We start from the raw sequence: 230,686 nt of genomic DNA on the forward strand, positions 1-230,686 counted from the left end.
ATTCGGCAATCGTTAGTTTATTAAATTCATTTTCAAGATCATTTAACTCTTCCATCGTCGGGCGCAAAATCATCAGCATGAAATCCGCTTTTTGGCCAACAATGGTATAAAGGGCATGACTGCCTTCTTTTCTGTCCTGAACCTCATTAAGCTTATCAAGATATTGCATAAATTCATGAATGGCTGCCTGGCGTTCATCACTAGAAAGCAATTTCCAAGCGGCCCAATCCATTGTCCGGAAATCGTGAAGTGTATACCAACCATCTAATGTTAATGCTGGTTCACTCATGTGGATCAACTCCTATTCATAATAATTCTAATTAAACTATATCATAGTTTACCCATCGTCACATTTTGGAACCTTAAATGTTAAAATTATGACAAGATTGGCCTCTGATTATGATCAAATCCGACCTTATCATTATCAATTATAATGAAAAAGGGTATATGCTTAGAGGGTAGGAATATAAGAGGATCTTTTTAAACATAGATCAATTCGGGCAAACTAAACAAAAATGAGGAGGACTTAATAAATGGCTGACTTATTTGAAGGCTTAAAAGCAAAAGCAGGAGGATGGGATAGAAAGATCGTTTTCCCTGAGGCGCTAGATCCAAGGGTGCTTGTCGCGGCAGGCAGACTTGCAGCAGATGGTGCCCTCACTCCAGTATTAATTGGAAATATGGAAGCAATCCAGGAAAAAGCACGTGCTCTAGATGTTTCTCTTGAGCGTATGGAAATATATGATCCTGAAAAATATGTAGGAATAGATGAAATGGTCCAAGCTTTTGTTGAGCGGAGAAAAGGAAAGGCAACAGAAGCAGATGCACGAAAATTTTTGCTTGATGAAAATTATTTTGGTACGATGCTTGTTTTTCTAAACAAAGCGCATGGACTTGTGAGCGGTGCGGCACACTCAACTGCGGATACAGTTAGACCTGCTTTGCAAATTGTTAAAATGAAACCGGGACTTAGCAAAACTTCGGGTGTATTCATTATGGTAAAGGGCGAAGAGAAATACGTGTTTGCTGATTGTGCGATTAACATTGCGCCAGATAGCAAGGATTTGGCTGAGATTGCAGTGGAAAGTGCGAAAACGGCTAAGATGTTCGATATCGAGCCGAGAGTGGCCATGTTAAGCTTTTCAACAAAGGGCTCTGCTGTATCTGAAGAAACAAAAAGGGTTGAAGAAGCGTTGCAATTGGCGAGAGAAATGGCGCCTGAGCTCATCATTGATGGAGAATTTCAATTTGATGCAGCAATCGTACCTTCTGTAGCACAGAAAAAAGCTCCTGATTCACCTATCCAAGGGGATGCAAACGTCTTTATTTTCCCTAGCCTTGAAGCAGGGAATATTGGCTACAAAATTGCCCAGCGTCTGGGTGGATATGAAGCGGTCGGACCGATTTTGCAAGGCTTAAACGCGCCTGTCAACGATCTTTCCCGTGGCTGCAGTGAAGAAGATGTGTATAACCTTGCATTAATCACCGCGGTTCAATCTTTAGACCAAGGAAAATAAGCCTGTCCCAAGTTATTATGAAGGAGTAAGCTTTATGTCAGATGGGATTTTATTATTACAGCAAGAGGAATGGCGCCTCATTGATCAATCGGGATTTAACCCTCAATTTCACGCCCTGCAATCATTTGCGATTGATGATACGCTTTGCATGTCGGTCGGAAGCGGCTATTCTCCGCCGACTGCAAGGGCTTGGGTTCATTCAAAAACCGTCGTCCTTGGCATTCAAGATACGAAACTGCCCGCTTTGCATGAGGGGCTTAATTTTTTAGATGAACATAATTATCAGTGGATCGTTCGGAATTCAGGAGGACTTGCAGTCGCTCTTGACGAAGGCGTGTTAAATATATCGCTTATTTTTCCTGATACGGATAGAGGAATTGATATTAACCGCGGCTATGATTCTATGTGGGATCTCATAAAAATTATGTTCCAAGATTTCAATCAAATCATTGAGGCTCGTGAAATTATTGGCTCTTACTGTCCTGGAAGCTATGATTTAAGTATTGGCGGTAAAAAATTTGCGGGCATTTCTCAGCGGCGAATTAGAAAAGGGGTTGCCGTCCAAATCTATTTATGTGTTTCAGGAAGCGGCCAAGAACGAGCGGAGTTGGTCAGGGATTTTTATCGCCATGCAAAATATGATCAACCATCAAAATTTGCTTTTCCTGACGTACGTCCTGAAGTAATGGCATCTTTGTCTGAGCTTTTGAACGTTGACCTTTCTATTCAAGATGTCATGCTCCGTTTCCTTCATGCTTTAAAAGGTTTGAGTGGGAAATTATTTGCATGTCAACTTCAAGGTGATGAACTTGAATGGTTTAATGGATACTATGATCGCATGATAGAGAGAAATCAAAGGATATTTCCGGATTAACAAATTAGGGCTGCCCCAAAGCCGGGACAGCCCTATTGTTTGTCTAGCTCCAGCGCCTAGCCCCTCGAGGTCAAATAAGCCTTGCGGCATAAAAGTCAAGATCGGACTTTTATGCCTCAGAACATTTGCTTGTCGGAGGCCCGCAGGATGCGGGTCAGAACGGCGTTGCCACAGGACGTGGCGCTCTTAGCCGTTCTTCCATCACAAGGCGCTTACGCTTTTCTTTATTCAGCAAGCTTCTCTAGATTTCCATTTCGATCCATTTTAAAAGTAGTGGCAGGACGCTCTTCTTCCTCGAACAATACGAGTTTTCGAGCACGATTCAATATTTTCATCAATGTTTCGTAGTCTTCTTGCATAGTCACTGAATTATCTTCCAGTTTTTCAACCTGGGATTTTAAATTTTGCTTTTCTTTTTCCAAGTCAGCCAATTCTCTTTTTAATCTCGCATTCTCGCTTCTTAAAATATCTAAATGAAACTCGGAATGTTGAAGTGTCTGGAGATATGAAATTACTTTTTCCATCGATAATTCTCCGGTAGATTCTTGTGCTGGTGCCGGTAACAGCCTTCCTGTAAATGGAGCAAGCTCTTGAAGACCTGCTTCTTCACCGACTTCTTCTCTAAATATGTCATTTGAATTTAATTCCTGGATCTCTTCAAGCGTATGACTTAAAATGGGCATTTGTGTACTATTCGCCAAAGGCACTGGCGGCTGATAAAGGAGCTTCTTCTTGCCACCTTGTTCCTTACCAAGCATCCGATGTCTCTGTTTACGCTGCTTTTTTGCTAAATCTAGTGCTTTTTCATATTGATGGCGAACAACTGCATTCCATCTGAAACCACATGCTGCAGAAGTTCTGTTCAACTTATCACCAACTTCTTCAAAAGCATTCAATTGAGTACTTCCTTCGCGTACATGGCGTAACACAGTTTCTGCCAACAACAAATCATTTTCTTCTGTCCATGCATCCTGTCGTGTCTTCACTTTCATCACTCCCTATTATTTTTCTTGACAACTTCTTGTAGTAAAAGGATGCACAACAAAACCAGTTTTTATACCAATATGTCAAAAAATTAATAGAAACTTATGTACTTTATTAAAAAGTTTAAAGCCGATATAATGAAAACATCATAGATAGGAAGAGGGTTGCTGATGCATGATTCCAATTTGAAATTAAGCGAGGAAAAAGTTTTTAAAGACCCTGTTCATCGATATGCACATGTTAGAGATAAAATTATTTGGGATTTAATTGGCACGAAGGAATTCCAGCGGCTCCGCAGGATTAAACAGCTCGGGACTACATACTTAACGTTTCACGGTGCAGAACATAGCCGTTTTAACCATTCACTTGGTGTATATGAAATCGTCAGACGGATCGTGGATGATGTATTTAAAGGCAGGCCAGAATGGAACGAAGATGAGCGGCTTCTTTCTCTTTGTGCGGCACTTTTACATGATCTCGGACATGGCCCGTTCTCTCATTCCTTTGAGAAAGTTTATAATTTAGACCATGAACAGTTTACGAAACAAATTATTCTCGGGCGAACTGAAGTCAATGCAGTCCTTCAGCGAGTGAGCCCAGATTTCCCACAGAAAGTGGCGGATGTGATCGGGAAAACGTATCATGATAAGCTCGTTGTCAGTTTGATTTCCAGTCAAATTGATGCGGATCGAATGGACTATTTACAGCGTGATGCTTATTTTACAGGCGTAAGCTACGGTCACTTTGATATGGAACGGATTTTGCGTGTCATGAGACCTCGAGAAGATCAAGTTGTGTTTAAATCAAGCGGGATGCATGCAGTAGAGGATTACATAATGAGCCGGTATCAAATGTATTGGCAAGTGTATTTTCATCCAGTTACACGAAGTGCTGAAGTCATCTTGACGAAAATCCTTCAACGGGCAAAAGCATTATATGAGGACTCTTACGCTTTTAAATATGAACCAGCCCATTTTGTATCGCTTTTTAATGAAAAAGTAACGTTGGAAGATTATTTAAAACTAGATGAAGCGGTCATTTTATATTATTTTCAAATGTGGGAAGATGAAGATGATTGGATTCTCCGAGATTTGTGCAGCCGGTTTATGAATCGAAATTTATTCAAATATATCGAGTTTGATCCTGCTAGGCAATATAAATTATTGGGCCGGCTTGATGAACTTTTTCGGGAAGCGGAAATTGATCCCGATTATTATTTGGCTGTTGATTCTTCATCGGATTTGCCGTATGATTTTTATCGGCCGGGCGAAGAAGAAGAACGGCTTCCAATTCACTTATTAATGCCTAATGGCGATTTGCATGAATTGTCAAGAGAATCAGCGATCGTGGAGGCAATCTCCGGTAAACGAAGAACAGATCATAAGTTGTATTACCCGGAGGATCTCCTGTTAGATAATACAAAAAACGAAAATGTTAAACAACAAATTCTTTCTATTTTAAAAAAGCACTAAATGATGTAGCTGTAAAATTTGATCAGGAGTTGAAAAGTTTGTCATGCTGAATGATCACCTAAGGTTGATGAGTGTGTTTGCAGAGTCAGGGGAAATTACTGGACGGAAAAAACTGCAAAAGATGATTTTTATCGCAAAGAAAATGGCATTTCCTTTTCAAGAGAAATTTGAATTTCATTTTTATGGACCTTATTCAGAAGAGTTGACGTTGCGTGTAGAGGAATTATGTAATTTTGGTTTTATTGAAGAGAAGAAGGAAGATAAAGGTGGATATTGCCAATATACATATAACATATCAGATGCCGGACGCGAGTTCATAGATTCATATCAGCAGGAAATGCCTCGGTTAAAAGAATGTCTCATAAATATGAATGGGCAAAACGCGCGGTTTTTAGAGCTTGTTTCAACGATCTTATACTTTGATCAAGAATCCAAAGCAGAAGTCACGGAAAAAATTCAAACGTTGAAAAGCAAACAAGGCTATACGAGCGAAGATATCGATCATGCGTATGCATATATAGATGAATTAAAGAAGACAGCTGTCCCACAATAATGGGCATGAGCTGTCTTTTTTACATCCTACTCGTCACTCATTCTTTTTCCGCCAACGGCGTAATGATTCTTCGTCATTTCTTCGATGAACACAACGATTTTTTCCTCCGCTGCACCAGTCGTTTCACTGACTGCAGTCGTGACTTTTTCCACGAGCGCTTTTTTCTGTTCTTCTGTACGCCCTTCAAGCATTTTCACTGTTACAAATGGCATGTAGTTTTCCCTCCTAGAATATGTATCACAAAAAGTGTATGCTTTTATTAAGCTTAGAGCAACAATTTATGAGATTCTACTTATTATTTTGTATACTAGGATTAGATGAGTTTTTGAATAATAAAGGAGCTGGGTATGTGGAGTTTGTCGAGCGTTTTATTAGGTTCCCATTGGAACAAATTCCGCTGATTGCGGCAGTATTAATGATTGCTTTTACCGTGCATGAATTTGCTCATGCGTATACAGCATATAAATTAGGAGACTCAACCGCAAAGGACCAGGGAAGATTGACACTGAATCCTATTCATCACCTTGACCCGTTGGGTACATTGCTTATTTTTATCGCTGGTTTTGGTTGGGCACGTCCTGTCCCTGTGAATAGGCATCATTTTAAGAATCCTCGTCTTGGTGGTATTCTCGTTTCGTTAATGGGACCAGTCAGCAACTTTGTGCTTGCGGCGATTGGAACAGGCATTATGTTTATTTTAATAGTGACTGGGATTTCAGCTTCTTTGCCGGCGATGGTGATGCAGTTTTTTGATTTGTTCGTTTATTTGAATGTCTTATTATTCGTTTTTAATTTGCTGCCATTACCGCCCCTTGATGGATATCGGATATTGGAGGACCTAGTTCCGACATCGATCAGGGCAAAAATGACACAGTATGAACAGTATGGTTCGCTCATTTTCTTAATCCTTGTCATTACACCACTTGGGCGATATACGATTTATCCAATTATTTATACGGTCGTGCCATTTTTTATAAAAAGCCTGCAAAATGTATTCATGATGTTTTATTGAAATATAAATAAGGGGGGCGCTTTTTATGGAACCAGGAAAAAGAAAGCTTGAATTCAACATTATCAAAAATGATCCAACAGATGGTCATGGAGGATTCGGAATCGGATCTCTTAATCTGGAAAATGTCACACCTCTTATGCTGGATGTGGAGGAAGGGGATGTGTGGATCGAACTTCAGGCAATGCACGCGCGCAGTAAAACAGAGCGCGGAGTCAAATACTTGAAAGACCGCAGCGAATTAACGGAAGAGGGCACAAAACAATATTGGGTCATTTGGGTAGCTGTCGACCGCAAGCCTGAAGGGCCATACTATGCTGGTGTGACCGCATGCGAACTGCTCATTAATCGTCCGGCAAGACGTGGCTTTAAATCGATGCCAGAGCATGTGAACCATTTGGATAAGGCAATGAAAGGTCATATTATCGTGAATAATATGGATAAGGATTCACGGAAGGTTCTTGGTGCTTTTCTTAAACAGCATGACGAAGGAATATGGGAGCGTTCGAGCGAACACCTCAAGGAAGAACTATCTTAAATCCGAACAATGTATGAACATTCTATGACAGTTTGGGAAACTTAAGAGCGCTTGCTTGCCGATTCCTGTAAAAGAAAGTAAAATTACATATAGTTTGCACGTAAGCAAACTAGGACACTGCACATGCAGAAAAAAAGCCCGAGGCCGCACACCTCGAGCTTTTTTTATTTTATTTTCCTTTTTTTATTCAAGTGTCAAAATTCGACAAAATTCGGGTGGTGCCTGTCACCGCCCGAATAGGTGGTCGGTGCAGATTTCGTCGGGTTCGGTACCGGTTGCAAAGTAGGTGAGTCGGAAGACTGGGCATAGGTCGGATGCTAGTTTTCCGTTTTCGGGATCAATTGGGACGGCAACAACGCCAGTAGGCGGTTTAAAAATATGAAATTCTTCAGGCTGACCTTTAATGGAACGCTCCATAAATTTGAGCCAAATGTTTTTAGCGTATTGCTTGTCCGCTGACAAAGTGATTTCATCTCCTTTGTCGTAACCCGTCCAAACAGCGGCCGCAATCCCGGGCGTAAAGCCTGCCATCCAGCTGTCGGATTTCGTTGATCCGGATTTACCGGCATATATTCTACTTGTTTGATCCGCCATGGAAGCTCCGGTCACCGTTGCATAACCATTCAATTTCACATCAAACATACCCGTCATCATTTGGCTCATCACATAGGCCAGATCGCGCTTCAAAATTTGCTCGTTATTTTGCTTTGCTTCGTATATGACTTTTCCGCGTGAATCCTCAACCTTTTGAATGAAGACCGGCTCCACCTTTTTTCCTCCATTTGCAATCATGCTATACGCATTTAGTAGTTCAACTACCTTGACGCCAGATGTTCCGAGCGCTAGGGAAGGCACTTTTTTCATATCTGTCGTAATTCCGAATCTTTTTGCTGTATCAACAAGGACGTCTTGACCGAGAAACAAATGGGTTTTGACCGCATATATATTGTCGGATACAGCTAATGCTTGCGCCATCGTGATTTCTCCGTCTGCATATTTATTATTAAAATTATGGGGGGCATATTCGGCTTTTTCATCATCATATTTAAATGTAGTCAGCTCGCTTCTCATCATCGTCGAAGGAGTAAAGCCACGTTCAAGTGCCGCATAGTAAAGCAACGGCTTAATCGTTGATCCCGGTTGACGTACTGCCTGAGTAGCCCGATTAAAAGGACTCTCCTTATAATCTTTTCCACCAACAAGTGCTGTGACAAATCCGGTTTTTGGATCCATTGCAGCAAAGCCTAATTGCATGTCGGATGACTCTGGGATGGTTTCTGCTACAACTTTTTCAGCAATTTCCTGCTGGCGTGAATCAAGCGTCGTATACACCTTCAATCCTCCTAATGCAATACTTCGCTCATCCAATCCGACCGATGTAAGAAGTTCTTTTCTTACTGCATCATAAAAATACGGGGCTGACTCTGCCCGATGATGAAGATGCTCTCCAGTAAAAACGAGCTTTTCCTCTGCAGCCGCCCTTGCTTCTTCCTTAGAAATAGTCCCGGTTTCCTGCATCGATTTTAAGACAAGTAATTGGCGGTTTTTAGCTTTTTCTAAGGAAATTAATGGAGAATAAATTCCTGGACCTTTAGGAATTCCGGAAAGCATCGCGCTTTCGGCAAGCGATAGCTCTTTCGCACTTTTACCAAAATAAAATTCACTTGCCGCTTCAATTCCGTATGCGCCATGACCATAGGAAATGGTATTTAAATAGCCTTCTAAAATCTGATTTTTATCGTAATTAATTTCCAAGCGAATGGCATAAAAAGCTTCAGATATTTTTCTCTTCCACGTTTTATCCATTGTTAAAAATAAATTTCGTGCATATTGCTGGGTAATCGTACTGGCACCCTGTACTTTTCGCATCTCTTTCGCATTGGCTAAAACAGCGCCGCCGATTCTTTTAACATCAAATCCATAATGATTGTAAAAAGTCCGGTCCTCAATCGCGATCACCGCTTTAATCGTATCAGGGGACATATCTTCTAACTTTACCCAGTACCTTTTTTCTCCGCTGTTGCTTTCGCCAATAACGGAGCCATCATTTGCGTAATATAAAGTAGATTGCGGGATGGCCAGCGGCGGCGGGCCGAGAATTTTAGCATATAAATACAATGAAAATAAAATCATGCCTACGGCTCCGACCGCTAATATGCTAGTAAAGGCAAATAGCCTAAAGTTTCTCCATTTTCTTCTTCGCATCCTTGTTTCAGCTTCCACCTTCTCCACCTCCCGAATTCTAGTAATCTTTCTTCATCAGTATGAAAGGAAAAAAGCTTTTTTATTCACACTTTTCAAGTAAATTTATTTTCCACCCGGATTCTTTGGAAAAATCTTTACTTCTTTACTCGTTTTTATATATAATTTTTTCATGTTTGTAAGTGGGTGAATGTGGAAAACTAGCATTAATATGAAAATTAAATGCGTATATGGTACGCGAGAGGATGGCAGCAAATGGGTGGATTATGGTTTACAGAAAAGCAAACAGATCACTACGGGATTACGATGAAAGTGAAACGTACTTTACATACAGAACAGACCGATTTTCAAATGCTAGAAATGGTAGAAACAGAAGAGTGGGGGAATATGCTGCTGCTTGATGGCATGGTCATGACAACGGTGAAGGATGAATTTGTCTATCATGAAATGGTCGCGCATGTGCCGCTCTTTACGCATCCAAATCCGGAGAAAGTGTTAGTCGTAGGCGGCGGAGATGGTGGTGTTATCCGTGAGATCATGAAGCATCCAAGCGTAAAAAAAGCGGTCCTCGTCGATATTGATGGAAAGGTTATCGAATACTCTAAGCAATACTTACCCGAAATTGCCGGTGAACTCGATAATGAGCGAGTAGAAGTGAAAGTTGGCGATGGATTTATGGAGATTGCTGAAAGTGAAAATGAGTATGACGTGATCATGGTCGATTCTACAGAACCCGTTGGTCCAGCTGTTAACTTATTTACGAAAGGTTTTTATGACGGCATTTCTAAGGCGTTAAAAGAAGATGGAATTTTTGTTGCGCAAACGGACAACCCGTGGTTTAAAGCGGATTTAATTCGCGAAGTACAAAGTGATGTCAAAGAAATTTTCCCCATAACAAGGCTTTATATTGCCAATGTACCAACATATCCAAGCGGCATGTGGACATTTACATTAGGATCCAAGCAGCACGATCCACTCGATGTAGCTGATAGCCGTTTCCATGAAATTGATACAAAATATTACACAAAAGAATTGCATAAGGCGGCATTCGTTTTGCCTAAATTCGTTGCCGACTTAACAAAATAAACCGCGAGAGGAGGAACATAATGCGTTTTGATGAAGCTTATTCCGGCAATGTTTTCATTGGCAGCCATCCGAATTATGAAGAGAGCCAAGTAGTCATTTACGGAATGCCGATGGATTGGACCGTTAGTTATCGCCCGGGATCAAGGTTTGGCCCAGGGCAAATCCGCAAAGTCTCGATTGGACTTGAGGAATATAGTCCGTATCTTGACCGCGAAATGTCCGATGTTAAATATTTTGACGCGGGAGACATTCCGCTCCCGTTCGGTAATGCACAAAGAAGCCTTGATATGATTGAAGATTATATTGATTCCTTGCTGAAGGATGGAAAATTTCCTCTCGGCCTCGGCGGGGAGCATCTCGTTTCCTGGCCGGTCATAAAGGCAATGTATAAAAAATATCCTGATCTAGCGATTATTCACATGGATGCCCATACGGATCTTCGCACGGAATATGAGGGAGAGCCGCTTTCGCATTCCACTCCGATTCGGAAGGCGGCTGAACTGATTGGTCCGCATAATATATACTCATTCGGAATTCGATCAGGCATGAAAGAAGAATTCAAGTGGGCAAAAGAAAACGGCATGCATATTGCAAAATTCGAAGTACTGGAGCCTTTGAAAAAAGTGCTGCCTAAGCTTGCAGGTCGTCCCGTATACGTAACGATCGATATTGACGTCCTTGACCCGGCACATGCACCAGGGACTGGAACAGTGGATGCTGGCGGCATTACATCAAAAGAGCTGCTTGCTTCGATCCACGAAATTGCCCGTTCTGAACTCAAAATGGTAGGCGCAGATCTTGTCGAAGTAGCACCGATTTACGACCACTCTGAGCAAACAGCTAATACGGCGAGCAAGCTCCTTAGAGAAATGCTCCTCGGCTGGGTGTAAGAAATGCGGAAAGCGCCCGTTAAGCGACGTACAAACTTTTAAGGATTCTGACGAGATAAAGGAAACACAATGAGCCGTAGGCGAATTGATGTTGACTTATCGTAGGAAGAATCCTGAAGTTTGCTAGTCGCTGGGCGCTGAAGCTAGACAAATAAAAACGTGATGTCTCTATCAATAGGGACATCACGTTTTTATTTTATTGACATGAACAATCTTGTTTCTACCCGACTCTTTCGCATTGTATAAAGCCGAATCCGCTTTTTTATATAAAGACTGAATGTTAGTTCCATTCTCAGGAAAGGTACTAATGCCGATCGATACGGTAAGCGGCAATTGCAAACTTGCAGAAGGTCGGAAAGGCGGCCTCTCCATCTCGGAACGGATGGTCTCAGCTATTTCCAGAGCACCCGCCTCCTTTTTACCAGGCAGAATGATGGTAAATTCCTCTCCTCCAATCCGTGACACGATACCATTTGCCATCTTAACAGCTTCCTTTAAGCGAAGGCCGAGCTCCCTTAGCACCTCATCCCCAACTGGATGTCCATACGTATCATTAATTTTTTTGAAAAAATCGATATCAAGAATCACTAACGAAAATGGATCACGGGAAAATTGTGTCATGGGCTTCGCGATCTCTTGGAATTTCCTACTATTATTTAGACCTGTTAAAAAGTCAGTTTCAGCCATCGTCTCAATCTGGCTTAACTTTTTAAAATGATCATCCAATTCAAGCAAGATAAACAGGACAATAAAGAAGGACCCGAGTGAGAAAATGATATAATAAATAATATCGATTGGTTGATCTCCAGATAAATGGAGAAGAAAGGCTAACACCGCTGCAGTTTGCCCCGTAATAAAATAAAAATAATAATGGACATTTTGAAAAGTTACAGGCTTTTTCAAGCTAATGATTGAGACGACAATCCCGATGAAGATTGAGTTGAATCCTGCAATCATTGAGGTATTCGTAACCCCGCCTATAAAAATCCGTTCGACCCCAATTATAAGCGCACTAAGAAACGGAGTAATCGGACCGCCAAATATTCCTGAAATGGCAATGACAACTGTCCGTGAATCAACAAACACCTCATCCGACACAAAGACCCCTGTCTTCATTAGAATGATTCCGCCTATTCCTGCCATCACACCAATAAACCAAGGGTGGAGAGAAGGAAAGGGCAATCGAAACCTCACACGATTTTGGTAAGGCCAATAAGATAAGACAGAGAAGGTAAAAAGAATACAAAAATTAATGATGAGTCCTAATAACATGTACGGTCATCCTTTATATGTAGTAACCAATAAATTATACCACTTTTTACCTATAGAAAAGAAGGTGTTCCTGTATTGTTATGTTGAAAATTAATAAGCGAAGAGGATATAATAAGAGGATTATTTCAGGTGGTTAAAAGGAGGCGGGAAGTATGAAAACAAAGGAAGATAAAAGACGGGCGAAAATTAAGCTTGCAACAACCATCCGCCATCCCGATCAAGAAAAAGAAACGTATCAACTATGGGCAGAAGGCTCTTACGTTCTAAAGCAAGGGCAATCCTATTTAATGTATGAAGAAATTCAGGAGGAAGGAAACATTCGAACGACAGTGAGAATGGGTGAGGATGAAGCGCTTATTTTACGAGGCGGCGCAATCAAAATGCGTTTGCCGCTATCGCTAAGTGAAACACTGCCGGGCAGTTATGACGGAGGGTTTGGCTCACTCTCAATTACGACAAAAACCCATAACCTACTATACGATCGAAATGAATCCGACGGAAGCGGCCGTTTCCTTGCCGCATACGACTTGCTCGCAGGTGATCAACTGATCGGAGAATATAAATTAGAGTTTACATATACGGAGGAGATGTCATGAACGCAGTTGAAAAGATTCAAAATGAAATAAAATTGGCCATTCGTGAAGCTGCCATCAAAGCGGGGCTCGCTTCTGAAGAAGAAATGCCAGATGTAATTCTTGAAACACCAAAAGATAAGGCCAACGGTGACTATTCGACAAATATGGCGATGCAGCTTGCCCGTATCGCTAAAAAAGCACCACGTATGATTGCAGAGCAGATTCAAGCTAATTTTAACCGCTCAAAGGCTTCCATTGAAAAAATAGAAATTGCTGGACCAGGTTTTATTAATTTTTACATGAACAATAGTTACTTAACAGATCTTGTTCCAACCATTTTGGAAAGCGGTGACGACTATGGCCGCTCAAATGCTGGAAAAGGAGAAAAGGTTCAAGTTGAATTTGTATCCGCAAATCCAACTGGCGACTTGCATCTTGGTCATGCACGCGGTGCTGCTGTTGGTGACTCACTTTGTAATGTATTGGATAAAGCAGGCTACGAGGTCTCTCGCGAATATTATATAAATGATGCCGGGAACCAGATTCATAACCTTGCACTTTCCGTGGAAGCACGCTATTTCCAAGCACTCGGACTCGAAAAAGAAATGCCTGAAGATGGCTACCATGGTAAAGATATTATTGGCATCGGCCAAAAAATAGCAGAAGAATTCGGCGATAAATACGTTCACGGAAACGAAGAAGAGCGCTTTAAATTTTTCCGCCGCTACGGACTTGATTACGAAATGGCGAAATTGAAAAAAGATCTTGAAAATTTCCGAGTTCATTTTGATGTTTGGTATTCAGAAACATCCCTATACGAAAACGGAAAGATCGATCCGACCTTGGACCGGTTGCGCGAAAAAGGGCATATTTATGAGCAGGATGGGGCGACATGGTTCCGCTCAACAGATTTTGGCGATGACAAGGACCGTGTACTCATTAAAAATGATGGCACATACACGTATTTGACACCGGATATCGCCTATCATCTCGATAAAATTTCCCGTGGCTTTGATAAGCTGATTAACATTTGGGGTGCAGACCACCACGGTTATATTCCACGGATGAAAGCTGCGGTTGAGGCGCTTGGGTACGATCGTGACCGACTCGAAGTAGAAGTAATCCAGCTCGTTCACTTATATAAAGACGGCGAGAAAATGAAAATGAGCAAACGGACTGGAAAAGCAGTGACGATGCGCGAGCTGATTGAAGAAGTAGGCCTTGATGCTGTCCGCTACTTCTTTGCAATGAGAAGCGCAGACACTCACATGGACTTTGATCTTGATTTAGCCGTATCAGAATCCAATGAAAATCCAGTGTATTATGCACAATATGCCCATGCCCGAATTTGGAGCATCCTCCGTTCAGCGGACGAAAAAGGCTTTACTTTTGACAGCAATACGGACCTTTCTCCACTGACAAGCGAAAAGTCAGTTGAGCTATTGAAAAAACTTGGAGAATTCCCGCTCGTCATTTCTGATGCAGCAGAAAAGCGCATCCCACATCGAATCACTAACTATATATTTGATTTGGCTTCGGTTTTCCATAGTTTTTACAATGCAGAAAAAGTCTTAAATGAAGACAATCCTGAAGAAACAAAAGCAAGACTTGCCCTCGTAAAGACAGTGCAAATCACAATGAAAAATGCACTGGCGTTAGTAGGAGTATCTGCACCGGAGAAAATGTAAAAAGAAAAGCGAAAGCGCCTTGGTGGAAGAACGGCTAAAGGCGCCACGTCCTGTGGCAACGCCGTTCTGACCCGCATCCTGCGGGCCTCCGACAAGCAAATGTTCTGATGCAATAAAAGTCCGCTATTGACTTTTAATGCATCAGGTTATTTGACCTCGAGGGGCTAGGCGCTGGAGCTGGACAATGAGAAAAGCGGAAGCTAGACATGTTAAAATTAGTGAGCCACCTTAATAAAAGGTGGCTCACTTTATAATAATCCCTGTATCAAAACCCCAATCCACTCCTTCGTACGTACCGACAGTCCGACCTTTTGTAAATCTTCAAAAGTAAGCTGACTCGACTGGCTAATATCTTCATACAAAGCTGCTTCAATTTCCTTTATGAAAGGTAAATCATAAATAAAACAGTTAATTTCATGATTTAGCTGAATGCTTCTTCGGTCAAAATTGGCAGTACCAATATCACAAATCTTGCCGTCTATGACAATCACTTTTGCATGGAAAAATCCGTTTTGAAATTGGTAGACAGCTCCTCCCTTGGCCAAAATCCTTCGCAAGAAACGAAAAGATGCTTCTTTTACGATCGAATGATCGGATTTTTTGGGAACAAGGACCGATACTTTTACACCTCTATCCAACGCATCCTCAATCGCTGCGAATAATTTTTTTGGAGGAATAAAATAGGGTGTACCGATAACAATGGTTTTCTCAGCCTGTTTAAACAAAGGGATGAGATGTGCTTCCACCCCAACGCCTTCTGATGGAAAAAGCCGGTGCTCCATTTCTGTTTTTCCAATTTCATAGACTACGGACTCAGGCTGAATCACTTTCCCTGTCGCACGTTTCCAATCAATCAAAAATTCTTGCTGCACATCCCCAACACCTTCTCCTTCGAGCCGGATATGGTAGTCACGCCATGGTGAAAGCTCTGGGTCCAAATCAATATATTCCTTGCCAATATTATAGCCGCCCAAATAACCAATTTTATTATCGATGATTGTAATCTTTCGATGGTTGCGCTGCTGAAGAGAAAATATGAGATATGGCAAACGAGGCCGATGACTAAAAGCAATTTCAATCCCATCTTCCCGAGCATCCATAAGCCAGCTTTTCGGAACTTTTCTACTGCCAAGCCAGTCAAGCAGGAGTCTCACCTTCACGCCTTTTTTCGCCTGCTCCATCAAAGCTTTAAAAAACGCTTCGCTAAACCGGTCATCCTTAACAATATAAAAAAGAATATGAATAGATGTCTTCGCCTCACTTAAGTCTTGAAAATAACTTTTATATAAATCCGCACCGTTCGTAATTAATTGAAGATGACCTTTTCTAAGCGGGTATTCCCGTAGTTGCCATCGTTTTTTATACATATAGCGGCCGAGGGAAAAATCCGCAAAGGACCATATTGCAATTAATAAAATCAATAACATTATTCCTGCAAACCATCCCATTTTTATCTCCCCTCGCCAGTTTCATATTCGGTTAGTATTTCCTAGTAGCCTTCAAAATAGATGTGAGAAGCAAAAAAAACATGTATAATAAGGGATGTTGAAAAAAATTACATAGCTTGGATTCGGTGCTTCTTTTAAAAAAGAAGCTGAAAAGGGAAGTTGGTTGAATTCCAACGCGGTCCCGCCACTGTAAATGGGAGCGAGCTGTATGTGCCACTGTGCAAAAAATGCACGGGAAGGAGCAGTAAGCGATGATCATGAGCCAGGAGACCTGCCGATGCCATTGCACCAGTAAACCTACGAGGATGGGGAGGTGGAGAAAGCGGCGGTTTGTTGTTTACTAATCGTTCACTGTACATCTCCATGTGGGATGTTTTTTTAATTTGAGGACTGTAATTCGGTTGAAGGGGAAATCGAGTCCTCATTCGAGTTTATTGCAAAAAACAGGAGGAAATTAGAGAATGAAAAAATTAAATGAATTATTTGCGGCTCTTTTGCTTGTTTTCGGACTTTTGGCAGCTTGCGGAACTAATGCAGAACCGAAAAAAGAAGATACTAATAAAGAACCAGTGTCAGAACAGGCAAATGAAGCAAACGAAGAAAGTTTTCCGGTTACGATTAAAGATGCTGCTGATAAAGATGTAGTTATTAAGAAAAAGCCGGAGAAAATTGTTTCACTTATTCCAAGTAACACGGAAATTGTATATGCACTTGGTGAGGGAAATACGATAGTTGGCGTTTCGGAACGTGACAATTATCCGGAAGAAGTGGCTGATAAAGAAAAAGTAGCCGGTATGGAGCTGAATATTGAAAAAATCATTTCCTTGGAGCCTGATCTTGTTCTTGCCCACGCATCGACAGCTACGATGTGGGAAGCTGGATTAAAACAGCTGGAGGACAGCAATGTCACTGTGCTAGTCGTGAATGATTCTCAAAGTTTTGATGAAGTGTACACATCAATCGAAATGGTTGGCAAGGCAACAGGGAAGACAGCGGAAGCAGATCAATTGATTCAAGATATGAAATCGAAACTAGATGAAATGAAAAAGCAGGGAGAATCTATCTCAGCGGAAGAGCAAATATCGGTGTTTGTAGAGGTGTCTCCTGCTCCTGAAATATATGCAACTGGACAAAATACATTTATGAATGAAATGCTTGATGTAATCAATGCAAAAAATGCAGTAAGCGAAGAGGGCTGGGTCCAATTAAATGAGGAAGCAGTCATCAAACTCAACCCTGACGTATTTGTGATAACGTATAATTTTGAAAAAAATGCATCCGATAAAGTATTGAAGCGTGCGGGTTGGCAAGATATTACAGCCATTAAGGAAAAACAAGTGCACGAGGTGAACGAAGATCTTGTGAGCCGTCCTGGTCCACGGATTGTTGAAGGAGTAGAAGAACTTGCAAAAGCCATTTACCCGGACGTTTTCGGGAAATAAACATGTAATTTCATATATCGCGGCAGGCGGATTCCTGATAGTAGCCATGATGTTCGGAATTGCAATTGGTTCAGTGCGTGTGCCATTTATGGAGATTGCTGCCATCATTGGCAGCAGGGTTCTCCATTTGTCACAAGCTGATCTTAATTCAATGCATGCGAACATCGTAATGAATATCCGGTTGCCACGAGTATTGCTCGCAGGCATCGTGGGAGCCTCTCTTGCACTAGCAGGGGCGGCTTTTCAGGGCCTGCTCCGCAATCCACTCGCTGATCCATATACACTCGGTGTCTCATCTGGCGCTTCTGTTGGTGCTGTGTTAGTGTTATTTTTTCAAATTACCTTACCGTTTACCGGAATCTTTACCTTACCTCTATTGAGCATTACTGCTGCCTTCATAACCATATTCCTCGTTTTATTATTTGCCAGAAGCGTTGAACCTTCCATGAAGGTAGAAACGATTATTTTAACTGGAATTATTTTCAGCTCCTTTCTCGGCGCTTTGCTTTCACTCATGATTGCACTTTCCGGAGAAGAGCTCCGCCAGATCATTGGCTGGCTACTCGGAAGTGTATCCATGCGTGGATGGAGCTACATCTGGATCATTTTGCCGTTCTTTATGATTGGCGGTACGATTTTGATGATGAACGCGCGGGAACTGAATGCTATGTCTTTTGGAGAAGAACGGGCCAAGCATCTCGGAGTAAGTGTTGAACGGAGGAAACTTGCAATTTTGGCGGCTGGATCACTGCTTACGGGTGCTGCCGTCGCAGTATCGGGAACGATTGGCTTTGTCGGACTTGTCATTCCACATTTTGTGAGAATGCTTTGGGGGCCGAATCATAGACACTTATTGCCTCTATCGACGTTGGTAGGTGCTGGATTTCTGATTTTGGCTGACTTGACGGCGCGCACGATTATCGAGCCAGCGGAACTCCCCATTGGTGTCATCACTGCTTTGATTGGTGCTCCTGTTTTTGGAGCAATTTTAGTGAGAAGACGAATGGAAAGTAGAGGATAAATGATGCTTCATGTGAAAAATCTGTCAGGAGGATACACTGGGTACAGCGTTTTAAACAATGTATCATTTTCTGTTGAGCGTGGTGAGTTGTTCGGCATTCTTGGGCCGAACGGGAGTGGGAAAACCACATTGCTGAAAATGATCAGCGCCTTGCTTTTACCAGAGCAAGGAGAGGTACTGGTTAAAAGTCGACCTCTTCAATCGTATCATTCAAAGGAATTGGCAAAAATCATCGCTGTTTTACCGCAAGTATCTTCAGAGGTCTTTGCCTACACTGTAAAAGAAGCAGTTGCCCTCGGACGTTATGCTCATCAGAGCGGCTGGCTGCATTCAAGGCATGCAGATGATGAGGAAATCGTAAAAGAGGCGATGGAATTAACGGGTGTGACGAAATTTCAAAGCAAGCTTCTGAATGAACTATCAGGAGGAGAAAGGCAGCGTGTTTTTCTTGCCCAGGCATTAGCACAGGAGCCTGAAATTCTCTTGTTGGATGAACCAACCAATCATTTGGATATTTCTTACCAGAAGGAACTACTTGATCAGCTAAAAAAATGGACAAAGGAACGTGGGCTTACAGTCATTTCGATTTTTCATGACGTGAATTTGGCTGCCCTCTATTGTGATCGGCTCTTACTTTTAAATGAAGGGCGGATTAATATAGTGGATCAACCGGACGAGGTGCTGCAGGAGAGGCGAATTCAACAAGTGTATAAGACAGATATTGCGAAACAACCTCATCCAATCGTACCGAAGCCACAAATGATATTGCTTCCGGACAAATCGGAAACTGTCGAGGAACTGTCGATTGATGAACGTTATTTGAAAACATCGGACGAAATGATTGAAATTCGCTCACCCATTCCGTTAAAAACCATGTCATCCGCAGTAATTGGTGCTGGCATTGGCTGGTATCATACGTTTGTGAATTGTCATGCCTCACAAGATCATCAACAGGAACTGTCTAGTTTTTTAAAGGAAAAGGGATTAAATCCCTCGAATACGGTCGGTATGTTAACAACTATTCAACTGGAAGATGCCTATTCCCAATCCTTTATTGGTGAAGGCTTCTCGATTTTTGTTGTTGTGACGACATGTATTGAAAAGGCAGCCGACGAGTCGAGAGAAGTTAAACATTCATTGAACTTAGTTGCTGGAACGATCAATACGTGGGTTTTTATCAATGGTCATATTTCAGATGAAGCTTTCATTCAGTCCATGATGATTGCCACTGAAGCGAAGGTGGAAGCACTAAGAGATATGAATGTAACTAACCAAAATATGAATGATTCGGTAACAGACGGTACATTGGTCGCAGCAACCCAAACAGGTGTAGAATTACGGAATGCGGACTCACTTGGTAAATTAATATATTCTGGTGTGTCTAAGTGCACGAAAAGTGCCATTTTAAAAAATAAAATGCGTGTGCTAAATGATTAGATGGATCATCTCGTCTGCAGATGGAGGTGTAGGAAGAATGAAGCTAGCGCCATTTATTTTTGTTACTGGTGGTGTCAGGTGCGGGAAAAGTTCTTTTGCTGAAAAAGTAGCCTTAGCTAAGGCATTAAAGAGAAATGGAAACCTCCACTATATCGCCTGCGGCCGTCCTGTTGATGATGAGATGAGAGGTCGAATTAAACTTCATCAAGCAAATAGGGAAGAGTGTGGATTTAGTTGGACTACATGGGAACAGCCGAACGCTATCGGCAATCTGGCTACGGAGTTTTCAAACACGGATGTCGTGCTGCTTGATTGCCTGACTACCTTATTAAATAACGAACTGTTTCGGGAGAAATCTAGTTGGAAGAATCCACACTTTCAAGACGATGTAAAAGAGACAATCATAAGTGATTTGGAATGCCTTCGCGAAACATGTGGTAGCTTGATTCTTGTTTCTAATGAAGTATTAAACGAAGTGCCAATCGATAATCCACTCGTGTTTACATATACTAGTCTGCTTGGGCAACTCCATCAATCGATTGTCAAAAATTGCACAAGTGCAATCTTAGTGGAAGCTGGTATTCCATTCTCAATGAAGGGTTCTCTACCATCAGTATAGGCGTCGAACTGAAAATTCTGGAATGGACACAAATATATTTGAAACGGAAAAACACTATGATAACAATTCGAGCTTTTTTAATTAATTTGCAATTTTTCACAAGCATACCGGTCAAGCTACAATTGCCGATGGATAAGGTTCACATGAAAAGAGCTATTGGGCTGTTTCCGCTATTGGGACTTTTTCAAGGGCTGCTGTATACCTGTCTTGTATATTCGATTAATGAATGGACACCTTTCTCTTTGCTAACCGCAGCATTCTTTTTATGGCTGGGTACGATTGTCATTACTGGAGGATTGCATCTCGATGGCTGGATAGATATGAGTGATGCTTATTTCTCCTACCAGGACCGAGAAAAACGCCTTGAAATTATGAAAGATCCACGGACAGGAGCATTCGGTGTAATCTCGGTGCTAGTTTTGCTTGCTGCACGTTTTTTCTTCATTTACGAAATAATGATCCGACTTTCTCCCGGTACGTATTGGCTTTTAGTCTTTATACCCTTCTTCGGTAAGATGGTGATGGGACTAAATTTAGTTTTTATTCAACCGGTGAAAAAAGAAGGAATGGCCTATTTCTTTCATCAGAATTCAAATAAAAGTGTTGTGTGGGCGTATGGAGTTCAGATTTTAATAGTTTTTTTAGCATTCATTCTTTTTGCTAATGGTACTGTATATGGAGTTTTATTGCTTTTATTATCTTCGATTCTCGTTTTTTTCTTTTTGAAAAGAAAAGTCCTTAAATGGTTCGGTGGAATTACAGGTGATGTGCTTGGTGCATCTGTGGAAGGGACGGAGATTTTTTTATGGATGACCATTTGGTTATTTCATTATTTCGGCATGGGCTAACGGAAGATAATAAACTGCGTGCGTATGTTGGCTGGTCGGATCCCCCTTTGGCAAGAGAGGCGACTATAGCACTTGAGCTACTCAAGACAGAAGTCGATAACCAAGCGCTTATCATCACAAGTGATTTAAGGCGGTGTGTCGAGACGGCTCAATTCCTTTTCCCTGGAAGTCAGATAAAAGAAGATTCACGTTTTCGCGAAATTAATTTTGGTGAATGGGAGGGGAAAACATATGCAGATTTAGTGGAGGACTCTGCCTATCAGCGGTGGCTTAGTAGTCCATTCACGATAAAGCCGCCGAGTGGGGAAGCATATGTTGAATTTACAAATCGGATTGATGCTGCTTGGGATGAGGCGATTCAAAAAATAAAGGAAGTTGAGGCAAACAGTGCTGCCATCGTGACCCATGGAGGAGTCATCCGTTATTTATTGACGAAATTCGCACCCGTGAAAAGGGAATTTTGGGAATGGCACGTGCAGCATGGAACGGGCTACGAACTGTCCTGGCATGATAGAAAGTTGGGAGGAGATGGCAGATGCATTTCGTTACGGGAGGCGCCTTCAATGGAAAAGCCAAGTGGGTAAGAAAGTTTTACTCATTAGACGACCATGATTCATTTCTTTGGCTGTCGGCTTATCAAAGCGATATTGATGAAAATTTCCTTTTTATAAGTCAACAGCATTTATTGGTTGTTGAGGGAGTAGAGCAGTGGATAAAGTCTATCGCGAGAGAAGAATCGGATTCGGATGCCATAAGAACGAGGTGGAGGCACACCATTTCTAGATTCCGAGAGTGGGAAGCGAGTAAATCGGGTCGGACCGTGATTTTGATTGGGACTGACATTACGAAGGGCATAGTGCCGATGGATCCATTTGATAGGCTATGGAGGGATGTAACTGGTTGGGCATACCAGGACACAGTAGTGGTTTCTGACCGGGTTGATCTTATATTTTATGGACTAGCCAATAGGTTAAAATAGCGGAGGGGAAAAATATGACTCGTAAACTAAGCTTAGCAGCCCTTTGTATTGCCTTATCTGCAGTTGGAGCAGCAATCAAAATTCCTGCAGTCATTGGCAGTGTGGCTCTTGATATATTCCCTTCTTTGATAGCTGCAGCAATATTGGGTGGTGGTGCTGGAGCGGTCATTGCTAGTTTCGGCCACCTTTTATCGGCACTTATCGGCGGGATGCCATTAGGGCCATTCCACCTGATCATCGCTATTGAGATGGCCATTATCGTGGCTTTATTTGGCTGGTTTTATCGGATAGGACATAGAAAAAAAGCCGGATTGATTTTTTGGTTGGGAAACACGTTTGCTGCACCCTTGCCCTTTTTATTATTAATGGGTCGAGAATTTTATGTTGCTATTGTCCCATCACTTGCGATCGGCTCTGCACTGAATGTTGTGCTTGCACTTGCAGTAGCTCCTCGTCTTACTCCAATTTTTGTAAGAGAATGGGGGAATAGATGATGAGAGATATATTGGAGATTCCTTTTTCTGCAAGAGAATCATTGATCATTGCAGCCGATAATAGCGGAGCGATAGGGATGAAGGATCATGATGCCGTTCGCGTACCATATGAAGTGGTTGCTTATTATTCTTTCAGAGTTGCAGTAATGGAGTGTATGGCAGCAGGAGGGGTACCAATTTCAGCTGTGCTCCACAATTTTTGTTCAGACGGAGCTTGGGATTTGTTTTTGAAGGGCGTGGCCAAAGGAGCAGCAGAACTTGGGTTGATAGATTTACCCGTCACAGGAAGTACTGAGACTAATTTTCAACTCCTTCAGTCTGCTATCGGAATGATTGTTGTCGGTCGCAAAGAAAAGAATGATCATATCAAGACAGGTTTCGATAAAGGAACTGAATTTGCAGTCATCGGCAAACCACTTGTTGGAGAAGAAGTGTTGGAACGGAACGAAGAAATGGCTCCACTTTCCCTATTTAAATGGATGTCGGAACAACCTGAAGTATTGACTATCCTTCCGATTGGATCTAAGGGAATAGCCCACGAGGTGAATCAACTGCGTCCGGGTACTTCGATCGAAAGCATCCAAATAGAGGAACAGATTGAATTGGAGAAATCAGCTGGACCGTCCACTTGTTTTCTTATTTTGTATTCTGCAGAAGGCCATGAAAAGGTAAAAGAGCACGCCGGAGCGCTTTTTCATAAAATTACAATTTTAGGAACTGATACATAGATATCAGTTTATTTTTTTTTATTCTTGACTGAATGCTCATTCATAATATAATGGAAGTAATAACATTCGGAATATATTTATATATTTGAACATAGGAAAGGAGTGTTAGTTCATGAAGGCACTGTTTTGGATAAATTGGATTGCGTTCCTTTTTGTAACCGCTTACGCAATTTCGCTCTTCGTATACGTCGTAAAATCGCGTATTCGCTTCATTAAACTTGGAAAAAAAGAAGCGTTTGACAATGACGTGAAAGCACGGCTCAAAAAAATCTGGACCAATGTTTTTGGCCAAAAAAAGTTGTTGAAGGATAAAAAAAGCGGCATCATTCATGTCATGTTTTTTTACGGCTTTATTCTCGTCCAATTTGGCGCAATCGATTTCATTTGGAAAGGGCTTGCGCCCGGCTCTCATTTGCCGCTCGGGCCACTTTATCCAGGCTTTAAATTCTTCCAGGAAATTGTCACACTCGTCATATTGGTCGCTGTCGCCTGGGCGTTTTACAGACGCTATATGGAAAAACTTGTACGGTTGAAACGTGGTTTTTATGCTGGACTCGTTCTTCTCTTTATCGGCGGGCTCATGCTGTCAGTCCTGCTTGGAAACGGCATGGCAATCATTTGGCACGGCGAATCCGGATCATGGTCAGAACCTGTAGCTTCCGGTATTGCTGCTGCATTTAGCTGGATGAGCCCGGGGGCAGCCGCTGCAATATTTTATATTGCCTGGTGGGTACATTTGTTATTTTTACTCTCATTCCTTGTTTATGTTCCGCAATCAAAGCACGCCCATTTAATCGCTGGACCGGCAAATGTCTACCTCGAGCGACCTGATGAAGGGAAAAAGCTGAAGGCGATCGATTTTGAGGATGAGACACAAGAGACTTACGGTGTGGGCAAGATTGATGAGTTCACAGACCTTCAGCTTTTAGATCTATATGCATGTGTGGAATGTGGCCGCTGTACAAATATGTGTCCAGCGACTGGCACGGGAAAAATGTTATCCCCAATGGACATTATGATTAAACTGCGCAACCACTTAACGAATTATGGTGCCGCAGTTACGCATACTCAGCCATGGGTCCCGACATACGCGTTTGCTGGCACGGTGGGCAACCAGCTTGCGAAAGCGAGTGCGGGTGAAGGGGCTGTGGAAGCTGCTGCAGCCATCGATTACCATCCCAGCATGATTGGCGAGATCATTACAGAAGAGGAACTTTGGGCATGTACGACATGCCGTAACTGTGAAGATCAGTGTCCAGTAATGAATAAACACGTCAGCCATATTATCGATATGCGCCGCTATCTTGTACTAACTGAAGGAAAAATGAACCCGGATGCACAGCGTGCGATGCAAAATATTGAGCGCCAAGGCAATCCATGGGGCTTGAATCGTAAGGAAAAAGAAAACTGGCGCGAGGCAAGGGAAGATGTCCATGTTCCAACGGTAAAAGAAATGAAAAAATCCGGCGAGGACTTCGAATACTTATTCTGGGTCGGCTCCATGGGCGCTTTTGATAACCGGAGTCAGAAAATCGCCTTGTCATTTGCAAAACTGCTTAATGAGGCCGGCGTGAAATTCGCGATTCTTGGAAACAAGGAAAAAAACTCAGGTGATACGCCGCGCCGCCTTGGAAATGAATTTTTATTTCAAGAACTTGCGACAGCAAATATCGCTGAATTCGAAAAAAATGCCGTGAAAAAAATCGTGACGATTGACCCGCACGCATATAATATTTTTAAAAATGAATATCCAGATTTCGGGCTGGAAGCGGAAGTCTACCATCATACCGAGCTCCTTCATCAGCTTGTAAAAGAAGGGCGTCTGAAACCGAAATATGCTGTAGAAGAAAAAATCACTTTCCATGATTCCTGCTACCTCGGTCGCTATAACGAAGTATATGATCCACCTCGTGAAATCTTGAAATCTATTCCGGGAGTTACTCTCGTGGAAATCGAGCGCAACCGTGAAAATGGGATGTGCTGCGGGGCTGGCGGCGGAATGATGTGGATGGAAGAAGACACCGGCCAGCGCGTCAATGTTGCAAGAACAGAACAAGCTTTGGCTGTCGATCCGTCGGTCATCAGTTCCGGATGCCCGTACTGTCTGACAATGCTGTCAGATGGAACAAAAGCAAAAGAAGTTGAAGACACAGTCAAAACATATGATGTCGCGGAGCTATTGGAAAAAGCGGTTTGCGGTGAGCCACAAGAAGTCATAGCTTCATAAATTAATAGGGCACTTCAATATTTTGAAGTGCTTTGATTTTGAAGAGTGGTTGAGCGAGCGTTCAATCGGAGAAAGGAAAGCGATTGCTTACCTCTTCGATAATAGGCGTTTGGCGGGATTATTGCTTGAATCGGCGGAATTAATCATAAAATTGGCGGGATTATGTTAAGGATCGGCGGGATTATCCTTCAATTCAACGGGATTATGGCAAGAAACCGCGGGATTATCTAAATAGTAAGGAATTTAATAAAAAAGGAGAGGGTCAAACATGGCAAAAACAGTGATTCTTGCAGGTGCACGTACTCCATTTGGGAAATTTGGCGGTGGTTTGAGTTCACTTACAGCGTCAGAGCTTGGTGGAATCGCCGTAAAAGAAGCTTTGAAACGAGCAGATGTAGCACCTGAAGAAGTACAGGAAGTCATTCTTGGAACAGTTTTACAAGGTGGTCAAGGTCAGCTGCCATCCAGGCAAGCGGCGCGTAAGGCGGGAATCCCATGGGAAGTGAAGACGGAAACAATCAATAAAGTGTGTGCTTCCGGGATGAGGGCCGTCACTCTCGGAGACCAGATCATCCGGGCGGGTGATGAAGAAGTCATTGTAGCAGGCGGGATGGAGTCGATGTCGAATGCGCCCTATATGCTGCCGAACGCAAGATGGGGCTATAAAATGGGCGATTCAGCCGTTGTTGATTTGCTGACGCATGACGGCTTGACATGTTCATTTTCCGGCGTCCACATGGGTACGTATGGCAATTCGACCGCAAGAGAATACGAGATTACGAGAGAAGCCCAAGATGAGTGGGCATTAAGGAGCCATGAACGGGCAGTAAAAGCGATTGAAGATGGAAAATTAGCGGAAGAAATTGTCGCTGTGGAAGTGCCTCAGCGTAAAGGCAATCCCATCACGCTCAAAGACGATGAGGCACCGCGGAAAGATACGACAATTGAAAAGTTGGCAAAGCTTAGGTCTGTTTTTGATAAAGATGGAACTATCACGGCAGGTAATGCTCCAGGTGTGAATGACGGTGCAGCAGCACTCGTTTTGATGAGTGAAGAACGAGCCAACCGAGAAGGAAAAGAGCCACTCGCCTATTTACTGGGTCACGCAGACGTTGCAGTCGAGGCGAAAGATTTTCCGCAGACACCTGGTCTCGTTATTAACAAACTATTAGAGAAAACTGGAAAGTCTCTTGAAGAAATCGCCCTTTTTGAAATAAATGAAGCTTTTGCCGCAGTAGCGCTTACCAGCAATAAAATTGCCAATCTTGATCCAGAAAAAGTGAATGTTAATGGAGGGGCCGTTGCACTCGGACATCCAATTGGCGCTAGTGGAGCGAGAATTATTTTAACACTTATCTACGAATTGAAACGGCGCGGTGGCGGTCTTGGAATTGCATCGATTTGTTCCGGCGGCGGCCAAGGTGATGCTGTATTGATTGAAGTACCAAAACAGTAAAAATCGAGGAGGCTTAATATGGATATTAAAACAGTTATGGTCATTGGTGCAGGTCAGATGGGGGCGGGCATTGCGCAAGTTTGTGCGCAAGCCGGATATAAAGTGTATTTGAATGATTTACAAGAAAAATTAGTGGAAAAAGGTTTTGAACAAATTTCAATAAACCTTAGTCGTCAAGTGGATAAAGGAAGAATGACAGAGGATGAAAAATTACTCGTCTTCGATCAATTGTTTAAATCAACAAACTTGCAACAGGCACAGTATGTTGATGTGGTGATTGAAGCGGCGACTGAAAACATGGAGATTAAAGCAAGTATTTTCCGAGAACTGGATAAATACGCTCCAGAGCACGCCATTTTGGCTACGAATACATCATCACTTCCAATTACAGAAATTGCTGCTTTTATGAAGCGTCCGGAAAAAGTCATCGGTATGCATTTTATGAATCCTGTCCCTGTCATGAAACTAGTGGAAATTATTCGGGGGCTTGCTACTGAGGATGATGTATATCGGGAAATCGAAGCGATGGCGATTAAATTAAACAAAGTACCAGTGGAAGTAAATGATTTCCCCGGGTTTGTCTCAAATCGCGTTTTGATGCCAATGATTAACGAAGCCGTTTATACATTGTATGAAGGGGTGGCTTCGAAAGAAGCGATTGATAATGTGATGAAGCTTGGGATGAATCATCCGATGGGACCGCTCACTTTGGCCGATTTTATCGGACTTGATACTTGTCTTTATATTATGGAAACACTGCATGAAGGGTTCGGCGATGATAAATATCGGCCATGTCCTCTCTTAAGAAAGTATGTGAAGGCCGGCTGGTTAGGTAAAAAAAGCGGGCGCGGCTTCTATGTTTATGACTGAAAGCACCTGAGCGGGGGGAACAACCATGAATCTACAATTGACAGAAGAACAGACAATGATGCGGAAAATGGTGCGGGATTTTGCTAACGAAGAAATTGCCCCATTTATTGACCGGATGGAAGCGGGAGAATTTCCACGAGAAATTTTAAAGAAAATGGGTGGCCTTGGGCTAATGGGGATCACCGTTCCTGAAACGTATGGCGGCGCTGAGATGGATTTTCTATCATATATCATTGCCATCCACGAGTTGTCGAAGGTGAGTGCGACAGTCGGAGTGATTTTGTCTGTGCATACGTCTGTCGGCACAAATCCGATTATGTACTTTGGAAATGAGGAGCAGAAGCAAAAATATGTGACAAAGCTTGCGAGCGGAGAATATTTAGGGGCATTTTGCCTCACCGAGCCAAGTGCGGGTTCAGACGCGGCGAGCTTGAAGGCGCGGGCGGTTCGCCAAGGCGATCACTATATTCTTAACGGCACTAAAGCTTTCATTACAAATGGCGGCGAAGCAGATGTGCATATCGTATTTGCACTGACAGAACCAGCAGCAGGCAGCCGAGGCGTTTCCGCTTTTATCGTTGAAAAAAATACACCAGGATTAATCATTGGTAAAGATGAGAAAAAAATGGGACTGCGCGGTTCCAGAACGGTTCAGCTGACATTTGAAGACATGAAGGTTCCAGTCGAAAATCTCCTTGGAAAAGAAGGAGAAGGATTCAAAATTGCCCTCGCTAACTTAAATATCGGCAGAATTGGCATTGCTGCGCAAGCGTTAGGGATTGCCGAAGCGGCATTTGAAGCTGCAGTAAAATATGCTGGAGAGCGGAAGCAATTCGGAAAACCGATCGCTGAACAGCAAGGAATTGCGTTTAAATTGGCGGACATGGGAACCGCGGTCGAAGGTGCTAGACTCCTAGTGTACCAAGCAGCAGACATGTGGGGCCGAGGAATTTCCTGTGGGAAAGAAGCATCAATGGCCAAACTATTTGCTTCAAAGGCAGCTGTAGAAGTAGCAACAGAGGCGATTCAAGTGTTTGGCGGCTACGGCTATACCGAGGATTACCCTGTAGAACGCTATTTCCGTGACGCGAAAATCACGGAAATCTATGAAGGTACGAGCGAAATACAAAGAATCGTAATAGGAAAGCACCTGTTAAAATAGCAATCTGACACCCGAGGAGGACTAGAGATGAATTTTCGCTTAAGTGAAGAACATGAAATGATTAGGAAAATGGTTCGGGATTTCGCCCAGAAGGAAGTGGCACCGACCGCTGCGGAGCGTGACGAGGAAGAGCGCTTTGATATGGCGTTATTTGAAAAAATGGCGGAGCTTGGTTTAACCGGAATCCCGTGGCCTGAAGAATACGGTGGAATTGGCAGCGATTATTTGGCGTACTGTATCGCCGTCGAGGAGTTGTCCCGCGTTTGCGCTTCAACCGGCGTGACACTATCTGCGCATACGTCACTTGCAGGCTGGCCCGTTTATAAATTTGGCTCGGAGGAGCAGAAGCAAAAATATTTACGTCCGATGGCAGAAGGATCAAAAATCGGCGCTTACGGATTGACGGAGCCAGGGTCAGGATCAGACGCCGGTGGAATGAGAACGACGGCGAGGCTTGATGGGGAAAATTACATTTTAAATGGCTCGAAAATTTTCATCACTAACGGCGGCATTGCTGATATTTATATCGTCTTTGCTTTGACAGATCCGAACGATAAACGAAGCACGACCGCTTTTATTATTGAAAAAGATTACGAAGGCTTTTCAGTCGGGAAAAAAGAGAAAAAACTCGGTATTCGCTCATCACCAACAACGGAAATCATTTTCGAAGATTGTAAAGTACCTGTCGAAAATGTCCTCGGTGAAGTAGGTCAAGGCTTTAAAATCGCAATGATGACGCTTGACGGCGGACGAAATGGCATTGCTGCACAGGCGGTCGGAATTGCTCAAGGAGCGCTTGACGCATCAGTTGCCTATGCAAAAGAACGGAAGCAATTTGGAAAACCGATTGCCGAAAATCAAGGAATCTCTTTCAAACTGGCAGATATGGCGACAAGCATCGAAGCTTCCCGCCTACTCACATATCAAGCAGCATGGCTAGAGTCGAAAGGTCTTCCTTACGGCAAGGAATCTGCCATGTCTAAGCTGATGGCAGGGGATACAGCGATGAAAGTGACTACGGAAGCTGTCCAAGTGTTCGGCGGCTACGGCTATACAAAGGATTACCCTGTAGAGCGCTTTATGCGTGATGCAAAAATTACCCAAATATATGAAGGCACACAGGAAATCCAGCGTCTCGTCATTTCCCGGATGCTCACGAAATAAAGACGGATGCGACAAGAAAGCAGGTGATGTTGTGAGTATGAAAAGAGAAATTCATGCATCAGTCAAGGATGAGCAGCTCATCAAAAAACGGCGGAGCCAGATGATTCGCGGTGCCGTATCACTTTTTAAACAGAAAGGTTTTCACAGGACGACAACAAGGGAAATTGCTCAAGCTTCCGGTTTCAGTATCGGAACTTTATATGAATATATTAGGACGAAAGAAGATGTACTTTATTTAGTATGTGACAGCATTTACGAGGAAGTGAGTGAGCGTCTTAGCAGAATGGACCTCGATAAAGGGACACTGGCCAGCCTGAAAATCGGCATTAGCCATTATTTTAAAGTCATGGATGATATGCAAGATGAAGTACTCGTCATGTATCAAGAGGCAAAGGCGTTATCCCCTGAGGCGCTTCCCTATGTGCTGAAAAAAGAACTCGAAATGGTCGGGATGTTCGAACAGCTGATCAACTGCTGTGTGGAAAAGGGAGAATTAGACATTGGCAAGGAGCACCAGCAATTGCTGGCCCATAATATTTTTGTGCAAGGACAAATGTGGGGGTTCCGCCGCTGGGCTTTGAAAAAAGCCTTCTCGATCGATGATTATATAAAACTGCAAACTGATTTACTTTTTTCAGGCATAAAAGGTTATCAGCCGCAAGTGTGAAATGGGGGGAGAATCATGAGTACTGTTGAAGTGTATAAACCAAAACATCACGTCCGTTTCGTCACGGCGTCCAGCTTGTTTGACGGCCATGATGCATCCATCAATATTATGCGCCGCATTTTACAGGCGAGCGGTGCGGAAGTCATCCATCTTGGCCATAATCGATCTGTTGAGGAAGTGGTCAACGCGGCGATTCAAGAAGATGTTCAAGGAATCGCGATTTCTTCTTATCAAGGTGGACATGTCGAGTATTTTAAATATATGCATGACTTGCTTACTGAAAAAGGTGCCGGGCATATTCGGATCTACGGAGGCGGGGGCGGCGTCATTATTCCTCGTGAGATTAAGGAATTGCATGAATACGGCATCGCCCGGATTTTTTCTCCTGATGATGGTCGTGCGCAAGGCCTTCAAGGAATGATTAATCTCATGCTCGAAGAATGTGATTATCCGACAGCGGCCGAATCGCTCCATGAAGAATTGGAAAATTTGAAGGATGGTAATCTTCGCACAGTAGCCAAGTTTATCTCGATTGCGGAAAAACGTGTAGGTGAAGATAATCATCCGTTTCCTGCTGAAATAAAACAAATGGCAGGGTCAGCACCGGTGCTTGGTATTACTGGAACTGGCGGAGCCGGAAAAAGCTCGCTGACAGACGAGCTAATCAGGAGATTTTTAAATGAGATTCCTGAGAAAAAAGTTGCCATTTTATCCATCGACCCGACAAAACAAAAAACGGGTGGTGCGCTTTTAGGCGACCGAATTCGGATGAATGCAATCTTTTCTTCGCGCGTTTATATGCGCAGCTTGGCAACACGCGGCTCAAGAAGCGAACTCTCCTTAGCGATCCAAGACGCAATCAACGTAGTAAAAGCTGCAGGCTTCGATCTGATTGTGATTGAAACGAGTGGAATTGGCCAAGGGGACGCAGAAATAAGCGAGATCAGCGATGTTTCCATGTATGTCATGACGAGTGAATTCGGTGCTCCTTCCCAACTCGAAAAAATCGATATGATTGATTACGCCGATTTAATTGTCATTAATAAATTTGAGCGAAAAGGCTCGGAGGACGCAAGAAGCCAAGTGCGCAAGCAATATCAGCGCAGCCACATGCTGTTTGATAGGGAGCTTGAAGGGATGCCCGTTTACGGAACCATCGCGAGCCAGTTTAATGATCCGGGGACGAATGCCCTATTTGCAGCCCTCATTGAAAAATTGAATGAAAAAACGGGTGCGGATTGGCCCGTTGCTTTTTCGAAAAATGAAATGGTTGAAAAGCAAGATGTGATCATTCCGAACAGTCGCCAGCATTATTTACGGGAAATTTCTGATACGGTTCGTCGTTATCATCACCACGCAGAGGAGCAGGTGCAAGTCGCCCGCCGGCTTTTTCAACTGGAAGGAGCCATTACTGCTGTTGAAGAAGGGGAAGCAGATGCGAGTGTTTTAGAAGCATTGGAATCTTTGAAACGGGAAGTGGAAGATGAGCTGACCTCGGAGTCAAAAAAAGTGCTAGCTGCATGGCAATCTACAAAAGAAAAATATGCAGGCGACCGTTTCGTAACGAAAATTCGCGACCGGGAAATTGTGACGGAACTGACCGTGAAAAGTTTATCGGGACTCTCAATTCCGAAAGTTGCTCTACCGAAATTCGAGGATTACGGTGAAATTTTAAAGTGGGTATATAAAGAAAATGTACCTGGTTCATTTCCGTTTACCGCGGGCGTATTTCCATTTAAACGACAAGGGGAAGATCCGAAGCGTCAGTTTGCCGGCGAAGGGACACCTGAAAGAACGAATCGCCGTTTCCACTATTTATCGAAAGACGATGATGCGAAGCGCCTGAGTACAGCTTTTGATTCCGTCACTTTATATGGTGAAGATCCGGACCATCGCCCAGATATTTACGGGAAAGTCGGGGAGAGTGGCGTCAGCATTTGTACGCTTGAGGATATGAAAAAGCTATATGCCGGCTTTGACCTATGCGCGCCATCTACATCCGTATCGATGACGATCAACGGTCCGGCACCGATTATTTTGGCGATGTTTTTAAATACGGCGATTGCCCAGCAGGCAAGGGAGAAAGAAACCGAACTAGGCAGGGAACTCACTGCTGAAGAATTCGAGGAAGTAAAAGCTCAAACATTGAAAACTGTCCGCGGCACCGTTCAGGCCGATATTTTAAAAGAAGACCAAGGACAAAACACCTGTATTTTTTCAACCGAATTTGCGCTCCGGATGATGGGTGACATCCAGCAGTATTTCATTGACCACCAAGTCCGAAACTATTATTCTGTTTCGATCTCGGGCTACCATATTGCAGAAGCCGGCGCCAATCCGATTTCTCAACTTGCCTTTACACTCGCAAATGGTTTTACGTATGTCGAATATTATTTAAGCCGTGGTATGGATATTAATGATTTTGCGCCAAACTTGTCGTTCTTTTTCTCAAATGGACTTGATCCGGAATATACTGTGATCGGGAGAGTGGCGAGGAGAATTTGGGCAACAACGATGCGGGACAAATACGGTGCAAATGAACGGAGCCAAAAGCTGAAATACCATGTGCAAACATCAGGACGCTCGCTTCATGCACAGGAAATTGATTTCAATGACATTCGTACAACACTTCAAGCCTTAATGGCCTTACAAGATAACTGCAACTCACTCCATACGAATGCTTATGATGAAGCTATTACGACACCGACAGAAGAATCTGTGAGGCGGGCAATGGCGATTCAGATGATTATCACGAAGGAACATGGCTTATCAAAAAATGAAAATCCACTCCAAGGGTCGTTTATTATCGAGGAGCTGACGGATCTTGTCGAGGAAGCTGTTTTACAAGAATTCGATAGGCTCAATGACCGCGGTGGAGTATTGGGGGCGATGGAGACCCAGTACCAGCGTGGGAAAATTCAAGAAGAATCAATGTACTACGAAATGCTGAAGCATTCAGGTAAGCTGCCAATTATCGGAGTGAACACGTACTTAAATCCGAATCCACCTTCCGAGGAAGATATGAATAATATTGAACTCGCCCGGGCGACAAAAGAGGAGAAGGAAACACAAATCCGGAATTTGCGGGCATTCCAAGAACAACATCACAATAAAGTGGAAGCGGCTTTGCAGCGTTTAAAAGATACCGCAGTGAGCGGAGGAAACATCTTTTCGGAATTAATGGAAACGACAAAAGTGGCAAGCCTTGGGCAAATTACTCACGCTCTTTATGAAGTTGGTGGCCAATACCGGAGGAATATGTAAAGATGGCATTTTTTGGGCCCCTTTGCGCAATCTTGTCTTTGGGTTTACAATAAAGAAAACCCTTTACAGATAGGAAGTGGACATATGAAAATTGGGCTCAGTATATTAGGCACGGTCATTGTTTTTGCTATCGGCTATTTTCTATATCAGAAACAGCTCGGTGCAATTCCGTTTTTGCTTTGCTCGTTTGTCCTTTTCTATTTTGGGTATCGTCTCCTTCCTCGTTCACCGATAAATAAAAATGGACATTTGCCCGAGGAAGAGGAGCTTGAAAAATCTCCTTCCATTCCGATTGATACACAGAAAAAATAGTGAAATCTCGCCAATCTATTCTCGGCGAGATTTTTTATTTGATAACTGAAGTGATGAAATAATACTTCGTCGATAAGTTCCAAGAAAGTGAGTAGTCGTCCAGCTCCAGCGCCTAGCCCCTCGAGGTCAAATAACCTGATCCAATAAAAGTCAAAACCGGACTTTTCTTGGATCAGAACATTTGCTTGTCGGGGCTGATTAAGGCGCTTCCGCATTAGTTATTGTCCACTGGGTAAACTTCTTAATGAAAAGTTATTGACATTCAAGTCAGTATACATATAATTGATATTGAGAATCGTTTTCATTTAAAGGCAAACTTTACATAAGGGAGAGAACAGTATTGAGAAAATTACTAGCACTTATCATATGCGTTTTCGTCATGGCTCTTGCAGCTTGTGGAAACCAATCTACAAATGAGAAAGAATCTACGAATACAAAAAATAAGGAGACTGCTTCTGAAAGTAAAGTGGTTAATCTTTATACAGCTCGGCACTATGATGTCGATAATGAACTTTATAAAAAGTTTGAAGAGGAAACTGGTATTAAAGTCAATCTTATTAAAGGTGAGGCAGATGAATTATTAGAGCGAATTAAACGTGAAGGTGACTCATCACAGGCAGACCTCTTTTTAACAGCTGATGCAGGAAGATTATTCCGTGCAAAAGAAGCGGGTGTTTTACAACCAGTATCAAGCGATGTTTTAGATAAGCAAATTCCAAAGAAATTTCAAGATGAAGACCAAATGTGGTATGGTTTAACGAAAAGAGCCCGTGTTCTTCTTTATAATAAAGATAAAGTTAAACCTGAAGAGTTATCAACATATGAAGACCTTGTTGATCCAAAATGGAAAGGCCGTATATTAGTGCGTTCTTCAGAAAGCGTGTATAATCAATCATTGTTAGCTTCATTCATCGAATTGGATGGAGAAGATAAAGCGAAAGAATGGGCAGATGGCATTGTCAAAAACATGGCACAAAGTCCTGAAGGCGGAGATCGTGATCAAGCAAAAGCGATTGCCGCCGGAATCGGTGATGTTGCCATCATGAATACGTATTACTTCGGCCAAATGCTTAATTCTGAAGATCCTGAAGAAGTAAAAGTAGCAGAAGAACTCGGCGTATTTTTCCCGAACCAAGATACGACTGGTGCACATGTGAACGTGAGTGGTGCCGGCGTTGTGAAAACAGCCAAAAATAAAGACAATGCAATTAAATTACTTGAGTTCTTATCAGCAAAAGAAGCACAAGGAAGCTTCGCTGAAGCGAACTATGAATATCCAGTCAATGAGGAAGTAGAACCAGCAGAATTATTGAAATCATGGGGAGAATTTAAAGAACAAGACATCCCGCTTTCCGTACTTGGCAATAACAATGCGAAAGCTATAATGATCTTTAATGAGGTTGGATGGAAATAAGAAAAGAAAACAGGGGTCAAAACAGGGGTCTGTCCCCCGGCACGTTAACGCTTTAATGCGCTGGGGGTCAGACCCGACAATAGACCCCGACAATAAAATAAGTTAACCCTTGTTGCCCCGTGCAACAAGGGGTTTCTTGCGAGTTAACGGAGTGTGGGGAAAAAGATGCGTAGGTTTCTGGTGAATGTGAACAGTTGGACAATATCGGCGACGATAATCATACTTTTGTTGTTCCTGCCTAATTTGGCCATCGTTTCTGGTATGTTCTCGCCATCAAATGAAAACTGGGAGCATATTAAGGAATTTGTGTTATATAAATATCTTCAGACATCAATTATTCTAGTAAGTGTAACGGCAATACTTACCATTTTGATTGGACTAAGTCTTGCTTGGTTAATTGCGCAGTATCAGTTTCCACTCCGTAATTTTTTGAAATGGGCGCTGATTTTGCCACTTTCCATTCCGCCTTTTATTGGCGCTTACACATACCACGGGATTGTGAATTATACGGGTGTCATTCAAAAGACGCTCAGAAATCAGTTTGAAATCGCGGTTAATCCTGCTTATTTTGACATTATGAATATACCAGGCGCAATTTTCATTTACACACTCTTTTTATATCCGTATGTATACACCATTACGAGAATCTTTTTATCACAGCAATCTGCCTCTCTAATCGAAAGTGCCCGCATGATGGGAAGAGGGCCTTGGCAGATTTTCTATAAAGTCGTTCTGCCCATTTCAAGGGTATCCATTATTGGCGGTGCAAGTTTAGTTGTACTGGAAGTTTTGAATGATTATGGTGTTGTCAAATATTACGGAATTCAAACATTTAGTACAGCGATTTTCCAAACGTGGTTTGGACTCGGAGATATCGAATCGTCGATTAAGCTTGCCGCGTCACTGATGGGGCTTGTCATTTTTATTCTCGTCATCGAAAAATTGCTAAGAGGGAAAAAACAATATAGTTTTTCTACGACAAAAATCAGACCCTTGCCGTTAGTTCGCCTAAAAGGAGCAAAAGCTGCATGGGCAACTGTGTATGGAATGTTCATCTTCAGTCTAGGGTTTTTGATACCCGTCATTCAATTAATTGATTGGTTGATATTAACATGGGGTAAAATTCCCGCTTACGACTTTCTCACACATGTTAAAAACTCTGTAATGGTAGCAGGCATCAGTTCTATACTCATTATCCTCTTTGCCCTGATTGTCGGGAATTTCGGCAGGCTTGTGCACGGGAGAATAGCGAAAACATTGCCGAAGCTGACAATCCTTGGCTATTCGATTCCAGGTGCGGTGATTGCCGTCGCTGTTGTCACAGCATTTATTGCCATTGATAAGTCGCTTGCACCACTCTATAATTTAATGGGAATCAGCACTACACTCCTTTTAAGCGTCAGTCTTGTCATGCTGATTTCAGCCTATATCATTCGCTTTTTTGCGATTGGCTATAATTCAATCGAATCGGGGTACGATAAAATTGGCACCGATTTCCGCGATGCATCAAGACTGCTCGGGATGGGATTGACAAAAACTTTTTTCAAAGTTGATATTCCTATGATGAAGGGTGCCATCATCAGTGGATTTATTCTTGTATTTATCGATATTTTAAAAGAAATACCATTAACCTTAATTCTTCGTCCGTTTAACTTTGAAACATTATCAACGAAAGCATTTCAATATGCAAGTGATGAGAAAATAATGGAAGCCTCACATGCTTCTTTACTTATTGTTGGAATCAGCGCTTTAGCCATTTTTGTATTTCATAAGCTACTTGAAAAGGAGCCACAATAAGATGTTTATAAACTTAGAAAATGTTTGTTTCTCATATCCGCACGTAAAAGAAAAAGCACTTGATTGTTTTTCAATGACCATTGAAAAAGGTGAAGTGATTTCAATATTAGGCCCAAGTGGAAGTGGAAAAAGCACAGTGTTACGCTTGTTAGCTGGCTTGGAAGTTCCAACTGAAGGGTTATTTTCCATTCAAGAAAAAGTGATCTTTGATAAAAAAACGTTTATTCAACCAGAAAAACGCGGGATTGGCATGGTATTTCAAGACTATGCACTATTTCCTCATATGACCGTAGCTGAAAACATCTTGTTCGGGCTTTTTAATATGAAAAAAGCCGAGAAGAAAAAACGGTTAAGAGAAGTTTTGGAATTAGTTGAATTAACCGATTTTGAAAAGCGATATCCTCATCAATTAAGCGGCGGGCAGCAACAACGGGTAGCCATCGCTAGGGCAATCGCTCCAAATCCAAATCTCATCTTGCTTGATGAGCCATTTAGTAACTTGGATGCGGAATTACAATTAAAAATCAGAAAAGATTTACGCGCCATTTTAAAAAACGCAGAAATCACTTCAATTTTCGTAACCCATGATGAAAATGATGCGCTCGCAATCGCCGATCGAATCGTGAAAATTCAAAAAGGTAAGATTAAAAATGTTGGCAGACCTTGTGATTTATTAGGCGGGCAAGTCCTTCCCAATGATGAATCAGCACAGCAAGAACAACGCGTCTTAGTCGGCGTTTGAGCAACGGAGAATTACGGATAAGCCTAATCTCATTTAGAGGGATTGGGCATTCTTTATGTAATTGATAGGTGCCGGATACCTCCTTAGAAAATAAGTATGTTTTCAAAAAATTACGCACATCGTAAAATCAAATAAATATTAGCGGAAAACAGTGGCATAAATGAAAACAATTTGTTTATAATGTTGAGTATGGATTTAGACCTGCTTGATGCAGGTCACAACGGCGAGACCATAAAGTAGTGGAGAACTTAGCCGTTGCATATGAATACTAAGGCTTTTAAATGGACTAGCGCTTTCGCTTTTCCGTTCGCCTTTTAATTATACAAGACTGAAAGGGTGTGCGTTTTTTTGAATTTGCAGCTATTGTCCAAAGAAGAACGTAAGCAAATGTCTTTCGTTGAAGTTGCTCAGCATATTTTCGATGAAAAAAGAGAACCGATTGCATTTAAAGATCTTGTTGATGAGATTGCAAGTATCCTCGAGATATCGGGTGAGGAACTTCGTTCAAGAATGGTTCAATTCTACACAGATTTGAATGTGGAAGGCCGGTTTTTATCACTCGGAGAAAACCGCTGGGGTTTACGTGAATGGTATCCATTTGAACAAATTGATGAAGAAGTGTTCGTTCCTGCTAAGCCAAAGAAGAAAAAGGCGAAAAAAGCGGTAGCAGAGGACATTGAAGATCTTGATGATGAGGATCTTGACTACGATGAAGATGATTTTGATGATCCGGAAGAACTCATAGAAGACGAGGAAGAAGAAGAAAGCCTCGAGGCACTCCGTGAAGAAGAAGAGGAGGAATTCGAGGAAGAAGAATTACTCGAAGATGATGCCTACGAGATAGAAGATGAAGAAGAAGTTGAGATTGACGAGGAAGTAGAAGAGGAAGAAGAAGAGGAATAATCCACTTGACTTCTCCAAAGTGAATATGTAATATTTTATATTGGGCTCCTTGAAAAAGGACGAAGACAAAATATGCACGCTCCCTTACATTTGTTGCGGGAGCGTTTTTTATTTTTTTAGGAGAGAATAACACAATATATATTAAAGCTTAGCAGTGCCAAGAAGGAGGAAGAAATTGTGTCAAAATATATTTTCGTAACCGGTGGGGTTGTATCATCACTTGGGAAAGGAATCACTGCCGCATCACTCGGCCGCCTTTTGAAAAATCGTGGATTAAGTGTCACCATCCAAAAATTTGATCCTTATATAAATGTTGACCCAGGGACAATGAGCCCGTATCAGCATGGAGAAGTATTCGTGACAGAGGATGGAGCGGAAACAGACCTTGACCTTGGCCATTATGAGCGTTTTGTTGATATTAATTTAAATAAATACAGCAGTGTAACAACTGGAAAAGTATACTCGGAAGTTTTGAAAAAAGAACGTCGTGGCGATTATCATGGCGGCACCGTTCAAGTCATTCCGCATATTACAAATGAAATTAAAGATCGGATTTACCGAGCTGCTGAAAAAACTAACGCAGATATCGTTATTACTGAAATCGGCGGCACTGTCGGTGATATTGAATCTCTGCCATTTCTTGAAGCGATCCGCCAGATGAAAAACGATGTTGGCCGGGACAATGTGATGTATATTCACTGTACACTTGTTCCTTATATAAAAGCGGCAGGCGAAATGAAAACAAAGCCAACACAACATAGCGTAAAGGAACTTCGTAGCCTTGGAATACAGCCAAACGTAATCGTTGTACGTACGGAAATGCCAATTTCTCAAGATATGAAAGATAAAATTGCGTTGTTTTGTGATATCGACAAAGAAGCGGTGATTGAAGCAGGTGATGCGAGTACTCTTTACTCGATTCCACTTTCACTACAAGACCAAAATTTAGATCAGATTGTTTGTAATCACTTAAAGCTTGTTTGCGGTGAAGCAGACATGACTGAGTGGAAACAGCTTGTTGATCAAGTGGAAGGTCTTACGAAAAAGACGACCATCGCCCTAGTAGGAAAATATGTTGAGCTGCAAGATGCCTATATCTCAGTAGTAGAAGCGTTAAAGCATGCAGGCTACTCATTCGATTCTGATATCGAAATCAAATGGCTGAATGCAGAGCTTGTTTCTTCAGAAAACACGGAGGAACTACTCGGTGATGTTGACGGAATTCTTGTGCCAGGTGGTTTTGGTGATCGAGGCGTAGACGGAAAAATGGCCGCTATCCAATATGCACGTGAAAATAAAATCCCGTTTCTCGGCATTTGCCTAGGAATGCAGCTTGCTTCTGTAGAATATGCACGTAATGTTCTCGGTCTCGAAACAGCTCACTCTTCGGAAATCAACCCTGTAACTGATTATCCGGTCATCGATCTTTTACCAGACCAAGAAGAAGTGGAAAATCTCGGAGGAACACTGCGTTTAGGTCTATATCCATGTAAATTGCGTCCGGGAACAAAGGCTCACGAAGTTTACAAAACAGACATTGTCCAAGAACGTCATCGCCATCGTTATGAATTCAATAACGAGTACCGTGAGCAAATGGAAAACGCTGGATTCATCTTCTCCGGGACAAGCCCAGACGGACATCTCGTTGAAATTATTGAATTAGAGGACCATCCATGGTTTGTTGCATGTCAATTCCATCCTGAATTCACATCGCGGCCAACACGCCCACAGCCATTATTTTACGGATTTATTGAGGCTTCATTAAATAATAAATAATGAAAAGGACCAACTCCTTCGCGAGTCGGTCCTTTTTTCATTCATTGTCTAGCTCCTTCGCCCAGCGACTAGCAAACTTCAGGCTTCTTCCTACGATAAGTCAACATCGGTTCGCCTTTTAGGCTCACCGTGTTTCCTTTATCTCGTCAGAATCCTTATAAGTTTGTACGTCGCTAAACGGGCGCTTCCGCTTTTCCTAATATTCATCCAATATTTCTTCGACTGTAAACCGCAAAGCAAAATAAATATACAGTGCTGCCATTAACGAGGGAAAGCCAATTCGATTGCCGTCTTCTGTTGGAAGAAGCGGCTTAAGCAAATGTGTATGAATATGAACATCTGCAAGTTCAGCCAAGCTTTTTCCTTCAGCTTTTTTATTACCTGAAACCACAACAAATGGAACTTCTTTTCGAGCGAGCTCTTCCCCTAATAAGACGGCTTCTTCATCGTCTGAAAATCTCGTGAATATGATGACCCGATCAGCGCCGGTTAAAGCGGAAACGGCATCTAATCGCTCCGCTCTCCGAAGTGGTTCCTCTCCTTCTAATGCTTCTATTACAACACCATCCATTTCTTGGAAACCCTTTAAATAGATAGTTCCTTCTCCTACAGGTGCTTGTGCCAAAACCCGAGCCCCATCCTCGATTTGGAATTCTTCATTTTCAAAGATGCGTTTAAATAAGCCCGTCAATTGTGTTGTAAACATTTTTTGCATCTATATTCGCTCCTTTTCACGCATTTCTACTATTATACTTGCATCAAGCTGCGAATTAAAGTTTGCGATATCAACTTATATGTCAGAATAATTTGCAATTTATTAAAGGAGAAAACCGTCGAATGTAGAATAGTATAAATAAGGCAAAAATGTATTGGAAATACATCTTAATACCCTATGAATATAGTCGGATGTTCTTTATTATTAACATAAAGAGGGGGATATAATGAAAGAGAAAATCTTGATTGTTGATGACCAGTTCGGCATTAGAGTATTACTTAATGAAATACTGCAAAAAGAAGGCTATCAAATTTTCCAAGCAGCGAATGGACTTCAAGCGCTCGCAATCACTAAAGACCATGCCCCTGATCTTGTATTACTCGATATGAAAATTCCGGGTATGGATGGTCTAGAGATATTAGAAAAAATGAAGAAAATAAATGCTGATATTCGCGTAATCATTATGACTGCTTATGGTGAATTAGCAATGATTGAAGCGGCGAAAAGCTTGGGAGCGCTTGCTCATTTTTCAAAGCCTTTTGATATTGAAGAAATTCGTCGGGCTGTCAGGGAGTTTCTACCGATCAAAATGGATTCATAGCAAAGTATATTTTAAACGATTTTTTATTTTACATAAACCAACTTTTTCCTCCGGGCTCTTTCAACAAAAAATAACCTTTCTTTGTTGGTAAAGAGAAGCTGAATTTGATATGATGAATAAGATAATGGTCCAGGTCCAGAAATGGTCAAGGATTTAGCATGCACATCATTGTGCAGTTTAACTCGGAGGAGGAAATAAGAATGCCTTTAGTTTCCATGACTGAAATGCTTAATAAAGCAAAAGAGGAAAAATATGCAGTTGGTCAATTCAACTTGAACAACCTTGAGTTTACTCAAGCGATCTTACAAGCAGCGGAAGAAGAAAAGTCCCCTGTAATCCTTGGTGTATCTGAAGGTGCAGCACGTTATATGGGTGGCTTCAAGTTTGTTGTCAAAATGGTCGAAGCATTAATGGAGGAATATGGTACTACGGTTCCTGTAGCTATTCATCTTGATCACGGATCAAGTTTTGAAGCTTGTGCGAAAGCAATTGACGCTGGTTTTACATCGGTAATGATTGACGGATCGCATTTCCCACTCGACGAAAACATTGAACTTACGAAGAAAGTAGTAGAACTTGCTCATATCTTCGGTGTTTCTGTTGAAGCTGAACTTGGCCGCATCGGTGGTCAGGAAGATGATTTGTCTGTTGATGATGCGGATGCTTCATATGCAATTCCAGAAGAGTGTGACCGTCTCGTTAGAGAAACGGGAGTAGACTGCTTTGCTCCAGCCCTTGGTTCCGTACACGGACCATATAAAGGAGAGCCAAATCTTGGATTTGATCGGATGGAAGAAGTTATGAACTTAACAGGAGTACCTCTTGTACTTCATGGTGGGACAGGCATTCCGACAAAAGACATCCAACGAGCTATTTCCCTTGGAACAGCGAAAATTAATGTAAATACCGAAAATCAAATTTCATCTGCAAAAGCTGTACGTGAAGTATTGGCGGCAGACGCTGAAATGTATGACCCACGTAAATATTTAGGTCCAGCACGTGAAGCAATTAAAGAAACAGTTATCGGCAAAATGCGTGAATTCGGCTCATCAGGAAAAGCATAAACATTCTTTTCTAAAGGGCGTTGCTGAAAAGATTATATAAAGAGAGAAACCGCCCATTAACACGGGCGGTTTCCGTTTATTTTATACAAAGTTGTTAAAAAAATGCAGATCCTCTACATGTTTCGTTAAAATTCGTATATAATAACATGTAAAATACCGATTTCAATTTGGAATATTCATCCAATCGGGCTGGAAAGGAAGTCAAGAATGGAAAAGCTTAAAATTGCAGGCGGATATCCGTTAAAGGGAACCATTAAAGTAAGCGGTGCAAAAAACAGTGCTGTTGCCTTGATTCCCGCTACTATATTAGCTGAATCGCCTGTAACGATTGAAGGCCTTCCCGATATTTCAGATGTGCACACATTACAAGCGTTGCTCGAAGAAATTGGCGGTGACGTCTCTTTTTATAACGGAGAAATGGCCGTCGATCCCAGCAGAATGATTTCAATGCCACTACCCAATGGAAAAGTTAAGAAATTAAGGGCTTCCTACTACTTGATGGGAGCTATGCTTGGACGATTCAAAAAGGCAGTCATTGGTTTGCCAGGAGGCTGTCATCTTGGTCCTCGTCCGATTGATCAGCATATTAAAGGCTTTGAAGCACTTGGAGCCAAAGTGACGAATGAACAGGGTGCGATTTATCTGCGTGCAGATGAACTTCGCGGGGCCCGAATCTATTTGGATGTTGTGAGTGTAGGAGCGACTATTAATATTATGCTTGCTGCTGTCAGAGCGAAAGGCCAGACGATCATCGAAAATGCTGCTAAAGAACCTGAAATCATTGATGTTGCCACCCTTTTAACAAATATGGGGGCGAAGATTAAAGGAGCAGGCACAGATGTCATTCGGATTGATGGGGTTGACAGTTTGCAAGGGTGCCGACATACGATTATTCCGGATCGAATTGAAGCTGGAACGTTTATGATACTTGGGGCGGCTGTTGGTGAAGGGATATTAATCGACAATGTCATTCCACACCATCTTGAATCCTTGATTGCCAAGCTGAGAGAAATGGGTGTACCGATTAAAACAGGTGATGATCAAATTTACATCGGGAAAAATGACAACTTCAAGCCAGTCGATATTAAGACTCTCGTTTATCCTGGTTTCCCAACCGATCTTCAACAACCTTTTACAGTGCTTTTAACTAGATCTACCGGTTCATCAATCGTCACGGATACCATATATTCGGCTCGTTTCAAGCATATTGACGAATTACGCAGAATGAATGCAAATATCAAAGTTGAAGGCAGCTCTGCGATTGTGAATGGACCATCAAGATTGCAAGGAGCACGGGTAAAAGCATCCGATTTACGTGCAGGTGCAGCGCTAGTCATTGCTGGATTGCTTGCAGAAGGGATCACCGAAGTGGCTGGCCTTGAGCATATTGATCGGGGTTACAGTGATTTAGTGGACAAGCTGAACGGTCTTGGAGCAACAATTTGGCGGGAAAAAATGACGGAAGAAGAAATGGAACAGTTAAAAAGCTCATAAATTCTTCTGCAAACGGCTATGAATGGAGAGTCATGAAGCGAACAGGCTCTCCTTTGCAACTAATACAATTTCAATGTAAAATATAGATAGGGATGAGGCCCTTTTCAACTTCAACCTCTCAATACTCTTCCAAGTAAATTGCTATCAACCCATTCCCTCCTAATGAAAAGAAAATTTTCAACAAGAGTCAGGCGAATAGTAAAATTTATTTTTCTGTTTTTTAATGTGATAAAAGCTATTAAAAATATAAAATATTTTGAATAAGAAAAAGTGTGGTGTCGAAATGGCTGAATTAACAATTTCATTATTAGAAGATATGAAACTAAAAGAACTCTATGAATTAGCTCGTGAATATAAAGTTTCATATTACAGCAAGTTGACGAAAAAAGAACTGATTTTTGCAATCCTAAAAGCGAGAGCAGAGCGGGAAGGCTTCTTCTTCATGGAAGGCGTTCTTGAAATCATTCAATCAGAAGGCTTTGGATTTTTAAGACCGATTAATTATACGGCAAGTTCAGAAGATATATATATTTCCGCTTCACAAATCCGTCGCTTTGATTTACGAAATGGAGATAAAGTTTCAGGAAAAGTTCGTCCCCCAAAAGAAAACGAACGTTACTTTGGGCTTTTACACGTAGAAGCTGTCAATGGAGACGATCCGGAAAACGCAAAGGAACGTGTTCATTTCCCTGGATTAACGCCACTTTATCCTGATCGCCAAATTAAACTCGAAACAACCCCAAATAATTTATCTACTAGAATCATGGATTTGGTTTCACCGGTCGGATTTGGTCAACGTGGATTGATCGTTGCACCGCCAAAAGCAGGTAAAACAATGCTTCTGAAATCAATCGCTAATGCAATTACAACGAATAATCCGGAAGCAGAGCTCATTGTTCTGTTGATTGACGAGCGTCCAGAGGAAGTAACCGACATCGAACGTTCTGTTAATGCAGAAGTGGTCAGCTCTACGTTTGATGAAGTTCCGGAAAACCATATTAAAGTTGCCGAGCTTGTCCTTGAACGAGCGATGCGTCTAGTAGAGCATAAACGGGATGTCGTCATTCTTATGGACAGCATTACCCGACTTGCCCGCGCCTATAATCTTGTCATCCCTCCAAGTGGACGAACATTGTCAGGTGGTATCGACCCTGCAGCTTTCCACCGTCCGAAGCGCTTCTTCGGTGCAGCCCGGAATATTGAAGAAGGCGGAAGCTTAACGATTTTGGCTACTGCACTTGTCGATACAGGCTCACGGATGGACGACGTTATTTATGAGGAGTTTAAAGGGACAGGAAACTTGGAGCTCCATTTAGACCGTTCACTTGCGGAAAGAAGAATTTTCCCAGCGATCGATATTCGTCGATCAGGAACAAGAAAAGAGGAGCTGCTCGTTCCGAAAGATCAGCTTGAAAAATTATGGAAACTGCGTAAAGTTATGTCAGACTCACCTGACTTCGCAGAGAAATTCTTACGCAAACTAAGAACCTCTAAAACAAACGAAGAGTTTTTCAATATGCTGGCAACTGAAATGAAAGGAAATGCAAACGCAAAAGGAATTCTTTCGAACCGATGATTTCTTATTGCAATCTGTGCACGTCCTTGTTATAATAAAAACTGTGATTTTTAAAATGAATGTGAGCTGTTGAAGACTTCACATCGTTATATATAACTCTGTTTCAGCAAATGATTCAGGGCATAAGGAGATGAAAGGTAATGAAAGCAGGAATTCATCCGGAATATAAAAAAGTTATGGTGAAATGTGCTTGTGGTAATGAATTTGAAAGCGGATCTGTAAAAGACGGCGTGCGCGTTGAAATTTGTTCAGAATGCCACCCATTCTACACAGGACGTCAAAAATTCGCAACTGCAGATGGTCGTGTTGACCGCTTCAATAAAAAATACGGTCTTAAGTAAAAAGCGGAAGCGCCTTGGCGCAAGAGCTAGACACATACAGACCCAAAAAACGGGCAAGAAATGCTTGCCTGTTTTTTTATTGCCTAGAATCAGGAAAATGGATGGAATTACTCCTAAAAAGATGTTTTACATCAATATAGGGGAAAGTATATAACAGGATTGAAAGGAGCGGCCATCTTATGGAGATGATGAAACAATCAGGTTGGATCGAAGTGATTTGTGGCAGCATGTTCTCAGGAAAATCGGAGGAACTGATCCGCCGTGTGAGAAGGACTCAATTTGCTAAACAGAGCATTATGGTTTTTAAACCGAAATTAGATGACCGCTATAGTGTTCACGAAGTAGTTTCGCATAATGGTACAGCCATTACGGCGCTTCCTGTTGCAGCATCCGCGGAAATTTTACATAGAGTGAATGCTGAGATAGATGTAGTTGCAATCGACGAAGCGCAATTTTTTGATGAGGGAATTGTTGCCGTGGCACAGCAGCTTGCTGACAGTGGTCACAGAGTAATGATTGCTGGACTGGACCAAGATTTCCGTGGCGAACCATTTGGCCCGATGCCGAAATTAATGGCGATCGCAGAACTTGTGACAAAGCTTCATGCAGTGTGCGCAGTGTGCGGTTCCCCAGCAAGCAGAACCCAACGACTCATTAACGGAAATCCTGCATGCTATGACGATCCCATCATTTTAGTCGGGGCTTCTGAAGCATATGAAGCGAGATGTCGCCACCACCATGAAGTTCCTGCTGGGGTTAATGCGGAATTAATTAAAAATGGCCAATAACTTTAAACAGTCCGTGATTTCGTCATGGGCTGATTTTTTATTTAATGAATTCTTGTTTTTTCTTAAATAGATCTTGAGAATTTCTAATGAGGACTCGGTTTTTAAACTTCTCGAAATCGAGTCCTCAATCCAGTTTTTAACGCCATCATTTTCGCTATTTCAACTATTGAGGACGTCAATCCAGTTTTTGAAGCCGACGAATGCCCTTTTTTAATTTTCCTTAAAGAAATATTTGCTTTGAATAAAGCGAACGTTATACTATAGAAGTGCACTTATGCAAATAGAGGTGAAAGAATATGTATGACAAATTACAATACGTGGAAGAGCGCTATGATAAGCTGAATGAGCTTTTGAGCGATCCCGAAATTGTCAGTGATGCGGCAAAACTTCGTGAATATTCGAAGGAACAGTCTGCCATAGCGGAAACGGTTGAAGTATATCGTGAATATAAAGAAGTTCAAACTCAATATAAAGAAGCAAAAGAAATGCTGGATGATAAAATGGACGCAGAGATGCGTGAGATGGTAAAAGAAGAAATTGGTGAATTGGAAGATCGGATTGAGGAATTGGATGGCCGTTTGAAAATCTTACTCGTTCCGAAAGATCCGAATGATGATAAAAACGTTATCATGGAAATTCGTGGTGCCGCGGGCGGAGATGAAGCAGCCTTATTTGCCGGAAATCTCTACCGTATGTATAGCCGTTTTGCTGAAAACCACGGCTGGAAAACAGATGTGATTGAAGCGCATTCCACAGGGCTTGGCGGCTATAAAGAAATTATTTTCATGATTAACGGAAATGGCGCATTTTCTAAGTTGAAATATGAAAACGGCGCACATCGTGTTCAGCGTGTTCCTGAAACAGAATCAGGCGGCCGTATCCATACGTCGACTGCGACAGTTGCGGTGCTTCCGGAAGCGGAGGAAGTGGAAATCGATATTCATGAAAAAGATATTCGTGTCGATACTTTCGCTTCAAGCGGTCCAGGCGGACAAAGTGTTAATACGACGATGTCAGCTGTTCGTTTAACTCATATTCCAACAGGTGTCGTTGTTTCGTGTCAGGATGAAAAATCACAAATTAAAAATAAAGAAAAAGCGATGAAAGTACTGCGCGCGCGCGTGTATGATAAGTTTCAGCAGGAAGCACAAGCTGAATACGATGCAAATAGGAAGTCAGCTGTCGGAACTGGTGACCGTTCCGAACGTATCCGTACGTACAATTTTCCGCAAAACCGGGTGACAGATCACCGAATTGGCTTAACGATTCAAAAGCTTGATCAGATTTTGGAAGGCAAGCTGGATGAATTCATCGATGCTCTAGTGATTGAAGATCAATCGAAAAAACTTGAGAGTGTGGAAGAATAAAGATGAAGCAGATGAAACTGTTTGAAGCCCTCCATTGGGCTTCTTCTTTTTTAAAAGAACATAATCGAGATGAAAATGCCGGAGAACTGCTCATGATGTGGATATTAAACATCAGTAGGTCTACTCTTTTTGCGGAACAAAGAATGGAATTGTCGGCTGTTGATTGGGAGCGATTCGCACAAGCTGTAAAAGACCATGCGTCAGGTCGACCTGTTCAGCATATTATCGGCTACGAAGAATTTTATGGCCGCCGGTTTATTGTCAATGAGCATGTGCTCATCCCAAGACCGGAAACCGAGGAACTTATCGTCGCGGTGCTTGATCGGATCAATAAGCATTTCGGGCCCTCGAGTGAGCCCCTTAAACTGGCAGATATCGGAACTGGGAGCGGAGCCATTGCGGTCACGATGAAATTAGAACGTCCGGAATTGGAAGTGGCAGCTTCGGATATTTCCACAGAGGCGATAAAAATAGCCCGTGAAAATGCCACAAAACTTGGAGCTGAAATTGAATTTCGCCAAGGGGATTTGCTAAATCCATTTATAAATGAAGGTGAGAAATGGGATATTATCCTTTCAAACCCTCCATATATACCAAATGCGGAGGAGCAAATTTTAAGCGAAGTGGTTCGTGAGCATGAACCTCACAATGCATTATTTGGCGGAGTGGACGGTCTCGATTTTTACAGGAGATTTGCGCAAGATCTTCCGAAGATCTTAAATGAAAAGGCGCTCATTTGTTTCGAAATTGGCGCGGGGCAAGGTGAATCTGTAGCAGGGATGATGAGGGAAGCTTTCCCGAAAGGCCATACTGAAATTATTTTTGACATTAATGGGAAAGATCGAATCGTCCTTATTGAAATTTGAATTGTATAAAAACTAAATTCATTGTCCATACTGCCTTGTAGAAGGGGCAGGTGTGGATGATGAATTATATGAATCATAAATTCTATCGAAAACATATAGCGTGGATGTATTTGCTTTTACTTGTGATTGGTACAATTGCTAGTTTGATGATTCCGAAGCAGGAGATGGCTGCAGCCGAAGATCCATTGATTATCCCTGAAGAAGCGATCAGGCTAAGAATTATTCCGAATAGCGACAGTGACACCGATCAAGAGGCGAAAAGGGCGATCCGCGATGCGGTGAACGCCGAAATTACGAAATGGGTGGAAGAATTAACATCCATTGACGAAGCAAGGTCGGTTATTACCTCTCATTTACCCGATGTGGATAAAATCGCACAGCAAGAGCTGGCGGAAAAAGGTCTCGATTATTCAGTAAAAGTAGAATTTGGAAATGTTCAATTTCCTACTAAACTGTATGGCCAATATCTTTATCCTGCTGGAACATACGAAGCAATCCTCATTTCTCTTGGCGAAGGCAGTGGTGCAAATTGGTGGTGTGTTCTTTTTCCACCCCTTTGTTTCCTAGATTTCTCTAACAGTCTTGCTGTGAGTCCCGGCTTCGATGAGGAGGATGTGGATAAAGCTGATGTAAAAGCGAAGGAAGAAAGTAAAGTAACAGCAGTTGTGGATAAACCTGTGGAGAACAAACGATCGTCTCAATCAGCAGAGAAAACCGTTCCCTTTGCAGCTGAAAAAGAAGACGAAGTTGAAGTGAAATTTTTCTTAGTAGAACTATTTAATAAATTATTTTGAAAACAATATTAACAAGAAGCGATAACTTATTAAGGTTATTCACAAAAAAAGCCAAAGTTATCCACTGTATCCTCAAAGTTATTCACAATATGTGTATAACTTCGTGAATAACCCACATGCAAAAAGAAAAAATAAAACTGCGAAACTTGTAGAAATATAGATTTTATCATAAGTTACTACTTTATTACTATGTTACAGGAATGAGGCAATAAAAATGAAAACAGTATGTTGGTCTGTGGATAAAATTGAGGATAACAAAATAAATTATCCACAGCTTGAAGAAGCTGCCCGTTTTTTGCAAAATAACGAGGTGGTGGCTTTTCCTACTGAAACTGTATACGGCCTTGGTGCCAATGCTCAATCCGATGAAGCAGTGTCTAAAATTTTCGCTGCGAAAGGAAGGCCGGCCGATAATCCATTAATTGTCCACATCTCTGATGTTAATCAGCTTCGGGAGTTATCCACTGTCATTCCGGAAAAGTCTGAACAACTTATGAACGCCTTCTGGCCTGGTCCATTGACCCTTATTTTCCAAAAAAAAGCTGGAGCTGTTTCAGAGCTTGTAACTGCAGGCCTAGATACGATCGCTGTCCGTATGCCTGACCATCCGGTTGCACTTGCCTTAATTTCGGCTGCCGATCTACCAATTGCGGCACCAAGTGCAAACCGCTCTGGAAAACCAAGTCCGACAACTGCTAACCATGTACGAACAGATCTTGACGGAAGCATTGCGGGGATTGTTGACGGAGGACCGACGGGTGTCGGGCTTGAGTCTACAGTTGTTGACTGTACGGGAAAGACTCCGGTCATTTTGCGACCAGGTGGTGTTTCTAAAGAAGAAATTGAAGCTGTCATCGGAAAAGTGGAGATCGATCCGGCTCTAATGAGACTCGAAGAAAAACCGAAATCCCCGGGAATGAAATATAAGCATTATGCACCTTCCGCTCCGCTATTTTTAGCGGATGGAGATCAAAAATGGATTCAAGACTTGGTTAACGAAAAACGAAATGAAGGTTTTAAAGTTGGCGTCTTGACATCTACTGAATCTTATCCACAATATGATGCGGATATCGTTCTAGACTGTGGAAGCAGATTCGATTTGACAACCGTCGCACATAACCTTTTCCATACACTCCGTTCTTTTGATGAGGAGCAGGTTGATATCATTTTTTCAGAAGTGTTCCCTGAAGAGGGAGTTGGAGCGGCAATTATGAATCGTCTTGACAAAGCAGCAGGACATAAATGGCTCCGCCAAAACATCTAAACTAGTCTACTTCCCCCTTTTTTTGCATATGTTCCCTTATAGGCATGTCCTAGGGAAAGGGGAAGGTGAATAGTGCTCCCAGAATTAGTTACTTTGCTCATTATGGCATTCGCGGTGGCGATGGATGCTTTTTCTGTCTCTCTTGGGTTGGGAATCTACCAATTAAGAATGAGACAGATCTTTTACATAGGATTAACAGTAGGATTTTTCCACGTGTTAATGCCGTTAGTGGGTATTCTTGCCGGACATCTATTATCAGATACTTTTGGTAAAATTACCGGCTATATAGGTGGAATCTTGCTTATTATACTTGGATTGCAAATGATCATTTTTTGCTTCCACGAGGAGCGAAATTCATTTTTTTCACCAGCTGGTCTTGGATTGATTATATTCTCGTTCATCTTGAGTCTTGACAGTTTTTCAGCAGGACTCAGTCTCGGAATGTACGGTGTTAAAGCGGCAATCGCCGTTCTATGTTTCGGGTTTGTCGCGCTTGGCCTCACATGGGGGGGACTTCTGCTTGGCAGAAAAGTTCAAAACTTGCTGGGTCCATATGGGGAAATATTTGGTGGCATCGTGTTAATTATCTTTGGAATTAAATTACTTCTACCTTTATAATTGAAAAATAAGAGACAGTGTCTTATGGATGCTGTCTCTTTTTGTTAATATATGTCATAATACTTAGTATCTTGACTTTTGACCTAAAGGAGGGGCTCGACTTTGAATATTCTTTTCATCTGTACTGGAAATACGTGCCGAAGCCCTATGGCTACAGCAATTTTTAATCATCAGTGGCTAGACAAGGGTGAAGCGAAATCGGTTGGTTTATTTGCAGTAGAAGGAGAAGATGCTGCTCTACATACACTCAATGTATTAAAAGAAAATGGAATTGAACTCAAACATCAATCAAGACAGCTGAAGGAAGAGGATATTGAATGGGCGTCGCTTGTGCTCACAATGACCGCTTCCCATAAAGCGATGCTTATGAATAACTTCCCTGGTGCAGCTGATAAAATTTTCACTTTAAAGGAATATGTGAATGGCCCAGATGCTGCTCTTGATGTGATCGACCCTTATGGGGGAGATATTCATGTATACCGGTCTACCTTTGCTGAATTAAAAGAATTGATCAATCGCATTTTTAAAGATTAGGGGAATGGATCATGAAAAAGAGAAAATATAAGTTTGGATTGCAAAAAAGACTTGTGCTTTTTACAACGCTGCTAGCTTTGATAACTTTTACGACAAGTGCTTTATTTCTTGGTTTTGTTTATCCATACGTTTCTGATTATATGAGTCAGCAACTATTCGTCATTATCACATTGTCTTTAGGGATTATTTGGTCAGGGATACTTGCCTATTTTGGAGCTCGCCTGCTTACGGCTCCATTACAAAGACTGGAATATGCCGTTGTTAAAGCAGGTGAAGGCGACATTCGTACAGATGTAGAAGTAAATAATGTAGACGATGAAATAAATGCGCTTGGAAAAGCTTTTAATCAAATGCTCCATAATTTTAGAGAAATGGTTCACCGTATCGAAGCGAATTTTAGCCAAACCAATGAAAGTGTCCTTGCTATTTCCAAAAAATCGATGGATGCAGCTGACGAGGCTGAAAGTGCAGCCCATACAATTACCGAAATTTCAGCGGGGGCAGAAAGCTCAGCCGCAGCCATTCAAGCGACAGCCGAATCTGTGGAAGATATTAGTAACATCGCCAAGGAAGTCCAGGAAAAGGCAAGGGAATCAGAGAAAATTTCAGAGCTGATGGTGAAGGAATTGAAAGACAGTCAGCAAGTTGTTCAATCACTTGTGAATGGGATTGGGAAGCTTGCAGAAGATAATCGTGAATCACTTGGAGCTGTACGCAGGCTTGAGGAGAATGCAAAACAAGTGGAGCAAATCATTCAACTTGTCGGTGATATCGCAAATCAGACGAACTTGCTTGCCTTAAATGCATCCATCGAAGCGGCAAGAGCAGGAGAGCATGGGAAAGGTTTCGCTGTAGTTGCTGAAGAGGTTAGAAAGTTGGCAGATGAAAGCGCAAAGGCTGTCCAAGGTATCTCAGATCTCATTCAAAACATTCAAGTGGAAGTTGAAAATGTCGTAAAACAAATTACTGAGCAAGTAGGTTCAGCAAATAATGAAGTGAAAAAAGGGACGCAAACAAATAAAGCCATCGCCGAAATGACAGAAACGATTCATGAATCTGCCTCTGCGGTGAAAAATATATCTCAGCTCGTCGACAATCAAATGGAAAGCGTCCACCAAACATCGATGCAAGCACAAGAGGTCGCAGCGATTGCTGAAGAAACGTCCGCGGGTGCAGAGGAAGTGGCGAAACAATCAAAGAAACAAGCGGAGGACATGGAAGAAATTGACGAGCTTGCGGGGCAATTGAAGGACCAAGCTGGCAAATTAAAAGACACAATCTCTCGTTTCACATTATAATAGGGAAATAAACAAACAGGACAGGTTCAATTGGACCTGTCTTCTTATTAAAAAGGAGGCATTATCATGAAAGTAGCTTTAGCGTCTGATCACGGTGGCATTCATATCCGTGAAGAAATTAAACATTTGCTGGAAGAAATGAAGATAGAGTATGACGATTTTGGTTGTGACTGCGAAGATTCCGTGGACTACCCGGATTATGCACTACCGGTTGCGGAAAAAGTGGCAAAGGGAGAATATGACCGCGGTATTTTAATTTGCGGAACAGGAATTGGCATGAGCATTTCCGCTAATAAAGTAAAGGGAATTCGCTGTGCTCTCGTTCATGACGTTTTCAGTGCGAAAGCGACACGTCAACACAATAATAGCAACGTACTGGCCATGGGAGAACGCGTCATTGGTGCGGGACTCGCGAGAGAAATCGCAAAAACCTGGCTCGAAACCGAATTCGAAGGCGGACGCCACCAAACACGCATCACCAAAATCACAAACTACGAAGGGTGAGGTGCCTGTCACTCCCCGAATTATGTCGAAACAATACCGGGTGGTGACAGGCACCACCCGAAAAATGTCGAAAAATCAGCTAGTTGTTGGGGGGGAGTTCTGTGGCTTTGCCGATTGATGAATGGCGTGCGGAGATGGAGAGGATTGTTCAGGAGTGTAGCGGGGAATTAAGGCTTGGGGCTGGGAAGGTTCTCGTAATTGGCTGTTCCACTTCAGAAGTTGCTGGTGAAAGAATTGGAACTTCTGGAACCATGGAAGCGGCATCGATGATTTTTACTGAACTGAAAAAGTATGCCAATGAGCAGAATTTTCATCTTGCTTTTCAATGCTGTGAACATTTGAACCGCGCATTGGTTGTGGAACGAGAAACAGCCGCCAAAAAAGGATGGGATGAAGTATCCGTTATTCCCGTCCCAACTGCAGGAGGATCGATGGCTGCTTATGCCTATGATCATTTTGATGATCCAGTGGTCGTCGAATTTATTAAAGCGGATGCTGGAATTGATATCGGTGATACGTTTATCGGTATGCATTTAAAGCATGTAGCCGTTCCAATTCGCATCAATCAAAAGCAACTCGGAAATGCGCACGTAACCATTGCGACGACGCGAAACAAACTAATCGGTGGTGCGAGAGCTGTATATGAACGAGGAAAACTGAACGATCAATGCTAATTTTGACAATAATGTTCAGTTTTAGCCGGTAAAAAACGAAAAATCGTTTGGCAAGCACTATCCTTCATGGTAAAATGGAAAAGAATTTATAACAACTATTAATAATCGGTAAATTGATGAGGGGGAGCGAAATGAGCATAATTGCACAACAAGATCCGCAAGTATATAAAGCTATTCAAAATGAGTTGAAGCGTCAGCGGACAAAAATTGAATTAATTGCATCTGAAAACTTTGTAAGCGAAGCGGTCATGGAGGCCCAAGGTTCTGTTTTAACTAATAAATATGCAGAAGGATATCCAGGACGCCGCTACTACGGTGGCTGCGAATATGTCGATGTTGCTGAAGACCTTGCGCGCGACCGAGCAAAAGAGATTTTTGGAGCAGAGCACGCCAACGTGCAGCCTCATTCCGGCTCTCAAGCAAATATGGCCGTTTACTTTACTGTTCTAGAACCAGGCGATACGGTTCTTGGTATGAATTTATCTCACGGCGGTCACTTGACACACGGAAGCCCAGTTAACTTCAGTGGTGTTCAATATAATTTCGTTGAATATGGTGTAGATGAAAAAAGCCATCTAATCAATTATGAAGATGTTCGTCAGAAGGCATTAGAGCATAAACCTAAGCTGATCGTTGCTGGAGCCAGTGCTTATCCTCGCGAAATTGATTTTAAAAAATTCCGGGAAATTGCTGATGAAGTCGGCGCTTATTTAATGGTCGATATGGCTCATATTGCAGGACTTGTTGCTGTTGGACTTCATTCTAATCCAGTTCCATATGCACATTTCGTTACAACTACAACTCATAAAACATTGCGCGGACCAAGAGGCGGTATGGTTCTTTGTACAGAAGAATTTGCAAAGAAAATTGATAAAGCGATCTTCCCTGGCTTGCAGGGTGGTCCACTGATGCATGTGATTGCAGCAAAAGCAGTCTCTTTCGGTGAAGTACTGAGCGATGATTTCAAAACTTATATCCAAAACGTCATTGATAATGCAAAACGCCTTGGCGAATCGTTGAAAAAAGAAGGGATTGACCTTGTTTCAGATGGAACGGACAATCACTTGCTTTTACTCGACTTGCGTTCATTTGGCTTGACAGGAAAAGTAGCTGAAAAAGTATTGGACGATGTCGGTATTACAGTAAACAAAAACACGATTCCTTACGACCCGGAAGGTCCATTTACGACAAGCGGAATTCGTATCGGTACGCCAGCTGTCACTTCAAGAGGGTTTGGGCTTGAAGAAATGGATGAAATTGCAGCCCTGATCGGATTTATATTGAAAAATCACGATAATGAAGCTAAATTGGATGAAGCCCGTAACCGCGTTGAAGCATTAACTTCTAAATTTGCATTATACGAATAAAAGCGCAGGCGCCTTGCTTAGCCCCGACAAGCAAATGTTCTTTCGCCAATGAAGTCCGACTTTTGACTTCAATGGTGAAAGGGCATTTGACCTCGAGGGGCTAGGCGCCGGAGCTAGACGAATAATAAATAGAAAAACGAGCTGTTTCTAAAATTAGGAGCGGCTCGTTTTATTTTTTTTAAAAAAATGAGTATAACATATTTCCTATTTATCTTGCTCTACACCCTACTTTTCGGTAGAATAATCAACGACAAGTCGAATAATGCAGGTAATAGCAACCAGTTTTGGCTGCATGTTAAAAATATCCGCTGCTTTCGGCATGACCCAAATTAAAGGAGAGATACCATGGCCAAAGTATATGTGTTCGACCATCCTCTCATTCAACACAAAATAACATTTATTAGGGATAAAAACACGGGAACGAAGGAATTCCGCGAACTTGTGGATGAAGTGGCAACTTTGATGATGTACGAAATTACGAGGGATATGCAGCTCCAAGAAATTGAAGTGGAAACCCCTGTTAGTACAGCAAAATCAAAAGTGATCGCCGGAAAAAAATTAGGCATTGTTCCCATTCTTCGGGCTGGTATCGGGATGGTTGATGGCATCCTTAACTTGATTCCTACCGCAAAAGTGGGTCATATCGGCCTTTACCGTGATCCTGAAACATTACAACCTGTTGAATATTATGTAAAACTTCCAAGCGACGTAGAAGAACGCGATTTTATTTTAGTAGATCCGATGCTTGCTACAGGTGGTTCTGCCGTTGCTGCGATTGATTCGCTGAAAAGCCGCGGAGCGAAGCATATTAAATTTATGTGTTTAATTGCGGCACCTGAAGGAGTCGAGGTAATGCAAAAAGCCCATCCAGATGTGGATATTTATATCGCTGGCCTTGACGATAAATTGAATGAAAAAGGCTATATCGTTCCTGGACTTGGTGATGCAGGTGACCGTTTATTTGGTACGAAATAAGCTGACATGACAAAACGTGTAAAAGTGATGTCCATTTTTGGAACTCGGCCGGAAGCAATTAAAATGGCTCCGCTCGTGTTGGAGCTGCAAAAGCGCTCGGACGAATTTGAAGCGATCGTTGCAGTGACTGCCCAACATCGGCAAATGCTTGATCAAGTACTCGACATATTTGATATTAAGCCAGATTATGATTTGAACATTATGAAGGATCGCCAAACGCTTATCGATGTAACGACCCGTGGTTTGGAAGGACTCGACCGTGTGATGAAAGAAGTGAAGCCAGATATCGTGCTCGTACATGGCGATACTTCCACGACGTTTATTGCGAGTTTAGCAGCCTTTTATAATCAAATTGTCGTTGGTCATGTGGAAGCAGGCTTACGGACTTGGAATAAATATTCTCCTTTTCCTGAAGAAATGAATCGTCAATTGACAGGCATTATCGCAGATTTGCATTTTTCACCGACTGAGAAGGCGGCGCAAAATCTATTAAATGAAAATAAAAATGTAGAAACGATTTTTATTACAGGCAACACAGCGATCGATGCATTGAAAACGACGGTAAAAGATGAGTATAGCCATGAGGTATTGGACAAGCTCGGCGATGACCGCTTGATTTTATTGACGGCGCATCGCCGAGAAAACTTGGGTGAACCGATGAGGAATATGTTCCGTGCGATCAAGCGAATCGTGAACGAACAACCTGATGTTCAAGTCATTTACCCAGTCCATTTGAACCCAGTCGTGCGGGAGCTTGCTGATGAGATCCTCGGAAATGATGCGAGGATTCATTTAATCGAACCACTCGACGTAATTGATTTTCATAACTTTGCCAACCGTGCTTACCTAATCCTTACTGATTCAGGTGGTGTTCAGGAAGAAGCACCTTCACTTGCCGTCCCAGTCCTCGTTCTTCGAGATACGACCGAGCGGCCGGAAGGTATTGAGGCAGGCACGTTGAAGCTAGCCGGGACAGATGAAGAAACGATTTATCAACTGGCAACACAGCTGCTGACTGACAATGCTGAATGTGAAAAAATGGCCAATGCAGCGAACCCATACGGAGATGGTCATGCTTCGTCGCGGATTTGCGACGCCATTTTGTATCATTTTGGTAATCGTAAAAACAAGCCAGATACATTTAAAGCTTAATCACTAGGAAAAAGACGGAAACTCCGTCTTTTTTTTTATTTGGAGCAAAATCCACAAAAACCCAGCTGTCAAATTTAGTCGAAAACCGACCTTCTGAATAATTTTTGATGATTTTGTGAACAATCCCCAAACACCCGGAAACCATAGTTGAAAAATACTGGAAACACGTTGACTTTGATATAGTGCTATTGTATGCTAACAAAGGGTATGACTAATACGTTATTTCGTTTATTCGCAACTATTCCGGGCATGAGCGCGCACATGCTTTTGGTAATCGTTGAACACTAGCTTTTCATCGAACTCTTCAATGCCAAGTTGAAACGTTTCACATTGGCCCACAAAGTTCGACATTTCTTTTCAGGAGATTAAAAAAGATATGCCGGAACTCCAACAATTATTCTACAGGCACTGCAAATACATATTATATCTTTTGTCGATTTATGTATTGGGATGGGGATTCACGAGCTATAAATCCATCTTTATGGGTTTAATACTCGGCACATCTGTAAGCCTTTTTAATCACTGGTATTTAGTAAGGAAAACGACGATTTTTGGCGAAGCTTTTACTTCGGGAAAAAAAGTTCGTTCACTAGGTACGCTAGTAAGAATGGCAACTGTTATTTTGGCCGTTTATATTGCCGGAAAGTATCCGGATACTTTTCATTTAGTAAGTGTGATTATTGGAGTAATGACAGCCTATGCCGTCATTATGATAGATTTTGCATTACAACAAATTTTTAAATCCCACGAATAGCGGGAAGAGAGGTGAACTCGATTGGATCATGGAGCACCACTAGTCAACATTGGGGGGCTATGGTTTAACTTATCAAACGTTTTAATGATTTCGGTCTCAGCATTGGTCGTCATCTTAATCGCAGTCCTGTCCACCCGGAATCTACATATGAAGCCAACTGGCATGCAGAACTTCATGGAATGGATCATGGATTTTGTAAAAGGTATTGTCAAAAGCAACATGGACTGGAAAACCGGCGGGAACTTTCATTTGCTTGGTATAACATTATTAATGTTTATTTTCGTATCCAACATGCTCGGACTGCCATTCGCACTTATCGTACATGATAATCTCTGGTGGAAATCACCGACTGCCGACCCTGTCATTACTTTAACATTGGCAGTAATGGTTATCGGTTTATCCCATTATTACGGGGTGAAGATGAAAGGTGCCAAGGAATATGGGCGCGACTATTTCAGGCCAGTAGGATTTATGTTCCCCTTTAAAATTATTGAGGAATTTGCAAACACGATCAGCCTCGGTCTCCGTCTATACGGAAACATTTATGCAGGTGAAGTGTTGATTGGTTTATTGGCTGCAGTTGGTTCAGCCAGTTTCTTAGGTGCTGTTGGAGGAATCATTCCTCTTATGGTATGGCAAGGATTTAGTATCTTTGTCGGCGCACTACAAGCATTTATTTTTACTATGTTAACGATGGTTTATATCTCACACAAAGTGAGTTCAGACCATTAATATATACCTGTTCATAATAGGACAGACCAATAAATATTTTTTTATAAAACGAGGAGGAAATTCATAATGTACGCATTAGCAGCAGCAATCGCAATAGGTTTATCAGCATTAGGCGCAGGTCTTGGTAACGGTATGATCGTTTCTAAAACAGTAGAAGGTATGGCACGTCAACCAGAAGCACGTGGTATGCTTCAAACAACAATGTTTATCGGTGTAGGTATCGTTGAGGCGATTCCTATCATGGGTGCGGTTATCGCGTTCATGCTACAAGGAAGAGTATAAGCTTCGTCCTACCATAGGATGAATTAGCTCTTGATAAAAGCTTGAAAATGGCGAAGCTCACTAGCTGGGAATCTTCGCCATTGCTTTATGTAAAGAATAAGTAAAAATGCTGTCGATACATATATCAGCATCTTCAAACACCTATTCGGCGCGATGATACAATTGCGTCTTCATTTTTGAAGGGAGTGAAGCAAACGTGCTTACTAATTTCGCACTTGGAGCTGCTACCGGTACTTTTAACGGTGGAGATATCCTTTTTACAATTGCAGCCTTTGCGCTTTTAATGTTTATCTTGAAAAAAGTAGCATGGGGCCCATTAATGGGAATCATGATTCAGCGTGAAGAGCATATTGCTGGTGAAATTGAGGCTGCTGAAAAAAGCCGCAATGAATCCAATCAATTGCTGGAAGATCAAAGAGCATTATTGAAAGAAGCGCGCCTAGAAGCTCAAGAAATGATTGAGAACTCGAAAAAACATGGCGAAGCACAGCGTGAAGATATTATTCAAACGGCACGCCAAGAGGCAGAGCGTTTGAAAGAATCAGCGCGTCTTGAAATTGAACAGCAAAAAGAGCAGGCAGTTGCAGCTTTACGTGAACAAGTCGCATCATTGTCTGTCATGATTGCTTCTAAAGTTATTGAAAAAGAATTGAATGAAGAAGATCAGCAAAAATTGATCAATGACTACATTCAAAGGGCAGGAGAATAGCGATGAGCCAAAATATTGTCGCAGAACGCTATGCTTTAGCTCTTTTCCAATTAGCTAAAGAACACAATATCGTTCAAAAAATGGAAGAAGAACTGCGCGTTGTTAGAAAGGCTGTTCAGGAAAACCCAGCCTTCATTACGCTCCTTACTTCTCCAAATATGTCTCTTCATGAGAAGAAAAACTTATTGAAAAGTGTTTTTTCAGGCGTATCGCCATTCGTATCACACACATTAATGTTATTAATTGACCGTCACCGAGAGAGCGATATCGCTGATGTCGCGGGTTCGTTTATCGAATTAGCAAATAAAGAAAATGGAATTGCAGAAGCAACAGTGTATACGGTTCGTCCACTCACTGCTTTAGAAGCGGATTCTGTTTCAGCATCATTTGCACCAAAAGTCGGCAGACGCTCATTAAACATTGAAAATATAGTTGATACAAATCTTCTTGGCGGCATGAAAGTCCGCATTGGAAATCGTATATTTGACGGTAGCCTGCGCGGCAAGCTTGACCGTCTGGAACGTACATTGACCACTTAATGAAAGACTTGAAAAATGAGGGGTGAAATTCATGAGCATCAAAGCTGAAGAAATCAGTGCGCTGATAAAAAAGCAAATTGAAAATTATCAGGCTGATATGGAAGTAAGTGATGTTGGTACAGTCATCCAAGTTGGGGACGGAATTGCCCGTGCTTATGGACTGGACAATGTCATGGCAGGAGAACTTGTTGAATTCTCTAACGGCGTTCTTGGAATGGCGCAAAACCTTGAAGAAAGTAACGTAGGTATCGTTATCCTTGGACCATATACAGATATTCGTGAAGGCGATGAAGTTCGTCGTACAGGACGCATCATGGAAGTTCCTGTCGGTGAAGAAATGATCGGTCGCGTCGTGAATCCACTTGGTCAGCCGATTGACGGCCTTGGCCCAATTAATACAACAAAATCACGTCCAATCGAAGGCCCAGCGCCAGGCGTAATGGACCGTAAATCGGTTCATGAACCTCTGCAAACAGGGATTAAAGCGATTGACGCACTTGTTCCAATCGGTCGTGGTCAGCGTGAGCTAATCATCGGTGACCGCCAAACTGGTAAAACAACAGTAGCAATCGATGCAATTTTGAACCAACGCGACCAAGACATGATTTGTGTGTACGTTGCGATTGGACAAAAAGAATCAACAGTACGCGGTGCAGTTGAAACACTTCGTAGACACGGAGCGCTAGATTACACAATCGTAGTTTCAGCATCAGCTTCACAACCAGCTCCACTTCTTTTCCTAGCTCCATATACAGGAGTTACGCTGGGTGAAGAATTTATGTACAACGGCAAGCACGTACTTGTTGTTTATGATGACCTTTCTAAACAAGCAGCTGCATACCGTGAACTTTCCTTGCTACTTCGCCGTCCTCCAGGCCGTGAAGCTTATCCGGGAGACGTTTTCTACTTGCACTCACGTTTACTTGAACGTGCTGCGAAATTGAGTGACGCAAAAGGCGGCGGATCATTGACTGCCCTTCCATTCGTTGAAACACAAGCGGGAGATATTTCTGCCTACATTCCAACGAACGTTATCTCAATTACTGACGGACAAATTTTCTTGCAATCTGATTTGTTCTTCTCAGGTGTACGCCCAGCGATTAACGCAGGTCTTTCTGTATCTCGTGTTGGTGGGTCTGCACAAATTAAAGCGATGAAAAAAGTAGCAGGTACACTGCGTCTTGACCTTGCCGCTTTCCGTGAGCTTGAGTCATTTGCACAGTTCGGTTCTGACCTTGACCAAGCGACACAAGCGAAACTTAACCGCGGTATGCGTACGGTTGAAGTGTTGAAGCAAGACTTGAATAAACCAATCAAAGTCGAAAAGCAAGTTATGATCTTGTTTGCTTTGACAAATGGATTCTTGGACGACATTCCAGTTACTGACGTTCTTCGCTTTGAAGCTGAGCTTTATTCTTGGCTTGACCATAACCGCGCTGAACTGCTTGAAACAATCCGTACAACAGGAGCGCTTCCTGCAAACGAAGAGCTTGTTGATGCGTTAAATACATTCAAAAGAACTTTTGCTAAAAGCGAATAATTAATAAAGGTGAAACGGTCATTGGCCGTTTCATCCCCAACTTTGAATAAAGGGTGGTGAGAATCAGTGGCATCCTTACGTGAGATTCAATCCCGAATTAACTCGACGAAGAAAACAAGCCAAATTACCAAAGCGATGCAAATGGTATCTGCTGCAAAGTTGAACCGTGCTGAAACAAATGCGAAATCATTTGTTCCATATATGGAGAAAATCCAAGAAGTGGTCACCAGCATCGCACTTGGAAGTAAAGATGTGAACCATCCGATGCTTGTATCCCGTCCAGTCAAGAGAACGGGATATCTAGTCATCACTGCCGATCGTGGTCTGGCAGGACCATACAACAGCAGCATCTTGCGTGCTGTTTACACGAAAATTCGTGAACGCCATCAATCAGATGACGAGTATGCGATCATCGCCATCGGTCGGATGGGACGTGACTTTTTCCTCAAAAGAAATATGAACGTAGTGCTTGAAATTAACGGACTTCCTGATCAGCCGCTTTTTGCCGACATCATGGAAATTACGAGTAAAACGGTTGGTATGTTCTCAGATGGCACTTTTGACGAATTGTATATGTACTATAACCACTTCGTCAGCGCCATGACACAAGAAGTGACAGAGAAAAAAGTATTGCCGCTCACTGATCTTGGTTCTACCACAAAGCTTATGTCTTATGAGTACGAACCATCAGCTGAAGCAATCCTTGAAGTCTTGCTTCCGCAATATGCAGAGAGCCTTATTTATGGGGCACTTCTTGATGGAAAAGCAAGTGAGCACGCAGCTAGAATGACAGCAATGAAGAGTGCAACTGATAATGCTGGTGAGTTAATCGACAGCTTAAAATTATCATTTAACCGTGCACGCCAAGCGATGATTACTCAGGAAATCACTGAAATCGTCGGTGGAGTAGCGGCACTTGAATAACGAAAAGCGGAAGCGCCTTGATCAGCCCCGACAAGCACAAGACGATTCCCGAGGAGGCAGTTCTTCAGCCACCACAGGGAATTGGCTTGTGACCTCGAGGGGCTAGGCGCTGGAGCTAGACAAGTAAATGTAAATTGGAAAGACCATAACCCAGGTAGGAGGGGAAATGATGAACAAAGGACAGGTTCTACAAGTAATGGGTCCGGTTATTGACGTGAAATTCGCCAATGGCCAGCTCCCTGAAATTTATAACGCACTTAAAGTTACAAGTGCAGGTGATGCAAACATCGAGTTGACATTGGAAGTTGCCCTTCATCTTGGCGATGATACAGTTCGTACAATCGCAATGGCGTCCACTGACGGCGTACAGCGCGGTATGGACGTCCTCGATACAGGTGCACCCATTTCCGTGCCAGTTGGTGACGTTACACTTGGACGTGTATTCAACGTTTTAGGTGAAAACATTGACCTTGATGAGAAACTTGACGAAGGTGTACGCCGTGATTCGATTCACCGTGCAGCACCGAAATTTGATCAGCTTTCCACAGAGGTTGAAATTTTGGAAACAGGTATTAAAGTTGTTGACTTGCTTGCTCCTTACATTAAGGGTGGTAAGATCGGTCTCTTCGGTGGTGCGGGTGTAGGTAAAACCGTTCTAATCCAAGAATTGATCAACAACATCGCTCAAGAGCACGGTGGTATTTCAGTATTCGCTGGTGTTGGAGAGCGTACACGTGAAGGTAATGACCTTTACTACGAGATGAAAGATTCAGGCGTTATTAATAAAACAGCGATGGTATTCGGACAAATGAACGAGCCACCAGGAGCACGTATGCGTGTTGCATTGACTGGTTTGACAATGGCTGAGTACTTCCGTGATGAGCAAGGACAGGACGTTCTGTTCTTTATCGACAACATTTTCCGCTTTACACAAGCAGGTTCTGAGGTTTCTGCCCTTCTCGGCCGTATGCCTTCAGCGGTTGGTTATCAGCCGACACTTGCAACGGAAATGGGTCAACTTCAAGAGCGTATTACATCAACAAACGTTGGTTCAGTAACATCTATCCAAGCGATTTACGTTCCTGCGGATGACTATACTGACCCGGCTCCAGCAACAACGTTTGCTCACCTTGATGCAACGACAAACCTTGAGCGTAAGCTTTCAGAAATGGGTATCTACCCTGCGGTTGACCCATTAGCTTCTACTTCAAGAGCACTTTCGCCAGAAATCGTTGGGGAAGAGCATTACGAAGTTGCTCGTCAAGTTCAGCAAACACTACAACGCTACAGAGAGTTGCAAGATATTATTGCAATCCTAGGTATGGATGAGCTTTCAGACGAAGATAAACTGACTGTTCACCGTGCACGCCGGATTCAATTCTTCTTGTCACAAAACTTCCACGTAGCTGAACAATTTACAGGTCAAGCTGGTTCTTATGTACCAGTACAGGACACTGTAAAAGGCTTCAAAGAGCTACTTGAAGGTAAATATGACCATCTTCCTGAGGATGCTTTCCGTCTTGTCGGACCAATTGAAGATGCGATCAAAAAAGCGCAAGAAATGGGCGTCGAAGCATAATCCGGGAGGTAGTGTAGGTGAAGACATTGCATGTTAGTATTGTCACTCCCGACGGTCCGGTATATGACTCTGAAGTAGATATGCTCAGCACAAAAGCAGAATCGGGAGAACTCGGAATTCTCCGAGGCCACATTCCGATGGTTGCTCCGCTTCAAATTGGCGCTGTTCGCCTTAACAAGGGCAGCGAAACTGAATACGTAGCAGTCAGCGGCGGCTTTTTAGAAGTTCGCCCGGAAAAGGTAACCATTCTTGCCCAAACAGCTGAGCGGTCAGAAAGCATTGATATTGCCCGCGCGGAAGAAGCAAAGCACCGCGCAGAAGACCGTCTTCAGGGAAAACAAGATGCCGTTGATTTTAAACGGGCGGAACTGGCACTGAAAAGAGCCATGAACCGTATAGATGTATATAGCCATAAATAAGTAAAAACAAACAGGACACCTTCTGACATAGGGTCGGAAGGTGTCCAAACTTATAGCAGGCATCTAAGAAATGCATGAAGAGGAGGTTTCTAGATGCTAGAAGATGTAGCCCAGCAGGGATTAATAAGTATCATCTCACATTTATTTTTTATCGGAATAGCCTTTTATGCACTTCAAGCATTACATTTTGATAAATTACTTAGAGGAAACCGTGTCTTTCAAGCTAGGCTTCTCTACATTTTATTAACAATTGTCATTGGATCATCTGTCAGTAATTTTTTCCTCGATTATTTAAACTGGTCACAGCAACTAAAGCACCTTTTTTAAATAATAGGACTTCCGGCATGTTTTCAACAATTGGTTTTTTGTATATTATTTGATAAGTACCTCGAAAAATGTCGAAAGAAACCAGTCAATAAAAGTCTATTGCTGGCGGTTTTCTTTAAGTATTACTTTCCCCAGAGTGGAAACACTGTAATTAGGGGGAGAGGTCATGAAGAATAGACAATTTTTCATATTGGTACAATTAATCTTAAGCTTTGGTTTCATCATTATTTTTATTGGGAATAACACCAATGCAGCGCAAATCTCCACTGATGTTGACAAATTAGCACAGCTTATCAAAAGTCATAATGGCGCAATCATTGAATGGTCTTTATATGCAAGAGAATCCGTCTATCTTTCATCAAAGGATGAGTGGTTGACTAAAGGACAACAGCTTGAAGAACAGTATCCAGACATGCAATGGTCTACATCCTTTGCGACAGACACTGTTTCCATCATTGGCTATATCGATCATGGAGCGTTCAGCGAAACAATAAAAATCATATCAACCGATAAAAATAGACAATCCTCTTCGTATATAATATACGAAGCGAAGGGTTCAAGCTGGGACACTAAAGAGACTGCCAACCAAGTAGCTCAAGCAGTGAATCCAAAAGTCGATGCACTTTTCGACAAAAAGCCGATTATTTTCTCTTGTATAAAAGGCGAATTCAGTGAGGAACTGAATGAATTTCGACGTTTTTCTTTGGATGGATTTTTGCAGTCCCTTCAAGCGAAAGAAATTGAATCCGTAAAAGAAGGAGATTTTTACTCCCTTTCAGGATATTCCTCTCTTTTTGCCCAAAGCTTATCTTTACCCAACCAACAAATGAATATGCAAATTGGACTACGTAAAAACGAAATGGGACCCGGAACCACCATTGTGGTCGGCACACCCATCTTGACGATTGAATATTAATATAAAAGAATACAGACGCGGAGGGGAATACTCTTGGAAAAAATCATCGTCCGCGGCGGAAAAAGGCTGAGCGGCACTGTTAAAGTCGAGGGAGCAAAGAATGCCGTACTGCCTGTGATCGCTGCATCATTATTGGCTAGTGAAGGAAAGAGCATCATACATGATGTTCCGACTCTCTCCGATGTATATACAATTGGTGAAGTGCTGCGCCATTTGAATGCCAGCGTTGAATTTAAAAATAAAACCATTATTGTGGATGCATCAAAGGAGCTCAACATAGAAGCACCATTTGAATACGTTCGGAAAATGAGAGCATCTGTGCTTGTCATGGGCTCTTTACTTGCACGACAAGGAAAAGCCCGTGTAGCTTTACCTGGGGGCTGCGCAATTGGCTCTAGACCGATTGATCTTCACCTCAAAGGGTTTGAAGCAATGGGTGCAAAAGTAAAAGTTGAAAATGGCTTCATTGAGGCAACAGCTGAGAAGTTAACAGGTGCGAAAATTTACTTGGACTTCCCAAGTGTTGGAGCTACACAAAACATCATGATGGCGGCAGCTTTAGCTGAAGGAACGACTGTGATTGAAAACTGTGCGAAGGAACCTGAAATTGTTGACCTTGCTAATTATTTGAACGGCATGGGTGGTATTGTTAAAGGTGCTGGCACAGGTACAATCCGCATCGAGGGAGTCGAAAAATTGTATGGCGTTGAACATACAATCATCCCAGACAGAATTGAAGCGGGAACATTTATGATTGCAGCAGCCATTACTGGTGGCAACGTGCTTGTTCAAGGCGCAGTACCTGAACACTTGTCATCTGTAATTTCAAAACTGGAAGAAATGAATGTAACAATCATTGAAGAGCCAACAGGCCTTCGTGTCATAGGACCAGATAAACTAAAGCCTGCGGATATTAAAACGATGCCTCATCCGGGCTTCCCGACAGACATGCAGTCACAAATGATGGCTCTACTTGTTTGTGCACAAGGAACAAGCGTCATCACTGAAACGGTTTTTGAAAATCGCTACATGCATGCGGAAGAATTTCGCAGAATGAATTCCGAGATTAAAATCGAAGGACGTTCTGTCATTATTAACGGCCCGTGCAAATTGCAAGGAGCTGAAGTCGCTGCAACCGACTTGCGAGCAGGTGCAGCTCTCATCATTGCAGGCTTGAAAGCAGAAGGCCATACCCGCGTAACGGAATTGAAACACCTTGATCGCGGTTACTTAGATTTCCATCTGAAACTACGTTCTCTAGGAGCAGATATTGAGCGTGTGAAAGATGAAAGTGAAAAACCAGAAGTTAAAACAATCCAAGCAAAAGTAGCTGATCTTTAATAACATGAACATGGCATTTGCGGGTATACCGTAAGTGCCATGTTCTTTTTTCTGTTCTGAAAGTGTCTGGCATAAATGCTTGTCCAAGACCATATATATGGACCAAGGTGATGATCTTTTCGTCGCCTTAATTTCGTATTGGAGGCATAGGCATGAAACCATTAAAACCAGTTCTAATTTTAGCCGTAATCTTAATTGCATTATCATTCACGATACCGACCTTGCTCGTCCTGCCTGCTCAAAATGGGAATATTAGCGGGAAACTAAATGAAGAAAAACCTGTTGCAAAAAAGAAAAAGGTGAAGCATCAGACGACAAAGGAAGTAGCTGTATTTCGGACCCAAACGGAAAAGATCGAGAAACTACCATTAGAAGAATATGTGATTGGTGTCGTAGCTTCTGAAATGCCGGCTAAATTTGAATTGGAAGCTTTAAAGGCCCAAGCGTTGGCTGCCAGAACATTCGTCGTGAGCCACCTCTTAAACGCCTCTGGAGACGATAACATACCGAAGGGCGCGGACGTATCTGATACAGTAAGCTATCAAGTGTATAAAAATAAAGATGAACTTAAAAAACTATGGGGCAAAGATTATAAATGGAAATATCAAAAAGTAGCAGAAGCCGTAAAAGAAACAGAAGGTGAGATCCTCACTTATGATAAAAAGCCAATCACCGCTCAATTCTTCTCAACAAGCAACGGTTATACAGAAAACGCGGAAGATTACTGGAAAAACCAAATCCCATATTTAAAAAGCGTAAAAAGCCCATGGGACAGCGACTCCCCTGAGTTCATCAGTCAAAAAGCCTTAAGCATATCAGATTTTGAACAAAGACTCGGTGTCAGCATTGGCAGTCAAAGTGATATAGGCACCATCATCAGCAGAACGTCCGGAAAGAAAGTGGCAAGTGTAAAAATTGGCGGCAAAGAATTTACCGGCAGAGAAATTAGAGAAAAATTGGATCTTCGTTCTACGGACTTCAGCTGGGTCAGAAAAGGAGATTCAATCATCGTCACAACAAAAGGCTTTGGCCACGGGGTTGGAATGAGTCAATACGGTGCAAATGGCATGGCGAAAGAAGGAAAAAACTATCAAGATATCGTTAACCATTATTATCAAGGCATTGCCATCACACAAGTAAATCAATTTTTTGATAAGAAGTTAGCGATGAAATGAAAAAGGATACCGATGGCTCGTATTTACTATAATACGAGTCATTTTTATTTTTTTATGGCATCTTGCTCGAAAATTTGGAGTTTGAGTACGTTAATCCACACCTTTATTTGGTTTATTGGAAATTGAGAACGTCCAAATCAAAATGGACGTTGTCAAAAGCGAAAAACAGGAAATACCCACCAAATTTAATATAAATGTATAATTTCCTAACCTTTGTCGAAAAATAAAGAGCGAAATTTTTGTTACCAAGTATATTATTCTGGTTTTCTGTTCAGAATGGTGACAGAGGTGATGAAAATGAGAGAGGAAGAAAAGAATCAGTCTTCTCAATGGAAAAATTTTTTCAAAAAGCGGTGGGTATTCCCAGCAGTTTATCTAGTCAGTGCGGCATTGCTCATTTCCATGATTGTATGGTATCAAACGAGCAGTAAGGACATTGCAAAATCTCCAAATGTTTCGGAGAATGGCAAAAATATAACTGGCAAAACAAATGATGAACCAGTTGTTGAAGTTAACCAATCTTTCGAAAACATTGCATGGCCAGTAACCAAAGAAGATGAAGTTAACATTGTTACGCAATTTTTTGATGCAAATGCACCACTAGACAAACAGGAAGAAGCACTCATCGTAGATGGTAGTAAATATCGCCAAAATACGGGAATCGATATTGCCGCAAAAAATGGCGAGGAATTCGATGTATTGGCTGCAGTCAGCGGAAAGGTTGTTACGGCTCGCCAAGATCCATTGCTTGGAAATGTTATTGAAATTGAGCATGACAAAGGGATTGTGACTGTTTACCAATCGGTAAAAGACATGAAAGTTAAAGTTGGCGACCTAGTTGAAAAAGGAGAAATTCTTGCCAAATCAAGTACAAGCCAATTGAACTTAGCAGCAGCTAATCACGTCCATTTTGAAATCAGAAAAGATAATGTAGCGCTTAATCCATTAACTTACTTTGGACAACCGCTTACTGCCTTATCAGAAGCTGAAAAAGAAATGGCTCCCGCATCAGAACAACTAGATGCTGGAGACGAAACAGATAAAGCTACAAACGTTGAAGAATCAGAGGATGCAAATAAGAAACAATCTACTGAAGAAGTAGAAGACACTCATTCCCCTGAAACCGATACTGAAACGGATCTAGAACAATAATAATTATTTGAAGGCGCGCCTAATAAAAGGCCGTCTTTTTTTTCATGCATAAGTTCATTCGACAAGTGACAGGCACCACCCGAATTTTGTCGAATTCAGCTGCGACATATTTCTCGGGAAATAAACAAATTATGAGTGTTCATTTTATATGATAACTTTTCTAAAAAACGACTCCATTTATAGTACTTGTGCATTTTGTGCATATATCATCACAAATACCAATAAGTATATACAAACTGTACAAAAAAGTGAGTGTTTGAGGTGAGGAATCGTTGATAAGAACCTACATTCAGTTATCGTTCCGTTTATATCTAGAAAATAGCGATAGCATTCATATAAAATATTTCCTAAACTAACCGCAAGCTGCGGAGAGGTGCTAACATAATTTGGCCCGCGTGAGCAGATGAAGTATTTCTTTCGAAACCAGACGAGTCTCATTTCACACTCCTCACATCCAATTCGAGGAGGGCGAGCAGTGTGCACGATTACATCAAAGAGCGAACAATCAAGATTGGTAGGTATATCGTGGAGACAAGAAAAACAGTTCGCGTCATTGCGAAGGAATTTGGCGTATCTAAAAGTACTGTCCATAAAGATTTGACGGAGCGCCTCCCAGAAATTAACCCCGATTTAGCAAATGAAGTGAAATTGATATTGGATTATCATAAGTCAATCCGGCATTTGCGAGGAGGAGAAGCGACAAAGCAAAAATATAAAAAAGAAGAAGTTAATACGAATGAACTTAGTAAAGCTTAGGACAGGGGGCATAAAGCTTCCTTTTTTTTGTCTAAAATCCAAAATTTTAATACCTTCTTTCCTATTTGTAAGCGATATATGGTAAAATAAACAATTAGGGAAATCAAACAATCAACGACTTTATACCCATAAAAATGTGATGAATAGATGAAAGAAGGGATTACTGAATGTTTGCTAAGGATATTGGAATAGATTTGGGGACAGCGAATGTATTAATTCATGTTAAAGGGCAGGGAATAGTCTTAAATGAACCCTCAGTTGTAGCCATTGACCGTAATACGAATAAAGTCCTTGCTGTAGGAGAAGAAGCTAGGAAGATGGTCGGGAGAACACCAGGAAATATCGTGGCAATCCGTCCTCTAAAAGACGGAGTCATTGCTGATTTCGATGTGACAGAAGCAATGCTCAAGCATTTTATTAATAAGCTAAATGTTAAAGGATTTTTATCAAAGCCGCGGATTTTGATCTGTTGTCCAACAAACATTACGAGCGTTGAACAAAAGGCGATTAGAGAAGCTGCGGAAAAAAGCGGCGGCAAGAAAATTTATTTAGAGGAAGAGCCAAAAGTGGCTGCGATCGGTGCAGGCATGGACATCTTCCAACCGAGCGGAAACATGGTTGTTGATATTGGCGGCGGGACAACAGATGTAGCTGTTTTATCAATGGGTGATATCGTTACTTCTGCTTCGATCAAAATGGCCGGAGATAACTTCGACAACGAAATTCTAAACTATGTGAAAAAGCAGTACAAGCTATTGATCGGAGAAAGAACAGCTGAAAACATTAAAATTAATATCGGTACTGTTTTCCCGGGGTCTCGCAACGAAGAACTGGATATTCGCGGACGCGATATGGTATCTGGCTTACCGCGTACGATCACTGTTTACTCAAAAGAAATTGAAGAAGCACTCCGTGAATCCATTGATGTGATTGTCCAAGCGGCAAAAAATGTTCTCGAAAAAACTCCGCCGGAACTTTCAGCAGATATCATCGACAGGGGCGTCATTTTGACAGGTGGAGGAGCATTGCTTCACGGTATTGACCAACTTCTTGCCGATGAATTAAAAGTACCAGTTCTCATTGCTGAACATCCGATGGATTCTGTAGCATCAGGAACAGGCATCATGCTTGAAAACATGGATCGAATTGCACGCCGAAACTTTATATAAACATGTCCCTTTGGGGTCAGACCCTCGTTAGGGACTGGCCCCAAAAAAATTCCTTATTCAATATAGCAAACTTCAGCCGATATATTTTATAAAGAGATATTGCGAGGTGTTCGAATGTTACGGGGTTTTTATACGGCAGCATCCGGGATGTACGCGCAACAGCGTAAAACGGATATGTTAACGAATAATATGGCCAATATTAATACACCTGGTTTTAAAGAAGATCAGGCAGCGATTAGAGCATTCCCGGAAATGCTTCTTCAACGGATTGAAGCATCGTCCACCCAAACAGGTAAGGTAAAACAAATTGGCACTCTCAATACGGGTGTATACATGCAAGAAACACTTCCCCGCTTTATCCAAGGGGATTTACAGGAATCAAGCCTACAGACAGACTTGGCACTTTCAGACACAGACGGACGCCCAGTCTTTTTTACAGTAGATGATGACGGTCAATCAAAATATACCCGAAATGGAAGATTCACGCTTGATGGGGATGGATTGTTAACGACAGCTGCAGGCCTTCCAGTTCTTGATGTAAACGGAAACCAAATTCGTTTAAATAGTGATCAATTTACAGTAAGTAACAATGGAATGATTGAAGAAAATGGGGTGCAAATTGCCCAGCTTGGCATTGCGGTTGCCGAAAATGCTGACTCACTCATAAAAGAAGGGGACAGTCTATTTCGGACAGAAAATAACACCCCTCTTCCTAATGCAGGTCAAGCTTTTACTGTTGCCCAAGGTTTCATTGAAGGCTCTACAGTCGACGCTTCACGTTCCATGACCGAAATGCTGACAGCTTTCAGGGCATTTGAAGCCAATCAAAAAATCCTTCAAGCCTATGACAAAAGTATGGAAAAAGCAGTGAATGAAATTGGCAGAGTCAATGGCTAACCATCGGCTCAATCATTAAGGAGACGGAATTATGAACAGGTCTATGACAACAGCCGTTAATACGATTAATCAGCTGCAAAAACAATTTGATATCATTAGCCATAATATCGCCAATTCTCAAACGAACGGTTTTAAAAGAAGAGATGTTTCATTTGCCGAAATGGTCTTTCAGGAAATAAACAACCAGCCTGCTCAGGAAAAAGAAGTCGGACGTACTTCTCCTCTCGGAATCCGGCAAGGTGTTGGCGCGATGATAGCGAAGTCGGTCATGGTTCTCCAGCAAGGTACAATCCAGAATACAGACAGATCTCTCGACATCGCTTTTACAGAAAACAACCAATTTTTAAAAGTATTAGTCCAAGATGGAAATGGGTCAAACGTCAGGTTTACTCGTGATGGCGCCCTTTATGTAACGCCGACCGGAAATAATGAATTAATGCTTGTTACTAAGGATGGCAATCCTATTCTTGATGAAAATGAAAATATGATCACATTTTCCGACCAGCTCGGTGACTACACGATTTCAAAAAACGGTACATTCCAAGCATCGAATAAAAATGGACAAACGATGACAGCCAATCTTGGCGTCATTGCTTTAAATAAACCCCAATTCATGGAACAAAAAGGCGATAATCTAATTGGCCTTCCAGATAATACGAACGAAGCTGCAATCTTTGCTGACTTAACTGGTGCAACCCGAAACAATATTAGCATCCAGCAAGGAGCACTTGAAGGATCTAATGTAGATTTGAGTAAAGAAATGACGGAAATGATGAGCGTCCAAAGGGCTTTACAATTTCAATCTCGCTCAATCACATTATCAGACCAAATGTTGGGACTAGTAAACGGAATTCGATAAAATATGTTATAATATAAAGAATTTGAAAACCCCCATTTTTATCGCAAGGAGTTTATCTTATGATGGCTAAACAATCCAGCCAAGAAGTAGTACTATCAAGAGAAGAAATCAAGAAACAAAAACGCGAGCAAAAGGTAGAGAAGCAAGCGAAGATACCGAAGCGAATTAGGATTCGCCTTATTCCAATCTGGCTTCGCCTATTCCTTATCGTTATTTTAGTTGCAGCCAGTCTTGTTGCCGGCCTAATGGTTGGTTATGGCGTAATTGGGGACGGAAATCCGAAAGATGCCCTGAAGAAAACAACTTGGACACATATTATCGATCTTGTTGTCGAGAAAAAGTGAGTAGCGTTTTAAAGCTGCTCCTTAATACATAAATGGAGGTTTCGCCATGCTTGATATACAGCAAATTAAAGAAATCATCCCACATCGTTACCCTTTCTTGTTAGTGGACAAGGTTTTGGAAATGGAAGAAGGCAAAAGGGTAGTGGGTATCAAAAATGTCACGGCAAATGAAGAGTTTTTCAATGGCCATTTCCCTGACTATCCGGTTATGCCAGGCGTTCTAATTGTAGAGGCGCTAGCACAGGTCGGAGCTATTGCCATGCTGAAAAAAGAAGAGAACCGCGGAAAAATTGGATTTTTAGCGGGAATCGACAACTGCCGTTTTAAAAAGCAAGTAACACCTGGTGACCAGCTTCGCCTGGAAGTTGAAATCATCCGGATTAAAGGCCCAATCGGCAAAGGCAAGGGAACTGCAACAATCAACGGCGAACTTGCTTGTGAAGCAGAAATTACATTCGCGTTAAAATAAGCTATAAAAACCCGCTTCGGACTCAAAAGTCTACAGCGGGTTTTGTTTTTCAATGGCTTCATACGTTTTATGAATAAACTCTTTAAACGGCGTATGTGGTAGCGGGGCAATATTTTCCACAGCAAGTTTTGCTGATTCGAGAGCCTCGTCCGGATTTCCCAGATGCATATGACACAATGCTTTGTAAGAATCCATAACGAAAAATAAAGACAAATCAAACGGATGATGTGCATATGACGGAATGATTATTTTTTCCAGCCAATGGAGTGCTTCTTCATAGCGGCCAAGACCGTATAATGCTTTTCCTTTACCAAGATAGAACCAATTCCCATAGTTTTCCCTTAATTTCGGATCGGATAAATATCGGTCAATAATGTCCAGTGCACCAACATAATCATCCTCAGTTATGAGAGTCTCGGCATTGATCAAATCATAAAATATAATGGAATGTAAGTCATCGGCAAAATCCCCGTATTGTTTCAGCTTTTTCGTATAATACAACTTTTTCTCGTCATTCCCGGCCATCATTGCGTTTGCTGCCGCAATTCTATACAAATCATCGATTCGGTAAAAAATTCGGTGTTTTTTTGAATAATCGATTGCACTTTCCATGCCCCGTGTTGCCGATTCCGTATCTCCTATAGCAAAATGCAAAAGCGCTTCATGGTAATCAAAATCAACATGTGTCATCGGATCAATATAAGCGTGATTCGCTTCAACTTCAGCCCGTTCCCGCAAAAGGATGTCCAAAGATTGTGCGTAATCATGCTCACTGAATTTTACCATCGCACGGAAAAGTCCAACATCAGCCCGTTTTGCCGTAAGATTCATTTGCTCATATATTTCTGCTGCCCGGTCGGAAAGTTCCTCCCAGCCAGCTGATTTTTCATGATAAACACAACGGCTATACATTTCTAATAAACGTGCCGCTTCATATCCTTGTGTAAGTTTATCTAAATAAGGCTCAACTAACGTAATGATTCGTTTATATTCATCGGTCTTTTGTTCAAACTCAATATTGTATAGCTTTTCAGCTTCCTCAAGCACTTCCCTTAATTCCTGGGAACTCACTGACTCCATTAGCATAGCCACTTCAACGCCAAGTCGCTCTGCGATGTAAGTTAAGCTTTCCATTGACGGATTCGCCTTATTATTCTCGATTAAGCTCAACATGCCCTTTGTAATTTCTTCGCCAGCAAGTGCTTCGAGCGTCATTTTTTTCTGTTTTCGTAATTTGCGTATCCGCTCTCCCAATGTTTCGATTTGGAACACCTCCTGGTTGTGTTGCTCTGTCTAGCTCCAGCGCCTAGCCCCTCGAGGTCAAATAACCTGAGGCATTAAAAGTCAAGACCGGACTTTTGTTGGATCAGAACATTTGCTTGTCGGAGGCCCGCAGGATGCGAGTCAGAACGGCGTTGCCACACGACGTGGCGCTCTTAGCCGTTCTTCCTTCGCAAGGCGCTTCCGCTTTTCTTTAGTTTAATTATATTAAACTTTATCTTGCAATGGAAGTAATAACGTGTTATTCTTTGTTTAATTAAATTAAACTTTATGGATGGAGTGTTAGTATGGAAAACGCTTTGAAGCTCAAAAAAGCGACGTATCATTTATGGACCTTTACGATTAGTAAGCTCATTTCCTCGTTTGGAGCTCAAGTATATGCATTCGCCATCAGCTTTTATATTTTACAGACGACGGGATCTGCCACAAGCTTTGCCACAAATTTAATATGCAATATTTTACCGAGAACGCTTGCTGCACCTTTTGTGGGATATCTCGCCGATAATTATTCGCGAAAGAGGATTGTCGTCATCTCTCAAATAGCAACAACCATGGCGATTGGCGGACTTTTATATGTCACTTTGACTTTCGGTCTATCTCTTGTCGCCATATTTGTTACGACAAGTATTTTATCACTCACATCAACGTTTTCCGGGGTAACATTCACTTCATCCATTTCCGGGCTTGTTGACGAACCAAGGATCCAGAAGGCGATGTCATTGAACCAAATGTCTATGTCATTTGCTTCAATTGGCAGCCCAGCAGTAGGCGGTCTGCTATATGGGGTTGTATCAATGCCGGTATTTCTTATTATGTTCATGATTGCTTCTGTTATTGCCGTAATCCTCGAATCGACAATGAACTTCAAATTGTTTGCGAAGCGGAAAGAGAAGGCAGAAGGGGAAACAAAAGAACCAATGTGGCAAAGTATGAAGGCAGGAATCGCTTATTTAAAATTGCAGCCAGTACTAATGATAATCATTTGGATTGCACTGTTGATCAATTTCCTTTTTGGCGCATTCGAGGTTGGCTATTCCTATATCCTCATTGAAAAAATGAAAATGGCACCTCAGCATTTTGGCTTTACGGAAGGAGCATTTGCAGTAGGCATGCTGTTAATGGCAATTTACTTCTCCGTACGAAAAGAAGTGAAATTCCCGCTTCTCGTATCGAAACGAGGCATACTTGCAATGGGTACACTCATGGGGGGAATTGGTTTGCCTTTAATGATTGTGTTGCCCTACGGCATGATGTTCGCTTATTATGCAGTGGTCATGTTTGGTTTTGGTGCCATGGTCATTGTCGTGAATACACCGATTCAAGTGATGATGCAAAAGCAAATTGACGACGATTTCAAAGGCCGCATTTTCTCCATCCTTGAAACGATGTCAATGGCGCTTATGCCACTTGGGATGGTGTTGTACGGATTCTTTTACGATATCATGCCTGCACAATGGATATTGCTCACGTCGGCTGCACTGCTCATCATCATCGTGCTTATTCTCGCAAGACCTTCCATCATACGGGAAGCGCACCCGGAACTAGGCCGACCAGCTTCAGGAAAGGCAGAATCTGTTTCATAACAAGAGAAGACTTCTAATTTAGTGGGTGGATGAAGACAGACTTTGATCAAAAGTACTGAAATTTGTCTTCATATTAGGTTTATGAGAACAGTCTTTAACTAAAATCAGTGTTGGCAGGCTTCAACGCTGTTTAATGATGCCCATCATCTCAAAATAGATGATTCCGGCGTCATTTTTTTATTCGATAAAAATCGCATTCATATGGCATTTGTCCTTACAACTCCACCCAAGTATCTTTTTTTATTCAAAAATAAAATTTTATGAAGTATTTTTCAGATTTTGGGAAAGCTAATGTCAGACCAGACGCAAGGTCAAAAAAAGGAGTATTAGTATGTACGCATTTTTGCGTAATGCTGATATACCAATACCTAAATTTGAAAGGAGCTAACCAAATGAATACGAAAGTAACAAAGCTTATTGGAGGAATAGCAGTAGCGTCCTTATTACTTATGGGGTGTGGAACGAACAATGATAATAATAATCCACCGCCACCAGCTACTGACCATGGGGTAAACGATAACGTAGACCGCCATAACGATATGAATAACAACAATGGCGTTAACAATGACAATGGCTTGAACGACAATAACGATTTAAATGGCAATAATGGATTAAATGATAACAACAACGACATGAACCGCACCGACAACAACAGATAAGCAGGGGAAATTTACCCTGCTTTTTCTTTTTTTAACAATTTCCATCCAGCTTCGGGCGGAAAGGAGCAATCGCTTCTTAAAGGCAAACTACGCCTCCGGAAGCGCTCATCTATACCTTTTGTTTCGTCTTCATTCTCCTCTTAAATTCCTCTATGAGCTTCTCACCGCTAAATCCTTCTTTAATGAGATCGTCAAGCAATAGCTCCGAGTAATCATTTCGCCTTTTACTCAGCCGTCCTTCAAATAAAACGCTAATACGATGATCGACTCGTTTAATCGTATGAACTTTTACGGTAAAGGGAGCGGGGTCATTGGCCGCATGAGTAATGATGACTCTTATTTCAAAAATTTCCTTGCTATCATATTTCTTTTGAAATAGCTCTTCATATTTTTCATCAATAAAAGCTTCGATAATCCAAAAGCCGTCCTCATTTTCTTTATTAATAATTAACCCGTCTGTAAGCGGTATGTTTTCCGCTTTATGCTCTTTTAACATTTGCAGGGCAACGATTTTAAATGTTTTCAACCTGGTTCGCCTCCAAGCATCATTTTCTCAAATTATATCATTTTTTCAGCTGAATTGTTTTTCGGAAAATCTTTATAAAAAGAATTGAATTTTATATTTCGACAAAAACAGATCATTAAAAACAAAATTCCCGTCATGAAAACCGAATTTTCCCAAAAAATCTACCGAAAGAAAACGGACCACGGCCATTTTACAAACAAAAAGTTCTCCTCTAAGATGTGGATACCCCCCTGAAAAGGAGCTGAAAAAGTTGATTAATCAAGTGACATTGGTCGGCCGGATGACGAAAGATCCAGATCTTCGGTACACAGTGGAAGGTAAGGCGGTATTGAATATCACACTTGCACTAAATCGTCATTACAGAAATTCGAAAGGTGACTATGATGCTGATTTTGTCCTATGTACGCTTTGGAACAAAACGGCTGAAAACACGGCAAAATATTGCAGTAAGGGCTCTATTGTCGGTGTCACTGGAAAAATTCAGACGAGGAATTACGAAGGTCAAGATGGAAAGAAGATTTACGTTACCGAAGTTGTTGCCGACTCTGTCAAATTTATGGGAGGACGGCCTGTGGAGGAGAAAGAGCTACATCCTTTTTAAACAAATCTGAACCTTTAAGGAGGTGAATGCTTGAGAACAACTACGCGCGGAGATTCCGTGGAAATCTTGATTGGAGACCTCATCTTCAAGCTAGGGAAGGCCAACCAACAAATCCATCAACTATCTCAACGAGTTGCCCAACTTGAATTTCTTCTCCAAAATCAGCAAAATGCAAATTTCCCAAGTTCCAACCATCCGGCTCACGAAAAAAGTATGATGGCGCAGTAAAACCCCTATACTGTGCCTTTGCAAACAGCGCCTCCCCGTTTCACCTGCCTCACAATTAGAAAGGGACTGTTCCATCATACGTGGAACAGCCCCGTTTTTTAAGCCAGTGCAAGCAAACTGCGTAAATCATCGTTCGACAGTTCTGTCACCCATTGATCGCTTCTAATAATCTCATCATTTAACGCCTGCTTTTTCTCAAGCATCAAATCAATTTTTTCCTCCAACGTGCCAGTGGTAATAAACTTATGCACATGAACAAATCGATTTTGCCCAATGCGATAAGCACGGTCTGTCGCTTGATTTTCGACAGCAGGATTCCACCAACGATCATAATGAATGACGTGGTTTGCTGCGGTTAAATTCAAACCAGTTCCGCCCGCTTTCAATGAAAGTAGGAAAAAGGGGAATTCGCCATTTTGAAAACGCGCGACATAGTTATCCCGTTGCGCTTTTGGCATACTGCCATTTAAAAACGGAACGGTGATGGAGTAACGCTCTTGCAAAACCGTACGAATCATTTCGCCCATTCCGATATATTGGGTGAAAATGATGCAGCCTTCTCCGGATTCCATAATCGCATCCGCAAGCTGAACGAGTGCACCAAGCTTATTTGACCTCGTCTCTATATCTGCAGGTACCTCTTCTTTTAAAAATAAGGCAGGATGATTACAAAGCTGCTTCAACCGATTCAACATTTGTAAAATAAGCCCTTTTCTTTCAAAGGAGGACAAGGTCTCAATTTTACTAAAAGTGTCTTGGACCAGATCTTCATACAGAGCAGCTTGTTCAGCAGTTAAGGCGCAATATTCTTTCTGCTCTAGTTTGTCAGGCAAATTCAATTCTACTTCCGGATCCTTTTTCGTCCTTCTTAGTAAAAATGGTTTAATTAACTGCTGTAGCTCACGGATTTTTGCTTCTGAATTATCTTTTTCAATTGGGACGATGTATTTCTTTTGAAATTGCCCAAACGTTCCAAGATAGCCGTGATTGATAAAATCAAAAATCGACCATAATTCAGCAAGTCGATTCTCCATCGGTGTTCCTGTTAAAGCAATATGGTGTCTGCCGTTCAATTTACGAATCGCTCTTGATTGCTTTGTATCCGCATTTTTAATATTTTGCGCTTCATCCAGAGCGATGGTACTCCACTCAAGACTGGAAAACTCTTCGAAATCAAGATGTGAAAGCCCGTAGCTGGTCAGCACAACATCGGCATCCTTTATGTTATCAACAAACATCTCGCCTTTTGGTCGATTCGCCCCATAGTGCAAAACAACGTTCAAGCTAGGAGCAAAGCGCTCAAGTTCATGCTGCCAGTTGCCAAGGACAGATGTCGGACAAATGATCAAGGCGGGAGTTTCACTTAAACCATTGTTTTTTACGTGAAGCAAATAAGAAATGAGTTGGATCGTTTTTCCGAGCCCCATATCATCAGCAAGACAAGCACCAAAGCCGTATTGTCTTAGGAATCCTAGCCAGTTTAATCCTTGGTGCTGATACGGTCGAAGCTCTCCGATTAATTCGGAAGAGACAGGAATGACAGGAATTTCGGAAATGGTGTTCAGCTGACGAAGCATCTTTTTCAAAGATTGGTTTAGTTCAATTTTAATCTGAGCAAAAGCGCGCGGATCAAATTCATCTAAATCAATCCTTTCGTCATCATCTTCGTCATCTCGCAACGAAAAAATATCTTGGACGCGCAGTCCTTCTTTTTTCGCTTGTTTCATCAATACTTGTATATGGGCAATCATTTTTGGATCGAGCTTTACCCAGCGTCCACGAATTTTAACAAGCCTGCGCTGTTCATGGACAAGCGTTTGAAATTCTTCCTCAGAAAAATCTGTTCCGTTCATGGAGAGACGCCAGTCAAAATCCAACATTGCATCGAGACCAACAAAAGAAGGCCGGTAATTCGTGCTCGTTTGCCGCACTCTTGCTTTGACAGCCATATTAGCTTCACGCATTGCTTCCCACCAAGCAGGAAGTAAGATTTCTATTCCGAGTGCAAGCAGCTTTCCGCTAGCATCGGTAAGAAAATCCCATGCAGAAGCTTCATCAAGCTCATTTGTAAGTCCATTTTCTCCTTTAAGCCATGGAAACAGCTTTTGCCACCGTTCTTGTTCAGCATACACATCATCCAAATGGGGGATCCATCGTTTTGGAATGCGACTTTTTTGCGATAATGAAAAAATACGTTCCGGTTTTTTTATGTCACGAAGCACCGTTTCCAGTTTCCAAGGTTGATCGTCTTCATCAGGCTCGGATAAACGAATTCCAATCGAAAAAGGAAGGGCATTTTCAGACATTCCCGTCCAGTCGCTCCAGCGCTCTTCGTCGAAGTAATCGCTTAGTTCCTTCGCTGTCAGCGGACTCTTTTTAAGTAACTCCAATTTTTCAGCGAGTGTATCTCCCTCGGCACCTTGTTCCAAATAAGTGGATAACGCGTGATGATAAAAACGCGTAACGAAATCTTTCATTTCTTCCTCATGGAACAGCTGCTCCCAGAAGACAGAAGCGAATTCATCCCAAACCATTTGCGGGACTTCCCAACGAAAAGCGGCATCCTCTTCATCCGTAAATGTCGGAAGCCACTTCCCATCCTTTATCGCTTCAAGCATAATGGGCGCAACAGCAAGGAGGGCATCCCCAGGCTCACACCAATTCCAGTCGATAAGGGAGCTAAATCGCTCATGTCCAAGAAGTGACAAGAGATTGTAGCTATTTATCAAAATTCCTTCTTGCCCATTTACTTGCGTTTTCTCTAAAAAAGCTCCGTAAAAGCTTTCTTCATGCCAAAGAAAGAGTTGTTGCTTCCAAAAATGTGGATCAACAGGAGTGGAATCTTCATTTTCCGCATATAAGAAAAATGAATCTGTCTTATGTGGGACAATATGGAGATTGAGCACATCAAGATTCGTCATGTATTAATTTTCCTTTCCTGCATTCTTCCTGAAAGGCGCGCAGGCGCTTTGTTCTGCCGAGCAATTCAGTTAAATAAAGCTCCCACTGGGGCATTTTCTTTTCTTTCTTATAAAGCTTTTGCAGTCTTTTTAAATAGCGAACAGCTCTTTTATAAGAATCACGCGTTCGATTATTAATCAGCACTGTTATCGTATCATGGTAAAGCGGCTGCAAAGCACCTGGATCCTGTTTTGCCACCATATCTATTGTATGGCGGTCAATATATTCAAGACTATTTTCTGTATATGCTTGAAGCTCGGCCCATTTTCGATAATCCTGCTTCGTTAGCAAATATTCATTATATTGAAATCGACTATGTGGCAGTAATTTTATATACGCTTTTTCTAGCAGTGCAGGCTCCAGCTTGATTGCCGTCCCACTATCTAGTACTTGAAATAAAGCCCTTGTAAATTGTGCTTGTTCGTAGTTTCGCGGGAGAGACGAAATAAAAGTCGTAATATGATTGATAAAGACAGGTAGAAAAGCTGTAAGGCGTGACTTTGTCCGTTCTGCCTGTAATAACTTCATCCACCTTAATGCATAGGGGGCGGTGTCCGCTCCTAATTGATCGATTTTTTTCAATGCCAGTTCGTCTTCTTCAAGCAAAATCGACAAGTGAATAAAAGCAATATTGATACGGTCATCATGTATGTCGCCCACAATTTCTTGAAGACGACTCCATTCTTTACGTCTGTCGCTGCTATGTTTAAAAAGTGAAGCCCAAAGCTTCATATATATATCGGTATATTCAGTTGGAAATACCGTTTCATCTTCCAAAAAACTTTTACTATTTTCACGCAAATAATGAAGATACTCATCAAATGCGAAAGGGGAGGCTGTAGTAGCTAAACTCGCAAGTGCTTCATCTGCTTCTTCTAGCATCTGTTGAACAAAAGAACTTAAATGAGCTCTCTTTTTCTTTTCTGTCGCAATGGAATTAATCACTTTGACTGATTCACATGCCGCAAACAGTTGATAAAGAGGCTTCCATTCCCGCTCAACAGGTGCAAAACCGATTAGCCGCCGGTAGCAAGTCCTTGCCCATTCATCAAGCTGAAAAAAATTAGTCGCTGAAACATGATGATACGCATTTTTAATGCGCTCCAACCATTGTTCCGGACCCGTTTCTGAACTCGGAGGCATTTTAGTTAACAAATCGGAACCTCGCTGAAGCGATGAAAGCAAATCATTTATTTTCCAATGCTCTTTCCATTCTTGCATCCATAAAAAAATACTTTGCGACCTGGAAAGGACAGTGAAAAATAAAGCTGTCTGGTGTCGGCACATTCCTTCTTCCGGACAGGTACATGTATTGTTTCCCATATGTTCAAAAAACAATTCTACATGAACAGGGGAGACGTCGCGAACTTTCGCTTCAACCTTGCCATTGGAGAATTTCACTCCGTACACAAGCTGCTGGCGAAAAAGAATCATCCCTTTTTGTACAAGCTTTTGATGCACTTCGCTTCTTGGATCAAGAATGTCCTGCAGTTCTTCGCTATATGATTGTAGTGAATTCAGCAACTGTTTGTTATACATATTCAATAACCTCCAAATCCTTATTATACCGCGATTTTGTTCGGATTGACAGAGGAGGAGAAAATCAATCAAAAAAAACCGCCAACAAAAGTTGACGGTTTTATCATATTAATCATTTCTAACATGTCTAGCTCCAGCGCCTAGCCCCTCGAAATCAACGCGCTTGCGCTTTTCTTAATAGAATTTTTTATAGCCGTTGAATTTACTTTTCCAGTAAGAGTTGCTCAAACTAGAAATTTCAACGCCATTATCACCCGCATGGATGAATTGACCGTTTCCAAGAAAAATACCCATATGAGAAATGCCTCGTTTATATGTATTTTCAAAGAATACGAGATCACCAGGCTCCGGTTTATTGACATAATAGGAGCGGTTAAAATATCCATCTGCACTTAATCTACTAATCTGCTTGCCGCTATTATTGAAAACATAGTAGATGAACCCACTGCAATCAAAGCCTGAAAGCGATGATCCACCCCAAGCATATTTCGTACCAAGAGCATTTTTAGCGACATCAATAACAGCAGAAGAGGTCACCGTCACTTTAGGTGTGTCAGGTTTTGCAACAGACACAGGAGCTTCAGGCTTGGGAGCAACAACAGAACTTCCGTTAACTTTTAAAACTTGGCCAACAAGAATCAAATCAGATTTAAGGTTGTTCCAAGATTTTAGGTTGCTTACTGTTGTCCCATATTTTAGTGCAATTTTGCCAAGCGTATCTCCGGAAACAACTTTATATGTTCCAGTTGCAGGCTGCTGAGCAGGACTTGGTGCTGGTTTAGGTGATACAGTTTCGGTGCTAGTAGATGAAGATTGTGAAACTTTGAATACTTGACCAGGGTGGATGAGGTCACTTTTAAGTCCGTTCCACTGTTTCAACTGGGCAATTGTGACTTTATGCAATGAAGCAATTTTATATAAACTATCTCCAGCTTTAACAACATACGTTTTAGCTGCAACTGGTTGACTTTGCTTAGGTTGTGCAGGTTGTTTAGGTGCTGAATTTTGTACTTTCGCAGATTCTATTGGAGTAACGTGCAATACTTGTCTAGGATAAATTAAATCATTTTTGAGATTGTTCATCTCTTTTAATTGTGCGACAGTAGTATTATAATTCGAGGCAATTTTCCAAAGAGAATCTCCACTTTTAACTTCATGGGTTGCCGCAGAAGCTTGTCCGGTGAAAGAGGCAGCCAAAAAAACAGCCGTAGCAGTAGTTACAATTTTCTTTCGCATTCTTATTTTTTCCCCCTATAATTCCCTATCTTTCCACAACTTTACCATAAAATTATGCTTTTTTAGTAAAACTTAACAAATTGTAACATTACTTTAATGTAAAAACCATATTTTTACAATTAGATAGGGAAATAGCGGTTTTTCTGCCATAACCTTCTTATATACCCTCTTTTTATTACATTAATGCAAAAATAATGTTACATAAATGTAAAATCATACCGCATTTTCCTATGTTATGATGAATTCAATTAAAAGACTACTAGAGAGAGTCGAAATATCTGGGGGGAATACCAGTAGTGTCTATATTAAAAAAAGGTTTCATTTCTATAATTGCAATCCTCATGCTCGCAGGAGTATTTGTTCAACCAGAAGCTGCCAGCGCAGCACCGAAAGCCAAAGCAAGCAACATCGTTAAACAAGGAAAGAAATATTTAGGTGTCCGCTACATATATGGAGGATCAAGCCCGAAAGGATTCGATTGCTCCGGATTCACATCCTACACTTTCAAAAAGCAAGGAGTCAGCATCCCGCGTACTGCTTCAGCCCAATTTAATAAAGGCAAAAAAGTCAGCAAAAAGAACCTTAAAGCAGGAGATCTCGTTTTCTTCAAAACTAGTTCGGCAAATAAAGTTTCACATGTAGGTATCTACATAGGAAAAAATCAATTTATCCACTCAGCCGGTAGAGGCGTCGCCATCACATCAATCAACGACCCATACTACTGGAAATCTCGCTACGTTGGCGCGAGAAGAGTACTATAATAGAAGGTAATGGCCCGGCATTCATATGGATGCCGGGTGTTTTTGCGATTAATATGGCGGATAGAGAGTTGTGTTGTCTGTATTCATGGCTTATTTATCCAACTTGCGGTCGTATTCAAGCCACTCATCGCAAATGCGCGCCACTCGGGTACATATTCAAGCCACTCATCGCAAATGCGAGCCACTCACGTGCATATTCAAGCCACTCAGCACAAATGCGAGCCACTCGCGATCGTATTCAAGCCACTCAGCACAAATGCGCGCCACTCACGGACATATTCGAGCCACTCGGGTACAAATTCAAGCCACTCAGCCAAAATGCGAGCCACTCGCGTACGTATTCAAGCCACTCATCGCAAATGCGCGCCACTCGCGGTCGTATTCAAGCCACTCATCGCAAATGCGAGCCACTCGCTGTCGTATTCAAGCCACTCAGCATAAATACGAGCCACTCACGTGCATATTCAAGCCACTCAGCAAAAATGCGAGCCACTCACGCTCCTATACAAGCCACTCATCGCAAATGCGCGCCACTCACGTGTATATTCAAGCCACTCAACGAAAATACAACACCACTCGCGGTACTATACAAGCCACTCATCACACCCCATTACCACCACTTTGAAAATTCCTGTTTGTCATCAGATAAAATGAGTTTTATAATAAGAAAAAGGGTAAAGTTGTTTGATGGGGCCCTATAAGAGAGGTGATGTATTTGCAAACGCAAGTGATCATCAATGCCGCTATTTATCCTGGCGGTTCCGAGGAGCCAATTCAAAATGGTTTTATTCGGTTTGCTAGGCAAATAGTTGAATTAGGCAAGATGGAGCTTTACGAAGAGCAAGCGGGAGAAAAAGTGACCGATGCTGCTGGAAGGATCGTCATTCCAGGGATGATTGACGTCCATATTCACGGAGGGTACGGCACGGATGTGATGGATGCTGACCCGCAAAAGCTGCTGTTTCTCAGTGAGGAATTGCTCAAAAAGGGGGTAACTTCTTTTTTTGCAACGACCATTACCCAGGATTATGGGAATATCACTGAAGCATTACGAGCAGTAAAAACGGCAAAAGAATTAGGCGCTTCAATCGAAGGTGTTCATTTGGAGGGGCCTTTCATTTCTGAGAAACGCGCAGGCGCCCAACCTCTTGAATACATAATCGATCCTGATGTCGACTTGTTTTTACAATGGTATGAAGCATCAGGCGAGCTCATAAAACTTGTCACGTATGCACCCGAAAGACCCGGGGCGAAAGAGTTTGAACAAGTCATGATTGAACGCGGAATCGTCCCATCCGTTGGACATTCGGATGCTGTCAGGGAGGAGTTGCTTAACAGTGCAGCTTCACACGCGACACATTTATTCAATGGAATGCGCGGGCTGCATCACCGTGAAGCAGGTGTGGCAGGGCATGCGTTATTGACGGATGGATTGTATGTGGAAATCATTGCTGATGGAATCCACGTCACTCCAGATATGGTCGATATGGCATATCGCTTAAAAGGCGCGACTGGAATTACGCTTATTTCAGATGCGATGATGGCAAAAGGGATGGATGATGGCGAGTATGAACTCGGTGGCCAAAAGGTTTATGTTGAAAACGGACAGGCCCGCCTTGAAAATGGTTCTTTAGCAGGAAGTGTCCTTGGAATGGATGAAGCATTTCGGAATATAATTAAATTCACAGGATGCTCTATTTCAGAAGCGGTTCAAATGACTTCCAGCAATCAAGCTGCCGAATTCGCTCTTTTACAAAAAGGGTTCTTGGAACAAGGAAAAGACGCAGATCTAATCATCATGAACGAACAACTAGAAGTAGAAAAAACATACCGGCTGGGAGTCGACTTTTTAAAGGAGGAGAAATAAATCATGAATGTCATCGTAGTTAAAAACGATCAAGAAGCAGCAGAAAAAGCATTTGAAATTTTGAAATCAGGACTCGAACAAGGGGAAATTAACACACTTGGACTTGCGACTGGTGGTACACCATTAAAGCTTTACGCTGAAATGCGCAATGCAAATTTAGACGTTTCAAACGTGACAACAGTGAATCTTGATGAATATGTTGGATTGTCAGCTGATAATGAACAAAGTTATAATTACTATATGAACCAAGAACTTTTCAATAGCGTAAAATTTAAAGAAACGAACTTGCCAAATGGTGTAGCGCAAGATTTAGAAGCTGAATGTGAGCGATATGAAAAAATCCTTGAAGAAAATCCTGTGGACCTGCAAGTGTTGGGACTCGGAACAAATGCACATATTGGTTTCAATGAACCTGGAACACCGTTTGACTCGAAAACTCATGTTGTTAAATTAACAGAATCAACCATTGAAGCGAATAAGCGCTACTTCGAAAAAGAAGAAGATGTACCAACACACGCAATCTCAATGGGAATCGCCTCAATCATGGAAGCGAAACAAATTGTCTTACTTGCATTCGGTGAAGCGAAAGCAGAAGCGGTAAAACAAATGATCGAAGGCCCTGTTACTGAGGAATGCCCGGCATCAGCGCTGCAAAACCATCCAAACGTAACAATCATCGTCGATGAGGCAGCAGCAAGCCAGTTAAAATAACTATAAGTGCACTTTAAAATTCTAAGTGGGAGATGATCGAAAGTGAATAAATATACGAAATATGGACTTATTTTTTTAGTCGCTCACACAATCTTTCTCACCGATTTGACGCTAGAATGTATTTACTTTATTAAATTTTAAGGTGCCTAAAAGAGTGTAAAATCGCATGCGGTTTTACACTCTTTTTATTTAATGGCGAACGCGAATAAACTCCCTTCGAACGCGAATAAACTCCATGTGAACACGAATAACCTCCATGCGAACACGAATAACCTCCGTGCGAACGCGAGTAAACCCCATGTGAACGCGAATAACCTCCCTTCGATCGCGAATAAACCTCACACAAACACGAATAAACTCCCACCCCACCTCCATATGTTTAATGATTCTCACTTAAAGGTATAGGAGAAGTGAAATCATGATAAGGAGGGACTATTTTATGACATTTGATTCTTGGGCCCCGATATACATATCGAAACTGCCAAACTTGCTGTGGGCCCTCATTGTACTTTTAATTGGCTGGATCATTGCCAAAGCCGTTGGAAAAGCAGTAGAAAAAATATTGAGGAAAACAAGCTGGGATGAAAAACTGTTTGGTGGTGGCCGGCAACCAGCGGATGCAGGGACACCGGGAACGGATAAACCAACAGGCAAACGTCCAGATACGAATGAACTGATCGGAAAAATTGTCTATTATATCCTACTCGTATTTGTATTCATTTTATTTTTCCACCTCTTGAACCTCGGTTCAGTTGCATCTCCATTTTTAGGCATGTTTGGAACGATGCTTGGTTTCATTCCTGCCATTTTAAAAGCTGCACTCATCTTGCTATTTGCTTTTATTATCGCCAGCCTATTGAGAATGCTTGTTGTAAAAGGCGGACAAAAAGCAAACGTTTCAGGTTTAATGCAAAAAATGAATGTGTCCGACTCTGATAATGACAGTCGAAAATTCCTTCAAACGGCTGGCAACATTGTTTTTTACCTGGTGATGCTTCTCTTTATCCCTGGAGTTCTCGCAGCACTTAATATTCATGGTGTTTCCGGTGCATTTGGCGGCATGCTGGAAAATATGCTCGCATTTATTCCAAAGCTACTCGCAGCCGCGCTTATATTATTAATCGGTTGGATTGTCGCAAAAATTATTCGTGAACTTGTGACAGGCTTACTGAAAACAGTGGGCACGGAAAAATTTGCCTATCGACTCGGTTTACAAAAAGTACTGGGTGATACCTCATTATCATCGATAATTGGAACAATCGTATTCGTTTTAATTATGATTCCAATCGTTATTTCTGCATTGGACAAACTTGAAATCCGCGCAATTACAGATCCAGCGGTCCAAATGCTGAACTATGTCATGACGATGATTCCGAATATTATCATCGCCATCCTCCTCATTGCAGCGAGCATTTGGCTAGGTAAATGGGTGCGCCAAATTATCGCAGGACTTTTACAGCGTGTAGGATTCGATTCTTTGACCCGTAATATGGCGATAGGCGGCTGGAAACCAGGCACTGGCGGTATGCTCATGTCCGAACTTGTCGGCTATATCGCCCAAGTACTTGTCGTCTTTTTATTGACGATCCAAGCACTGAATCTTGTAAAACTAGGCTTTCTCGTAACGATGCTCACAGCCATTACAGCTTATTTGCCACATGTGTTGGCAGCTGTTATCATCTTGGCACTTAGCTTGATTGTCGCAAATATCGTTGAAAAAGTGCTATCCAATATTTTAACGGGGCCAAGCTTTAAAATTATTACATCCGTTGCCAAATATGCGATCATCGTACTGGCCGTATTCATGGCATTGGATCAGCTTGGTGTAGCAGCAAGCATTGTCAACTCAGCGTTTATTCTAATCCTTGGGGGACTTGCCTTGGCATTTGGCCTGTCATTCGGTCTCGGAGGAAAAGAGTTTGCGAAAAATTACTTGGCAAAACTCGATAAAACGATTGAAGAGACAGAAGTAGATATGTCAAAAAAACCAAATTCATCGGGCAATCAAGGGATTGACCCAAATGCAAACAACTTGAACCAGTATCCGGGAGAGGGTACAAAAATTGACCCGCCACCACAAGCGCCAGAAGGCAATCTGTGGGATAAAGGCAATCCGAGTCAAAATGGCCCTGATATGTAAAAATAAAATCGAGAAACCTCCCTTTGCACATCGTGTAGAGAGAGGTTTTTTGATGGAGGGGGCCGATTTGCCCGAAACCTCAGGTCTGATTATCGTAATCCCGCCGAATTTGCCATTAATCCCGCCAAAGTTCGCAATAATCCCGCCGAATTCATAATTAATCCCGCCAAACTCACATATAATCCCGCCAAACCCCGAAAACAACCGAAAAAAAGACAAGCCCCCGCGGACCTGCCCCCAAAAAAACCTATCGCTGCAAAACACCAATAAGGATATATTTCAGTTTCTTCCTTGAATTTGTCTCATTCCATGTTTCGACCAGCGATTTATTCACTTTAAAAGGTGTGATAAATGGTGCTTGCCCCTGAACTTCCTGTTGATCTACAACGTAGTATTCGCCGAGCTTGCCGCCGCTTGTAACCTCAACGCGCTTCCCAACCTTAAGCCCGGTTCCGATTTTTCTTTTCCGAACTACCCCTTGATCAGTGAGCACCCACATATAATCCTTCCCGGTCTCTTGTAAAATACTCTTCTCATGAAGCACCGGCACTTTCATCGCTGTAGCAGTCACAATATCAGTTTTTACATGATAGCCGACATACAAATCTTTATCATGATCACCAAGAGTAGCTGTAAATTGGTAGAGACTCGCCTGATCGATCGAAGGATCGGAAATCGGCAGCTCGTCCACCTTGCTAATATCACCAATAATCTGACCTTTGAACATATTTGAAGTAATATTAACTTGCATTCCTTCTTCCACTTTGGCTATTTGTTCTTCGAGCAAACGGCCTTCGACAATAGGATCTTCGGAGACAATTGTCATAACTGGGTTATCCAATTCAAATGAAATATCTTCGACAATGCCGTCAACCGAAGCGATAACAGTCAAACCACTGCGCCCGCTTTCAATCGCCTCACGCTGATCTTCATATTTCTGAATTTCCTGATCCACTTTCTCTTTTTCTAATTCTTTTTCAGCAATAGCCCGATCAAGGGAAAGCTTAAGTTCACGGATCGCCGCTGCTTCTTGGCGCTTTTCTCGAGCTATATCGGCCTCTCTATCCGTTTCGGTATGGTAATCAGGCACATAATCAGAATCATAGTCATAGTCATTATCATATTCATAACCCCAATCATCCTCCACATAACTAATATGGATCGGCGAAAGCGAGGATTTCATTTTCTCCATATTTTCAATGAAAGTATCAATACTATCCTTCTGTTCTGTCAAACTATCGATCTCTGCATCAAGAAGCGCTGTTTGCCCGTCCAAGTGATCACTGGCATACTCAAAAAGCGGTGTCCCGCTCTCAACCTTATCGCCTTTTTCAACTAAAAACTCTTGGAATTCGGCATTTTTATCGATAAAAATACGATGTTTTTCAGATGGAACAATGATTCCTTCAGCAGGAAAAGATTCGATCAAATTCCCTGTCTGAAGCGGTTTCCAACTTGAAATATAATTTATCCGATCAGCTTTGCTCTCCTCTTTTTCAATTAAAAAAAGATTCACACAAATAAATGCGATTGCTGCTATGACTGAGAGCAGCTGAATCCACCCTTTGTTCACCCATGATCACCACTCTTTTTTCTATAAAAGTATCTTAAAATTAATAAATGCCTGTAACGCTCCAAAAGCCCAAAAAATGAGATTCATTGACAAAACCATCACTATCGCCGCGACCCGTGATTTCATCGCGAATGTGCGCAAACCTTCGTACTGAACCACCATGGCCACAAGCTTGAACAAAGACATCGAGCCGAAAAGATAGATCAAATACTCATAATCTGTTAGGTATTGGGCTATAACGCCTAAAGAAAACGGAGAAGAAAACCACGGCAAGTTAAGCTTTGTCGCCATTAAAATAAATGTTGTCTGTTCTACTAAAAGAATCGGTAGCGTAAAGGCTTGTAAAACAACCATTTTGGTATACCACGTATCCGATAACATCCAAAAAAACAGCGCAGGCAGGAAAATCACGCATCCCGCATAAAGCAGTCCGTGAATGATTCGTCCAATAATAAAATAGCTTTTTAAACCTTCATACTGAAGAGGAGAAGACTTTAGGAGCTCAGGTGAGACGACATGAGAGCCGACCCCAAACAATCCTGAAATTAAAAATACTAGCGCACTCGCTAAAAAAAGCCACGAAAGCCGCGTACGCAACCCATAAATAACTTCAGCTTTCTCCAACTGAAAAAAACTTCTATTTGTATATAATAAACCTTTAAAAATCCTCGTTTGATACATCATCATTGATCACCCGCTCAACTATTCAACACTTATATTCTAACCTATAATTCTACAATAAAGCTAGAATATTACAGATTTCCCTCATGCTTCAATCTAAAACTATTAACCTAGGACATTTGGAACTGTTCCTTCGACAATATACTGATTATTATTAAAATATCTGCATATTTCGAAATCAGAAATAATTCAGATGTCTTTATCATCAGAACGAGGGGGAATACTATGTTAAAAAGAAGCGCATCACTTCTGCTCATCTTTCTCTTAGCATTTGGAAGTTTTACGTCCGCCATGGGCAACAAGACTCTTCCAAAAAACGCGCAGAAGAAAGTACATCCTAAATCAGAAGAGGTAAAGCAAACGGAAGATCCAAATGTGGAACAACGAGTCATCGTCGAGTTGAGGGATGAGGCACCGATTCAAATTGCGACAAAAAAAGGTGTCAAATTCGAAAAGCTCGCTAAAACTGAAAAGAAACAACTAGAGAAAAATGCAAAAACAAAGCAAAATGCAGTAAAAGAAAAAATGAAAGAAAAGAAAGTGAAAGCAAAATACTTAAAAGATTTTACTACAGTCATCAATGGATTTAGTGCAGAAGTAAAACAAGGTGATATTGAACTAATCAAAAATTTGCCGGAAGTTAAGTCGGTACATATCGTTCATGAATACGAACGTCCAGTTGTCAAACCGGAAATGAAATACAGTAAAGAAATTGTGGAAGCGCAAAAAGCATGGCGCGACTATGGTTATAAAGGGGAAGGCATGGTCGTTGGTATCATCGACACAGGCATCGATCCAAGCCACCGTGATATGGTTTTATCAGACAACTCCACAGCAAAGCTGACAAAAAACAGCGTCAAACTAGCGATTGCTGATAACGAATTGCCTGGCCAGTTTTATACGGAAAAAGTTCCGTACGGCTACAACTATATGGATGAAAATCATGAAATTCGCGAAATTCACGCCGAAGCTAACATGCACGGCATGCACGTTGCCGGTACAGTCGGTGCGAATGGCGATGAAGATAATGGCGGCATCGAAGGGATTGCCCCTGAAACGCAGCTTCTTGCTTTAAAAGTATTTGGCAATGACCCAGAAATGCAGTCGACATACGGCGATATTTATATTAAAGCGATCGATGACGCGATTAAGCTTGGTGTCGATGTACTGAATATGAGTCTCGGCTCGACTGCCGGATTTGTCGATTCTGAATCTCCGGAACAGCAAGCTGTAAAAAGAGCAGTCGAAAACGGTGTGCTCATGTCTATTTCTGCAGGAAACTCTGCGCTTTTTGGAGATGGATATTACTACCCGTTAGCCTCGAACCCTGACTATGGTGTGAGTGGTTCGCCTGGAGTATCATATGACTCCTTACAAGTCGCTTCTTTTGAAAATACTTTTATGGAAGTAGATGCACTTCAATATACGATCAACGGTGAAAATGGAACGGCACCATTCTTGTCAGCAGGAAAAACGCATCCGAACGATGGTGAGAAAAACACATTTGAAGTCGTGGGCGCAGGCCTCGGTGAGCCGGCTGATTTTGCTGGTGAAAATGTAAAAGGTAAATTTGCACTCGTTCAGCGTGGAGTAATTGGTTTCGTAGATAAAGCACTTAATGCACAGGCAGCAGGTGCTGAAGGTGTCATTATTTATAACAATACAGATGGAATCGTCAATATGGCTTCAGAAGATGCGATTGAAATTCCGCAGCTATTCATGTTGAAAAGCGATGGAGATAAATTAGCTGCAGCTTTGAAAAATGGACAAGCCGTAACATTGAAATTCGGCGGAGAGAAAGCAAAAATCGATAACCCGTCTGCAGGTCTAATGAGTGATTTCACGTCTTGGGGCTTAACTCCAGACCTTGATTTTAAACCGGAAATCACAGCACCGGGTGGACAAATTCTCTCCACATTGAATGACAATAAATATGGATTAATGAGCGGTACATCGATGGCGGCTCCGCACGTTGCAGGTGGTGGTGCACTTGTGTTACAGCGTGTCGATGAAGAGTTTAAACTATCGGATGCAGACAGGATTTTACGAGCGAAAAACTTATTGATGAATACAGCGAAACATGTTGAATTTGACGATGCACTCGTATCACCTCGCCGTCAAGGTGCAGGAATGATGCAGCTTCATGCAGCACTTTCAACGCCTGTGATCGTGACTGAATCAAAAACGAAAGAAGCAAAAGTGGCGTTAAAACAAGTGACTGACAATAAAGTAACATTTGAATTGACTGCACAAAACTTCTCTAATAAAGCAGTCACATACGATGTAAAAGCGAATGTCCAGACAGATACGTTCGTAAAAAGTGGACAAGACGTACTTGTGGCGCCAAACCTAATTGGAGCTTTAGATTTAGAAGGCATGGCAGTCGCAACAGTAAATGGTAAGAAAACAAACAAAGTTGAAGTTCCGGCTAATGGTACAGCGAAAATCGCTGTCACAGTTGATGTCAGTGCCATTGACTCAACACTTGCAGCTAATTTCACAAACGGTTACTGGTTAGAAGGATTTGTCACATTAACAGATCCAAAGGATAATAATCCACAGCTTTCTGTTCCATATGTCGGCTTCAAAGGTGAGTGGGATAAAGCACCAATCTTTGATAAACCGATGTGGGAAGAGGACACGTACTACGGAATGACTGGAGTTTTAACGACTAAAGGGAAAGGTAATTACGTATTCCTGGGTGAAGATTTTGCTACAGGTGAAATTGATCCAGCGAAAATTGCATTTTCACCAAATGGTGACGGCAACCAGGACGATGCACTAATGATCTTGTCCTTCCTAAGAAACGCTAAAGAAGCGAAGTTCCAAGTACTTGATGCAAATAAAAATGTTGTTCGCACATTGTCGACTGAATCTGAGGTTAAAAAGAATTACTATGATGGTGGAAGAGCACCAATGTATTTCCTATCCTCATCACTTGCTTGGGACGGAAAAATCAATAATAAACAAGCTCCTGAAGGTAAGTATTACTTACAAGCAGAAGCAGTCATTGACTTTGCAGGTGCGAAATGGCAATCACTTGAGATACCTGTAATACTTGATACAACAGCTCCGAAATTGAGTGCAACCTTCGATGCCAAAACACAGAAAATCACGGTAGACGCATCTGACGAAGGCAGCGGCCTTGCATACTGGGATGTCCTCGTTGATGGAAAATCAATCTTGGATAAACCACTCGCAGCAGATCAAACAGAACACAAGCTAACAAAAGGTTTGAGTCCTGAACAAACATTGACTGTTGTCGCAGTAGACTACGCAGGTAATAAGACGGAAGCAAAAGCAAGCGAAGCAAAAGACGTAACTATACCTGATCTCCACTTATTGACTCCGGAATTCCTTGGAGTGTCATCAACGAAAAATGTGGTGTTCTCAGGCTATGTAAAAGATAAATCAGGCGTGAAATCTGTAACTGTAGACGGGAAGCAAGCGGAACTTGTCTATAACGCAGAAAAAGATCAGTACGATTTTAGCATCACTATTAATCAGAAAAAAGACGGCTATTACTTATCAAAAATAAAAGCTGTTGATAACGCCGGCAACGAAACAGAAATTGGCCGCCGCTATTTTGTTGATACAGAGAAAGCAAAACTGAAAATTAAAGGCGCTAAAAACAATGTCGAAGCAGACAGCATCACAGTGTCAGCAGAAATAACCGACAATTTTGACGCCATTCGCCTTTACGTGAACGGCAGCGAAGTTTTCAAAAACGATCTGTCAGAACCATACGGCATGAACGGCTTTAAGAAAACAGTAGACGGCATTGAATTGAAACTGGAAGAAGAGAATAACACCTTCATCTTCAAAGCAGTCGATCTTGGTGGAAACGTAACGGAAGAAAAAATAACGATTAAGAAGAAAATCAAAAAGAAATAACGAATGAAACCGGCACCTAATGAGGTGTCGTTTTTTTTAAAATGACATAAAATAGTTCCGGCGCCACATGGTCTTGATGTTAATCAAACATTTGATTAGACGTATGTTCGTATAATCAAACGTCTGATTAGACATATGTTCGTTAATCAACCATTTGATTAGATGCATGTTCGCATTATTGGACGCTTGAATGATGGCGCTCCAAGTAGCATTACAGCCCAAAAAACTTTCCCACCGCTTCCCAACAGGAAAATGCACAAAACCGGCGCTATATTTGATATAATAAATCATGTACTCTATAATATTAGTCCTAATATAGGAGATTAATAATGCCGGATAAAGTGAATATACTTGGTGTGGAATTTGATCATACAACAAAACAAGAAATGGTTAATCAATTACATGACAACATAAAAATGAATAAAAAGACATTTGTCGTTACAGCCAATCCCGAGATTGTGATGGAAGCGACAATGAATACCACTTTCAAGGATACACTCCGAGACGCTGATCATATCATTGCAGATGGAATCGGAGTTATTTTAGGTGCGAAAATCTTGAAAAAACCTCTTCCGGAAAGAATTCCGGGAATTGAATTGATGGAAGAGCTTCTTCATATTGCCAATCAGGAATCCTTAAATGTTTTCTTTCTTGGATCAAGGGAAGATGTAATTAAGCAAACGGTCCAAAATGTAAAAAAAGACTACCCAAATCTAATCATTGGTGGTTATCACCATGGTTTTTTTAAAGAAAATGATCAACAAATATTAAATATGGTCAAAAATGCAAATTCGGACCTGATTTTTGTAGCATTAGGTTTTCCTAAACAAGAATATTGGATACAGAATCATATCGATTCATTTCATAAGGGGATTTTTATGGGGGTAGGCGGCAGTTTTGACGTGTTAGCGGGAACGGTGAAGCGAGCACCAGCCATTTGGCGGAAATTAAATTTGGAATGGTTACATCGGTTGCTTCAACAACCATCGAGATGGAAAAGAATGATTGTTCTCCCGATTTTCGTTAAGAAAGTCTGGCAATCTAAGCAAAAAAGCTAGATATATAACTATATTCTTCAAAAATTCAAAGATTAGTTGAAAAATAAGCTTGACTTAGCTATGATTATATACAACTAGCATTTTTCATCATTATATACCACAAATTTGAAAAATATTACAAAAACAATAAGGAGGTTACAAAATGGAATTTCTATATTTAACCCTATGTTTTGTGGCCTCTATTTTGATCACACCGTTAGTGAAAAAACTAGCAATAACCTTCAAAATAACAGATGCGCCAAACCATAGGAAAATTCATAATAAAATTATGCCGCGACTTGGCGGACTAGCCATTTATATAAGCTTTATGATCGGCCTTTTGGTCTCACATCAGCATGACCCACACTTATGGGCAATCATGGTCGGAAGTTTAATCATCGTCATTACGGGAATCCTTGACGATATTTTTGAACTCTCGGCAAGATATAAATTGCTCGGCCAACTGTTTGCGGCTACAGTAGCCATTCTGGGCGGATTTGAACTAGAATTTATTAACCTTCCATTTGGCGGAGAATTACAATTTGGCTTTTTGAGTGTCCCACTAACTATTCTATGGATTGTCGGGATCACCAATGCGATTAATTTAATCGACGGATTAGATGGACTTGCAGCGGGAGTTTCCTCCATTGCTTTAATCACATTAAGCATCATGGCATTCATCATGGGAGACGCATTCGTTGTAACTATTTCATTAATCCTTTTGGGTAGTACGCTCGGATTTTTACTTTACAATTTTCATCCAGCGAAAATCTTTATGGGTGACACAGGGGCGCTTTTCTTAGGCTATATGATCGCGATCCTGTCGTTACTAGGATTTAAGAACGTAACATTTTTCTCGCTCGTTATTCCAGTTATTATTCTCGGAGTGCCAATCTCTGATACAATTTTTGCAATTATAAGGCGAATTATTAATAACCAGCCACTATCAGCGGCAGATCAACATCACTTACATCACCGCTTATTAAGTTCAGGATTTTCCCATCGTCAAGCAGTGGTAATCATTTATGCTGTGGCGGTCATGTTCGGTTTAACAGCGGTCATCTTTTCAATGGCAACCATCTGGGGCTCATTACTCATAGTCGCAGTATTGCTCATTGCAATCGAATTGTTTGTTGAAGTGGTCGGCTTAGTTGGTAAAGACTATAAACCGTTGCTGAGGTTTATGAGACGATAGATAAAATAAAAAAGCAAGAGGATGGAGTAATTGCCGTTCTCTTGCTTTTTTTGTATTGGCAAAGAAATTCATTTCGACAAAAAACGGGGCGTGACAGGCACGACCCGAATGATCTTTATGTGTGAAATAATTTTTCAAAGAGTCTATGTTCCGGTTTTTTTGTTGAAAAGGGCTGAATTTGTAGTACATATCAAATATTTACACTGTTGATATATTATTTCAATAATTTAAGGGTAAAGTATTGATAAGATGGAATAGAGGGTGAGGTGTTTTTGATGTTTACAAAGATCTTTAATTTATTTAAAGGTACAAAATCAGATTCCGAAGAACCCCATTTTTATAAAGAGCAAATTGTGATCGATGAGGACATTGAACATGATGATCCTTATGAATATGAAGACGAACCCGAAATCGAAGATAGGCATTATTTTTACTAAGAGTCCAACCACTGGGCTTATTTATTTGAGTCTATTTAGGGTTGACCAACCGGTTGGGTAAATAGTCAATACATTAATAGAGAGCTTAAATAATAAAAACTAAAGCTGCTTGTAAATCACATTAATGTGATTTACAAAGAAAAAAGTGCCTAAACCCTACAGATGGGCTAGGCACTTTTGCTTTTCTAATTCTCTGTACTCGGACCTGCCGTATGGCTAGGTGGCTCATGTGAAGCAACATCTAAATGCTGCTTGAGTGTTCCTTTAAGTTCTGCAAGAGCTTCTTCATCCAACTGATAATAATAAACATTGTTACCGCTACTGTTTGGAATATAACTATCAGCGCCGGCAACTTGTAAAGTCTCAATATTGAGGTTACCCGAAATGCCATAATCAATAAAGGCCTTCATTTCATCAAAAGTCATGTTAGTTAACATACTAGAGCCGATCGCTTCGATTACCTGACTGTATTTAAGTACAGACGTTCCAGAAGCTGCCTTTTTCACAATAGCTTTCATGATTTCCTGTTGACGTTTACCTCTTTCAAGATCACTATCTAATTTTCTAGTTCTAGCCAAGGCTAGAGCTTGTTCACCATCTAAAGTCTGCATACCTTCTTCTAACTTGATAGCGCCTGCTTTATCTTTCGAGTTTTGTTCAGAGAACGTATATGGTACCTCAACGTCAATACCGCCGAGAGCATCTACAACCTTCATGAATGCATTGAAATCCAACCGGACATAATAATCGACAGGAATATCTAGTAAATCTTCAACCGTTTCGATTGTTGCTTTTGGACCGCCGTAGCTATGGGCATGATTAATTTTTGTGGAATAGCCCACTTCTTTAATATAAACGTACGAGTCACGTGGTATAGACAGTAACTTTACGGACTTTTCTTTTTCATTTAAAGTGGCAAGCATAAGAGCATCTGAGCGAGTATGGTCACCAGTACCGCGTTTCTCGCTTCCGTCTATTCCAATAAATAATACTGAAACATTATCAATGTTCGGGTCAACCTTTTTATCCCTAAGATCTGACTTCACTCGATCTGCATGATACGAGTCGCCCATGACTGTTTCAGCTTTTTTATATAAATAAGCGCCGTAGCTGATACCTAAAGATGCAATGAGTAAAATAGGAAAAGCAACAAACCAGAATATCCGTCGGCGGCGTATCGTCTTTTTTTTGTTTATAGAGAATTGATATCGTCCCATTTGGGCTTTACTCCTTTATAATTGAATTCATTTGATTTCACGTAAAATTTACATAATATTAATCTATCCTTTATAATACTATGTTTTGTTGCATTGGTACAATACATTTTTATTACATTATGAATGTACCAATATTACCAAGAAAGGGAAGAAGCAACCCAGATTTCTGTGGTGTCCTAAAGTCCGGTGACCGCTAACCCGCAGCGTATATGGCTTTTAAAAATTCCCACTGGATCTTCAACTTATAAGCAAGGGCAGAAAAATGAATCCGTGATAAACGATTGATTTTCAAAACGCTCATTGTTTTTTTGTATTCTCGACAATTGGTCTTGGTACTTAGTATACAGCATCCCCCAGACGAGCATTCGCCCCCTAAATGAAACAATATTGGCGCTATAAAATTTTGTAATAAAGTTCTATAACTAATAAATGAATGTTCAATTTAATTAAAGAACGGTGCTTTTTTCCGCCAACTTTTTACAAATTTTTCCCCTACAGGAATATTTTTATGATACAATCAGGCATATCAAATCTATTAAAAGGGGAGGAAATAAAAAGTTGGATTTAAAAAGGTTACTAGCAGTGCTTGTCGTTTTTACTTTATTTATACCTTTGACCACGGCTAATGCGGCAGTTAATACTCAAAACATCTCAATTAAGCTAAGTAATTATATAGGGAAGAAACCGGAATTGACTTTTTCTTTTGTCGGCAAACACTCAATAAAGGGAAATGCCGATATAAGATTAGAAGAGTCCGAAAAATATATAGTTAAAGTTGAAAAAGGAAATTTACATTTATATGACCCAAAGGGGAAAAAACTGAAAGAGTTAGGTACGTCTTTTATAGTAGAGGCTGATAAATATGCAGAAGATAGTGTGCAAACTATTTACGGCAATTCTACTAAAAAGTATTTAGGTGATATTCAGTTTGAAGTAGAAGATGGAAAGTATGTTCGTCCAATTAATCTTGATATTCCATTTGAAGATTATTTAAAAGGTGTGGTTCCACTAGAAATGCCGGCATCTTGGAATTTGGAAGCTGTGAAAGCTCAATCTGTTGCAGCGCGTACCTATTCTGCCGGAAGTATTGGGAAAAAAGTTGCTGATACACAAGGCTTCCAAGTATATGGGGGGTATGATTGGCACCCAAACTCTACAAAGGCTGTTGATGAGACGAGTGGAAAGGTCCTTAAATATAATGGAAGACTGATTGATGCTGTCTATTCATCTAGTAATGGCGGATATACGGAATCCAATTCTAACTTATGGGGCGGTACTCAATTAGCTTACCTTCCTGCAAAGAAAGATTCATACGATCCGCAACATCCTTGGACTATTAATCTTGCGGTAGATCAAATTGATACAAGAAAACTAGATTTAAAAAGTCCGAATAATTGGTGGAATTCTACAACAGAAGTGGATTCAGCAGTTACAAATAATTTAAAAAATGTCCTATATGCTTTAAATGATTATAAAAATACCGAAATAAAAATAGTAAGGATTCCGAAGATTGAATTTACAAATAAAAATAGTAGTGGCAGAAGCCAAAATGCTTCAATCACGATGGAGTTCTTTGTTAAAGATAAGTCGACAAACACTTATCGAATGGATGGCAGTACGTTAAAGTCATTCAAAGTAACACATTCAACTACTGCAAACTCTATGAGAAACCTTTTAGGAACTATGAATATGAAAAGCCTTCTTGTGTCAAATAACGAAACACTAGAACACACAAGATTAGCTGGGTTAAACAGATTTGAAGTAGCGGTTAACGTTTCAAAAGAAGGGTGGAGTAGTGCTGATACCGTCGTTTTAGCCAATTGGGAGGCGTTCGGGGATGCCCTTGCTGCAACACCGCTTGCTTATCAAAAAAATGCACCCATTCTTTTGACGAAACCAGCGAACTTACAAGCAGCCACAAAGGCAGAGATCCAGAGATTAAAACCAACAAATGTCATTATCGTGGGTGGAACGATCAGTGTCAGTGCAAAGATTGAAAAAGAGCTCACATCACTAGGGGTTAAAAGTATTTCCAGAATAGATGGTAAAAGTCGATATGAAGTAGCTTACAACATATCGAAAGAACTCAACCCAGCAAGTAAAGCTGTCGTTGCTAAAGGAGCGATTTTTGCTGATTCGCTCTCAATCGCATCATATGCGGCAAGAAACGGATACCCTATTTTATTAACAGGCCCTGAAAAGCTAAATGCAGCTGCGGTAAAAGCAATAAAAGAAAAAGCCATTAATGAGACAATTGTTGTTGGTGGGGAAATTAGCGTCAGCAAATCTGTCTATAATCAACTCCCCAGCCCAATAAGAATTGGAGGGAATAATCGTTATCAAGTTTCTGCCAATATTATAAAGGATCTTAATTTGAACCCGAGTAAGGTTTTTATTGCAACTGGCAATTCGTTTGGTGATGCATTAACAGGATCTGTTTTAGCAGCTAAACAAAATGCGAATATGGTGCTGACACCTGCACATCAATTACCAGGCAGCGTAAAAAACGTCTTAGATCAAAAGCTAGTAAATGACTTTTTGATCTTAGGTGGTCCACTTTCAGTAAGTGAAGATATTTCTATGAATCTACCAAACTTATCTATTAAACTTTCAGGTAAAGGTTTTGGACATGGAGTAGGAATGAGCCAATATGGCGCACAGGAAATGGCTAAAAAGGGAATGAACTATTCGCAAATACTATCCCATTATTACCCTAATGCTAAGTTAGAGAATAATTAATCTAAGATTTATTATGGGTGCTTCTCTGATAGATGAGAGAAGCCGTTTTTTATGGATTATAACTGGTATGAAATTACCATATTCAAATCAATACTGTAGGAGGATGAATGATGAAAAGAAAATTACTATCATGTATTGTTGCCCTTATCATGTCATTTCTCGTTGTTATGGAAGTATCAGCGGCAAGTACGACAAGACTAGGAGGACAGGATCGGTTCGATGTTTCGATTAATGTTTCCAAAAATGGATGGAAAACCTCATCAACTGTCGTATTGGCAAATTGGGATGCATATGGAGATGCTTTAGCAGCTGGTCCACTTGCATATAAGCACAATGCTCCAATACTATTAACGAAGTCAAACGTTTTAAATAGTAGAACAAAGAGCGAAATTCAAAGATTAAAAACGAAATCCGTCATTATTGTTGGTGGATCTATCAGCGTATCCGAAAACATTGTGAAAGAATTAAAAAATATGGGGATTTCCGTTAAAAGAATAGCGGGAAATAGTCGTATGGAAGTCGCAAACAATATTGCTCTAGAAATGGGTAATAGTAGCAGAGTCGTAATTGCAGATGGTTTTAACTTTCCGGACGCATTATCTATAGCTCCATATGCAGCTAGAAATGGTTACCCGATCTTACTGACAAATAAAAAACACAATTTGGATAAATCCACGCAAAATATTATTAATCAAAGGAAAATAACCGAAACGATTATCTCCGGGGGCCCATTAAGTGTATCGGATCAAGTCTTTAAATCGGTGCCTAACCCGAGAAGGTTTGGCGGTAATAGTCGTTATGCCGTTTCGGCAAATATTGCTAAAGCATATTTCTCATCCAGTTCCACCGCATTTGTGACAAGAGGAACCGTATTCGCAGATGCTCTAACCGGGTCAGTGTTGGCAGCGAAAAGAAACGCTCCTATTTTACTGATTAAACCAAACGATCTACCTATCGCAATTAAAAGCTATATAGCAAACCAAGGAGTCGGTAATTTTACATTACTTGGTGGTCCAATTTCCGTATCAGAAAAAACGAATAATACTTTAAGGCACCCAATTGTTGGACAAACAATTGTCCTTGACCCCGGACATGGTGGCAAGGATCCTGGTGCCGTTGGGAATAGTTTAGCGGAGAAAGAAATAGTCCTTGATATTGCAAAACGGGTAAATTCAAAACTGAATCAGTCGTTAGCGAACGTGGTTATGACTAGAGAAACGGATGTGTTTCTTGAACTCCAAGAAAGGGTAGAGCTAGCAGAGAAGTCAGGTGCGGATATTTTTGTGAGTATTCATGTCAACTCATTTTCCTCCCCCTCGGCAAATGGAACAGAAACATATTATGATGAAACTCATGCTCCTAAGGAAAGCAGGGAATTAGCAGAGGAAATACAAAAGGAATTACTCAAAGCTTTAGGTACGACAGATAGAGGGGTTAAGAAAAGTGGATTTTATGTTATAAAAAACAGTAAAATGCCAAGTGTCTTAGTAGAAATTGCCTTTATAAGCAACGGTAATGATGCAAAGAAATTAGCCGATACTACGTATCGACAAAAAGCGGCAGATGCTATTTATAGAGGAATAATGAACTATTATGAGTAATTTTGATTTAAATCAGGAGTGCGATTACGCATCCTGATTTATTTTTTTTTTATGATCATGAATGCCTAGCTGTATTTGACTTGATCCTTTAATAAAGTTATATTGGATAGTGTGTTTTACCATCAAATTTCTACAATTTGATACAAAACCATACTAGAATTTATTAAGTTAATATAAATAAAATAGACTTAAAAAAAGGAGTTGGTGTTTGTGATATACGCAGAAATTCTTGCCGGTGGAAAAGGAACTCGTATGGGGAATATTAATATGCCGAAACAGTTCTTAACACTCAATAACCGACCAATTATTATTCATACAATTGAAAAATTTTTACTAAACGACCGTTTTGATAAGATTATTATTGTTTCTCCAAAGGATTGGATGAATCATACAAATGATATCATTAAAAAGCATATTGGCGATTTAGATCGAATCGTTGTAGTTGAAGGTGGTAAAGATCGAAATGAATCGATCATGAGCGGAATTAAATATATTGAAGAAAACTTTGGTATAAACGATGACGATGTCATTGTGACTCATGATTCAGTTCGTCCTTTTTTAACACATCGGATCATCGAAGAAAATATCGACGCAGCACTTGAGTATGGGGCGGTTGATACTGTAATAGAAGCAATAGATACGATCATTCAATCAGAGGATAGAGAATTCATCTCTAATATTCCTGTCCGTGATACAATGTTCCAAGGTCAAACACCTCAAAGCTTTAATATTAAAAAACTAGTGAAACATTATCAATCATTGACTGAAGAGGAAAAAACCATTTTGACAGACGCATGTAAAATTTACTCTATTCATGGCGAAAAAGTTAGATTGGTTAGGGGCGAAGTATTTAATATAAAAGTGACGACACCTTATGATTTGAAGGTAGCTAATGCTATTATACAGGAGCGGATTTCACGATGATAAACCAAGTATATCGTTTAGTTTCTCCACGCCAATTTGAGGTAACCTATAAAGATCGATCGCTTCAATCTGATTATGTTGTTGTCCGCCCTTCGCATCTTTCGATTTGCGCAGCAGATCAAAGATATTATACGGGAACTCGTGGTAAAGAAGCGATGGCTACTAAGCTGCCAATGGCCCTTATTCACGAGGGTATAGGAAAAGTTGTTTATGATCCTTTAGGGGAAATAGATACGGGTACTTCTGTTGTAATGATACCTAATATACCGACTGAGACAGATGAGATTGTTGCGGAGAATTATTTAAGATCAAGTAAATTTAGATCAAGTGGATACGACGGTTTTATGCAGGATTATGTATTCTTAAATCGTGATCGACTTGTGGAACTTCCAAACGAATTGAATCCACATGTTTCAGCGTTCATAGAGCTTGTTACCATTGCCATGCACTCACTCGTTCGCTTTGAGGCAAAAGCGCATACTCGCCGTAATGTATTTGGAGTATGGGGTGATGGAAACCTTGGATATATCACCTCCTTAATGTTGAAAAGACGATATAAGGATAGCAAGGTTATTGTTTTTGGCAAAAATCAATATAAATTAGATCATTTCTCCTTTGTTGATGAGACTTACCAAATTGATGAAATCCCTAATGATCTATTTATAGATCACGCTTTTGAAGCAGTTGGGGGAAAAGGTAGTCAATATGCGATTAATCAAATGATTGATCAATTATTCCCTGAAGGTTCAATTGCCATTATGGGTGTTTCAGAATATCCGGTAGAAATCAATACAAGAATGATCTTGGAAAAGGGCCTTACAATCATAGGAAGTAGTCGTAGTGGGCGTACTGATTTTGTCAATACAGTTGAATTTATGAAAGAACATCCTGATTTTGTGGAATATTTACGTACTCTTGTTGGAGAAATCCAAGAGGTAAAGACAATTCAAGACATTATTACAGCTTTTGAAAAGGATTTAACATCTTCTTGGGGCAAAACAGTTATGGAGTGGAAAATATAAAAAGTTATTTTCTGGACATGAGAAAGGCAGGATTTTAAACGTGGATGTAAAAATGATTCCAACACTAATAGTAAAAACGTTCATTCGCCTGTCCTTTTTCATGTTCAGTTTTCTGTTTCCTATCAATGAAAAGAAAGTGACCTTCGCTTCATACCGGTCAGAAAAATTGGAAGGAAATTTATTTTACATACATAGGGAATTTGTAGGTCGTGAACTCGGATACAGTTATTATTTTCTCTTTAAAAAATATGACAGCTCTAAATTTGGAAAGTTGTATTATTTTATTCATATGGTTAAAGCAAGTTACGCACTTGCAACCTCCCGCTATTTTATTGTTGATGATTTTTATTTTCCAATCTATATAGTTAAACCTCGTCGTGGAATGGATATTATCCAATTATGGCATGCAGCGGGGGCTTTTAAAAAGTTCGGATTAAGTACGATTGGTAAGTCTTTTGGTCCGAGCAGGCAATATCTGGAACAAGTAAAAGTCCATTCCAATTATACTAAAGTGTATGTTAGCTCTCAAAAGGTCATTCCTCATTATGCTGAGGCATTTGGCATGCAGAAGGAACATATCTACCCGTTAGGGATTCCTCGAACTGATTTGTTTTTTGATGATATTAAAAAACAAAACATAATTGAAAAATATCATTTTCAATTTCCAACATTAAAAAATAAAAAAACAATCCTTTATGCTCCTACTTTTCGTGGGAAAAGCCATTATCAAGAGAAATTCATATGTCCTATAGATATCTCCTTATTGAGAAAAATGCTTGGTGACGATTATGTCTTGCTCATCCACCTTCATCCATATATGAATAAAGGCATGTACATTGATGAACAGGATAAGAATTTTGCAATCCACATACATGGACAATTTAATATCGAGGAATTATTAACGATTGCGGATGTTTTAATTACAGATTATTCCTCAATCATATTTGATTATAGTTTATTATGTCGGCCCATTGCATTTTTTGCAACGGATGTAGATGAGTATATAAAGGAAAGGGACTTTTACTTCGAATACAAATCTTTTATTCCGGGTCCTTTATTTACTGAAACGTTATCTCTAGGTGAATGGCTAAAAAAAGGATCTGCTGATATAAGGGAGATTTCCACTTTTAGAAATGAATTTTTTGAATATCTTGACGGTAAGGCAAGTGAACGCATAGTAAATCATTTGCTTGATAATGGTAATAATAAAAAGGATTATGAGGATTAACGATTTTAATCCTCATTCTTAATTTGCACTTCTTTAATAGATGGGAGTCGAAGGAATGCTTGCTCGAATTAAAAGGAAAATCAAAAGAATTTTATTGAAAAATGAAACTACTACAGCTCGAAATGAGATACAGATGGATCAATCAATTGTAACTCAGCCATATATAAATGATATAGGCAGTGATGACGAAAACCTTATTCCTCGACGTAAAATAACTTCATTACAATGGAATGGTCCTATTATGACCATTAAAGGTTATTTTTACTTAGAAGATTTACCAATGTTAGATGAAGATTTAGTGAAAAAAAGATTGATTCTTATTAATAAATCAGGTGTTAAAAGTATCCTCCCATTACAAGATTTAACTGTTGGCGAAATTGGACTTAAGTATGAAGTAGATGAACTATACGAGTGGTCCGGTTTTGAAGGGAAAATTAACTTTGCAACAATTGCTGCGAATAATCGTCCACTACCTGAATCTGAATACAAAATTTATTTAGAGGTAGAGGTTCATGTATTAGGAGATAAATATTATAAAAAACAATTCACATTGGGTAATATAGAACCATTTTTAGAAAAAGGTTTTCATTCCGCTAAGATGGAATACTTTACTGCAAGAAGAGAAATGAAATTTAATTTAATGGCCACATACGACCAATCAGTCAAAACGTTAAAAATTGTATCCTCAAAATTAAAGGATTTTGATCCGAAGGAAATGGGTATTGATGCAGATAAGTATAAGCGAGGCGTTTTCTACCGTTTCTTACATACCACTGTATTTAGACTCTTATATAAAATATATTGTCTTCGTCCATTAAAGGTAAATAAAGTGTTATTTGCTTCTGACAGTAGAACTGAAATGGATGGGAACTTTTTATTTGTTTATAACGAGATGCTTCAGAGGAATTTAAACTTAGATTATCACTTTGTGCTTAAAAAAGGTGTCGAAGAAAAAAAGAGTTTTAAGGAAATAAGGGAACTTGCTTATCATTTAGCGACTTCAAAGTTTATTCTTTTAGATGATTTTTATCCAATGGTCTACCCACTGAGAATTCGCAAAAATGCAGAGTTGATACAACTTTGGCATGCAGTCGGTGCTTTTAAAACTTTTGGATTTAGCCGTCTCGGGCGACCAGGAGGACCGTCACCGAAGTCTATCAATCATCGTAATTATACAAAAGCAATCGTAAGTTCTAAACATATTGCTAAATATTATGCTGAAGGATTTGGTATTGAAGAGGAGAAAGTGATACCGACTGGAATCCCTCGCACGGATATTTTCTTTGATAATCAGTATAAGGCTGAAGTGAAAGAGAGATTGTACGAAGAGTATCCTTTTCTACGAAATAAAAAGGTCATTACTTTTGCACCAACATTTCGAGGAAATGGTCAGCAATCTGCACATTACCCAATGGAAGTTCTTAATTTAGAAAAGCTATATCATGAGTTGAAAGACGAATATGTATTTTTATTTAAAATACATCCGTTCGTCAAAAATGACTTTAGCATACCATATCAATACAAAGATTTCTTTTATGATTTCTCTTCATATAGGGAAATTAACGATTTGTTATTCGTAACAGATATACTTATAACAGACTATTCTTCAGTTTGTTTTGAATTTGCCCTATTAAATAAACCAATGCTATTCTTTGCCTTTGATGTAGAGGAATACATTCAAAAGAGAGATTTTTATTATGAATTTAGTTCGTTTATCCCGGGTCCGCTTGTACGTTCTACTGATGATATTATCGAAACTATCAATGAATCGGATTATAAAATGGAAAAAATAAAGCCATTTGTCGAATATTTCTTCGATCATTATGATGGGAATTCGAGTTCGCGTGTTGTTGACCAACTGATATTAGGACAACCAGAACAAGAAGAGAACTCTGCATACTAATTCTCCTAATTATAAATGGGATAGAGGTGGTTACATGGCGGAGAAGGTTTTGATCACTGGAGGCTGTGGATTTATTGGATCTCATATTGCTGATAAATTAGTCACGAATGGTTATGAAGTGATAATAGTAGATAATTTATCGAGCGGAAAAAAGAACAATATTTCGCTCGAAAACGTCACTTTTTTTGAATGCAGTATTTTAGATCCACAGTTAGAGGAAATAGTTATACATGAGCAGCCTGATTATATTATTCACCAGGCTGCTCATGTAAGTGTGAGTAACTCAATTATTAATCCTTTATATGACGAAGAAATAAATATCCGTGGGTCAATCAATGTCATCAACTCTGCGATAAAGGCAAATGTTAAAAAAGTGATATATCCATCAACTGCTGCTGTTTATGGGGATCCATTATATCTGCCAATCGATACAGCTCACCCTATCTCGCCATTATCACCATACGGCGTATCAAAGTATGCTGTTGAGAAATATTTAGAAATGAACGCTAATCTATATGGTTTAGATTATACAATCTTAAGATATTCTAATGTGTATGGCCCCCGGCAAGATGCCATGGGTGAGGGTGGAGTAATTTCTATATTTATGGATAAAATGGCAAAGAGTAAGAAACTGACTATTTTTGGCGATGGTGAGCAAACGCGAGATTTTATTTATGTTGAGGATGTTGTAGACGCTAATATCCAGGCATTACATTTAGGCAGTAAAAAAAAACTCCATGTATCTTCAGGTAAGGAACTCAGTTTAAATCAGTTGTTGAACTTGATGATGGAGATTGGACCTTTATCAGATAAACCTGAATATACAAATGAGCGTGTTGGCGATATAAAAAAAAGTGTACTAAGTAATGAAACAACAAAGATTGAATTAGCATGGGAACCGAAATTTACGTTTAAAGACGGTTTAATAGAAACATATAAATTTTATTCTTCAAATTATTAGGCAGGGAGGGAATAATTTGAGTAAAAGGGTTTTTATGCTGCTTTATGATATTGATGTGAATAAAGGCGGAATTACGAGTGTAATACTTAGCAGATCTGCCGAATTAAGTAATCGGTATGGATATGATGTTGATTTAGTCAGCTTAGATTATAAAAGTAACTATGATGAAATAAGAGCGAAATTAACAAAAGATGGAAGACTATCACCAAAGGTAAATATCTTAAATGTACATAATTATTACCGAGATAAAAATTGTTCTGGATATATGAAAGACGAGCAAAGAGAGAACTACAAAGCTGTATCCATTCTTGAGGAAAAATGGTATTACGTTCAGGATAATGAATATGAAAAAAATCATTTCGCAAGGTATTTTCAAAATGGACAATATATCAAATATAAAAAATGGTCGAAGGATGGCTATTTAACACATATTGATTATTTTGATGAAAATAGAAACAGAGTTTCCAGAGAAGAATTTCATAAAGGCGGATATATTTATAGGAAGATTTACTTTGATTTAATAAGTAATAAACCGAAAGAAGAACAGCATTTCACAAAAGATGGTTTTTGTTTTTTAAGCAAATGGCTTGATCATAAAAATGGAAAAATCCAAAAGATATTTCTGTTCAATAGAATTACGAAGCAAGTAAATGAATTTAAGAATAATAAAGAATTTCACGTACAATGGCTTAATGAGCTTTGTCGCGAGCAAAACGAAAAGCCGTTCCTTATTTGTGATGGGGTAGGATCAGCTTCTAAAGTTTTAAGTATGGATCCTAAGGTTGCATATCGAATCTATACCGTCCATACAAATCATTTTGATACACCACATGAGTTTGGAAGCCCAATAAAAAAGGATCATGTTACGCTTCTGAAAAACTTAAAAAATGAGGAAGCATTGGTAGTTTTGACTGAATCCCAGAAGAAGGATATCGTGAAGCAATTTGGAGACTATAAAAACGTATATGTCATTCCAAATTTTATTACACCTATTACGAACTACAAACTAAATCGAATTCCACATCTCGTCACGATGATTGCTAGGTACCATCCTGAAAAAGGAATAGATGAAGCCATTATGGCTTTCGAAAAAGTGGTCAAAGAAGTGCCCGATGCAATCTTTGAAATATACGGTCATGGTGAAGATGAAGATAGACTAAGACGAATAATCAACGAATTACACCTTGAAAAAAATGTTTTTTTAAAGGGCTATACGACAAGAATTGGAGAAGTATTAGGTAGAACGAATGTGACCATCCTCACTTCCCAATTTGAGGGGCTTAATGTTGTAAGCTTAGAGTCAATGGCATGTAATATACCAGTGATCAGCTATGATGTTAAGTACGGAATGAGCGATATTATTAAAGATGGTGAAACTGGCTATCTTGTCTCTAAAGGTGATCAATCTGCATTAGCATCCCGGATTATAGAAATATTGAAGAATCCAAAAAAGGTAAAGACAATGGGGAAAGCGGCTCATGATTATGTTTTAAGTAAATTTTCTAAAGAAGCAGTTTGCCAACAATGGATAACCCTCTTTGACCAGTTAGAAAATAATAATTAGTCTCGGATTTTAATAAAAGAAATAGCATTCATTGGCTATATTGAATATAATTCATTTAAACCGTAAGTTTATTACCTTTAATAAACCCGGTAAGGGGTTGATAAAATGAAGAAGATTTTAACATATGGCACATTTGATTTAATTCATATTGGACATATAAATCTGTTGAGACGAGCTAAAGATTTAGGAGATTATTTAGTGGTGGGCCTTTCCACGGATGAATTTAACGAGGAAAAGAAAAAAGAATCTTATCATAGCTATGAAGACCGTCAAATTATTCTTGAGTCAATCAGGTTTGTTGATGAAGTGATTCCGGAATATAGCTGGGACCAAAAAATAAAAGATGTATTAGATCATAATATCGACATCTTTGTCATGGGTGATGATTGGAAGGGGCATTTCGATTTTCTTGAAAAACATTGCGAAGTGATCTATTTACCCCGTACCCTTGGGATATCCACATCTAAAATAAAGACTGATTTATATAGTGTGACCAATGATTAGAGATACACTTATTACATTCTATTTGCTTTGTTATAAGATTTTTTTTAATTTATTTAAACTGTTCCCGCTTAAAGATAAAGTGACTTTTGTCATTACCTTTGGTGATAATAGCAAATATGTATATGATGAGATTAAAAAACAAAAAAGGCCGGTGGATATTGTCGTCCTTTATAAAGGAAAAAGCAGCGCCTATTTTACATCTCATAATGATGTGACATTAATTCCTTTAGATACATTTAATATATTTGATTTTTTCAGGAGAATCTTTCACTTGGCAACATCAAAATATATATTAATTGATAACTATTTTGGCTTTTTAGCTGCGACAAATTTTAAGAGCGGGGTAGAATGTATTCAGCTATGGCATGCTTCTGGAGCCATAAAAAAGTTTGGTGCAGAAGATATATCCGTTGAAAAGCGAAGTAAAAGGGCGCAAGAGCGCTTTTTTCGCGTATATAAAAATTTTCATAAAGTAATCGTTGGATCAGACATAATGGCTGACATTTTTAAGAGTGCTTTTAACATTTCTGATGAAAATATTTTACGCTCGGGTATTCCACGTACTGACTTTTTTTATAATAATGAAATTCAACATAATATGATTGAAAAGCTGATTGAAGGGAATTCGGCATTAAAGAACAAGAAAAAAATCCTATATGCCCCTACTTATCGTGATCAGCAATTAGACCATTTTCAGATGGAACTAGAGCTTGATAAAATGTTCGATGAATTAGGACCTAATTATATTGTCCTCCTAAGGTTACATCCGGCAATAAAGCATGTAAGTAATTATTCTGAGCTTTATCCCGGATTTGTTTATGATTATTCTTCTTCTATTTATGACATCAATGACTTGCTCATAATATCCGATTATTTGATAACCGACTACTCATCGATACCGTATGAATTTTCATTATTAAATAAACCAATGATTTTCTTTGCCTATGATCTTAATACATATAAGAAAGAAAGAGGTTTATGGGACGATTATGAAAATATGGTTCCAGGCCCTGTAGTTAAAAAGACGGTGGATATTATTAATCTTATAAAGGAAAATCAATTCGATTTAGAGCAAGTTAGAAATTACGCCGGAAAATGGAATAAGTATTCAACAGGTAATTCCAGCGAAAAGTTAGTTAAGTATATGTTTGAAAAAGATTCATTTGCTGTAAGAGCAAAAGGTCACTACAAGTAATTAAACAAGTATGAATCCATATCTCCCCGAATAGCATAGATTGTATTCCAATGCTATTCGAGGGGGAGAAAACTTGAATAATCAATTAGATGAAATAACCAAGTTAAAACATTACTTTGAGACTATCGATCATGAACCGAAAACAAAGGAATATGGCCTTAGACTTGTGGAGATAGTCACGCTGCTTTGGAATGAGAATGAATTTTTAAAAGGAAAAATTGTAAAAGCAGACAGAGACTTCGAATGGCTGGAAAAGAAAGCAGATGAATGGATGCTTAAAGCAATGGAATGTTCGCAAACAACTGAATAATCTACTAATCGATTTGGGGAAGAACGCGAATAAGAATAATAGTGTTTTTGTACTAAAGATATAAATGGTATGGGCGGAAACATCTCACTTTTATAACAGAAAGAGTCAATTGACTTTAATGATTCTTTAACTTATCATAAGGCTGACTCACTTTATAGTATAATTTACAGCAGAAATGCTGATACCTGAAAGGGGCAATTTTTAAAAAAATGAAAAATATTCTAATAAGAGCTGGCATGTCACCACTTGACACTTTTGATGCAGCTCGAATGATTGTAGATAATTCTATTGGAGGAAATGTTGGGAACTTAGTATATGCATATAGTATTTTTAGAACGCTAATGACTGAGGAAACAACAATCACTCCGGACTATTATAATTATGATCCAAAAAGAGCAGATGAAATTAATGAAAAATATGATTGTTATATCATTCCTTTGGCTGACGCGTTTCGTGAACAATTCGTACCGTCATTACGTAAATTTACTAAATTAATTAAAAAGCTTAAAATTCCTGTAATAGTAATTGGTGTAGGTTTACGCGCTCCATTTGAACCTAAGTTAAATGAAGGCTTCCCTTTTGATAAAGACGTGAGAGACTTTGTTAGTGCTGTATTAGAGAAGTCTAGTATGATCGGTCTTCGAGGTGAAATTACGTCTAAATACCTTTCAGGATTAGGCTTCCGTGAAGGCATTGACCATACCGTAATCGGTTGTCCTTCAATGTACACATTTGGTAGAGAATTGCATATACGCGAAACTAATATAACAAAAGATTCAATTGTTAGTGTTAACTCATCACTACTTTCTCCTAAAAATGTCTTAGATTTTATTACTAGAGGTATGGAAGAGTATCCGAATCATTACTTTATTCCACAATGGATGAAGGAGATGAAGTTGGTTTATGCGGGAACTCCTTCTGTAGCAAAATCGAGTAATAATTATCCAGTTAAAATGTCAGACCCTACCTATATGAATGATAGAGTCCGATTCTTTTTAAATGTACCGACATGGTTAGATTTTCTAAGACAGGCGGATTTGAGCTTTGGAGCTAGGCTCCATGGTAATATTACAGCAACAATTGCTGGAACGCCTAGCATTTTACTTCCTAAAGACGCGCGGATGAGAGAATTAGCAGAATATCATAGCTTGACACATGTGATGGCGAATGAAATTACTGATAAAACGAAGCTCTCAGATTTAATTGAAAAAGTTGATTTTCAATCACCTACTAAGAAGCAAGGTGAAAATTTCGATAAATATATTAGTTTCTTAAATAAAAACAACGTAAACCATATTTATAAAGATACCATGACACCTGCTATCGTACCTTTAGAAGAGAAGCTATCGAAAATTGAGCTTCAGCCTCCACTAACTACAATTAGTGGCTGTACTTTAGAAGAAATGGTAGAACGTTGGGAAAAATACTTCCCATTTGAAGAAAAAAAATTAGCTGATAAAGATAAAATAATTAAAGAGCAAAGAAAAAGAATAACCGAACAAGACAAAGCACTAAAATATTATAAAGGCACATTGAATAGAAAATCAGTACGTTTAGCTTTGAAAACTGCAAACATGTTTGCTTCAAAATAAATTTTGCAATCGAGCAACTTTGTTTTGCAGCATAGAGGAATTACCTTTAAAGGGATAGCTTTTGCTATCTCTTTTTCATTTCAGTTCCTTTACTTAAATTGGCAGAAGGAATTAACCATTCAAACATAAATAGATATTCGTTAGGGCTATCCATTTTTGGACAGTCCTTTTTTTGTTTGGAAATAGAGAGCTAATTAACTATTACAAAGCCGACAAAATGAATTTTCTGTTATGCCGTGCCTCTAGACTCTCAACCTGCTAAAATGTTAAAGATAATATATAAAAATAATTCCCTTTCCAAAAAATGGTGATATAATAAGTTTTATAGGCAAAAAGTATTGAACGATGATTTTTTATAGGCTTTTACCGTGTTCCCTTTTTAAAATTTATATTTTCCTATAGTAGAGCATATATTTGTTTTATGCTGCTATCCAATATATTAAGCGCTTTCATAGAATTGTTATGAAGATATTTCCTCTATAGAAGAATAAGAATTTCCGTATTTTTATCCAATTTCAAATCATTTTTAAGTCGGAATCATATTTTAATATTAAATTATACATTAGTCAGCAAGGGGGTTAAGATTATTATGCTCAAGAAAAAAGTTGACAAAACTGTAAATAATTCAATAGGTAACAACGACTTAATGAGTGGTCTATCTTCTAGTTTAAGTGTAACGATTGAGGGAGATTATGAGATTGATTATCAAATCACAAATATGAAATGGAATGGTGCGACACTAACTATTGAAGGATTCATTTATATAAAGACCATTCCTTTACTTAAAAACTTAAATGTTACTAAAAGATTAGTTTTAAAAGACAGTAAGGAAAATCAAGAACTATTCATTACTTTAGAAGATAAAATGATATCTGAAATCAAACTAGTAAATGCAATTGATAATATTTATAAGTGGGCGGGATTTACTGGTGTTATTAACTTGGCGAGGGTAACATATGATAAAAAAATGCCTTTACCAGTAGGAAAATATAATGTATTTTTAGAAATTGAATTATTTAAAAATAAAAAAAGGATTTTACAAAGGGTGCCTTTAAGTGATATACGACCATTTCTTAAGAATGATTTTTATAGCACTAAAATGGAATATTTCTCCGCAAAATCACAATTACTTTACAATCTTATGGTTACGTATGACATCAGTACTAAAAGTATGCTATTAGAATCATCTAAATTAAAAGATTTTAATCCCAGTTCACTTTATGGTGATATAAAAAACAAGACTAAAAGACCAGGTCTGATTTATCGTTTTATGAGGACGAGAATGTTTATCTTTTTTTATTATCTATTTGTCATTTTTTTGCCTGTCAAAAAAGACCGCATTTTATTTGCTTCCGATAGTCGTGAAGAAATAGGCGGAAATTTGTTGTTTGTTTATGAGGCGATGCAAAGAAGAAATCTTCAATACGATTATAAATTTATGTTTAAAGAAAACAGTTTTGTAAAAAAAAGTTTTTCAGAAATAATAGGATTAGCAAATTATGTAGCAACTTCAAGAATTACCTTTTTAGAAGAAAATTATCCGATGATTTCGCCTTTGAAGATTCGAAAAGACGCCGAATTAATTCAATTATGGCATGGTGCTGGAGCTTTTAAAAAGTTCGGATATAGTAGAATAGGGCAGCCAGGCGGACCTAAAATTGATTCCAAAGATCATCGAAATTATACGAAAGCAGTTGTAAGTTCAAAAAATGTTGCTGCTCTATATGCTGAAGGCTTTGATATCAATGAAGAAAATATTTACCCTCTAGGAATTCCTCGGACCGATGTATTTTTTGATGAAAGCTATAAAAGTGAAAAAACACAAGAAATATATGAAGAATATCCTTTTTTGAAAGGGAAAAAAGTAATATTATTTGCACCTACTTTTAGGGGGCGCGGAAGGAAAGAAGCGCATTATCCAATTGAAAATTTAGATTTTGATAAAATGTATAAAAATTTGAAAGACGAATTTGTTTTTATCTTTAAGTTACATTTCATTAATTTAAATAAAGTAACAATTCCCTATCCATATGCCGATTTCTTTTATGACTTTACTAATTATAGGGAAGTCAATGATCTGTTATTAATAACCGATCTGTTAATCACTGACTATTCTTCAATTTGCTTTGAATATTCCTTATTGAACAAGCCAATGTTATTTTTTGCTCATGATGTAGAAGAATATATAAGTAAACGGGGTTTTTATTTTGAATATCAGTCATTCATTCCGGGACACCTTGTAAAGACGACAGATGAATTAATTGAGAAAATTATGAATAAAGATTTTGGCGAAGAAAAAATAAAACCATTTAGGGATTACTTTTTTGATTATCAAGACGGTAAGGCTAGTGAGCGCGTGGTGGATCAATTAGTATTAAATTCAAATAGTTAAGTAAGCAAAAATAAGACGTAGAGAGAGACGAATCTCTATGTCTTTTTATTTTTATATGGAAAGTTTCGCTACCCGGAAGATGGCATGCTAGTGAATGTGTTTTAAGGAAAGTATTTTAAAAGATAATATACTACACAGGCCTATTGCCAATAGATGTAAGCCTGATTTCATTTGTTTTTTATGTTTGCTGCTTGTATAATAACGGAAGGTTAGAGGAAATATTTAAAAGATATCTGAAAGGACATGTTTATGAAATCTGCGTTTATCGTTATCAAAGAGCAAATAGAAAACTTTTATTTAATCAGACGTCTTTCTTTATATGAATTAAAGAGTAAACATAAAAGCAATTATTTAGGGACAGCATGGGAAGTGATCAACCCGCTTATTCAAATTCTCATTTATTGGTTTGTATTTGGAAGTATTCGCCAAAGGGCTGATATTGAAGTAGCTCCCGGGATGACTGTACCTTTTATTTATTGGCTTTTAGGAGCTTTTATTTTATGGAACTTCTTCTATCAGGCCACTATTTTAGGATCCAAATCAATTTATAGTAGACTTGGCATGCTATCTAAAATGAATTTTCCAATGAGTGTGATTCCGAATTTTGCGATATTCTCACAATTCTATATCCACTTAATTATGCTTGGAATTACAATTATTATCTTCCAGGTATCAGGTTATTATTTGAGTATTTACTTTATACAGATATTTTATTTTATCTTTGCCTCTTTTTGCTTAATATTTGCTATAGCTCTTATTACCTCAACCTTTTCAACAATAATCAGAGATGTTCATATGTTTATAAATGCTGTTCTTCGTATGGTTCTATATTTATCACCGATACTATGGCAAATAACAATATTAGAAGAACCATTAATAACCATATTAAAATTGAATCCATTGTATTATTTAATTGAAGGTTATCGTTCAGCATTTTTTGGTTTAGATTGGTATTTCATTGAGCATTGGCAGTACACCCTTTATTTCTGGGGATTAGTCATTGTGTTGTTATCATTTGGCTCTATGCTGCATGTTAAATTCAGAAGGCATTTTATTGATTACTTATAAATGGTCGTGATGAGAATGGAAAAGGCTATAATTACTAAAAATCTTATAAAAAAGTATAAGTTATATAACGGTACAAAAGAACGCCTTTTAGATTTGGTTACGCCTAAAAGTTACGGAGAAGATTTTTATGCGTTAGCAGATGTAAACTTTGAAGCAGAAAAAGGCGACGTTATTGGTTTTGTTGGAATTAATGGATCAGGGAAGTCGACATTGTCAAATATAATAGCAGGGATAGTCCCGGAAACTTCAGGATCTGTTCAGGTGAATGGGGAATCCGCAATAATCGCTGTTTCTTCTGGTTTAAAAGAAAGTTTATCTGGAAGAGATAATATAGAACTTAAGTGTTTAATGCTTGGATTCAATAAAAAAGAAATAAAAGCATTGGAACCAGAAATCATTGAGTTCTCAGAATTAGGTAAATTTATCGATCAACCTGTCAAATCTTACTCAAGCGGGATGAAATCACGACTTGGTTTTGCAATATCTGTGAATGTTGATCCAGATATTTTAATTATTGATGAAGCCCTATCAGTAGGTGATAATGCGTTTGCTGAAAAAAGCTTTGAAAAAATGAAAGAATTTAAAGAGCGGGGAAAAACAATGATTTTTGTTAGCCATTCCGCTAGGCAAATGAAAAAGTTTTGTGAGAAAATCTTATGGCTGGAGTATGGTATGGTAAGAGATTTTGGTGCAGTAGAAGATGTTATGCCCAAGTATCAAAACTTTTTGAAAGAATACAAAAAAATGTCGAAGTATGAAAAGGAATTATTTAAAAATGACGCAATGCAGCGTCAGCAAAAGGCATTAGCGCTTCAAATATAATAGAGGAAATCGGTGCTTGAATATTTCTACGGATCTTCAGTTAAGTAATAAAATAGCTGTCCTAAAAGTCTAGAGAGTTACGACTAATAGGACAGCCTTTTTTTGAGGATAATTTCATCATTTTTTTATGCTAGAATGTTAAACATTGTAAATAAAAACACCAAGCTATATCTTCTATTATTAAATAACAATGAAGAAAAGGTAAATTATTCTGTGATAGCGTTATCTTTAAAAATACACTCTGGTAATTCTTCATAAAACGACATATAATATTATTTATAATGGTTTTTAATTAAATTTACATCGGGAGTAAAGACTATATTTACTCTAGGTAATTATACTTACCGAGATGGAATACTATGGTAGTTTTAGGAGAGTAATATGTGAATAAGAGAATACTAATCATTTCTCAACACTTCTATCCAGAAATTGGTAGTGGGGGAAATAGAATAAAAAACATTTATCACTTGTTAATTAACAAAGGATATGATGTATCAATTATCACCACGGAACCTTCGTATCCCAATAAAAAAATATATGAAAATGAAGCGTTTTGGGACGATCCGTTTATGACAAATGAATCTCCTAAGATTAGCAGAATACAAGTGGCGAATAGAAAATATTCAAGGAGCTTAATAAATAGATTATTTTTCTTTCTTGAAGTGGCATTTAAACTATTTATTAAGGTATTACAAGAAAAGCAAAAATATGACATTGTCTTTGTTACATCACCACCCATTTTCATCGGAATGGTGGGATTAGTGGCTAAGCTCAAATTTAAGAGTAAATTCATATTAGATATTCGGGACTTATGGCCAGAATCTTTACGTGGAGTCGGAGTTTTTAATAACTCTTTCATCTTAAAGACATTTGGTTTAGTAGAAAAAATACTATATAAAAAAGCAGATCGGATTATTGTAAATAGCATTGGATTTATCAACTACATTAGTGAAAAGGCCTCTATTCCAATGGGAAACATACAATATATACCAAACTCTGCGAGAGAATACGAAATAGATATGGATGACAAACCTGAAAGTGACTTTAAAGTGATTTATACGGGAAATATTGGTCTTGCGCAAGATATAGAATTTTTGAAAAAAATAGCAAAGAAATTAAATGAAAACAAAATCAAACTAACCATTATTGGTTATGGAATAAAGAGTAGAGAACTTAAAGATTATATTCAAACCGAAAAAATGAAAAATGTATCGCTTCTATCCCCATTAACAAGGAAGAAATGTTTAGAAGAAATTCGCGGTCACCATATCGGTATTGTTAGTCTTAATAGTAAGAAAGTATTTGATACAGTATTGCCAGGCAAAGTAGTTGACTATATGACTTGTAAAATCCCCATCGTTGCTTCCGTCTCCGGTTATTCTAAAAGAGTAATAGAGGAAAATAAAGTGGGTTTTGTTTCAGGAAAAAGGGATGTTGACGAGATATATAACTATATTAAATACTTATATGATCATCCTAAAGAAAGAAATACAATGTCACGTAACAGTGAACGATGCATTAGGGAAAATTTTCTTTGGGAAAAAAATATTAAATTACTTGAGTCAACAATACATGAATTATAGGTAAAAGCATTTAAAGAAATTAGGTTTTAAAGAAGATATTGTTTGTTAAAAATTATGAAATATGTGATAGTTGATTTTATGGAAAATCTTACTAAGAAGGGATGATAGAATTTGAGAAGGAATATAATTTTATGCATGCTTTTCTGTATATTTGTTTTTTCTGGTTGTTCAGCTGTTAGTAAAGATAAGAAAACGTCACCGGATACTCAGCAAAATATCACAAATGAATCACTAAAAGATATGAAAATAAACAATGTGACGATTGAAAAAAGTGATGATAACAATATTAAAGTTACTGTTGACGCTGAAGGTGAAAATCTAAAGTATGCTTATTATATTTATGAAGGCGATAAATTAATGGGAAAAATACGATATGGGAAAGATGACCATATATCCTATGAAGTGAAAAATCCAGGCACATATAAAGTGCGTGTTTTTGTTATGAATAAAGACAAAGAAAAGGTAACTAAATATACTAATGAAATAGAGATTTAGAACCAATCTATGATAGAATATCTCTTCTTTTAGGAAACGATTAATAGAACAATTCCACTCTAATCGCTACTGTGGAAACAGGGGAAAGTACGTTGTAACAATGCTGCATCGTCAAACTACGAAGATCTCAGAAGCGAGTGAACGAACTTTTTTTATGTTTACATTTGGTTAAAGGATATTTACGACATCTTAATATAATTTGTACCATAATGCCCTAGTAATCGACTAAAAACTAACATATAATTATTTTTGTGTAAAAAAAGAGATGAAAATAACACATCGATATATCAGTTCATCGAAGTGAAAATATAGTAAAGGCTGAGCATTTATGAGCGTAAAAGTATGTATGTTCGTATGGAATCACTTTACGAACGATGCCAGAGTTTTAAGAGAATGTACAGCCTTATCGGAGAATGGATATGAGGTTGATCTGATTTGCATTCACGATCCGAAGGATAAAAACTTAAAGAGACACGAAATCAGGAATGAAAATTTCCATGTACATCGTGTTCGAAGGTACCCAATTCTCCTTGAGCTGTTTCAAAGTGTCTTTCGTTTTTTGAAAGAAAATAAATGGGTTATTCTCCCGCTTTTTTTGTTATGGGGAGTGGTAGTATACTTTTTTCCAATATTAACTATTACGATAACTCTATTTTTAGGTTTATTATTAAAATTGAAACTAGTTCCTTGGTGGATAAAAGCAAGTATATATTTGCGAATGGTCATAAAAGCATACTCAAAGAATTATGATATATACCATTCAAATGATTTAAATACATTGTTACAAGGTTATATCTCCGCAAAATGGAGATTTAAGAAGAAGAAACTTGTATATGATTCTCATGAAGTTCAGACGAGCAGAACGGGGTATAATAGCAGTGTTTATGGAAAGCTAGAAGGTTTTCTTGTAAGAAAGATCGACTCTATGATCGTCGAGAATAATACAAGAGCGAAATACAATGAAGACTTATATGGGTTTTATCCTCATGTTGTTCATAACTATCCGTTTAAAACGATTGGCGAAAATAATGAGATCATTAACATACATGAAATGTTAGGTTTGCCGAAAGGCGAAAAAATCCTTCTTTATCAAGGAGGAATACAAATTGGTAGAGGCCTGGAAAAGCTAGTTCAGGCAGCACCGTTATTTAAAGAAGGAACTCTTGTGTTTATTGGTGATGGTAAACAAAAATCTGAATTAGTGAAACTAGTAGAAGATTTGAATCTGATGGATAAAGTAAAATTCATTTCGAAGGTTCCATTAGAGGATTTGCCGAAATACACTAAGAATGCATATTTAGGTTTTCAAGTTTTGAATAATGTTTGTTTTAATCACTGGTCTGCCTCTTCAAACAAACTTTTCGAATACATGATGAGTGGTGTTCCAGTTGTCGCTTGTAGTTTCCCGGAAATTAAAAAGGTAGTTGAAGACGAAAAAATTGGAATTTGCATAGATTCCCATGATTATAAGGATATTGCTAGAGCAGTCAATATTTTATTAGAAGATACAGATTTAAGAAATGAATTAAGTTATAACTGTTTGAAGGCAAAAGACAAATATAACTGGGAAGAAGAAAAAAAACTTTTTCTAAATGTTTACCAACAAGTAAAAGTCAATAAAACCGTTCAGGAGGAATTAAATTGAAACTTTGTACAGTAGGACTAGGATATATCGGATTACCAACTTCAATTATGTTTGCTAAATATGGTGTTGATGTCGTAGGTGTTGACGTACGTCCGGAAGTAATCGACTCTTTAAATTCAGGAAGAATTCATATTGAAGAGCCAGGATTACAAGAAGCTTTAACCGAAGTGATTGGAAACAAGAAATTTAAGGCATCATTAACACCAGAAAAAGCTGATGCGTTTATTGTAGCAGTTCCTTCGCCAAACAATGATGATATGTACAAATCATGCGATTTAACATTCGTATTAAGCGCAGTAAATAACGTTATTCCTTATCTTGAAAAAGGAAACGTATTGATCATAGAGTCAACTATTGCACCGAGAAGTATGGATGATTTTGTAAAACCTGCTATCGAAGCAGCGGGCTTTGTAGTTGGAGAAGATATATACCTAGTTCATTGTCCTGAAAGAGTTCTTCCTGGTCAAATTATGCATGAACTCGTTTATAATAATCGTATTGTTGGTGGAATTACTGAAGCTTGTACAGAAGCTGGAGCAAAAGTTTACGCAACGTTAGTAAAAGGTGAAATTATAAAAACGAACGCTAAGACTGCTGAAATGTCTAAATTAATGGAGAACACTTTCCGCGACGTTAACATCGCATTAGCTAATGAGTTGACTAAAGTATGTAATGAATTAGAGATTAATACTTTAGAAGTTATAGAAATGGCTAACAAACATCCAAGGGTTAATCTTCATTATCCTGGCCCTGGTGTAGGTGGACATTGTCTAGCGGTTGACCCATATTTTATCGTTGCAAAAGCACCAGAGTCTGCACAAATTATTAACCTTGCAAGAAATGTGAATACATCTATGCCATCATATGTGGTTGATAACGTGAACTCTCTAATGGAAGAAGTCAATGGAAAAGTAGTAACGGTATTTGGATTGACTTATAAAGGTAATGTGGATGACATTAGAGAAAGTCCAGCAATGGAGATATTTGAAATGTTAGAAGCACAAGGCAATTACAAAGTTAGAACTTTCGATCCTCATGTGGAAGGCGATATCGTAATAAAGGATATCGAAGAAGCTGTTATCAATTCAGACCTCATAGTCGTGTTAACAGACCATAGTGAATTTAAAGAACTCGACTTCAATAAACTCTCTGGGATGTCAACTAAGCGTATTTTTGATACTAAAAACATCGTCCAAAACCGCTCAGATGAATTTGAATATATTAATTTTGGCAACCTCTATAAATTTACTAAAAAAGCTTTGGTCCTTACAAACTAATTATAAAAATAAAAGAGTGTTGTTGGAAAGATTTCTCCTTCTGGCAACACTTCTTTGTCATTACAGAAAATATTAGGAGTCGTATATTGTGAAAAAACCACTAGATAGAATTACAGAAGCTTATTTTGGCGATATGGGTGATGCGTTTGCAGAAAAGGTAAGGGATAGAATTCATTGGGTATGTGAAAATGCCAAAGGTGAATCTATTTTAGATGTAGGTTGTTCCCAAGGGATTACTTCCATTCTTCTAGGCAGAGAAGGGAAAATGGTTTTAGGAATTGACTTATTACAAGAGGCAATCGATTTTGCGAATCAAAGATTGGAAAATGAGGAAGAAATAACAAAGCAGCATGTTGAGTTCAAAGCAGCTAATTTTATGAGTATGAACACGGATGGACAAGGATATGATTCAATTATTTTTGGGGAAGTATTGGAACATATTACGGACCCCCAGAGATTTCTCCGAAAAGCTACAAGCTTACTTAACGAGAATGGTTCCATCATTGTTACATTACCCTTTGGTATAAATGATTATTTTGATCATAAAAAAACATACTATCTGTCTGATTTATTAAAGTTCCAAGACAGTAATATTTCGATCCAGGAAATTAAGTTCTTTGGTAAATGGATCGGAGCTATTTTCAAGAAAAAAGATGAAAATTTAAAAGAATTGACAATTAATGATGGGTTAGTTAATCAATTAGAAAGCATTTTTTATACAATAGAAAGAGACCTTTTGCTAAAAGCACGTAATAAAGCGGAAGCTCATAAAAATTTTGAAGAAGAAATCGAAGTTCTTCTTCAAGAAAAAGTGAAAGATGAATCTCTTAGTAAAGAACAATTAGCCAAAAAGAATGCTGAAATTGAAGTTTTGAGTGAGCAGCTTTTAAAGAAAGATGCCCTGATCGAAGAGTTAAATGATAAATGCAAGAAAATGGATCAAGAAATAAGCGATTTAACCGAGCAGAAAAAAAATGCAATCGAAAATACAGAGCTCAATGCAGTAAACTTAGAAAAGCAATATCAGGAAAAAGTACAGGCCAAGAATTCGGAAATTACTGCTCTACATGATCAAGTAGCTGAATTGAAAAAGGAAGCTATACTTGCCAATAAGGAAAAAGTGAATATACAAAGAAGTTTAATTGAAGCACACGAAAAAGAAGAGAAGCTTCTTATTTCGTATCAGAAATTGTTAAAGCAGGATAACGTATCAAGTAAAGTGAAGCAAGAAATTGAAATGAAAGACCGTAAAATAAAACAATTAAAAGATAATGAAAAGGCATTAAATAAACGAATTAATATGATTGAAAAGTATGCGATATTAGCAAAAAAGGAAAAAATTAATGTACAAGAAGACTTGTATAAAGCATACGAGAAAGAAGAAAGATTATTGGGATCATATGAAAGATTACTTAAAAAATACAAAGCGTTAAGTGAATCAAAATTAGGTCAAATTACTTTAGCATATTGGCGTAAAAGACGTAGAAAAAGAGTTGGGGGTAAATAGGTTGGATGTTCAATCAATACAACAAAGACTTAGTACATTAAATAAATTAAAAGAAAAGTTACTAGAGGATATTGAGAGAGATAAGGAAAATATATATGAAATACAATCTATTAAGCCTATCGTAAAAGAAATAAGGGAGCCGAATACTTCAAATTCAAGTAAAATTGAAGTGAGCAAGCCCAAGCCGGCACCAAAAAAGAATGTAGCAAAGAAACAGCCATCAGAAGAAGAAATTGAAAAAAAGAAAGCATATTTGAAAGTTCGCGATAAATTAAGTGATGTTAACTTTTTCAAAAATATAAAGCCACTTTTAGATCAACTTCCGGAAAGCAATGGCAGCAGATATTACAATAAAATTAATGCTAACATTGGAATAATAGCGGATGAGTTCTTATTTAACTCCTTTAAAGATGTGGCAAATTTCCTATATATCGAGAGAAACAATTACAAAAAGTTTAGCGGCAAGTTGGACGTTTTATTAATTGTTACTACTTGGAAGGGATTAAACTTAGAATGGAAGGGTCTGGGAAATCCAAATATTAAAAAACACAGAGAAGAGCTTTATAAAATTATTGATTTTTATCGTTCTCAAGGAACGAAAGTTGTTTTTTATTCAAAAGAAGACCCTGTCAATTATCACATTTTCATAGATATAGCCAAAAATTGCGACTATATTTTCACAACTGCAGAAGAAAAAATCGATAGTTATAAGAAAGATTGCCAAAATGAAAATGTATTTCTTTTGGAGTTTGGCATCAATCCAAATTATCATAATCCAATCGGGATAAAAAAGTTTCCAAAACGGAAGGAAGTACTATTCACGGGTTCATGGTATGATAAGTATCCACATCGCCAGGTTGATACTAGAATGCTTTTTGATGGTGTAATTGAAGGAAATAAAGATTTGAAGATTATTGACCGGAACTATGAATTGAAATTAAGTCAATATTTCTTTCCAGAAGAGTATTTAAAATATGTTTCTCCTTCGATTGAACATACATATTTGCAAAAATTCCACAAAATTTTCGATTGGGCCATCAACCTAAATAGTGTTCAAGAAAGTAATACGATGTTTGCAAATCGTATTTATGAATTGCAAGCGCTTGGGAATATTTTACTTTCCAATTATAGCGTTGGTGTAAATAATAAGTTTCCAAACGTATTTTTAATTCATGATCAAAAAGAAATAAAAGATATCTTTAATAGCTTTTCAGAAGAAGATGTTTATAAACACCAAGTTCAAGGAATTAGACGGGTCATGTCTAAAGAAACGAGTTTCCACAGAGTTGATGAACTACTAGAAAAAATCGGGTTGAATAGACAGCTTGAACAAAGGAAAGTAGCAGTTTTAGTTAAGGAAAAAACAGAGCGTATCGTGGAAATGTTTGAGAATCAAACTTACCTTGAACGCGATTTGTTTTTGGAATCTGACTTCACTGAAGCATTAAAATCTCAGTACGATATGATTGCGTTTTTCGATGAGGCAAATGATTATGGAGAATTTTACTTAGAAGACCTAGTAAATGGATTTAAATATACAGATTCAGATTATATTACAAAAGATGCTTATCTTGACGGTAAGGTATTTAATAAAGGAATTGAACATGACTTTGTAAATAATATGAAGGACAAAAACAGAACCTTGTTTTGGAGTGAGTCTTATTCATTAAAAGACTTACTGAATTTTAATGGATCATTAGCTTTACCAAATGGATTTAGTATTGATCGTTTTGAGTTTAACAACTCAAAGATTGAGAAGAAATCTAATCGAAGAGATTATAAACTCTCAGTCATTGTTCCAACTTACAATAATGGTAATCATTTATTAAACAAGTGTTTTAATAGTCTCAAACGAAGCAGCATGTTTGAAGATATGGAGATTGTGATTGTAGATGATGGTTCAACAGACGATTACACACCTAAAGTAGTCACACATTTAGAAAAAGAATACAGTAATGTTAAGGTGTTTTTCTATAATGATGGAGGTAGTGGAAGCGCGTCAAGACCAAGAAACAAAGGTTTTGAATTATCAACAGCTCCGTTTATTACTTATCTTGATCCTGATAATGAAGCGATTAATGACGGATTTGCTAAATTATATCGGGAGATGGCAAAAGGAAAATACGATTTATGCATCGGCAATATGTTGAGGATAGATACGAAACCACTGAATTTTGATTATTACAGAACGGCTATCCAATTTTATGGAAGTGATGTAATTACCAAAAATGTAAAAGACTATTTGGTTAATACTCAATTTAAAGCAATGAGTATTCAGGCATTAATAGCCAAGCGGGAGGTAATCGGAGACCATTCATTAAAAATGGTTGAAGGTGCAGTTGGTCAAGATACGATATTCTTCCAAGAGTTGTTATTGAAATCAAAGAAGACGAAGGTTATTAATGAACAAATTCATATATATTACGCAGCTGTTAGTGGCTCTGCCGTAAATAGTATATCTAAAAAATTCTTTGAGAAATATTATATATTAGAGCAGTATAGAGTTAAGATGTTAAAAGAGAATAATCTTTTAGACATGTATATAGAGAAAAAATTTGAATACTATTTTACAAATTGGTATTTAAAAAAGTTGAAACAGGTTAATAAAGAAGATGCTATTGATTCTGTGAAATTACTTGGCGAAATATTAGATATGTATAGTAACTACAATGGAGAATCCAAAGAAATCAACGAATATAATAAGCTTTATCAGCAGGGAAGCTACAAGAAAATTGTTAAACAGTTTATTGGATAGACTTCATGGTTATAAAAAGAATGTCCTTTTTAGGGCATTCTTTTTTAAGAAGTGTAGATAACTATTGGAAAGGCTATCAAATAGTATTAAAATAGGTAGTAAGTATTAGGCCCAATAGAAACTTTACAGGAGTGTGACTAGTAGATTGGAGAAATTAAAGATTAAATTTAATCCTTACAACGAACTAAATCTAAATGAGGCAGTTCGCTTAATTATACACGATTGGAAGGATGGAGAGACTCATACAGATGAAGTTATACCACCGGGGAAAGAGCTAGAATTAACCGAAACTGATTTTAAGCAACATTTATATTATAGATATAAGTATCAAGTCGAGAAAGATGGTAAATGGGAAGATTTAACTAGATATAAGCATCTACCTGAGAGAGAAACAGAAGAAGGAATAAAATACTTATACTACCATCACCCCAATTCCTCTGCACTAATTGTGATATTTCAAGCACTAGCCAGTATTCCAGGATATAACTATGTAAGAACCCTAAAGGATCTGCCTGTTTCAAAACTATATATAAAAGATGAGTATGGACCAGATCCAACGAAAGCTTCATATTATCTTGGTGAAAATAAAAAGTTTGATATAGCGACTAACACATCGAAATTAATTGAGGACATTCGAAACTATAACAATTTACCAAAGAGAAAAGTCATCTGTGCAGGTTCAAGTAAAGGAGGCTTTGCATCCATTTATCAAGCCTACCTAAATGGCTATGGTTATGTTGTAGCAGGTGGGCCTCAAATATATTTAGGGGATTATTTAGGAAAAAGTCTTGGAAATCCAAAATCAGTATTAGCTCCAATCTATACTTTTATTACCGGAAACACAATGGCTGATGACAAAAAATGGGCAAACAATATCTTACCTAACTTGATTAAAAGCAATTACCAGAGAGTAACACCTCAATTGAATATACACGTAGGAAAGGAAGAGCCACATTATAAAAATCATGTATTGCCATTTTATGAGTATCTTCAAGAAATTGGAGGTCAAAATATCGAACTCGATTTAGGTGATTATAATGATCATGATGAATTAGCTATTCATTTTCCAGGGTTTCTTAGCAAAAAAGTAAACAAAATACTGAGTGGAATTTCACCTACTGAAACAATTTTATTTAAAAGGACAGAGCCCAATAGTTCCACTTTGGAAATTGTTGAAATGATAATGAATAATGAGATATTTCTCTTTAAAACTTGGAAACCTTTTAAATTCAACGGTGAGTTAAATTGGGATGAAGATCCTTATAAAGATCGAACATGGAAGTTTTATTTGCATGAAATTAGAGTTGTGAGTTTTTTAGTTAACGCTTATGAACTTACAAAAGATATGAAATATTTAAAGAAAGCTAGATGGTATATTGAAAGCTGGATGAGTAAGAATCCTACACCGAATAAGAATGTCAGTGAGTGGGCTTGGAGTGGACATGGTACAGCTAATCGGTTGTTAAATCTGCTGTATTTTTGGACTTATTATAAGGATTCGGACGAATTTGATGAAGAGTTCGAGGCGCAATTCACTGAGCTCCTTTTAGAACATGGTCTTTTCTTAGAGAAGGATGAAAACTACGAAGATTATAATCATGGGATATTCCAAGATCAGGCCTTAATGGAACTTTCAGTACTTTTTCCAGAATTCTCACAAAGCAAGGGTTGGTTAAGAAAGTCCGTAGATCGTCTTACTATGAGAATGAATAAGGACTTTTCTCCAAGCGGTGTTCATAAAGAGCATAGTCCATCTTACCATGTACTCGTCATGAAGTTATTCATGTCCATCAAGAAATTTATGGACTTTTATAATGTCACTTATTCCAATGAGTTTAAAAATAAGTTTCATCTTATGCAAGATTACCTAGCGATAATAACAAATAAAGATGGGACTCTTCCTTTGTTAGGAGATACGGGATTATCAAGGGCTCTCGGCACTCTTAAAGAAGATGAAATTCTTAGCGAATACTGGCTGAATAAGTCCTCAAAAGGTGTAAAAGGAACGCCGTTAAACCGTTCATTTTATCCGTTTCCTGATGCTGGGATAACTATTTATAAAGGAAAAGGAAACAAAAATGATGTAGAGTGGGTATTCACCTCAGCATTTCATTCAACTGTTCATAAACACGCTGATGATTTATCCTTATTACTTCGCCATGGGAAGACTAATTATTTCGTTGATAGTGGAAGATATAACTATAAAGAAAAAGATCCATTTAGGAGATTCTTTAGAAGCGTCTTTGCTCATAATTCTATAGCTGTCGATGGCAAATCATATAATTTAACAAGTTCGCAATCTGGCAAATCTTTAATTACAGATTATGGACAAACAGATTCATATACCTACGTTCGAGGACAGCATCATTTATATGAAGGTATTACAATCACAAGACTGCTTCTTCATTTAAAAGACGGACCTATATTAATACATGATAAAATCGAATCAAAAGAAAAACATAAATATACACAAATATTTAATATAGGAAAAGATATAGCTGTAAATAGCCAAGATAACAACTCTCTTTTATTACAGAGTAAATTAGATCATACGTATGTTGAGTTGAAACAAGCAAACGCCATTAAAGATTTTACTCTGTTTGAGGGTAGTACTGATCCAATCCAAGGCTGGCAATCATTCGACTTTAATCAAAAGCATCCTATAAAGTCAGCCCATTTTACAATTGAAGGTAACTCTGTAGAATTCTTAACCTTAGTAAATCTGAGCAGTAATAGCACTGTGGATAGTGTTGTGGTACAAGAGGAATCTGATAATCATGTCTACAAGTTATTAAAAGATGCTGATGAAATTTTTAATGTTTCTCTTAAGGAAACTCATACCAATCATGAAAGTATGATTAATAATCAGTTAAGGGTTGATGAGCCGGTGATTAATAATATTATCTTATCGAATAAAAACGATTTAGTACCCCAAGGCACCTCAATTACCGTCACAATAGATGCAAACGGAGATAACTTAACATATGCCTGGTATGTATACCATAATGGAAAAAGAATAGATGTAAAAAAGTATTCTCCAAATATGAAAAAACTTACTATAAAATTGAATCAGGAAGGCAAATATTATTTGAAGGCGTATGCGAAAAATGATAAGGGAGAAAAGGTTTCTAGAAACACCAATATTATAAAAGTATATAAAGTTAATATAGCTCCCAAAGAAAAAAAGTCTATAATTAATTTATATGACAATAAGAAAGTAGCATATGAGGATATTGAAAAATTAAAAATGAATTTTGAGGATCCAGCAATTTTGTCTGTGGAAAAAAATAAGGTGAATTACGATTTTTTAATCAAGACCAATAAAAATTCACCATTTCTTGTGGTACTAGGTTCAGGTGCATATAATGCAAAAGAATATAATCCCCCGATTTTTCAACGTCATTCCTGGGCCGAACAATTACAGACTAATGTAATTTTTTATAACGATCCGACATTGTATTTGGGAGAAATAAATCTTGGGTGGGGACAAGGTACTAAACAAGACTTCTATCTTGAGAGCATAGCAGATATGGTTAAACAGTTCGCCATTAAAATGAATATAAATAACAGTAACATTTTATTTTATGGAAGCTCAGCGGGTGGTTTTATGTCCCTCATTTTAGGCGGGATATTGAAAGGAAGTTCTGTTTTAGTAAATAATCCACAAACAATTGTTCCAAACTATTATAAATCATATGTTCAAGCAATGTATGAAGCCAGTTATCCAAATATAAACAATCAACAAATCAATAATAATTATAAAGAACGATTGGATATAACAGCTTTTTATAAGTCTATTGGATACATGCCAAATATTTATTATTTGCAAAACGCAGCATGTCTGCATGATATGGAAAATCATTTTAACCCATTTCTTAATAAGGTCAGTGAGTTTCTCAAGCAAGAAAAAAGCGGACAATTCATCTCCCACTTATATTGGGATGAACAAAGTCAGCATAATCCGGTAGGTAAAGAAGATACATTGTCTTACATTAAGAAAGCTTCAGAGTTATTTCTTAACAATAACTAAATAAAACGGAACCCCTTTAATATAGAGATAGATCCTAAAAGGATATAAATCTACTTAAAGGGGTTTTTTATGGGTTACTTCAAGTTAATCAATATTGATATAAGGGCTGAAGCACGATATTATTGAGTTGTTTTTCTTTATATAAGATTTAATTCTATAGCTACCCTTTTCTGTAAAGTTAAATGATAGGACATTATTATCGGAGTAAGATGTTTTTTCATATATTTTATCATCTTTATAAATATACCAAGCAAATTTCATACCTGGAATATCCATACATTTAGCTTTAATCAAATATTTATTTTCTTCAATGCTTGATAGTTCAATACTATGATAATCAATGCTAAGTAAATAAGAGTCTAGAGATTCTAAAGCAGTATTTGTCATATTTTGATTAGCACGGAATAACATTTTATAGAATCCCAATAATCGTCCATTAATATTATCCTCATTATAAAACTGATCAATTAAATTTAGCGATAATTCGCCTAAATTCTTTCTAGATTCTTGACTTTCAATGACATATTTCAAATCATTTTCTATCGATCCTTCTACATAACTTTCTAATTTATTTCCTATTCCGCCGAAATTACTATAAACGCCATCAAGCCAATTATTTTCTTTTATGAGTCCAATATATCCCTTGCTGCCAAGTGCGATTACCGGTTTACCACAACTCATTCCTTCTAAAGCACAACGACCAGGGGCGATCAAAATATCACTATTTATATATTCATTTAATAGCTCTTCGTTTTCTTTCCAGCCAACAAACTCGATACTATTTCTCCCTTGAGAGATCTCATTTCCTCGTCTTATCATTTCATCTTTTTGAGTACCTTCACCTACTATTGTCCAACATATTTTCTCCGAGTGTTGTTTAGAAGTAAATGCAAGGGCTTTATAAAAGATATCTATAATAAATTGCTTATCTTGGTCAAGTCTAGAAACTAAAGAAATATTAAGTTTCTCTTTTCCTATCTCTGGAACAACGCTTTTATTAAATAACTCTCGATTAACTCCATTTGGCATTACAAAAAGTTTATGTTTAAAATTCGCTATATTTTTCTTGGAGAGATAATCAATCAGATAATCCTTTATTCCTTCAGATACTGTAAAAACTAAATCTACTTCATGAATGTAAGTTTCTATTTTATTAGTATGTTTACCATGAAAGGTAATGACTAACGGTATTTTTAAATAACGAGCTATATGTTGAGCAAACCATCGACTTGCAAAGGGATGTGTATGAATAATATCGATCTTGTTAGCATTATTTATATCAACAACTTTTCTGAGTGTTTGAGGTAACTCATCTTCCGTAAAATCGGTGGTGATGGTATGGATGCCTAATCGATTTAATTTTTCTTGGAATAACCCGGGTTTGCACAAAACGGTAACATCGCAATTATTTTTCTTACTATACAATGCGGTAGATAAGACATTTTCATGCAAGCCGCCTAAAGGAGCATTAAAGAAAACAGGGATTAATATATGCATAAATTAATTTCACCTTTATAATATTGTATTTTGGAGCAATAGATATAATATTGTAAATTTGTATGGTCCTGAATTAACAGCTATGGCTAGGTGCACTATTTAAGGATTAAAAAAACAATTTACATGACAATTGCTATTGATTTTCTGTCGACTTCTAATGCCAATATATTACTCATGGAGTCAAATTGGATATTCGATACTCTGTCATTATCCTTACCCATTCTAATTACAGTTAGGAAGAATACTTTATCCCCATTTACAATATACTCATGTTGGTGTGTTTACGTTAATTTACTAAATTGCTCGGATATTACTGCATACGGTTTATCTTTATTACCTTTATGAACTACTAATTCATCTGCCCCATTTAGTTGTTCTATATGAATATGACTATTGGGAGCTTTGATAATCGTATGATTTATATCCTTTTGTATTACCGATGTGCTTGGACCTAGGTTGAAAATTTGACTTACTTTTTGGCTTTGCCCATTCATAATGCGATCAAGAATGATACAAACATCAGGTTTTAAAAATATTAATGAGCGTTCAATTGTGACACCCTCGTAAGCAAAGTTCCTCCCCTTGACATAATCATATATTTGGTTAGATGCATAATCTGTAATGGTTATTTTATCATTCGCAATTTTTGGCTCAGGCAATTGATAATTTTTATCATTGATCACTATCGTGTTATGAGCTTTTGCAGACCTCACATAGCCTCTTGCGGGAGAACTCCCGTAACTATGCTTTCCTGAATCAACGAAGATATCATCACCATTATAGAAAAGGGTAATGGATAGATCGTCTAAATGTTTATGGGTTAACGTACTGTAGCCGCAAACAAAAGACATCCAGGTAGAACGTTTTGGATTACCATTATTTTTAGATTGTAAGATGGCAATTCCTGCATCCAAATCAAGTAAAGAAGTATATTTTTTGTTTTTATTATTTATTTTTTTCTACTTGAATCTCCAATCAAAGGTAAAAATCCATCAGGTTTTAGAATATAGCTGTAGTAATCTTCGATTTGTTCAAATTTGTCTACAATTTCTGAACCTAGAGAAAGGTTATATTTCAATAGAAAATCTTCTATTGAAATAAAAAGATTTTGAACAACAAGATGATATTCAGGTGAGTTTTCTAAATGAATGCCTCTTGAACTATAACTATGATAGAAATTATCCTTCAGTCGAAATAGTCCTTTATTTATCCAGTTGTCAGATTTTTGGTAATTAAACACAACACCAGATTGAATTAAGGCACGGTCCATCATGATCCCATGATTGTTTTTTCGATAATACTTATCACTATACAAAAACTCAGCATGTTTTATGATTAATTCATTCAGCTCGGGATACAATGAGATATTGTCCCCAAGGCAAAGGTACAAGTAAATCAAATTATGTGTTCTATAAGCTGAAGTATGGTCATACCAAATAAACTTATTTTCGTTATCGGTTCGTTCAAACCGAGCCCAATTTTTAACGATCTCTATAGCTTTTTCTAGATAAGAAACGTCATTTGTCAATTCGAAAGCATTTGATAAGAAACTAATGGGCATCAAAGAATGTAAATATAATTGATAGGTATTGGGACTCACGTGATGTTTGTAGTCCCAATCAATCCGTTCTCCAAAAGTGAGTTTATCCAATGACTCTTGAAGGACAAAGGTGTTATTTATAATTAAATGGGCATTTTTTGTTGTATTATTATTTATTTCTGTAAGCTTAAGTAATCTGTTAAAATTGATTTTACCTTCATTACTTTAATTAGACTATTTATTTCAATATTACTAACCACGTTTTAATAGTTCCCCCTAGTGACAATATTTATATAATATTTTACCATAAATATGGTAGGGGATACTCACTGCAAATTGAAATATGTAAAGCAAATGTATTTACTTATTGGCTTTGTGTCTAATAATTTAAAATTGAGGAATACCCATATTTTTTATGATATAATTAGGTGTTGATTCCTGTAATCAACATTTTTTTAGGTATATAAACAACAATGTTATACAACTACACTACAAAGGAAGCAATCTATTTATGAATCTTGTTTCGCAAATAATTAAAGAGCATATAAATAACATTCGCTTAATCTTTCTAATGGCTAAATATAATACTAAAAGTAAATATCAAATGCACTATCTCGGTGCATTTTGGCAATTCTTGTTACCCATAATTCAAATAGGTATTTATTGGTTTGTTTTTGGTATAGGTATTAGGGGAGGGGCTCCGGTAGGAGAAGTTCCTTACTTTATTTGGTTACTCACTGGCTTGGTTCCATGGATGTTTATAGGGCCTACTATTACACAGGCGGCTAATAGTGTTTATGCAAAGATAAGCCTTGTTTCAAAAATGAAATTTCCAGTAAGTATACTCCCGACAATCACCATTGTAGGTAATTCAATTAATTTTATTGTTATGTTAATCATACTTCAGCTTTTACTGCTTTTAAATGGTCTTTATCCAACCGACCAACTATGGCAGATAGCGTATTATTTAGTTGCCACCGGAGTATTTATGTTTTCGGTGTCACTGTTATTTTCTACCCTCTCAACAATAGTAAGGGATTTTCAAAATATGATTCAATCCTTTATCCGGATGCTATTTTTTTTAACGCCGATATTGTGGGATCCAAGTAGATTGCCAGAGCATTTTCATAATATACTAAAGTTGAACCCAATCTATTATTTAGTGGTGGGATATAGAAAGACATTTCTAGGTCAAGGCTGGTTTTTTGAAGATTTAACATATACTTTTTATTTTTGGTCATTAACCTTATTCATATTATTTATTGGTTCGATGATGCATATGAAGTTTAGAGATAAATTTATTGATTATATTTGAGTTGGAGGCTTTTATTTTGAAGCAACCTAAAGTTGTTTTTAAAAATGTAGTAAAAGAGTATACCTTATTCAAAAAGAAATCGGACAAACTCGTGGAATTTTTCATGCCCAAAAAGGGTAATCACAATTTTTATGCAGTTAGAGATGTATCTTTTGAAGTATATGCTGGAGAGACAATTGGGATCATTGGAATTAATGGTTCGGGAAAATCGACATTATCAAATTTATTGGCACAGGTAGTGCCTCCTACATCCGGAAGTATTGAAATAGACGGAGAAACTTCATTAATTGCAATATCTGTAGGATTAAATAATCAATTAAGTGGATTAGAAAATATAGAATTAAAATGTCTTATGCATGGTATGGGTATGGATGAAATAAAAAGAATTAAACCCCTTATCATAGAGTTTGCTGATATTGGGAACTTTATTGACCAACCGGTTAAAAACTATTCTAGTGGAATGAGGTCTCGTTTAGGTTTTGCGATTTCTGTCCATACGAACCCGGATATCCTTGTTGTTGACGAGGCTTTATCAGTTGGAGATCAGACTTTCTATGATAAATGCATGACAAAAATTCAAGAGTTTAAAGATTCAGGAAAAACAATATTCTTTATTAGCCATTCACTTTCTCAAATTAAACAGCTTTCTGATCGTGTTCTATGGATGCAATTTGGGGAAGTTAAAGAATTTGGTGAAACAAGAAAGGTAATAAATTTATATAAGGAATTTATTACCTGGTTTAATAATTTATCTGAAAAAGAAAAGAAACAGTATAAACGCGAAATGTTTGAAAAGCAGTCTGGACATCATTCTTTTAATAATAATAGACAGATATCAAGGAAAGAGAAAAATAGAGGTGCAATTAAGAGAGACAATATTAATCCTTTTTATAAAATTCAACTTTCAATTTTATCTTTACTATTGATCTTTTCCATGTTTTTTATGGTATTAGGCAATCCCGCTGAGGCATTGGTGCATAAGTTCTCTGAACTTACGCTGGATAAAAGCGGGGGGAATGAAGTAGATGAAGAAAAGATGGATTCGGCTATTAAGAAATTGAATGAAAATGGATTTATTCAAGTAAATTCCGCAGACGTATTCAGAAACGAAGATCTTACAGAAAAGTACAAAGAACTTAATTTTGCTAATGAAGTTAAAGTATTGGCAAAAGTCGATCAACACGTGTATCAAATTGAACAAAACAACGAAATAGGATATACATCTATAGATAATATTGATACAGAAATTAACTCATTGCAAAGTATTGATATTACTATCAACGAATTGCTCCCTATGTTAAGCGAATCATTTAATGATTCCTATCAATTTTATCTTGCCTTCTTAGGCGGAGAAGAAACACAGTTAAAAGAGAAAATGAGAGGCATTACTGAAGAATTAAATGAAGAAAGTCAAAAAAAAATTGTATTAGGTTATGAAGATATAACCTACTTAGTCCATGAGGGATTAGTCAATGGAATTACTGTCAAGGTTACTGATTCATTACCAACAGAGGTGGAAAGTAAACTAAAAGGGCATTCAATAGTATCTACAGACGAGAAACTATGGTCTTTTAAATCGTCAGAATATAAGTTTTTCCTTAATTTAGAAGCGGATGAACTTACAATTCAATTTAACAATAAAATAGATTACGCCTCCTAACCTTGTTGCTATGAAAGAGAATATTGTTACTAATATAATAGTTAGGTATAAACAGCTATGATAATAATTGTTTTTCTATGTTATTATAATAATGATTATATAGATTAGATTAAATATTATTATCTAAATTATGGAGGAACAACATTGAATAAGCGAATTAAAGTCATGACTATCTTTGGTACAAGACCAGAAGCGATTAAAATGGCACCCCTAGTACTTGAGCTGCAAAAACAATCCGAGCATTTTGAATCGATTGTAACGGTAACAGCTCAGCATCGACAAATGCTTGATCAAGTTCTTGAGATTTTTGATGTCCATCCTGATTTTGACCTGAATATGATGAAGGATCGCCAAACATTGATTGATGTCACAACAAGAGGCTTAGAAGGTTTAGATCGTGTGATGAAAGAGGCTAAACCAGATATCGTTCTTGTGCATGGTGATACTTCCACTACTTTTGTAGGAAGTTTGGCAGCTTTTTATAATCAAATAACAGTAGGTCATGTGGAAGCTGGATTAAGAACTTGGGATAAATATTCTCCATTTCCGGAGGAAATGAATCGTCAATTGACTGGTGTAATTGCCGATATCCATTTTTCACCGACTGATAAAGCAGCAAATAATTTAATTGCAGAAAATAAAAAGGAAGAAACTATTTTTATTACTGGTAACACAGCAATAGATGCTTTAAAAACGACTGTAAAAGCCGAATATTCACATGAAATTCTTGAAAAATTAGGAGAAGATCGACTTGTCCTATTAACCGCTCATAGACGTGAAAATCTAGGTGAGCCAATGAGAAATATATTCCGCGCTATCAAGCGATTGGTAGAGGAACAAAAGGATATACAAGTGGTGTATCCTGTTCATTTGAATCCGGCTGTTCGCGAGCTTGCTGATGAAATTTTAGGAAATGATCCAAGGATTCATTTAATTGAACCACTAGATGTTATTGATTTCCACAATTTTGCAAGCCGAGCTTATCTCATTTTAAGTGATTCCGGTGGTGTGCAAGAAGAGGCACCATCCTTGGGAGTACCAGTATTAGTATTAAGGGATACAACTGAGCGTCCTGAAGGAATTGAAGCTGGTACGTTGAAATTAGCTGGGGTATTAGAAGAAGATATTTATCAAATGGCAACTGAATTGCTAACTGATAAAGTTGCATATGAAAAAATGGCCAAGGCTGCTAATCCGTATGGAGATGGAGAGGCATCGAGACGTATAGCTGAAGTTATTCGTTATTACTTTAAAAAGACAGATGAAAAACCTACTCCATTTTCTGGATAAGTATCAGTTTGTTAGGTAATGGCATGTAAATAAAGTAGTGTGTCTACAAAATTCTTGAAGTAACCCAGAGCAGACCGTGGCTCTGGGTGTTTTTTTATTAGGGGAAAGTAGCTCCGTGTACAAATGATTATTACACCAGCTTCCAACGCCCTCCAATAATGGGGGAATTTATAAGTTCCTCATACTGATTGACTATGCACTTTGTTCTCATGATTATTATGACTTTTTTTTGTAAATTAGTTATAGGAACTTTTACAAGTAGTAGCAAGAAAATAAGAAAATTAATATATTATTGATTTTTAAGAGAATAAAGTGAGAATTGTTTATGCACAAAAGAAGGTGCTTAAACATATTTATAAGGAGAATCTTCCATGTTCAAAGGCGAAAAAACATTTGAGAGTGAAAGAACTGTAAAATATTTTTACGAAAAATCTTATCAGAAGACAAATAATCTTATTATCATTTTCTCAGCTATGCCTGCTAAAGGGAAAATGCCTGGCTATAACTTTGTTAGCACTTTGAAAGAATTTGACTGTAATAAACTTTTTATATTAGATGATTTTGGATGCAGGGGATCTTATTATCTTTGTGAGAACAAAGACTTTTCCATAGAACGTTCCGTAATTTCTTTAATAAACTTTATCATTAAAGAAAATAAAATTGATAAGGTAATCACCTGTGGGTCAAGTAAAGGTGGATATGCAGCTCTGTATTATGGTATTAAGTACGGCTTTAGTAATATTATAGCTGGATCCCCTCAATATTTATTAGGTGAATACTTAATTAATCAAGCTAAAGAAGGAGCTATTGCAAAATTTATGTCAGGGGCCATTGAAAAGGAAGATTACGAGTTTCTCAATAGAATAATGTCTGATATGATTTCAAACTCACCAAATAAACCAAGGGTATTTATTCATTTGGGAAAAGGTGAGGCAAATTATCATAAACATGTAAAACCGTTAATGAAAAAGCTTGAAGAGAAGCAGATAGATTATCAACTTGATTTAGGAGACTATAGTAAGCATATTGATGTAGCGAAGTTTTTTCCACCCATCTTAAAAGAAAAAGTTAGAGAAACTTTAGGATATCCTTTACTAAGGCTAGAAAAATCACTTGAAGGGAGACATCCATTAAATAAAAAATACGAATTTAAAGCAAAGACTGATTCAACGAGTAAATTAGCATGGTATGTTTATTATAATGGTGAAAAAATAAATTCAAGTAAATATTCTTTTGATAGATCTTTTACTTTATCCTTTGATAAAAAAGGAAAATATCAAGTGAAAGTTTTTGCGATAAATGAGAAAGATTTTAAAGTATCAATCAAATCAAATATAATAGAAATAGTGTAATATCAACAATATTGTTGGAGTGTTCCACTAATAACTTTTTTCAAAAATCTCCATTTATATTGGGAAAAGTGATTGATTGGTCAGTGACTATCATAATCCAATACTACAGCAAGAATTAACTATGTGAGTCTATGGTAGTTACTTTAAAGGTGACAAAATGCATAAAAAGAAATTAATTTTATCGGTATTTATTATTGTTTTATTGACATCATTATTATTGTGGAAGATACCTAATGATGAAGTGAAAAATGATGAATCAGTTACAAAAAATGACATACGTAAAGAAGAACTAATTACCCAAAGCCTTTATGATGAATGGTATGATCAGCAAACAACATGGTCAATTGATAATTTCCCTAAATACGGGAGTGATTATAAAGGAAATACATATGCTTGGGGTTGGAGTTATGTTGCTAATTCTTTAATTGACATGTACGAAGCTACTGGGCAAGAAAAGTATTTAGATTTACTCGTTCCACAAGTGAGATATATTTTCACCCAAACAGATGAGAGATTATGGTTAGAGAGTTTTACTAATACTGGATTGTCGCTGCCTGCTTGGTCAGATAGAGGGCATTATACTTCAGGGGAGTTTAGTTATATTTATCCTGTGCATACCGGAATGATTATTTTACCTATCTTACGTTTTGTAGATATAGTGAAGGAAAATAATTTAAGTAAATATAATGAACCAGCCACAGAATTCTTACAAGCAAGCGGGGAAGCATTGGCTGTTCATAACAAAGATCAAATGTGGAAGGATATTTCGGAAAATGAAGGTTTCTACATGGGTCATCCATATGGAGAAGGCCTTGTGTCAGAAGCAAATAGGATTGGGATTCCAAATAGAGTATTCATCTACTTAGCTGCTGGGGGTTTATATGATAAATTAACCGGAGGTAATGATTATACTGAAAGGATTAATAAAAGTCTCAGATATTTTAAACACACATTAATTAAATATGATAAAAATTATGATTCATATTACTGGAGTTATTGGAACGATTTGGATCCCAACAGCTGGGAAGATATTAGCCATGCTGCATTAACAGTCTATGGAATATATATCCTCCACGAAGAAGCTGGCTTTTCAATATTCACGGATCAAGATTTAATTAGGTTTAAGAATATTGTATATAAAATTGTTAACAATGATTCGCCTCCAAAAGCTAAGAAATTTATTCATAGAAAAGTTACTGATAAAAATAGTTTTTATAAAATGGAAGATAATCAATATTATTTTTCACTATTAAAATGGACTTTTTTAGGCATATACGATAAAAAAGTGCTAGAAACTTTAGAGCCCGTGTTTATAGAGGCCTATAATCAGAAACGTAATACTGTTACTACCTTATCTGGTATTGCTACATATCTGAAAATAAAAGATCAATTAAAAGCTGAAAGAGAAAATTAGTAGATTGACAATTTCAATATTACGTTAATAATACTCTGCAATTGATAGTTAGAAAAAGGAGTGAAGAGCAATAGAAAATGGAGAGTTCCATCGGGACCTATTAAAAGAGATTATGCAGTATGCCTATAATAAAAGCTATTCAGAAAATACCTCATTGCAGGAAATGATGATAGAGTTAGAAGAGCTTTTGGAGCCTTTGGTTAAGAACAAAGCTTCTTAAAAGGTTTTCTAAGTAGTATAGGTTTTTCCTAAACAAAAAATTATGCAAAACATTTAGATGCGGTTGAACTAACAACCATTGTCATCTAAAAAAAACTACGATCATTCATATTAAATTATAGTCAAATCCCCATCTATTTTTTATAAGGTGGGGATTATTTGACGTTTACGTTTTCGCCGAAATGAAAATCCCATGTAAGTGTATCCTTAATATGGAATCCCCCTATTTATTCTGCGACAAAATATTCCCGCAAGTATTCGTACCATAGTTCGTTACCTTTTTCATTCGAGGCGCTTTGGTCTTCAAGAAGATAGTCTTTAATTTCATCATTCATGCGGTCAGGCCATTTGCTCCAATGATCGAGGTATGGGATATCTTGATCGTTAGCGAATTCCTTCAATGATTTAACCTGTCCTGCGTAAATGGGTCCTTTATGTACAGGGTGCGTGGGCTGGAGTATCACTACCGCGCTGCTGTTAGCCTCTTCCATGGCATCCATAAAAGTTTCGATGTTTTCATGATTCTTCTTTACTGCTATTTTTCCATTATCATTCAAAGTAAATGGCTCGAAGAGTACGAGGTCCGGTTCACCATCAGCAATTTCTTCCATTTGCCCATTCTGAATGAATTGATCTGATTTAACATCATCGTATTGGTACAGCACAACGCTTAAAGCATTTTCTCCATAAGTTGCTTCTAGCTCTTTCTTCAGCATGTCTGCCCAGCCATCTTTACCACCTAACGCTTGTGAGCCGACGATTGCAATTTTGTATTTTTCATCATTCTCCAAGGCTAAGCGAAATGATTCTTGTGCCTCTTCCGGCCAGTTTTCCGCATACTCTAAAACTTTTAGATTAACATTCTCGTTTTCTCCCTTTATATTTGTTTTTTTTGTCTCAGGTTCAATATTAGCTGATTTAACAACAGTGCTGTTTAAAGAAACCTTTGTCTTATCTTTCCAATAAAAATAGCCATATGCTAGAAAGGCAACACAAATAACCCCAGCAAGTGTAACGATAAATGCTCGCAATTCCATAACCCCCTGAAATTATAGTACGATAACTAAAACTGAGTATTTATACCCAAGCCTTTTATCCCTTTATTACAGCGTCTTCATAACTTCTTTACAATAAATAGCAAAATCAGCAAACAAAATATGTAAATACTATGCTATAATAATACACATTATTGGAAAATTCTACAATCAGCTAGGGAGGATATCATGGAAGAAACAATCAGCTTGAGAGAGCTTATGCAAACATTACGCAAGCGAATGAGTTTAATTGTCCTTATAACATTGGCAGCGGTGGTTATTAGTGGAGCTGTCAGTTTTTTTGTATTAACACCGATTTACCAATCTTCAACGCAGTTGCTTGTGAACCAAGCAAAAAGTGACCAACCGATTTATAATCCAGCAGAAATTCAAACAAACCTACAATTGATTAATACATATAACGTTATTATGAAAAGCCCGGCAATTTTAGATAAAGTCATCGATGACCTTGATCTTGATTTAACAGTAGGGCAGTTGAATGGAAAAATTACTGTTCAAAGCGAAAAGGATTCTCAAGTGGTTAACGTAACAGTGCAGGATCCAAATCCGCATAAAGCAGCGGAAATCGCAAATCAAATTTCACAAGTTTTTCAAACTGAAATTTCTAATATCATGAATGTTGATAATGTTAGCATTCTAGCAAAAGCCGAAGTAGGAGAGAACGCTTCTCCCGTGAAGCCACAGCCATTATTGAACATTGCGATTGCCTTAGTTGTAGGCTTAATGGCCGGAGTTGGGCTTGCCTTCCTGCTTGAGTATCTGGATAACACGATTAAAACGGAGCAAGATGTAGAAAGAATTCTTGAATTACCAGTCCTTGGTTCAATTGCTACTTTTGACGAGCAAAAAGACAACCGTCCAAGCAGAAATAATCGTAAATCAAGAGTAAGGAGTGAGACTGTTGGCTCTTAATAAAAATGCAAAAAAAATGGTTAGTACAAAAAGAAAACTAATCGCTATGTTAAATCCGAAATCTCCAGTTTCGGAGCAGTATAGAACCATTCGTACGAACATACAATTTTCTGCAGTAGACCGAGAAATTCGTTCTTTAATGGTAACATCATCAGGTCCGGGAGAAGGGAAATCAACGACAGCTGCAAATATTGCGATTGTTTTCGCCCAACAAGGTAAAAGTGTGCTGCTTGTAGATGCTGATATGAGGAAGCCGACGGTTCACTATACCTTTAGTATGAATAATGCTTATGGATTAACAAATGTATTAACAAGACAGATGCGAATCAATGAGGCAGCCAAGGTATCTAATCTGGAAGGATTAGATGTATTAACGTCCGGCCCAATTCCGCCCAACCCAGCAGAATTACTAAGTTCAAACGCTATGAAGCAGTTTTTTGAGGAAGCTGGTGTCCAATATGATCTAGTAATCTTTGACACGCCTCCAATTCTTGCTGTAACAGATGCGCAAGTACTTGCCAACCAATGTGATGGGACGATTCTAGTTGTTTCAAGTGGTAAGGCAGATGTCGAAAACGTCAAGAAAACGAAAGAATTATTGGAAGCGGCAAATGCAAAGACGCTTGGGGTTGTCTTAAATAATAAGAAAATGGCGAATAATGATTACTATTATTACTACGGTGTCTAATTTTATCCAATATTGACAAAAATTGAAAAAGTAGTAAGGTATAAGCATGGGAAATTTGTAAAATATAGGGGGTTTTGTAAATGATAGACATTCATTGTCATATTCTACCAGGTATAGATGATGGTGCGAGTGAATTTACAGACAGTCTTCAAATGGCAAAACAGGCTGAAAGTGAAGGTATTCATACAATCATTGCAACCCCCCATCACCAAAATGGCAGGTTCAATAATTTTAAAGCGGATATTTTAACATTAACAACCGAATTGAATGATTATTTAAAAACAGAAAATGTAGATGTTAAAATTCTTCCAGGCCAAGAAAACCGGATTTACGGTGAGCTTATAGAAGACTATGAAGCTGGCGAAATTATGACACTTGCTAATATATCAAACTATTTATTCATCGAATTACCTTCTAATCATGTACCTCGTTATACGGAAAAGCTATGTTTTGATTTGCAGATGAAAGGATTAACGCCTGTAATCGTGCATCCTGAGCGAAACGCAGAATTAATCGAACGCTCAGATAAGCTGTATAAGCTCGTGAAAAACGGTGCTGCTACACAGATTACAGCTGCAAGTTTAGCTGGCTACTTCGGTAAAAAAATTCAAAAGTTCACATTCGACTTAGTAGAAGCAAACCTCACCCATTTTATTGCTTCTGACGCGCATAATACAACAAATCGTGGATTTAAAATGGAAGAGGGACTTGATCTCATCGAAAAAAAGTACGGAACAGATTCTCTATATTACTTTATGGATAACGCTGAACTGATAGTTAACGGAAAGGATATATTCCGAGAGATTCCAGAGCAAATCAAGAAAAAGAAATTGTTCGGACTCTTTTGAGACGGACATTCACCTAGACGATTTATAACTATGATGTGAAATATCAAGGAATTTTCAACGGTTATGTCTCCTAGCCGTTATCATTGGTGACACTCGACCATGCTGTGGGTGGAAACAGTCTGCCTTAGACGCATTTGTTGTCAGTAGTGTGGTGTGAGGAGGGGTTAGATGCCCTGATTTAATTGATTTAATGTGAAGAAAGATGGGTAAATTTCACATGCAATAAAAGTATTTAACATTTTTAAATGTCTAATGAAAGTGTGCAACATTTGTGTGCATTTTCCTTAGACATTTCTTTTCAAAAGAAAATAGTTCTTTCTACCTGTGCCATAAGTCATTATTATTGTTGCTGCAATAAAAACTGGTTAAGGAAGTTTACATTTTGACTTGTCAAAAAGCCATAGAGGATTTGCCAAGGATACTTTTAGCAGCTGCTAACTGAACGAGAGAGTAACACTTTTACATCAAATATTAAGAAAAGAAGGGATCAATTTTGACTTATCAAAAGCGCGTACCGCTATTGATGCTGCTTGATTCAACCATTGTATTGTTTTCCATCTATGTAGGATATTTCATATTGCATCCGTACTCCGATTTTTACACATCAAAATTGTTATTAATGAGTTCGATGGTATTACTAGTGAGCCATCATGTATTTGCACTTGTCTATCGGCTATATCATAAAGCATGGGAATATGCGAGTGTTGGAGAAATGTTTACGATAGCAAAAGCAGTTACATTCTCAATTTTTACAGCAGCAATTGCGCAAGCAGTCGGAGCAGGAAATGTTTATACAAGGGTTTTATTAATAACATGGATGCTTCATCTTTTACTAATTGGTGGCTCGCGATTTTCATGGAGAATGTATCGTGATTATTACATGAAGTCAAAAATGAAAAAAAGAAGAACTTTAATTGTAGGTGCTGGATCTGCAGGTACTGCAGTCGCAAGACAGCTATTACATAATTATGATGTAGATCTCATACCCGTTGCTTTTGTTGATGATGACCCGAGAAAGTACAAGCTTGAAATGTACGGACTTAGCGTGTGTGGAAACATTGAAGACATACCACAAATAGTAAAAAAACAAAAAATCCAAGATATTATTATCGCGATTCCTTCCATCTCAAAGAAAGAAATTAGACGTATATATGAAACTTGTGCAAAAACCGAAGCTGAAGTCAAAATCATGCCGATGATTGAAGATGTAATGACGGGTAAACTTGCTGTAAGTGCGCTTCGGAATGTGGAAGTAGAGGATTTACTTGGACGTGAACCAGTGGAACTTGATATTAGTAGTATCTCCGAATCTATTACATGTTCAACTGTCCTTGTAACTGGAGCTGGGGGATCGATTGGTTCTGAAATATGTAGACAAATTTGCAAATTTAATCCAAAGAGAATTGTACTTGTAGGACACGGGGAATTTAGTATTTACAATATCGATATGGAACTTCGTCAAATGTATCAAGAGCAAATAGAAATAATTCCGGTGATTGCAGATGTGCAGGATAGAAATAGACTGTTCGAAGTAATGGAAGAATTCAAGCCGGACGTTGTTTACCATGCAGCTGCACATAAACATGTCCCACTAATGGAAAATAACCCAAGAGAAGCAGTGAAAAACAATATATTTGGTACAAGGAATGTTGCGGAGGCAGCAGATACATTCGGTGTTAATACATTTGTTTTAGTTTCTACTGATAAGGCGGTCAATCCTCCTAATGTTATGGGAGCAACAAAGCGAGTTGCCGAAATGATCATTCAAAACTTAGCGAAAGAAAGTAATACAAAGTTTGTTGCTGTTCGTTTCGGAAATGTTCTTGGAAGTAGGGGCAGTGTCATTCCTTTATTCAAAAAGCAAATTGAAGCAGGCGGTCCAGTCACTGTTACACATCCTGACATGACACGATACTTCATGACAATTCCGGAAGCATCAAGACTTGTTATTCAAGCTGGTACTCTTGCTCGGGGTGGTGAAGTGTTTGTTTTGGATATGGGCGAGCCGGTAAAGATTTCGGACTTGGCGAAAAATCTGATAACCCTTTCGGGTTATTTGGTTGAGGAGATTGGAATTCAGTATAGTGGGATAAGGCCAGGGGAGAAGATGTTCGAGGAACTGCTGAATGAAAATGAAGTGCAAAAGGAGCAGGTGTTTCCGCAGATTCATATTGGAAAGGCAGAGCCGATGGAGCGAAGTGAATTATTCCAAATGATTGAACGCCTATCTTCAATTGAAATGGAAGATATGAAAAGATTACTCATCGATGCGGCCAATAAGAAATATTCGGAAGCGTCAATGGCAAAAAGTAGTTAATTATTATGTAGTGAAATAAATATTCATAAAGGTGTTTGTTAAACAAGTGCATAATTTGCGAGACTTATGGAGGAAATAGTAGTGAATTCCGACCAAAGAGACTCATTCTTTTAGGACACGGTGAAAGTTCTATTTATAGTATAGACATGGAATTACGACAAAAGGTTGCGAAAGAAACAGCAATTGTTCCGATTATCGGAGATATTAAGAACCGTAATGGTATTTTTAATATTATTTGTGCTAAAATCCCTACCATGTAGCAGCACATAAACATGTTCCTTTAATGGAAGCTAACCCGATGGAAGCTGTTAAAAACAATATTTTTGAACCGAAAATGTTGCGGAAGCAGCAGACTTAATCGGAGTTCCATCTTTCGTTCTTGTTTCTACTGATAAAGTAGTGAAGCCATCGAATGTGATGGGTGCTACGAAACGGTTTGCCGAAATAATTGTTAAAATTTAACAAAAAAACACCGCTAAATTCGTAGCGGTTCGATTTGGTAACTTACTTGGTTTTAGAGGTAATGTAATATAGGAGAACCTGTGAAAAATGTGACCTTGCGACAAACCTTATTAAATTATCGGCTATCATGTTGATGAAATTGGTAATGAATTCTCGGGAATTCGTCCGGGAGAGAAGTTGTTTGAAGAGTTGTTGAACTGAGATTCAGAGTGAACATGTTTTTCCTAAGGTACGTATTGGTAGAGTGACACTAATTACGAAAGCTGAGATGGGGTATGTGATTAAGATGCTACCGGAGATATAAAATGTCGAAATGAAGGAAGTTTTGGTTGGGAAAGCTAATCGCAAGGTTGTTGAGGCAAATTAGTGTGAATTTTTTACGAAAAGTTTTACATTAGATAGTTGGCTTTTCATATCTTACATACCTTTCCGGTCTGTAATCGAATAACTATTTATTTAGTTATGAAACGTCCTTACTGAAAACGTTTATGGGAGTAGGAATAATGAAAAAAGATGTGTTATACCTAGCAATATCATATCCTCAAGTAAGAATAAATAAATTTATAAAATATTTAATCCAAGAAAATTATAATGTTAAATTATTACTATGTAATTATAATAATAGTAAGAAGGGAATTTGGGATGAGTATACTACTCCATTATCCATTGAAGAGAATAATAAGTTCTTCACAAAATATCCTTTTAGTAATAAATTGTTGAAAAAACTAAATAGCGAAATAGAAAAGATCAATTTAAGTCCAGACATTATAATTGTCAGAGACATCTTCCTTGCAAATTACGCACAAAAGATTGCAAAAAAATATAATTCAAAACTATTAATCGATATAGCAGATAATTATCCGGAAGTTATTCTTCAAAACAATCCATATGGTTTAGGAAAAATCTTTTATCAAATCTCGAATTTTTTTGAAAAAAAGGTGTTGGATAAAGCCAATACAATCCTTTGTGTAACTAGAGAAAGTAAGAAATTACTGTCTGATAAACATGGAATTTCGGAAGGGAAAATAATCCCTATTCGAAATCTGCCCCTTAAAAATGAAGTTGGGGAAATATTTAATAAAGAAAGATTATTTGACTTTGTTTACATAGGGACTTTTTCTAAAAACATTAGAGATTTAGTTACGATAATTAAAACCCTTCAGTTAAACCCGGAGTTGTCTTTTCATGTTTACACTTTCCAAAAAGTGGAGGTGGAAGAGTTTATTCGAAATTTCATAGACATAGATAATTACAAAATAGAAATAAGGAACCCTGTTAAAAAGTCTGAACTAAATTTTGTGCTATCAAATTATAAAGTTGGTTTAATTCCTCATTTTAGGGGACCAGGAACGGACTATACAGAACCAAACAAGCTATATGATTATATTCATGCAAATTTACCTGTTTTGGCTAGTGATAACCCATCATTAAAAAATTCATTAACAAATTTATCAGTTGGTGAATGTTATAAACCAAATGATCCCCAAAGCTTGTTGGATGGGTATAATCTAATAGTTGAAAACTATGAGAAGTATCTAGAGGCTATAACCGCACATAAATGTGATTTAATTTGGGAAAAAGAAATTTCAATATTAAATGATTATCTTAAGGGTTAGTTCTTCAATCAAAAAGTAATAATCTATATATTTTTCAAGAAAGTATTGAGGTGTAAAATGTGTTTTTTTAATAGAGCGATAATTGCCTTGTCAATAACAGGCACTATTATTACAGTAGCTCAATCGGGATTTACTTCAATAGAATATAAAGTGATTTGGATATTGCCCCTAATCTATACGCTGGTGTACATTTCTTTTTTTCAGGCAATATTCCGAAATAGGGATATCAGAATCACATCAATAATCTTAGCAATATTACTCTTTTTAAAAGCAGTACTTAATCCAGTGTTAATCTCTTTAGCTGGACCGGATTATATTGGAAAGAGGTATATTCCCTTATCAAATGATATGATAAGTCTTTCTATATATGTTTCTGCCTATGAGATTATAACGGTCTCATTTTTTGTTTTTATACTTTCAATTATACTAAAAGGAGATAACCAAGAAGAAATCAAAAAGGAATGGAAATTGAAGGGGAGTAAGTTATTTTATTTAATCTACGTGGTTTTTGGAATATTGATATATATAGCTATGGGAAGAAGCGCACAAGTTATATCTTTTTTTGTTCTATCAATAAATGATGGGCATGTCCCAATAGAAAACACTTTGCTCCTTCTAGTCAGACAAATAATTGTAACTGCAATTATTATTGCTTTTTTACTGGTTGTAAATTATTCAAAGCTAAAATATGAAAGAACAAAAAGTAAAATATATATAAATATAGCAATCATAGCTGCGATAGTAAATATTGGAATTATTGTCGGGGACAGGAGAAGTGTCCAAATATTTACTGCAATTTTATCGATATGGATTTTAATAAAACTATACCGTTTGAGTATGAAAAAAATTGTTTTTTCAATATTATTAACTACTGTAATCATATTTTCATTAATGACCCTTTTTAGATGGGGGGCATATTCGCAAGGTTCATACTCTGCGGTTTTAAATGAGACTGAATTTAGCATTGCATCATTAGCCGACTATAGCCAGGTTTACTTTGGAGGACCTGATTCTATTGCTACATCACTAACATTTGCGGAAAACGTTGGATTAGATTTTAAGAATTTAATGTTTGATTTTGGAAGAACAATTTTTGGTCTTAATTTCTTGTTAAGAGAAAATATGTATTTAACTAGTGAAATGTATAATTTATTTTTATATGATGGAAATCAAAAAAATGGTCAATTGATATTCGGCACTAGTTACGGATATATATTTTTTGGTTTTATTGGGGCACCAATTATTATTTTATTAAATACTACGATATCTATAATCCTTGAAAAGTTATTCAGAAAAACAAGTTCATATGAATTTGCATATCTATTTGGTTATTGTTTATTAAGAATGGCATTAAACTTACTTACCAATACTCCAACTATAATGACCGTAATTACTCAACAGTTAGCAACACTTGGATTAATAATCATTGTAGCAAGGATATTCGCAAAAAAGTACAATGGGTTCAATAATTCAAATATAACTAATCCAATTTCGATAAGATAAAAGAGGTTTTTATAATGAATATACTTTTATTATCATATGGCGTAATAGAGCACGATGGAAGATTAAAGGAATTAATTGATGTTAGTAATAATCTTGGAGATACAAAAGTCGTGGCGTGTGCGATCGATAAATCAATAAATTATCCATATAGTTTTTGCATAGATTCACGAGAAAAAAGACATACCATTAAAAACTATTTGATGTTTATTGTTCATAGTATTAAAGTTGCTAGAAAAATGTCTTCAATTGACATATTAATTGTTGATGACTTCACGACCTCATTGGCTGGGTCAATTATAAATAAATTATTCCGACCAAAAATTTTAGTTCAGGACTCTAGGGAATTATATATTGACAAAAAAATGCCGGGATTTGGTAATGTTTTTTTGTACTCTGAAAAGAACTTGTATAAAAAAGCTGATTTAATAATTTGCGCGAATAAGCAAAGAGCTCAAATAATGCAAGAGAGATATGGTTTTGAAGAAAGACCATATGTATTTGAAAACATTCGCATCTTAGAAGGTGAGTTTAATCAAACCGAATTAGATGCCAAGTATAAGTCCCTACTTAAACCGGGAACCAAGATTATCTCTACTGGCGGGTGTTCTATCGAACGAGGAACGGATCGCTTAGTTATGGCAATGAAACGATTACCCACGTGTACTCTATATATAGTCGGAAAAGGAAGACCGAAAGATTACGATAAAATAGTTAAATTGATTAAAGAAAATACTGTTAAAAATGTCTATATTTTAGATAGAGTCACATTATCTGAATTGCGCTATTTAATAAAGCAGTGCGATATTGGCATTGTTGAATATCATAAAAATGATTTAAATAACTTGTTTTGTGCCTCAGGAAAGGTATATGAGTATATGAAAGAAGGATTACCAATAGTAACGACTGAAAATATTCCTCTTGTAGAGTTGTGTGAGGAATTCAAAGTAGGCATTGCAGACGATAACTTTATTGGTGGTATAGAGGGAGTTATCGAAAACTTACAGTCTTTTAATAAAAATGTTACAAAATACATGGAGAGTATTTCAGTGGAAAATAATAATAAGGGATTAGTTGATAAGATTCGTAATACTTTTGATAACAAGATGTAAGTTGGTAATATTCAATAAGTATGATCTTTGAAACTTTAAGCTACTTAAATTTGGGAAGTATTAATAGGGCTACTAGAAAACGATATGCAGAATACTTACACTAACGTACAAGATGTTTATTATGGATTTACACAAAGAGTTTCAATCTGATTATGAATATAATGAGGAAAATAAATGAATAGAAAATCAATTAACTTTTTGAAGAATATATCCTTCACCTTTATGGCAAATGGTTTGTCTATGTTAGTATCAATGTTAGTAATATTAATAGTTCCTAAGTTAATTGGTGTTGAAGAATATGGATATTGGCAATTATATTTATTTTATTTAGCCTATATTGGATTCCTTCATTTTGGATGGAGTGATGGAATTTATTTAAGATACGGTGGGGAAGAATATAATAATCTTGATAAACGACTTTTTCAATCTCAGTTATATATGTTAATGATAATTCAGGTTATTATAGCAATAATACTAATATTAATTGCATGGAATTTTATCGAAGATGACAATAAAGTTTTTATAATGTGGATGATTTCTTTAAGCACGATAATAACTAATGTTAGAAGTGTCCCACTATTTGTTTTACAAGCAACAAATAGAATCAAAGAACATGCAAATGTTATGATGATTGGCCAATTTTTTTATTTTAGTTTTATAGTTTTATTTTTACTGATAGGATTCGATAGTTTTAAAGTATTAATACTAGCAGAACTAATTGGAAGAACAATATCTTTATTTTATGCGGTAATTTGTTGTAAGGATATAGTGTTTCGACCAATTTCAGATTTTTATTTTAGTTTTAGAGAAGCTATCGAGAACGTTAATGTAGGTATTAAGCTTATGTTTGCATATATTGCAAGTTTATTAGTGATTGGAATAGTAAGATTTGGAATTGAGCGTTCTTGGGACATTACAACTTTTGGAAAAGTATCATTAACTTTAAATATATCTAATTTATTTATTGTGTTTATAAATGCCTTAGGAATTGTTTTGTTTCCTATTTTAAGAAAAGCAAAGAAAGAAAGTTTATCAAATATATACATATTAATGAGAGATATATTAATGATGATTTTGCTTGGTTTATTAGTGGCTTATTACCCGATTAAACTAATTCTATTGGCCTGGATACCCGAATATGCCATTGGCATTATGTATATGGCTATGTTATTTCCAATGATTTTATTTGAGGGAAAAATGTCATTGTTGATAAATACATATTTAAAGACAATGAGAAAAGAAAAAGAGATGTTGAAAGTAAATATAATAACCCTTTTAATTAGTATTATAATTACCGTGATAACAACTGTTCTCTTTAATAATCTTGAGTTAACAGTAGTATCAATTGTTATTATTTTAGCCTTTAGGTCAGTTTTAGCAGAATTGTATCTGTCAAAAATATTGAAAATTTCTATATCAAAAGATATTCTTTTAGAACTTATGATGGCGACGGTATTCATATTCTTAAGTTGGTTTATGGATTCGTGGTTTGTTTTTTGGATTTATCTGATGATATATGTTGCTTATTTATTAATGAAAAAAAATATTATAATAAACTCGTTAAAGAATCTTAAGGAAATTGCTAAGTGAAAACCATAAAAACATTTAGAAAGAATAATGATTGATTGAGATTCTAAGGAAAACTAACTATCAATGAAATGAAACAACCCTTGGTTTTACACATATGATTTTTACAGAGGAATGAATCAAGAGGAAATTTGAGTATGTAAAATACACGAGGAGATCATGTATGAAACAATTATTACAAAGCTTAAAGAATGGTGAAACTCAATTAGTTGAATCACCGATACCAGAAGTTTCTAGTAGGAATGTACTTATCCAAGTCAAAAGGGGTATTGTTTCCGCTGGGACTGAGCGCATGCTAGTGGATTTCGGTAAGTCTAATTACATACAAAAAGCTCGTCAACAACCTGAAAAAGTAAAGCAAGTACTTGATAAAATTAAGACAGACGGACTACAACCAACTATTCAAGCTGTTCGAACAAAACTAGATCAACCAATACCGTTAGGTTACAGTAATGCAGGCATTGTTATTGCTGTTGGTAAAGATGTAAAAAACTTCAAAATTGGAGATAAGGTAATTTCAAATGGTGCACATGCGGAAGTCGTAAGTGTATCTGAAAATTTATGTACAAAGATTCCAGAAAACGTTCACTTTGACGAAGCGGCGTTCACAGTAATTACTTCAATAGGCCTACAAGGAATTCGATTAATCAAACCTACATTAGGTGAAACGGTTGTCGTAACTGGATTGGGTCTTATTGGGTTACTGACAGTTCAATTGCTAAAAGCTCATGGGTGTAAAGTGATTGCATCTGACTTTGACCAACAAAAAGTAGAATTAGCTAAATCATTTGGTGCTGATGCCGTTAATGTTGGCGCGGGAATTGACATAGTTGAGTATGTTAACATGAAAACAAAAGGTCGTGGTGCTGATGCTGTTTTAATCACTGCATCGACCACTAGTAGCGAACCAGTTTCCCAAGCTGCTAGAATGTCAAGGCAACGAGGAAGAATCATTTTAGTAGGTGTGACAGGACTTGAGTTGAACAGATCTGAGTTTTATGAAAAAGAATTAACTTTCCAGGTCTCTTGTTCTTACGGCCCAGGAAGATATGATCCGAATTATGAAGAAAAAGGTCAAGATTATCCAATTGGATTTGTTCGTTGGACAGAGCAACGAAACTTTGAGGCCATTTTGGATATGATGAGTGAAGGGAAATTAAATGTTGAAGAAATTATAACCCATGAGTATGATTTTGAAGATGCTGTTTCTGCTTATAGTACATTAAGTGAAGATCGAACAGCAATTGGGATTTTGTTAAAATATCCTGAAAGAGATATTTCAATCGATGATGGTCAAACAGTGCCACTTATGTCGAACGACATACATGCAGTAACAGATCAATCTGTTATTGGAATCATTGGGGCAGGTAATTACACGAATCAAACGCTTTTGCCGGCAATGAATGCTTTAGATGTTTATAAGAAAACTATTGTTAGTAGTGGTGGAATGACTAGTGTTCACGTAGGTAAACGATTTAATTTTTTAAAAGCCTCTACTGATACAAATGATGTTTTTAATGATTTAGAAATTAATTCTATTATCATTACTACAAGACATAATACCCATGCTAGTTTAGTTAAAAAAGCACTCGAAGCAAAAAAACATGTTTTTGTTGAAAAACCTCTCTGCTTAACTCGTGATGAATTAAATGAAATAAAAGGGATTCAACATAATCAATTAATGATGGTTGGATTTAATAGAAGGTTTTCTCCTCATACACAACAAATAAAAACATTGCTTGGATACACAACACAACCAAAAGCAATGATTATGACCGTGAACGCGGGAGCTATTCCAGCAGATCATTGGACACAAGATCTTGATGTCGGTGGCGGCAGAATTATAGGGGAAGCATGTCACTTTATTGATTTACTTCGTTATTTAATAGATAGTCCGATTAGTAATGTGAGTGCTGCTAGTTTAGCAGACCCATCAGAAGCTGAGCTAGAGGACAAGGTAACGATTAATTTATCTTTTTTAGATGGTTCGATAGGCACCATACATTACTTCGCAAATGGAGATAAGTCCTTCCCTAAAGAAAGATTAGAAGTTTTTGTTGGTGGGAAAATTTTGGCGCTTGATAATTTTAAAACATTGATGGGATACGGATGGCCAAATTTCAAGAAATTTAAAACTAAATCTCAAGATAAAGGTCATGCTTTAGGAATCAAAGCTTTTTTTGAAGGTATTAAAGAGGGGAAAGCTCCTATTCCAATAAATGAAATATATGAAGTAACAGAAGCAACTTTTGATGCAGTCGAACAAATAAGAAGGTGATCATATTGAGAGACAACCTAGAAATTATTCGTAATATGGGCCTTGGCTGGACAGCTTTTCGCCTGAAATATGAGATTGAAAAAAAGCTTGGGAAATTGCAAAAGCAGTTCCCAGCTTTTTTATATGAGGATTTTGATTTACATTCTCGAATAAATAGTAATGAAAGTATTCTTCAATTGTTGAAAGAGTCTAGAAAATGCTATTTCTTTAACAACATCTCTAATGCTTATAAGCAAATGACGAACGTCTTTCAAACAGAAAAAGCAATTGCAGAAGCGGATGAAATTTGTAATGGAACATTTCGTTATTTTAGCTGTCGTACGTTTCAATATGATGAACTGAATTGGCATTATAACCCAGATACAAAAAAGACAGCACCTACTGATAAACATTGGTCAATCATTGCAGATTTGGGCAGTGATTTTGGAGATATAAAATGGATATGGGAGCTTTCAAGGTTTTCATTTGTCTACCCACTTGTTCGTGCATACGCAGCAGTTGGGGATGATAAGTATGTAGAAACATTTTGGTCCTATTTTGAGGATTTTATTAAAAAAAATCCACCTGAACTTGGTCCTAACTATAAATGTGGTCAGGAAATGTCGTTTCGATTAATGGCATGGACATTCGGTTTATTCGCTTTCCTTGAACATCCAGCTTCATCAAAAGAGCGGCTAGAGTTAATGATGAAAGCAATTTACCATCATGCTGATCATGTAGATAAACATATTGAATTTGCACTCAAATCCGTGAAAAACAACCATTCAATCTCTGAAAGCGTAGGTATTTATACTGTAGGCATTTTATTTCCCTTTTTTGATAAAGCGAACAGATGGATGAAAAGAGGGAAAAAATTTATTCAATCAGAGGCGATGTGGCAAATATATGAAGATGGCTCATATATTCAGCATTCTATGAATTATCAGCGCTTAGTGATACAAGATTTAACTTGGGCAGTTCGACTTGGCCAAATTAACAACGATCTATTCGATGAAGCGTTTCTAAATCGTTTCAGCCAAACTGTTAGATTTATGTACCAACACCAAGAACTAACAACCGGCAAAATGCCGAATTATGGCATGAATGATGGAGCTTATATTCATCCATTAACTTCTTGTGAATATTTAGATCATCGTCCGGCTCTTCAAGCTGCTTGGTATATTCTTAACAATGAATTACTTTATAAAAATATGGATGTTAATGAAATTGCTTATTGGTTGATAGGTAGCGAATGTACGAATGCTAAAATCTCTAGTATTAAACAAAAATCTCAAGATTACAGTAAAGGTGGGTACTATTTATTACGTAATGATAATAGTTTTGGAATGATTCGGTGTACCTCTTACAAACATAGACCTGCACAAGCCGATATGCTCCATTTTGATTTGTGGTATAAACAAAAGAATATTTTGGCTGATGCAGGTACATTTTCTTATAATACAGACATGGATCATATTCTTTATTTTAATGGTACATCTTCGCATAATACAATCATGGCAAATAATAAGGACCAGATGAAAAAGGCATCCAGGTTTATATGGTTAAACTGGACCAAATCAAAAATGCTTCGATTTAATCATAAAGAGTTTCAAGTCTTTGAAGGTGAACATTATGGATACGGCGGAGTGACGCATAGACGAGGGATTATACAATATGGTTCCTATTGGGTTGTAATAGATGATTTATTTGGGAGGATTGACAATGATTCTGTTTCATTAAGCTGGTTATTCGGTATTCAAAATGTTGAGCAGCTTAATCAAAATGAATTGATAATTGGAATAGAGGGGGAACATCTGAAAGTAAAAACTTACTCAACACAATCTTATACTGCTAATTTATACAAAGGCTCATTAAAGCCTTTAAGAGGTTGGCGTTCTCTTTACTATGGGAATAAAGAGATTTATCCTCAACTTGTTATTGAAAGTATAATTAAGGAACCCACCCGTTTTATTACAATTATTGGACCCGATAGAGAAAATATTTATCCATCAATAGCGGATGGAAAGTTAATTATCGATTCAAGCGAAATAAATATAAATGATATTGGTAATACCCAAATCTTTAATTTGAAATAAAGGATGACTTATTAGTGAAAATATTAGTTCTTCATCAATACTTCTTAGGGAAGGATGATCCAGGTGGCTCCCGTTTTAATCAGTTTGTGAAGTACTGGGAAGATATGGGTCATGAGATTATAGTTGTTGCTGGGACGGTTCATTATATATCCGGTCAAAAGGAAGATAAATATAAAGGTAAATGGATTGTAAAAGAAAAGTATTCTGAGAAAACAACAGTGCTTCGGACATATGTTTCTGAAGCGTACAACAAATCATTTGTTGGAAGGTTGTGGGGATACTTCTCTTTTACTATCTCGTCGTTGTCAGCAATTCTTTTAAAGGTTAAGAAACATGACGTGATAATTGTAACATCACCACCGTTATTTGTAGGAATTACTGGTATTCTTACTAAGTTATTTAAAAGAATGCCTATGGTTTTTGAAATAAGGGATCTGTGGCCTGAGTCTGCAATAGATACAGGTGTATTAAATAACAAGTTGATTATTAAAATGGCTTATCTAGTAGAAAAGCTATCATATAAATATGCTGATAAAATTAATGTATTAACTCCTGCATTTAAACAAACATTAATAGAGAAAAAGGGAATTCGAGAAGAAAAAATTATTTTTATACCAAATGGTGCAGATTTAGATATCTTTAAACCAGGAATAAAACATAATTGGGTACGAGAGAAATATAATTTGCAAGATAAATTTATTATTACATACATGGGAGCCCATGGTGTAGCAAACGAATTGGATTCCCTCCTAGATGTAGCGAAAGAATGCAAAGACTATAAAGATATAACTTTTATGCTTATTGGCGATGGGATGCAAAAAAAGGCTCTTGTTCAAAGAGCTACTGAAGAAGGATTAGATAATGTATTATTTATTGACTCACAGCCCAAAAAGATGATTCCTGATTTTTGTAATGCTTCAGATGTGTGTACCGCAGTACTCAAAAAGGTGGAAACATTTAAAACGGTATACCCAAATAAGGTTTTTGATTATATGTCTTGTGCAAAGCCCATTCTATTAGGAATAGATGGAGTCGCCCGTAAATTAGTAGAGGAAAGCAGAAGCGGCTATTACGTCGATCCTGAAAATCCTATTGAATTTAAGAAAAAAATCTTGGAATTATACCAAAATCAACAACTTCAAAAACAACTTGGAGAAAACGGACTTGCTTATGTTCAAGAAAACTTTAGTCGTGAAAATTTAGCAAAAAAATATGCGAATGAAATTAAAAAGGTGGCAAAAAAATGAGTAAGGAAATATGTATCATTGGCCTAGGATATATTGGTTTACCAACCGCAGCGATGTTTGCAAAAGCAGGATGGAAAGTAACTGGTGTTGATGTTAATCTTGTTGCAGTAGATAAATTGAATAAAGGCGAAATTCATATCGAAGAAGTTGGCTTAGGCGATTTAGTGAAGGACGTGGTAAATAATGGGAATCTAAAGGCCCAAACGTCGCCATCTAAAGCTGATTGTTTTATCATCGCTGTTCCTACGCCTCATAATGAAGACAACACTGCAAATTTAACCTATGTCATAGAAGCTACTAGAGCGATACTTCCATTTTTAAGAGAAGGAAACAAAGTCATCGTTGAGTCCACTATCCCTCCAAGAACAATTAATGATGTGGTTGCACCATTATTGTTAGAGGCTGGTTGGGATCCTGGAGAAGATATTTACTTAGCACATTGTCCGGAACGCGTTCTACCTGGCCGTATTTTGATTGAACTTGTAGAAAATACGCGAATTGTTGGTGGAGTGAATGAAATCTCGGCTCAGAAAGCGGCAGAAGTATATAGAAGCTTTGTTACTGGGGAGATTCTCACTACAAGTGCCCTCAGTGCAGAAATGTCGAAACTGATGGAAAACACATATCGGGATGTAAATATAGCATTGGCGAATGAACTTGTTAAAATCTCTGAGAAACTTAGTGTTGACGCACTAGAAGTAATACAGCTTGCAAACTATCACCCACGGGTAAATTTGCATCAGCCTGGCCCAGGGGTAGGTGGACATTGTTTAGCTGTAGATCCTTATTTTATTATTGAAAAAGCGCCTAAAGAATCCGAATTAATAGCAAATGCACGAAAAATCAATAATTCTATGCCTAAATTTGTTACTGATTTAGTAAATGAATTACTTCCAAATAATGCTTCAAAAATTGCTGTATTAGGCTTAACATATAAAGGAAATATTGACGACGTTCGAGAGAGCCCAGCTATGGAAGTATTGGGCATACTTCAAAAAGAAGGTTATAAGCTTGGAATTTATGATCCTCATGTTCAACAAAATCAAGTTAATTTTTACTTATCAACTTTTAAAGAAGCCGTAAAAGATGCTGAGTGTATCTTGGTGCTTACTGATCACAATGAATTTAAACAATTAGATGAAGTAGTAATTTTGAATTTGATGAAAAGTCCGTCTATTTTAGATATGAAAAATTGTGTGAAAGTTGATAGCCCGGAAATAAAATATATTAATTTTGGTAACTTGGTAGAATTAAAGAAGGAAAAAGTTCTTTCTTTGACTTAAAACAAAGTAAATCATACGAATATAGTTGAAATATTAAAATATAGACGACTCTAGGTAGTATTTTGAAGAGAGAATTCATATAAGCGAAGGGTAATTTTTGTATATTTATCCGCATGGCCTAAAAGAGGGGAATATTCGAATTTTTAATAAGTGAAGCTTTGATCGTAAGAAAAGAAAATTAATCTGATTTACTCTTATTGGGGCTATTAGATTCTCTATAAATAAGTATACAAAATGACGCATAATAGTTTAATAGTTTAGGTACAGAATTAATGTGAAGGAAAATGGGGAAAATAGGTGCTTTTAATGAAAAGATTCTTTGATATTACTTGTTCTTTTTTAGGGATTTTATTGTTGTCTCCAATTATTCTCGTTACGGTAATTATTATTCGACAAAAATTAGGTGCACCTGTTATATTCAAACAACAGCGTCCTGGTTTGTATGGCAAGCCATTTTTTGTTTATAAATTCCGCACAATGACAGATGAGCGGGATGATATGGGGAACTTGCTGCCAGACCATTTACGGTTAACTCGTTTTGGACAGATACTTAGAAAATTAAGTTTGGATGAATTACCTCAATTGTTTAATGTGTTAAAAGGTGATATCAGTTTAGTTGGACCTAGGCCTCTTCTGATGGACTATTTAGAACTTTATACTACAGAGCAAGCACGTCGCCACGAGGTAAGACCGGGTATTACAGGATGGGCACAAGTGAATGGTCGAAATGCAATATCTTGGGAAGATAAGTTTAAATTGGACGTATGGTATGTAGATAATCAATCTTTTTTATTAGACATTAAGATTTTGTTTATGACAGTTATCAAAGTTTTTAAGTCTGAAGGGATAAGCCAAACAGGCCATGTTACAGTTAATAAATTTACTGGATCGATAGGTGGGGATCGGTAATGAGACCGATTGTTGTTGTTGGTGAAGGCGGTCATAGTAAAGTAGTACAAGATATTATATCAGCTGAAGGTATTTACCGTGTTACAGGTATATTGGATGATAAATACAAAGGTACTTTTGAAAAAGATAAAATTATTTATGGGCCTGTTTCTTATGCAGAGAAACTAATTAAATCTAAAGCATTTTTTATTATTGCCATAGGTAATAACCATATAAGGAAGGAAATTGCAGAGCGTCTCCGTGATCTAAAAGCTAGATTTGCTTCTGTTATTCATCCTTCTGCTATTATAAGTCCTTCTGTTTCCATTGGCTTCGGGACTGCAGTAATGGCCAATAGCGTGATAAATGCGGACACCGTTGTCGGAAGTCATGCCATCATTAATACTTCTGCTGTCGTAGAGCACGACAATGTTATTGGGAATTATGTGCATATTTCTCCTGGTGCAATATTGACTGGTGATGTCCAAGTTGATGAAGGGTCTCAAATTGGTGCTGGTTCAACGATTATACCAGGGAAAACTATTGGTGAATGGTCTATGATCGCAGCAGGAGCCACAGTCATAAATAATATACCAGCTGGAATGACAGCGGTGGGTGTTCCCGCCAAAATAGTTGAGAAGGAATAAATTTAGAGAGGTGTTAGTATGTCCCAGCAAGAAAGAATTTTCCTTTCCTCACCTCATATGAGTGGAAATGAACAGAAATATATTAATGATGCATTTGATACTAACTGGATTGCTCCACTTGGACCGAATGTTGATGGATTTGAAAGAGAGTTGGCTGATTACGTTGGTGTACGTGATGCAGCAGCAGTTAGTTCTGGAACAGCCGCTATCCATTTGGCATTACGACTTTTAGATGTCCAAGCAGGAGATAAGGTGTTTTGTTCATCACTGACATTTGTGGCAAGTGCAAATCCAATTTTGTATCAGGGTGCTGAACCTGTGTTTATCGATTCTGAACCAGATACTTGGAATATTTCTCCTAATGCCCTAGAACGTGCGCTGGTTGATGCTGAACGGAACCATCGTTTACCTAAGGCAGTTATTATTGTCAATTTATATGGTCAAAGCGCAAAGATGGACGAGTTGGTGGCGATTTGTGATCGGTATAATGTACCAATTATAGAAGATGCTGCAGAATCACTCGGGGCAACTTATAAAGGCAAAAAAAGTGGTACATTCGGAAAGTTTGGTGTGTACTCATTTAACGGAAATAAAATTATTACAACATCTGGCGGTGGAATGCTTGTATCAAATGATGTAGAAGCTTTGAAAAAAGCCCGGTTTTTAGCTACACAGGCACGTGATCTTGCTCCACATTACCAGCACAGTGAAATAGGTTACAATTATCGAATGAGCAATATCTTAGCTGGGATTGGTCGTGCGCAGCTCGAGGTACTGGATGAACGTGTTGCTGCTAGAAGAGCAGTTTATAATAGGTATGTAGTAGCATTTGGAGATATTGATGGAATAACTTTTATGCCAGAGTTGAAAGGGACATATCACAATCGCTGGTTGACAACACTGATAATTGATAGGGACAAACTTGGTGTAACGCCAATGCAAGTAATCGAATCCCTTTCTAAAGAAAATATAGAGGCACGTCCTGTATGGAAGCCGCTCCATCTTCAGCCGTTATTTGAGAGTGTGAAATATTATTCGCACGAATCGAACAGAAGTATTTCTGATGAATTATTTGTAAGTGGGATTTGTCTGCCTTCAGGATCTAACATGACTGAAGAGCAGCAAAACCGTGTTATTCAGAATATTATAAAGTTGTTGAATCAAAGAATGGCAGTCTAATATTAAAAACTGCCCATAGTTCATCATTAAGGGAGTGGATTCAGATAAGGGATTTAGAGGTACATCAGGATCTATTAAAGCAGGTAATGCAAATGGCATATGAAAAGAGTTACACAGAAAATATATCATTACATGAAATGCTGGACGAATTGACAAAGTTGCTAGAGCCAATGCTGAAAACTTAACTTATTGATGAATTTATGGACTTATGAAGAGCTAAACTGTGGCGCCCGAATCCTAAGAAAGATTGGGCGCCTTTTGCAATTGGTCAACGCTTACGAATTAAGCTTTAGATTATGGAAAATAATTAGCCCAACCATGTATTATTGGATTATTTAAAGAAGCCGCTAGTTCACAATAAAAGCGATTAATCATAAATGATCAATGGCTTGTTCGGATTATGAATCTCTGTTTCTATCTTTAATTGTAAGAAATCCCATTGATTTTGTATTATCGACATCCTCCGCCGTTGGGTAGCGTTCTAATACTTCTCTTAAAGTTCCCTGGTCTTTTAAAATGATCGGAGGTTGGCATCTTTGATGTGTAATCGTATTGATGAAGTCGACATAAACTAAATCCCTTCCTCGTAAATATGTATTGCAATGTATGCACCGGATTTTACCGATAAGTTCTTTGTTTTTTATCAATTTCTCTCCTCCTTTATACCAATTATACACTAATGAAAGAATTTTTCGAATACTCTATGCAAATAAAACTGTTTAAAGGTGCCCATGAAGTAGGTTGAGAGGCAAATATACATAATTTCACGTAGGTCATAAGACCAAATCCAGGAACTTCCCATATTCTTTCTCAAAGGAAAGCTTAATTGTTCCAATTGGACCGTTCCGTTGCTTCGCGAGAATGATTTCCACGATATTTTGCTCCTTGGTTTGCATGTGGTAGTAGTCGTCCCGATAAAGGAATGCAATTACATCTGCATCTTGTTCAATTTGTCCGCTTTCTCGTAAATCAGATAGCATCGGCCGTTTGTCTTCTCGGGTTTCCACACCGCGGCTTAGCTGAGAAAGTGCAATCACTACTATATTTAATTCCCTTGCCATCGTTTTTAACATTCGACTGATTTCACTAATTTCCATTTGTCGATTCCCCCTGTGCTTTTGATCGCCGGTGATTAGTTGTAAATAGTCAATGACGACAAGTATACTTTTCTCATTTCCATATTCCCTCCGCAGTTTCCTCATTTTTGACCAAATATAGAACATATCCATACCTGACTTGTCGAAAATATGAAGGCGCGCTTTGGACAACATTCCCATCGCATGCGAAAACTTCTTCCTGTCCTCATCCAAAAAGTTTCTTCGCGGATTTCTCATTTTCATAGAGCTTATATTCCCCATTACACTTGAAGCCCTTTTCAGCAGCTGCATTTTTGACATTTCCATTGAAAAAATAATAGAGATATCATGTTTTGCCGTTTGGAGGGCAATATTTAAAGCAAAAGCGGTTTTTCCGACGCTCGGTCTTGCTCCAACGACGATGAGGTCGGACTTTTGAAAACCCCCTGTTAATCGGTCAAGGCTCCAGAAGCCAGAAGGAATTCCTGTGATCTCACCATGATCTTTTCCGGAATCTTCATAGAGATCTACTAAACTGGAGGAAATCTCACCAAGACCATCGTCATCCTGATCATCTTCTAGGTTCATCAAATCATGAATGCCTTCTTTTAATACGGTTGAAAAGTCTTGGTCATAGGTTTCGTTTTGAATCCTATTTGCAACCATCAAGGCTTTTCGCTTTTTGTAATATTCTTTAACGATATTTTGATAATAGCTAAAATTCTCAGCCGTTGGCACACTGCATGCAATGTCAGTTATATAACTGATGCCGCCAATATTCTCAAGATTATGTAGACCGATTTCTTCAACAACCGAAATAACGTCAATTGGTTTTTCCTGCTCATCAAGACGTTTCATTGCTTTTAAAATAAACTGCAGCCTTTTCATTTACAGCTGTTCCGGAAGTAAGGTACATTCCTTCAAAAGCCTTTCATTTAGAAAAATAGAACCAATCAACGCTTCCTCTGCTTCCTGATTAAATAGCTTATTTTCTATCATTGAGCCTTACCCCGTTCGATGCCTAGTATTTCCCTCATCTTCCGGAGCTCAGCTTGTACAACCTCTTCCCTGGCTGGTTTCCGCCTATGTGTAACGATATACGTTGTTTCTTCTACATTTGGAATAGCCCGTGCACACGTTTCTGGTTTTCGTACCAAATCAGAAATCTTTGGCGGATAGGGAGAGGCGGCCACATGTGTGATTAGGTTATTCTTTAGTTGATCAATGTGGTGTTCCTTTATTACCTGGTGCCATGAATCTACCTTTTTCTGATCGAAATCAAACTGTTCATAGTAGACAGTTATTAAAGCAAGTAGGGTAAAGGTTTCACGTTTAGTCATCTAAATCAAAATCCTCCTCTCGCATCTGTTTTTTATCTGGTTTCTGGTTTAAATACGACTCAAACTTCGTTCCAAACAATGTCTCAGGGCGCAAATATTTATTCCAGTGCGCGTCTCTAAGCCACTCATCTGTCTTCAAGTCTATGACTTTTTCAAAATCAGCTAATGTAAAACCTTCCTTCCAGCGTGCACGGATTAAATCTCTCGTTTTCTTTGTGCTTGGTCTGTATGTGGCATTTGTTTTTTCATTCAAGTATTGAATCACTTCGGAAAAAGGGATATTATCATTTTCTGTCGTAGTCTCTGTAGTAATCTCTGGTATTGGTGGTGCCAACTGTGACACTTGCTTGGGGCAATCTGGGTCATTGAAGCGGCCATTCTGGGTACCGGTCTGCTCATACGGAGTATCTCCTTCTAATTCAGCGAGCTTTACATAAGCGATGGTGTACCACTTTGTCTGATCCAACTTGGATTGATTAAAATTGGCAGAGATAAGATAACCTTGCTTCTCCAATGATTTGATCGTTCTCTTAACCGTACTCTCCGACCAAAACGGAAGCTGCTTCTGCCAATCCTTATACGTGTTATAAATCCACTTCCGACCCCCTTTCACATGCGAACTCGTCTCGAGCCAATAATGAATTTGCTGCAGCATAACCGCCTCATTCACCCCCAGCTTTACTGCCAACGATGGAATAATCATCACTGGATATTCCTTGATCAATAACTTACTCATCCGTCTGCCCCCTAGCTTAAGATTCTCGAAAACATTCGAACCGGCTGTTTTGTATCCATGCATTGGTTCACTGCTTTCACTATTGATATATTGGGAAGGGGCGGAAAAGGGCACCTTGGTAAGGAAAAATATTGGTTTGCATTTTTGTCGTCGTTTAAAAATCGATAAGGGGGCTGATTTTCTAATGTTTAAAACTTACTAGAACACGTTCAAAAGAAGTTTTTTGAAGCGAATTTGCCAGGAAATATCATAAATCTTTTCTGCGATTTTTTAGTTCTATATATAGGGATATGATAAATGAAAAAGCAACTGAATATTGTGATGGCGGTTGGTTGTCACTCTTCTTTCCGTAAGGAAAGGAGGTAAAATCATGGAAACATTTCTTGCAATATTCGTGAAATTTTGAAGGGGATAGCGCAAAGTGGCTGCACATGTTTTTCGGATAAACGTAATAGATCAAAAGAAAACCACCCCGAAGGGTGGTTATGATTTCTATTTTCTTTTTTGACCCGAACGCTCTGATATTGGTCCGTTCCTATTTGTCTTTGTATCTCCGATAGCTTGAACTGTAACGGTGTAAGCTCCGGGAGTTTTCATCCTGGAAGCAAAGTTATATTTACGAACATTTGCAGCAACTCGCTGTGTATGAAATAAAGAGTTACCCCGATATAATTTAAGTTCATATTTTGATGTATTGGCAACAGCACTCCATTTAATAACATCGCCGTCCCAAGTTGGTTTTGGAACACGATTTAGAGTAACTTTCTGATTAGAACGTATAGATATTGCTCCATTTCGATAGGTGATATTATCTCCGATAGCTTGAACAGTAACGGTGTAAGCTCCAGGAGTTTTCATCTTGGAAGCAAAGTTATATTGGCGAACATTTGCAGCCACTCGCTGCGTATGAACTAAAGAGTTACCCCGATATAATTTAAGTTCATACTTTGATGTATTGGCAACAGCACTCCATTTAATAACGTCGCCGTTCCAAGTCGGTTTTGAAACACGATTTAAAGTAACTTTCTGATTAGAACGTATAGATACTGCTCCATTTCGATAGGTGATATTATCTCCGATAGATTGAACAGTAACGGTGTAAGCTCCAGGAGTTTTCATCTTGGCAGCAAAGTTATATTTGAGAACATTTGCAGCCACTCGCTGCGTATGAACTAAAGAGTTACCCCGATATAATTTAAGTTCATATTTTGATGTATTGGCAACAGCACTCCATTTAATAATATCGCCGTTCCAAGTCGGTTTTTGAACTTTTGCCAGTGAGATTATTTTCCGATTAACATCAGAAGGGCTGGAAATGGCACCATCACGATAATTAGTCGTATCTCCAATAGCTTGAATGGTAACTGTATAGGCTCCAGGATTCGTCATAAGGGAAGTAAAGTCATACTGACGAACACTATTCGCAACCCTTTGTGTTTTGATTAATGTCGTTCCTCTGAATAATTTGAGTTCAAACTGTGAAGCATTGGCCACTTCATTCCATTGAATCATATTGCCATTCCAAGTTGGTTTTTGAACTTTTGCCAGTGAGATTATTTTCCGATTAACATCAGAAGGGCTGGAAATGGCACCATCACGATAATTTGCCGAATCCCCAATAGCTTGAATGGTAACTGTATAGGCTCCGGGATTCGTCATAAGGGAAGTGAAGTCATACTGACGATCACTATTCGCAACCCTTTGTGTTTTGATTAATGTTGTTCCTCTGAATAACTTGAGTTCAAACAGTGAAGCATTGGCCACTTCATTCCATTGAATCATATTGCCATTCCAGTTTGGTTTTTGGACTTTTGCCAGTGTAATTATTTTTTGATTAACATCAGAAGGGCTGGAAACGGCACCATCACGATAATTTGTCGAATCCCCAATCGCTTGAACAGAAACTGTATAGGCTCCGGGATTCGTCATAAGGGAAGTAAAGTCATACTGACGCACACTGTTCGTAACTCTTTGTGTTTTGATTAATGTCGTTCCTCTGTGTAATTTGAGTTCATACTGTGAAGCATTGGCCACTTCATTCCATTGAATCATATTGCCATTCCAGTTTGGTTTTTGGACTTTTGCCAGTGTAATTATTTTTTGATTAACATCAGAAGGGCTGGAAACGGCACCATCACGATAATTAGTCGTATCTCCAATAGCTTGAATGGTAACTGTATAGGCTCCGGGATTCGTCATAAGGGAAGCAAAGTCATACTGACGCACACTGTTCGCAACCCTTTGTGTTTTGATTAATGTCGTTCCTCTGTATAATTTGAGTTCATATTGTGAAACATTGGCCACATCATTCCATTGAATCATATTGCCATTCCAGTTTGGTTTTTGGACTTTTGCCAGTGTAATTATTTTTTGATTAACATCAGAAGGGCTGGAAACGGCACCATCACGATAATTAGTCGAATCCCCAATAGCTTGAACGGTAACCGTATAGGCTCCGGGATTCGTCATAAGGGAAGTGAAGTCATACTGACGCACACTGTTCGCAACCCTTTGTGTTTTGATTAATGTCGTTCCTCTGTATAATTTGAGTTCATACTGTGAAGCATTGGCTACTCCATTCCATTGAATAACATTCCCATTCCAGATTGGTTTTTGGACTTGTGTAAGAAAAGGAATTGTTTTAATTCCAGTGACCATTACATCATCAATATAGAACCCCGAATAAGTATACGAATAGTCCGCATCTAAACCAAATCGAACCTTAAAGTTTGGTACGGCATAAGAACTGTCTATATCTATCTTCTGGTTTTCCCAATCCTGATTGATTGCCCCATGATTACGATAGACAGAATCCCAGGTCCGACCGCCATCTTTACTTACTTCAACAGTAATGAAATCCCAATATGTTTCTGTTTCCACAAATTGCATCCAGCTTAGAATAATAGGAGAAAGGACATCACTTAAATTAATGCTAGGTGAAGTAATATAACTTTTTTCATTATTGTTATAGTTTCCGCTTAAATTAGTAGCCCAGACTTTGGTTCCCGAATAAGCCGAACCGGGACCTGAAGTAGGCGTTCCCCACTGCCATGATGAATTGACACCAGATACAGTAAAGCTCCCATTATTTCTTTCGAAGTTTTCAAAATAAACGATCCCTTTTCTATTCTCATTAGATGGCGGGGAAAGTTGTCCGTCCTGATAATTTGTATTATTCCCAATCGCTTGAACCGTTACGAAATATATACCATGGCTTGTCATTTTGGACGCTAAGTTAACTTGGCGAACACTGGAGCTAACCCGCTGGGTATGAACCGTTGTTGATCCTTTATATAAGTTGAGTTCATACTGTGAAGCGTTTGGAACACCTGTCCATTGAATAGTATCACCGTTCCAAGTCGGCTTTTGAACTTGACCCAGTGTCGGTAAATTTGGTCTCATCCAGGAAAAATTCAACCTGGGTGTTGTTATGTTGTTTGCCGAATCTCTTACATTTACTCCATTTTGCTTCATATATGAAACAATTTGATCTACTGTGGAGCTTGGGTATTTTTGCTTTACAAGTGTAAAACCGCCTGCTACCTGTGGTGTAGCCATGGACGTACCAGACATAGAACCATATCTGCCGCCAGGTAAAGAGGAATACACGGGATAACCTGGCGCTAATAAATCTAGGAAACTGGCACTATTTGAAAAATAGGCCACATTATCACTATTATTAGTAGCTCCAACACTGATCACAGAAGAGATACATGCCGGAGCACTAATTGAACTTTTATAGGAATCATTTCCCGATGCTGCAATTGTAGCAATACCTGCACTTTTTAGGTTATCTACAATACTTTTTATACTAGAGTATGAATAATCACAAGCAGAAAAAAAACTTCCTCCACCTAAGCTTAAATTAATCGCGGAAATATCATATTGGTCTCTTAATAAATAAACTTGTTCTAACCCATTTAATAAATCTGAAAAAGTACCGCTACCACTATCCGCTAATACTTTAATAGCAATAATTTTGGCGTTCTTTGCAACTCCTGAAAACAGTGATCCATTACCAGTCGCTATTCCTGCCACATGTGTTCCATGCCCATCCGTATCAACTGCTGCACCTGACCCGGTTGATTCTGAGTATCCTGAACAAAGCCATCTAGAACTAAAACATGCCTCATAGACGACCTTATTTTGTAAAAAGGGGTGGCTTTTATCTACACCTGTATCAAGGATGGCAACTGTCTTTCCTTGGCCGGTAAATCCTGACGACCATGCTTTTTCTGTATCCATGACACTGTTTGTTTGATATAGTTGCGGGCTCAATTCATTTACATCTTTATTAGCCTCTTCATTTATATTACTCTTTGATATGATCTTATCTTCGATAATATTTTTTACTTTTTTGTTTTCCTTTAATGCCTTAAGCCCTTCAGAGTCCACTTCTAATGCCATATATGGAATTGTTTTGAAATTGGAAATGTTTTTAGCGGCATTTGAGCCTTTTTTATGCAAACCTTCTATAATAGTTTCTTGTGCTTTTTTTATCTTGTTTTTTTGTGAATTTTTTTGGCTTTTTGATATTAGGCCTTCTGGAGTAAATTGTTCATCTATTTGAACTATTACTCTAACAGTTCTACTTTTACTTTTAGCTAATTTTTGTTCTAAATTATCTTGTAGTTTTAAAGGCTTACTAGCCTCTTCCTTACTATTATCATTAATACTAGCTTGTACATTGATTTGCATTTCAAGTAATAATAAGCAAAGTATAAAGACAAAAATAAAAAGTTTTTTGATATTTTTTTGCATTCTAAATTTCCTTTCTCTTATTTACTATTAAAAATAAAAAAGTATTATTTCTAAGTCACTAGATTCTGGTGATGACAATTTTGCCCTATTCTAATTTCACCTCTGGATCTTAGGGAGCTTTTAAGCTCTCATCCATGGATAGGAGCTTTTGTTCATAATTATCGCTTTGAACTAAGTTGCCTGATAATAGCTAATCACTGAAAATATTAATGCAATTATAATAACCATTTTAATAGAATCGCTTACCCAGTTCTTTGTCAATCTCTTCAACTAGTTTATTTACCCTACTCATAAACATTCCCTTCGCTACTTGGTGACTCAGTATCAACGCCCTTCACCTTTAAACTTGTAGATTTTAAACTAAGACTTTTGATGGTCTATCTCGTTATTAATTCATGACTATTATACTAGATTTTGAATGGGGGATTTGTCACAATTTGTAGTGGTGTAAAATTTAAAAGAAACCTTGTTTAAGGTAACTTAGAAGTGTGGTCTCTGATTCCAAATACCTTGTGACTTGTACTCCTGTCTTCGGTGTCTGACCCCCATCGCGCAATCGCGGAAAAATCGCTCAAAGCTAATTGGCTTCGAGCGATTTTTAAGGAACATGTTAACACAATGTGTAAACGCGTAAAATAGCCATCTACAAAAGGCTTCTATGTGGATGACCTTAATGCTAATTTTTAGAAAGGCAAAAGAAGGAAGAACAATATAATGCTAAACTCAGGTAATCTTATCACTCAAAGAGAAACTCCACATAAGAATTTTTAAAAATAGATAACTGGACGTTGATTTTATTTAAAATCGCGTCCTTTTTTGCGTACACAAAAACATAGCTGAGAAGTTTATCTTCTGAGGATACTAATGAATAACGATAAAAGAATCAATCAAATTCAAAAAAACTTTACTGGGAAATATGGTGTATCTACCTTGCGGTCATTGCATTTAATGAACGATGAAAGAGTGGAAACAAAGTAACAGATTCTTATCGGGGAAATTCGAGTAAGAATATCGAATTTAACAGCGACAACCTGTTGTAATGATAGGAATTTTACAAAGTAATAAGGTATGTGCCGATGAGAAGGAACGTAAAGATCCTTGCATCAAACTTCCTGTGACTTGATTTTGGTATTTTTAAGATTTTAAGACAGTTTTATTATGAGAGACCAGCTAGGATTTTATATTTTAACAAAATATTTTATTATAGCAGTTTAGTAGAATAGGTCAAGGTTTAAGAACAAAAGGGAATAACGAATATAAAAGATAATCATAATTGAAAAAACAATTTCAAAATAGTTAGACAAATAAAATAATTTAGGTATAATTGGGTCAAAGGGAGGTGGTCATAAGTCATGAGTGGTGTTGGTATGGTGACCAAAATCAATGGTACTGAATACAAACAGTTTGGAAAAAAGGTTTTAGCAACGCAAATGAATTTTTCATTGCTAGAGGCTTTATTTGAAGTGGATCAAGAGGTACAAAGAAAAATCGACCCAAATCGACGCATGGAAATTAGACAATTTATTATCGATTCTCTTAAAAATGAAGAAAGCTTTTATTTTTCGCCATTTATCTTCTCAGCTAGAAACGGCATAAAAGTGGTAGATGGTGGTTTTGAGTTTGAGCCCAGCTCTAAGATTTACATACTCGATGGCCAGCACAGAAGTGCAGCTATTTCCAGTGCGCTTAGTTATCTAAAATCGATAAAAGAAGGAAAGGAAGAAATGGGGCAATACGAGGAAGCGGAAAAGACTCAAAATTATATAGATATTCTCAATTCTTACCCTGTTACAATGCAAATTTATTTAGACTTGGAACAGCATGAGGAGAGGCAGCTTTTTACTGATATAAATACCGAAAGAAGAGAGGCTCATATTGGGCTTGTCATGCAATACGACCAGCGCGATCAATATACGGAGCTTACACGTCAAGTTGCGGATCAACTAATCGAAGAAATGGAGATTGATCATCAACGGTCAAGGCTTACAAATCAAAACACGGCCATTACTTCATTGACCATCATGAGAAGATGTCTGATTGCCTTATTTGAGGGCATATTAACGGTCAAAACGGGTGACCCGTACTTTAGAGGATGTAAGTATGATGAAGTACCAGACATATCGGCATCATTCTTTCTATCGTGGAAAAAGCTATTTCCGAAGAAAATGTCGGATCGAAACAAATATGTTCCGGGACTAACAGGTATCCAAATCGCCCTCGCCTATACTGTATTTATACTGATTAGACAATACTCAGTCTCCTATAAAGAAGCCATTCGGATGCTATTATCTTTAAGAAGAAGCTGTAGTTGGCAACATGATGACCCCTTATTTGCACATATGTATAACCGCGAAACCGGTAAAATTAGGAATCACTCATCAGCGACCGCCATTCAAAAAACAGCATTTGCATTTGTCCTGAAAATAGAAAGTGAAAGGGATCAATCAACATGATTACTGATTTAATTTTTAAAAAGCAGCAATCGATCACATCCTATACAATCGAAGAATTAGAAAAAATGTATATGGAAGGAAGAGTGGAACTAAGAGAGACAAATAAACTCCAGGTTAGACAAATAAGGCGTTATATAATAGATAATGCACATGAGGAACGTATTTATTTTCCTCCGATTGTTGCTTATAAAAAAGACGGTAAGTTATTTATCATCGATGGAACGCAGAGGATAAGAGCATTTATCCAGCTATACGAGCTGATTTTTAAAGGGATAAAAAGCGACAATCATCAAGAAGTGAAAAATGCGACTCGGCTTATGAAAATGATGAAAGACACGGAAATTGCTATCCAGATTTTTGAAGGATTATCTGAAAAAGAAGCGAACCAAATGTACGTTGATTTTAATACGAAAGGAAAAAAAGTAGCCCTATCGAAGAGAATCGCTTTTGATTCAAGGAATGAAATTAACAAAATAACAAACATGGTTTTACACAATAATACGATGTTGCGAGTGGCGGGAGTAGAGACGGAGAAGAGGGCAGTCATTCGACCTGCTAATAAGAAATTCATTTCATTGTCGCAGTTAAGACAGATCATAAGCATATTCCTAACCGGAAAAATAATGAACGGTCATGAAGATAAAAATATGGAATTATCATTGCAGCTTGATGAATACTTGGAGCTTATACATATTTGGTTGAACGAGTTGTTTGAGTTATATCCAGCCGACACCATTGGTGATTATGAAGAATCGATGTTGGCTAGCTTTCCGCTTTTACTGGCGACAGTTATGTATACGCTTACAGACGTAGAGGAATTATCGTTTCAGGAAAGAAAGTCATTAATCATCTCGAGGATGAGAGGTTTGAATTCGGTTGATTGGAGTCGAACCAATCCCATCTGGATGAATTTTGAAGGTTCAAAGAGAGGAGCTTATAAATACTTTTATTTAGATAGTAACAAAAAGAATATAGATAGAATGACGGAATGGTTGAAACAGGAAGGGAGGTGAGATGTGTGATCGTTATAAACACATGAAAACCCTTGGATTATTCAGTCTTGCCCGACGGAATCCAAGGGTTTTTCTGTTGGAGTATACCAACGTATACAAGTATACTCCTTTTTAGCCGATATGGTAAGAACTAAGAAAAAAGGAGGAACGAGAATGAACGTTGTAGATGAGTATGTAATCAATGTGAATACAAGTGCAATCTTAAACGAATATGACGAGGCTGGTGCCTTATGTGCGCTAGTTCTTGAAGGAAATAAAATTGTTAAGGTAAAGATGAGCCCGCTTTCGGTTATTGAAAGAAGTATTGAATACTATGGGAATGGTCTTCAAGGAGCGATAAAAGGAGCAAGAAATGCTTTAGGTAACATCAGTATGCCACCAGTCATGATTTGCGGGAAGCTAGGGATTTACTGGTTTCCGAGTAAATCTATCACGCATGATGACTGCGTTTGGTTTTCAATCGATCATATCGAAGACTATTATTCTCTTAGTAACAAGGGTCTGAAGGTGATATTTCGTGATGGCACCGATATTACAATTGATAGTAATTATAGCAGATTCGATAATAAGGTGAATAGGGCTCGTAAACTTCAATATATAATGGAAAATAGAACAAATGGTAAGCAGCGAAATCCTTACTCGCAAATGAAGAATTTTATGATTGTTAGGGATCCAGCTAGGAAGCATTATAGTGTGGATAGTGGGGAGTAGGGTGGTTGTGGTCACAAAACAAATGATCTAGTTTTTTTGGATGTGAGATTAGGTCTCTATTGAAAGGACAACGGATGTAAAGCAAATTTGGAAAATATGTTGTAAGCATACGTGAGTGTAAATTTTAAGCGAGAGAACAACTGAAATTTTAATTGAAGTAAAAATATGCAAACAGGGTGCTAGTTCGTTATTTTGGAATCTAACAATAAAGGACAGCACCCTATTAATGATCAGTTGTGGTGGACCTAGAACAGCGTACGGGTATTGTAAATAAGGTTTAGTTATAGAAGCAATAATGGAGGACGCGAATCTTACTTCTAAGAAAGTTAAGTGGCAAAAACAGGTTGGAAAAAAACTTTAATAGGGTTTCTTTGAATCAGGCAGGAATTATAGGAATATTGAGCGTCTAGTAGTTTGTTATCGAATCACCACAAAAACAAAGCTACCGGAATCCCGATAGCTTTGTTCTACCATTATTTTAATGCGTTCACTGCATTAATTAATCCGTGTCCGGACTTTTCATCATATCCCGGCTTGAATACATCGTCAGACGATTTTAAAATAATATGCTTTACCTGTGAAGGTTTCAGTTGATCTTTACCATGTTGTGCGATGATCACGCCCGCGAGTGCTGCGACTTTTGGAGCGGCCATTGAAGTGCCGGCTTTAAAACCATATCCTCCAGGCACCGTAGCCAAGCATAGGTATGAATTATCTCTTCCAACTCCTGTTACAGGATTATAATTCGGTCCTAAATCGCCGCCTGGAGCCATTACGTCGATTTTCCCTACCCCATAATTGGAATAGTAAGCAAGGTTTTTCAGTTGTCCACCGGCAGAAACCCTAATCATATTCTGATTGCTTGGGCTTCTGTGCGTAGCACCCTTGTCATTACCGGAAAGTTTCCCCGGGCTGCTTATATCAACTGCGTTATTCCCCGCAGATCCAACAACCGTTACTCCTTTTTGGATCGCATATTGAATCGCTCGATTAAACATACGTACATCAGCAACTATGTCCTTCGTAGCATAGTCAGGGTCCTGAAGCCAGTCATAGCCGCCTAAAGACATATTCACCACATCTACATTATCATCCGCAGCAGTCATTAACGCTTCAGCAATGTGAGCAGTACTTGCACTTCCAGAAGGACCGAATACACGATACGAAGCCACTTTTAGGTCCGGGCCAACTCCCATTGTTCTTCCTTTTGCCGCGATTGAACCGGCTACATGTGTGCCATGACCATTATCATCCCTAGGATCCGGATAATTAGGAACAAATGATTTTCCATATGCGTAATTTTCCTTTAAATCCGGATGGTTATAGTCGATTCCTGTATCAATAATTCCAATCACAATATCGTCACCTGATACAGGTTTTCCCGTACCGCCAGGAAGGGTCCACGACTCCCCATTATTTGTTACCTGTTTAATATCCCATTGCTGCTCATATAAATCTGCTTGTACAGCTGCCGCATCATTATAGGAGAATGTTGCTTCTACGGCCGGCGTTTCCGGGTATAGCTTGTTTTCTTCGCCAGCTTCAGAGACAATCGAAGATTTTTTAACTTCCTTCAGGAAATTAGGATTGCTTGAGGAAACCTCGATCGCTCCTAGTTTTTCTAACTTACTTTCAACCTGGCCTCCAGCTTTTTTTAGTAAATCTTCATAACCTGCTGGCAGTTTATCTTCTTGTTTAAAAACGACTATGTACTTCTTTTCTACTGATTGGGCATGTCCTACGTCTGCACCGCCCGCAAATAGAGTAGATGCGCATAGAGCTAAACTCAGGGCACCTGCAAAAATACTTTTTTTAATAGTCATTGATTGGCCTCCTTCACATATTTAACTTCATTATATTCTGAAATATATATCCTGCAATTTGAATATTTCGACACCCTAAAAGTTACTATAATACTTTAGTAGAGTATGCGATCAAAATTACCCCAGCAATTAACATAAAGGTAGTTCATAGTAAATGTTTTTTTATTCAAACTGTTTGAAATCTATGGAAATCTTGTCGAAAAGATCATTCTTTTTACATAGGTAGTTTTCGAGGTGAATTTTATCAATACAAAAAAGTGATAGGCCTCTAGAGGAAAGGGAATTGCCATGTAAAGAAGAGTATTATCATCTAAAAAGAGTTCAAATCATTCGTAAGAGAAATGGTGCTATTTTGCGTTAAACAAAGTGCACAAATTGCCGAGCGATATCCGGTGTGACAAAATTCGACAATGGTTATATGAATATTCTGCTATTTTTATCTGTGAGTGTCTATTAAAATAGGAAGGATGATTTTATGAAGAAACGTATTGCGGGCTGGCTGGCATTTATGATAATGCTATCCCTAATTGCCCAGACGGCCTTCCCTGTTTCTGCCATTGAAGCAGCGGAAGACTACAAAATGGTAGAACTAGAGGCAAGCAGATCTCTGTTTTCACTAACTGAGGTTCGCACAGTAGAGGTAGAAGCTGATTTCGGAGAGGATGTAGATGTAACTCAATTACAATGGACATTTGGCGGAAAGAGTATTTCCGAATGGAAGAAATGGACAAGCGGTACCAATTATAACGGTGCTCCTTTTATTACAGTAAAAGAAGAACCACATTTTGTTGATGGGACCACTACGATTAAAGCCACTTTGGAATTCGGGCTTCTTTTTAACACTAGTAATCTATCAAACAGAACGATTCGAACACAATATCAACAATTTATCGGTGATTATGAATTAGGACTAATTAATCCTGCAAGTAAGATGAAGGCTGCGACGACAGTTAAGCTTAATGTATATGATGAATTCTTATTTTACGATCAACTTAAGCCAGCGATTGACCAAATCTTTGCCCAAGCAAAGGCCGATCCAGCAAATGAACGCTATCTCGAGTATCAAAGTTTGGGTAAGACAGTAGAGGGACGTGATCTTCACTTCGTTATCCTTGCAAAAAGTAAAAAGGCCGTCGATAAGTATTTAAATGAAACACTGCCGACTGCGTTAGAGAACCCTGAAAGTTTAATCAAGAAATTAGATTCTGGAACCAAGGGAGACTATCAGGTGCCGGTTTGGTTGAACAATATCCATCCTGATGAAGTAGAGGGTATTGATACTTCGATTGAATTATTAAGGAAGTTTGCTCTCGAGGATGAGGTAACATTTAAAACGGGGAAAGGAGACAAAGAAAGAACCGAAGAGTTAAAAGTTGAAGAGGTTCTCGATGATGTCATTTTCCTTTATATGTTTACAAACAATCCTGATGGAAGGGCCGCAAATACAAGGGCGAATGCCAATGGCTTTGATTTAAACCGGGATAACCATTATCAGACACAAGTTGAAACACAGCAGGTAACGCAAGAAATTGCCAAATGGACTCCGCTGTCTTTCATTGATATGCATGGGTATGTGAACGGATTTTTAATTGAGCCAACAACACCGCCGCATAACCCTAACTATGAGTATGATTTGCTTTATAACACGATGATCAATCAGGCTCACGCGATGGGACAAGCTGGGATTGGCAATTCAAGCTTAACCTCTTATTTTATTCCGGCTGAAGAATGGAGTGATGGCTGGGATGATATGACTCCGGCTTATACTCCAATGTATGCGATGCTTCATGGTTCGTTAGGGCATACCGTTGAAGTGCCTACCTTAAGTCTAGATTCATTTCATGCAATGGTAGGAGTTGGGCTGGGTGCTACCAAGTTTGTGATCGATAATAAAGATGAATTATATAAAAACCAGCTTGAGATCTTTGCGCGTGGCGTGAACGGAGAGGATAATCGCGCAGTAGACGAATATTATACGAATGCTGCAGGCGATTCGATTGGCCGGATTAGAGGAGAACATGATAACTTCTTCCCTGACTACTATGTGATTCAGACCGATGAGAAGGAACAAAAGAATAAGCTAGAAGCTTATAAAATGGTAGACTATTTACTCCGCAATGGTGTGAAGGTCGAGCAAACAACGAAAAATATGAAAGTAAACGGGACGATGTATCCGAAAGGAACATTTGTTGTTCCAATGAAGCAGGCCAAGCGCGGGTTGGCAAATGCGATGCTTTATAAAGGCGAAAATGTGTCGGACTGGGCTGCCATGTACGATCCAATTGTGGTCAATTTCCCTGAACTAAGAGGCTTTAATGTACAGGAAATTCGTATCCCGGGGGCATTTGCTGATAACACGACAAAGGTTGCCAACGTAGCCACTCCAACAGGTAATGTTGTAGGAAACCCGCCTAAGCAGGTGTTGGCCAATTCCAATAATGACACGATTAAACTAGTGAACCACCTGCTGAAAAATAACGCTGTGGTCGAAAAAGCAACGGAAACAAAGGCCGGTGTAACGAAAGGAGACTTTATTGTCAGCACAAAGGATCTTCAGCTATACGGTAAAAACTATTATTTTGAAGCCAAACCTTTAGGCACTTCCAATCAAGTGAAAACAGAACAATTGAGGCAGCCAAATGTTGTAGCAACTGGTTCCTCTCAATTGAATTTTACGCTAGAGGAGCTTGGATTTAACTTAGTTAATCCGGAGGATGCCGATGTCATTGTCAGCTATGGTGGAGCCATTAATGCCAATACTCTGTCTGGAAAGGCATATGTGGGGATTGGTGTAACAGCAATGAATGCGGTGAAAAATAGCGGAATACTCCCTGGGTTTGATTTTAATAGGACTGCAAATGGTCATGAAGGTTTATTTAAAGCGATTGTTAATGACCATGTATTGACTTCCGGCTACGAGAAGGATGAACTGCTCTATTCGACCACAGGAGCATGGATTACCTCCGTTCCCGATGATGCAGAAGTATTGGCATCTTTCAGTGATTCTGATGATTTCTATGTTGCCGGCTGGTGGCCTGGACACGAAAGAGCAAAGGGTCAAACGCTTGCTTTTACTAAAAACTTAGAAGACGCAACGATTACCCTATTTGCTAATGATCTTGCTTTTAGAGCCCATACTCAATACAGCTATCGACTTCTCGCCAATAGCATTTATGCATCCGTAGGCACCGAAGTTATCAAGAAAGGCAAAGGAAAAGGAAAAGTGAAGGATAAAGAAGTAAAGACTCAGAATAATAAAGTAGAAAAGTCATTCTTTGAGAGAGGCAGAGATAGAGAGTAGGGGTCACCCGCTTAGCTATAGTTTAACGAAATAAAGTGTAAAACAAAACGGAGGCGGATGCTTCCGTTTTGTTTTGTGCGATTAAATTGTTGATTGATGCCATTGTTTAGTGTGATATGGTTGGAAACAAAAAATGTACTGCACCCCAAAAGTGGTTTTTACGGTTTTTGGGCCCGTCACTCAAACCCCATCCCCCTTGCAACCCACCTACGTAAGCGCTATACTACCAATATACAATATTCCGTATTTTAACATTAAAGAGGTAGATGTATGAGCCGAATTTGGGAGAGTTTATATTCGAAGAATGGACTTGCGGCGAAGTTTATTGCCAAGGAGTTGCTTCACGTATCGGTTGGGGAGCGGATTCCCAGGATTAGCGATTTTACTGACAAGTTGTCTTTGGGAAGAGGGACGGTTCAAGGTGCGCTGAAGGTTTTGGAAGAGCTACATGCGATTTCATTGGAGTCTCGCGGACATTTAGGGACGTTTTTAAGAAAACGAGACATGGATCTTCTCTATGAAATTGTCGGGGTTGGTGCTGTCATTGGTGTGATGCCACTCCCATATTCCCGGAAATATGAGGGGCTTGCGACAGGCATTGTGGAAGCATTTCATGAAATCAATAAAAAGTCGGGACTGGCTTATATGAGAGGTGCGAGAAGAAGACTGGAAGCGTTAAAATCACGCAGGTATGATTTTGCGATCATGTCGATGATGGCTGCAGAAGAAGCACTATGTGAATATGATGGTCTGGAAATTAGTCACGCGTTTGGCCCGGAGACTTATGTAACGGCACATCGAGTGTTCTTTTCGGATAGAAGTAGGGATACAATTACGAATGGGATGAAGATAGGGATTGACTATTCCTCAGCAGACCAAGCGAATATTACATTAGCGGAATGCGAGGGGCTCGCTGTTGAGTTAGTGGAAGTGGATTATATGCAGTTATTTTCAATGTTGAAAAATGGCATGATTGATGCTGCTGTGTGGAATGCGGATGAAACGAGGGCATCGAAAGCTTTTCAGTCAGCTGGCTTTAAATCTAAGAAGGCTCAAGGGTTGGCGATGAAAGCAACGAATGCAGTCATTGTGATAGAAAGCAACCGCGATGGCATTAAAGAACAACTCGAAATGATCGATTTCCACAAAATTGTTGTCGTTCAAAAGCTTGTAGAAGATGAAAAAAAGTACCCTCATTATTGAGAAACAGGGTTCTTGTTTCTTTATATGGTTAATATACTAAATACTGTATACTGGAGGCCTTATATGAATATCACAATTTTACAAGAAAGGTTGGATATTTTAGCTAACTCGTCTGTTATTTCGACTAGAGCAGCAGAGGTCACGTTAATAGCATTCGAACATTTGGCAGCTGAGCTGAAAATAGATGATATCGAAAAAGCCGAAATGCTATTTACTCATCTTCCCACCGCATTAACGAGGATCACGAAGGGAGAGATGGTGGAAGCACCCTTTGCTGATTTGCTTGAGGAAGTAAAGTCATCACCTTACTTTTCACAGGCACTGAGAGAAATTGAATTTATCCAAGAAAAGTGGAATCAGCCTTTGCCACAGGAAGAATTAGATTATTTATTAATACACTATACAAATGTACTGCAAATGAACGAAGGGGGAATCGAGAAATGAGAATTGTTATTGGCGGGCAAGTGGAGAAAAAAGAGATTGAGAGATTAATTAAGGAACTGGATGGCAGCATCACGACCATGGTCAAATCAGATATAGAGGCAGCGATGGCCGTTAAAACCGGACAGGCGGACTATTATGTAGGTGCTTGCCACACAGGTGGCGGAGGTGCACTTGCTATGGCCATTGCTCTACTTGGCAAACCGAACTGCGAAACCGTGTCAATGCCCGGAAAAAAACCAACGCAAGAGAAAATTGAAACCGCTGTCAAAGAAGGGAAAGTTGCTTTCGGTTTCACAGCTGACCATAAAGATACAGCAGTGCCGATGATCATTGAAGCGTTAAAAAAACAAATAACCGCTTAAATTAAGGGGGAAAAGCAATGGAAATGACACTTATCATTTTGATTGGTGCTGTGGCAGCCGTGCTGGCCAACATGAATATTGCGGTTTTTAACGATGGACTGCGCCCAATCGTCTCGGAACACGTCGAAGGAAGGATGTCGAGGAGAGATCTGGCCTTTACTGCGTTTGCGATGAGCTTTGGTCTTGTCATCGGCTTTGGGATCCCGTTTACGCTTTCGGCAAGCATTATACTCGTCCACAGTATTTTGCTAGGGACAGATATTATCGGTTTGCTGACACCAAAAAACAAATGGGGAACGCCGCTTGCTGCAGTCATAGGGGGAGCTTACGGCGCCGGGCTGTTAATTGGCCTTGAAGGCTTTGTGAAGCTGTTTGATTACTTGCCGCTCAACTTCCTTGACGCCATGGGACAGGTTGGAACACCGGTTGTCGTGACATTTATGGCATTCCCGGCTTTGGCTGTTGCCATGCAGTTCAGCGTGAAAAAAGGGGTCATTACGTTTATCGTTTCGGCATTTGTTCGACAGCTTGCTGTTTGGCTTAATGCAAGTGGAATCCTGGCCATTTCCGGTACAACGGTCACGCTTAACCAAGAAGGGATGGCCCTTATTACAGGGATGATCTTCCTTCTCGCGTATGCGATGAAAGAAAAATCGGAAGGATCATCCGTCGACTTGGCAGCTATTTTCAGTGATAAGGTGGCTAAAATTAGAAAAAATGTCGTCTTCTTTATGATTATCGGGGGATTAATTGCAGCAGCGACCAATCTATGGATCATGGCAGGAGACCCGATTTCTCTAAATCTATTAGCTGAAGGAAAGGCAACTGACGCTGGAATTGCTGCCGCCGCTCGAGCCCTTGGATTTATTCCGTTGATTGCTAGTACGGCGATTGCAACAGGTGTGTACAGTCCGGTTGGATTCACATTGATTTTCGTGGTCGGATTTTTCACACCAAATGTATGGATAGCTTTAATTGCTGGTGTTGTCATTATCTTCTTAGAAGTTATGCTTTTAAGCTCAATTGCAAGATTTTTGGATAAATATCCTGGCATCCGGAATTCCGGTGAAAATATCCGGAGTGCGATGACGAAGCTGTTGGAGGTAGCGCTCCTAATTGGTGGGGCAAATGCAGCCAATGCGATTGCACCAGGATTTGGATTTTTCTTTATCGCCGGTTTCTATTTGTTGAATGAAATCGCTGGAAGGCCAATTGTACGCATCGCGGTCGGTCCCATCGGCGCCATTGCGGTCGGCATCATCGCCAATATTCTTGTCGCAGTGGGTATGATGAACATTCCGCAATAAAGGAAGGCCGGGGGATGCTAGAAAACAGGTCAGGACGGCGTTGCCATTCTTTTACGAAAATGTGGAGACTTTCGCTGTCCTTGACTTGTAAGTTGCCTCGGCATTCATTTGCTAAAAGGAGAGTAGATTCAAGTGATACAAACAGTTTTGGGAAAAATAGCACCTGAAGAACTTGGAGTTTGCTCAGCGCACGAGCACCTTTCTATTGATCTATCAAGAATTAAACAAGATCCGGATACGATATTAGATGATGAACAAGGAATGTTGGAGGAACTGGAGGATTTCAGCCATTTAGGTGGAAATTCTATGGTCGAAGTCACGAACGATGGGATGGGCAGGAATGTGCTTTTGCTTCAAAAATTAAGTAAACAGACGGGTGTACATATTGTCGCATGTACCGGTTTTTACAAAGACCCGTATATCCCGGAATATGCGATGGGCTGGAAGGCAGCGGAGTTCGCAAAGCATTTTATCAAAGAAGCAACAGAAGGAATTGAGGAAACGGGCATTCTCCCAGGTGTGATTGGAGAAGTAGGGACGAGTAAAGATGAAATGAAGCCGATTGAGCGAGAATTGTTGATTGGCGCCGCTCTGGCAGGTGTTGAAACGGGCTTGCCAGTTACAACGCATACGACACTTGGAACGCTCGGCTATGAACAAGTGAAGCTGTTAACGAAACACGGCTTGCCTGCTGAGCAAATCATTATTGGCCATCAGGATTTAATGCGTGATCAAGCGGCAGTACTGGCTGTTTTAGAAACGGGTGTGTATATCGCATTTGATACAATCGGAAAAAATAATTATCGGCCAGATGAAGAACGTGTGGAGTTTTTGCTTGATTTCATCAGCAGGGGATTCGAGAAGCAAATTTTATTATCAGCTGATTTAACCCGAAAATCTCATTGGAAAAAACATGGAGGACCTGGATACGGGCTCGTTTTACGAGATTTTATTCCGATGCTGAAATCAGCGGGTGTTTCAGAGGAAGTTTTACAACACTTTCTTGTGATCAATCCATCTCGAGCTTTCTCAGTAAAGGAGCGTAAATCATGACCAAATATGAAAAATCCGCCTTGAAATATGCGGATTCGGTCTTGCCTGCTTTGTCTATGGCGGAGGCGCAGAAATTGCAATTCAAGCTTGTACATATGATGAGTAGGCATTTTGAAGGCAAGCAATTCCTTTCGTTGGGCGATCTTGGTGTTTCACCTAAATGGAAACGGCCGGAACAGACATATAAGGTGGAAAGGGTTCTGGCAGATTTCTTTGACGTGGAGGAATGTGCACTTGTAAGGGGAGCGGGAACAGGAGCGATCCGAAATATTTTAAGTATGCTTTTATCAGCAGGTGATAAAATGGTCATTCATGCAGCACCGGTTTATACGACGACGAAGGAGACGATTCGCATACTTGGCATTGAAACAGTGGCAGCGAATTTTAACGATCTTCATGAAGTGCGTAAAGCGGTGAGAGAGCATGAAGACGCACGGGTCTTTTATATCCAGCATGCCCGCCAGCAACCGACAGATCAATATCGATTGGCGGAAGTTATTCAAGCTGTGAAGGAAGAACGGCCGGAGCTGCCAATTGTGGTGGACGATAATTACTGTGCTTTGAAAACAAATGGAATCGGAGTAGAACTTGGTGCTGATTATTCGACTTTTTCAGGTTTTAAGCTGTTAGGTCCCGAAGGAATTGGTGTCATTGTCGGAAAGAAAGCAGCAATCGACCGTGTCCACGAGTATAACTATTCCGGTGGCGGACAGGTTCAAGGGTATGAGGCAATGGAGCTGCTTCGAATGATGACATTCGCTCCTGTATCGCTGGCGATTCAAAATGAACAGGTGGAAGAGCTGTGCAGACGATTAAATGAGGGGGAAGTGGAGGGTATTAAGGCTGCCTATATGACGAACGCACAATCGAAAAATGTCATTCTCGAGCTGGAGAAACCCGTTGCGCAACGGGTCATTGCGCTTAGTGACAGCCACGGAGCGGCGACTCATCCAGTCGGGGCAGAATCGAAATATGAAATCATTCCCATGATATACAGAGTTTCGGGAAGTTTTCTTGAAGCAGAGCCGGGATTACGAGATTACGGCTTGAGGATCAACCCGATGAAAGCAGGAGCGAGGACGGTCATAGATATTCTGCGTGTGGTCATTCCTTTGGCTGAAAAAAGCAAATTATGATATGAGACATCTACGCAACCCGTAAATGAAGGGGGGACATCTATGTTTTTGAACGTAACTCGAAACAGGAATCCAAAGCTGATTCAATCAGGGATGGCTTTGCACCAAAGCGGGCAAATACCGCCCAATACGTATGTGATTGACCTGGATGTTCTGGGAGAAAATGTGCAGGCTTTAGCTGATTGCGCCAAGGAAAATGATTTTCAGCTTTATTTTATGAGCAAGCAGCTCGGAAGGCTTCCATATATTGCCCAGTTCATTAAAGAGGATGGCATTAGCAAAGCTGTTGCCGTTGATTTTGATGAAGCAAAAACGCTGGCAGATGCAGGGGTGAAGATCGGGAACGTCGGCCACCTCGTTCAACCTGGGAAACATCAATGGAATGAAGTGTTGTCTTGGAATCCTGAGGTTGTGACTGTTTTTTCGGTTGAGCGTGCAAAGCAGTTGTCTGATGCGGCGATAAAAAGAGGAATGGTACAGGATGTGATCGTAAAAGTCTACAGAAAAGATGACTTGATTTATCCGGGACAGGAAGGCGGATTTTTGCTTGATGATCTTGAAGAACAATTAGATGATCTTGTTAAGCTTCCAGGTGTAAAAATCGTTGGTGCCACTACCTTCCCTAATTTTCAGCTTTCCGCGGATAAGCAAAAGATGGAACCGATTTCTAATTTTAAAACCTTGCTGAAGGCGAAGGTGATTTTGCAGGAAAAAGGAATGAAAGTGGAGCAAATAAATGGTCCAAGTGCGACAAGCTGTGAAACGATTCCGTTTTTAGCAAGGCAAGGTGTGACGCATGGTGAGCCGGGACATGCCTTGACAGGGACGACTCCGCTTCATGCATTTCGGGAGGATTTACCGGAAAGACCGGCGATCGTTTATGTGACGGAAGTATCGCATGAAGATGAGGAGCATTTTTATGTGATTGGCGGTGGGTATTATGGTCGATCTCATCTCACCGGCTGCCTTGTAGGAAGTGATGAGAAATCGATTTTTCATCAATATACCCATGCTGTAGAACCTGCACCAGAAGCCATCGATTATTATGGTGCGATCGAAAAGCCGGTGAATTTTTCAATAAGTATCGGAGATTCAGCTATATTTTCGTTTCGTACCCAAGTATTTGTAACGAGGGCTCATATTGCGCTTGTAAAAGGAATCCAAAGCGGGAATCCGGAATTGGTCCACTTTGAGAGGAAGTGGTAGCATGCAAACACTAAGAGGAGTGAGAGAGATGAAGAGATTTTTTGCAGTTGTATTTCTGACGGTTCTTGGATTGGGACCGGCTTTTTTACCAACGGATTCAGTCTATGCAAATAGTCATCCTCTAGGAAAACTTACGAATGGAAACCCGGAAGCAGTTGGTATGGATGCTGCTAAACTAGCAGAAATTGATCACGCTGTAAATGCAGCAATTGAAAACAGAATTACCCCAGGAGCGGTAGTCCTTGTGGCAAAGGATGGTAAGGTTGTAAAAGAAAAGGCATACGGATACGCACAAAAATATGATATGGGCAAGCTTTTGGATGACCCGCGCAAAATGAACAAGAATACTATTTTTGACCTCGCCTCAGTATCGAAAGTGATGGGTACAACTCAGGGGATTATGAAACTCGTGAGTGAAGGCAAGCTTTCCGTCGACGACAAAGTTGTTACGTTTATTCCCGAGTTCGGTGCAAAAGGAAAAGGGGATATCACGATTGCGGACCTGCTTACCCATACGTCCGGGTTAACACCTTGGAAGCCTACTTATCTTTACGCAGAGAACTCTGCTCAAGTATTGGAATATATTAACGACCTTCCTCTTGAGTATGAAACAGGCAAAGACCGGCGATACAGCGACTTTAGCTTTATGATGCTAGGTTTTGTCATCGAAAAAATTACAGGACAACGGCTGAACGACTATTTAAAAGAAGAAATTTATCAACCGCTTAAAATGAAGGACACGATGTTTACACCAGATAAAAAGCAGCAGCACATCGCAGCCACATCATGGGGAAATCCATATGAATATAAAATGATAGACGATAATAATTTCGGCTACTACGTGGAAGAAGACGCTGACTTCTTTAAACACTGGCGGGATTATACGCTTGTCGGCGAGGTGAACGATGGAAACAGCTTCTATGCGAATGGAGGAATTGCGGGACATGCGGGCCTTTTCTCAACAGCCTATGACCTTGCCGTCCTCGGGCAAACAATGTTAAATGGCGGAAGTTATGGCAAGGTTCATATATATGATGAAGAAGTAATTCAATCCTTTACATCACCGCAACGGTTTGGGCAAGGCTTTGGCTGGGAGTTAAATAAGAGTGGCTACATGGGGAACTATTATTCCAATCGAGCATTTGGTCATACAGGATTCACTGGCACTCAAATTGTGATAGATCCGGGGCACAACCTTCAAATCATTGTCTTAACAAATAAACAAAACAACGGTCCACTGCCAAGCGGATCCTATCCAAGTACCTTTGGCTTGTCAAAACAAGTGGCAAATATTGTTTATGAATCGATGAAATAAGATGATGCGATTTAGCAGAATTATCCTTTAGCCTAGTTTTACTGGCTGGATATTTTGACAGTCAATTATGAATAATCTATAATGATTCTAATGTCAGGCTCAGGCTTCTTAAGAGGACTGGGCTATTTTTATGAGAAGAATTTTTGCCATTAAGGTGTAGTATAGACGTTCAAATAGTTCTATTTTCAAGTCGATTAGGATGTGCACCAGTCCTCACTCATTGAAGAGCGATTTCAATTATATGTAAAAGGAGCGAAGATCTAATGCCAAAAGTTATTTTTGTTAGCGGAGTTGCCGGGACTGGAAAATCGACGGTTTCCAGGCACATTAATAAGTATATTCCTGCTGTTTATCTTGATAAAGATACAGTTGGCGGGAAATTTAGTGAACAATTTTTAAAAGCAACAGGGCACGACCCAAGTGATAGAGACTCCAAATATTATAAGGCGCATTGCCGTGACTTAGAGTATGATGTGACGATGGATTTAGCCATGGAAAATGCAACTCTTGGACTAGCCTCGATTTTGATTGGTCCATTCACGAAGGAAATGGAAACGAAGGAATGGCTAGATGAGAAATTGGCGGAATTTATGCTCTCAAGAGACGATGTTACAGTAAAAATAGTGTTTGTCACCTTAAAAGATACACAGTTGCAAAAAGAGCGCATTATCGAACGTGGTGCGATGGACCGAGACCAGTGGAAAATTGATCACTGGGACGATTATGAAAAAAGCTTGGATCTTCCGGAGGTCGCTTGGGGAATCCCAGAAACGGATATTATGGTGTTCGATAACTCGGGTGAATTAACGGAGGAGAAGGTAAAACAGATCGTTACTTTCCTTGGACAATAATGGCAGGATTTGGGGGGATTCCCTCACTCAGATTGAGTAGAGTAGATGGTGACATGCCCCTGACCAGACCCGCGTCCTCCCAAGGAGAAATAGCTTACCTAGACTAACAGCGAGAGGATATATATATATCCAACTTTAAAGATGAATTAATTATGTGAATGATAATAAGAGAGCTATTACGGTAGTTACACTCAATGGTGGCTTATATAAGCGACCATTTTTTTACTGCGTACGTTCATGGTTGGGAGTCGGATTGCAACCGGTCATATGGTTTTTATGCATATTGTCATTGGCATTACGGGAATTATAGAGTCAAGGATAATAACGTATAAAAAGAGTTGCTCGGATAATAGTATATTACAGGAAGTTATGAATGAGTTGAAAGAACGACTGAAGCCTTTGTTAGAATTGATAGTTGTTTAGTAAGAATGTTCCGGGCCCTTTTAGTAGGGGGGGCTGAGTTTATCTATATAAAACAAAAATGATCGCCTTATTTTATTTGTTATAAAGCAATTTATGGTTACACCTATTTTTTGTGAAGCAAAAAGAAAGAAAAGTTAGGAAAGAGGAAAACAAATGAGTACAATCACTAAGCAAAGAAGAACCAGTAGACTTAAATATGTATTACGAGCATTAGCAGTTGCCATTGGGGCATTTATAACAGCATATGGACTAGAGGCAATATTAATTCCAAACAACGTGTCAGACGGCGGTGTGACGGGTCTGAGTATCGTTGGTTCACAATTAATTGGATCACCTCTAGGTCTTCTAATTGCGGTCTTAAATATCCCGTTCGTATTTTTAGGCTATAAACAAATTGGTAAAGGTTTTGCTATTTATTCCGTTATCGGTATTGCTTCACTAGCCTATGGGACTAGCGTTATGCACCACATACCAACCATTATTCAAGGAGATACGTTGTTAGTAACTGTTGTTGGTGGTATTATCATTGGTTTTGGAATGGGGTTAGCATTACGAAATGGTGGTGCATTAGATGGCATTGATATGTTAGCGGTATTACTTTCTCGAAAATTGCCTTTTGGGACAAGTGACCTCATCTTATTTTTAAACATGTTTGTATTTATTGTGGTTTCAACAGTCTTTGGACTTCAAGGGGCTTTCTTATCGGGAATCGCTTATTTTATTGCTTCTAAAGTAATTCACATCGTCGAAGAAGGTTTAAGTGGTTCTAAGACATTTAAAATTATAACAAGTCAACCTGAATTAATGGTTGAAGCCATACGTGACCAATTAGGTCGTAGTGCAACGTATAACTTAGTTGAAGGCGGTTATTCAAGTGAACAATTCAAAGAAATTACTTGTATCATCAATCGCTTAGAGGACAGTAAAATGAAAGAAATTATCAATGAAATTGATAAACATGCTTTTGTTGCTGTGTATGATGTTGCAGAAGTTAAGGGAGGTAACTTCAAGAAAAAAGATATCCATTAATAAATTTTCTCTCCTGTCTTTTTTAAATCAAAAAATAATCAATATAAATTGGGCTGGATTCAATATTTTTCAGTCTTTTTTTATGAGGTTTCAGTTCTTTTTCATGTATCGCGATCCTCGCAGACTTAAATTATCTTACAAAAAGTCCGTGCGGCTGGTGAAATGTCTCTGACCTTGACCAACAGCAAGACGAGTTTAGTGATGAATTAGCTATATAATATTATGTGATCATTAAAAGATGAGCTATTATGGTACTTACGCTCAATGGTGGTATTTTATCGACCATTTTTTTGACTTGGCAGAAAATTAAATTTCAGCTATGATACAGAGAATGCTAGCTTGATAGACGAATAGGTTTTTAATGAGAAGGGTGGAAGTGAGGAATCCATCATTCTATCTATTTAACGAGCGAAAACTTCGCCATCCAGAAGAACGATACTTTAATGTAGAAAAGGAAGCGTACATATGAATAGTAAGCCGTTATTTTGGAATTTGAAAGGGTTTTTATTTTTAGTAGGTGCGATGAATACCTTTGTTGTCAGCTATTTTCCGCTTTATTTTAAGCATGTGGGGTTAACCACTTCGGAAATCGGTATGTTGTTGGCGCTAGGTACATTTGTCGGTCTTTTTGGGCAGCCGTTTTGGGGACTGTTAAGTGATAAATACAAAACGGTGAAAAGGATTATGAACGTTGTTATCCTCGGAAGCGTTCTTGGTCTTGTGTGGATTTTCCAACTTTCCCAGATTGGCTGGATTTTTGTTGCTGGTTCTTTCTTTTATCTATTTTATAATGCCCTTTTTCCCTTATCGGAAAATTTAACGAAACGAATTGCGGACCAGAACGATGTGTCTTTTGGCTCGATTCGTTCATGGGCGGCAGTCGGATTTGCCTTGGTTTCTCTTGTGAGCGGTTTCCTATTTGCCAAGATAGGAATTCAATACCTTGCTTTTCCAATGATTTTCCTAGGAATCATGACGTTTTTGTTAAGCTTGCGGCTCACAGATGCGAAAACAGGAACGAAAAAAATGGACTTTAAACAGATGGGCACCTTTTTCAAAAACCCGACTTTACTGCTTTTCTTTTTTCTTCTTTCGTTTATTTCCATCACCCATCGTACGAATGACAGCTTTATTAGTTTGTATCTATTCGATATTGGCGGAGATGAGACACTAGTGGGTTGGTTATGGTTTATGGCTGTAGCGAGTGAGGCGATTATGTTTTTTACTGCGACCCTTTGGTTTCGTCCTGAGAAGCCGATACATTATATTATCCTTGCAGGGTTTCTATATATGGGCCGTTGGATTGTCATTGGTTTTATTTCCAATCCATTCCAGCTGATTATGATCCAAGCATTGCATGGAGTTTGCTACGCCATTTTCTTTATGGGGGCGATTGAGTATTTATACAAACGTCTCCCGATAGAGATGCAGGCAACCGGTCATATGGTTTTTATGCTCATTGTCTATGGGGTTACAGGAATTATTGGTTCCTTCGCAGGCGGATTTATCTTTGACGCTTTTGGAGGCGCAACTTTATACTTCATCATGGCTGCCCTCACTTTTATCGGTACTGCCGGCTTGGTTTATTTTAATGGTAGGAGAGTACCTGTTACTGAAATGGCGAGTGAATGAAGAGAAGTAAGGAGAGGTAGGTTTGTGGATCATCATATAAACATTAGTATGTAAAAACCTATCTACTACTTTTAACTTGGACATTATCATAATCAGTGTCAAAACACCCGCCTTTAAATAAAAGCGGGTGTTTGAATCTGACTATAGGCTCTCAATAAAACTAAACACTTTTGGTGCTAATATTTTTTCGTGAGCTAAAGCATTAAGATGTACACCATCTGGCATATATGTAGAGAGAAATGTCTGATTATATGCGTGAATATTCCCGCCGTTATACAAGTCTAATACGGGTATACCGTATTTTCCGCACACATCCTTTAACGCTTTTACCATTGCTTGAAGCAATTCTTCTTTGCCTTCGCCCCTTTTCATCTGCGACAAGGCACCAATGATTTTCGTTGGATATTTATCTATGATTCTTCCGATTGTATAATCAAGACAGCCGTAATACGTAGCACCCATTGCCGTATCCCCGAATGTTCCAAGAGGCAAATCACCGCTTGCTATAGAAACCACATCATTGCCGCCCGCCATGAACGTAATTAAATCGGCATCTGAGATAGCACCGTCAATCTGAGAATCGATAGATAAATGAGGATCTTGTCCCCATTTCCCGCCACTCACCGCATAATTATATAAAGTGATATTATGTTGAGAAGAAATAATATGATGATATTTAGGCATCGCATCGCCATCTTTGCTATTGCTATCTCCAAAAACAACCCATGTTTTCCCATCCCATTTACTTGCAGGGAGCGGTTGAAACGCCGACATTCAAGCACCTCCGAATATACATACGTTTCTCCTAATACCCCGTTGTTGTTTTCCTTAAACCCCTTGGATGGTTTCGTATATTTTATTTGAATTGCTTTTTCAATGTTAAACCAAAATAAATAGAGAAAAAGCACTGAGTCAGTCCTCAAAAGATAAATCATTTAGATATTCAATTCGCTAAAGAACTTGATAGCTGGTTGACCCATTACATTCCGACATAAAAGGGGAAAAGTAGATTGGTATTGACAAATTTTTGCAGAAACATTTTGATTATGTTCTATTTAATTTGTATACTTGTTAGTAGGAATATTATACCATTAAACTTTTGAATTCTTTTTTAGATATAAAAAATATGAAATCCCTTGCTAATTTCGGTTTTCTAGCTGGCGAATCGAGTTCGGCATTTTAGTGGCGGATTTATTTCTATGAGGTGATACGATTGCATTCGAAAAAAGGTACAGTAGTAATTATATCTGCAGTGGCATTCGTGATTGCCTTTTTAATAGGTGGGAATTTTTATTGGGAAAAACATTTATCGGAAAATGTAAATCGTACGAAGTTAATGACGTTTAGCCTGCATAAAGGAAAATCAATATCAGCAAATACACTTCTGAAGAAAGAAGTGCCTGATGAATTTGATGATGACGATACGGAAATTGAGGATCCTGTTGACGAAGAGGATTCTATTGAAACCGAGGGCATGGATGATCGTCTAGAGGAATTAACGGCAGAGCCAATTACAGAACAAACAGTAACGAGAGAAGTAAACAATCAACGCCCCATTTCGCAGAGGAACAATCAATCCATTTCAAGCCCAAGAAGCAGTAAACAAAAGGAAGAGAGGGAGGGGAAGGGTGCTTCAAAAGATAAAAAAGGTAGCACTCGCCGTTCCGGCGAGACAAACGCATCCGATAATCCTCCCCGTAGGCCAACTCCTCCAGAGGAACCAACGCCTCCGGTAACTGAGGAAAAACCAGATTTGCAAGAACCTAAAGAACCCGAAACTCGCGATCCAGTAGAATCGGAAATACCGGAAGAATCCGAAGAAGTTGGGAATGCGGATAATCCAGAGAGCCAAATAGGGCAAGAAGAGTAATCGAGTTGTAATGTTTTCAAAAATGTAATAGATCACAAGAAAACCACCCCACGCCGTAGGAAGCAGAAGGGTGTCTCTAAGAAAAAAATTGATGACAACCACTACCCTGGGTAGTGGTTGCAGTAGAGAAGTGTTAGCGCACTTCTCTCTTATATATATCCAGTACACTACGGATTGTGAGTTGTGTAAGAGTTGGAAATTTATTCACTAAGAAAACCAACATCTATTTTACTCCAATGAATCAATAAACCTCTGAATCCTCTTCATTGCCTCCTGCAATTGCTCTAATGATGTAGCATAAGAACATCTGACATATCCTTCTCCGCTTTCACCGAACACGTTTCCTGGTACAACGGCTACCTTTTCTTGTAAAAGTAATTGTTCCGCAAATTGCTCGGAAGTAAGGCCTGTTTTTTTGATCGATGGAAACACATAAAAAGCGCCTCCTGGTGTGTGACAATCTAAGCCAATATTATTTAATGATTGGACGATATAGTTTCTTCTTCTTCGATAACTGTTTTTCATATGCTCGACGATTGTCTCTCTATTCTGCAATGCATCAATCGCGCCGTGTTGCAGCATATGGGGTGCGCACATGGTTGTAAATTGATGGATTTTCAGCATGACATGTGTCAGTTCTTTAGGTGCTGCGACAAAGCCCAGTCTCCAACCTGTCATCGCAAATCCTTTCGAGAAGCCATTAATTAAAATCGTTCTGTCATACATCCCCTCTAGCGAGGTGATGCTCGTGTAATCCTCGTCATACGTTAACTCGGCGTAAATTTCGTCAGATACAACAATAAGGTCATGTTTTTGAACTACTCTTGCAATTTCCGATAGTTCATCTCTGTTTAAATATGTCCCAGTTGGGTTATTCGGAGAACATAGTAAAATGGCTTTCGTATTATCGGTAATCGCTGCTTCGATTTGTTCTGGGGTTACTTTGAATCCATTTTCCGCATTTGTTGAAAGCGGGATTGGGTTACCGCCAGCCAGTGAAACAAGGGAGGAGTAAGAAACAAAAGCGGGTTCCACAATTAATACTTCATCCCCTTGATTTAATAAAGCCCGAAAAGCTAAATCTAACGCTTGGCTCGCTCCAACCGTAACAATGATTTGGTCATTCGGATCATAGCTGATACGAAAATTATTTTTTAAATAAGCAGCAATTTCTGTTCTTAATTCTAGTAATCCAGCATTTGCCGTGTATGAAGTGTATCCTCCTTCTAAGGAGGCAATTGTTGTCTCTCTGACACTCCACGGGGTGATAAAATCTGGTTCGCCCACACCCAAGGAAATAACGCCTTTCATACTAGAGGCAAGGTCGAAAAACTTTCTGATTCCAGATGGTTGAATCTGCTTAGCTGTTTCTGATAAATAAGCGTCGTAATTCACGGAGATACCACCATTCTGCGATCGGTATCTTCCTTATCTTCTAAAATCACACCATCATGTTTATATCTTTTTAACATAAAATGTGTCGTCGTTGATACAACATTATCAATGGTTGATAATTTATTAGATACAAATTTTGCGATTTCAGTCATCGTTCTTCCTTCAATCGTGATCGACAAATCATACGTACCAGACATGAGATAGAGGGAAGTCACTTCTGAGAAACGATAAATTCTTTCCGCTACCTCATCAAATCCTACGCCACGTTTCGGTGTCACATTTACATCAATCATTGCAACAATGTTTTCTTTTCCTTCCACTTTGCTCCAATTAATTAAAGCGGGATAACTGACAATAACTTTTTCCTCTTCTAACTTTTTTATCGTATTTTCAACATTCTCCACACTCGTATTAACCATCTTTGCAATCTGGTCTACATGTAGTTTATGATTCTCTTCCAGTATCAATAAAATTTCAATTTCTTCATTATTTAGCTTCATTTGTATTCTCCTCTAAATAAAAGTCTACTAAAATAATAACATTTTTTTTAGAGGGTGTCTGACCCCCAGTACGTTAAAGGACTAAATTCAATTGGGTGGGTGAGAAAAGACCATTGAAAAAGAGGAGATAATGGCATAATGACGAAATGTATCAATACGCAATAAATAAAATAAAAAGAGGTAGGTGCTGTTTATGTCGAGAAAACCGCGGGTCTGGTTTCCTGGTGCGGTATATCATATTACAAAAAGAGGCAATCGTCGATCAGCGCTATTTTATGACAAGCAAGATCGACTAACTTATCTATCCATGTTTGAAGAAACCCGCACTTTCTTTCCTTGCATTCTCCACTCCTACTGCCTCATGACAAATCATATTCACCTTCAGCTTGAAACGATTGAACATCATCCTCAGCACATAATGAAAATGCTAAATTCCCGTTACGCTGTTTATTTCAATCACCGTCACTCTTATGAAGGGCACCTGTTTCAAGGACGATACCGGGCCGAATTAATATTATCTACGGACTATTTCCTCAAAGTAAGTAAGTACATTCACTTGAATCCCGTTGAAGCAAATATTGTGAAATCACCGGAAATATATGATTGGAGTAGCTACAATGCGTATATATCCTCTCAAGACAATCCACACATCTCAACATCCCGAACGTTATCCTACTTCCCCGAACCAGCAACAGAAAAATACCGTACCTATGTAGAAGGTAAGAATACTTTAATACATTAACGTAGAGGGGGTCAGACACTTGTTATAAAAGCAATTCATACAACTCATTTAATTCTTTTACACGGATATCATTTTGGACTTGTTTAGCATAGTTAAGTTCTTTATCAAGGATGTCGTTTAAATAGGATGTCTCTTCTTCTTCTAAATCTAGGACGAATCTCCCTTCAGTTCCATAATTCTTCGCTTCCAGCTTTTTATAAATTTGCTTACAAAGATGGTCATCTTCATAGTTAGATAATGATTCACGAAAATAGCTTAATGTATGATCCATATGTTTCTCCTTCTTATAAAAAATGTATTTATCGATACTTAGTCTTTCAAAAAACTTTGTAATTATTCGATTTGGTTGGAGTTTACTCCTTCTAAACGTGGTTCGACTTTTCTTTAGTCAGGAAATCACGAGGACGATGGGGGATTATGGTGGGATGATGTTCAGATAAAATGTCTAGCTTATACAGCGTCATTAAACGCCAAAGAGCTGTCCAGAAAGTCAGTTTTCACTGATTTTCTGGACAGCTCTTTGATAATTGTAGCCACAAATGCCGTACTCGTTATAAAAAGTTTTAAACCACCACTTCTCCAAGTGGGTGTTTGCAGAAACTTTCCTGTAATCCTTTCGAGGAAGGCCTGACATTCCGGTTTCAATGTAAAACTCCCTATAATAAGGTTAGAGTTAAAACTTAATGTCGTACGAACAACGTAGCTTGTACATTTATCATAAGGATTTTTCGTTGATCAATCAATAGGTAAATTTACCCACCGTCAAATCCCTTCAGCAGGGAGTTGAAAAAACAGTTGAAAAAACAGTTGAAAAAACCAAACTATCAACAAAAAAATACCATAGCTATGTCGAAGGTAAGAACACTTTAATCTATTAACGCAGTGGGGGTCAGACACTATTAATCCTATTAATCAATCGCTTCCTGAATCCTTGTTTCAAGGTCTTCAGTTAGTTTCTCTTTCTGTTCTGGTGTCCAGTTCATGATTGCTCCCATATAGTCAATGGCTTCCTTTTGCCATGTTTGGACCCAGTTGATATCAAAGAAAATGGCTCCGGATCTTCTCATGAAAAAATCAACAGGTGTTAATGCCATTTCATAATTGATTGCATAATGAAGCATCAATTTGACCGATAACGGCAGCCCAGAATCCTTTAATACCTCGTCTGCAAGCCCAATGACTGTATCTGAATTAGTTCCGTACATCCCAGCAATTTTTGTGGCTTCTTCCATACTCATTCCGAGTGCTGAAAGTTCTTTCGCCTTTTCAGAAATGAAGGTAGGATAATCTTTCGGCTTATTAAAGTCGCCGCCGGATAATCTCATCGTTTTCGTTACTGATTTTTTACATGTAACACCTTCATCTTGAAACTCTTTGCAAATGAGGTCAGTGATTGTTTCTGCCATTTTTCTATATCCAGTCAATTTTCCACCAGCAATCGTAATCAGACCTGTTTCAGATGTCCAAATTTCATCTTTTCTCGATATTTCTGATGGCCCTCTACCTTCTTCGCGAATCAAAGGCCTTACACCTGCCCAAGTCGATTCAATATCATTCATTCCAACGTTGACTTCAGGGAACATAAATTTAATACATTTCAAAATATATTCCTTGTCTTCAAGTGTTGCCTCAGGATGTTTTAAATCGCCTTTGTATTCAGTGTCAGTCGTTCCGACATATGTTTTCCCGTCTCTCGGAATCGCAAAGACCATCCGGCCATCCGGTGTATCAAAATAAACGGCTTGACTTAGTGGAAATTTAGAGCCATCGATGACAATATGCACGCCTTTTGAATGGAAAAGACTTTTTCCTGTAATTTTGCGGTCCAGACGAATGACTTGCTCAACCCAAGGGCCAGCAGCATTGACGATTTTCTTCCCAAATACATTGTAAAAATCGCCTGTTATTACATCATTAATTTTAATGCCTTCAACTTTTCCATTTGCATCATAAATGAACGCTGCAGCCTTTGTATAATTTAGTAGTTCAGCGCCTTTTTCAAAAGCCTTCTTCGCGACCTCAATCGTAAGCCGGGCATCGTCTGTTCGGTATTCGACGTAATATCCTCCGCCGATGAGCTCGCTTTTATTTAGAAGCGGCTCTTTTTCAAGTGTCTCTTGACGTGAAAGCATCTCGCGCCTTTCTCCACGCTTCACGCCGGCAAGGAAATCATATACTTTCAGGCCTATTGATGTTGAAAATTTTCCAAACGTCCCTTTTTTATAAATCGGTAAAAGCATCCACTCAGGGTGGGTGACGTGAGGGGCATTATTGTAAACAACTTCTCTTTCCTTACCTACTTCAGCAACCATTTTCACTTCAAATTGTTTTAAATATCGAAGTCCACCGTGGACAAGCTTCGTTGACCGACTCGACGTACCAGCAGCAAAGTCTTGCATTTCAATTAGAAGTGTCTTCAACCCTCTCGTTACACAATCGAGGGCTATACCTGTACCTGTAATCCCTCCGCCAATAATGATAACATCATATTTTTCATCTTCGACCTTGCTTAATATTTGTTTCCTCTCAATATATGAAAATAAGCTCAAATGTAACATCTCCTTTAATTATGTCTAGCTCCAGCGCCTAGCCCCACGAGGTCAAATAACCTGAGGCATTAAAAGTCAAAACCGGACTTTTATTGCCTCAGAACATTTGCTTTTCGGAGGCCCGCAGGATGCGGGTCAGGACGGCGTTGCCACAGGACGTGGCGGTCTTAGCCGTTCATCCTATAACAAGGCGCTTACGCTTTTCTATTAATAAAGACCACTACAATGCCCCCGCAAGCTGCAGGGATTGTAATGGTCTTTTCTCATCGTCTCTGACCTAATATTTAATTTTTTTGTGCTACAATAACATTACCATTTTATCGTATTGAAAGGGTGTATTCACATGATGTTAGTAGACATGGTAGAATCTCAAATCATCGCCTCAGTCAAAAAAGAGTCCGATTTACAAACTGCACTCAATAGCAAGGCAAATATCGTTTTCCTTCTCACTGGAGATCTAATGACTATTTCAGATTATATAAACCAGATTCAACAGGCAGGGAAGTATGTTTTTATTCATCTTGATTTTATAGATGGACTGTCTAATTCCAAAAATGCGATCAGTTATGTCGCGAAAAACTGGAAGCCGACTGGCATCATTACGACAAAAAGCCATGTCGTCAAATTTGCAAAAGAAGTTGGTTTAAAAACGATTCAACGAATTTTCTTACTTGACCGAAGTGCCATCAAGAAAGGTGTAGAAATGGCCAAATCCTGTCAACCAGACGCGTTGGAAATCTTACCAGGTATTATCCCAAAAATCATAGATGAACTTTCATCCGAATTAGCATTCCCGATTATCGCAGGCGGACTTATAACTGAACTTACTGAAGTACATGCCGCGCTCGAAGCTGGCGCTCTTGCTGTTTCATCAGGGGATCCCAACATGTGGAACTTTGATTTATAAAGTACATTATCTAAAATATACCTTGGTTGGTGTTCCGACTTTTCAAGTATTTCCAGTGTTTTAATACTGGTCATCACTACTTATATATATATTGTTCCTTCTAGATTAAATATGAAACCTTTCACATACCTCACTCCAATTAAATACATAGCTCCCGCATCGTTATAATATATAGATTAGAGTTTTCAAAGGTTTGGAACTAATAACCAAAACAAAAATGAGATAAATGCCAAATGAAGCCCTATTATATTAAGGACCTGCATTTAGGCTTTCATCTCATCGTCTCTGCCTCGTTATTAATCTACAGCCTAGTATATAATAAATTTGAATAAATGCAAATTTATTGTCTTATTAATTGGTAAAGAAAACCAGTTGGAAATAGGAAATTAGACTGTCGACTATTGTAATTATTAGTAATAAATTCATAGGAAAGATGTAGAATCTGTTAAAAACATGTTGAAAGAGAGAGCATATTGCGTATAATAGAAGTTATGCAAGGTATATGACGCATGTTGTTGAAGCCACTGAAACCTTTTTTAAATATAGACGTCTATTAAAGTGTTGCCTATAAATAGTAGTATGGGAGAAGGGGACAATATGATGGAAAGACACACACCGAAAAAGAAGAGAAAAGGCTTAAAGATTTTCCTAACTGTATTGCTTGTACTTGTTCTTGGGGTCGTTGGGTATGGTTATTCTATTTATCATAACTTGAATAAGGCGGCAACTACTGTTCATAGTCCGATTGATCGGACACCGGAAGTGAAGAGACCAACAGACTTGGCCCTTAATAAAAAAGAGCCGTTTTCAGTGCTTATGCTCGGTATTGACCAACGTGAAGGCGATAAAGGTCGCTCTGACTCAATGATTGTAATTACGGTAAATCCAAAGCTGAAATCGATGGAAATGTTGAGTATTCCGCGTGATACACGCGTTGAGATTGTCGGCAAAGGAATAGATGATAAAATTAACCATGCGTATGCGTTTGGCGGCGTGGAAATGTCGATGAATACGGTAGAGAAGTTCCTTGATATTCCAATCGATTATTATATTAAGATGAACATGGAAGGATTCAAGGAGATTGTCGATGCTGTTGACGGTATAACCGTTAATAATGACCTTGACTTTAAGCAAGACGGCCATCATTTTGCGACAGGAACGCTAAACCTTAATGGTGACGCAGCTTTATCTTATGCACGTATGCGTAAAAATGATGCTCGTGGTGATTTTGGTCGACAAATGCGTCAACGCCAAGTGATTCAGGGAGTTATGAACAAAGGGGCTAATATTACTGCATTGTGGAAATATGACGATGTCCTAAAAGCATTGAGCAATAACGTTGAAACAAACATCTCATTTGCCGAAATGAAAGATATTCAGAAAAACTATGCTGATGCTCGTCATAATATCGAGCAAATTCAGATAGCTGGTAGCGGAGCGACGATCGGTGGCATTTGGTACTATGTTGTTCCACAGGAAGAAGTAGCTAACGTTCAGACTCATCTAAAAGAGCATTTGGAATTGAAATAATAAAATGTAGCATCCGAAGCCTTCATTGGTTTCGGATGCTTTTTTCTTTTGGAGGAGCCTTTGTCAAATATCGTTTTCCTCGCCGGAGCGCCGCTTTAGTTTCGAACAACAACAGTCTTTTTCAGCAGTCTTCCCCTCTTCATTACTGATGTTTAAGTACTGAGTTGGTTGAATGAAGTGATACGTAGTATGGTTTTGTTCTCTAAGTTGAGGTGTTTCACCTTGGGGTTTATGTAAAAAGAAAGAGATTTCCTTAAATCTATCTTCCATGAGGCTTTTTAATTGACGAGCTTTATGAACTTTATTTTTAAAGCTTTTCGCACTACTTAATATGTTAATCGTATGGCCAAATCGTAAAAAAACAATTGTTTCATTACGAAATATAGGTACGGCATTTTTATAATGGCACAATGACAACCAAACGCTGTCCTCTCTTGAAGGGGATTTGCTCGGAAACCAATAAAGACCTAAAGTGCCACTTATCTTTACTGGTGCCATATCGATTTTTCCTAGCCCTAATTTATCCGCGATCCTAGCCACATTTAGACCGTGACCATAATAGTCCATGCTGTATTCAATTATTTCAATCGGTTTCATTCTAACATGAAAGGAACGAGTTCCTTCAATAACTTCCGTAATTAAAGATCCATCCTTATCAAACTTCGGTATTAAAGCAACAGTCATTGGTTTTATTACATAAGGCTCGTACATATTCATAAGCAAATCTCCCTTTCCCTCCCTTATCCATTTTTAAGTTAGTAAGATTCAATCACCACCTTTGCAGCTTTCTTATCTAACTTTTGGCAATTTTCAAACTTCATAGGGATATTGTCTCATAATGAAAAATAAAAGCAAGTTATTTGATGTAATTTGTCGAAAAATAATTCATGAGTTAAATTATTTACTTTCTACTCGTTTTCCAGTGAAAGGTAGAAAAGCGTTTTTCTAAAGAAAATTATGTGTATTTATCGTTTTTGTCTAGGAGAAAATCGGAAACTTGTCTTTTTTTTTGTTTGAAAAGATGGAATTTGTCCGTATTTGTCACATTATGTCGATTCGCTCGAAACAGCGCCTTTTACTATGGTAAGGGTACCCGGGAATACAATTGAAAGCGCGCTTTCCAGGAAGGTATCTGAATGGAAAGTTTCGAGGACCTTGTTGAACAATACACACCGATGATCCATCACATGATTAGATCACTGCATATTTATAAGAATGTGGAAGAATTTTATCAAACGGGTGTGATTGCTCTTTGGGAAGCTCAAGGGAGATATAATCCTGACAAAGGTAAATTTAGCACATTAGCATACTCGTATATTAAAGGAAGAATGATGACTGAATTGACTAGGCAGAAAAAGGTGGAGGAAAATAACGTTTATCCTGAAGAAACTTTTTGGGAGGCAACAGTCGACCATGGTGGAGAGGAGCCGCTTCAGCTGTCGATACTCCTCTCTTATTGCGCCAATCTTACCGACAAACAAAAGCAGTGGGTCGTCTATACTTTTTATCACGACATGACGATCCAGGAGATTGCTGATGCTGAGAAAGTCTCACTTACAGCGGTTAAAAAGTGGCGGACTGGTGCGATGGGGAAAATTAGGGAGAATGTGGAGGAAGGGATTATGGGTTAATAGAGTTATTTCGAAACGCTAGAGGAGATATTCTTCTAGCGTTTACTACGATTATAGAAGGGAAACGATAACTAAAAGACGAATGATCTATTATATGAATTTTGATTATTTAATAAGGTTTCTAATGCAATTTTCAAATTTGTGGAATTTTGTCGATTCTTTTCTACTACTTTCCATTGAACGATAAGTAGGTCTATGGTACCATTTAATTAATTATGAGAAAAAGGAGGTTATTGATTTGATAGACATTCACTGCCACATATTGCCTGGCATCGATGACGGATCAGGTAATTTCACAGAAAGTTTGCTTATGGCAAAACAGGCGAAAAAGGAAGGCATACATACAATCATAGCCACCCCTCATCACCAAAATGGTCGTTATAATAATGTTAAAAGTGATATTATTCAAAAGACGGCTGAGTTAAATGAATATCTCCAGACGGAAAATATAGACGTGAAAATTTTACCTGGGCAAGAAACCCGCATTTACGGTGAACTAATAGAAGACTATGAAGCTGGTAAGATTATGACACTTGATAATGTTTCCAAATATATATTCATCGAACTGCCACCGGACCATATCCCGGACTATACGCACCAACTTTGCTTTGATCTTCAAATGAAGGGCCTCACGCCTGTTATTGTGCATCCAGAGCGGAATGCTGAAATAATTGAACAGCCGGATAAATTATATAGACTCGTAAAAAATGGAGCGGCAACACAAATTACAGCAGCAAGCTTCGCCGGGGATTTTGGTCATAAAATTCAAAAGTTTACCTTCGATTTGGTCGAGTCAAACCTAACCCATTTTATAGCTTCAGATGCACATAACACAAAGAAGCGCAGTTTTAAAATGGAAAAAGCATATGGTTTATTGAAAAAGAAATATGGAACTGACACCTTGTATTATTTTATGGAAAACTCCGAAACGATCGTTGATGGCAAGGATATATACAGGGAAATGCCGGAGAGAGTGAAAAGGAAGAAAATTTTGGGGCTCTTTTGAGTTGTTCATGTTTTGTAAGGATCGGGCAAATAGAAATATGGATAAGAATGATTATCTATATTCCTATTTGCTCGATTTTTTTATCAGAAATGGTTGGGTGACTTGTTTGCTGAAGATGGTTGAAAGCAGAGGAAAAATAGATACATATTTGTTGATAACTCCCAATTTTTTTAATAGAAATTTTGATATAATATACCTTGCTAAAAAAGTTTTGAAGAAATAAATGGGGTTTCCCATTAAGGAGTACTACGTGAAAAATATTTTAAAAGTGATCATGTTACTAATCGTGGCGGGATTAATATATGCATTTTCGTCACAGACCTATGAACAGCAATCCCTCGTTCCAATGATGTGGAAAGTAATCCCTGGTGAACCCTTTAAGGGAATATTGTCGAAACTCGAAATCAATTACTGGGGGCAAGTCATCTCGGTGGAGACGAAAGGTTATTATTATTTTCTTGAGTTTCTCATTCGTAAATTTGCCCATATGTTTTTGTTCGGATGCCTGGCGGTGGCGTTATTCAGTGTAATTATGCTTGCTAAACCAAAAAGAGTATGGCCAGTTGTCTGGATTTCTTTAATTGCAACAGGACTCTATGCATCATTTGATGAACTTCACCAGCTATATACAGGCGGCAGAACACCACTCGTTGCGGATGTATTTCTAGATTTAACAGGAGCCGCAATCGCACTCTTGATCTTTGTCCCAATCTATATGATTCGAAGAAAATTCGGGCGGTGACAGGCACCGCCCGAATTGTGTCGAATTACCCCGGCTACCTTTTAATAATTCAATATAATTGTAAGCGTTTGCTGTATTGGGGTATGATAAAAAAATAAGTAATTGAGATTAATAGGAGGTTTTTACGATGATTAAAGGAATTGGCCATTTGGCTTTTACTGTCGAGGATATGGAAAAGTCATTACATTTTTACTGTGATGTTCTTGGATTTAAAAAGTTATTTGAGCTAAATACTGAAGACAATGAACCTTGGATTGTTTATTTAAAAGTTTGCGAGGGACAATTTATTGAACTATTTTATGGTGGTAGCAAGAATGTAACGATGGATCATACCACTATTGGATACTCGCATTTATGCTTAGAAGTAACCGATATTCACGAGATTGCTGATCACATGAAAAGCCATGGTTTAACGTTAGATGTGGAACCGAAGCAAGGATTAGATCATAACTACCAATGCTGGGTGAAAGACCCAGATGGCAATCGAATCGAATTCATGCAAATGCATCCAGACGCCCCACAAATGAAGTAGATGCTTGGTGCCTGTCACCACACGGATTTTGTCATAATTTGTCGAAGTGAACAAGCCAGCGAATGAATCATTCGCTGGCTTGTTTTTGTTTGCAATAAAGCTATACAGAACTTTTACATTGCCATTAAATCATCTTAACAATTGGGTGGTAAGGTGTTTATAAGGTGATGATACAAGGCAAACTAATGACAGATACTACTCTAATTGAGAAGAGGAGTGTTATTGTGCTAAAAAAACTTTTAACTTTATTTAAAGGTAGTAATAGAGATTATGATACACCTCGTTATTATGAAGAGTATGATGAATTGGATGACGAATTGGATGAGGATTTTGAGGAAGAAGAGGACGTATATTATTTATAATTGTTTGACGGGGCTGACAATCAGTCCTTTTTTTCATTAGAAAAGTGAATGTTGATGAACAGTCTTTTGATATATAGGTTTATAAGGACTGGAACATCAAGATGAATGTTTTCAATGAAAAAAGGCAAGGCCCTCACCATTATAATGTGGCAAAGGCCTGACCTTTATATTTCTTTTGTTTCAAGCAGTTCATGCAATTTCCATTCACCCTCAATGTTTTTCACTAAATTCCTCGTTCGAAATTTCGCTTCTCGAGAGGAATCTGGTTTAATGATGAGAAATGTTTCAACCGTTACTACTTCCCATGTATTATTGTCGATTTTTTTCGATGATTCCACAGAAGTTGAAAGGAATTCTTCAGTAATCTCTTTCGACTCTATGTAATCCAGATAATCTGACTGTTCTTTATATCTTGGACCATTTGGGTTAATCATCCCGGAAACGATCGAGAAGTCCCGATAATTTATTGCCCTCACGCTTTCCTCATTGTATGAATAGATAAACTCTGCTATTTCTTCAGCAGATTCATTATCTTTTATTTGTTGAGATGCAGCTATCACTGCTTTTGAAGGACCATGTAATTGCTTGGATCCAGCAATTGTTTTTGTAGCCGTAAAATCATCATACCATGAGTAGCTTTCGTCACTACTATTTACAAGCCATTTCTTTTCTTTCGGCTCATAGCGTAATTCTAAATCGAGCACTGATTCTACTTTTTCTAAATCAGCTTTTTCACCTAATTCGTGAAAAGCATACTGAAAGAAGAATTTCGCAGGTACAAAAGCATAAATCTCATTGGAATCCATGTCAAAGTTCAAGGAATCAAAGTTTATTTCGATTGAATCTAATTGACCAGTAAAAACCGCATCATTATTCCCATAATCGGATTCTAATTCTTTCATGTATTCTTTGGTCAAGCTAGAAAATATTGATACATCGAGAGCCGCGGTCGCCTGCACGAACTCTTCGCCAAATAATAAAATCGTATCCGAGAGGGAGGCGATCAATTCTTTATTTGTAACATCAGGATCCAGTTGATGATGACTATTTGTTAGGTCAACTTTTTCTGATTCGATCTTTCCCCATGGCGTTTCTAAAACGGCAAAAACGGAAGCGGAACCGTCCAATTTGAATGGGCCGAGCTGTTCAATTTTTAAAAACTCATCGAACTTTACTTTCTTTCCGTTTAATTCAACGTACGCACTGTCGATGGGGGCATTTGTGCGGTTATTAATTTCTAAAGTCACGTAAGACGCTTCCAATTCAACATCGCGGGTAGTCCATTCTCCGAACTCATCAGCCAGTACAATTTTCTCCTTGGAAGAGACTTCTGTAAATTCTCCTTTATAACTGCTTTCTAGCTCATAAACACCGGGCGCCATCGGTCCATAGACGATCCAATGATCTTTGCTTTCTTTAACAGGAAATTTCTCTCCATTAAAGGTGCTTTTTACTCCTTCATAAGGAATCCTCAATTTCGCATATTGTGATTTGAGGAGAACGCTATGCCTTTTAAAAAGGCCGAGCCATTTACCGTTTTCTATCACATGAAACAGTCCATCATCGGATGACAGTTGTGTCGAAGTAATCGATAAAAGCTGATCATTCATGTAATTATTATCTTCCTCGGCTAGTGCTAACAGGGCTTTAGCCTCGGCTTTAGTGATAAACTTCCCGTGGTTGGTGAGCGCTAACTTTTGCAAAGCATTTGAATCTTTTTTACTAATCGCTTCGTAAAATCTTTTCGTTGTATTATCTGCCGAAACATAAGAATTTCCCCATATATAAAAGGAGGTAAATACCAAGATTACAGCGGCTGCAATACATGTGATGATTTTTTGTTTTTTTGTCATTGTTTTTTTCACGTTCGGTATAGTTTTTGAAGTCGTTTCTACTTGCGAAAAGCGGGTGCCGCATTCCGTACAAACATAATCTGTCTCCTTTATTGGGTGACCACATTCTTGGCAAAATCTATTCATTATGAAATACCTCACTTATCTGTTATTAAAAAAGCTCCGATCTCTAAAGAAAGGAGCATAAAGATTAGAAAATATCTGATAAACCTTTAATCATCTGAGTTACACTGCTTATAGTGGAAGATAGGAATACACGGAAATAAATGTAAAATAGTATGCTACTAATACCATAGTAAGCAACAAGACTATAAACTGAATCTATACCTGTAGATTTAGTTTTTAAGTATGTACTAAGTATATAGAAGGGTAGAATTAAGAGCGAAAACACAAAAATCACGTTTAAAAATAAAAAGCCCAGTTCATATAAATTAGCCATAAATATTAACAATGTGGCAAGTGCCAGTACACTAAATGGTGTTAGTAATGTCCCATACACACTTATAATCTCTTTAAATGAGTATCCAGGTCCGAAATATTTATTAATAACAAACATTGATACTGTAATAATCGCGAGTGCTATCAATGTTAAAAAGTATGTTTTGCCAAATACTGAAAAAAAGCTAGGACCTGCAAACTTAAACCCACCCATTAAATCGAATGGGAAGTCTGAAGCTACAAAATTTGCAAATTTACCTATTAGGCCAGCAATTTCTTTTATTAAGTAATAAAAAATGAAACCAATCAATGCAACAAACACCGCAATAGATATCGTTCCATTTACAAATTCCTGTTGTTGATTTTCAAATATTCGTGAAGGTTGCTTCACATAATGTGTAAAATAACTCCAATATTTTTTGGAAGTTGCTTTAACTGTCTCCACGTGAACATTTGGTTGGACAGGCTGTTGTTGAATCACTGCCTGAGATTGTACCGGAGGCTGGTGAGTATATAAAGCAGCTGTTTCATTTGTTGCTGCCGTTTCATTTACAGTTGTCGCCTGGTTTTGCTGGGGAGAAACCTGCTGCACCAAGGCTGAACCACATTTTCCACAAAATTTTCCTGTTTCCTGTTCATTGCCGCAATTTTGACAAAACATTTTAATTACCTCCACCTTTATCAGTATCCAAGATATTAATAGAGTATATTTTATACTCATCTTCAAAGAGCTTTATTGTATATTCTTTTGTTCGATCATAATGTGTAACAGCGCCTTTATGATTCGTAAAAACAAATTTTTCATTCGTAGAAACAATCGCTTGATCAGATGAAATGCTTACATCCGTAACGTCATCTCGAGTAAAATCATAATGAAATGCTTTATCCTCATATTCACCCATAAAGTCCTTCAATTCGGAATAAGCGGGACTCCCCTCCATTAAATAAGGCGAAATATAGGAGAAATCCTGATCATTTAATGCATCTTCATAATCGCTTCTAAAATTTTTCACAAAAGAGGAAAGCTCATCTTCATCAAAGAATTCCGCAGCTATCTCTTCGGAGGTTTTTTCAATGAAATCTTCGTGGTAAGGGAAGGATAGATGGACGGTTTCACCTGCTTGGGCTGTTTCGGAATAGCTTTCGGCCCATTCTCCATTCACTGTCTTTTTTGTAGCATGAATAGTTACTTCCTGATCATCAAAAATGGGACCTAATTCTTTCAGTTCCTTGATTGTTTTTTTAGTAGACTTTCCGTCGATATAAACCAAACTATCCGGAAAATCACCATCAAGCTGAATCATAGAATTTTCTTTCGTAAAACTAAATATATGTTCGCGTTCAGTTGTAGAGATTTTTACATCCCGGGGTACATTATTAGGTATATATGTATTATTCGATTGTACTTCTACCTTATAAAGGCCTGGTAGGAATAATCCTAGGTCAATATTTTTACCTTCAAAGGAATATTCTTTGTTTTCTAGCACCAGTTTTCCTTCATTTAAATCCGCTTCAATTTTTACCAAGGTGGTAATAGGTTCGATGATAATAGATTTATAAATTCCAAGCGTTTTTGTCTGTTGAATCCTAAACAATTCATCTTCGTTTTCATGAACAATCGTCCTCGTCAGTCCATCGTTAGCAACATTCAAAGCATTTTCCTGCAAATGATTTAAAAATAAGGGCATATCCTGATCTTTTACATATGACATATACGCTTCTGGCGAATAAATGACATCTTTAGGTAAGCTTAGCTCTGAAAAAAATGTCTCTTTGTCATCATTAATTAAGGCATTATAAAAGGCCTCGATTTTTCCTTCCGGTGCTGTGAGATTCTTCATCGTAAGGTGGGCTCCCACTAGTGCTACAGCAGCGACAATACTTGCGGTTAATGCGATCTTTTTCCATAGCGGTAATGGTTTTTTCTGGATTGGAGTAATATTTATGGTTGGACTTGGACTCGCATTCGGCGAGAATTCCGGTACGGGCACAGCTGATTCAACCGTAGCGGCAGTTTCTAAGGCAGTTCCGCATTCAGGACAAAAACTATCTGCCTGTGCCAACTTACTTCCACATTGTGTGCAAAACTTTAAAGCCAATTCAAAATCACCTAATTTCAGAAAATGATAGACGTACAGATGACCACTTCCCGTAATGGTGGAAGTGTTATATTAATGATGACAAATAGACCAAATCCCCCCTCCTTTTTCCATATATTTCTTTAAAGTCTACCATAATTTACAAACAATTGTAACGATAATTAGGTAAAAAGATATAGGTCAATTCGGGTGGTGACAGGCACCACCCGAATTTTGTCGAATTGTGATTGCTTAAAATTGTTACTCATACATCGGACAAAGAATTCCTCCCTTTCTTCTTACTGCTTCTGTTTTTATTGCTTCATAACTTTTCTTATTAGGAGATATTATTAAAACTCAACTATGGTTCTTTGTAACTATTCAAATATACCTACAATTTTGGTAAAGTCGGGGAGGGGAATATTGGGATAATTGCTTCAATTTTCCATATGCCTCCTCGAATTTATTGAGTGTACATATTACATACACAATTACTAGCTTGCTAGCTTTAATAGATTACCTTTTTCAAAACATACTAGGGGGAACAGAAGTGCACAAGATTAGAATGCTCATCATTGTTTGCGTATTTTTGCTGTCTACTTTTTCATTTGGCGGGAATACAGAGGCTGCACCTGCGATTGTAAATCCGAATAAAGTATATTCGTATAATCAGATGGTTTCTGATATTAAGAAGCTGCAGCGCGCTTATCCGGATTTGATTCAATTCAAGGTGATTGGTAAATCGGAGTTTGGACGTGATATATATGCGGTTTCGCTTGGAACAGGGCCGGCGACGAGTTTTATAAATGGATCTCACCATGCTCGTGAATGGCTTACAACGAATTTGAATATGTACATGATTGAAGAGTATGCAAAAGCATACCGTAATAATGGAAAAATTAAGGGGTATAACGCGAAAAATATATTAAATTCGACCACGATTTGGTTTGTTCCAATGGTCAATCCTGATGGTGTAACGCTTCAACAGCAGGGGCTTAATGCTTTTCCAAAAAGCGTTCACGCTTCACTTATTAAAATGAACAACGGCAGTAAGAACTTCAAACGTTGGAAGGCGAACGCGAAAGGAATTGATTTGAACCGGCAGTATGATGCAGATTGGAAAACGGTAAAATATAGTCCGAAAAACCCGAGTTTTAAAAATTTTAAAGGAAAAAGCCCGGCAAGTGCCGCAGAAGTAAAGGCTGTTTTGAAGCTGGACAAAGAAATCGATGCCGAAATGGCTGTTGCCTATCATACGAGCGGCAAAATTCTTTACTGGAACTACAAACAGGACAAAGCGACATACAAGCGTGACCTTGTATATGCGAAAGCGATAGGCAAAATGACCGGTTACTCGCTAGTTCACCCTGGAAAAAATCCATCCGGCGGTGGCTATACAGATTGGTTTATTCAGGCCAAAAAGCGACCAGGTTTTACACCCGAAATCTCAAGGTACGTCGTTGAGACCAACCCTCCACTTTCAGAATTTAAAGGAGCTTGGCAAGAAAATCAGGCTGTTGGGCTATATGTAGCCCAAGAAAGCGCGAAACTATATGACGTGCGGATGAAAAAGGAAGCAGATAAACTTGCTATCTCATTAAAATCACTGAGGAAAAAAGCGGATAAATTAAAACTTACATACTATAATAATGTGAAAAAAGAATCTGACTTAAAATTAAAGAAAAGTTTTACAGATTTATACGACTCAGTTGTTAAAGAGACGAAGCAACTCGAAAAGAAAGCGGACAAGCTTCCGAAGAAACATCGGAAAACACTTGATAGTCATTTTAAAGCAATTAATGATCATAAAAACTATGCAAAAGCCTATATTGACGGTATCAAAGCAGGCGATACGCTGGTTACTTCGACGAAGAGTCTTGAAAAACTACTGGTTGACGGTAAAATGGATGCCAATACAATTACTAAACATAAGCAACTTACCAAATCGATTACAGCTACAGAGAAAAAACTAAATAATATGTATGGGAAAAATCCAAAATCACTTGCTAAAAAGAAGTATACTCTTCCTGCAACGATTCTCACTCAAAACACGAAGCATGAAATCGATCGATATAATTTGACGCTACAGATTGAGAAGGATATTAATAATAAGAAAATCGATGCGGCAAAGGCGAATCTCGCTAAGCTTACAAAGCTAGAAGCTGCAAGCAAGGCGGCGAAAGCCGAAGGGAACAAAAAGCATCCGGGAAAATATAAAACATATAGTCGAATCGAAACATTGTTGAAAAATATGAGGACAAAGGTTGAAACAGGACTTGATCAACTCGTAAAAGAGAAGGAAGAGCAAGAAGAGAAGGAAAGAGAGAAGGAAAAAGAACAAGAAAAAGATAAGGAAAAAAATCAGGAAGATAAACAAGAAGAGAAATCAGCATCTGGTGGTGCACCTGGTAAATGATACACCGGATTAATATAGCAACAATATCCCGAAACTAATCGTGGTTTCAGGATATTGTTTTTTTTATGAGAAAATAAATAGAGTGGGAACACTTGTTCTGAGGATGATTACCTGATATAATTTAACTAGAAAAACAACCTCGATATATCCTCATAATCCCCTAAAGGGTGTGTTAAAATGTCATTAACTATGTTCGTACGTGAAGACTCCACCCAGTATATCCATCATGATCAGTTATTTAAGCAGCTTATTCACACGTTTTTTGCAGAGTTTTTAGAAGTGTTTTTTCCAGAGGTTCACGAACACATTGATTTTACTTCAATAAAACCCTTATCTGAAGAAATGTTTACTGATCTTCTTGAAGGTGAAAGTCGGAGAGCCGATATTATCATTGAAACGAAATTAAAAGGACAAGACACGGTGATTATTATTCATGTTGAACCGCAGAGCTATAGTCAACCCAGTTTTCATGAGCGAATGTATCATTATTTTAGCTTGCTTTATAATAAGTACCGTAAACCAATTTTGCCTATTGCGATTTTCAGTTATGACGAAAATCGTTATGAAAGTAATGAGTTTACAATTGAATTTCCTTTTTTTCATGTATTTACTTTTCAGTTCCTTATGCTTGAGTTAAGAAAAATGAATTGGAGAGATTATATTCATTCCAATAACCCAGTCGCGGCTGCATTACTGAGTAAAATGGGGTATACAGATAAAGAAAAGGTTCAAGTGAAAATTGAATTTATGCGGATGTTATTTAAGATGGAAATTGATCCGGCTAAAGCAGAACTGATCAATGGCTTCTTTGAAATGTATTTAAGATTAAACGAAAGAGAGGAGCTACAGCTGATGAAAGAAATTAAACAATTGGATAGGGATGAAGCGGACTTCATATCGAAACTGCCGAATTCGTGGAAGGAAAAGGGACTACAGGAAGGACTTCAAAAAGGAAAAACAGAGGAAAAAAGGAAGATTGCACTAGAAATGCTAAGAGAGGGATTAACCATTGACTTAATCATAAGAATTACGAATCTTAGCCGTGAAGAAATAGACCATTTAAGAAAAAAGCTTTGACAAGACAGTAATTGCGAATTAAAAAGTTGAAAAAAGCTGATAAAGGGATTTTTAGCCCTTATTTTGTGGAACCATATGCACCAATCCCTTTATCTATCTATATTTATTCCTCCTCATCCTCCAGGTGCTGTATTGAGCTATACAAATAAGCTAATTGGTCATGGAATCCCCAGCCCACATCACTAGTGTCTGTTACCACAGCTCTTAATCTATCTGCAAAAATTTGATAATACTCCTCCTCTTCATCACAAATAATTATCACCTTTTCGTACATTGTTGCCATACTTAGATAAAAGCTCTCGTTAATATCGCCGTAAATAGATGTGAATTTAACACCTTGTTCGACGTAATAAAGCATTAAATCCGTTGTTCTTAATCCATCTTCTGTAAGTTTTTTGAAGTCGGAAATAGCTTTTTTTGCTATATTAAGTTGTAATTTGCCAAATCCTCTCTCCGGGAAAAATTCATTTGCAATATTTTTCTTTGCCTGTTCAAACAGTTCCTTCGCAGCTTCTTCTCCAAGAAATCGAACAGATAAATAGGATTGCACGTCCTTATTTTTCTTGTAAAGATCAGCAATTAATTGAATGAGTTCTTTTTGTTCGTATGATTTCAACTGTTTTTAAATCTGTCACCTTTAGTTTCATTATACCACCATCTTTCTTTTGATATTTTCCTAAACCAATTGGATATAATGATATTATACATAAATCCAGTTAGAGGGATAAATTATGAAAGAATATGAACAACTGCTAAAGGAAAACCATTATCTGAAACAATTATTAGCAAAGATGATGAATAATCACGGAACCACTGACTCTGGGAAAATACTAACCAAAAAGTCTCCTTTAAATGAGAAAATACAGCTTTTAAAAAGTTTATTTAAAGGACGTTCGGATGTCTATGCATTAAGGTGGGAATCCAACAGTGGAAGTAATGGATATACACCTGCTTGTGTACACGAATGGCAAAAGCCGATTTGTCAAAAACCGCTCATTAAATGTAGCCAGTGTCAGCATCGTAAGTTGTTACCGCTCACGGATCAAGTGTTTATTGAACATATGAGTGGCAAAAAGACAATAGGTATATATCCATTACTGAAGGAAAATACGTGCTGGTTTTTGGCGGTTGATTTTGATAAAAACCAATGGCAGGCTGATGTTTTAATTTTCTCGGAAACTTGTAATAAGTTAAATGTCCCTTATCATATAGAAAGATCTAGGTCTGGTAATGGGGCACATATATGGATTTTCTTTTCTTCAGCTGTTTTAGCAAGGACTGCTCGGAAATTAGGGATGGTCCTTTTAAGGAAAACAAAAGAAAAAAATGAAGGGTTTCGCTTGGAATCATTTGATCGTCTGCTCCCTAATCAAGATACATTGCCAGAGGGAGGTTTCGGGAATCTTATTGCTCTGCCACTTCAAAAGATTCCTGCTCAAAACGGAAATAGTGTATTTGTTGATGAACAATTCAATCCTTATCCGGACCAATGGATGTATTTATCTTCTGTTCAAAAAATGACAGAACAAGATATTCATAAAGTAATCCAATCTAATGATCAAGAGATGATTTATGAAAACATCTATGAAGTGATGCCGAAAAAAATCAGAATTCAATTGAAAAATGGAATTCATATTAAGAAGAATGGAATCCCTTCTTCTTTATTATTAAAAATGGCGGACATCGCCTCATTTAACAATCCGGAGTTTTACAAAGCTCAAGCAAAAAGATTTTCTACCTATGGAATCCCGAGAACGATCCAGTGTGCCAGTGATGAACAAGAAGAATTGATTCTTCCACGGGGTTGTTTACAAGAGTTACTGGATTTTTTAAAGAAGCAATCGATCCATGTAGATATTTCAGATGATTGTTATGATGGGGAAATCATTGATTCGGAGTTCCATGGGACATTATCGACACAGCAAGATGACGTCGTAAAAACATTGCTGAAAGAGGACCAGGGTACGCTTTCTGCGACTACTGGCTTTGGTAAAACAGTTGTTGCCACTTCGATTATAGCTGAACGAAAGGTAAATACACTCATCATTGTGCATCGTACTCAATTAATGAAGCAATGGGTAGAGCGGCTTGCGGCATTTTTAAAGATACCAGAAAACGAAATTGGACAAATTGGTGGTGGGAAAAGTAAAATCACTGGAAAAATTGATGTCGTTACAATTCAGAGTTTGAATTATGGCGGTCAGTTAAAATCGTTTATCACCCAATATGGGCAAATCATCGTGGATGAGTGTCATATTATTTCAGCCATTACTTTTGAAAGTGTATTAAAACAAATACGCCCAAAATATGTATTGGGATTGACAGCTACGCCGAAACGTAAAGATGGCATGCATCCTATTATTACAATGCAATGCGGGCCTATCCGCTATAAAATCGATGCAAAGGCACAGGCTAAGATTCGCCCGTTTGGTCATCGATTAATAAAGAGAAAAACCAATTTTAGTACGAAGAAAATTGAATTTCATGAGATTTATGAGGAACTTACTTTGGATTCAAAGAGGAATAATCAAATTTTTGACGACGTACTTAAAGCATTGGAAGAAGGGCGATCCCCAATTATTCTAACAGAGCGGCTGGAACATTTAGAAATATTAAAAGCCAAGTTTCAAGGATTTGCCAAGAATATCGTGGTTTTAGCTGGAAACATGAAGAAAAAAGATCAGAAAAAAGAACTTGAAAGGTTAACTACAATTCCTGATAATGAAGAACGACTTGTTATTGCAATTGGAAAATACATTGGAGAAGGATTCGACGATGCCCGCCTCGACACATTATTTTTAACAATGCCTATTTCATGGAAAGGTACATTGCAGCAATATGTCGGTCGTCTTCATCGTGATTACAATAGCAAGCAAGAAGTTCAAGTATACGATTACGTAGACGAAAAAGTCCCTGTTTTAAAGACGATGTATGAGAAACGTTTAACCGGATACAAGTCGATGGGCTATGTAACCGGTGATGGAGAACAAGCTTCAGAGCAGATGAGATTATTTTAATGGCTTGACGTGGAAATTCGACAAAAACCGGGGCGTGCCTGTCACCCCCCGATTTTTAGAATGGGTTATAGAATCGATTGCCATCATGAAATGTGATAATTAAGGTTAAGATAAAAGCTATAGTAACGAGTACTAAAGCGATGTAATCTTTCCTCTTAAACGGTCGGGCACTGTACCATGTCCGCTTTTGGTTTTTTCCGAAGCCGCGCAGTTCCATGGCGTTGCTGATGATTTCGATTCGGTCTAGGCTTGAGAGAATCAACGGAACAATGATCGAAGCGGCGTTTTTTAAACGTTTTGGCAGCTTCTCCTTATTCGACATATCAATCCCGCGAGCTTGTTGGGAGATGGCGATGTTGCGAAAGTCACGCTGGATGTCAGGAATATAGCGCAAGGCTAGCGCCACAGAATAGGAAATTTTATAACTGACACCGATTCGGTTAAGCGATGCCGCGAATTCGCTCGGATGAGTGGTGACGATGAACAATATGGCTGCTGGAATAATCGTGAAATATTTTATCGTAATATTAAACTGGTAAAATAGCTGTTCCAGTGTGACATTATATCGTCCAGCGATTTCAAACAACACATGGCTTGTCCCGTAAATTTTTACACCTTCTTGAGGTGAAAAAAGATAGATGGCGATATTATTGAGCAGTAAAAAGGCTAAAATGAAAATCAGGACGAAAGAAACTTCGCGAATTTTTATTTGGGATCCAATAAAAATCGCTATGCTTGCCGCCAACAAAAGTAGAAGTATGCGAGTATCGTATGTAAGCATCGCAGCAGTTGACCACATAATGAAGCAAAGCAGCTTTGTCACTCCAGTTAGTTGATGAATAGGGGAATTGCGTTTAATATATGCGAGCATTTCTACTGCCATGTTTTTCTGACCTCCTTATCGAAGTCGATAAACCGACCAACGAATTCCCTCGGCTCATCGATCCCTGCCTTCACTGCTAGGTCAAATAAGGAAGTTTCCTTCAAATTCGCTTTTTCGATCACGTCTCGGTTTGTAAGAATATTTGCAGCCGTTTCGTCAGCAATTTTTTCCCCATCCGCAATCACAATCGCACGCGGCGTATACTCCAGCATTAAATGCATGTCATGCGTGATCATTAAAATCGTGATTCCTTGTTCGTTTAACTCAGCCAAAAACTCCATGATTTCTGTATAGTGTTTAAAATCTTGTCCTGCCGTTGGTTCATCTAAAATAATGAGCTCCGGTTCAAGTACTAATATAGAAGCAATCGTTACGCGTTTCTTTTGCCCGAAGCTTAAGGCGGAAATGGGCCAGTTTCTAAATGGATAAAGGCCGCAAATTCGCAGTGTTTTTTCAACGCGTTCTTTTATTTCCGCTTCTGGAACTCCGCGCATGACAAGCCCGAGTGCGACTTCATCAAAAATCATATGCTTAGAAATCATTTGGTTTGGATTTTGCATGACGAGTCCGATTCGTTCCGCCCGCTCTTTAATCGTATCATGCGTAATCTCTTTTCCATTAAAAAGAATCCGGCCTGCATTTGGCTTCACAAATCCACATATAAGGCTTGCGAGTGTTGATTTTCCTGCGCCGTTTTTCCCGGCAATACTGACCATCTCACCTTTATTAATAGAAAAAGACATATTTTGAACCGTATTTTTCCCCGTCCCATAGCTAAAATAAATATTGTCCAGCTCTAATATTGGTGAAGATTTCACTTTGGGAGCAGGCGGATCTGCAGCTTGAAACCATGTTTTTAGCTTGTCTTTGTTTATTTCAAACGTGTCAATATGCGAAGGTTTCGTATCAGCAGTCACTTCGCAGCCCGCGTATTTTGCTGCTTTTACGTATAATGGTTCGCGAATATTGCATTCCTCTAAAATAGAAGAAGAAAGTAGTTCATCCGGGGATAGATCGGCTACGATTCGTCCGTCATTCACGACGATGATGCGGTCGATGTGACATTCGAGGACATCCTCGAGTCGATGTTCTATCATTACAACGGTTGTATCCGTTTCCTTTTGAATGCGGTCAATTAGTTCGATCGCATGTTTTCCTGTTGCTGGGTCAAGATTTGCAAGCGGCTCATCGAAAAGTAAAATATCGACATCATCGACCATGACGCCTCCAAGAGACACGCGCTGCTTTTGTCCTCCAGACAATTGGTGAAGGGAAGAATGCAAATAGGCGTCCATATCTACTAAGCTTGAAACTTCTTTTACAATCGAAAACATGTCTTCTTGCGGTCGGCAATCATTTTCAAGGGCAAAGGCAATATCTTCGCCAACAGTTAGGCCGATAAATTGCCCATCAGGATCCTGTAAAACCGTGCCGACCATTTTTGATATTGAAAAAATGTCTAGATTTTTCGCTTCCTGTCCCATGATCGATAAATGCCCAGTAATGTCACCTTTATAAGAGAAGGGGACGAGACCATTCAAACAATGACCAATCGTACTTTTTCCAGAGCCGGAAGGACCAACAATGAGCACCTTTTCCCCTTCATAAATGGTTAAGTTAATGTCATGAAGAGTAGGTTCGACTTGGCTATGATATTTGAAGCTGAAATTTTGAAATTGAATAACAGGCTTTTTCATCTTGATCTCCTCAATACTACATTTCCCTCTTTTTATACAAAAACCAAGCTGGAGCTTTATCTCTCCAGCTTTTTCCCATGATTATTCTACTATTAAGATTATGGTTTGTATATTTTATTCGGCTTTCAGACTTCCGCTTTGAACCCGTGTTTTTGCATAGGCAATCAGCAGCAATGTACCAAGGACGCCAACCGTTACGATGTTGGAAAGACCTGCAACGATTCCTTGTGTATACACTTTGTTTGCTGGTTCGGCATAAATAAGAATGTCCAGTGTTGGTGCAATGAGTCCCCAACCGATAACTTGAGCAATAATTTGCGTAATATTAAATGAAATAATTTGTTTGCTACCAAATACGCCAGCTTCGATATTGATTTTCTTGGCAATCAGGCCAATTAAGAATCCGACGATCATTGAAACGAGAACCCAGCTCCACCAAACCCCGCCATAAAAGATCGCATCCTTTAATGCGTGGCCAATTAATCCAATCAGTCCACCTGCGACAGGTCCGAAAACAATCGCCATTAACGCTAAAAATGCATAGGCTGATTGAATTTCCGTGTTCGGAATGCCGGTTGGGATGGAAGCGAATCTGCCTAAGATAACAAAGACGGCAGACCCAATTCCGATTGCAACGATCGTTTTAATAGATAAACCATTCCCCTTCATACAAATCTCCCCCTAAAATGTTTATATATTTATAATATTTTAATTTCAGATTAATTATAGCTGATTTTCGGGACTTTGCGGATGGAAATTTTCCACTTTGATCCAGTTTCGATATGATATGCTTTCGCGAACGAGCCTTGGTTGATGGCAACTCCCAGTTTATCGAGGGAATTGACGAAAAGGAGTGGTTCCCCTAAATGGCTGTCAGCGAATGAGCGCCCGTAGGTCATGATATTTTTATACACTTGGCGCGTGTCATTTTGAATGGTGACTTCAAAAGAGTCGCCGTATTCAACGTTTAATTCTTTGAAAAGCGTCCGGTCAATATTAGTCCAAAGATTGCCAAAGCGGATGTCGAGAATATCAATATTTCCTGAAATGGAACCTTCCTCGATTTTTGGTTCTAATTTTTGCAATTGAATAACTGAATCTACTGAAACTTCCGGCCCGACTTCTTCAAATGTAATGACACCAGAAGCAAGTCTTGCAGCAGTGTAAGCATAAACGTCACGACCATGGAAAGTGTAAGATTCGCCGGAATGCGGCAGGCGATTCACCGTTTCATCGATGATTCTTGCCTCAACGATTCCGATTTCAGCTTTAATATGTGTAAGCGTACCATTGTCAGGTGTAATGATATATTGGTTTTCAGCCGTTTTGACAGCGATGCTGCGGCGTTCCGTGCCTACGCCCGGGTCAACAACCGAGACAAACACCGTTTCTTCCGGCCAATATGAAATCGTTTGGTATAAGCGATACGATGCTTCCCAAATATTGTACTGTGGGATATCGTGGGTTAGATCAAAAATGCGAAGTGTCGGCTCCACTGAAATGGCCACTCCATACATAGCGCTCACTGCACCATCACTTGTTCCAAAATCCGTCTGTAAAACTACATTTCTTCTCGTCATTATTAATCTCCTCCACTCATATATGTTAGGTTAAATCTGAATTCTCAATGCTTGAAAAATTGATGAAAAAACGAGCATTCCTCCTTTTGGACAAACAAAAAACCACGCCCTTATCTATTACGATAAGGACGTGGTTGAATTCACGTGGTACCACCTTAATTTGCTGTTTGCTCACACAAAACAGCCTCCGCAAGTACGAGAGATTGAAAAGACCATCTCTGTTTATACTGTGGTTTTGATAACGAGTACCAATTCTCGTCGTGTCCTACTCATTTTTAGAAAACTTTCAGCACGAGACTCCGAGGCCATTGTTCAGATCATTATTTTTGCTTCTTTTCAGCTACCGAAGCTCTCTGCGGAAAAATAACCAACCCTACTTTTTCTCATCATCGTCTTTTGGAAAAACTTATGTAATTGTCTGACATTAAACTGAATTATACACCAAGCACAAAAAAATGCAACCCCCATTTTTCGATCATTCATTTTTTTATTCGACAAGTCGTTTCGACAAGTGACAGGCACCACCCGAAATTTGTCGACAGAGTCATTATTTACCATTTTATGATTCTTTGATACTATTAGTTGAATCATACTAGATTGGGGGATTTTTCCATTGGGGCGTTTTTTAAGGTTTTTTATTGCGATTGCACTCATGATTGGTATTGTTATACCTCATTCTGCATCAATAGAAGCGGCAACAACTGAAACTGCGATTGTTAATGTCAGCAGTGCTTTGAATGTTAGGGAGAAGGCATTATCCAATTCCAAAAAGGTGGGCACTTTGAAAAAGGGTGCAAAAGTGACTGTCTATTCAAAGTCAAAATCCGGTTGGTCTGAAATTCGTTTTAAAAGTAAAAAGGCCTATGTTTCTACTAAATATTTGAAATTTAGTGCTCCTGTCAAAAAGACAAGCATTAATAAGTTTGCGAAAACATCTTTTCAAACGACAGCGAATTTGAATATGAGAAGCGGCGCTGGAGCAAAGGATCGGATCGTCCTTATGATTCCAAAGGGAAAAAAGGTCACTTCAACAGAGAAAACGGGAAATACATATAAAGTCTCCTATACATATCAATCAAAAGGGAAAAATGTAACGAAAACTGGCTGGGTAAGCGGAAAGTATTTGAAAGAATACTATACATATACGAACACAGGTGGCACTTATTTTTTAACAAAAAAGACCGCCAACCTTTACACGTCCGCTGATACGAAGAAAAACGCAGTAAGTAAGGTTTCGATCGGAAATGTTTTATATTCCACGCAGAAAGCAGTTAATAGCCTAGGTCAAACATGGTATAGAGTATCTTTTAATGGAAAAAACTTGTATGTAAACAGTGGAGATGTGTCAAAAGATACATTGAAAAGCTTCTCACAGACTACATATAAAGCGAAAAAGGATACTAGTTTATATGCATCCCACGGAAATGCCTATAAAAATCTATTGAAAATCCCAAAAGGAACGATTGTTTCATCCAAACAGCGCGTAAATTATTGGTATAAAGTCTCGTTTAACGGGAACTCTGGTTATATTCAAATAGCTGATTTTACTAAACAGGCGGTTTCAACGGATAAAAAGATGACCGAAGAAAAATTAGCTAAGGATACAATGATCGTCGTCACGGATATAAATGTTAGAAAAACAGCGGATGTAGCCGCACCTTCTTTAACAACAATTCCAAAGGATGTTTTTGTTTTTCCAACTCATAAATCGGCTAATGGTTGGTACAAGGTCGTTGTTAACGGGAAAACAGGATATGTTTTGGGGGAGGAGGTAATCACGGGTGATCCAATGAACAATCGATCTGGCTATCAATTTATTGATTTGCGAACACAATCGCCTGTAACTGCAGCCCAAATTGATCAATATATCGCTAATTATGTAAAAGCGACCGGGAAAAGAAGTGTGTTAACCGGGAAAGGAAAAGAATTTATTGAGGTTGGTAAAAAGCGTGGGGTAAATGCCCTATATTTGGCGGCTCATGCCATCCACGAAAGTGCCTTTGGGACTTCGCAAATTTCATTAGGAAAATTAAATTTATTCGGGTTTGGGGCGTATGATGCAACGCCATATATTGGCGCCTACCGTTTTTCGAATATCAATTCGAGCATTGATTATATTGCGCGAGAAATGAAATCAACTTATCTGAATCCTAACAACTGGAAATATCATGGGGCTTATCTCGGATTTAGTACTAAAACTTCAGGTAATGCGAGGGTTGATGCGCTCAGTGAGGGAATGAATTTTTACTATGCGACTGATCCGGATTGGGGACAAAAGATCGCAAGTCATATGGAAAAGATGCTTCCTTTTAATAAATCCCATTACAATAAGGCGGCGGTTCATACAGGTGTTCCTGCTCAACCAAGTGTACCGGCCGGAAGTGATCTGTTCCCGAAGGATATTGTGGCTATCGCTAAGACGGAAATTAAATATGGACAAAAGGGAAAAATCACGAAAAATTCACCGAAAATGAAAAAAGGCACAAAATTCACCTTGCTTGAAAAAACAAATGACTACTGGGTGAAATTGAAGATTGGTAGTAAAGTATATTGGACAAATGATATTAAGTTCCACGAATATACAAAATATGTTTCTGTGCAAAATCTCGGAAGAGTAAATGAAGACTTATTGAATATTAGACAAGAGCCAAACACCACCTCTAAATCATTGGCTAAACTAGGACTTAATCAATACGTCCAATTAATCTTGAAAAAAGATGGCACCCTAACGATGGACAAAACAAAAAAATGGTATCAAATCAAACTGTCCAACGGAAAAACCGGCTGGGTAAGCGCCCAATACATCACCAGAGAACTCAAATAAAGAAAATTCGACAGGTGCCTGTCACCACCCGAATTTTGTCGAAAACCAATGCCTAGCAGGCTTGTCGCAATAAAATGCGGCAGGCCTTTTAGTTTTTTACTTGTGGCAATTTTACTGGCTCGTAGGGTGCACGTAATGGATTTTTTAGCTTGATTAAAAACACTTTTTAATTTTTTTCAGGAATATCACTAAATAATAAAATAACTGTCACATTTTGCCTATTAATAATGTATACTATTAATAGCTACTAATATCATAGGTCTAAATAGGTCCACTAAATATACAAAGAAAGAAGAAAAGGGTATGGTGAAGAAGAAAATATTAATTGGAAGTTTCATTGTTTTATGCCTTTTGGCTGTCTTGGTAAGCTGCAGCAATGGGATAAATATGTATAAAGCAAAAGCAAATGGACAGCCGATCCTCGCAAATTCAGAACTTAATGAGCTATCTAAAAATGAAGCTGTTGAAATGGTCACGAATTTTGCAAAAAACGAAACGAAGCATGTAGCAGTTAATCTTTCCGCATTTGGACTGGTTGCTTTAAATGATAAAGTGGCGCTATCCTTGGATGAAAAGCGAAATTATTCCGAGAAAGAATTGGAATATGCAAGTTCCGTTTTTTCGAAAGAGATTCCTCCATTATTCAATTTACCGAGTGTCAATTATCCGGTTTTTAATCAAGTACACGGACCATACAGCCAACAAGCTTTTGGAATCAATGAGGTGGCTGACCAAACAAAGGAAATTGTGGAGGCAAGTGTGCCTCAAGAAGAAATGGTTGCACCTGAAAAAGAAGCTCAAGATATGGATAGCAGTGAGAATGGGCAGGACTTGCAAGAAAAAGTTCCCTCTAAAACTTCAAAAAAATCATCCACATCACGTCAAGAAAACAAGAATGCTAGTAAAAAAGATGTAAAATATGTAGGGAAGCGTGTAGCACTTACTTTCGATGATGGACCGCATCCGGTTAATACACAGAAAATACTAGAAATTTTGAAAAGATATGATGCAAAAGCAACATTCTTTCAATTGGGTAGAGAAGTCGAGGCTTATCCAGAAATAACAAAGGAAGTTTATTCTCAAGGTCATGAAATTGCCTCACATTCATGGGATCACCCCGATTTCCGGAAATTATCTGTAAAACAGGTAGAAGAACAAATAAGCTCTACACAAAAAATTATTGAACAAGCGACCGGAGAAGCTCCGAGTTTTTTCAGACCACCATACGGTTCTACCAATGAATCTATTAAAGAGATTGCAAGCAAGCATGGCGAAACGGAAATTCTGTGGACCATTGATACGTTGGATTGGAAATACCGCAATCCCAACGCTGTCCTTCAAGCAGTAAAGCAAAATGTGAGGGACGGAGCGATTATTTTAATGCACGACATTCACCCTTCAACTGTGGAAGCGGTGGAACCCGTATTAAAATACTTAAAAGCTGAAGGCTATGAAATGGTAACAATAGGCGATTTATAATTCACCATGTGCCTGTCACGCCCCGGTTTTTCTCGACTGAAAAATACTAAAAGGATTCGACCAAAAAGTCTATGGACTATTGGTTGGATCCTTTTTTGTTATAGGGAATTCGACAAGTACCCCTGTTTGAAAGCACTATCATAAAGGGTGTAAATGTCATAAAATATAATTAAGCAGTGAATTTGAGGAGGGTGTGCATTGGATAAAAGACCAAATCGCTTTGAAACGAAAGTCATTCATTCCGGCTATCATTCTTTAAACTATGAAGGCAGTCTTGTTCCACCTCTTTTTCAAACATCAACATACACTTTTCCAACGGCAGAGGTAGGAGAAAAACGCTTTGCTGGTGAGTCGGAAGGTTATATTTATTCTCGTCTTGGCAACCCGACAGTGAAGGTGCTTGAAGAAAAACTAGCCGAGCTGGAAAATGCAGAAGCGGCGCTTGCTTTCGGATCGGGCATGGCGGCTGTAAGTGCCGTTCTTTTTTACCTGACGAAAACTGGCGATCACATTTTATTCTCGGAAGGAATTTACGGCTGTACATTCGGTTTATTACAGCTCATGAAGAATAAGCACAATATTAATCACGAATTGATTTTCATGGATGAGGAAGAAACGATTAGAAAAGCCATTCGTAAAAATACTACTGTTATTTATATAGAAACTCCTATTAATCCAACGATGAAGCTTGTTGATTTAGAAATGATTACAAAAATAGCAAAAGAATACGGTATTCCAGTTGTCGTTGATAATACATTTTGTTCACCTTATTTGCAGCGGCCGATAGAGCTTGGCTGTGATTACGTCATTCACAGTGCCACGAAATATATTGGGGGACATGGTGATGTGATTGCGGGAATTGTCGCTGGCCGA

193 protein-coding genes, 1 other RNA gene, 1 pseudogene, 1 riboswitch and 1 other annotated feature (2 of these 197 cut by a window edge) are annotated in these 230,686 nt (G+C 38.6%); of the genes and pseudogenes, 155 read left to right on the forward strand and 40 right to left on the reverse strand.

Annotation, left to right across the window (positions count from 1 at the left end):
* Window positions 1-289 carry the beginning of a hydrogen peroxide-dependent heme synthase gene (gene hemQ, locus KHA88_RS11370; protein WP_213098490.1) on the reverse strand. The gene continues 461 nt to the left of window position 1, outside the view, so 289 of the gene's 750 nt are visible here — the first part of the coding sequence; it begins with the start codon at window positions 287-289; its stop codon lies off the left edge, out of view.
* A 244-nt stretch (window positions 290-533) separates the two neighbouring features.
* On the opposite strand from hemQ, the gene pta reads away from it, so the two are divergent.
* Together pta and lipL are read left to right on the forward strand one after the other, a co-directional pair.
* On the forward strand, window positions 534-1,517 hold the full coding sequence (pta, locus tag KHA88_RS11375) for a phosphate acetyltransferase (protein ID WP_213121976.1): 984 nt from the start codon (window positions 534-536) through the stop codon (window positions 1,515-1,517).
* A gap of 34 nt (window positions 1,518-1,551) precedes the next feature.
* The gene (gene lipL / locus KHA88_RS11380) at window positions 1,552-2,391 is read left to right on the forward strand and encodes an octanoyl-[GcvH]:protein N-octanoyltransferase (protein ID WP_213121977.1); all 840 of its coding nucleotides are present in this window, start codon (window positions 1,552-1,554) and stop codon (window positions 2,389-2,391) included.
* Window positions 2,392-2,615: 224 nt separating this feature from the next.
* On the opposite strand, the gene KHA88_RS11385 is transcribed toward lipL, so the two are convergent.
* Entirely contained in the window at window positions 2,616-3,377 is a 762-nt protein-coding gene (locus KHA88_RS11385) for an RsfA family transcriptional regulator (protein ID WP_346729180.1), read from the reverse strand.
* Between the two features lie 168 nt (window positions 3,378-3,545).
* Between KHA88_RS11385 and KHA88_RS11390 the strand changes: the two genes are divergently transcribed.
* Complete coding sequence (locus KHA88_RS11390) at window positions 3,546-4,847, forward strand: HD domain-containing protein (protein WP_213121979.1); 1,302 nt, start codon at window positions 3,546-3,548, stop codon at window positions 4,845-4,847.
* Between the two features lie 43 nt (window positions 4,848-4,890).
* Window positions 4,891-5,400: a YwgA family protein gene (locus tag KHA88_RS11395; protein WP_213121980.1), complete on the forward strand. Its 510-nt coding sequence runs from the start codon at window positions 4,891-4,893 to the stop codon at window positions 5,398-5,400.
* A 26-nt stretch (window positions 5,401-5,426) separates the two neighbouring features.
* On the opposite strand, the gene thmT is transcribed toward KHA88_RS11395, so the two are convergent.
* Window positions 5,427-5,660 (reverse strand): 2-hydroxymuconate tautomerase, encoded by a 234-nt coding sequence (gene thmT / locus KHA88_RS11400; RefSeq protein WP_346728982.1) that lies wholly within the window; start codon window positions 5,658-5,660, stop codon window positions 5,427-5,429.
* A gap of 89 nt (window positions 5,661-5,749) precedes the next feature.
* On the opposite strand from thmT, the gene KHA88_RS11405 reads away from it, so the two are divergent.
* Window positions 5,750-6,412, forward strand: coding sequence for a site-2 protease family protein (locus KHA88_RS11405; protein ID WP_346729064.1), 663 nt, complete (start codon window positions 5,750-5,752; stop codon window positions 6,410-6,412).
* A 25-nt stretch (window positions 6,413-6,437) separates the two neighbouring features.
* On the forward strand, window positions 6,438-6,947 hold the full coding sequence (locus KHA88_RS11410; RefSeq protein WP_213098483.1) for a YwhD family protein: 510 nt from the start codon (window positions 6,438-6,440) through the stop codon (window positions 6,945-6,947).
* 225 nt (window positions 6,948-7,172) lie between these two features.
* Here the strand turns inward: KHA88_RS11410 and KHA88_RS11415 are convergent, their stop codons facing one another.
* Window positions 7,173-9,170 carry a transglycosylase domain-containing protein gene (locus KHA88_RS11415; RefSeq protein ID WP_430413701.1) on the reverse strand — a complete coding sequence of 666 codons (1,998 nt, stop codon included), beginning with the start codon at window positions 9,168-9,170 and terminating at the stop codon, window positions 7,173-7,175.
* A gap of 234 nt (window positions 9,171-9,404) precedes the next feature.
* Between KHA88_RS11415 and speE the strand changes: the two genes are divergently transcribed.
* Both speE and speB read left to right on the forward strand, forming a co-directional pair.
* A complete protein-coding gene (gene speE / locus KHA88_RS11420; RefSeq protein ID WP_213121981.1) occupies window positions 9,405-10,235 on the forward strand; it encodes a spermidine synthase in 831 nt (276 codons plus the stop codon).
* A 20-nt stretch (window positions 10,236-10,255) separates the two neighbouring features.
* Window positions 10,256-11,125, forward strand: a complete 870-nt coding sequence (gene speB, locus KHA88_RS11425; RefSeq protein ID WP_213121982.1) for an agmatinase — start codon at window positions 10,256-10,258, stop codon at window positions 11,123-11,125.
* Window positions 11,126-11,308: 183 nt separating this feature from the next.
* Here speB and KHA88_RS11430 read toward each other — a convergent pair whose 3' ends face one another.
* Window positions 11,309-12,397: a diguanylate cyclase gene (locus KHA88_RS11430; RefSeq protein WP_213121983.1), complete on the reverse strand. Its 1,089-nt coding sequence runs from the start codon at window positions 12,395-12,397 to the stop codon at window positions 11,309-11,311.
* Window positions 12,398-12,549: 152 nt separating this feature from the next.
* Here KHA88_RS11430 and KHA88_RS11435 point away from each other — a divergent pair, with 152 nt between their 5' ends.
* Together KHA88_RS11435 and argS are read left to right on the forward strand one after the other, a co-directional pair.
* The gene (locus KHA88_RS11435; protein WP_213098479.1) at window positions 12,550-12,993 is read left to right on the forward strand and encodes a YwiB family protein; all 444 of its coding nucleotides are present in this window, start codon (window positions 12,550-12,552) and stop codon (window positions 12,991-12,993) included.
* Window positions 12,990-14,660 carry an arginine--tRNA ligase gene (gene argS, locus KHA88_RS11440; RefSeq protein ID WP_213121984.1) on the forward strand — a complete coding sequence of 557 codons (1,671 nt, stop codon included), beginning with the start codon at window positions 12,990-12,992 and terminating at the stop codon, window positions 14,658-14,660. The genes KHA88_RS11435 and argS overlap by 4 nt, the downstream gene beginning before the upstream one ends.
* Window positions 14,661-14,908: 248 nt before the next feature.
* Here the strand turns inward: argS and cls are convergent, their stop codons facing one another.
* Window positions 14,909-16,108: a cardiolipin synthase gene (gene cls, locus KHA88_RS11445; RefSeq protein WP_213121985.1), complete on the reverse strand. Its 1,200-nt coding sequence runs from the start codon at window positions 16,106-16,108 to the stop codon at window positions 14,909-14,911.
* A 106-nt stretch (window positions 16,109-16,214) separates the two neighbouring features.
* Window positions 16,215-16,401: riboswitch (cobalamin riboswitch) on the forward strand.
* Between the two features lie 168 nt (window positions 16,402-16,569).
* Between cls and KHA88_RS11450 the strand changes: the two genes are divergently transcribed.
* From KHA88_RS11450 to pyrG, 22 genes are all read left to right on the forward strand, one after another.
* Entirely contained in the window at window positions 16,570-17,550 is a 981-nt protein-coding gene (locus KHA88_RS11450) for an ABC transporter substrate-binding protein (RefSeq protein ID WP_213121986.1), read from the forward strand.
* Window positions 17,513-18,571 carry a FecCD family ABC transporter permease gene (locus KHA88_RS11455; protein WP_213098475.1) on the forward strand — a complete coding sequence of 353 codons (1,059 nt, stop codon included), beginning with the start codon at window positions 17,513-17,515 and terminating at the stop codon, window positions 18,569-18,571. The genes KHA88_RS11450 and KHA88_RS11455 overlap by 38 nt, the downstream gene beginning before the upstream one ends.
* A 3-nt stretch (window positions 18,572-18,574) precedes the next feature.
* Window positions 18,575-20,008 carry an ATP-binding cassette domain-containing protein gene (locus tag KHA88_RS11460; RefSeq protein ID WP_213121987.1) on the forward strand — a complete coding sequence of 478 codons (1,434 nt, stop codon included), beginning with the start codon at window positions 18,575-18,577 and terminating at the stop codon, window positions 20,006-20,008.
* Window positions 20,001-20,627 carry a bifunctional adenosylcobinamide kinase/adenosylcobinamide-phosphate guanylyltransferase gene (locus KHA88_RS11465; protein ID WP_249313070.1) on the forward strand — a complete coding sequence of 209 codons (627 nt, stop codon included), beginning with the start codon at window positions 20,001-20,003 and terminating at the stop codon, window positions 20,625-20,627. The genes KHA88_RS11460 and KHA88_RS11465 overlap by 8 nt, the downstream gene beginning before the upstream one ends.
* 56 nt (window positions 20,628-20,683) lie before the next feature.
* A complete protein-coding gene (gene cobS, locus KHA88_RS11470) occupies window positions 20,684-21,475 on the forward strand; it encodes an adenosylcobinamide-GDP ribazoletransferase (protein ID WP_213107744.1) in 792 nt (263 codons plus the stop codon).
* A complete protein-coding gene (locus tag KHA88_RS11475) occupies window positions 21,445-22,059 on the forward strand; it encodes a histidine phosphatase family protein (protein ID WP_213121988.1) in 615 nt (204 codons plus the stop codon). Before cobS ends, KHA88_RS11475 begins: the two co-directional genes overlap by 31 nt.
* The gene (locus KHA88_RS11480; protein WP_213121989.1) at window positions 22,011-22,454 is read left to right on the forward strand and encodes a bifunctional adenosylcobinamide kinase/adenosylcobinamide-phosphate guanylyltransferase; all 444 of its coding nucleotides are present in this window, start codon (window positions 22,011-22,013) and stop codon (window positions 22,452-22,454) included. Before KHA88_RS11475 ends, KHA88_RS11480 begins: the two co-directional genes overlap by 49 nt.
* Window positions 22,455-22,468: 14 nt before the next feature.
* A complete protein-coding gene (locus KHA88_RS11485; protein WP_213098470.1) occupies window positions 22,469-22,948 on the forward strand; it encodes an ECF transporter S component in 480 nt (159 codons plus the stop codon).
* The gene (locus tag KHA88_RS11490) at window positions 22,948-23,676 is read left to right on the forward strand and encodes an ATP-binding protein (RefSeq protein WP_213098469.1); all 729 of its coding nucleotides are present in this window, start codon (window positions 22,948-22,950) and stop codon (window positions 23,674-23,676) included. Before KHA88_RS11485 ends, KHA88_RS11490 begins: the two co-directional genes overlap by 1 nt.
* Before the next feature lie 112 nt (window positions 23,677-23,788).
* The gene (locus tag KHA88_RS11495) at window positions 23,789-25,903 is read left to right on the forward strand and encodes a heterodisulfide reductase-related iron-sulfur binding cluster (RefSeq protein WP_213107748.1); all 2,115 of its coding nucleotides are present in this window, start codon (window positions 23,789-23,791) and stop codon (window positions 25,901-25,903) included.
* Window positions 25,904-26,171: 268 nt separating this feature from the next.
* A complete protein-coding gene (locus KHA88_RS11500; RefSeq protein WP_213098467.1) occupies window positions 26,172-27,359 on the forward strand; it encodes an acetyl-CoA C-acetyltransferase in 1,188 nt (395 codons plus the stop codon).
* An 18-nt stretch (window positions 27,360-27,377) separates the two neighbouring features.
* On the forward strand, window positions 27,378-28,229 hold the full coding sequence (locus KHA88_RS11505; RefSeq protein WP_213121990.1) for a 3-hydroxybutyryl-CoA dehydrogenase: 852 nt from the start codon (window positions 27,378-27,380) through the stop codon (window positions 28,227-28,229).
* A gap of 25 nt (window positions 28,230-28,254) precedes the next feature.
* Window positions 28,255-29,391, forward strand: coding sequence for an acyl-CoA dehydrogenase (locus KHA88_RS11510; protein ID WP_213121991.1), 1,137 nt, complete (start codon window positions 28,255-28,257; stop codon window positions 29,389-29,391).
* Window positions 29,392-29,418: 27 nt separating this feature from the next.
* A complete protein-coding gene (locus tag KHA88_RS11515) occupies window positions 29,419-30,555 on the forward strand; it encodes an acyl-CoA dehydrogenase (protein WP_213121992.1) in 1,137 nt (378 codons plus the stop codon).
* A 37-nt stretch (window positions 30,556-30,592) separates the two neighbouring features.
* Complete coding sequence (locus KHA88_RS11520) at window positions 30,593-31,222, forward strand: TetR/AcrR family transcriptional regulator (RefSeq protein ID WP_213121993.1); 630 nt, start codon at window positions 30,593-30,595, stop codon at window positions 31,220-31,222.
* 15 nt (window positions 31,223-31,237) lie between these two features.
* Window positions 31,238-34,486: a fused isobutyryl-CoA mutase/GTPase IcmF gene (icmF, locus tag KHA88_RS11525; RefSeq protein WP_213121994.1), complete on the forward strand. Its 3,249-nt coding sequence runs from the start codon at window positions 31,238-31,240 to the stop codon at window positions 34,484-34,486.
* A gap of 84 nt (window positions 34,487-34,570) precedes the next feature.
* The gene (locus KHA88_RS11530; protein ID WP_213098965.1) at window positions 34,571-34,798 is read left to right on the forward strand and encodes a hypothetical protein; all 228 of its coding nucleotides are present in this window, start codon (window positions 34,571-34,573) and stop codon (window positions 34,796-34,798) included.
* Window positions 34,799-35,177: 379 nt separating this feature from the next.
* Window positions 35,178-36,212 (forward strand): Fe(3+) ABC transporter substrate-binding protein, encoded by a 1,035-nt coding sequence (locus tag KHA88_RS11535; RefSeq protein ID WP_430413712.1) that lies wholly within the window; start codon window positions 35,178-35,180, stop codon window positions 36,210-36,212.
* A 165-nt stretch (window positions 36,213-36,377) separates the two neighbouring features.
* Window positions 36,378-38,009 carry an ABC transporter permease gene (locus KHA88_RS11540; protein ID WP_213098460.1) on the forward strand — a complete coding sequence of 544 codons (1,632 nt, stop codon included), beginning with the start codon at window positions 36,378-36,380 and terminating at the stop codon, window positions 38,007-38,009.
* A 1-nt stretch (window position 38,010) separates the two neighbouring features.
* Complete coding sequence (locus tag KHA88_RS11545) at window positions 38,011-38,751, forward strand: ABC transporter ATP-binding protein (RefSeq protein ID WP_213121996.1); 741 nt, start codon at window positions 38,011-38,013, stop codon at window positions 38,749-38,751.
* Between the two features lie 348 nt (window positions 38,752-39,099).
* Window positions 39,100-39,654, forward strand: a complete 555-nt coding sequence (gene rpoE, locus KHA88_RS11550; protein WP_213098458.1) for a DNA-directed RNA polymerase subunit delta — start codon at window positions 39,100-39,102, stop codon at window positions 39,652-39,654.
* Window positions 39,655-39,831: 177 nt separating this feature from the next.
* Entirely contained in the window at window positions 39,832-41,430 is a 1,599-nt protein-coding gene (gene pyrG / locus KHA88_RS11555; protein WP_213121997.1) for a CTP synthase, read from the forward strand.
* Window positions 41,431-41,626: 196 nt separating this feature from the next.
* On the opposite strand, the gene KHA88_RS11560 is transcribed toward pyrG, so the two are convergent.
* Window positions 41,627-42,145 carry a DUF2529 domain-containing protein gene (locus KHA88_RS11560; protein ID WP_213121998.1) on the reverse strand — a complete coding sequence of 173 codons (519 nt, stop codon included), beginning with the start codon at window positions 42,143-42,145 and terminating at the stop codon, window positions 41,627-41,629.
* Between the two features lie 226 nt (window positions 42,146-42,371).
* Between KHA88_RS11560 and KHA88_RS11565 the strand changes: the two genes are divergently transcribed.
* The 38 genes from KHA88_RS11565 (at window position 42,372) to fabZ (ending at window position 76,305) form a co-directional block, all read left to right on the forward strand.
* Window positions 42,372-42,746 (forward strand): response regulator, encoded by a 375-nt coding sequence (locus KHA88_RS11565; protein ID WP_213098455.1) that lies wholly within the window; start codon window positions 42,372-42,374, stop codon window positions 42,744-42,746.
* 200 nt (window positions 42,747-42,946) lie between these two features.
* Entirely contained in the window at window positions 42,947-43,810 is an 864-nt protein-coding gene (locus KHA88_RS11570) for a class II fructose-bisphosphate aldolase (RefSeq protein ID WP_213098454.1), read from the forward strand.
* A gap of 207 nt (window positions 43,811-44,017) precedes the next feature.
* Window positions 44,018-45,304 carry a UDP-N-acetylglucosamine 1-carboxyvinyltransferase gene (gene murA / locus KHA88_RS11575; RefSeq protein ID WP_213098453.1) on the forward strand — a complete coding sequence of 429 codons (1,287 nt, stop codon included), beginning with the start codon at window positions 44,018-44,020 and terminating at the stop codon, window positions 45,302-45,304.
* A gap of 283 nt (window positions 45,305-45,587) precedes the next feature.
* Window positions 45,588-46,880: a transcription termination factor Rho gene (gene rho / locus KHA88_RS11580; RefSeq protein WP_213098452.1), complete on the forward strand. Its 1,293-nt coding sequence runs from the start codon at window positions 45,588-45,590 to the stop codon at window positions 46,878-46,880.
* Window positions 46,881-47,020: 140 nt separating this feature from the next.
* Entirely contained in the window at window positions 47,021-47,221 is a 201-nt protein-coding gene (gene rpmE / locus KHA88_RS11585; RefSeq protein ID WP_213098451.1) for a 50S ribosomal protein L31, read from the forward strand.
* Between the two features lie 179 nt (window positions 47,222-47,400).
* On the forward strand, window positions 47,401-48,009 hold the full coding sequence (locus KHA88_RS11590) for a thymidine kinase (protein WP_213098450.1): 609 nt from the start codon (window positions 47,401-47,403) through the stop codon (window positions 48,007-48,009).
* A gap of 296 nt (window positions 48,010-48,305) precedes the next feature.
* A complete protein-coding gene (gene prfA / locus KHA88_RS11595) occupies window positions 48,306-49,376 on the forward strand; it encodes a peptide chain release factor 1 (protein WP_213107760.1) in 1,071 nt (356 codons plus the stop codon).
* 11 nt (window positions 49,377-49,387) lie between these two features.
* Window positions 49,388-50,242 carry a peptide chain release factor N(5)-glutamine methyltransferase gene (gene prmC / locus KHA88_RS11600; RefSeq protein WP_213122295.1) on the forward strand — a complete coding sequence of 285 codons (855 nt, stop codon included), beginning with the start codon at window positions 49,388-49,390 and terminating at the stop codon, window positions 50,240-50,242.
* A 56-nt stretch (window positions 50,243-50,298) separates the two neighbouring features.
* Window positions 50,299-51,036 (forward strand): stage II sporulation protein R, encoded by a 738-nt coding sequence (gene spoIIR / locus KHA88_RS11605; protein WP_249313072.1) that lies wholly within the window; start codon window positions 50,299-50,301, stop codon window positions 51,034-51,036.
* Between the two features lie 214 nt (window positions 51,037-51,250).
* On the forward strand, window positions 51,251-52,300 hold the full coding sequence (locus KHA88_RS11610; protein ID WP_213121999.1) for an L-threonylcarbamoyladenylate synthase: 1,050 nt from the start codon (window positions 51,251-51,253) through the stop codon (window positions 52,298-52,300).
* A 102-nt stretch (window positions 52,301-52,402) separates the two neighbouring features.
* On the forward strand, window positions 52,403-52,918 hold the full coding sequence (locus KHA88_RS11615) for a manganese efflux pump MntP (protein ID WP_213122297.1): 516 nt from the start codon (window positions 52,403-52,405) through the stop codon (window positions 52,916-52,918).
* Window positions 52,919-53,020: 102 nt separating this feature from the next.
* Window positions 53,021-53,452, forward strand: coding sequence for a low molecular weight protein arginine phosphatase (locus KHA88_RS11620; RefSeq protein ID WP_213107762.1), 432 nt, complete (start codon window positions 53,021-53,023; stop codon window positions 53,450-53,452).
* A gap of 11 nt (window positions 53,453-53,463) precedes the next feature.
* Complete coding sequence (locus KHA88_RS11625) at window positions 53,464-54,750, forward strand: methyl-accepting chemotaxis protein (RefSeq protein ID WP_213122000.1); 1,287 nt, start codon at window positions 53,464-53,466, stop codon at window positions 54,748-54,750.
* Window positions 54,751-54,816: 66 nt separating this feature from the next.
* The gene (gene rpiB / locus KHA88_RS11630) at window positions 54,817-55,254 is read left to right on the forward strand and encodes a ribose 5-phosphate isomerase B (protein WP_213122001.1); all 438 of its coding nucleotides are present in this window, start codon (window positions 54,817-54,819) and stop codon (window positions 55,252-55,254) included.
* Between the two features lie 101 nt (window positions 55,255-55,355).
* Window positions 55,356-55,928 carry a TIGR01440 family protein gene (locus tag KHA88_RS11635; RefSeq protein ID WP_346729056.1) on the forward strand — a complete coding sequence of 191 codons (573 nt, stop codon included), beginning with the start codon at window positions 55,356-55,358 and terminating at the stop codon, window positions 55,926-55,928.
* A 131-nt stretch (window positions 55,929-56,059) separates the two neighbouring features.
* A complete protein-coding gene (gene glyA, locus KHA88_RS11640) occupies window positions 56,060-57,295 on the forward strand; it encodes a serine hydroxymethyltransferase (protein ID WP_213098444.1) in 1,236 nt (411 codons plus the stop codon).
* Window positions 57,296-57,640: 345 nt separating this feature from the next.
* Window positions 57,641-58,270 (forward strand): uracil phosphoribosyltransferase, encoded by a 630-nt coding sequence (gene upp / locus KHA88_RS11645; RefSeq protein WP_213098443.1) that lies wholly within the window; start codon window positions 57,641-57,643, stop codon window positions 58,268-58,270.
* Between the two features lie 6 nt (window positions 58,271-58,276).
* Window positions 58,277-59,422: a non-hydrolyzing UDP-N-acetylglucosamine 2-epimerase gene (gene wecB, locus KHA88_RS11650; RefSeq protein ID WP_213122002.1), complete on the forward strand. Its 1,146-nt coding sequence runs from the start codon at window positions 58,277-58,279 to the stop codon at window positions 59,420-59,422.
* Between the two features lie 376 nt (window positions 59,423-59,798).
* On the forward strand, window positions 59,799-60,176 hold the full coding sequence (locus KHA88_RS11655) for an ATP synthase subunit I (RefSeq protein WP_213107767.1): 378 nt from the start codon (window positions 59,799-59,801) through the stop codon (window positions 60,174-60,176).
* A 21-nt stretch (window positions 60,177-60,197) separates the two neighbouring features.
* Entirely contained in the window at window positions 60,198-60,908 is a 711-nt protein-coding gene (gene atpB / locus KHA88_RS11660) for a F0F1 ATP synthase subunit A (RefSeq protein ID WP_213098440.1), read from the forward strand.
* Window positions 60,909-60,974: 66 nt separating this feature from the next.
* On the forward strand, window positions 60,975-61,190 hold the full coding sequence (gene atpE / locus KHA88_RS11665) for a F0F1 ATP synthase subunit C (RefSeq protein ID WP_213098439.1): 216 nt from the start codon (window positions 60,975-60,977) through the stop codon (window positions 61,188-61,190).
* Window positions 61,191-61,386: 196 nt separating this feature from the next.
* Window positions 61,387-61,899: a F0F1 ATP synthase subunit B gene (gene atpF / locus KHA88_RS11670; protein WP_213098438.1), complete on the forward strand. Its 513-nt coding sequence runs from the start codon at window positions 61,387-61,389 to the stop codon at window positions 61,897-61,899.
* Window positions 61,900-61,901: 2 nt separating this feature from the next.
* Window positions 61,902-62,438 (forward strand): F0F1 ATP synthase subunit delta, encoded by a 537-nt coding sequence (locus KHA88_RS11675; protein ID WP_213122003.1) that lies wholly within the window; start codon window positions 61,902-61,904, stop codon window positions 62,436-62,438.
* 31 nt (window positions 62,439-62,469) lie between these two features.
* Window positions 62,470-63,978 carry a F0F1 ATP synthase subunit alpha gene (gene atpA, locus KHA88_RS11680; RefSeq protein WP_213098436.1) on the forward strand — a complete coding sequence of 503 codons (1,509 nt, stop codon included), beginning with the start codon at window positions 62,470-62,472 and terminating at the stop codon, window positions 63,976-63,978.
* A 66-nt stretch (window positions 63,979-64,044) separates the two neighbouring features.
* Window positions 64,045-64,902: a F0F1 ATP synthase subunit gamma gene (locus KHA88_RS11685; RefSeq protein WP_213122004.1), complete on the forward strand. Its 858-nt coding sequence runs from the start codon at window positions 64,045-64,047 to the stop codon at window positions 64,900-64,902.
* Window positions 64,903-65,071: 169 nt separating this feature from the next.
* Window positions 65,072-66,481, forward strand: a complete 1,410-nt coding sequence (atpD, locus tag KHA88_RS11690) for a F0F1 ATP synthase subunit beta (RefSeq protein WP_213107769.1) — start codon at window positions 65,072-65,074, stop codon at window positions 66,479-66,481.
* Window positions 66,482-66,498: 17 nt separating this feature from the next.
* Window positions 66,499-66,900 (forward strand): F0F1 ATP synthase subunit epsilon, encoded by a 402-nt coding sequence (locus KHA88_RS11695; protein WP_213098433.1) that lies wholly within the window; start codon window positions 66,499-66,501, stop codon window positions 66,898-66,900.
* A 93-nt stretch (window positions 66,901-66,993) separates the two neighbouring features.
* A complete protein-coding gene (locus KHA88_RS11700; RefSeq protein ID WP_213098432.1) occupies window positions 66,994-67,227 on the forward strand; it encodes a DUF1146 family protein in 234 nt (77 codons plus the stop codon).
* Window positions 67,228-67,393: 166 nt separating this feature from the next.
* Window positions 67,394-68,143 (forward strand): YwmB family TATA-box binding protein, encoded by a 750-nt coding sequence (locus KHA88_RS11705; protein ID WP_213107770.1) that lies wholly within the window; start codon window positions 67,394-67,396, stop codon window positions 68,141-68,143.
* A 33-nt stretch (window positions 68,144-68,176) separates the two neighbouring features.
* Window positions 68,177-69,484 carry a UDP-N-acetylglucosamine 1-carboxyvinyltransferase gene (murA, locus tag KHA88_RS11710; RefSeq protein ID WP_213098429.1) on the forward strand — a complete coding sequence of 436 codons (1,308 nt, stop codon included), beginning with the start codon at window positions 68,177-68,179 and terminating at the stop codon, window positions 69,482-69,484.
* A gap of 152 nt (window positions 69,485-69,636) precedes the next feature.
* Window positions 69,637-70,659, forward strand: coding sequence for a stage II sporulation protein D (spoIID, locus tag KHA88_RS11715; RefSeq protein WP_213122005.1), 1,023 nt, complete (start codon window positions 69,637-69,639; stop codon window positions 70,657-70,659).
* A 291-nt stretch (window positions 70,660-70,950) separates the two neighbouring features.
* Window positions 70,951-71,811 carry a stage II sporulation protein SpoIIQ gene (gene spoIIQ / locus KHA88_RS11720; RefSeq protein ID WP_249306014.1) on the forward strand — a complete coding sequence of 287 codons (861 nt, stop codon included), beginning with the start codon at window positions 70,951-70,953 and terminating at the stop codon, window positions 71,809-71,811.
* A gap of 477 nt (window positions 71,812-72,288) precedes the next feature.
* A complete protein-coding gene (gene spoIIID / locus KHA88_RS11725) occupies window positions 72,289-72,567 on the forward strand; it encodes a sporulation transcriptional regulator SpoIIID (RefSeq protein ID WP_213098426.1) in 279 nt (92 codons plus the stop codon).
* A 167-nt stretch (window positions 72,568-72,734) separates the two neighbouring features.
* Window positions 72,735-73,736, forward strand: coding sequence for a rod shape-determining protein (gene mreB / locus KHA88_RS11730; RefSeq protein WP_213098425.1), 1,002 nt, complete (start codon window positions 72,735-72,737; stop codon window positions 73,734-73,736).
* A gap of 114 nt (window positions 73,737-73,850) precedes the next feature.
* Window positions 73,851-74,633: a flagellar hook-basal body protein gene (locus tag KHA88_RS11735; RefSeq protein WP_213122006.1), complete on the forward strand. Its 783-nt coding sequence runs from the start codon at window positions 73,851-73,853 to the stop codon at window positions 74,631-74,633.
* 31 nt (window positions 74,634-74,664) lie between these two features.
* A complete protein-coding gene (locus tag KHA88_RS11740) occupies window positions 74,665-75,492 on the forward strand; it encodes a flagellar hook-basal body protein (RefSeq protein ID WP_213122007.1) in 828 nt (275 codons plus the stop codon).
* Window positions 75,493-75,551: 59 nt separating this feature from the next.
* The gene (locus tag KHA88_RS11745) at window positions 75,552-75,836 is read left to right on the forward strand and encodes a DNA-directed RNA polymerase subunit beta (protein WP_249313075.1); all 285 of its coding nucleotides are present in this window, start codon (window positions 75,552-75,554) and stop codon (window positions 75,834-75,836) included.
* Window positions 75,837-75,882: 46 nt separating this feature from the next.
* Window positions 75,883-76,305 carry a 3-hydroxyacyl-ACP dehydratase FabZ gene (gene fabZ / locus KHA88_RS11750; RefSeq protein WP_213098422.1) on the forward strand — a complete coding sequence of 141 codons (423 nt, stop codon included), beginning with the start codon at window positions 75,883-75,885 and terminating at the stop codon, window positions 76,303-76,305.
* A gap of 30 nt (window positions 76,306-76,335) precedes the next feature.
* Here fabZ and KHA88_RS11755 read toward each other — a convergent pair whose 3' ends face one another.
* The gene (locus KHA88_RS11755) at window positions 76,336-77,577 is read right to left on the reverse strand and encodes a helix-turn-helix domain-containing protein (protein ID WP_346729181.1); all 1,242 of its coding nucleotides are present in this window, start codon (window positions 77,575-77,577) and stop codon (window positions 76,336-76,338) included.
* Window positions 77,578-77,873: 296 nt separating this feature from the next.
* Between KHA88_RS11755 and KHA88_RS11760 the strand changes: the two genes are divergently transcribed.
* Window positions 77,874-79,169 carry an MFS transporter gene (locus KHA88_RS11760; RefSeq protein ID WP_213122008.1) on the forward strand — a complete coding sequence of 432 codons (1,296 nt, stop codon included), beginning with the start codon at window positions 77,874-77,876 and terminating at the stop codon, window positions 79,167-79,169.
* 392 nt (window positions 79,170-79,561) lie between these two features.
* On the forward strand, window positions 79,562-79,828 hold the full coding sequence (locus KHA88_RS11765; RefSeq protein WP_213122009.1) for a hypothetical protein: 267 nt from the start codon (window positions 79,562-79,564) through the stop codon (window positions 79,826-79,828).
* A 109-nt stretch (window positions 79,829-79,937) separates the two neighbouring features.
* Here KHA88_RS11765 and KHA88_RS11770 read toward each other — a convergent pair whose 3' ends face one another.
* Window positions 79,938-80,354, reverse strand: a complete 417-nt coding sequence (locus KHA88_RS11770) for a YwpF-like family protein (protein ID WP_213098417.1) — start codon at window positions 80,352-80,354, stop codon at window positions 79,938-79,940.
* A gap of 250 nt (window positions 80,355-80,604) precedes the next feature.
* Between KHA88_RS11770 and ssb the strand changes: the two genes are divergently transcribed.
* Together ssb and KHA88_RS11780 are read left to right on the forward strand one after the other, a co-directional pair.
* Window positions 80,605-80,955: a single-stranded DNA-binding protein gene (gene ssb / locus KHA88_RS11775; RefSeq protein WP_213098416.1), complete on the forward strand. Its 351-nt coding sequence runs from the start codon at window positions 80,605-80,607 to the stop codon at window positions 80,953-80,955.
* 30 nt (window positions 80,956-80,985) lie between these two features.
* Window positions 80,986-81,183, forward strand: a complete 198-nt coding sequence (locus KHA88_RS11780; protein WP_213098415.1) for a hypothetical protein — start codon at window positions 80,986-80,988, stop codon at window positions 81,181-81,183.
* Window positions 81,184-81,281: 98 nt separating this feature from the next.
* Here the strand turns inward: KHA88_RS11780 and KHA88_RS11785 are convergent, their stop codons facing one another.
* From KHA88_RS11785 to KHA88_RS21185, 3 genes are all read right to left on the reverse strand, one after another.
* Window positions 81,282-84,104, reverse strand: coding sequence for a DEAD/DEAH box helicase (locus tag KHA88_RS11785; RefSeq protein ID WP_213098414.1), 2,823 nt, complete (start codon window positions 84,102-84,104; stop codon window positions 81,282-81,284).
* Window positions 84,091-85,683 carry a hypothetical protein gene (locus KHA88_RS11790; RefSeq protein WP_213122010.1) on the reverse strand — a complete coding sequence of 531 codons (1,593 nt, stop codon included), beginning with the start codon at window positions 85,681-85,683 and terminating at the stop codon, window positions 84,091-84,093. The genes KHA88_RS11785 and KHA88_RS11790 overlap by 14 nt, the downstream gene beginning before the upstream one ends.
* 174 nt (window positions 85,684-85,857) lie before the next feature.
* A complete protein-coding gene (locus KHA88_RS21185; protein WP_213122011.1) occupies window positions 85,858-86,919 on the reverse strand; it encodes a C40 family peptidase in 1,062 nt (353 codons plus the stop codon).
* A gap of 296 nt (window positions 86,920-87,215) precedes the next feature.
* Here KHA88_RS21185 and KHA88_RS11800 point away from each other — a divergent pair, with 296 nt between their 5' ends.
* The 4 genes from KHA88_RS11800 (at window position 87,216) to KHA88_RS11815 (ending at window position 92,398) form a co-directional block, all read left to right on the forward strand.
* Window positions 87,216-87,680 (forward strand): C40 family peptidase, encoded by a 465-nt coding sequence (locus tag KHA88_RS11800; RefSeq protein ID WP_346729183.1) that lies wholly within the window; start codon window positions 87,216-87,218, stop codon window positions 87,678-87,680.
* Between the two features lie 709 nt (window positions 87,681-88,389).
* Window positions 88,390-89,547 carry an N-acetylglucosamine-6-phosphate deacetylase gene (nagA, locus tag KHA88_RS11805; protein ID WP_213122012.1) on the forward strand — a complete coding sequence of 386 codons (1,158 nt, stop codon included), beginning with the start codon at window positions 88,390-88,392 and terminating at the stop codon, window positions 89,545-89,547.
* Between the two features lie 3 nt (window positions 89,548-89,550).
* Window positions 89,551-90,258 carry a glucosamine-6-phosphate deaminase gene (gene nagB / locus KHA88_RS11810; RefSeq protein WP_213098410.1) on the forward strand — a complete coding sequence of 236 codons (708 nt, stop codon included), beginning with the start codon at window positions 89,551-89,553 and terminating at the stop codon, window positions 90,256-90,258.
* 439 nt (window positions 90,259-90,697) lie between these two features.
* Window positions 90,698-92,398: a mechanosensitive ion channel gene (locus tag KHA88_RS11815; RefSeq protein ID WP_249313077.1), complete on the forward strand. Its 1,701-nt coding sequence runs from the start codon at window positions 90,698-90,700 to the stop codon at window positions 92,396-92,398.
* A gap of 247 nt (window positions 92,399-92,645) precedes the next feature.
* Here KHA88_RS11815 and KHA88_RS11820 read toward each other — a convergent pair whose 3' ends face one another.
* Window positions 92,646-93,971 carry an efflux RND transporter periplasmic adaptor subunit gene (locus KHA88_RS11820; RefSeq protein WP_213122014.1) on the reverse strand — a complete coding sequence of 442 codons (1,326 nt, stop codon included), beginning with the start codon at window positions 93,969-93,971 and terminating at the stop codon, window positions 92,646-92,648.
* A 21-nt stretch (window positions 93,972-93,992) separates the two neighbouring features.
* On the reverse strand, window positions 93,993-94,655 hold the full coding sequence (locus KHA88_RS11825) for a hypothetical protein (protein ID WP_213122015.1): 663 nt from the start codon (window positions 94,653-94,655) through the stop codon (window positions 93,993-93,995).
* A gap of 222 nt (window positions 94,656-94,877) precedes the next feature.
* On the opposite strand from KHA88_RS11825, the gene KHA88_RS11830 reads away from it, so the two are divergent.
* The 4 genes from KHA88_RS11830 to KHA88_RS11845 all read left to right on the forward strand — a co-directional run bounded on the left by KHA88_RS11830 (window position 94,878) and on the right by KHA88_RS11845 (window position 101,215).
* Window positions 94,878-98,546 (forward strand): S8 family serine peptidase, encoded by a 3,669-nt coding sequence (locus tag KHA88_RS11830; protein ID WP_213122016.1) that lies wholly within the window; start codon window positions 94,878-94,880, stop codon window positions 98,544-98,546.
* Window positions 98,547-98,875: 329 nt separating this feature from the next.
* A complete protein-coding gene (locus tag KHA88_RS11835; RefSeq protein ID WP_213122017.1) occupies window positions 98,876-99,604 on the forward strand; it encodes a WecB/TagA/CpsF family glycosyltransferase in 729 nt (242 codons plus the stop codon).
* A gap of 142 nt (window positions 99,605-99,746) precedes the next feature.
* Window positions 99,747-100,778 (forward strand): glycosyltransferase family 4 protein, encoded by a 1,032-nt coding sequence (locus KHA88_RS11840; RefSeq protein ID WP_213122018.1) that lies wholly within the window; start codon window positions 99,747-99,749, stop codon window positions 100,776-100,778.
* A 275-nt stretch (window positions 100,779-101,053) separates the two neighbouring features.
* Complete coding sequence (locus tag KHA88_RS11845) at window positions 101,054-101,215, forward strand: hypothetical protein (RefSeq protein WP_213098402.1); 162 nt, start codon at window positions 101,054-101,056, stop codon at window positions 101,213-101,215.
* 185 nt (window positions 101,216-101,400) lie between these two features.
* On the opposite strand, the gene KHA88_RS11850 is transcribed toward KHA88_RS11845, so the two are convergent.
* Complete coding sequence (locus KHA88_RS11850; RefSeq protein ID WP_213098401.1) at window positions 101,401-102,432, reverse strand: LCP family protein; 1,032 nt, start codon at window positions 102,430-102,432, stop codon at window positions 101,401-101,403.
* 558 nt (window positions 102,433-102,990) lie between these two features.
* Between KHA88_RS11850 and KHA88_RS11855 the strand changes: the two genes are divergently transcribed.
* The 22 genes from KHA88_RS11855 to KHA88_RS11960 all read left to right on the forward strand — a co-directional run bounded on the left by KHA88_RS11855 (window position 102,991) and on the right by KHA88_RS11960 (window position 135,549).
* A complete protein-coding gene (locus tag KHA88_RS11855; protein WP_213098400.1) occupies window positions 102,991-105,171 on the forward strand; it encodes a SpoIID/LytB domain-containing protein in 2,181 nt (726 codons plus the stop codon).
* A 110-nt stretch (window positions 105,172-105,281) separates the two neighbouring features.
* On the forward strand, window positions 105,282-106,772 hold the full coding sequence (locus KHA88_RS11860; RefSeq protein ID WP_213098399.1) for an N-acetylmuramoyl-L-alanine amidase: 1,491 nt from the start codon (window positions 105,282-105,284) through the stop codon (window positions 106,770-106,772).
* A 210-nt stretch (window positions 106,773-106,982) separates the two neighbouring features.
* Entirely contained in the window at window positions 106,983-107,696 is a 714-nt protein-coding gene (locus KHA88_RS11865) for an IspD/TarI family cytidylyltransferase (RefSeq protein ID WP_213098398.1), read from the forward strand.
* Complete coding sequence (locus KHA88_RS11870) at window positions 107,693-108,718, forward strand: ribitol-5-phosphate dehydrogenase (protein WP_213122019.1); 1,026 nt, start codon at window positions 107,693-107,695, stop codon at window positions 108,716-108,718. Before KHA88_RS11865 ends, KHA88_RS11870 begins: the two co-directional genes overlap by 4 nt.
* A gap of 52 nt (window positions 108,719-108,770) precedes the next feature.
* A complete protein-coding gene (locus tag KHA88_RS11875; RefSeq protein ID WP_213098396.1) occupies window positions 108,771-109,946 on the forward strand; it encodes a CDP-glycerol glycerophosphotransferase family protein in 1,176 nt (391 codons plus the stop codon).
* A 55-nt stretch (window positions 109,947-110,001) separates the two neighbouring features.
* Window positions 110,002-111,849 carry a CDP-glycerol glycerophosphotransferase family protein gene (locus KHA88_RS11880; protein WP_213122020.1) on the forward strand — a complete coding sequence of 616 codons (1,848 nt, stop codon included), beginning with the start codon at window positions 110,002-110,004 and terminating at the stop codon, window positions 111,847-111,849.
* A gap of 34 nt (window positions 111,850-111,883) precedes the next feature.
* A complete protein-coding gene (locus tag KHA88_RS11885) occupies window positions 111,884-112,810 on the forward strand; it encodes an NAD-dependent epimerase/dehydratase family protein (RefSeq protein WP_213122021.1) in 927 nt (308 codons plus the stop codon).
* A gap of 16 nt (window positions 112,811-112,826) precedes the next feature.
* Complete coding sequence (locus KHA88_RS11890) at window positions 112,827-114,374, forward strand: glycosyltransferase (protein WP_213122022.1); 1,548 nt, start codon at window positions 112,827-112,829, stop codon at window positions 114,372-114,374.
* A gap of 105 nt (window positions 114,375-114,479) precedes the next feature.
* Complete coding sequence (tagD, locus tag KHA88_RS11895) at window positions 114,480-114,878, forward strand: glycerol-3-phosphate cytidylyltransferase (RefSeq protein ID WP_213098392.1); 399 nt, start codon at window positions 114,480-114,482, stop codon at window positions 114,876-114,878.
* Window positions 114,871-116,073 (forward strand): CDP-glycerol glycerophosphotransferase family protein, encoded by a 1,203-nt coding sequence (locus tag KHA88_RS11900; RefSeq protein WP_213122023.1) that lies wholly within the window; start codon window positions 114,871-114,873, stop codon window positions 116,071-116,073. Before tagD ends, KHA88_RS11900 begins: the two co-directional genes overlap by 8 nt.
* Before the next feature lie 73 nt (window positions 116,074-116,146).
* Complete coding sequence (locus KHA88_RS11905; RefSeq protein WP_213098390.1) at window positions 116,147-116,383, forward strand: hypothetical protein; 237 nt, start codon at window positions 116,147-116,149, stop codon at window positions 116,381-116,383.
* 209 nt (window positions 116,384-116,592) lie between these two features.
* A complete protein-coding gene (locus tag KHA88_RS11910) occupies window positions 116,593-117,975 on the forward strand; it encodes a polysaccharide pyruvyl transferase family protein (protein ID WP_213122024.1) in 1,383 nt (460 codons plus the stop codon).
* A gap of 589 nt (window positions 117,976-118,564) precedes the next feature.
* Window positions 118,565-120,367: a CDP-glycerol glycerophosphotransferase family protein gene (locus KHA88_RS11915; RefSeq protein ID WP_213122025.1), complete on the forward strand. Its 1,803-nt coding sequence runs from the start codon at window positions 118,565-118,567 to the stop codon at window positions 120,365-120,367.
* Window positions 120,368-120,616: 249 nt separating this feature from the next.
* Window positions 120,617-121,435, forward strand: a complete 819-nt coding sequence (locus tag KHA88_RS11920; RefSeq protein WP_213098924.1) for an ABC transporter permease — start codon at window positions 120,617-120,619, stop codon at window positions 121,433-121,435.
* 15 nt (window positions 121,436-121,450) lie between these two features.
* Entirely contained in the window at window positions 121,451-122,257 is an 807-nt protein-coding gene (gene tagH / locus KHA88_RS11925; protein ID WP_213122301.1) for a teichoic acids export ABC transporter ATP-binding subunit TagH, read from the forward strand.
* Window positions 122,258-122,640: 383 nt separating this feature from the next.
* Window positions 122,641-123,840 carry a glycosyltransferase family 4 protein gene (locus KHA88_RS21325; RefSeq protein ID WP_213122026.1) on the forward strand — a complete coding sequence of 400 codons (1,200 nt, stop codon included), beginning with the start codon at window positions 122,641-122,643 and terminating at the stop codon, window positions 123,838-123,840.
* Between the two features lie 111 nt (window positions 123,841-123,951).
* Window positions 123,952-124,335, forward strand: a complete 384-nt coding sequence (locus KHA88_RS11935; protein WP_213122027.1) for a triple tyrosine motif-containing protein — start codon at window positions 123,952-123,954, stop codon at window positions 124,333-124,335.
* 328 nt (window positions 124,336-124,663) lie between these two features.
* Complete coding sequence (locus tag KHA88_RS11940) at window positions 124,664-125,980, forward strand: glycosyltransferase (protein WP_213122028.1); 1,317 nt, start codon at window positions 124,664-124,666, stop codon at window positions 125,978-125,980.
* Window positions 125,977-127,257, forward strand: a complete 1,281-nt coding sequence (locus KHA88_RS11945; protein ID WP_213122029.1) for a nucleotide sugar dehydrogenase — start codon at window positions 125,977-125,979, stop codon at window positions 127,255-127,257. The genes KHA88_RS11940 and KHA88_RS11945 overlap by 4 nt, the downstream gene beginning before the upstream one ends.
* A gap of 88 nt (window positions 127,258-127,345) precedes the next feature.
* Window positions 127,346-128,764, forward strand: a complete 1,419-nt coding sequence (locus KHA88_RS11950) for a methyltransferase domain-containing protein (protein ID WP_213122030.1) — start codon at window positions 127,346-127,348, stop codon at window positions 128,762-128,764.
* 1 nt (window position 128,765) lies between these two features.
* Complete coding sequence (locus KHA88_RS11955; protein WP_213122031.1) at window positions 128,766-131,519, forward strand: glycosyltransferase; 2,754 nt, start codon at window positions 128,766-128,768, stop codon at window positions 131,517-131,519.
* Window positions 131,520-131,664: 145 nt separating this feature from the next.
* Window positions 131,665-135,549: a heparinase II/III family protein gene (locus KHA88_RS11960; RefSeq protein ID WP_213122032.1), complete on the forward strand. Its 3,885-nt coding sequence runs from the start codon at window positions 131,665-131,667 to the stop codon at window positions 135,547-135,549.
* A gap of 84 nt (window positions 135,550-135,633) precedes the next feature.
* Here KHA88_RS11960 and KHA88_RS11965 read toward each other — a convergent pair whose 3' ends face one another.
* From KHA88_RS11965 to KHA88_RS11975, 3 genes are all read right to left on the reverse strand, one after another.
* The gene (locus KHA88_RS11965) at window positions 135,634-137,046 is read right to left on the reverse strand and encodes a glycosyltransferase family 4 protein (protein ID WP_213122033.1); all 1,413 of its coding nucleotides are present in this window, start codon (window positions 137,044-137,046) and stop codon (window positions 135,634-135,636) included.
* Between the two features lie 281 nt (window positions 137,047-137,327).
* Complete coding sequence (locus KHA88_RS11970; RefSeq protein ID WP_213122034.1) at window positions 137,328-137,960, reverse strand: heparinase II/III family protein; 633 nt, start codon at window positions 137,958-137,960, stop codon at window positions 137,328-137,330.
* 35 nt (window positions 137,961-137,995) lie between these two features.
* On the reverse strand, window positions 137,996-138,796 hold the full coding sequence (locus KHA88_RS11975; protein WP_213122303.1) for a heparinase II/III family protein: 801 nt from the start codon (window positions 138,794-138,796) through the stop codon (window positions 137,996-137,998).
* Window positions 138,797-139,097: 301 nt separating this feature from the next.
* Between KHA88_RS11975 and KHA88_RS11980 the strand changes: the two genes are divergently transcribed.
* The 5 genes from KHA88_RS11980 to KHA88_RS12000 all read left to right on the forward strand — a co-directional run bounded on the left by KHA88_RS11980 (window position 139,098) and on the right by KHA88_RS12000 (window position 145,617).
* Entirely contained in the window at window positions 139,098-139,901 is an 804-nt protein-coding gene (locus KHA88_RS11980) for an ABC transporter permease (RefSeq protein ID WP_213122035.1), read from the forward strand.
* Between the two features lie 16 nt (window positions 139,902-139,917).
* Window positions 139,918-141,561, forward strand: a complete 1,644-nt coding sequence (locus KHA88_RS11985) for an ATP-binding cassette domain-containing protein (RefSeq protein WP_249313079.1) — start codon at window positions 139,918-139,920, stop codon at window positions 141,559-141,561.
* A gap of 144 nt (window positions 141,562-141,705) precedes the next feature.
* Window positions 141,706-142,851: a non-hydrolyzing UDP-N-acetylglucosamine 2-epimerase gene (gene wecB, locus KHA88_RS11990; RefSeq protein ID WP_283247431.1), complete on the forward strand. Its 1,146-nt coding sequence runs from the start codon at window positions 141,706-141,708 to the stop codon at window positions 142,849-142,851.
* Window positions 142,852-143,222: 371 nt separating this feature from the next.
* Complete coding sequence (locus KHA88_RS11995) at window positions 143,223-144,203, forward strand: Two component regulator three Y domain-containing protein (RefSeq protein WP_213122036.1); 981 nt, start codon at window positions 143,223-143,225, stop codon at window positions 144,201-144,203.
* A 157-nt stretch (window positions 144,204-144,360) separates the two neighbouring features.
* Window positions 144,361-145,617, forward strand: coding sequence for a hypothetical protein (locus tag KHA88_RS12000; RefSeq protein WP_213122037.1), 1,257 nt, complete (start codon window positions 144,361-144,363; stop codon window positions 145,615-145,617).
* A gap of 446 nt (window positions 145,618-146,063) precedes the next feature.
* On the opposite strand, the gene KHA88_RS12005 is transcribed toward KHA88_RS12000, so the two are convergent.
* Complete coding sequence (locus KHA88_RS12005) at window positions 146,064-146,873, reverse strand: SGNH/GDSL hydrolase family protein (RefSeq protein ID WP_213122038.1); 810 nt, start codon at window positions 146,871-146,873, stop codon at window positions 146,064-146,066.
* Window positions 146,874-147,059: 186 nt separating this feature from the next.
* Here KHA88_RS12005 and KHA88_RS12010 point away from each other — a divergent pair, with 186 nt between their 5' ends.
* The 16 genes and pseudogenes from KHA88_RS12010 to KHA88_RS12085 all read left to right on the forward strand — a co-directional run bounded on the left by KHA88_RS12010 (window position 147,060) and on the right by KHA88_RS12085 (window position 167,530).
* Window positions 147,060-147,803: a YveK family protein gene (locus KHA88_RS12010; RefSeq protein ID WP_213122039.1), complete on the forward strand. Its 744-nt coding sequence runs from the start codon at window positions 147,060-147,062 to the stop codon at window positions 147,801-147,803.
* Between the two features lie 16 nt (window positions 147,804-147,819).
* The gene (locus KHA88_RS12015; protein WP_213122307.1) at window positions 147,820-148,491 is read left to right on the forward strand and encodes a CpsD/CapB family tyrosine-protein kinase; all 672 of its coding nucleotides are present in this window, start codon (window positions 147,820-147,822) and stop codon (window positions 148,489-148,491) included.
* Between the two features lie 80 nt (window positions 148,492-148,571).
* On the forward strand, window positions 148,572-149,339 hold the full coding sequence (locus tag KHA88_RS12020; RefSeq protein ID WP_213122040.1) for a tyrosine-protein phosphatase: 768 nt from the start codon (window positions 148,572-148,574) through the stop codon (window positions 149,337-149,339).
* Between the two features lie 493 nt (window positions 149,340-149,832).
* A complete protein-coding gene (locus KHA88_RS12025; RefSeq protein WP_213122041.1) occupies window positions 149,833-151,656 on the forward strand; it encodes a nucleoside-diphosphate sugar epimerase/dehydratase in 1,824 nt (607 codons plus the stop codon).
* Between the two features lie 83 nt (window positions 151,657-151,739).
* A pseudogene (locus tag KHA88_RS21450) lies at window positions 151,740-152,371 on the forward strand (polysaccharide biosynthesis protein); the annotation flags it as partial.
* Between the two features lie 250 nt (window positions 152,372-152,621).
* Window positions 152,622-153,734 carry a glycosyltransferase family protein gene (locus tag KHA88_RS12035; RefSeq protein WP_213122042.1) on the forward strand — a complete coding sequence of 371 codons (1,113 nt, stop codon included), beginning with the start codon at window positions 152,622-152,624 and terminating at the stop codon, window positions 153,732-153,734.
* 87 nt (window positions 153,735-153,821) lie between these two features.
* Window positions 153,822-155,237, forward strand: coding sequence for a hypothetical protein (locus KHA88_RS12040; RefSeq protein WP_213122043.1), 1,416 nt, complete (start codon window positions 153,822-153,824; stop codon window positions 155,235-155,237).
* A 14-nt stretch (window positions 155,238-155,251) separates the two neighbouring features.
* Window positions 155,252-156,346 (forward strand): glycosyltransferase, encoded by a 1,095-nt coding sequence (locus KHA88_RS12045; protein ID WP_213122044.1) that lies wholly within the window; start codon window positions 155,252-155,254, stop codon window positions 156,344-156,346.
* Between the two features lie 174 nt (window positions 156,347-156,520).
* Complete coding sequence (locus KHA88_RS12050; RefSeq protein ID WP_213122045.1) at window positions 156,521-157,936, forward strand: MATE family efflux transporter; 1,416 nt, start codon at window positions 156,521-156,523, stop codon at window positions 157,934-157,936.
* A 160-nt stretch (window positions 157,937-158,096) separates the two neighbouring features.
* Window positions 158,097-160,211, forward strand: a complete 2,115-nt coding sequence (locus tag KHA88_RS12055) for a bi-domain-containing oxidoreductase (RefSeq protein WP_213122046.1) — start codon at window positions 158,097-158,099, stop codon at window positions 160,209-160,211.
* A gap of 5 nt (window positions 160,212-160,216) precedes the next feature.
* Window positions 160,217-162,286, forward strand: coding sequence for an alginate lyase family protein (locus KHA88_RS12060; protein ID WP_213122047.1), 2,070 nt, complete (start codon window positions 160,217-160,219; stop codon window positions 162,284-162,286).
* A 14-nt stretch (window positions 162,287-162,300) separates the two neighbouring features.
* Window positions 162,301-163,533: a glycosyltransferase family 4 protein gene (locus KHA88_RS21340; RefSeq protein ID WP_213122048.1), complete on the forward strand. Its 1,233-nt coding sequence runs from the start codon at window positions 162,301-162,303 to the stop codon at window positions 163,531-163,533.
* The gene (locus KHA88_RS12070) at window positions 163,530-164,816 is read left to right on the forward strand and encodes a nucleotide sugar dehydrogenase (RefSeq protein WP_213122049.1); all 1,287 of its coding nucleotides are present in this window, start codon (window positions 163,530-163,532) and stop codon (window positions 164,814-164,816) included. Before KHA88_RS21340 ends, KHA88_RS12070 begins: the two co-directional genes overlap by 4 nt.
* A 306-nt stretch (window positions 164,817-165,122) precedes the next feature.
* The gene (locus KHA88_RS12075; protein WP_213122050.1) at window positions 165,123-165,725 is read left to right on the forward strand and encodes a sugar transferase; all 603 of its coding nucleotides are present in this window, start codon (window positions 165,123-165,125) and stop codon (window positions 165,723-165,725) included.
* Window positions 165,725-166,351 carry an acetyltransferase gene (locus tag KHA88_RS12080; protein ID WP_213122051.1) on the forward strand — a complete coding sequence of 209 codons (627 nt, stop codon included), beginning with the start codon at window positions 165,725-165,727 and terminating at the stop codon, window positions 166,349-166,351. The genes KHA88_RS12075 and KHA88_RS12080 overlap by 1 nt, the downstream gene beginning before the upstream one ends.
* Window positions 166,352-166,369: 18 nt before the next feature.
* Window positions 166,370-167,530: a DegT/DnrJ/EryC1/StrS family aminotransferase gene (locus KHA88_RS12085; RefSeq protein WP_213122052.1), complete on the forward strand. Its 1,161-nt coding sequence runs from the start codon at window positions 166,370-166,372 to the stop codon at window positions 167,528-167,530.
* 398 nt (window positions 167,531-167,928) lie between these two features.
* Here KHA88_RS12085 and KHA88_RS12090 read toward each other — a convergent pair whose 3' ends face one another.
* From KHA88_RS12090 to KHA88_RS12110, 5 genes are all read right to left on the reverse strand, one after another.
* A complete protein-coding gene (locus KHA88_RS12090; protein WP_213122053.1) occupies window positions 167,929-168,177 on the reverse strand; it encodes a hypothetical protein in 249 nt (82 codons plus the stop codon).
* Between the two features lie 126 nt (window positions 168,178-168,303).
* Window positions 168,304-169,494: a replicative DNA helicase gene (dnaB, locus tag KHA88_RS12095; RefSeq protein WP_249313081.1), complete on the reverse strand. Its 1,191-nt coding sequence runs from the start codon at window positions 169,492-169,494 to the stop codon at window positions 168,304-168,306.
* 107 nt (window positions 169,495-169,601) lie between these two features.
* The gene (locus KHA88_RS12100) at window positions 169,602-169,946 is read right to left on the reverse strand and encodes a replicative helicase loader/inhibitor (protein WP_213122054.1); all 345 of its coding nucleotides are present in this window, start codon (window positions 169,944-169,946) and stop codon (window positions 169,602-169,604) included.
* Window positions 169,939-170,682 carry a conserved phage C-terminal domain-containing protein gene (locus KHA88_RS12105; protein ID WP_213122055.1) on the reverse strand — a complete coding sequence of 248 codons (744 nt, stop codon included), beginning with the start codon at window positions 170,680-170,682 and terminating at the stop codon, window positions 169,939-169,941. The genes KHA88_RS12100 and KHA88_RS12105 overlap by 8 nt, the downstream gene beginning before the upstream one ends.
* Window positions 170,683-171,174: 492 nt before the next feature.
* Window positions 171,175-175,443, reverse strand: a complete 4,269-nt coding sequence (locus KHA88_RS12110; protein WP_213122056.1) for a S8 family serine peptidase — start codon at window positions 175,441-175,443, stop codon at window positions 171,175-171,177.
* 1,352 nt (window positions 175,444-176,795) lie between these two features.
* Here KHA88_RS12110 and KHA88_RS12115 point away from each other — a divergent pair.
* The 3 genes from KHA88_RS12115 (at window position 176,796) to KHA88_RS12125 (ending at window position 179,620) form a co-directional block, all read left to right on the forward strand.
* Entirely contained in the window at window positions 176,796-177,896 is a 1,101-nt protein-coding gene (locus KHA88_RS12115; RefSeq protein ID WP_213122057.1) for a DNA sulfur modification protein DndB, read from the forward strand.
* A complete protein-coding gene (locus KHA88_RS12120) occupies window positions 177,893-178,909 on the forward strand; it encodes a DNA sulfur modification protein DndB (protein ID WP_213122058.1) in 1,017 nt (338 codons plus the stop codon). The genes KHA88_RS12115 and KHA88_RS12120 overlap by 4 nt, the downstream gene beginning before the upstream one ends.
* A 153-nt stretch (window positions 178,910-179,062) precedes the next feature.
* The gene (locus KHA88_RS12125; protein ID WP_213122059.1) at window positions 179,063-179,620 is read left to right on the forward strand and encodes a competence protein ComK; all 558 of its coding nucleotides are present in this window, start codon (window positions 179,063-179,065) and stop codon (window positions 179,618-179,620) included.
* A 473-nt stretch (window positions 179,621-180,093) separates the two neighbouring features.
* Here KHA88_RS12125 and KHA88_RS12130 read toward each other — a convergent pair whose 3' ends face one another.
* A complete protein-coding gene (locus KHA88_RS12130) occupies window positions 180,094-181,443 on the reverse strand; it encodes a S8 family serine peptidase (RefSeq protein WP_213122060.1) in 1,350 nt (449 codons plus the stop codon).
* Window positions 181,444-181,918: 475 nt separating this feature from the next.
* Between KHA88_RS12130 and KHA88_RS12135 the strand changes: the two genes are divergently transcribed.
* The 12 genes from KHA88_RS12135 to KHA88_RS12190 all read left to right on the forward strand — a co-directional run bounded on the left by KHA88_RS12135 (window position 181,919) and on the right by KHA88_RS12190 (window position 196,705).
* The gene (locus tag KHA88_RS12135) at window positions 181,919-184,744 is read left to right on the forward strand and encodes a M14 family metallopeptidase (protein WP_213122061.1); all 2,826 of its coding nucleotides are present in this window, start codon (window positions 181,919-181,921) and stop codon (window positions 184,742-184,744) included.
* Window positions 184,745-185,014: 270 nt separating this feature from the next.
* Window positions 185,015-185,947, forward strand: a complete 933-nt coding sequence (gene yhfZ, locus KHA88_RS12140; protein WP_213122062.1) for a GntR family transcriptional regulator YhfZ — start codon at window positions 185,015-185,017, stop codon at window positions 185,945-185,947.
* A 63-nt stretch (window positions 185,948-186,010) separates the two neighbouring features.
* Window positions 186,011-186,391, forward strand: a complete 381-nt coding sequence (locus tag KHA88_RS12145; protein WP_213122063.1) for a PRD domain-containing protein — start codon at window positions 186,011-186,013, stop codon at window positions 186,389-186,391.
* The gene (locus KHA88_RS12150; RefSeq protein ID WP_213122064.1) at window positions 186,388-186,753 is read left to right on the forward strand and encodes a DUF2620 domain-containing protein; all 366 of its coding nucleotides are present in this window, start codon (window positions 186,388-186,390) and stop codon (window positions 186,751-186,753) included. Before KHA88_RS12145 ends, KHA88_RS12150 begins: the two co-directional genes overlap by 4 nt.
* A gap of 17 nt (window positions 186,754-186,770) precedes the next feature.
* Entirely contained in the window at window positions 186,771-188,060 is a 1,290-nt protein-coding gene (locus tag KHA88_RS12155) for a YhfT family protein (protein WP_213107825.1), read from the forward strand.
* A gap of 132 nt (window positions 188,061-188,192) precedes the next feature.
* A complete protein-coding gene (locus KHA88_RS12160; RefSeq protein ID WP_213122065.1) occupies window positions 188,193-189,113 on the forward strand; it encodes a phosphotriesterase family protein in 921 nt (306 codons plus the stop codon).
* Window positions 189,110-190,249, forward strand: coding sequence for an aminotransferase class V-fold PLP-dependent enzyme (locus KHA88_RS12165; protein ID WP_213122066.1), 1,140 nt, complete (start codon window positions 189,110-189,112; stop codon window positions 190,247-190,249). Before KHA88_RS12160 ends, KHA88_RS12165 begins: the two co-directional genes overlap by 4 nt.
* Before the next feature lie 42 nt (window positions 190,250-190,291).
* Entirely contained in the window at window positions 190,292-191,455 is a 1,164-nt protein-coding gene (locus KHA88_RS12170; RefSeq protein WP_213122067.1) for a YhfX family PLP-dependent enzyme, read from the forward strand.
* 28 nt (window positions 191,456-191,483) lie between these two features.
* The gene (locus KHA88_RS12175; protein ID WP_213122068.1) at window positions 191,484-192,770 is read left to right on the forward strand and encodes a serine hydrolase; all 1,287 of its coding nucleotides are present in this window, start codon (window positions 191,484-191,486) and stop codon (window positions 192,768-192,770) included.
* Between the two features lie 263 nt (window positions 192,771-193,033).
* The gene (locus KHA88_RS12180; RefSeq protein WP_213122069.1) at window positions 193,034-193,621 is read left to right on the forward strand and encodes a P-loop nucleotide/nucleoside kinase family protein; all 588 of its coding nucleotides are present in this window, start codon (window positions 193,034-193,036) and stop codon (window positions 193,619-193,621) included.
* Window positions 193,622-194,197: 576 nt separating this feature from the next.
* Window positions 194,198-195,073: a YitT family protein gene (locus tag KHA88_RS12185; protein ID WP_213098340.1), complete on the forward strand. Its 876-nt coding sequence runs from the start codon at window positions 194,198-194,200 to the stop codon at window positions 195,071-195,073.
* A 465-nt stretch (window positions 195,074-195,538) separates the two neighbouring features.
* Window positions 195,539-196,705 carry an MFS transporter gene (locus tag KHA88_RS12190; protein WP_213122070.1) on the forward strand — a complete coding sequence of 389 codons (1,167 nt, stop codon included), beginning with the start codon at window positions 195,539-195,541 and terminating at the stop codon, window positions 196,703-196,705.
* Window positions 196,706-196,846: 141 nt separating this feature from the next.
* Here the strand turns inward: KHA88_RS12190 and KHA88_RS12195 are convergent, their stop codons facing one another.
* Window positions 196,847-197,479 (reverse strand): SGNH/GDSL hydrolase family protein, encoded by a 633-nt coding sequence (locus KHA88_RS12195; RefSeq protein WP_213098338.1) that lies wholly within the window; start codon window positions 197,477-197,479, stop codon window positions 196,847-196,849.
* 439 nt (window positions 197,480-197,918) lie between these two features.
* Here KHA88_RS12195 and KHA88_RS12200 point away from each other — a divergent pair, with 439 nt between their 5' ends.
* Entirely contained in the window at window positions 197,919-198,575 is a 657-nt protein-coding gene (locus KHA88_RS12200) for a hypothetical protein (RefSeq protein ID WP_213122071.1), read from the forward strand.
* A 228-nt stretch (window positions 198,576-198,803) separates the two neighbouring features.
* Here the strand turns inward: KHA88_RS12200 and KHA88_RS12205 are convergent, their stop codons facing one another.
* Window positions 198,804-199,976 (reverse strand): aminotransferase, encoded by a 1,173-nt coding sequence (locus KHA88_RS12205; RefSeq protein ID WP_213122308.1) that lies wholly within the window; start codon window positions 199,974-199,976, stop codon window positions 198,804-198,806.
* Complete coding sequence (locus KHA88_RS12210; protein ID WP_213122072.1) at window positions 199,967-200,470, reverse strand: Lrp/AsnC family transcriptional regulator; 504 nt, start codon at window positions 200,468-200,470, stop codon at window positions 199,967-199,969. Before KHA88_RS12210 ends, KHA88_RS12205 begins: the two co-directional genes overlap by 10 nt.
* 193 nt (window positions 200,471-200,663) lie before the next feature.
* On the opposite strand from KHA88_RS12210, the gene KHA88_RS12215 reads away from it, so the two are divergent.
* The gene (locus KHA88_RS12215; RefSeq protein WP_213122073.1) at window positions 200,664-201,212 is read left to right on the forward strand and encodes a transposase; all 549 of its coding nucleotides are present in this window, start codon (window positions 200,664-200,666) and stop codon (window positions 201,210-201,212) included.
* A 22-nt stretch (window positions 201,213-201,234) separates the two neighbouring features.
* Here KHA88_RS12215 and KHA88_RS12220 read toward each other — a convergent pair whose 3' ends face one another.
* From KHA88_RS12220 to KHA88_RS12230, 3 genes are all read right to left on the reverse strand, one after another.
* A complete protein-coding gene (locus KHA88_RS12220) occupies window positions 201,235-201,483 on the reverse strand; it encodes a sporulation protein (RefSeq protein WP_213122074.1) in 249 nt (82 codons plus the stop codon).
* Window positions 201,484-201,738: 255 nt separating this feature from the next.
* Window positions 201,739-201,921, reverse strand: a non-coding RNA gene (gene ssrS / locus KHA88_RS12225) — 6S RNA.
* Between the two features lie 199 nt (window positions 201,922-202,120).
* Window positions 202,121-203,761 carry a glycerol-3-phosphate dehydrogenase/oxidase gene (locus tag KHA88_RS12230; protein WP_430413702.1) on the reverse strand — a complete coding sequence of 547 codons (1,641 nt, stop codon included), beginning with the start codon at window positions 203,759-203,761 and terminating at the stop codon, window positions 202,121-202,123.
* Window positions 203,762-204,104: 343 nt separating this feature from the next.
* On the opposite strand from KHA88_RS12230, the gene KHA88_RS12235 reads away from it, so the two are divergent.
* Entirely contained in the window at window positions 204,105-204,668 is a 564-nt protein-coding gene (locus tag KHA88_RS12235) for a glycerol-3-phosphate responsive antiterminator (RefSeq protein WP_213122076.1), read from the forward strand.
* A gap of 600 nt (window positions 204,669-205,268) precedes the next feature.
* Window positions 205,269-206,198, forward strand: coding sequence for a polyisoprenyl-teichoic acid--peptidoglycan teichoic acid transferase TagU (tagU, locus tag KHA88_RS12240; protein WP_213122077.1), 930 nt, complete (start codon window positions 205,269-205,271; stop codon window positions 206,196-206,198).
* A gap of 63 nt (window positions 206,199-206,261) precedes the next feature.
* On the opposite strand, the gene KHA88_RS12245 is transcribed toward tagU, so the two are convergent.
* A complete protein-coding gene (locus KHA88_RS12245; protein WP_213122078.1) occupies window positions 206,262-206,915 on the reverse strand; it encodes a competence protein ComK in 654 nt (217 codons plus the stop codon).
* Between the two features lie 419 nt (window positions 206,916-207,334).
* On the opposite strand from KHA88_RS12245, the gene KHA88_RS12250 reads away from it, so the two are divergent.
* From KHA88_RS12250 to KHA88_RS12270, 5 genes are all read left to right on the forward strand, one after another.
* On the forward strand, window positions 207,335-207,829 hold the full coding sequence (locus KHA88_RS12250) for a sigma-70 family RNA polymerase sigma factor (RefSeq protein ID WP_213122079.1): 495 nt from the start codon (window positions 207,335-207,337) through the stop codon (window positions 207,827-207,829).
* Between the two features lie 238 nt (window positions 207,830-208,067).
* On the forward strand, window positions 208,068-208,835 hold the full coding sequence (locus tag KHA88_RS12255; protein WP_213122080.1) for a tyrosine-protein phosphatase: 768 nt from the start codon (window positions 208,068-208,070) through the stop codon (window positions 208,833-208,835).
* 250 nt (window positions 208,836-209,085) lie between these two features.
* A complete protein-coding gene (locus KHA88_RS12260) occupies window positions 209,086-209,577 on the forward strand; it encodes a VanZ family protein (protein WP_346729185.1) in 492 nt (163 codons plus the stop codon).
* A 127-nt stretch (window positions 209,578-209,704) separates the two neighbouring features.
* Window positions 209,705-210,109, forward strand: coding sequence for a VOC family protein (locus KHA88_RS12265; protein WP_213122081.1), 405 nt, complete (start codon window positions 209,705-209,707; stop codon window positions 210,107-210,109).
* Between the two features lie 224 nt (window positions 210,110-210,333).
* Window positions 210,334-210,471: a hypothetical protein gene (locus tag KHA88_RS12270; RefSeq protein WP_213122082.1), complete on the forward strand. Its 138-nt coding sequence runs from the start codon at window positions 210,334-210,336 to the stop codon at window positions 210,469-210,471.
* Window positions 210,472-210,635: 164 nt separating this feature from the next.
* Here the strand turns inward: KHA88_RS12270 and KHA88_RS12275 are convergent, their stop codons facing one another.
* The 3 genes from KHA88_RS12275 to KHA88_RS12285 form a co-directional block, all read right to left on the reverse strand.
* Window positions 210,636-212,324 (reverse strand): TcaA NTF2-like domain-containing protein, encoded by a 1,689-nt coding sequence (locus tag KHA88_RS12275; RefSeq protein ID WP_213098325.1) that lies wholly within the window; start codon window positions 212,322-212,324, stop codon window positions 210,636-210,638.
* A 190-nt stretch (window positions 212,325-212,514) separates the two neighbouring features.
* Window positions 212,515-213,423 carry a zinc ribbon domain-containing protein gene (locus tag KHA88_RS12280; protein WP_213107847.1) on the reverse strand — a complete coding sequence of 303 codons (909 nt, stop codon included), beginning with the start codon at window positions 213,421-213,423 and terminating at the stop codon, window positions 212,515-212,517.
* Window position 213,424: 1 nt separating this feature from the next.
* Window positions 213,425-214,861 carry a TcaA NTF2-like domain-containing protein gene (locus KHA88_RS12285; RefSeq protein ID WP_213122083.1) on the reverse strand — a complete coding sequence of 479 codons (1,437 nt, stop codon included), beginning with the start codon at window positions 214,859-214,861 and terminating at the stop codon, window positions 213,425-213,427.
* Between the two features lie 529 nt (window positions 214,862-215,390).
* Here KHA88_RS12285 and KHA88_RS12290 point away from each other — a divergent pair.
* Window positions 215,391-217,256, forward strand: a complete 1,866-nt coding sequence (locus KHA88_RS12290; RefSeq protein ID WP_213122084.1) for a M14 family zinc carboxypeptidase — start codon at window positions 215,391-215,393, stop codon at window positions 217,254-217,256.
* Window positions 217,257-217,433: 177 nt separating this feature from the next.
* Entirely contained in the window at window positions 217,434-218,333 is a 900-nt protein-coding gene (locus tag KHA88_RS12295; protein ID WP_213122085.1) for an RpnC/YadD family protein, read from the forward strand.
* A 103-nt stretch (window positions 218,334-218,436) separates the two neighbouring features.
* On the opposite strand, the gene KHA88_RS12300 is transcribed toward KHA88_RS12295, so the two are convergent.
* The gene (locus KHA88_RS12300; protein WP_249313085.1) at window positions 218,437-218,949 is read right to left on the reverse strand and encodes a DUF6155 family protein; all 513 of its coding nucleotides are present in this window, start codon (window positions 218,947-218,949) and stop codon (window positions 218,437-218,439) included.
* Window positions 218,950-219,064: 115 nt separating this feature from the next.
* Between KHA88_RS12300 and KHA88_RS12305 the strand changes: the two genes are divergently transcribed.
* Window positions 219,065-221,350: a TOTE conflict system archaeo-eukaryotic primase domain-containing protein gene (locus tag KHA88_RS12305; RefSeq protein ID WP_213122086.1), complete on the forward strand. Its 2,286-nt coding sequence runs from the start codon at window positions 219,065-219,067 to the stop codon at window positions 221,348-221,350.
* Window positions 221,351-221,405: 55 nt separating this feature from the next.
* Here KHA88_RS12305 and KHA88_RS12310 read toward each other — a convergent pair whose 3' ends face one another.
* From KHA88_RS12310 to KHA88_RS12325, 4 genes are all read right to left on the reverse strand, one after another.
* Window positions 221,406-222,233: an energy-coupling factor transporter transmembrane component T family protein gene (locus KHA88_RS12310; RefSeq protein WP_213122087.1), complete on the reverse strand. Its 828-nt coding sequence runs from the start codon at window positions 222,231-222,233 to the stop codon at window positions 221,406-221,408.
* Complete coding sequence (locus tag KHA88_RS12315; protein WP_213122088.1) at window positions 222,224-223,930, reverse strand: ABC transporter ATP-binding protein; 1,707 nt, start codon at window positions 223,928-223,930, stop codon at window positions 222,224-222,226. Before KHA88_RS12315 ends, KHA88_RS12310 begins: the two co-directional genes overlap by 10 nt.
* A 114-nt stretch (window positions 223,931-224,044) precedes the next feature.
* Window positions 224,045-224,599: an ECF-type riboflavin transporter substrate-binding protein gene (locus KHA88_RS12320; RefSeq protein ID WP_213098318.1), complete on the reverse strand. Its 555-nt coding sequence runs from the start codon at window positions 224,597-224,599 to the stop codon at window positions 224,045-224,047.
* A gap of 50 nt (window positions 224,600-224,649) precedes the next feature.
* Window positions 224,650-225,510, reverse strand: coding sequence for an SAM hydrolase/SAM-dependent halogenase family protein (locus KHA88_RS12325; RefSeq protein ID WP_213122089.1), 861 nt, complete (start codon window positions 225,508-225,510; stop codon window positions 224,650-224,652).
* A 121-nt stretch (window positions 225,511-225,631) separates the two neighbouring features.
* Window positions 225,632-225,909, reverse strand: a binding site (T-box leader).
* A gap of 214 nt (window positions 225,910-226,123) precedes the next feature.
* On the opposite strand from KHA88_RS12325, the gene KHA88_RS12330 reads away from it, so the two are divergent.
* The 3 genes from KHA88_RS12330 to megL all read left to right on the forward strand — a co-directional run.
* Complete coding sequence (locus KHA88_RS12330; RefSeq protein ID WP_213122090.1) at window positions 226,124-228,334, forward strand: SH3 domain-containing protein; 2,211 nt, start codon at window positions 226,124-226,126, stop codon at window positions 228,332-228,334.
* 303 nt (window positions 228,335-228,637) lie between these two features.
* Window positions 228,638-229,813 carry a polysaccharide deacetylase family protein gene (locus KHA88_RS12335; RefSeq protein WP_213122091.1) on the forward strand — a complete coding sequence of 392 codons (1,176 nt, stop codon included), beginning with the start codon at window positions 228,638-228,640 and terminating at the stop codon, window positions 229,811-229,813.
* Window positions 229,814-230,011: 198 nt separating this feature from the next.
* Window positions 230,012-230,686: the 5' portion of a methionine gamma-lyase gene (gene megL / locus KHA88_RS12340; protein ID WP_213122092.1), read on the forward strand. Its footprint extends 507 nt past the window's final position; 675 of the gene's 1,182 nt are visible here — the first part of the coding sequence; it begins with the start codon at window positions 230,012-230,014; the stop codon falls past the right edge of the window.

Source organism: Lederbergia citrea (genome assembly GCF_018343525.1).
Classification (GTDB): Bacteria; Bacillota; Bacilli; order Bacillales; family Bacillaceae_C; genus Lederbergia; species Lederbergia citrea.

What these genes read in the sequence shown, in the direction of transcription:
- pta (WP_213121976.1), top strand. Translation starts at nt 534, where the DNA reads ATGGCTGACTTATTTGAAGGCTTAAAAGCAAAAGCAGGAGGATGGGAT.
- lipL (WP_213121977.1), top strand. Translation starts at nt 1,552, where the DNA reads ATGTCAGATGGGATTTTATTATTACAGCAAGAGGAATGGCGCCTCATT.
- KHA88_RS11390 (WP_213121979.1), top strand. Translation starts at nt 3,546, where the DNA reads ATGCATGATTCCAATTTGAAATTAAGCGAGGAAAAAGTTTTTAAAGAC.
- KHA88_RS11395 (WP_213121980.1), top strand. Translation starts at nt 4,891, where the DNA reads ATGCTGAATGATCACCTAAGGTTGATGAGTGTGTTTGCAGAGTCAGGG.
- KHA88_RS11410 (WP_213098483.1), top strand. Translation starts at nt 6,438, where the DNA reads ATGGAACCAGGAAAAAGAAAGCTTGAATTCAACATTATCAAAAATGAT.
- speE (WP_213121981.1), top strand. Translation starts at nt 9,405, where the DNA reads ATGGGTGGATTATGGTTTACAGAAAAGCAAACAGATCACTACGGGATT.
- speB (WP_213121982.1), top strand. Translation starts at nt 10,256, where the DNA reads ATGCGTTTTGATGAAGCTTATTCCGGCAATGTTTTCATTGGCAGCCAT.
- KHA88_RS11430 (WP_213121983.1), bottom strand. Translation starts at nt 12,397, where the DNA reads ATGTTATTAGGACTCATCATTAATTTTTGTATTCTTTTTACCTTCTCT.
- KHA88_RS11435 (WP_213098479.1), top strand. Translation starts at nt 12,550, where the DNA reads ATGAAAACAAAGGAAGATAAAAGACGGGCGAAAATTAAGCTTGCAACA.
- argS (WP_213121984.1), top strand. Translation starts at nt 12,990, where the DNA reads ATGAACGCAGTTGAAAAGATTCAAAATGAAATAAAATTGGCCATTCGT.
- cls (WP_213121985.1), bottom strand. Translation starts at nt 16,108, where the DNA reads ATGGGATGGTTTGCAGGAATAATGTTATTGATTTTATTAATTGCAATA.
- KHA88_RS11450 (WP_213121986.1), top strand. Translation starts at nt 16,570, where the DNA reads ATGAAAAAATTAAATGAATTATTTGCGGCTCTTTTGCTTGTTTTCGGA.
- KHA88_RS11460 (WP_213121987.1), top strand. Translation starts at nt 18,575, where the DNA reads ATGCTTCATGTGAAAAATCTGTCAGGAGGATACACTGGGTACAGCGTT.
- KHA88_RS11465 (WP_249313070.1), top strand. Translation starts at nt 20,001, where the DNA reads ATGATTAGATGGATCATCTCGTCTGCAGATGGAGGTGTAGGAAGAATG.
- cobS (WP_213107744.1), top strand. Translation starts at nt 20,684, where the DNA reads ATGATAACAATTCGAGCTTTTTTAATTAATTTGCAATTTTTCACAAGC.
- KHA88_RS11480 (WP_213121989.1), top strand. Translation starts at nt 22,011, where the DNA reads ATGCATTTCGTTACGGGAGGCGCCTTCAATGGAAAAGCCAAGTGGGTA.
- KHA88_RS11485 (WP_213098470.1), top strand. Translation starts at nt 22,469, where the DNA reads ATGACTCGTAAACTAAGCTTAGCAGCCCTTTGTATTGCCTTATCTGCA.
- KHA88_RS11490 (WP_213098469.1), top strand. Translation starts at nt 22,948, where the DNA reads ATGAGAGATATATTGGAGATTCCTTTTTCTGCAAGAGAATCATTGATC.
- KHA88_RS11495 (WP_213107748.1), top strand. Translation starts at nt 23,789, where the DNA reads ATGAAGGCACTGTTTTGGATAAATTGGATTGCGTTCCTTTTTGTAACC.
- KHA88_RS11500 (WP_213098467.1), top strand. Translation starts at nt 26,172, where the DNA reads ATGGCAAAAACAGTGATTCTTGCAGGTGCACGTACTCCATTTGGGAAA.
- KHA88_RS11505 (WP_213121990.1), top strand. Translation starts at nt 27,378, where the DNA reads ATGGATATTAAAACAGTTATGGTCATTGGTGCAGGTCAGATGGGGGCG.
- KHA88_RS11510 (WP_213121991.1), top strand. Translation starts at nt 28,255, where the DNA reads ATGAATCTACAATTGACAGAAGAACAGACAATGATGCGGAAAATGGTG.
- KHA88_RS11515 (WP_213121992.1), top strand. Translation starts at nt 29,419, where the DNA reads ATGAATTTTCGCTTAAGTGAAGAACATGAAATGATTAGGAAAATGGTT.
- KHA88_RS11520 (WP_213121993.1), top strand. Translation starts at nt 30,593, where the DNA reads ATGAAAAGAGAAATTCATGCATCAGTCAAGGATGAGCAGCTCATCAAA.
- icmF (WP_213121994.1), top strand. Translation starts at nt 31,238, where the DNA reads ATGAGTACTGTTGAAGTGTATAAACCAAAACATCACGTCCGTTTCGTC.
- KHA88_RS11530 (WP_213098965.1), top strand. Translation starts at nt 34,571, where the DNA reads ATGAAAATTGGGCTCAGTATATTAGGCACGGTCATTGTTTTTGCTATC.
- KHA88_RS11535 (WP_430413712.1), top strand. Translation starts at nt 35,178, where the DNA reads ATGGCTCTTGCAGCTTGTGGAAACCAATCTACAAATGAGAAAGAATCT.
- KHA88_RS11540 (WP_213098460.1), top strand. Translation starts at nt 36,378, where the DNA reads ATGCGTAGGTTTCTGGTGAATGTGAACAGTTGGACAATATCGGCGACG.
- KHA88_RS11545 (WP_213121996.1), top strand. Translation starts at nt 38,011, where the DNA reads ATGTTTATAAACTTAGAAAATGTTTGTTTCTCATATCCGCACGTAAAA.
- KHA88_RS11560 (WP_213121998.1), bottom strand. Translation starts at nt 42,145, where the DNA reads ATGCAAAAAATGTTTACAACACAATTGACGGGCTTATTTAAACGCATC.
- KHA88_RS11565 (WP_213098455.1), top strand. Translation starts at nt 42,372, where the DNA reads ATGAAAGAGAAAATCTTGATTGTTGATGACCAGTTCGGCATTAGAGTA.
- KHA88_RS11570 (WP_213098454.1), top strand. Translation starts at nt 42,947, where the DNA reads ATGCCTTTAGTTTCCATGACTGAAATGCTTAATAAAGCAAAAGAGGAA.
- murA (WP_213098453.1), top strand. Translation starts at nt 44,018, where the DNA reads ATGGAAAAGCTTAAAATTGCAGGCGGATATCCGTTAAAGGGAACCATT.
- rho (WP_213098452.1), top strand. Translation starts at nt 45,588, where the DNA reads ATGGCTGAATTAACAATTTCATTATTAGAAGATATGAAACTAAAAGAA.
- rpmE (WP_213098451.1), top strand. Translation starts at nt 47,021, where the DNA reads ATGAAAGCAGGAATTCATCCGGAATATAAAAAAGTTATGGTGAAATGT.
- KHA88_RS11590 (WP_213098450.1), top strand. Translation starts at nt 47,401, where the DNA reads ATGGAGATGATGAAACAATCAGGTTGGATCGAAGTGATTTGTGGCAGC.
- prfA (WP_213107760.1), top strand. Translation starts at nt 48,306, where the DNA reads ATGTATGACAAATTACAATACGTGGAAGAGCGCTATGATAAGCTGAAT.
- prmC (WP_213122295.1), top strand. Translation starts at nt 49,388, where the DNA reads ATGAAACTGTTTGAAGCCCTCCATTGGGCTTCTTCTTTTTTAAAAGAA.
- spoIIR (WP_249313072.1), top strand. Translation starts at nt 50,299, where the DNA reads ATGATGAATTATATGAATCATAAATTCTATCGAAAACATATAGCGTGG.
- KHA88_RS11610 (WP_213121999.1), top strand. Translation starts at nt 51,251, where the DNA reads ATGAAAACAGTATGTTGGTCTGTGGATAAAATTGAGGATAACAAAATA.
- KHA88_RS11615 (WP_213122297.1), top strand. Translation starts at nt 52,403, where the DNA reads ATGGCATTCGCGGTGGCGATGGATGCTTTTTCTGTCTCTCTTGGGTTG.
- KHA88_RS11625 (WP_213122000.1), top strand. Translation starts at nt 53,464, where the DNA reads ATGAAAAAGAGAAAATATAAGTTTGGATTGCAAAAAAGACTTGTGCTT.
- rpiB (WP_213122001.1), top strand. Translation starts at nt 54,817, where the DNA reads ATGAAAGTAGCTTTAGCGTCTGATCACGGTGGCATTCATATCCGTGAA.
- glyA (WP_213098444.1), top strand. Translation starts at nt 56,060, where the DNA reads ATGAGCATAATTGCACAACAAGATCCGCAAGTATATAAAGCTATTCAA.
- upp (WP_213098443.1), top strand. Translation starts at nt 57,641, where the DNA reads ATGGCCAAAGTATATGTGTTCGACCATCCTCTCATTCAACACAAAATA.
- wecB (WP_213122002.1), top strand. Translation starts at nt 58,277, where the DNA reads ATGACAAAACGTGTAAAAGTGATGTCCATTTTTGGAACTCGGCCGGAA.
- KHA88_RS11655 (WP_213107767.1), top strand. Translation starts at nt 59,799, where the DNA reads ATGCCGGAACTCCAACAATTATTCTACAGGCACTGCAAATACATATTA.
- atpE (WP_213098439.1), top strand. Translation starts at nt 60,975, where the DNA reads ATGTACGCATTAGCAGCAGCAATCGCAATAGGTTTATCAGCATTAGGC.
- KHA88_RS11675 (WP_213122003.1), top strand. Translation starts at nt 61,902, where the DNA reads ATGAGCCAAAATATTGTCGCAGAACGCTATGCTTTAGCTCTTTTCCAA.
- atpA (WP_213098436.1), top strand. Translation starts at nt 62,470, where the DNA reads ATGAGCATCAAAGCTGAAGAAATCAGTGCGCTGATAAAAAAGCAAATT.
- atpD (WP_213107769.1), top strand. Translation starts at nt 65,072, where the DNA reads ATGAACAAAGGACAGGTTCTACAAGTAATGGGTCCGGTTATTGACGTG.
- KHA88_RS11700 (WP_213098432.1), top strand. Translation starts at nt 66,994, where the DNA reads ATGCTAGAAGATGTAGCCCAGCAGGGATTAATAAGTATCATCTCACAT.
- KHA88_RS11705 (WP_213107770.1), top strand. Translation starts at nt 67,394, where the DNA reads ATGAAGAATAGACAATTTTTCATATTGGTACAATTAATCTTAAGCTTT.
- spoIID (WP_213122005.1), top strand. Translation starts at nt 69,637, where the DNA reads ATGAAACCATTAAAACCAGTTCTAATTTTAGCCGTAATCTTAATTGCA.
- spoIIQ (WP_249306014.1), top strand. Translation starts at nt 70,951, where the DNA reads ATGAAAATGAGAGAGGAAGAAAAGAATCAGTCTTCTCAATGGAAAAAT.
- mreB (WP_213098425.1), top strand. Translation starts at nt 72,735, where the DNA reads ATGTTTGCTAAGGATATTGGAATAGATTTGGGGACAGCGAATGTATTA.
- KHA88_RS11735 (WP_213122006.1), top strand. Translation starts at nt 73,851, where the DNA reads ATGTTACGGGGTTTTTATACGGCAGCATCCGGGATGTACGCGCAACAG.
- KHA88_RS11740 (WP_213122007.1), top strand. Translation starts at nt 74,665, where the DNA reads ATGAACAGGTCTATGACAACAGCCGTTAATACGATTAATCAGCTGCAA.
- KHA88_RS11745 (WP_249313075.1), top strand. Translation starts at nt 75,552, where the DNA reads ATGATGGCTAAACAATCCAGCCAAGAAGTAGTACTATCAAGAGAAGAA.
- fabZ (WP_213098422.1), top strand. Translation starts at nt 75,883, where the DNA reads ATGCTTGATATACAGCAAATTAAAGAAATCATCCCACATCGTTACCCT.
- KHA88_RS11760 (WP_213122008.1), top strand. Translation starts at nt 77,874, where the DNA reads ATGGAAAACGCTTTGAAGCTCAAAAAAGCGACGTATCATTTATGGACC.
- KHA88_RS11765 (WP_213122009.1), top strand. Translation starts at nt 79,562, where the DNA reads ATGAATACGAAAGTAACAAAGCTTATTGGAGGAATAGCAGTAGCGTCC.
- KHA88_RS11785 (WP_213098414.1), bottom strand. Translation starts at nt 84,104, where the DNA reads ATGACGAATCTTGATGTGCTCAATCTCCATATTGTCCCACATAAGACA.
- KHA88_RS11790 (WP_213122010.1), bottom strand. Translation starts at nt 85,683, where the DNA reads ATGTATAACAAACAGTTGCTGAATTCACTACAATCATATAGCGAAGAA.
- KHA88_RS21185 (WP_213122011.1), bottom strand. Translation starts at nt 86,919, where the DNA reads ATGCGAAAGAAAATTGTAACTACTGCTACGGCTGTTTTTTTGGCTGCC.
- nagA (WP_213122012.1), top strand. Translation starts at nt 88,390, where the DNA reads ATGTATTTGCAAACGCAAGTGATCATCAATGCCGCTATTTATCCTGGC.
- nagB (WP_213098410.1), top strand. Translation starts at nt 89,551, where the DNA reads ATGAATGTCATCGTAGTTAAAAACGATCAAGAAGCAGCAGAAAAAGCA.
- KHA88_RS11815 (WP_249313077.1), top strand. Translation starts at nt 90,698, where the DNA reads ATGACATTTGATTCTTGGGCCCCGATATACATATCGAAACTGCCAAAC.
- KHA88_RS11825 (WP_213122015.1), bottom strand. Translation starts at nt 94,655, where the DNA reads ATGATGTATCAAACGAGGATTTTTAAAGGTTTATTATATACAAATAGA.
- KHA88_RS11830 (WP_213122016.1), top strand. Translation starts at nt 94,878, where the DNA reads ATGTTAAAAAGAAGCGCATCACTTCTGCTCATCTTTCTCTTAGCATTT.
- KHA88_RS11835 (WP_213122017.1), top strand. Translation starts at nt 98,876, where the DNA reads ATGCCGGATAAAGTGAATATACTTGGTGTGGAATTTGATCATACAACA.
- KHA88_RS11840 (WP_213122018.1), top strand. Translation starts at nt 99,747, where the DNA reads ATGGAATTTCTATATTTAACCCTATGTTTTGTGGCCTCTATTTTGATC.
- KHA88_RS11845 (WP_213098402.1), top strand. Translation starts at nt 101,054, where the DNA reads ATGTTTACAAAGATCTTTAATTTATTTAAAGGTACAAAATCAGATTCC.
- KHA88_RS11850 (WP_213098401.1), bottom strand. Translation starts at nt 102,432, where the DNA reads ATGGGACGATATCAATTCTCTATAAACAAAAAAAAGACGATACGCCGC.
- KHA88_RS11860 (WP_213098399.1), top strand. Translation starts at nt 105,282, where the DNA reads ATGAAAAGAAAATTACTATCATGTATTGTTGCCCTTATCATGTCATTT.
- KHA88_RS11870 (WP_213122019.1), top strand. Translation starts at nt 107,693, where the DNA reads ATGATAAACCAAGTATATCGTTTAGTTTCTCCACGCCAATTTGAGGTA.
- KHA88_RS11875 (WP_213098396.1), top strand. Translation starts at nt 108,771, where the DNA reads ATGATTCCAACACTAATAGTAAAAACGTTCATTCGCCTGTCCTTTTTC.
- KHA88_RS11880 (WP_213122020.1), top strand. Translation starts at nt 110,002, where the DNA reads ATGCTTGCTCGAATTAAAAGGAAAATCAAAAGAATTTTATTGAAAAAT.
- KHA88_RS11885 (WP_213122021.1), top strand. Translation starts at nt 111,884, where the DNA reads ATGGCGGAGAAGGTTTTGATCACTGGAGGCTGTGGATTTATTGGATCT.
- tagD (WP_213098392.1), top strand. Translation starts at nt 114,480, where the DNA reads ATGAAGAAGATTTTAACATATGGCACATTTGATTTAATTCATATTGGA.
- KHA88_RS11900 (WP_213122023.1), top strand. Translation starts at nt 114,871, where the DNA reads ATGATTAGAGATACACTTATTACATTCTATTTGCTTTGTTATAAGATT.
- KHA88_RS11910 (WP_213122024.1), top strand. Translation starts at nt 116,593, where the DNA reads ATGAAAAATATTCTAATAAGAGCTGGCATGTCACCACTTGACACTTTT.
- KHA88_RS11915 (WP_213122025.1), top strand. Translation starts at nt 118,565, where the DNA reads ATGCTCAAGAAAAAAGTTGACAAAACTGTAAATAATTCAATAGGTAAC.
- KHA88_RS11920 (WP_213098924.1), top strand. Translation starts at nt 120,617, where the DNA reads ATGAAATCTGCGTTTATCGTTATCAAAGAGCAAATAGAAAACTTTTAT.
- tagH (WP_213122301.1), top strand. Translation starts at nt 121,451, where the DNA reads ATGGAAAAGGCTATAATTACTAAAAATCTTATAAAAAAGTATAAGTTA.
- KHA88_RS11940 (WP_213122028.1), top strand. Translation starts at nt 124,664, where the DNA reads ATGAGCGTAAAAGTATGTATGTTCGTATGGAATCACTTTACGAACGAT.
- KHA88_RS11965 (WP_213122033.1), bottom strand. Translation starts at nt 137,046, where the DNA reads ATGCATATATTAATCCCTGTTTTCTTTAATGCTCCTTTAGGCGGCTTG.
- KHA88_RS11980 (WP_213122035.1), top strand. Translation starts at nt 139,098, where the DNA reads ATGAATCTTGTTTCGCAAATAATTAAAGAGCATATAAATAACATTCGC.
- KHA88_RS11995 (WP_213122036.1), top strand. Translation starts at nt 143,223, where the DNA reads ATGTTCAAAGGCGAAAAAACATTTGAGAGTGAAAGAACTGTAAAATAT.
- KHA88_RS12000 (WP_213122037.1), top strand. Translation starts at nt 144,361, where the DNA reads ATGCATAAAAAGAAATTAATTTTATCGGTATTTATTATTGTTTTATTG.
- KHA88_RS12005 (WP_213122038.1), bottom strand. Translation starts at nt 146,873, where the DNA reads ATGGAATTGCGAGCATTTATCGTTACACTTGCTGGGGTTATTTGTGTT.
- KHA88_RS12010 (WP_213122039.1), top strand. Translation starts at nt 147,060, where the DNA reads ATGGAAGAAACAATCAGCTTGAGAGAGCTTATGCAAACATTACGCAAG.
- KHA88_RS12015 (WP_213122307.1), top strand. Translation starts at nt 147,820, where the DNA reads ATGGTTAGTACAAAAAGAAAACTAATCGCTATGTTAAATCCGAAATCT.
- KHA88_RS12020 (WP_213122040.1), top strand. Translation starts at nt 148,572, where the DNA reads ATGATAGACATTCATTGTCATATTCTACCAGGTATAGATGATGGTGCG.
- KHA88_RS12035 (WP_213122042.1), top strand. Translation starts at nt 152,622, where the DNA reads ATGAAAAAAGATGTGTTATACCTAGCAATATCATATCCTCAAGTAAGA.
- KHA88_RS12045 (WP_213122044.1), top strand. Translation starts at nt 155,252, where the DNA reads ATGAATATACTTTTATTATCATATGGCGTAATAGAGCACGATGGAAGA.
- KHA88_RS12050 (WP_213122045.1), top strand. Translation starts at nt 156,521, where the DNA reads ATGAATAGAAAATCAATTAACTTTTTGAAGAATATATCCTTCACCTTT.
- KHA88_RS12055 (WP_213122046.1), top strand. Translation starts at nt 158,097, where the DNA reads ATGAAACAATTATTACAAAGCTTAAAGAATGGTGAAACTCAATTAGTT.
- KHA88_RS12070 (WP_213122049.1), top strand. Translation starts at nt 163,530, where the DNA reads ATGAGTAAGGAAATATGTATCATTGGCCTAGGATATATTGGTTTACCA.
- KHA88_RS12075 (WP_213122050.1), top strand. Translation starts at nt 165,123, where the DNA reads ATGAAAAGATTCTTTGATATTACTTGTTCTTTTTTAGGGATTTTATTG.
- KHA88_RS12080 (WP_213122051.1), top strand. Translation starts at nt 165,725, where the DNA reads ATGAGACCGATTGTTGTTGTTGGTGAAGGCGGTCATAGTAAAGTAGTA.
- KHA88_RS12085 (WP_213122052.1), top strand. Translation starts at nt 166,370, where the DNA reads ATGTCCCAGCAAGAAAGAATTTTCCTTTCCTCACCTCATATGAGTGGA.
- dnaB (WP_249313081.1), bottom strand. Translation starts at nt 169,494, where the DNA reads ATGAAAAGGCTGCAGTTTATTTTAAAAGCAATGAAACGTCTTGATGAG.
- KHA88_RS12100 (WP_213122054.1), bottom strand. Translation starts at nt 169,946, where the DNA reads ATGACTAAACGTGAAACCTTTACCCTACTTGCTTTAATAACTGTCTAC.
- KHA88_RS12105 (WP_213122055.1), bottom strand. Translation starts at nt 170,682, where the DNA reads ATGAGTAAGTTATTGATCAAGGAATATCCAGTGATGATTATTCCATCG.
- KHA88_RS12110 (WP_213122056.1), bottom strand. Translation starts at nt 175,443, where the DNA reads ATGCAAAAAAATATCAAAAAACTTTTTATTTTTGTCTTTATACTTTGC.
- KHA88_RS12115 (WP_213122057.1), top strand. Translation starts at nt 176,796, where the DNA reads ATGAGTGGTGTTGGTATGGTGACCAAAATCAATGGTACTGAATACAAA.
- KHA88_RS12120 (WP_213122058.1), top strand. Translation starts at nt 177,893, where the DNA reads ATGATTACTGATTTAATTTTTAAAAAGCAGCAATCGATCACATCCTAT.
- KHA88_RS12125 (WP_213122059.1), top strand. Translation starts at nt 179,063, where the DNA reads ATGAACGTTGTAGATGAGTATGTAATCAATGTGAATACAAGTGCAATC.
- KHA88_RS12130 (WP_213122060.1), bottom strand. Translation starts at nt 181,443, where the DNA reads ATGACTATTAAAAAAAGTATTTTTGCAGGTGCCCTGAGTTTAGCTCTA.
- KHA88_RS12135 (WP_213122061.1), top strand. Translation starts at nt 181,919, where the DNA reads ATGAAGAAACGTATTGCGGGCTGGCTGGCATTTATGATAATGCTATCC.
- yhfZ (WP_213122062.1), top strand. Translation starts at nt 185,015, where the DNA reads ATGAGCCGAATTTGGGAGAGTTTATATTCGAAGAATGGACTTGCGGCG.
- KHA88_RS12145 (WP_213122063.1), top strand. Translation starts at nt 186,011, where the DNA reads ATGAATATCACAATTTTACAAGAAAGGTTGGATATTTTAGCTAACTCG.
- KHA88_RS12150 (WP_213122064.1), top strand. Translation starts at nt 186,388, where the DNA reads ATGAGAATTGTTATTGGCGGGCAAGTGGAGAAAAAAGAGATTGAGAGA.
- KHA88_RS12155 (WP_213107825.1), top strand. Translation starts at nt 186,771, where the DNA reads ATGGAAATGACACTTATCATTTTGATTGGTGCTGTGGCAGCCGTGCTG.
- KHA88_RS12165 (WP_213122066.1), top strand. Translation starts at nt 189,110, where the DNA reads ATGACCAAATATGAAAAATCCGCCTTGAAATATGCGGATTCGGTCTTG.
- KHA88_RS12170 (WP_213122067.1), top strand. Translation starts at nt 190,292, where the DNA reads ATGTTTTTGAACGTAACTCGAAACAGGAATCCAAAGCTGATTCAATCA.
- KHA88_RS12175 (WP_213122068.1), top strand. Translation starts at nt 191,484, where the DNA reads ATGAAGAGATTTTTTGCAGTTGTATTTCTGACGGTTCTTGGATTGGGA.
- KHA88_RS12180 (WP_213122069.1), top strand. Translation starts at nt 193,034, where the DNA reads ATGCCAAAAGTTATTTTTGTTAGCGGAGTTGCCGGGACTGGAAAATCG.
- KHA88_RS12185 (WP_213098340.1), top strand. Translation starts at nt 194,198, where the DNA reads ATGAGTACAATCACTAAGCAAAGAAGAACCAGTAGACTTAAATATGTA.
- KHA88_RS12190 (WP_213122070.1), top strand. Translation starts at nt 195,539, where the DNA reads ATGAATAGTAAGCCGTTATTTTGGAATTTGAAAGGGTTTTTATTTTTA.
- KHA88_RS12195 (WP_213098338.1), bottom strand. Translation starts at nt 197,479, where the DNA reads ATGTCGGCGTTTCAACCGCTCCCTGCAAGTAAATGGGATGGGAAAACA.
- KHA88_RS12210 (WP_213122072.1), bottom strand. Translation starts at nt 200,470, where the DNA reads ATGAAGCTAAATAATGAAGAAATTGAAATTTTATTGATACTGGAAGAG.
- KHA88_RS12215 (WP_213122073.1), top strand. Translation starts at nt 200,664, where the DNA reads ATGTCGAGAAAACCGCGGGTCTGGTTTCCTGGTGCGGTATATCATATT.
- KHA88_RS12220 (WP_213122074.1), bottom strand. Translation starts at nt 201,483, where the DNA reads ATGGATCATACATTAAGCTATTTTCGTGAATCATTATCTAACTATGAA.
- KHA88_RS12235 (WP_213122076.1), top strand. Translation starts at nt 204,105, where the DNA reads ATGATGTTAGTAGACATGGTAGAATCTCAAATCATCGCCTCAGTCAAA.
- tagU (WP_213122077.1), top strand. Translation starts at nt 205,269, where the DNA reads ATGGAAAGACACACACCGAAAAAGAAGAGAAAAGGCTTAAAGATTTTC.
- KHA88_RS12245 (WP_213122078.1), bottom strand. Translation starts at nt 206,915, where the DNA reads ATGAATATGTACGAGCCTTATGTAATAAAACCAATGACTGTTGCTTTA.
- KHA88_RS12250 (WP_213122079.1), top strand. Translation starts at nt 207,335, where the DNA reads ATGGAAAGTTTCGAGGACCTTGTTGAACAATACACACCGATGATCCAT.
- KHA88_RS12265 (WP_213122081.1), top strand. Translation starts at nt 209,705, where the DNA reads ATGATTAAAGGAATTGGCCATTTGGCTTTTACTGTCGAGGATATGGAA.
- KHA88_RS12275 (WP_213098325.1), bottom strand. Translation starts at nt 212,324, where the DNA reads ATGACAAAAAAACAAAAAATCATCACATGTATTGCAGCCGCTGTAATC.
- KHA88_RS12280 (WP_213107847.1), bottom strand. Translation starts at nt 213,423, where the DNA reads ATGTTTTGTCAAAATTGCGGCAATGAACAGGAAACAGGAAAATTTTGT.
- KHA88_RS12295 (WP_213122085.1), top strand. Translation starts at nt 217,434, where the DNA reads ATGTCATTAACTATGTTCGTACGTGAAGACTCCACCCAGTATATCCAT.
- KHA88_RS12305 (WP_213122086.1), top strand. Translation starts at nt 219,065, where the DNA reads ATGAAAGAATATGAACAACTGCTAAAGGAAAACCATTATCTGAAACAA.
- KHA88_RS12310 (WP_213122087.1), bottom strand. Translation starts at nt 222,233, where the DNA reads ATGGCAGTAGAAATGCTCGCATATATTAAACGCAATTCCCCTATTCAT.
- KHA88_RS12315 (WP_213122088.1), bottom strand. Translation starts at nt 223,930, where the DNA reads ATGAAAAAGCCTGTTATTCAATTTCAAAATTTCAGCTTCAAATATCAT.
- KHA88_RS12320 (WP_213098318.1), bottom strand. Translation starts at nt 224,599, where the DNA reads ATGAAGGGGAATGGTTTATCTATTAAAACGATCGTTGCAATCGGAATT.
- KHA88_RS12325 (WP_213122089.1), bottom strand. Translation starts at nt 225,510, where the DNA reads ATGACGAGAAGAAATGTAGTTTTACAGACGGATTTTGGAACAAGTGAT.
- KHA88_RS12335 (WP_213122091.1), top strand. Translation starts at nt 228,638, where the DNA reads ATGGTGAAGAAGAAAATATTAATTGGAAGTTTCATTGTTTTATGCCTT.